This window comes from Luteipulveratus halotolerans, assembly GCF_001247745.1.
In the GTDB taxonomy this organism is placed as follows: Bacteria; Actinomycetota; Actinomycetes; order Actinomycetales; family Dermatophilaceae; genus Luteipulveratus; species Luteipulveratus halotolerans.
Genome location: NZ_LAIR01000002.1, coordinates 1581802 through 1812487, shown reverse-complemented (window position 1 = coordinate 1812487; position 230686 = coordinate 1581802). Strand labels below are relative to the sequence as shown.

Genomic DNA, 230686 nt, shown 5'->3' with positions numbered 1-230686 from the left:
CGACGGCCTGGTGCTCGTCAACCTGTCCGGACGCGGCGACAAGGACGTCGACTCGGCCGCGCGATGGTTCGGGCTGCTCCCGGACGAGGAGGAGCAGTCATGAGCGGCAGCCGCGTGAGCGCCGTGCTCGCTGACACCAAGGCACAGGGGCGGTCTGCACTGGTCGGGTACCTCCCGGTCGGCTTCCCGACGGTCGAGGGCTCGATCCGTGCGATGGAGGTCATGGTCGAGAACGGCGTCGACATCGTCGAGATCGGTCTGCCCTACACCGATCCGCTGATGGACGGCCCCGTGATCCAGACGGCTGCGACGCGTGCGCTGGAGAACGGTGTGCGGGTCGCTGACGTCTTCAAGGCCGGCGAGGCCGTCTCCGCCGCCGGTGCTGCGGCGCTGGTGATGACCTACTGGAACCCGGTCCTGCGCTACGGCGCTGACGCGTTCGCTCGGCAGCTGAGTGCCTCTGGCGTGTCCGGGCTGATCACGCCCGACCTGGTGCCCGACGAGGCCCAGGACTGGATCACGGCCAGCGACGCGCACGACCTGGACCGGGTCTTCCTGGTGGCTCCGAGCTCGACCGACGAGCGCCTGGTGAGCACGACTGCTGCATCGCGCGGCTTCGTCTACGCCACCTCGTTGATGGGCGTGACCGGCGCCCGGGCGAGTGTGGGCGAGGCCGCCTCGGTGCTGGTCGAGCGCGTACGCCGGGTCACCGACGTACCGGTGTGCGTCGGCCTGGGCGTCTCGACAGGGGAGCAGGTCCACGAGGTGGGCCAGTTCGCCGACGGGGTCATCGTCGGCTCCGCGCTGGTGCGCTGCCTGCTCGACGCGCCCGACCTCGACAGCGGTCTGCAGGCACTCGGTGCGCTCACCCGCGAGCTCGCGGCCGGCTGTCGTCGATGAGCACGACCACGGCGGTCCTCGGCAGCCGTTCCGGCGTCAAGGACTGGGTCGGGCTCCTGGCCAGGCTCCTGCTCGGCGGCGTGCTGCTCGTGGCCGGCCTGCTCAAGATCACCGCACTGGGCAGCTCCCGCACCGCGACGCGCGCCTATGAGCTGATGCCTGTCGACGTCGCCAACTTCGTCGGCACACTGCTGCCGATCGCCGAGATCGTCCTCGGCCTGCTCCTGATCCTCGGGCTGCTGACACGCGGCTCGGCGTTGCTCGGCGGGCTGCTGATGCTCGCGTTCATCGCAGGCATCGCCTCGGCCTGGGCACGCGGGCTGACGATCGACTGCGGCTGCTTCGGCGGCGGTGGCTCGGTGGCCGCAAACAAGACCAAGTACCTCCAGGAGATCGTGCGCGACGCGGGCCTGGCCCTGTGCGCCGCCTGGTTGGTGGTCCGCCCGCAGAGCCGGTGGAGCCTCGACGGCCGGCTCTGGGGCTGAGATCGTCCGACCCCGCTGCGCGGGCTCAGGGCTGCGGGAGACACTGTGGGCATGCCTCGCCCTGACGCCTCGGAAAAGCTCGCTGCGACCAAGCCCAAGGACGGCCCGCCCAGGGCGCTGATCGCCACGGTGATCGCCGTGGTGGTCGTCATCGTCGCGGGCGCGACCTTCCTGATCTCGGCCAACCCGTTCGGCAAGCTCGATGCCTCCGGGCCCCAGACCTCGCAGTCCGAGGGCAACGGCGTCGTGATGTACCCCGGCAAGGCCAAGCCCGGTGTCCCGGTGGTCGACATCTACGAGGACTTCCAGTGCCCGATCTGCAACGAGCTCGAGAAGGCCAACGGTGCATCGATCCACGAGCTCGCGCAGCGCGGTGACATCAAGCTCGTGTCGCACATGATGTCGTTCCTCGACGACAACCTCGGCAACGACTCCTCCAAGCGCTCGGCCAACGCCGCCTTCTGCGCCGCTGATGCCGGCAAGTTCGCCGAGTACCACAAAGCCGTGTTCGCCGGTCAGCCCGCCAAGGAGGGCCAGGGCTACACCGACGACCAGCTCAAGAAGACGTTCGCGGCTGACGCCGGCATCACGGGGCAGCAGCTGACGACGTTCACGCAGTGCGTCGACAAGGGCACCTACGACGACTACGTGAAGGACACCGAGAAGCGTTCCAACGACGACGGGGTCAACGGCACACCCACCGTCAAGATCGACGGCACCGCGCTGTCGGAGGAGCAGATGGCTCAGCTGATGCAGCAGAAGGGCTCGTTCCCGGCCGTGCTGAAGGCGGCCCAGGGCCAGTGATCACCTCCATCCCGAGCCCGACCTCCGGAGTCTGGGACCTCGGCCCGTTCCCGTTGCGTGCCTACGCGATGTGCATCCTCGCCGGCATCGCGGTGGCGATCTGGATCTGCGGACGTCGGCTGGTCCAGCGCGGCCACCAGGTCGATGACGCGCTCACCGTGGCGTACTGGGCAGTTCCGTTCGGCATCGTCGGCGGTCGGCTCTACCACGTCATCACCACGCCACAGCCGTACTTCGGTGAGCACGGGCGACCCGTCGACGCGCTCAAGATCTGGCACGGCGGGCTCGGCATCTGGGGTGCGGTCGCCCTCGGCGCGCTGGGTGCCTGGATCGGCTGCCGGCGCCACGGCATCGCGTTCCTCGACTACGCCGACGCCGCTGCTCCCGGTGTCGCGGTCGCGCAGGCGATGGGCCGGTGGGGCAACTACTTCAACAACGAGCTCTACGGGCGGCACACCGACGTGCCCTGGGCTCTGGAGATCCACCAGTGGGACAACGGCCAGGCCGTCCGCAACGCCGCGGGCGACGCCGTACTCGTCCCCGGCGGCCCGTTCCACCCGACGTTCCTGTACGAGTCGCTGTGGTGCCTGCTCATCGCGCTGGTCGTGGTGCTGCTCGACCGTCGCCGCGGACTGGGACGTGGTCGCTCGTTCTCGCTCTACGTGATGCTGTACCCGATCGGCCGCATCGTGTTCGAGCTGATGCGCAGCGACCCGGCCAACCACGTGCTCGGACTCCGCGTCAACGTGTGGGTCTGCATCGCCGTGTTCCTGGGCGGGCTGGCGATGTTCGTCTGGTGTGGCCGGCGCTCCCCGGACGGGACCGTCGCCGCGCGCGACGCTGTCTCGACATCTGAGACGTAGCGTCCATGTTGTGAAACGACGCAGCCGCCGATAAAGTGTTGTGACTGACCACGCTGGCCAACGCCGTCCCGCTTGGATCTTCTGCCCGACGCCTTGTTCAGCGCAGGCGTCCCGACGATGACAGGACGGTGAGTCGACGATGGGTCTCGCCCACTTCTCCGCCCACCCGCAGGCCGAAGGCCTGTACGACCCCGCTCAGGAGCACGACGCGTGTGGCGTGGCCATGGTGGCCACCATGCGCGGCAGTGCGGGCCACGACATCGTGGACCACGCCCTGACGGCACTGCGCAACCTGGAGCACCGCGGTGCGACGGGCGCTGACCCCGCGGTCGGTGACGGCGCCGGCATCCTGACCCAGGTGCCGGACGCGTTCTTGCGCGAGGTCGTCGACTTCGACCTCCCGGAGGCGGGCTCGTACGCCGTCGGTCTGGCCTTCTTGCCGACCGACCCCGACAGCCAGTGGCACATCGGTGAGCAGCTCGACGTGCTCGCGGCCGAGGAGGGCCTGCGCGTCATCGGCTGGCGCGACGTGCCCACCGACCCGACGCTCGTCGGCCAGATGGCGCTCGACACGATGCCGGTGTTCCGGCAGGTGTTCGTGGCCGCGGCCGAGGGTGAGCTCTCGGGTGTCGAGCTCGACCGGTTGGCGTACTGCCTGCGCAAGCGCTCCGAGCACGAGCTGGCGGTCTACTTCGCCTCGCTCTCCTCGCGCACGGTGGTCTACAAGGGCATGCTCACGACCGAGCAGCTCGAGCCGTTCTTCCCCGACCTGTCCGACCGTCGGTTCGCCACCGAGCTCGCGCTGGTCCACTCGCGCTTCTCGACCAACACCTTCCCGTCGTGGCCGCTCGCGCACCCGTTCCGGTTCATCGCCCACAACGGCGAGATCAACACCGTGCGCGGCAACCGCAACTGGATGAGCGCCCGCGAGTCCACGCTGGCCAGCGACGTCATCCCGGGCGACCTCTCGCGCATCTTCCCGGTGTGCACGCCCGAGGCGTCCGACTCGGCGACGTTCGACGAGGTGCTCGAGCTGCTGCACCTGGGCGGTCGCAGCCTGCCCCACGCGGTGCTGATGATGATCCCGGAGGCGTGGGAGAACCACGAGACCATGGATCCCGCGCGCCGGGCTTTCTACGAGTTCCACTCCACGATCATGGAGCCCTGGGACGGGCCGGCCTGTGTGACGTTCACCGACGGCACGCTCGTCGGCGCGGTGCTTGACCGCAACGGTCTGCGCCCGGGGCGCTACGCCGTCACCAGCGACGGTCTGGTCGTGCTCGCGTCCGAGGCAGGCGTGCTCGACCTCGACCCGGCGACGGTCGTCCGCAAGGGCCGCATGCAGCCCGGCAAGATGTTCCTGGTCGACACCGAGCACGGCCGCATCGTCGGCGACGACGAGGTCAAGGCCGGCCTCGCCGCCGAGAACCCGTACGAGGAGTGGCTGCACGCCGGCATCGTGCGGTTCGAGGACCTCCCGGAGCGTGAGCACGTCTGGCACACGCCGGCGTCCGTCGTACGCCGTCAGCAGACCTTCGGCTACACCCAGGAAGAGCTGCGCGTCCTGCTCGCACCGATGGCGCGTTCGGGTGCCGAGGCGCTCGGCTCGATGGGCACGGACACCCCGATCGCGGTGCTGTCCGAGCGCCCACGGCTGATCTTCGACTACTTCAGCCAGCTGTTCGCCCAGGTCACCAACCCGCCGCTCGACGCGATCCGCGAAGAGCTGGTCACCTCGCTCGGCACCTTGATGGGTCCGGAGAGCAATGCCCTGGAGGCCACTCCGGCGCACGCCCGTCAGCTCGAGCTGCCGTTCCCGGTCATCGACAACGACGAGCTGGCCAAGATCGTCCATCTCAACTCGCGCGGCGACATGCCGGGCTACGCGACGTACGTCATCCGCGGCACCTACCGCGTCGCCGGCGGTGTCAGCGCGATGCGCGCACGTCTGCAGGGCATCTTCGCCGAGGTGTCGCAGGCGATCGAGGACGGCCACCGCTTCGTCGTGCTGTCCGACCGCGACAGCGGCCCGGCGTTCGCGCCGATCCCGTCGCTGCTGCTGACAGCGGCCGTGCACCACCACCTCATCCGTGAGAAGACCCGTACGCAGGTCGGCCTCATCGTCGAGGCGGGCGACGTCCGCGAGACCCACCATGTCGCCCTGCTCGTCGGCTACGGCGCCGCCGCGATCAACCCCTACCTCGCGATGGAGTCCGTCGAGGACCTCGTCCGTCGCGGCGTCATCACCGACGTCACGCCGGAGCAGGCGGTCCGCAACCTCATCAAGGCGCTCGGCAAGGGCGTCCTGAAGGTCATGTCCAAGATGGGCATCTCGACGGTGGCCTCCTACCGCGGTGCGCAGGTGTTCGAGGCGACCGGTCTGTCCCAGGAGCTCATCGACTCCTACTTCACCGGGACGACCTCGCGCCTCGGTGGCGTCGGTCTCGACGTCATCACCCAGGAGGTCGCCGAGCGGCACGCGACGGCGTACCCGAAGGACGGCAACGCCAACTCCCACCGCACGCTCGAGGTGGGCGGTGAGTACCAGTGGCGTCGTGAGGGCGAGCCGCACCTGTTCAACCCCGAGACGGTGTTCCGGCTGCAGCACTCCACCCGTCAGCGCCGCTACGACATCTTCAAGCAGTACACCGCGGCCGTCGACGACCAGTCCGAGCGGCTGATGACACTGCGTGGTCTGTTCGGCTTCGCCGGCGACCGCACGCCCATCTCGATCGACGAGGTCGAGCCGGTGAGCGAGATCGTCAAGCGCTTCAACACCGGTGCGATGAGCTACGGCTCGATCAGCAAGGAGGCGCACGAGACGCTCGCGATCGCGATGAACCGTCTCGGTGCGCGCTCCAACACCGGTGAGGGCGGCGAGGACGCCGACCGTCTGGTCGACCCCGAGCGCCGCTCGGCGATCAAGCAGGTCGCGAGCGGTCGGTTCGGTGTGACCTCGCACTACCTCACCGAGGCCGACGACATCCAGATCAAGATGGCGCAGGGTGCCAAGCCCGGTGAGGGCGGTCAGCTGCCCGGCCACAAGGTCTACCCGTGGGTCGCCAAGACCCGGCACTCGACGCCGGGTGTCGGTCTGATCTCACCGCCGCCGCACCACGACATCTACTCCATCGAGGACCTGGCTCAGCTGATCCACGACCTCAAGAACGCCAACCCGCAGGCGCGCATCCACGTCAAGCTGGTCAGTGAGGTCGGTGTCGGCACGGTCGCGGCAGGTGTCTCGAAGGCGCACGCCGACGTCGTCCTGGTGTCCGGCCACGACGGCGGCACGGGCGCCTCGCCGCTCACGTCGCTGAAGCACGCCGGCGGGCCGTGGGAGCTCGGTCTCGCCGAGACCCAGCAGACCCTGCTGCTCAACGGCCTGCGTGACCGGATTGTCGTCCAGACCGACGGCCAGCTCAAGACCGGTCGTGACGTCGTGATCGCCGCGCTGCTCGGTGCCGAGGAGTACGGCTTCGCGACCGCACCGCTCGTCGTCAGCGGCTGCATCATGATGCGCGTCTGTCACCTGGACACCTGCCCGGTCGGCATCGCGACCCAGAACCCTGACCTGCGTGAGCGATTCACCGGCAAGCCCGAGTTCGTCGAGACGTTCTTCGAGTACATCGCCGAGGAGGTCCGCGAGCTGCTCGCCGAGCTCGGGTTCCGCACGCTGGACGAGGCGATCGGCCAGGTCGGCGTGCTCGACACCTCGCGTGCGGTCGACCACTGGAAGGCCAGCGGCCTCGACCTCGCGCCGATCCTCAAGGACGTCGAGCTGCCGGAGGGTGCGGCTCGCCGCCAGGTGGTCGCTCAGGACCACGGTCTGGAGAAGGCTCTCGACCAGCAGCTCATCGCGATGAGCAAGGACGCCCTGGACAACCAGGCACCGGTCCGGATCGAGGTGCCGGTCAGCAACGTCAACCGCACGGTCGGCACGATGCTGGGCCACGAGGTCACCAAGCGCTACCCCGAAGGCCTCGCGGACGACACGATCGACGTCTCGTTCACCGGTGCGGCCGGTCAGTCGTTCGGTGCGTTCGTGCCGGCGGGTGTCACGCTGCGCCTGTACGGCGAGGCCAACGACTACGTCGGCAAGGGCCTCTCCGGCGGCCGTGTCGTCGTACGACCCCTGCGTGAGGCGTCCCTGGTCGCCGAGCGCAACGCCATCGCCGGCAACGTCATCGGCTACGGCGCGACGAGCGGCCAGATCTTCCTGCGCGGCGTCGTGGGGGAGCGGTTCTGCGTCCGCAACTCCGGTGCGACCGCCGTTGTCGAGGGTGTGGGCGACCACGCCTGCGAGTACATGACCGGTGGTTCGGTGCTCGTCCTCGGTCCGACCGGCCGAAACTTCGCGGCGGGTATGTCCGGTGGGCACGCCTATGTGCTCGACCTCGACGAGAGCCAGGTCAACCCCGAGCTGGTCGATGTCATCGGCCTGCGCGAGGACGACATCACGTTCGTGCGAGACCTGCTGCGCAAGCACGTGGAGTGGACCGACTCCAGCGTCGCGTCCCGTCTGCTGGCCGACTGGCCTGCAGCGGTCGAGCGCTTCTCGCTCGTTCTTCCTCGCACCTTCCAGAAGGTGCTCGACGTCCGTACCGAGGCCGCCGACGAAGGCCTCGACCCCGACAGCCCCCAGGTGTGGGAGCGGATCATGGAGGCCAACCGTGGCTGACCCCCGTGGATTCTTGACGACGCGTGAGCGCGAGCTGCCTGCTCGTCGGCCCGTGCCGGTCCGGATCAAGGACTGGCGCGAGGTCTACGAGGAGCAGGAGCTCGGCCAGCTGCAGCGCCAGGCCGGTCGCTGCATGGACTGTGGAATTCCCTTCTGCCACAACGGTTGTCCGCTGGGCAATCTGATCCCGGAGTGGAACGACCTCGCCTACCGGGGCGACTGGGCCGACGCGATCGAGCGGTTGCACGCGACCAACAACTTCCCGGAGTTCACCGGGCGGCTGTGCCCGGCACCGTGCGAGACCGCGTGCGTGCTCGGCATCAGCCAGCCCGCCGTGACGATCAAGCAGGTCGAGCTGACCACCATCGAGGAGGCCTTCTCGCGCGGCGGCGTCGACCCGCAGCCGCCGGCACGGCTGACCAACAAGACCGTGGCCGTGATCGGCTCGGGCCCGGCGGGCCTGGCCGCCGCGCAGCAGCTGACGCGCGCGGGTCACACCGTGGCGGTCTACGAGAAGGCCGACAAGCCTGGTGGTCTCCTGCGCTACGGCATCCCCGAGTTCAAGATGGAGAAGTCGGTTCTCGACCGCCGCATCGAGCAGATGACGGCCGAGGGGACCCGCTTCCGCTGCAACCGCAGCGTCGGCGACGACATCACCGGTGCCCAGCTGAAGGAGCGGTACGACGCCGTCGTCCTGGCGATGGGCGCGACCGTGCCGCGTGACCTGCCGGTGCCCGGCCGTGAGCTCGGCGGCATCGTCCAGGCGATGGACTTCCTGCCCGACGCCAACCGGGTCGCCCTCGGTGAGACCGTCGAGGACCAGGTCGTGGCGACCGACAAGGACGTCGTGATCATCGGCGGCGGTGACACCGGTGCGGACTGCCTCGGCACGTCCATCCGGCAGGGCGCGCGGTCGATCACCCAGCTGGAGATCATGCCCCAGCCGACGCAGGACCGCCCGGCCCACCAGCCCTGGCCGACCTACCCGATGCTCTTCCGTGTGGCGAGCGCGCACGAGGAGGGCGGCGAGCGGGTCTACGCCACGAGCACCAAGGAGATCCTCGGCGACGAGGACGGCAACGTCCGGGCACTGCGTCTGGTCGAGGTGCGGATGGGCGAGAAGGGCTTCGAGGAGGTCGAGGGCACCGAGCGCGAGATCCCGGCCCAGCTGGTCCTGCTCGCCATGGGCTTCCTCGGTCCGGAGCAGGAAGGTCTCATCGAGCAGCTCGGCCTCGAGACGGACGAGCGGTCCAACATCGCCCGCGATGCAGCGTTCATGACGTCCGAGCCCGGTGTGTTCGTGGCCGGTGACGCCGGTCGAGGGCAGTCGCTCATCGTCTGGGCGATCGCCGAAGGCCGTTCTGCGGCCAAGGGCGTCGACGCCTACCTGACGGGCTCTTCGGTACTGCCCGCGCCGATCCGACCGACCGATCGGCCGCTCACGGTCTAGTCATCCAGCCGCCCGCGCAGGGCTGCTGACAGTTACCCGCCCGTACGCCGGATGCCCCGGCGTATGGGCGGTTCTGTTCGATAGTGTTGGCTTATGCGTCGTGCCAAGATCGTTGCCACTCTCGGACCCGCCACCTCGACACCGCAGCGCGTGCACGAGCTGGTCGCCGCCGGTATGGATGTGGCCCGGCTCAACCTGTCGCACGGCACACACGACGTCCACGAAGAGGTCTACGCCAACGTGCGGCGGGCGTCCGACGAGACCGGCCGTGCGGTCGGCGTACTCGTGGACCTGCAGGGGCCCAAGATCCGTACCGGCACCTTCGCGGGCGGTCCGGTCACGCTCAGCAACGGGGACCGCTTCACCATCACGGTCGATGACGTCGAGGGCGACCAGGAGCGCGTGTCGACCACTTACCGGGGGCTGCCCGGCGACGTCCACCCCGGCGACCGGCTGCTGATCGACGACGGCAAGGTCGAGCTGCGCGCGATCGAGGTCACCGACACCGACGTGGTGACCGAGGTGGTCGAGGGCGGTGTCGTCTCGGACCACAAGGGCATCAACCTGCCGGGCGTCGCGGTCAGTGTGCCGGCGTTGTCGGACAAGGACGAGGAGGACCTGCGCTGGGCGCTCACGCTGCGTGCCGACCTCATCGCCCTGTCCTTCGTCCGCAGTGCCTCCGACATCGACCGCGTGCACGAGATCATGGACGAGGTCGGCAACGGACGGCTGCCGGTCATCGCCAAGATCGAGAAGCCGCAGGCCGTCGACAACCTCGCCGAGATCGTCGACGCCTTCGACGGCATCATGGTCGCCCGCGGTGACCTGGGCGTCGAGATGCCGCTGGAGGACGTCCCGATCGTGCAGAAGCGCGCGGTCGAGCTGGCTCGTCGTGACGCCAAGCCGGTCATCGTCGCGACGCAGGTGCTTGAGTCGATGATCGAGAACTCCCGCCCGACGCGGGCGGAGGCGTCCGACTGCGCCAACGCCGTGCTCGATGGCGCCGACGCGATCATGCTGTCCGGCGAGACGAGTGTGGGTGCCTGGCCGATCGACGCCGTGCGCACGATGGCCCGCATCATCGAGAGCACAGAGGAGCACGGCCTCGAGCGCATTCCTGACCTCGGTACGCGCCCCCACACCAAGGGCGGCGCGGTCACCGCAGCGGCGGCCGAGATCGGTGACCTGCTCGATGTGAAGTACCTGGTCACCTTCACGACGACCGGCGACTCGGCGCTGCGCATGGCGCGCATCCGCAGCAAGCGACCGATGCTGGCGTTCACGCCCAACCAGGCGACGAGGTCTCAGCTCGCTCTGGTGTGGGGTGTCGAGACGTTCCTGATGCCGCAGGTCAAGCACACCGACCAGATGGCGGCGCAGGTCGACGAGACCCTGCTGTCCTCGAAGCGCTGCGCCGAGGGCGAGACCGTGGTCATCGTGGCGGGTTCGCCTCCCGGCATCCCGGGCTCGACCAACGCGCTGCGCGTGCACCAGATGGGCGATGCCAAGAACCAGGTCGCACCCGCCTACCAGGAGCTCGACCGGCCCTAGGTCTTCATCCCGACGAGTGCGGCGAGCGCGGCGGTGCACCCCTTCGATGGTCTGTTCGGAGTGGTTGGTGAACTGCCACCGCGGACAGATGTAGACAGGGCCATGGACGTGGCTGTTCGTGCTGCCCGACACCTGTCGCGGATGTGGTGGTGCCCCGGGTGGGATTCGAACCCACACTGTGCGGAGTTTGAGGCCGCCTTCTCTGCCAGTTGGAATACCGGGGCTTGCGCGATGGACACCGTAGCCGATGCAGGAGGCCTGTTCCCAACCGCAATGGCTTTCACCCGGCGAACGGGAATGTGTACCAGCGGTCCATCCGGATCATCTGCTCACCGTCCACCACCGCGTGGTCGAACGTCACGAGCGAGGCGCTGCGGGCCGTGAACGTCACCGGCTCGATGCGGCGGTTCGCGCGCACCCACGACACCAGCCCGGCGGGGTCGGCGATGTCGTCGGCCAGGTGAATCACGTTGGTGTAGAAGATGTCTCGCGTCAGCCCGAGGTCTCGTTCGTACGACGCGTCGTCGCCGAGCTCGTCCTCGACCGCCTCCATCAGCGGCCAGCCGTCGACGGCCTCGAGCTGAGCCATCACCGAGATCGCGGTGAGCGTCACACCGGTCAGGGTGAACGTCGGCGGGGGAGTGCGACTGACCGCGCGTTCGAGGGCTGCCGCGCACCGGCGTACGAACGCGTCTTCCTTGCGAGTGGCGGCCCGCCGCGGCTCCAAGGCCCGCAGCGTGATGTGCGCGGCCTCGGGATGACCGGTCACGAAGTGGCCGGGCCCGACGAGCGTGCGCGCGGCGTCGGTGAGTGGTCGCAGAGCGCAGGTCAGCTCCGGAGGCTGGTCGACGACGAGGCTGATCGGCCAGCGGCCGTTCTCCTCGGGCACGACATCGCGGCGGTGATCACCGGCCTGGGCCAGAGGGGCGGAGCGCTCGAACAGGGCATCGAAAGGGCTGGGCACCGCGGCATCCTCACACGCGAGCACGCGTCCCGGGCCGTACGACGCACGCGCCGCCGCTGGGCTACGCGTCGGTAGGGTGAGCGGGTGACCGAGAGCAGCAACGAGCACACCGTCGACAGCACGACCCCGGGCGAGCGCCTGCGCGTGCTGGTCGCCGAGGACGAGGCCCTCATCCGGATGGACCTGGCCGAGATGCTGGGGGAGGCCGGGTACGACGTCGTCGCCGAGGTCGGCGACGGCGAGCAGGCCGTGGCCAAGGCCCGCGAGCTGCGGCCCGACCTGATCGTCATGGACGTCAAGATGCCCGTCCTCGACGGGATCTCGGCCGCCGACCAGATCGGCTCGGAGTCGCTCGCGCCGATCGTCATGCTCACGGCCTTCAGCGATAAGGACCTCGTCGAGCGCGCGAGCGACGCCGGGGTCATGGCCTACGTGCTCAAGCCGTTCACCCTCGATGACCTGCGCCCGGCGATCGCGGTGGCCACAGCGCGCTGGTCCGAGCGCGAGCTGCTGCGCCAGGAGGTCGCCGGCCTGGGGGAGCGGCTGGAGACGCGCAAGCGCCTCGATCGGGCCAAGGGCATCCTGATGAAGCGCCTGGACATCGACGAGGCAGCGGCGTTCCGCTGGATCCAGAAGACCGCGATGGACCGGCGCCTGGGGATGCGCGAGATCGCGGACGCCGTGATCGACGGCATGGGCGGCGACTCCGCGTAAGGAGCAAAGTGCGTGTGACCCCCGTCGCAGGCGGCAGATTGGTCACGACACATCACAGTTGCGTCGAATGCGCCTCCGGGCGGTGTGGTGCGGGCTAGTTTCGAGCGACCCTTTGCGGAGGGGACCGACGGGTCGGGAGTGACGCCGTCAGCTCATCACCGCTTCACCACACACACGGAGGCTGATCGTGTCCCGGTCAATCAAGGCATCTGCGGCCCTTGCCGCACTCGCGCTGACTCTCGCAGGCTGCGCCAACGACACCAGCGGCGGCGACAGCTCGGGCAGCGGCGGTGGCGGTGGGTCCGCTGCGACTCAGCTGCCCGCTCAGTCCAGCATCGACGTGCCGGCCGACGCGGTGAAGCCCGCCGGTGACGGCAAGGCCACCTGCGCCAAGGGCACGACCATCGCCTACGTCGGTGCGATGACGGGCGACAACGCCCAGCTCGGCATCAACATCTACAACGGTGTCCAGCTGGCCATCAACGAGCACAACAAGGCCAACCCGGGCTGCCAGGTCACCTTCAAGAAGGTCGACACCGAGGGCGACCCCAACAAGGCCACCGGCCCGGTCACCCAGGTGACCAACGAGAAGAACGTCGTCGGCGTCATCGGCCTCCCGTTCTCCGGTGAGTCCAAGGCCACCGGCAAGATCTTCGAGCAGGCTGGCCTGGTGCACATCACGCCGTCGGCCACCGGCCCGGCGCTCACCAAGAACGGGTGGACGACGTTCTTCCGTGGCCTCGGCAACGACAACGTCCAGGGCCCGGGCGTCGGCAAGCTCGCCGACAAGCTCGGGGCCAAGAAGGTCTTCGTCGTCCAGGACGACTCCGAGTACGGCACCGGCCTGGCGGCGACGTCCACGAAGGCGCTCGGTGACAAGCTGGCCGGCACCGACAAGGTGACCACCAAGCAGAAGGACTTCTCGGCGACCATCCAGAAGATCCTCAACTCCAAGGCGGACGCGGTCTTCTACTCCGGCTACTTCGCCGAGGGTGCACCGCTGGACCAGCAGCTGGTCGGCAAGGGCTTCAAGGGCACGTTCATCGGGCCCGACGGTGTCAAGGACGACCAGTTCATCAAGCTCGCCGGTGACGCGTCCAAGAACGCCTACTTCACCTGCCCGTGCATCCCGGGCGAGCTGATCAAGGACTTCGCCACGGCCTACAAGGGTGTGTCCGGCAACAAGGAGCCCGGCACCTACTCGGTCGAGGGCTACGACGCCGCCACCGTGCTGCTGAGCGGTATCGACAAGGGCAAGACGACCCGCCCGGCGCTGAAGGACTTCGTCAAGACCTACGACGCCCAGGGCCTGAGCAAGAAGTACAAGTGGGACGCCACGGGTGAGCTCGCCGAGCTGCCCGTCTACGGCTACCGCGTCGACAACGGCAAGATCGTCTCGGTCGGCGTGCTCTGACCTGAAGCAGTCAGCGGGAGGCCCGTCCGTGACCCGGGCGGGCCTCCCGTTCTCCACCGAGCCCAGGAGGCTTCACCCGTGCACACCCTGCTTGCCGCCGCAGCGGCCGACGAGTCGTGGATCACGCTCGACTGGTCGGCTCTGGCCCAGGACTTCTGGCCGTCCACCATCGACGGCCTGACCTTCGGTTCCATCTACGCGTTGGTCGCCCTCGGCTACACCCTCGTCTACGGCGTCCTCAACCTCATGAACTTCGCCCACTCCGAGGTGTTCATCACCGGCGCGTACGCCGTCGTGTTCACCCTGAGCGGGCTCGGCTTCGGCGCCTCTCCGCCCAACCTCAGCTGGGCAGCGATCGCCCTCAACCTGGTCCTCGCCTGTGCGGCGGCGATGGCCGCGGCGGCCGGAGTGGCCTTCCTGCTCGAACGCATCGCCTACCGACCACTACGACGGCGCAACGCTCCGCGCCTGGTCTTCCTGATCACCGCGATCGGTATGTCGTTCGTGATCCAGAACATCTTCTTCGCCTGGCGCGGTGCCACCGCTGAGCCGGCCGTGATCATGATGCCGACCAAGCCGGTCTTCGACATCGGCGGCACGATCATCTACCTCGACACCCTGATCATCGTGATCGCCGCCGTGGCGATGATGGTCGGCGTCGACCAGCTGATCCGCCGCACCCGCCTCGGCCGCGGTATCCGCGCGGTGGCCCAGGACCCCGACACCGCCACACTGATGGGCGTCAACAAGGAGCGCATCATCGTCTCCACGTTCGTCATCGGCGGTGTCCTCGCCGGTGCGGCCGCCCTCTTCTACGTGATGAAGGTGCCTTCGGGAGTCGTGTTCAACGGCGGCTTCATCCTGGGTATCAAGGCCTTCACTGCAGCCGTGCTCGGCGGCATCGGCAACGTCCGTGGCGCACTGCTCGGCGGACTCCTGCTCGGCGTCATCGGCAACTACGGCCAGGTGCTGCTCGGCAGCTCGCAGTGGACCGACGTCGTCGCGTTCGTCGTCCTGGTCCTTGTCCTGATGGTCCGGCCCGAGGGCATCCTCGGCAGCAACTTGGCAAAGGTGCGAGCATGACGACCCCCATGGAAGGCGCCGGAGCGGCGCAGGCGCACCTGGACGAGCAGTCCGAGGCCAAGCCGAGCCGGTTCGCCGGGCTCACCCGCTGGTGGGACGGTCTGCACCGCTGGCAGCAGTGGGCGGTGCTGGCCGTCGCGGCGGTCCTGGTCTACCTGCTCCCGGTCCTCAACCCGCCGCTGATCACCAGCGAGCCGAGCAACGACTTCCCGATCACCTGCGTCACCATGGCGATCTACGCGCTGGCCGCCCTCGGCCTCAACGTGGTCGTCGGCCAGGCGGGTCTGCTCGACCTCGGCTACATCGGCTTCTTCGCCGTCGGTGCCTACGTCACCGCGTTGTGGACCAGCCAGGACTCCAGCTTCGTGCACATCCCGTACCTGTGGACGCTGCCGCTCGCGATGATCGTGACGGTGTTCTTCGGCATCATCCTGGGCCTGCCGACGCTGCGGCTGCGCGGCGACTACCTCGCGATCGTCACGCTCGGCTTCGGTGAGATCATCCGCCTGCTGGCCACGATCATCCCGGCCCTGAAGGGGCAGACCGGCTTCCAGAACGTCGGTGCACCTCCCGGCACCGACAGCGACGGCAACCCGATCTTCGCCAACAACAAGGGCGTTCCCTGGTACTGGCTGACGGTCACGATCATCATCATCGTGATGCTGCTGCTCGGAAACCTTGAGCGCTCCCGCGCCGGCCGCGCCTGGGTCGCCACCCGCGAGGACGAGGACGCAGCCGAGATCATGGGCGTGCCGACCTTCAAGTTCAAGCTGTGGGCGTTCGCCATCGGCGCTGCGATCGGCGGTCTGTCGGGTGCGTTGTTCGGCGGCCTCAACGGCTTCGTCAACAACCAGAAGTTCGACGTGCAGACCTCGATGCTGTTCCTCGCAGCGGTCGTCCTCGGCGGTGCCGGCAACAAGTTCGGTGCGGTCATCGGCGGCGCGCTCATCGCGTACATCCCGCTGCGGTTCACCGGAATCGCCGAGTACAAGTACCTCATCTTCGGCGCCATCCTGGTGCTGCTGATGATCTTCCGCTCGCAGGGTCTGCTCGGAGCCCGCAACCACCTGCTGACCTACGCCAGTCGGGCGAGGCGATGGCTGAGCGACCGGCCGGGCAGCACACCCGCTCCCGCGACGAAGGAGTCAGGATCATGAGCACCCCCGCGGGCGAGACGCCCGAGGAGATCACGACCGAGCACCCGGACGCCCCGCCGTCCCTGGACTCCGAGGTCGCCCAGGTGGTGGCGCCCGACCGCGACATCGAGGTGGCGGTCGGCGACAACCTGGTCGAGATCCGCGACCTGACCGTCACCTTCGGCGGTCTGACCGCCCTGGACAACGTCACGTTCGACATCAAGCGCGGCGAGATCCTCGGGCTCATCGGGCCCAACGGTGCCGGCAAGACGACGTGCTTCAACGCGATGACCGGCGTCTACAAGCCCAGTGGTGGCAGCGTCCAGCTGGAGGGTCACACCCTTAACGGCCGCAAGCAGCACGTCATCACGCGACTGGGCCTGGCCCGGACGTTCCAGAACATCCGGCTCTTCGGCCAGATGACCGCCCTCGAGAACGTCGTGGTCGGGCTCGACGCCCGGCACAAGACGAGCGTCCCCGGGGCGATCTTCCGCTCGCCGCGTCATCGCCGCGAGGAGAAGAGCTCGATCGAGCACGGCATGGCCCTGCTGGACTTCGTGGGCATCGCCGACAAGGCGCAGGAGCTGGCCCGCAACCTGCCGTACGGCTACCAGCGTCGGCTGGAGATCGCCCGGGCCCTGGCGACCGAGCCCAAGCTGCTGTGCCTGGACGAGCCGGCGGCCGGGTTCAACCCGGCCGAGAAGGACGAGCTGATGCAGCTCATCCGCACGATCCGCGACGACGGCTACACCGTGCTGCTCATCGAGCACGACATGCGGCTGGTCATGGGTGTGACCGACCGCATCGTGGTGCTGGAGTTCGGCAAGAAGATCGCAGAGGGGACGCCCAGCGAGATCCGTGAGGATCCCAAGGTGATCGCCGCCTACCTCGGAGAGGAGACCGACGACGATGGCGCTGCTTGAGGTCGACAACATCTCGGTCCACTACGGCCGTATCCAGGCCATCCACGACATGTCGCTGACGGTCGAGGAGGGCGAGATCGTCTCGCTGATCGGTGCCAACGGTGCCGGCAAGACCACGACGATGCGCACCCTCGCCGGTCTGCTCAACCTGTCGGGCGGGAGCATCCGCTTCGACGGTGAGGACATCTCCAAGACCAAGGGCCACATCCGGGTCGTCAAGGGCATCTCCCTGACGCCGGAGGGTCGCGGAATCTTCCCGTCGATGACGGTCATGGAGAACCTCGACATGGGTGCCTACGCGCTCAAGGACAAGTCGCAGATGGCGGCCGACTTCGAGCGCGTCTTCGACCTGTTCCCTCGGCTGAAGGAGCGGCAGAAGCAGCTCGGCGGGACGATGTCCGGCGGTGAGCAGCAGATGCTCGCCATCGGGCGTGCGTTGATGGGCCACCCCAAGGTGCTGCTGCTCGACGAGCCGTCGATGGGTCTGGCGCCGCAGTTCATCCGCCAGATCTTCAGCATCATCAAGCAGGTCAACGACCAGGGCACGACAGTCCTGCTGGTCGAGCAGAACGCCAATCAGGCGCTGGCCAAGGCCGACCGGGCCTACGTCCTGGAGACCGGGCGCATCACCCACTCCGGCACCGGCAAGGAGCTGCTCGCCAACCCGGCCATCAAGGAGGCCTACCTCGGCGCGGCCTGACCTCCGCTCCGACCCCAACGGGTGGAGCCGCTCCACGACGAGGGGCTCCACCCGTTCGTCGTACGCGCCCGTCGACAGCCGTCGTGGTTTGCCTCTCACCGGAGGTGGGGGAGGCGTACTGTGACCCCTTGTCGGCCCAGCCCCCAGGGCCGCGTCACCGCCCTTGCCCGGAGGAGCCGTTGTCACGCTCTGCCGTCTCGGTCGCCCGTGTCCGCCCGGCCGACGAGGAGACCTTCGCCCCGTTGTGGGTGTCGTCAAGGGTCGCCGTGGGTCAGACCAGCGAGTGGGCCGACCGCGCTGTTCGTGAGGGCAGGCTGCGAGATGCGTTGCAGCGCAACGACGTTCGCATCTACGCCGCGAGCACCGGCGGCGCGCAGGTCGGGTTCGTCGTCGTCACCCACAGCCCGCTGTCCGGCCTTGCCGAGGACACTGCAGCGTGGATCGACCAGATCTGGGTCGAGCCGGAGCATCGTCGTACGGGCGTCGCGCGCGAGCTGCTGCAGATGGCCGCGCGGTTCGCCGAGCACGTCGGGGCGAGCCAGCTGGTGTCGTGCGTGCCTGCTCAGCAGAAGGACAGCAACCGCTACTTCGCCCGCCTCGGGTTCGCGCCGCTGGTGACCAGCCGCTCGACCACTCCAGGAGCGCTGCGCCGACGTCTCGCGGGAGACGAGACCCTGCCGTCGTCGGACGCCGTCGTACGCCGGCGCCGCTCGCTGCGCGCCCGCGCCGCCCGTGTGAGGCTGGCCCGGGGCACCGGCGGTTGAGGTCAGGTCGCCTGCGGCGGCGCGTCGCGCAGCATGCAGGTGATCCGCGAGGTGTTGACCCGGCGACCCTCGTCATCGACGATCGCGACGTCGTACGTCGCCACCGATCGTCCCTGTGACAGCGGCGTGGTCGTCGCGGTCACGTAGCCCGACCGCACTCCGCGGTGATGGGTCGAGTTGATGTCGAGCCCGACGGCGATGCGGTCGCGGCCGGCATGCAGCGCGGCGGCGACCGATCCGACCGTCTCGGCGAGCACGACACTGGCGCCGCCGTGCAGCAGGCCGTAGGGCTGGGTGTTGCCCTCGACGGGCATGCGCGCCACGACGCGACCGGGGCTCGCCTCGAGGAACTCGATGCCCATCCGCTCGCCCAGGGTGCCGGCGTTCATGCTGGTGAACAGCGCGAGCAGCTCCTCACCGGTCGGCTGGTCGGGGGTGCCGGTCTCGGCGGGTGCCTCGGACATCGGTGAAGGTCCTCTCCTGTGCGTGCGGCGTCGGTGCCAGCACATAGGCTTTCATGCGTGAAGCGGCTCCTCCTCCTCGACGGTCATTCCCTTGCCTACCGCGCGTTCTTCGCGCTCCCGGTCGAGAACTTCTCGACCACCACCGGGCAGTCGACCAATGCGGTCTACGGGTTCACCTCGATGCTCATCAACGTCCTGCGCGACGAGGAGCCCACCCACGTCGGTGTCGCGTTCGACGTCTCCCGCCAGACGTTCCGCTCGGAGGAGTACGCCGAGTACAAGGCGGGACGCGCGACCACGCCGGATGAGTTCAAGGGCCAGGTGTCGCTCGTGCACGAGGTGCTCGACGCGCTGCGCATCCCCTACGTCGAGTCCGCCGGCTACGAGGCCGACGACATCATCGCGACCCTGACCACGCGGGCGGTCGCCGCGGACTTCGACGAGGTGCTCATCTGCTCGGGTGACCGTGACGCGATCCAGCTCGTCAGCGACAAGGTCACGCTGCTCTACCCGCGCAAGGGCGTCTCCGACCTGGCGCGGATGACACCGGACGCCGTCGAGGACAAGTACGGCGTCCGTCCCGAGCGTTACAGCGACCTCGCCGCCATGGTGGGCGAGTCCTCGGACAACCTGCCCGGCGTGCCCGGTGTGGGGCCCAAGACGGCGGCCAAGTGGATCGGTCTGTATGGCGACCTGTCGGGCATCGTCGACCACGTCGGCGAGATCAAGGGCAAGGCCGGGCAGTCGCTGCGTGACCACCTCGACGGGGTCCTGCGCAACCGCCGCCTCAACCAGCTGCTCGTCGACATGCCGCTCGACATCACCGTCGACGACCTCGAGCGGCGCACCTGGGACCGCGACGAGGTCCACACGGTGTTCGACGGCCTGGAGTTCCGGGTTCTGCGCGACCGGTTGTTCCAGACGCTCGAGGCGGTCGACACCGAGGCCGACGAGGCCATCGAGGTCGAGGGGGAGGCACTCGAGGCCGCCGACGTCGCCGCCTGGGTCCAGGAGCATCTGACCTCCGGTGAGCGCGTGGGGGTGCACCTGCTCGGCACCTGGGCGCGCGGCACCGGCGACGCGCACGGGCTGGCCCTCGCCCCGGCGTCGGGCACGGCGGCGTACATCGACCTCACCACGCTGACTCCCGAGGCGCAGAACGCGCTCGGCGACTGGCTCGCCGATGCGGACCACCCCAAGGCGATGTACGACGCGAAGGGGCAGCTGCAGGCGCTGGCCGCGCGCGGGATGCCCGTGCACGGCGTCACCAGCGACACCGCGCTCGCCGCCTATCTCGTGCGCCCCGATCAGCGTTCGTACGACCTGGCCGACCTGGTGCTGCGCTACCTCAAGCGTGAGCTGACCGGACCCGAGCCGGCCGGCGGCCAGGGCGTTCTCGACCTCGGCGACACCGGCACGAGCGAGGAGGCCCTGGGTGCGATGCAGCGCGCTCAGGCCGTGGCCGAGCTCGCGACCGCGCTCGATGAGCAGGTCGCCGCGACCGGTGGCACCCAGCTGCTCGCCGACATCGAGCTGCCGCTGGTCGACGTGCTCGCCGGCATGGAGCAGGTCGGCATCGCCGTCGACACCGAGGCGATGCAGTCGCTCGAGAGCGACTACGCCGACGGCGTGCGCGAGGCCCAGCAGGACGCGTACGACGCGATCGGTGGCGATCAGATCAACCTCGGATCGCCCAAGCAGCTGCAGGTCGTGCTGTTCGAGACGCTCGGCATGCCCAAGACCAAGAAGACCAAGACCGGCTACACCACCGACGCCGATGCCCTGAGCGACCTCTACACCAAGACCGAGCACCCGTTCCTGGAGGCGCTGCTGCGTCACCGCGACTCCTCGCGGCTGCGGGTGACGGTCGAGGGCCTCATCAAGTCGGTGGCCGACGACGGCCGTATCCACACGACGTATCAGCAGACGATCGCCGCCACGGGCCGGCTGTCCTCGACCGAGCCCAACCTGCAGAACATCCCGATCCGCACCGAGTCCGGCCGGCGGATCCGTGAGGTGTTCGTCGTCGGCGACGGCTACGAGTCGTTGATGTCCGCCGACTACAGCCAGATCGAGATGCGCATCATGGCCCACCTGTCGGGAGACGAGGGTCTGATCCAGGCGTTCCGCACCGGCGAGGACCTGCACCGGTTCGTCGGATCGCGGGTGTTCGCCGTCGAGCCGGACGACGTCACCCTCGAGATGCGCGCCAAGGTCAAGGCCATGTCGTACGGCCTCGCCTACGGTCTGTCGGCGTTCGGCCTGTCCAAGCAGCTCACCATCAGCACCGAGGAGGCGAGCGGGCTGATGGACGAGTACTTCGCGCGGTTCGGGGGCGTGCGCGACTACCTGCGCGAGGTCGTCGCCGACGCACGCACGACGGGCTACACCGAGACCATGCTCGGTCGGCGGCGCTACCTGCCCGACCTCAACTCCGACAACCGGCAGCGGCGGCAGATGGCCGAACGGATGGCGCTCAACGCGCCCATCCAGGGCTCGGCCGCCGACATCATCAAGCTGGCGATGCTTCGCGTCGACCGGCGGCTGAAGGAGTCGGGCGCGAAGTCGCGGATGCTGCTGCAGGTGCACGACGAGCTCGTGCTCGAGGTCGCGGCGGGGGAGCGCGACGACCTGGAGGCGCTGGTCCGCACCGAGATGGGTGCCGCCGTCGAGATGGACGTGCCGCTCGACGTCAGCGTGGGCGTCGGCGGGTCCTGGCACGACGCGGCGCACTGACGCTCGCCTGCAGCGAACGACCCGCCACCCCTCGGGGGTGGCGGGTCGTTGCGGTGGGTGGTGGTGCGGCTCAGTCGTCGCTGTGACGCCGTGACCGCAGCTCGTCCGAGCCGAGGCTGTGCCGGCCGGCGCGGGTCTCGGCGTCGTAGCGACGTCCGACCTCGGTCTCGTCCTCGAACCACCCGCGGTCGTCGGCGGGCAGCCGCCGGGCGCCGCGCGTGGCCTCGGTGTCGGCGGCCACGTCGCGCTCGTCGTCGAGGTCGGCGCTGCGGCGGCCACGCCATGACTCGTCGCGGAGTGCGCCGCGGGCCGCGTTGTCGTCCTCGCTCCACCGACGGGCGTCGGCCGCAGGCTCGTCGTGCAGGCGACGCGCACCGTGCGGGGCGTCGGAGGCGTCGCTCGCGCGACGGCTGCCGCGCTCGTCATCGGGGGTGCGGCGCGCGGTGGCGGCCTTGTCGCGGCGGTCGTCGTCCTCGTCGTCGTGGCGGCGCCGGGGACGGACCTCCTCACGGCGTTCGGCGCCGAACATCGCAGCGCCCAGGCCACCGATGAGCAGCGCAGAGGCACCGAGGCCGATCGCCCGGAACTTGTTGATCTTGTTGAGGTCTCCGCAGGTGCCCTTCTGGAACCCACTGCTCGGCGGGCTCGCGGCCGTACCGCAGTTGAAGGTCGACCCGGTCTCGGGGCTCTGCAGGGTGATCGGTACCCAGAAGAAGTAGGCCGCCGCGAGCAGCAGCGGGATCGCCACCAGCAGCGAGACCTTGGTGCCCGTGCGTGGCGAGATCAGCGTCCGGCTGTCGTGGTCGTCAGGCATGCGCTGGATGCTACTAGCAGGTCACTTCTCGTGGTGGCGTGGATCACTCTGCGGTTCGGTGGGTGTCTGCGGCTACCGTGCCTACTCGTGCACACCGGCGGCCGGCCGGGCAGGACCGAACAGGAGCAGGCGATGACGGTGGGCATCGTGCTCGCGGGCGGATACGGCACCCGGATGCGGCCGCTCACCGACCAGGCACCCAAGCACCTGCTGCCGGTCGGCGCCGATCCGTTGATCGTGCACCAGCTGCGCCGACTCGCCGGCGCCGGCGTCACCGATGTCGTCCTCGCGACCGGGTACTGCGCCGAGCAGTTCGAACCCGCGCTCGGTGACGGGTCGCGCTGGGGCGTCCGCCTGTCGTACGCCCCCGAGACCGAGCCGCTCGGAACGGGCGGCGCACTGCGGCATGCCTGGGCGAGCTCGTCCAGAGCCCGGCAGGCCCGGGCGGTCGTCGTCCTCAACGGCGACCTGCTCAGCGGCCACGACCTGCGTGCGCAGATCACCGCGTACGAACGTCGTGCCGAGGAGGGGACAGCGCTCCTGCTTCACGTCAGGTCCGTGCCGGATCCGCGCGCGTACGGCTCGGTCGTGTGCGCCCGCGACGGGCGCGTGGTCGACTTCGTCGAGAAGCCGGAGCACCCGGTCGCGGACCTCATCAACGCCGGCACGTACGTCGTCGCGGGTGCGACCGTCGGCGCCATCGATGCCGACGGTCCGGTGTCGTGGGAGCGCGACGTCGTACCCGGGCTCGTCGGTGACGGTGCGGTGCACGCGTACGCCGAACAGGCGTACTTCCGCGATGTGGGCTCGCCGGCCGCGCTGGTCGCGGCGTCGGCCGACGCCGTCCTCGGCAGGCTGCCCGGCGGTTCCCCCGGTCGACGGGCGTGGGTCGACCCGGCCGCCACCGTCGAGGTGGGAGCGATGCTGACCGACGGTACGACGGTGCACGCGGGTGCGCGGGTCGAGTCCGGCGCGCAGGTGAGCGGCAGCATCGTGATGCGCGGTGCGGTGGTGCAGGCGGGCGCGCGGATGGTCGACGCGGTCGCAGCGCCGGACGCCGTCGTACGGACCGGTGCTGACGTGACCGGCATGGTCGTGGGCGCGGTGTCCGAACCCTGATGTGATCTTCGCTACTCATCGGTAGTCCGTGGCATGCTGTCCGGGTTCCGTTGTCGACCAGCCGTTGGGAATCATGAGCACACGTCCACCCGGGATGGGATATCGACCGGCGCTGGACGGGCTCCGCGCGGTGTCCGTCGTCACGATCATGCTGTTCCACGTGCCCGTCTCATGGGTGCAGGGCGGGTACTGGTCGGTCAACGTCTTCTTCGTCGTCTCCGGCTACCTGATCACCGGGCTCCTGCTGAAGGAGTACGCCAAGTGGGGCAACATCGACCTGGTCGGGTTCTACCTGCGCCGGGCCAGACGCCTCCTGCCGGCCCTGCTCGTGATGCTCGTCGTGGTCGCGCTGGTGACGCCCCGCATCATGGACAACCAGACGCCGGGCACGATCAAGGGCGACGGCATCGCGGCGCTGTTCTACGTCGCCAACTGGCGGATGATCATCACCGGCCAGTCCTACTTCGAGCAGTTCGGCTCGCCCTCGCCGTTCCGGCACACCTGGACGCTGGGGATCGAGGAGCAGTACTACCTGATCTTCCCCTTGCTGCTGATCGTGCTCCTGCACGTGTTCACCCGCCGCCGGTCGTGGGGCCCGACGATCGTCGTCGGCGCGCTGGCTCTGGCGTCGGCGGTCGTGATGGCGATGGTCAACACGCCGGGCGACCCCTCGCGTGTCTACTACGGCACGGACGCCCGGATGCAGGACATCCTCGTCGGTGCCGTGCTCGCCCTTGTCCTGCACCGCATGGGAGCACGCCGGGTCGCTGCTCTGTCGCGTCATCGTCGGCCCCTTGAGCTGATCGGCTGGACGGCGGCGGTGGCGACGATCGTCTGGTTCCTGTGGATCCCCGCGGACGGCTGGGTCTTCAACGGCGGATTCCTGCTGTTCGACGTGATGTTCGTGCTGCTCGTGCTCAGTGTCGAGCTCGCGCCGACCACGTCCATCGCGCGCGTTCTCAGCACTCCCGTGGTGGTCTGGGTCGGCAAGCTCTCCTACGGGCTCTACCTGTGGCACTGGCCGTTGTTCGTGCTGCTCACCCCCGAGCGCACCGGCCTCGACACGGTGCCGCTGACGGTGGTGCGCTTCGCCGCGACCTTCGCCGTCTCGGCCGCGTCGTACTACTGGATCGAGGACCCGATCCGGCGCGGCTCGCTGCGTCGCAGGCTCGGGCCCCGCGTCTCGCCGGCGTTCTCGACCGCCGCCGTGGGCGTGGCGGCCGTGCTCATCGGCGTCTCGGCGACCGGCGTCCAGCTGGCTCCGTCGGCGCGCGCGGGCGAGGCGCAGGCCGCGACGGTCGGCAGCGGCGACTACGGCGTCCTCATCGTCGGCGACTCGGTGGGCTTCAGCCTGGGCTACAACTTCCCCAAGGAGAAGTTCCCCGGAGTCGCGGCCACGGCCAGGGTCAACTTCGGCTGCGGCACTGCTGAGCAGCACCTCGCCTTCAACGGCAAGCCGCAGAAGGGCGAGGACCAGGAGGAGTGCAACACGATCTTCGCCAACTGGCGCGACGGCATGCAGCAGACCAAGCCCAAGGCCATCGTCTGGAGCCTCGGTGGCTGGGAGGTCTTCGACCACGAGGTCGACGGCAAGGTCCTCGAGGTCGGGTCGCCGGCGTACGCCGCGTACCTCACCGCGCGCCTTGAGGAAGGTCTGAAAGCCCTGAGCCCGAGCACGGCTCCGGTGTTCATCACCAACGTCCCGTGCTACCACCAGGAGAAGTTCGTCGTGGCCGGGCAGGACCTCTCATCGGACCGCAATGACCCGCAGCGCGGCAAGGCCGTCAATGCCGTTCTCGACGCGTTTGCCGCCAAGCACCCCGATCGCGTGCACATCGCCGATCTCGACAGCTTCGCGTGCCCCAACGGCAAGTACGAAGAGGTCGTGCGCGGCAAGAAGATCCGCATCGACGGCGTGCACTACTCCGCCGACGGCGCGCGCGGTTTCTGGGAGTGGCTCATGCCTCAGATCAAGAAGGTCACCGGCTGATCGTCCCGGCGTCGCTCGCGGGCTTCTTGCCGCTCGCGATGTCGCGGATCTGCGGAGCCAGCCAGCGCCAGTAGATCGGGCCCGACCTGGGCGTGTAGTGGATGCCGTCCTGGTAGAGGGGCACGCCGTTGACCTCGCCGTGGTAGCCGTCCTTGCACAGCGCCGAGAAGGTGTCGATCACCGGGACGCCGTGGGTGCGCGCCCACGCGGTCGCGACGGCGTTGACGTGCCGGACCCGCTCGTCGTCGTTGATGAGGTCGATCTCCTTGTTGACCCCGAAGTCGGGCATCCGGTGGCACGCCAGGTTGGTGAGCGCGAACCGCTTGGCCCCGTGCGCGAGAGAGGTCGTGCGGACGTGGTCGAGCGAGGAGCGGATGAACGCGTCGTGCCCGGCGGTGCCGAAGCGTTGTACGCCCTCATCGTTCTTGAAGTCGCTGACCAGGGTCTGCGGGACGAAGTAGAGCGCGACGTCAGGAGAGACCAGGCGCATCGCCTTGCCCCACTCCTGCTGCCACTCCACACAGTCCGGGGACACCTTGACGGGATCGCCGTCGATGAGCTTCTCGCCCGGGAAGGGGTCGCAGCCCAGGCTGACGTTGCCCGTGGGGACGACGTCAGGAACCGTGGTGTCGCCACCGTGGTTCTGCGTCAGGCTCGCGGGCACCGAGTTGCCGAGCAGCACCACCGAGCGCTTGACACCGCTGGTCGCCGAGACGCCGGCGGTCGGCTCGAGGTGGCTCGACCCGCCGACGGCGCTCGCCGGCGCTGCGGACGAGCCGCTGGACTGGGTCAGCGCGAGCGCCCCGAGCACGGCGACGGGCATCGCGACCCGGGCGACCGCGACGCTCGGCTGCGGTCGTGCCGGGATCAGGGCGCGGAAGCCCCGCGTGCGGATCGGACGTTCGACGTAGCGATAGGTGATCACGGCCAGGCCGACCGACACCGCGATCTGCACCAGTGACAGCGCAGCACCGTCGATCGGGACCTGTGCGGGGTTGAGGAAGACGATGACGGGCCAGTGCCACAGGTAGAGCGAGTAGCTGATGAGTCCGAGCCGTCGCAGCCACTCCAGTGACAGCACGCTCTGCAACGACCCCGGTGTGCGACCGGCGGCGGCGAGGATCGGCAGCGTCGCGAGCAGCGCGAGCACCAGCAGCCCACCCTGGAACGGCAGGTCGGACTTCTCGGGCAGGACGAAGAACGCGACAGCGAACACCGCCAGCGCCGGCCAGGCGGCCAGCCCGATGACGCGGTCCACCGTCGATCGGCGGCGTCGGGCCGTGGCCGCGCGCCCGGCCATGAGGCTGCCGACCGCTGCGCCGACGAGCAGCTCGAACGCACGTGTGTCGGTGCCGTAGTAGACGCGGCCGGGGTCCTGGCCCGGGACGTAGAGGTGCACCATCCACGCCGCGGACGCGAGTGCGAGCAGCAGCAGCACGGCGGACCGGACGATGCGGTTGCGCGTGATCGCGGACAGGCCGATCAGCAGCAGCGGGAAGAGGAGGTAGTACTGCTCCTCGATCGAGAGCGACCAGGTGTGCCGCACCGGCGAGGGGAGGGCGAGATTGCCGAAGTAGGACTCGTCGCCGAGCAGGAAACGCCAGTTGGCGACGTACAGCAGTGCCGACAGCACGTCCCAGCCCACGGGGGAGCGGCGACCGGGGACGGTCCACAGGCTGGCCGCGACGAGCACCGCCCCGCACACCACCACCAGCGACGGGAGCAGTCGGCGGGCGCGTGAGAGCCAGAAGCCGATGAGGTCGATGCTGCCCCACCGCAGCTGCTCGCTCAGCAGCAACGAGGTGATGAGATAGCCCGAGAGCACGAAGAACAGGTCGACCCCGAGCCAGCCGCCAGGCGCCCAGTCGCCGTTGACGTGGTAGATGAGCACCGCGGCAACTGCGACGCCGCGTAGTCCGTCGAGGGCCGGGCGATAGGGCAGGGAACGGTGCTGGTGGGAGACCACGGACTCTCTCGATCAGGTACAGGCACGGCGACCGCGCTGGTCGCCCGGGCCACCATACGTACTCTGCAGTACATCCTGCACGGTCTGGTCGTACTATTCGGTCGTGCCGACCGAGAGCGCCGACGAGCGTACTGTCCTGATCCCACGTACCGGGACGCGCGTGGTCCTGCTGATCGCCGTCGGGCTGCTGGTGCTCGCGGCGTACCTCTTCTTCAGCCCGGTCACCCTCACGGGCAAGACCGGCGCGCAGTTCGGCTGCGGCAGTGCGTTCTCGCCGGCCACTGACCCGTTCCCCAAGAATGTCTGCGGCGATCTCCCAGAAGTGGCCCGCTTCCGGGCCATACTGACGGCTGCCGCCGGCGTCCTGATCGGCGGTGTCGGAACGGCGATGTTCGGCTTCGAACGTCGTACCCAGACCCGCCGCGCGGGTCGGCGTGAGGTCGAGGACGGCCACTCAGCTCGTTGACGCACGAACCCCCGCGGCGATGTGCACCGGCACAGCACACGCACGTGGAGGACCTCGGCTTGGCACGTTCGCGGTACGGCAACCGTCCTGCTCTGGACGGTATTCGGGGGCTGGCCATGCTCACGTTCATGGCGTTCCACCTCGGGGTGCTGTCGCTGCAGGGAGCGTGGGTCGGGATCAACCTGTTCTTCGTGCTGTCGGGATTCCTGATCACCCGGCTGCTGATCGAGGAGCGGGTCGACTACGGCCACATCGACGTACTCGGGTTCTACCGCCGCCGTGCGCGGCGTCTGCTCCCGGGGCTGATGCTCCTGCTGGCGACCTTGTGCGCCTACGGCGTGGTCTGGGCGAGCGACGACGTACGCCGGGGCCTGAGAGCCGATCTCCTCGCCACGCTCGGCTACGTCATGAACTGGCGCCTGATCCTGCGCGACGACCAGTACTTCGAGACCTTCGGCAACCCCTCCTTCCTGCGTCACGCGTGGACGCTGTCCGTCGAGGAGCAGTTCTACGTCGTCGTGCCGTTGCTCGTCAGCGCGCTGTTCGTGCTGCGCGGCCGGCGTGCTCAGACCGCTGTGGTGCTCGCCCTTGCCGTGGTGTCGGCCGCCTGGACGTCGGTCGTCGGTCTCGGCGGCGTCACGGCGCAGGCCCACGCCTACTACGGCACCGACACCCGGGTGCAGTCGCTCCTCGTCGGCGTCGGCCTGGCCTTCGGGCTGGGGCTGCGCCGTAGGGGCCGGCGACCGCGCCCCCTGCCCCGAGCCGTCGTGACGGCACTCGGCTGGGGCGGACTGGGCGCGCTCGTGGTGGCGTATGTCGCGGTCCCGCCTCTCGCGGGCTGGATGTTCGACCGCGGCGGCATCCTGCTCACCTCGGCGGCCGCGGCCGCCCTCGTGACCGCGTGCGCCGACCCGCGCCCGTCCGTGCTGACCAGCGCGCTCGGTCTGCGGCCGATCGCCTACCTCGGCAAGCTGTCCTACGGGCTCTACCTGTGGCACTGGCCGATCCACCTGTGGCTCGCCCACGCTGTGCCGGACATGCCGACCTGGCTGCACGTGGTGGCGGGCATGGTGGTCACGACCGGGGTGGCAGCGACGTCGTACGAACTGGTCGAGCGACCCGTGCTGCGCGCCGGCGTACGCGGTCTTGTCCCGACCGGCCGGCGCGGTTCGCGGCTCGTGATGCTCACCAGCGTGGTCGCGCTGGTGGCGGCGTCGTTCGCCGTCGGACGGGTGCCCGCGAGCGCGACGCCGGTGACCTCTGCACCGGCCGTACAGCTCGTCCCCGGTGCACCGGCGTACGTCCCCGGCCGAGAGCGCATCACGTTCGGGCTCTTCGGTGACTCCGTCCCCGAGAAGCTGCTCGAGAACCGACCGCCCAGGTACTCCGACCTGGCCGCTGTGGGTCTCACCGACCCGGGGTGCGACCTGACCGACCTGCCTCGTGCCGGCGGCAACCCGAAGGAGAGCCTACCGACTCCGCGATGCCTGGCCCTCAAGCAGGGCATGGCCGACGCGGCGCGCTCCGGTGAGCTCGATGTCGTCGTCCTCATGACCGGCACGGTGGCCTCGCTGCCGCACCTGATCGACGGGCGCGCCGTGGGCGTGGAGGACCCGCGGTACGAAGGGCTGGTGGTCGCTGCGCTGGAGCGCATGCGGCGCGACGCGCGGGCCGGGGGCGCTCAGCAGGTGCAGGTCGTGACGGTGCCGTGCCGCGACCGGCGGATGAGCTACCTCCCTGACAGCTACCGCGCTTACCTCGACCGGCACCCGTCGTTCGCGGACGCCGGTGCGGATCCTGTCGTTCTCAACCGCCTGATCACGCGCTGGGCCGGCGAGAACGACGTGCCTGTGCTCGACCTGTACGGCGCGCTGGGATGCGCGAAGGGGTTCACCGCGCGACGCCACGGGATCGACCTCTACGGCGACGGCGTCCACTTCTCGCCGGAGGCCACCCCGATGATCTGGACCTGGCTCGCACCGGCGATCCGGTCGGCGTACCAGCAGCGCGCGGGAGCGGGCTCATGAGCACCACCTCCACATCCCGTCGCGCGCGCCGCGAGGCCGGTCAGGCCCGCTACGCCGCGGTCGACGGTTACCGCGGGTTCTTCGTCGTCCTGGTGGTGCTGTTCCACCTGGGTGTGAGCCGGCTCGCGGGCGGCTGGATCGGCATCAACCACTTCTTCGTCTTCTCGGGCTTCCTGATCGCCCGCATCCTGATCAGCGAGCACGCGCGCACCGGCCGTATCAGTGCGGTCGCGTTCTACGTACGCCGGCTGCGGCGCGTGGTGCCGGCGATGCTCGTCCTCGTCGCAGCCGTCCTCGTCGCGACGCTGGCGTTCGGCGAGGGAGCGCAGCGGCGGCTCTGGGGCGGCGACGCGGCGGCGACGCTCGGCTTCTTCCTCAACTGGCGGCTGGCTGACCGCAACGACGCCTACTTCGACCAGTTCGGTGCGCCCTCCCCGCTGCGCCACGCGTGGACGCTCTCGATCGAGGAGCAGTTCTACGTCGTGGTGCCGTTCGCAGTGCTCGCGATCTGCATGCTCGTGCGCAGGCGGGCGGTCCGCGCCGGGATCGTCATCGCGCTCGCGGTCGCCTCGGCGGTCTGGACGGCGCACCTGGCGCAGACGGCCAGCGCGTCTCGTCTGTACTACGGCACCGACACCCGCGTGCAGGCGCTGCTGATCGGCGTCGCGGTCGGGTTCCTGCTCGGCCGGGGCAGCGACGGCCGGCGCCCCGCGATGCTCCCGCGCACGGTCACCGAGGTGATGGGCTGGGTCGGGTTCGCGGTCTCGCTCAGTGCGATCTTCCTGCTCGACGAGACCACGCAGTGGGTCTACACCCAGGGCGGCGTGCTGCTGTTCGCGGTCGCTGCCGGCGTGATCGGCTGGTCCGCGGTCGACGAACGACCCTCGCTGCTCAACCGGCTGATGAGCCAGCGGCCGTTGCCCTACCTCGGGCGCATCTCCTACGGCATCTACCTCTACCACTGGCCGATCCACCTGTGGGTCCCGCTCGACGGTGCCCCGAGGTGGCTGGCCGGAGCCGTCCAGCTCGCGCTCACTCTGGCCGTCGCGATGGCGTCCTACCGCTGGCTCGAGGAGCCGGTGATGCGGCACGGGCTGCGTGGCCTGCGCCTGCCGGCCCGCATCCGTCGGTGGACCCTCGGCCCGGCCCTGGCGGCGCTCGTCGCCGGAGCCGTGCTGCTGTGGAGCACCCCCGAGCCGGCCCTGTCCAGCCGCCAGCCCGACCTGGTCGCCGGGCAGCCGGCGTACGACACCGGTCGTGGGCCGCAGCGCATCGCGGTGCTCGGAGACTCGGTGGCCCAGCAGCTGGTCCACGACCTTCCGAAGGACCGTTATCCGGGGCTGTCGGTCTCGGACCAGACCCGCGAGGGCTGTGACCTGCTGCCGGCGACGGCGACCACGGGGGAGAAGGACATCCCGCTGCAGGGGCCGTGCCGCACCACGCTGGAGAGCTGGCCCGGCCAGGCCCGCCAGGACCGCAGCCAGGTGGTCCTGCTGTTCGCCTGGACGATGCTCGCGTATCCCCACCACGGCCCCGACGGTCAGGTCACGCGCCCACCGGACGCGGCGTACCGCGGTGTGATCGAGCACGGGCTGGAGGGCCTGCTGGCCAGGACGCGTACGGCGGGTGCCTCCCAGCTGCACCTGGTCACGCTCCCGTGCCGCGACCTGCCCAAGGACGAGACGACCGGGCAGTCCGACGCCTCGGCCGCCGACCTCGCCCGCGTGCGCGACGTGGTCCGCGACCCGACGTGGGTCAACGGCGTCCTCAAGGGATGGGCGGCCCGTCATCCCGACGTGGTGCGCCTCATCGACCTGCAGGCCGCGACCTGCCCGCAGGGCTACGTCGCGCAGCGGGGCGGGATCACGCTGTTCGCCGACCGTGCGCACTTCTCGCGTGATGCGGCACCGATGGTCTGGAAGTGGTTGCTGCCGCAGATTCAGCAGGCGTACGCACCTGTGCAGTAGGTCACATGGCACGATGTGCTAGCTACTCGGCAGTAATGACGGACAGGAAACGGACTCGATGGACACCAGGCGCTTCTTCGCCGAGCTCCCCACGCACTTCGCGGGCGACCCCCAGGACCACGACCCGGTCGACCCCGCCTGGGAGGGGATCGCCCAGGACGTCGCGGGCTACACCTCCACCAACGAGCTGGCCGTGCTCAACCACGCCGCGCGTCTGCTGCCGCAGGACGAGTCCTACCTGGAGGTCGGCACCTTCAAGGGTCGGTCGCTGTGTGCTGCCGTCCGCGACGTGACCGACAAGAAGTTCTACGCCATGGAGAACTTCATGGAGTTCGGGATGGCGGGGGAGCAGGCTCGCGACGAGCTGCGCGCCAACCTGGGCCGCCATGCCCAGGACGCCGACGTCGAGCTGATCGAGGGCGACTGCTTCCAGCTCATGGCCCGCCCGGGGGTCGTCGACCGACCCGTCGGCGTCTACTTCTACGACGGTGAGCACACCCTCCTCGCGCACTACCTGGCGCTGGCCGTGGCCGAGCCGCTGCTCGCCGACGAGGCCCTGGTGCTCGTCGACGACGCGAGCTGGCCGGTGGTGCAGAAGGCCCACCGGATCTTCCTGCGCAACCACCCGGGCTGGAGCATCGAGGCCACCTGGGACGCCCGCGAGGCCGACGACCCGCGGTGGGCCAACGGCCTGCACGCGCTGGTGTTCCGGCGTACGGCGCCGTCCCGGCTGGGCCGACGTGACCAGGCGCTGCTGCGCTACCAGACGACGGTCCAGGACCGCGTCAACGCCGTCGGCTGGAAGGCCGCCGGCCTGATGCCGGGCGTGGTCAAGACCGGGGCGAAGGTCTTCCTGTCACGCTCGCGTGCCATCGGTGGCGGCAAGAGCTGAGGTCTCGTCGATCGGCTGCTCGGACTGGTGCGCGATCAGCGTGCGCACCAGTCCGGTGACCGCGACCACGAGGGCGCCGACCGCGCACACCGTGACGATCTGGCGGGCCGAGTCGTGCCACCACAGCCCGATCGTGAGGGCCTGAGCCGCGAGCACGACCCAGGTGAGCGCGCCGAGGAACCCCGAGTCGCCGCCCATCTCCGAGAACAGCCACACCTGGGCCAGCGCCCACGTGGTGCCGAGCGCGACGCAGGCGACAGCGAGCCCCGAGAACTCGGTGTACTGCTCGCCGCCCGCGAGTGAGATCCACATCCGCGGCGCCAGCGCGACCACGCCGACGGCGCACAGCCCGATGGCGAGCACGAGCCCACTGGCCTTGAGCCGAACCCGTGCCGCACCGTGCGACTGCATCCGCGGGACGAGCAGGAGCGCGACGAACTGGGTCGCCCAGCACACCGCGCGCCCGAACGTCGATGCCAGCGCATAGCCGCCCGACTCGTGGGCGGACAGGAAGTGCCGGGCGAGCAGCACGTCGACGTTGGTCAGCGCCATGAAGGCCGCGAGCGTCGTGTTGGACCGCGCGAGCTCGGCGAGCAGACCGGGCGTCGAGCTCGCGAGCCGGGCCACGAGGTCGTGGCACAGCAGCCAGCCCCACAGCGTGGTCAGAGCAGAGGCTGCGAGCAGGATCGCGAACACCTGAGTGACGTCGGCGCCGAGCGCGGCCGCCAGCGCAGCTCCGCCGAACCGCCCGGCGGCGGTGACGATGTACAGGCTCGAGAGCCGGCGTACGCGCTCGGTGCCGAGCAGCAGACCTTGGAACGCTCCGGTCAGCGTCATCGGCACGAGCGTGAGTCCGAGCAGGACCGGTGCGAGCACGGAGTCCAGGTGGAAGGCCGAGCGCAGCAGCGGGGCGAGGAGAGCGGTGCCCGCGGCGAGCGCGACCCCGATCGCGAACGCCGGCCGCAGCCCGCTGGTCGGACGGTCGGCGGCCAGGTGCCGGGCGATCACGACCTGGAAGGCGCCGGCTGGGATGGCCAGCAGGATGCCGTACGTCGACATCGCGGAGTAGCCGCCGAAGTCGGCCGGACCGAGAGCGGGCGCGAGCACCACGACGAACAGATAGCTGAGGACGTTGGACACGCCCATCGCGATCCCGAGCAGCGCACCGCGCATCGCCAGGCGCCGCGGGCTCGGGGGTGCGGCGTGGCGCGGTCTCGCCCTCGGTGACATTCCTCGCTCGCTCACGGTGTGATCCAGGCTACTCACGAGTTATATTGGCCGCTGCCCATGCGACCAGCCGGCTCAGGCGTCGCCACCCGAGACCTCTCGTGGAGTCCCCGCCTTGCGCATGCTCACCCGTTATCGGCTGACCGTTGCGCTGCTGGTGCTCATCCTCGCACTCGTCGTCCTCCTCAACGACCTCGGTGACTTCAACACCGACATCAAGCCCGAGGTCTACATCGCGCCGCTGGACATGATCGGGCGCTACCTGTCGTCGTGGACCTCCTCGCCCTATCTCGGGTCGCCCAACTTCAACGTCGGCCTGGTGCCCGTGCTGCTCGTGCTCGCGGCGTTCCGGGCGATCGGCATGTCGCCGGAGTTCGCGTTCAAGGCGTTCCACCTGCTGCTGTGGCTCATCGCCGCGTGGGGCACGTCGCGACTCGTGCGCGCTGTCGCACCGCGGGCCGGGAAGTGGGCCGGCCTGGTCGCCGCGGTGGTCTACCTCGCCAACCCCTACACCATCCAGGCCGGTGCCACCCTGGCCATCGCACTGCCGCTGTCACTGCTGCCGTGGCAGCTGCTGTGCTTCGTCAGGGCCCTGCGCGACCACCGCAGCTGGCGGTGGCCTGCCGCGTTCGGGCTGACGTTCTTCGCGATGAGCGGGATGAACGTCGCCGTCGTCCCGCTGCTCCAGCTCTTCGCGATGATCCCGGTCGCCCTCGCCGTGCGCGCCGAGCGGTCACTGCCGTGGCGTCGCATCGCCACGGTCACCGGCAAGTGCGCGCTGTTCGTCCTCGGTGTGTCGATCTACTGGCTGGTGCCGTCGTACGCCGCGAGCTCGACCGGCAGCCAGATCGTCGAGAGCTCCGAGACGCTCACCGGTATCGCCAAGGTGTCCTCCTTCCCGGAGGTCCTGCGCGGCGTGGGGCTGTGGCCGTTGTACGGCTACGACGACAAGGGACCGTGGGTGGCTCAGCACGCCACCTACGTCGCGAGCCCCTTCGTGATGATCCTGACGATGGCCTGGCCGACGCTGGGGCTACTCGCGCTGCGGTGGTGCACCGGTGTCGTACGCCGACTCGTCGCGGTGTCCGTCGCGCTCGCGGCCGTGGTGATGGTGGGCATCTTCCCGCGTGAGGGCGGTTCGGCGTCGCCGTTCGGGCGGGTGCTCGGCGAGGTGCTGTCCGTCCCGCTGATGTCGGCTTTCCGCACCACCAACAAGATCGGCGCCGTGCTCGCACTCGGGTTCGCGATCGCCATCGGCGTCGGTCTGGTGCGAGCGCTGCCGCGGTACTGGCCGCGGCCGGGGGCCAAACCGGTGGTCGTGGTGCTGAGCGCGGTGCTCGTCGCCGCGTGGGCGCTGCCGGCGTTCGGCGGTCGGCTCTACACCTCGCAGATGAACATCCCGAAGTACTGGGAGTACGCCGCGCAGCAGGCCGATCAGGGCAATCCCGCGAGCACGGTCCTGATGCTTCCGGGACAGGTCCGCCCCGACTACCGGTGGACCGTCGAGCGTCCTGACGACGTCGCCAACTCGTTGCTCAAGCGCGACGCCGTCATCCCCGAGACGACGCCCAACGCCTCCGCACCGGGCGCCAACTTCCTGGCGGCTCTCAACGACACCGTCCAGTCCGGCTCGGCCCCCCGCGACTCGATGTCCACGTTCGCGCGTTACCTCGGGTCCGACACGGTGCTGCTGCGTCGCGACATGGTCTGGGAGGACGACGGTGGCGCGCGCCCCTCGGTCACCACCCGCTTGCTGCAGGGCGACCCCGGACTGAAGGAGAGCGGCACCTTCGGCTACCCGAGCGAGAACCTCGGGCGCTCCGCCGACGCTGCCGGTCACGGTGAGGAGAAGCTCACACCGCTCGCCCTGTACGACGTCGCCCAGCCGCGTACGGCGGTCCGGGCCGAGACGATGGCCGGCAGCGTCGTCGTGGCAGGCGACGGGTTCGCGTTCCCGGCGATGACCGAGGCCGGCACGCTCGGCGGGACGCCCACCGTGCGTTATGCCCAGGACCTGACGGCAGCCGACCTCGCCGCACAGCTGCGCACCGCGGGCCGCATGGTCATCACCGACACCAACGCCCGGCGCAACGTCATCCCCAACCGCCTCAACGCCGGCCAGGGTCCGCTGCTCGGCGCCGGCGAGAAGCTCGGCGCGACCCGGACCCTCGGCGACAAGCAGGCCGACCAGACGGTGCTGCTGCGCTCCGGCGCCAAGGTCCGCGCGAGCACCAGTGGTGGCACGTTCTTCGACCTGCCGTTCGGGGTGCCCGAGTTCGCCGTCGATGGCGACGACGCGACGGCCTGGCGCTTCGGTGACTTCCGCCGGGCACCGGGGCAGACGCTTCAGGTGACCCTCCCCGGCCCGGTGTCGTTGGGCAAGATCCCGGTGTCCCAGCTGCCGATCGGGCCGGTGCAGATCGACAAGGTCACGCTCAGCGGAGGCGGACGCAGCTCGACGGTCAGGCTGCCGACCCAGGGGAGTGCGACGCTCGACCTCGGTGGAGCGGTCACCGACCGGGTGACCCTGCGCATCGACTCCATCCGGGGAGAGGGGTTCAACCTCGTCGGGCTGGCCGAGCTCGGGCTCCCAGGGGCGAAGGCCGCCCGGACCGCTCGGACGCCCACGACGTTGAGCGACCGCTACGCACAGCTCTCGCCCGAGCAGCGTGCGCAGTTCGCCAAGGTGCCGCTCGACATCCTGCTGCAGCGCGTGCTCAACACCCCTGACGCCAGCGACGACAGCGAGCGGGTGCTGCGCCGCGTGGTCACCGTCCCCGACGACCGCGACTACGACGCCGAGGCGTCGGTGCGCACGACCCGACCGTTGGAGCAGGTCTACGACCAGGCTGCGGGCTATGCGACGAGCACCCGAGCGACCTCCAGCTCGTTCTACTTCAACAACCCCCAGTGGCGGGCGTCGCAGGCCGCCGACGGCGACCCCTCGACCGCCTGGTCGCCCGGAGGTTCGACGCGCGGCCAGCACTGGGAGCTGACCGGGCCGCGACGCACGATCTCGCAGGTCCGCCTCAACCAGGAGGCCGGCGAGCCGGCGAGCCCGCTGTGGGCCAGCCAGGTACGGATCAGTGTCGACGGCAAGGTCGTGACGACCGCGTCGATCACGCCGGGGTCCTCGACCGTCAGGCTCCCGTCGGGCACCCAGGGCTCGACCGTCCGGGTCACGATCACGGGTCTGGCGGGCAACCCGTCCGGCGTACCGCCGAGGTTCACCGACATCGACGCGGGCGCCACGCTGCAGAAGACCACGCCGGGCCCCCTGGACAGCGCGGACGGCACGCGCTGCATCACGGTCGCCACGGTCGACGGCAAGCCGCTGCGGATGCGTCCTGCCGCCAAGACCATCGCCGGCCGTGACGAGAACGGCACCCGCTGGGTCGGTTGCCAGGACGTCAGCCTCGAGCGGGGTGAGCGGCGTATCGAGCAGGCCGACGGGTTCGTGCTGGACACCCTCAACCTCAAGGACAAGCGCTCGGCGAGCACCCGGCCCGGGCTGCAGCCGACGGTGCGGATCACCAAGAACGCCAGCTCTGCCAAGACCCTCGAGGTCACGGCCGGCACGACGCCGTACGCCGTGGTGATCGGCCAGAGCATCGACCCGCGGTGGACGGCGACCGCGGACGGCGAGGACCTCGGCGCCCCCGTGACGCTGGACGGGTTCTCCGCAGGCTGGGTGCTTCCGCAGGGTGGTTCGCACACCATCGAGATCCGATACGCACCGCAGCGGACCTCCAACATCGCGCTCGCCATCTCGGGTGCGGTGGTCGCGCTCGCTGTCGTTCTCGTGATGCTCGGGTGGTGGCGACGGCGTCGCCGGCCGAGCACCGTCCCTGACGTCGAGGCGCCCTTGCCGCAGTCCGGCGCGAGCCGCGCGGCAGCGGTCCCCGCTTCACGGCGGTCAGCCCGCGCCCGGCACGCCAGTGAGCGGAGTGCCCCGTGGCCGCGGTGGGCGCGCGAGGTGGCGCTGGTCGCGCTGGCCGGGTTCGCGGTCGGATGGGCCGGGCTGGCCGCGAGTGTCGCGGTGGTCGTCCTGCTGCGGCAGCGCCCCGTACGGCCGATCTGGCTGATCGGTGGGGGTGCGGCGCTCACGATGATCTCGATCATCGTCTACATCGTTCTGCTCGGTGACCTGCGCGGGTCGGTCTCGGCCGACGGTGTGGCGTCCTCGATGCTTCCTCACTACCTCGCGGGTGCGGGGCTGGTCATCGCGCTGATCGGCGTCCTGCTCCCGGTGGACCACCATCACGACGACCCGGACGAGGACATGACCGACACCCTGACCCTGGAGGCCGGCCGACCATGACTCCGACACCTGAGGTGACGGTCGTCGTACCCACCCGCAACAACACGCGCACCATCGCCGCGTGTCTGGCGTCGGTGCGCGCACAGACGTACGACCGCATCGAGCTGATCGTGGTCGACAACCACAGCCACGACGGCACCGACGACGTCGCTCGCGAGTACGCCGACCAGGTGCTGACCGCCGGACCCGAGCGCAGCGCTCAGCGCAACCTCGGCATCGAGCGCGCACACGGTGAGTGGGTGCTGTGGCTCGACAGCGACATGATCCTGCCCGCCGAGACCGTCGAGGTCGCCATGCGGACCGCGCTGCAGGAGGGAGCCGTCGGCGTCGCGCTGCCCGAGCGCACGATCGGCGCCGGCTTCTGGACGGCGTGCCGTGCGCTCGAGCGGTCGTGCTACCTGGACGACCCGTGGCTGCACAACCCGCGCCTGGTCCGTCGCGACTTCCTGCTCGACGACGGTGGTTTCCACCTGGCCATGTCCGGGCCCGAGGACGCCGACCTGCGGATGCGGATGCGTGCCCAGGGCGCCGCCATCGCACTCGCCCCGATCATCGTCGACCACGACGAGGGTCGGCTGACCCTCGCTGACGTGATGCGCAAGCGCTACTACTACGGCCGCAGCATCCCGGCGTTCGCGGAGCAGCACGACGGCGCCGTGGGCGCTCAGGGCAAGGCGGTGCTGCAGTCCTACGTCCGCCATCGCACCGACCTGCTCAAGGACCCGGCCCATGCCGCCGGCATGGTGGTGATGCGCGGTATGGAGGTCGTCGGGTACTCCCTCGGAGCGCGCCGGGGACGCCGCGACCGCGCGGCACAGGCCTCGTCATGAGCCGCCGGATGCTGTGGGTCTCCCTGCCCGACCAGCGACCCCGGCGTGAGCTGTACTGGATGTCACGGATGCCCGGCACCCACGTCACCGCGCTCGCCCAGCAGGAGCCGCTCGGCGACATCACGTGGGTGCCGAGCTCGTACCGCCGCCCGGTCAAGAGATTCATCGAGGCCGGGGCGCTGGCCTGGGTCAAGGGTCTGGACCAGCAGGATCCTGCCGCGTACGACTGGGTCGCCTCACTCGAGCTGTGCTCGCTCGTCACCGGTCAGGCCTCACGCTGGCGCCGCCGTGCCGGAGGCCGCCGACCGCTCCAGGCCGTGATCACCTGGGAGAACCTGCCCGACCAGCCGATCTACAAGGTGCCTCCGTACAAGCAGGCGCTGGAGTCGTGCCGCGACGCCGACCTGCTGCTGTGCATGGTCGACGCAGCCCGAGAGCACCTCCTGGCCAACGGTTTCGACGACGAGCGCATTCAGGTGGTCAAGCCGGGCGTCGACACCGAGATCTTCACGCCGGCCGAGCGGCCGACGACAGAGCCGGTCGTGGCGTTCATCAGTCCGCTCGCACCCAACAAGGGCATCGACCGGGTCCTGGAGGCCATGCGGGTCGTGCAGCGCACGATCCCCGAGGCGAGCCTCGTGGTCGCCGGCCAGGGTCCGATGCGCGCGCAGGTCGAGGCCGCGGCCGCCGACCCGAGCAGACGCGTACGGCTCGCCGGATCGCTCGACGCCCACGGAGTCGCCGACCTCCTGCGGTCGTCCGCGGTGTTCACGACGGCTCCGCGGCCGACCTGGAAGTGGACCGAGCAGCTCGGCCTGGCCTACCTCGAGGCGCAGGCGTGCGGACTGCCCGTCGTGACGACCCGCTGCGGCACCAACGACGAGGCGGTCCAGGAGCCCAACGACCTTGTCGACGACTCCGTCGAGGCGCTCGCCGACGCGCTGCTCGGTTGGTTGCAGGACGACGAGCGCCGCGCCGCGGCCGGACGCGTCAACCGGGCCCGCATGGTCGCCGAGCACGACCTCGCGACCCAGGTCACGCGCATGGGCGAGGCCTACGCCGCAGTCGAGCGTTCCCACACCTCGTGACCGTCGGGCGTCGCGGCTGGGGTGCGCTCACCGGGCTGGCGTGCGGCCTGGTCGTTCTCGGGCCGGCCATGCGCCCGGGATACCTCCTGTTCTACGACATGATCTTCGTGCCCCGCCTCGGGCTGGGAGACCGCACCCTCGGCGTCGACGGCTCCGTTCCTCGCGCCGTCCCCAACGATGCTGTGGTCGCGCTGCTGTCGACCGTGGCGCCCGGCTGGGTGGTGCAGAAGGTCCTGCTGCTCGCGGTGTTCGTCGGAGTGGGTGCCGGCGTCGCCGGGCTGGTGCGCAGTCGTACCGGTGGTGTCGCCGCCGCGCTGGTCGCCTGCTGGAACCCGTACGTCGCCGAGCGCCTCGCGATCGGCCACTGGGGGTTCCTGCTCGGGTACGCCGCCCTGCCGTGGGTCGCGTCCGCGGCTGCGGCTTGCCGTGACGGTCGGCCGTACGGACGCGCGAGAGTGGCCGGGGCTCTGGTCCTGGTGGCGATGACGGGCTCGACCGGGTCGGTGCTGGCGCTCCTGCTGGTCGCCTGCGTGCTCGTCGTGCCGGCGACGCCGGCGGTCCTGCGCGAGCCAGGTGCCCGTCTCCTCGACCTGGTCTGGTTTGCGCTCATCGCCCTGCTCGCCAACGCCCCGTGGTGGTACCCCTTCCTCGTGGCCAGCGCCGATGCGCCCGCGGACTCCGGCGGGGTCGAGGCGTTCATGTCGCGGGCCGACACCCCGTACGGCGTGCTGCCCTCGTTGCTGACAGGGGGAGGCATCTGGAACAAGGGCGTGTGGTTCGAGGAGCGCATGTCGGTCCTCGTCGCCGGGGTCGCCCTGCTCGGCGTGATCGTGTCCGTGGCGTGGTGGGTCCGAGCCGCGGGATGGCGTCGACACCCGGCCACCGGCGGCCTTGCGGCGGCAGGCGTTCTCGGGCTGCTGCTGGCCGGTCTCAGCTCGGTCATCGGGGGGCGGGACTTCGTCACCTGGGTGGTCACGTCCGTGCCCGGCGGTGGCCTGATGCGCGACTCGCAGAAGTTCGTCGCGCTGTGGGTCGTCCTGGTTGCGGTCTGCGTCGGCACGCTCGCCGAGACGGCTCGTGCGGCGATGCGACGACGGGGGGCGGCACGTGCCGGCAGCCTCGTCCTCGCGCTCGCCCTCGCTGCCTGGCCGGTCGCCACCCTGCCCAGTCTCGCGGGCGGCGCCCTGGGGCAGTGGCGCGCCAGCGACTACCCGCAGGGCCAGCTCGATCTCGCCGACCGCGTCGCGACGCTGCCCCCCGGCGGCGTCGCGGTGTTCCCGTGGACGCTCTACCGGCGCTACGCCTGGAACGGCGACGTCGTCACGCTCGACCCGTGGCAGCGGCTGATCTCACGGCATGTCGTCGTCAACGACGACCTTCCGCTGTCGAGCCGCACGGTGCGGGGCGAGGGCGAGGACGCCCACCGCATCGGCGTGGCCGTGCGGGCGCGGACCGACGTCCGACCGGCCCTGCGGCAGGCCGGCGTGCGCTATGTGCTCGTGCTCACCGACCAGCCCACGGCCCCTGGCGTACCTGACACCACCCGGCTGACGAAGGTCGCGGCCACGCAGGACGCGGTGCTGTACGACATCGGCCCGGCCGGCGTACGGCAGGAGTCCGCGCCCGGACCGGACCGCTACCTCGGGCTTGTCGCGGGCGCAGCCGCAGTCGTTCTGACGGGCCTCGCGTGGTGCTCGAGCGCGGTCCGACGCCGGCGCGGAGCGACCTCCGGCCGAATCCCGGATCACCATGTGGCGTAGACCACTGTGTACTGACCAGTACTGGTACCGTGGGCGGCGAGTCAGAGGGCGCGCAGTGCGTCGAAACGCGACGAGAGACCAGTGAGGTCAACGCATGAGTGGCAACAAGGCAGCCTGGAACATCGGCGGCGCGGTCGTCGGCATCCTCCTTGCGGGACTGTCGATCATCGGCCTCGTCCAGTCGCAGAACTCCATCAAGCAGCCGCAGACGTACAACAACGTCATCAGCTACGACCACTGACGCGGACCACCACGAAGGGCCACCCCGAGCGGGGTGGCCCTTCGTCGTACCGGTCAGGTCAGTGGGTGCCTTGCAACGAGCCGCTGCCGAGACCGTCCAGCTCGTCGAGCAGGGCCTCGTCGACCACGGGCAGGAGTGCGTCGTTCTCGTGCCCGGCGCGGTGCTCGGGCTCGTGCACGAGGTCTTCGACCGGGGTGAGGCTCAGCGGCTGCGACGGCGCCTGCGGCAGCCGGTCGACGTGGCCGAGGACCGAGCCGAGCGTGTGCGAGAGCAGCGCACCGCTCACCGCCCAGTCGAAGCTCCGGGCGTGAGCACGCGCACCGGCACCCAGACGGGTCCGCAGGCTGTTGCTGCGCAGGAGGTGGTCCACCTGGTGGGTCATCTCGGCAGCGTCACGCGCGAGCAGACCGGTGCGGCCGTGCTGAATCGACTCGCTCGGCCCACCGGCGTGCGCGAACGCCACCGACGGTGTGGAGTGCAGACCGGCCTCGACGATGATCAGGCCCCAGCCCTCCTTGTGCGAGGGCACGAGCATCAGCCACGACTGCGCGAGCAGCGTGTGCTTGGTCGGCTCGTCGACGAAGCCGCGGAACGTCACGCGGTCGGCCACGCCCCGGTCGGCGGCGTGGGCGCGCAGGCGGTCCTCCCAGTAGCCCGTCCCGACGATGTCCAGGCGCAGGTCCGGGTGCTCGGCGGACAGGTCGGCCACGATGTCGATGGCGGTCTCGACCTGCTTGTGCGGGACCAGTCGGCCGAGGACGACCATGCTGGGGTGCGGCGTCCGGGGCACGTCGGCGTAGGCGTCGAGGTCCTCGGGGTGGTCGTTGCCGCTGTAGATGAGGTCGACCCGGTCGGCCGGGACCCCGAGAGAACCGAGATCGTCGCGGGTGGCCTTCGAGACGGTCACGTAGCGCGATCGCCGGTAGACCCGGGGTGCGATCCTCGACTCCAGCAGCCAGCCGACCTGGCCGAGCGCGCGTCCGAAGATCACCTTCCACTGGTCGCGGTGGACGTGGTGGACGACGTTGACGACGGGGGCCTTGGCGGCGAGCGGTGCCCAGAAGGGCACACCGTTCTGGACGTCGATGACGATGTCGTAGTCGTGTCGGTGCCGTGCGACGTGCGCGAGCCCGTGGGCGTAGCACGTGAACCGGTTGCCGCGGCGCAGAACCCGCACGTCGTCGTGGGCGGTCTCAGTGGCGGCACCGGGGAACCGCGACGTGAACAGCGTGACGTCGTGACCCAGCTCGGTCAGGACCTGCGACGTGCGCTCGACGAAGGTCTCGGACCCGCCGGCCTCGGGGTTCTCACGGTCGCGCCAGGACAGGTAGAGCACCCTCAACGGATGGCGAGCTGCGGTGGCGGTCGGTTCACCGGTGGGGCGGAGCAACGGGATTCCTCCACGGGGGGTCAAGGTCACGGTCGCGGTGAGACGGGAGTCACACATGCGCACGTTAGGGTAACGCCGATAGTTACTGAGAGGTAGCCGAAACAGGATGGTCGATGTGTGCGAGGTGTGCGGGGACCGCTTGCGTGAGCGGCCGCTGCGCGGTGGCGCGGTGCTCCAGGAGTGCCCGACGTGCGGCCATCTGCGGCGTGACCTGACGAGCGCGCCGGCGGGTCATCGCGAGCACGCGTACGGCGGCGAGCCCACCCTGGACCGCATCCGGCTGGGGCTCACGTACTCCGCGCTGCGTCGGGCGTCGCCGCGGCCGTCGTCGGTGTTCGAGATCGGCTACGGCGCAGGCGGCCTGCTGCGGCGCTTCCACGACGACGGTGCCGAGATCGGCGGGGCCGATCCCGACCAGCTCGAGGTCGACGTCGATCCGGTGGTCCGTTCCGAGGGTCGCCTGTGGCGCGCCCCGGTCGAGCAGCTGGCCGAGCACGACATCGCCACCGACCTCGTCTACGGCATTCACGTGCTGGAGCACGTCGTCGATCCCGCGCGCACCCTGCAGGTGACCTTCGACCTCCTCCGTCCGGGCGGTGTCGCCCAGTTCCTCACCCCGGCGGGCGACTCCACGGGCTCGCGCTGGTACGGCGACGCGTGGTGGATGCTTGAGGACCCCACCCACATCCGGTTCTTCACCGCCGACAGCCTCGCCCGCCTCGCCCACGCCGCAGGTTTCGTCGACGTGCACGTACGCCGACCGGTGCTCGACAGCGTCGTCACCGACGTCGCCAGCCTGGCGCGGGTCGTGGCCCGCGAGCCGCGTCCTGCGGGCGCGCTGTCGTCACGGCCCGTCCTGGCGCTGGGGGCTGCGAGCACGCCGTTCGTCGTGGGGGCACGTCTGGCTCATCGGCGGATGCGGCCGACTCTGCAGCTGGTGGCACGACGCCCGGGGCACGCATGAGCAGCGAGCGCGGCCTGCGGCGCTCGGCACGGCTCTTCTCGGCGTTCCTCGTCGAGCAGACCGAACCGGCGCGGTTCTACGGCGCCCTCGCCGACGACTCGATCCAGCTGCTGACCGAGTGGACCGACCTGCGAGGCCGCACGGTCCTCGACGTCGGTGCGGGTCCGAGTGAGTTCGCCGCGGCCTTCCGTGCCGCCGGGGCCCGCTACGTGCCGGTCGACCACGACGCCTCGGTGTCGTCGGTCGCTGACGGGGGACTGGTCGCCACGGCGGCCGCGCTCCCGCTCGCCGACCGCAGCGTCGACCTGGTGTTCTCCTCCAACTTGTGGGAGCACGTACGCGAGCCGGAGCACGTCGCCGACGAGATGGTGCGCGTCGTACGGCCGGGTGGCCTGGTGTTCCTCTCCTACACCAACTGGCTCTCGCCCTGGGGCGGTCACGAGACCTCGCCGTGGCACTGGCTGGGCGGTGAGCGCGCAGCCCGCCGCTACGAGCGCAAGAACGGCCATCCGCCCAAGAACACCGTCGACCGCACGTTGTTCCGGGTCAGTGTGGCCCAGGGTCTGCGCTGGGCCCGCTCGTCGCCCGAGGTCGAGGTGCTCGTGGCGCGCCCGCGATACCTTCCCGACGTGGCCGAGCACCTGCTGAAGGTTCCCGGAGCACGTGAGCTGCTCACCTGGAACCTCCTGCTGATCCTGCGTCGCCGATGACGGGGGAGGCGTCCGCTCCTCTCGACCGGTCACGGGTCCACCGCCGGCTCGTCGCCGTCGCGCTCGCCGTCCTGCCGTGGCTGATCGCGCCCGGCCGGATCCAGCCCGACACCAAGGTCGACCTCACCGTCGATCCCTGGACCTACCTGTCCCGGGCGCTGTGGGCGTGGAACGACCACGCCGGGCTCGGTGAGCTGCAGAACCAGGCCTACGGCTACCTGTTCCCGTTCGGCCCGGTCATGGGTGTGGCGCAGTCCGTGGGGTTGCCGGCCTGGGCGGCGCAGCGGCTGTGGTGGTCGCTGCTGCTGCTCGTCGCGTACGCCGGTGCCGAACGGCTCGTACGACGACTCGGCGTCGCGGGTCCTGGTCCGGCCCTCATCGCCGGACTCGCGTACGCGCTGTCGTGCCGTGTCCTCACGGTCCTGTCCGAGATCTCGGCGGAGGCATGGCCGCTGGCTCTCGCGCCGTGGCTCGTGGTCGTCATGGTGCCGGCGGTCCAGCCGGCCGCGACCCGTCGTGCCCGCCTGCACGCCGCGGCGGCGACCGGACTGCTCACGGCGGCCCTCGGCGGCGTCAACGCGACCGCTTCGGCCGTCGTCCTGCTGCTGCCGCTGCTGCTGATCGTGACGGCGCAGCGCGGTGGTCGGGTGCGAGCGCTCGCATGGTGGGTCCCGGGTGTCGTGCTCGGGGCGCTGTGGTGGGTCGTGCCCTTGGTGGTGCTCGGGCGGTACGCCTACCCGTTCCTCGACTTCATCGAGACCTCGCAGATCACGACAGCGGTCACGTCCGTGCCCAACGTGCTGCGCGGTGCCTCTCACTGGGTCGCCTACATCCTCGACTCCGAGAGCCATCCCGTCTGGCAGGCCGGCTGGGTGCAGGCTCAGGACCCGCTGGCGATCATCAGCACCTGCGTGGTGGCCGGGCTCGGCGCCGCGGGTCTGATCGCGATGCGGCGCCGTGGCCACCGGCTGGGTCATGCCGCACGGTTCGGGATCGCGGGTGTCGTCGTCGGCGTCCTGCTGATGTCGATCGGCCACCCGGGCACGGTGGGCAGCCCGGTCGCGGGCGCTGTCCAGGCCGCGCTCGACGGTCCGCTCGCGCCGCTGCGCAACGTCCACAAGGCTGATCCGGTCCTGCGCCTGCCTCTGGTGCTCGGGCTCGCGTACGTCCTCGGCGCACTGTGGCACCGGCGTACGACGGCAACCCGCGCCGGCGTCGTCGCCGTGGCCCTTGTCCTGACCGCATCGACCACTGCCTTGTGGGTCGGGCGCGCCGCCGACGCGGGCGGTTATGCGCAGATCCCGCACGAGTGGCGCGCACTCGCGACCACCGTCGACGCCCAGGCTCGCGCCGACGGCGGGGCGACGCTGCTGCTGCCCGCGTCGCGCAACGCTCACTACACGTGGGGGAGTGCCACCGACGAGCCCTTGTCCGCCCTCGCGACGTCGCCCGTCGTCGTGCGTGCGTCGGCACCGCTCGGTGATCCCGCCGCGACGCGGTTGCTCGACGAGGCCGATCTGCGCGCGGCGTCGGGTCGACCGCAGCCCGGCCTGGCGGCCGGTCTGGCGCGGATGGGTGTGGCCCGGGTGGTCGTCCGGCACGACCTCGCCACGAGCACCGATGCCGAGCCGTGGCGGCTGGTCGAACGCACGCTGGCGCAGTCTCCGGGTTTCGAGCGCGTGAGCAGCAGCGCGAGCACGACGCTGTGGCGGGTCCGCGGCGCCGCCCCGGGCGTGACGGCGTACGACGAGAGCGCCGGCCTGTCCGTCGACGGTGGCCCCGAGAGCCTGTTCGGTCTCGCCGGCTCCGGCCTGCTCAGCGACCGCATGTGGGCCTTGATCAGCCCCGGGCACGGCACGGGCGTCCTGACCGACACACTGCGCCGACGGGCCTACAACAACGGCCGTCCCACAGCAGATGCCCACAGCCCGACACTGCGCGCGAGCGACGACGCACCGACACGGGCCGGCGCTCGCGACCTGCCGCCTGCGGGTCCGGCGTCCGGCGAGACCGTTCGCGAGCTGGTCGGCCTCCGTGATCTGAGCGCCTCGTCCTCGGCTGCTGACCCGTTCGGTCCCGGCTACCTCGGCCCCCAGCACTCCGCCGCCGCAGCGCTCGACGGCGACGCCGCGACGTCCTGGATCTCCGGTGAGACGCCCTCGGCGACGCTGGCTCTGACGCTTGACCGGACGCGGCCCGTCGGCGAGCTGCGGGTCCGTCTCGCGCGCGGTGCCGGTGTCGTGACACCGGACCGCGTCACCATCGCGGCGCACGGTCCGAGCGGCGCCGTACGCCGCACGGTCGCCGTACGACGTGGCATCGCCACTGTCGACCTCGGCAGCTCGTCGTACGACCGGGTGTCCGTGCAGCTCGGATCCGGGCACGACGCGGGTCAGGTGGGAGTCGCCGAGCTGACGCTCTCGCAGGTGCCGGGCATCGGCACGCGTCTGAGGCTGCCAGGCACGCTCGACGCGTCACGACAGGGCGTGCTGCTCCAGCGCGACGCACGCGAACGGTCCGCCGACGCGCGTGGTGGCGAGGACGGCCCGGCACTGCGCCGTGCCGTTCAGGTCGACCGTGCAGGTCCCATGCGTGCGAGCGTGTCGGTGCGCCCGACGTGGGGCCCCGCACTGGACGCCGTCCTGGACGGGCGTCGGGTCACCGGCAGCTCGCGCAGCGACCTCGATCCTGCGCGCCGGCCCGGGGCGGCCCTCGACGCGGACCCTGCGACACGGTGGACGCCTGCTCCGACGGATGCCCTCCCGACCCTGAAGGTCGACCTCGGTCGGCCGACCCACGTCACCGGCGTACGGCTGTCGGGCGGAGGTCCCGTCATGGCGGTCCGCGTGGTGGTCGACGGCCGGGTCACCCGGCTGCCCGCGACCGGTGGCCCGCTCGACGTCCGTGCGTCGACGGTCGAGCTGCAGCTCGTGCCCGGCCCGCATCGGGGTGCCTGGTCGGCGCCCGAGATCACGCTTGACGGCGTGCCCTCGACCGCGCCGAGCCAGGTCGTGCTCGGGTGCGGACAGGCCGGCAGCCTGTCCGTCGGCGGCGCGACCGTGCCGCTGCGCGTGAGCGCCGGGCGTGCCGAGATCCTCTCGGTCGATCTGCTGAGCGCGACCCCGTGCGGGAGGGACGACCTGGAGATCCCGGCGGGTGAGGTCGACGTGCAGGTGTCGCCGGGCGTCGGCGTCCGGGCGGACTCGGTTCTCCTGCAGCCCACCGCCGCGGCACCGGCCACACCGGGGGCAGCGCGGGCCGTGGCAGAGCGCGGTCAACGGCCCGGGCTCCACGAGGTGCGCGTCGCCGCCGGTGCGCCCGCCGTCCTGGCCCTCACCGAGGGTGCCAACGACGGGTGGGTCGCCACCACCGCCGACGGAACTCGGCTGCAGCCGGTCACGGTCGACGGCTGGCGCCAGGGCTTCCGGCTGCCCACGACCCGCGCGACCGATGTGCGGATCGATTTCGCGCCCACGGCGACTCATCGGCGCGGGCTCGCCGCCGGTGCGCTCGCGGTCGTCGTCCTGCTCGTCGGGTTCGTGCTGACCCGCAGGTCGACCCAGGCCCAGGCGTCGGATCCCGACCCGACCGACGAGCGTCCGTTGCCTGCCTGGGTGGGCACGGCCGCAGCGGTCGTGGCCGCTGGGCTCGTCGCAGGACCGGCAGGTGTGGTGGTCGGGATCGCCGCAGCTGTGGTTCCGCGCCGGTGGATCGCCCGGACAGCCCTGGCCGCGATGGCCCTCGCCGGTGTCGCGCTGGCGACCCTCGGCGTGGTCGAGCAGCAGTCGAGCGGGGCCGTCGCGGGTCAGCTGCTCGGCACGCTCACGCTCGCGCTGCTGGCGCGGATGCTGTGGCCCGGTGCGCCCACCGGAGCACCGGCTGCTCGACCAGCTGAGCAGACACCGACGCCAGCGCGGTCGTCAGACCCAGCACAGGGAGCAGAACCCACCAGAACCCGCCGCTGAACAGCTCGCGGCCCGTGGTGAGGAAGAGCACCTGCAGCACCAGGACGTGCCACAGGAAGACGCCGTACGACACATCACCGAGCCAGTGCGTCGCGGGGTGTCGTCCGATGCTGTCAGCGAGGCTGCCGGCCTCGGCGGGCGCGAGCGCGGCCGACAGGAGCAGAGCGGCCAGCAGCGCGTACAGCAGCTCCTTGGCGACGCCTTCGCCGACGGTCGGCGCTGACAGGTCGCGGGGCCCGGCGACCGCGGAGGCCGCGACGACGTACACGACCACGGCGCCGAGCAGGCAGGTGCTGGGGGAGCGGAGCAGGTCGAGCCACGCTGCGACGCGGCCGCCCGCCTGCCAGGGCAGCGCCCCCGCGCTCCGCGCGACGGACATGATCGCGAGCGCGGCGCCCACTGCGAACCAGGCCGCGTGCCCGATCACGCTCGTCGCGAGGGCCCCCGCGCCGGTCGTCGACCCGTGCTGTGTCCACGACATGGACACCCCTTGGGCGGCGAGGCCGACCACGGCCGCGACGCCGCAGAGCAGCAGCGCCGGTCGTACGCCGACCGCACCACCCCCGCGCCGCAGCACCCGGGCGAGCGCCGCCCCGACGAACGGCACGAGCACGTAGAAGACCAGCTCGGTCGTGAGGCTCCAGGTCTGGGTGAACGACTGGTAGGTGTCGCCGCTGAAGCCCTGCAGCACCAGCACGTGACCGAGCACCTTGGCGGCGGACCCGAGTCCGCCCGTCGACGCCGCGAGCGCTGCGACGGCGAGGACGGCGAGGAGCGCGAGCCAGTACGCCGGAAGGATCCGCGCCATCCGTCGTACGGCGTAACGGCGGGTGCCCGGCCGGGGTGCGTCGAGGAGTCCGTGACGCACCCACGGCATCAGCAAGAGGTAGGAGGACAACGCGAAGAACACGGCCACACCGCTGTCACCACGCGCGAGCAGGCCACCCACGACGTCGAGACCTGACGCGCCCGTCCAGAAAGCCACATGTGAGACGAGCACGAGCAGCGCCGCGACGGCGCGCAGACCGTCGAGCAGGCGGACGCGTTTCATCTGTGCTCCATTTCACACTTACTATCTAGTAGGTTTCACCGCTGTCATCGATCTGGAGGCTAGTGCGCGCATGGCCAAGCAAGTGCTCAAGGACGCCGAGCGCCCTGCTTCGGCACCCGCTGACGCGGCGTTGCTCGACTACCGCCGACCGGTGCTGCGGGCGCGCGCGCCGCTGCGGATCTCGTTCGCCGGCGGAGGCACCGACGTCGCGCCGTTCCCGCAGCGCGAGGGCGGGGCAGTGCTGTCGGCGACGATCTCCAGCTACTGCTACTCCACGCTGCGGCCGCGCACCGACGGCCGCATCACGGTCCAGTCCCTCGACTTCGGCACCTCGATCGGGTTCGGCGTCGACGACGACGTCGAGTACGACGGACAGCTCGACCTTCCCAAGGCGGCGATCGCCCGCATCCGCGAGATCGACGGTGCACTGCCGGTCACGGGCTTCGACCTGTTCCTGCACACCAACGCACCGCCCGGGTCCGGACTCGGCTCGTCCAGTGCGGTGATGGTCTCGGTCATCGGGCTCGTCGCCCAGCACTGCGGTCTCGACCTCGGTCCGTACGACGTCGCCGAGCTCGCCTACCGTCTCGAGCGCGAGGACCTCGGCATCCCCGGCGGCTCCCAGGACCAGTACGCCGCGGCGTTCGGCGGGTTCAACTACATCGAGTTCCTCAAGGACCAGGTCGTCGTCAACCCGTTGCGCGTCCGTGACGCGACGGTGCACGAGCTCGAGCACAACATGCTGCTGGCGTTCACGGGTCGTACCCGCGTGAGCGACCACATCATCGAGGACCAGGTCAGCCGCTACGAGACCGGCAACGCCGACGCGCTCGAAGGTCTGCGCGCGCAGAAGGAGCTCGCCGAGCAGATGAAGGTCGCGCTCGTGCGCGGCGAGGTCGACTCGCTCGGCCGTCTCCTGGGTCAGGCCTGGGCGCAGAAGCGCAAGATGTCCTCGCGCATCACCACCCCGCTCATCGACGACGCCATCTCCAGGGCGCTCAACCTGGGCGCGCTCGGAGGCAAGGTGACCGGTGCCGGCGGCGGCGGTCACCTGATCTTCGTCTGCGAGTTCGAGCGGCGCCACGTCGTCGCCGAGGAGCTCATCCGGATGGGACTGGCCGTCTCGGAGTTCACGTTCAGCAAGGAAGGTGTCGTGACATGGAGAGCACAGGGATGAGCACCGGTCACCCGCTGCACACGGTCGGCGTCGACGACCTCACCGCGGCGGTCTCGCAGCAGCATCGGCAGGGCCTGGCGTCCTGGGCGGCCCTGTCACAGGCGCTGGTCGACCCGACGCTGACCGACGAGGTCGACCGCGCAGGTTCATCGCTCGTGCAGGCGCTGGTGGCTGGCGGCACGCTGCTCGTCGCCGGCAACGGTGGCAGCGCCGCGATCGCGAGCCACGTCGCCGCGGAGTTCATCGGCAAGTGCATCCATGACCGCGACCCGCTGCCGGCGGTGTCGCTGGCCGAGTCCCTGTCGTCGATCACGGCGGTCGGCAACGACTACGGGTACGAGCACGTCTTCACGCGCGGGCTGGCCGCGCTCGGGCGCCCGGGTGACGTGCTGCTCGCCATGAGCACCAGTGGCACGAGCCCCAACGTGGTCGCAGCGCTGCAGCAGGCGCGCCGCCGGGACATCCTCACGATCGCGATGACCGGTGCCAAGGGGGAGGGCCTGCGCGGGGCGGCCGACCACGTCCTCGTCGTCCCCAGCGATGAGACGCCACGGATCCAGGAGGTCCACATGCTGTGGGCCCACACGTGGTGCGAGGCGGTCGACGTGCTGTGCCAGTGATCACCACAGCGAGCCGCGACGCCCTGCTCGGGCGCGACAGCTCACCCGTCGCGCCGGCACGTGAGGGCGCGCCGTACGACATCGTCTTCGTCGACCGTGACGGCACCCTCAACCGCCACCGACCCGGATATGTCACCCGGGGTGACGATCTCGACGTCCTGCCGGGTGTCCCCGCGGCAGTGCGGCTTCTCAACGACGCGGGGTGCCGGGTCGTCCTGGTCACCAACCAGCGTGGGCTCGCCACGGGCGCCCTCACCGAGGCGCAGCTGGTCGAGGTCCACCAGCGGCTCGTCGACGACCTCGCCACCGCCGGCGCCCACCTCGACGCGATTCAGGTGTGCCCTCACCAGGTGGGGGAGTGCGGCTGTCGCAAGCCCCTGCCCGGTCTGTTCGAGCAGGCTCTGCGCCGAGCGCCGTGGGCGCGCGTCGGACGCTGCGTCATGGTCGGCGACCAGGACACCGATCTGGTCCCGGCACAGGGTCTCGGCATGCGTACAGCACGGGTCGACGAGGCGTCCGCGACGTTCGAGGAGGTCGTGCGAGCCCTGCTCATGCCCACCATCTGACACAGTTGTGACACGAATCTCAGGTCTTGAGGTTGAAGTCTGCCGCAGCTCGTGTACCGGATGCTACGGTCCGGTAAGTTTTCGGTCACCTTGGAGGTCCCCCCGTGCGGAAAGCCGCAACAGTCATCGGTCTTGGAGCGTTCTTCCTGACCATGGCGCTCCTGCTCAAGTTCTACGCGTACGACAAGCTCGCCGTGGTCCCGCTGGACCAGAACACCCGCCAGACGGTCGTCGACAACAACGCGACGTTCTTCGACGCCGACACGGTCAAGGCAGCCTCGGGCAAGCTCACCACGATCGCCACCGTCATCGGCGACAAGGGTGCGAGTGAGGCACTGCAGGACTCCACAGGCAAGGACGTCGCGGTCTTCAACAAGGGTCAGACGACCGACAACAACGACGAGGCGCCGCCCATGGACGCGCTTCAGCAGACCTTCGCGATCGACCGCTACACCGGCAAGGCGATCGCCTACCCGGGTGCCAAGCAGAACGGCAAGGCGATCGACTACAAGGGCTCCCAGATCATCAAGTTCCCGTTCCAGACCCAGAAGGAGACCTACCAGTACTGGGACGGTACGGCGAGCAAGCCGATGGACATGAAGTACGTCGGCACCGAGGACATCCGCGGCCTGAAGACGTACAAGTTCCAGGGCAGCCTCCCCCTGGAGAAGTTCCGTGAGCAGGAGGTCCCGCGCGGCCTGTTCGGTCTGCCGGACACCCACGGTGTGGTGGCCGACCGCCTCTACCAGAACACGCGCACCCTGTGGATCGAGCCCGAGACGGGCGTCATCGTCAAGCTGCAGGAGCAGCAGCACCAGGAGCTGCGCAACCCGGAGGCCGGCGCCAAGCCCGCCAACGCGGTCACCACCAACAGCATCTTCACCGACGCGACCATCAAGCAGAACGTCGACGACTACAAGACCAAGGCGATGCTCCTGAAGATCCTGCGGATCTGGGCGCCCCTCGGTCTGGGCATCCTCGGTGTGCTGCTGATCCTGGGCGGCATCGCGATGTCGCTGGTCGGCCGTCGCAACCCCGACTACGACGAGGACGAGCAGTACGCCGGCCTCGACGAGACCTTCGAGACCCGTCGCGGCCGCGCGACGGGCGGGCAGACCATCTGACATGCGGGTCGTCGTCACCGGAGGCGCCGGCTTCCTCGGATCGCACCTGTGCGAAAAGCTCGTCGCGCGCGGTGAGGACGTTGTCGCCGTCGACAACTTCTGCACCGGATCGCGCGCCAACGTCGCGCACCTGCGTCATGAGGAAGGGTTCGAGCTCCTCGAGCTCGATGTGTCCGAGCCGTTCACCATCGACGGCCCGGTCGATGCCGTGCTCCACTTCGCGAGTCCGGCCTCACCGGTCGACTACCTGCGGATGCCGATCGAGACCCTCAAGGTGGGCTCGCTCGGCACCCTGCACGCACTCGACCTGGCCGAGGCCAAGGGCGCACGTCTGGTGCTGGCCTCGACCTCCGAGGTCTACGGCGACCCCGAGGTGCATCCTCAGCCCGAGTCGTACTGGGGCAACGTCAATCCCGTCGGACCGCGCGGTGTCTACGACGAGGCCAAGCGATTCGCCGAGGCCACCACGCTCGCGTACCGCCAGTCGCGCGGTGTCAACACCGGGATCGTGCGCATCTTCAACACGTTCGGGCCGCGGATGCGCCCCAACGACGGTCGCGCCATTCCCAACTTCGTCCGTCAGGCGCTGGCCGGCGACCCGGTCACCGTCAGCGGCGACGGCAGTCAGACCCGTTCGATCTGCTACGTCGACGACCTGGTCGAGGCGATCCTGCGGATGATGGACGCCGACCATGCCGGTCCGATCAACATCGGCAACCCGCACGAGATCTCGATGAAGGATCTCGCGGAGTGGATCGTGCGGCTCACCACCTCGAGCTCGCCGATCACGTTCATCGAGCGTCCTGTGGACGACCCGACGGTGCGTCGACCCGACACCACGCTCGCGACGTCGCTGCTCGGATGGGCGCCCAAGGTGCCCATCGAGGACGCGCTGAAGTGGACCATCGGATGGTTCCGCGACGTGCCGCACGGCACCGAGCCGTTGTCGGCCGCCGCCACCGAGGAGATCCTCGGCGCCGCCGAGAAGCACTGACTCACCCTTCTTGCCGCGGGTCGGAGGTTGGTCCGACCCGCGGCCCATCTCTGCCCACATCACCCTGGAGGTACGGTGCGCAAGGCATCCGTCGTGATCGGTCTCGGTGCGTTCTTCCTCACCATGGCCGTTCTGCTGAAGTTCTACGCCTACGACAAGCTGGCCGTGGTCCCGCTGGACCAGAACACCCGACAGACGGTGGTCGACGAGCACGCGACGTTCTTCGACGCCGACAAGGTCGCGCCCGGTTCGGGCAGGCTCACCACGATCGCGACCGTCATCGGTGACCCGGCCGCGAGCAAGGCGGCGTCCGACAAGACCGGCAAGAACCTCGTCGTCCTCAACATGGGCCAGGTCTCCGACAACAACAACGAGGCGCCCCCGATGGATGCCTCGACCAACCGCATGGTCGTCGACCGCTCCACCGGCCGTGCCGTCAACTGCTGTGGAGCGACGTCCAACGGCAAGCCCGCGCAGTTCACCGGTCAGACGATCAAGTTCCCCTTCCGCACCGAGCAGAAGACGTACCAGTACTGGGACGGAACGGCGCGCACGACGATGGCCACGAAGTACGTCGGCACCGAGAAGATCAAGGGCCTGACGACGTACAAGTTCGTCGGGTCGCTACCCCTGACGAAGTTCCGTGAGCAGGAGGTCCCGCGCGGTCTCTTCGGTCTGCCCGACACCGGAGGTGTGGTGGCCGATCGGCTGTACCAGAACACCCGGACCCTGTGGGTCGAGCCCGAGACCGGCGTGATGATGAAGCTCCAGGAGAAGCAGCACCAGGAGCTCCACCACGACGAGCCGGGTGCCAAGCCGGTCAACGCCCTGACGACCACCAGCACCTTCACCGACGAGACGATCAGCAAGAACGTCGACGACTACAAGACCAAGGCGTTGCTGCTGAAGATCCTGCGACTGTGGGCACCGCTCGCGCTCAGCATCCTCGGCATCGCACTGCTGATCGGGGGCGCGGCGGTCGCCGTCGGAGGCCGACGTCGCGACCGCGACAGCGATGTGGTCGGGCTCGACGACGCTCAGCCGCGCCGCGGCGAGGTGTCCGAGCTCGTCTGACGCCGCGCCGTGGCGCGTCGGACTCAGGGCCGGCGCGCCACGAAGATCGCGGTGCCCGGGATGAGGGCGCCCCGCAACGGGCTCCAGCCACCCCAGGTCTCCTGGTTCGTGGCCGGCCACTCGGGCTCGACGAGGTCCTCCAGGACGAGACCGGCTGCAGCGATCTCGCGGACGCGGTCGCCCAGCGTGCGATGGTGCTCGGCGTAGGTCGCGTGCCCCCGGTCGTCCTGCTCGACGTACGGCGTCCGGTCGAAGTACGACTGGTGCACGGTCAGGCCTTCGCGGCCCGGCGCATCGGGGAACGCCCACCGCACCGGGTGTGTGGTCGAGAAGACCAGCCGTCCGCGCGGTCGCAGGACCCTGGCGGCCTCGGCCATGAGCCGTGCTGAGTCGGCGACGAACGGCACCGCGCCGTACGCCGTGACGACGAGGTCGAACGACCGCTCGGCGAACGGCAGGTCGACGGCGTCGCACTGGGCGAGCGGAACGGCGTGTGCGGATGTCGCGTTGAGGCCCGCGGCCTGGTCGAGCATGCCGCGCGAGAGGTCGGTCGCGACGACCTGGGCGCCTTCGGAGCGCAGGTAACGTCCGCCTTGAGCGCCGCCGCAGCCGATCTCCAGGACGCGGAGACCCGCGACATCGCCGAGCAGGCTCAGGTCACGTTCGTGCACGCCTTCGGGGCCCCAGACCAGGTCGTCGTCGCCGAGGAAGTCGCCGTGCTCGGCGTAGTAGGCGACGGCCTCCTCGTCCCACCAGCGGCGGTTGGCCGCCCGGGTCGGGGCGGCCGCGAGCGGTCGCCGCGTCACGCCGTACATCTCCGGCGTGAGGTCGGAGGCAGTCACGGTCGTCCGCTTTGACCCAGTTGTGGACAGGTCGGTAGGCTATGAGGGCGCGGCCGTGTGTGCCGCGTGCTGTACTTGTGCAACCTGTCCACCTCGGGTTGGTTGTCCGAACAGGCCGCCGGCGGCCTGAGCCCGGATGGCGACCCGCCCATTACTGTCCACCGAAAGTTACCCACTACATGACTGCCACCACCACCTCGCAGATCGCTGTCAACGACATCGGATCTGAGGAGGAGCTGCTCGCCGCGATCGACGCGACGATCAAGCACTTCAATGACGGAGACATCGTCGAGGGTGTCATCGTCAAGGTCGACCGGGACGAGGTCCTGCTCGACATCGGTTACAAGACCGAGGGTGTCATCCCCTCCCGTGAGCTCTCCATCAAGCACGATGTCGACCCGGGCGAGGTCGTGACCGTGGGCGATGAGGTCGAGGCCCTGGTTCTCCAGAAGGAGGACAAGGAAGGCCGCCTGATCCTGTCCAAGAAGCGCGCACAGTACGAGCGCGCCTGGGGCACGATCGAGAAGATCAAGGAGGAGGACGGCGTCGTCACCGGCACCGTCATCGAGGTCGTCAAGGGTGGACTCATCCTGGACATCGGCCTGCGCGGCTTCCTGCCCGCGTCCCTGGTGGAGATGCGTCGCGTCCGCGACCTCCAGCCGTACGTCGGCAAGGAGATCGAGGCCAAGATCATCGAGCTCGACAAGAACCGCAACAACGTGGTCCTGTCCCGTCGTGCGTGGCTGGAGCAGACGCAGTCCGAGGTGCGTACGACCTTCCTCAAGGAGCTGCAGAAGGGTCAGGTCCGCAGCGGCGTCGTCAGCAGCATCGTCAACTTCGGTGCGTTCGTCGACCTCGGTGGCGTGGACGGTCTGGTCCACGTGTCGGAGCTGTCCTGGAAGCACATCGACCACCCGAGCGAGGTTGTCGAGGTCGGCCAGGAGGTCACCGTCGAGGTGCTCGACGTCGACATGGACCGCGAGCGTGTCTCCCTGTCGCTGAAGGCGACGCAGGAAGACCCGTGGCAGCACTTCGCCCGCACCCACGCGATCGGTCAGGTCGTGCCGGGCAAGGTCACCAAGCTGGTTCCGTTCGGTGCGTTCGTGCGCGTCGACGACGGCATCGAGGGTCTGGTCCACATCTCCGAGCTGGCCGAGCGCCACGTGGAGCTGCCGGAGCAGGTCGTCACGGTCGGCCAGGAGCTGTTCGTCAAGGTCATCGACATCGACCTCGAGCGTCGCCGCATCTCGCTGAGCCTCAAGCAGGCCAACGACGCTGCCGCCGGTGCTGCCGAGTTCGACCCGACGCTCTACGGCATGGCCGCCGAGTACGACGAGCAGGGCAACTACAAGTACCCCGAGGGCTTCGACCCCGAGACCAACGAGTGGCTCGAGGGCTTCGAGGCTCAGCGCGAGAAGTGGGAGAAGCAGTACGCCGACGCCCACGCTCGCTACGAGGCGCACCAGGCCCAGATCGAGCAGGCGAAGAAGGACGACGCCGAGGCCGTGGCCTCGGGCGACGCCACGCCGACCTCGTACTCCTCGGGCTCGAGCGACAGCAGCAACTCGAGCAGCAGCAGCTCCTCCTCGAGCAGCAGCTCCTCGGCCCCGGCCGAGGGCACGCTCGCCTCGGACGAGGCGCTGGCGGCTCTGCGCGAGAAGCTCACGGGCAACTGACGCTGACGCGCTGATCAGCACGGCACGAAGGCCCCGGACCGCTCGGTCCGGGGCCTTCGTCGTACCTCGATCGGGTGCTCAGCCGCGACCCAGCAGCGTGCCGCCGTTCACCTGGACGATCTGACCCGTGGTCCAGCCGGCGTCGGGCGAGGCGAGGTAGGCGACCGCTTCCGCGACCTCGTCGGGTGTCCCCGGGCGGCCCATCGGGATCGGACGCACGCGGCTGTCGGTGATCGTGGGATCGGCCGCGATGCGCGACTCCCAGAACTCCGTGTCGGGGACGAACCCCGGGGCGACCGTGTTGACGGTGATGCCGTCGGGGGCCACCTGCGTCGCCAGCGACAACGCCCAGGCGTTGAGAGCGGCCTTGGCCGCGCCGTACGCTCCCGATCCGCGCAGCGCGGCGATCGAGCTCATGGCGACGATGCGACCGCCGGGGCGGGGCATATGGCCGAGCAGGGCCTGGGTGATCAGGACGGCGGTCAGGACGTTGCCGTCGAAGTCGCGCCGCCATGCATCGGCGGTCTCCGCCAGCGTCGACGAGCCGAGTCCGTAGTTGCCCCCGGCGTTGGCCACGAGGACGTCGATCGGCGGGCCTCCCCGGAGCTCGTCGGCAAGGGCTTGGACCGCGACCGGGTCGGTCAGGTCGCAGGAGTGGTGCGTGACCTCCGCGAGCTCGTCGACCGAGCGCAGCTCGGCGGCCGTGGCCTCGAGGCGGTCGGTGCGGCGGCCGACCAGGACCAGGCTGGGTTCTTCGACGAGGAGGCGGTGGGCGATGGCTTTGCCGATGCCGGTGCCTCCACCGGTGATGACGATGCGTCGGGTCATGGGCCCACGCTAGGCGTACGACGTGCGAAGGAGGCAGGTGCGATCGGCGCGGAGCGAGCTCGACGAGCGCGGCTTGCGCGGTGAGAACGAGTAGCTCACCGAGATGGCGCCGTCGATGACCAGCACCAGGGTCCAGATCTGAGTCGTCTGCGTGAGCGCGGACGTACGTCCTGCGTCGCCGATGACCAGGACGGCCGCACCCATCAGGGCACAGCCGACGGCCCATGCGCACAGGTGGCGCAGCCAGTCCTGCAGCTGGGCGACGGCGTGAGCGCGTCCGTACCGCGGTGTGGGAGGTGGCGGTGCGGCGCCACCGAAACGATGAGCGAACCGTCCGTCCGCCCAGCGGATGAGCCGGTGCCCGAAGCCCACGGAGACGCCGAGGTAGATCGCGGCAAGGGCGTGTGCCGGGGTGGCGGTGCCGCCGTGCCGTAGGTCGACGACTGCGGCACCCAGCAGGACCAGGTCGACCAGGGGAGCGCTCACCAGCAGCGCCGTGCTGAGGCGGCGGCGGTGAGCGAGATAGCGCGCCGCGAGGCCCAGCAGGATGAGCACCCAGAACAGGACCTCGCAGACCGCGATGAGTGCGACCAGCATGATGTCTCCCCGAAAAAATACAACTGTGTGAAATAAGATAGCACGGCCGTGTGATAAAAAGACGAGGTGCCCAAGATCGTCGACCACGAAGCCCGTCGCGCGCAGATCGTGGAGGCCGTGTGGGACGTGGTCGGCCGTGAGGGGGTCAGCGCCTTGTCCGTGCGTTCCGTGGCGGCGGCAGGTGGGTGGTCGACGGGGAGTCTGCGGCACTACTTCGCGAGTCAGTCCGATCTGACCGTGTTCGCGATGCGCGCCGTGATGGACCGGATCCGTGACCGGGGGCAGGCCATGAGCCCCGTCGCCGACATCGACGGCATCCTCGAGCTGTTGGCGGTGGCGCTGCCCGTCGATGACGACAGCCGCGCCGAGACCGAGGTGTGGCTGGCGCTGAGCGTCGCCGCCCGCACCGACCGACGCCTCGCTGCCCTTGCGCGGCAGGGGTTCGACGAGCTGCGCGCGATGGTGCGCTCGTGTGTGGAAGGCATCGGGGCGATCGCAGACGTCGAGCTCGACATCGAGTCCGAGACCGATCGGTTGGTCGCCCTCGTCGACGGCCTGGCCATGCAGGCGTCGCTGTACCCCGACGCACTGCCGGCGGACCGCCAGCGTGCCGCGCTGCGCGCCCACGTCGACGGACTGATCCGGCGCTCCTCATCCGTGTGACCATGGGGCCATGGCCCGAACCATCGCGACCACCACAGCCGTTGAGCGGGACGCACTGCTCGACTTCGTCCGCTCCCGTCACCGCATGGTGCTCATCACGACGCGTGCCGACGGGGCGCCCCAGTCCTCCCCGGTGACCGGCGGGGTCGATGAGCAGGGACGCATCGTGATCTCGAGCTATCCCGAGCGCGCGAAGGTCACCAATGCGCGTCGTCGCCCTCAGGTCAGCGTGCTGGTGCTGTCGGACGACTTCAACGGGCCGTGGGTCCAGGTCGACGGTGACTGCGAGGTGATCGACGTGCCGGACTCCGTCGAGCCGCTGGTGGAGTACTTCAGGTCCATCTCGGGCGAGCACCCCGACTGGGACGAGTACCGCCAGGCGATGCTCGACCAGGGCAAGTCCCTCCTGCGCGTGGTGCCGACTCGTTGGTCTCCGGTCGCGACCGGTGGCTTCCCGGCTCGCCTTGCCGACTGACCGCGCGACAGAAGGGTTCTGAGCATGCTGCGGGTGGGTCTGTCAGGTGGCATCGGATCCGGCAAGTCGACCGTGTCGCGTCGCCTCGTCGAGCGCGGAGCGGTTGTGGTCGACTCCGACGTGATCGCGCGCGAGGTGGTCGCGGTCGGTACGCCGGGTCTCGCCCAGGTCGTCGAACGCTTCGGTGAGTCGGTGCTCGCCGAGGACGGCAGCCTCGACCGACCGGCTCTTGCCGCGACAGTCTTCGGCGATGATGACGCCCGGGCGGCGCTCAACGGCATCGTTCACCCGTTGGTGTTCGTCGAGACCGTCCGGCAGATCGAGGCGGCGCCTGCCGATGCGGTCGTGGTCCACGACATCCCGCTCCTGGTCGAGCTCGGTCGTGAGGTGGATTACCACCTGGTCGTCATCGTCGACACGCCGGCCGACGAGCGGTTGCGCCGGCTCGTCGCTGACCGAGGCATGACCGCCGCCGAGGCACAGGCGCGGATCGATGCTCAGGCCACTGACGAGCAGCGCCACGCTGCTGCCGACGTGATGCTGCCCAACACCGGCTCCGTCGACGACCTGCTGGGTGCAGTGGATCTGTTGTGGGACAACAGGATTCAGCCGTACGCCATCAACCTGCGGGAGGGGCGCCGGACACGGCGTCCGGCTGCGGTCGCGCTCGTGGCGTACGACGACCGGTGGCCGACGACGGCCGCCCGGCTGGCCGGGCGCATCACGACTCAGCTGCGCAACAACGGGCTCGCGGAAGCGTTGGTCGCCGTGGACCATGTCGGTTCGACCAGTGTGCCGGGGCTGCGCGCCAAGCCGGTCATCGACCTGCAGGTGCGGGTCGACGATCTTGCGGTCGTTGGCGCGATGCCGTTCGAGAAAGCGCTGCTGGCAGCGGGATTCGTCGGACGACGAGGTCCCGAGATCGACACGGTCCATGCCTTCGCTCCCGACGAGGCCGACTGGGCGAAGGTCTTCTACGGCGGCGCCGACCCGGATCGCGTCGTGAATCTCCATGTGAGAGAGGCGGATTCGGCCGGCGCCACGTCCGCTCTGCTCTTCCGTGACTGGCTGCGCGCCCACCCGGACGAGCGCGACGCCTACGCCGCGCTGAAGGTCGAGGTCGCCGCAGGGCACCCCGGAGCGACTCCGGAGTCCGGTGAGGACTACACCGTGGCCAAGGAGCCCTGGATCGCGTCCGCCTTGCTGCGAGCGCGGTCGTGGGCCACGGCCACCTCCTGGGAGCCCGATCGACCGAGCCGCTAGAAGGTAAGGCATACCTTCCCTTAGGGTGTTCGCATGAGCGTTGCGACCCGGGCTGCAGTGCGCCCCTTCGAGATGTTCCGTGCTCAGGTGCGAGCGGTGACCCGGGTGAGTCCTCATCTCGTGCGCCTGACGTTCGGCGGTGAGGCGCTGCATGAGCTCGCCGACATCGGCTTCGACCAGCGCATCAAGCTCATCCTCCCGACTCGTGGTGCTGGTCTGGACGACATGCCGATGGGCGAGGACTGGTTCCTGCAGTGGCGCGTGCTGCCCACCGACGCCCGTCCGGTCATCCGCACCTACACCGTGCGCGCGGTGCGCGCTGAGGCCGGCGAGGTCGACATCGACATGGTTGACCACGGTGACGCCGGACCGGCGTCGGCGTTCGCGGGCAGTGCCCGACCCGGCGACGAGGTGATCCTGTACGGCCCGCACGCGGCCTACGACGGCGTACCGGGTGGGATGGAGTTCCGCGTCGACCTGGCGGGCGAGACCGATCAGCTGATCGTCGGCGACGAGTCGGCCGGCCCGGCGATCGCCGCGATCCTCGAACGGCTCCCGGCTCACGCACGTGGGCTCGCCTGCCTCGAGGTGGGTTCGTCGGATGACGTCCTCGACCTGCGAGCGCCCGCCGGCGTCGAGGTCCGGTGGTGTGTCCGCGACGGTGCCCGCGGGGAGTGCCAGCGCGAGCACGTACGCCAGTGGCTCGATGCCCATCCGATCGTGGGCTCCGCGTGGGACGGGTCGACCACGGTGCTCGCTGACGGCGAGGACTCCGCGTACTGGGAGGTCACGACGGAGCGGACGGACCAGGTGCCGCCCCTGTCCGCCTGGATCGCGGGCGAGTCCTCGTCGGTGAAGGCCATGCGCCGGATGCTGGTGGGGGAGTACGACATCCCGAAGTCCGCGGTCGCGTTCATGGGCTACTGGCGCGAGGGGCACCGCGAGTGCTGACCGCTCGACGGTCGGCGTACCCGCGGGCGTAGCGTCAGCATCATGCGAGGCGAGTACAAGGTCCCCGGCGGCAAGCTCGTGGCGGTCGACGTCGACGTCGCCGACGGGCGTCTGACGCGGGCGGCGGTGTCGGGTGACTTCTTCCTGGAGCCCGACGAGGCCCTCGAGGACATCAACGCCGCCCTGGCCGGGATGCCGGAGAGCTCCTCGGTCGACCAGCTCGCGTCCGCCATCACCGGCGCGCTCGACGACGCGGTCTCGTTGATCGGGTTCTCCGCGGACGCGGTCGGTGTGGCCGTACGCCGCGCGCTCGGGCGGGCGACCGGCTGGGACGACCACCGCTTCGACGTCATCCCTGCTCAGGTGATGGCACCAGTCATGCACGTGGCGCTCGATGAGGTCATCGCCCGCGAGGTGGCCAGTGGTGAGCGTCCGCCGACCCTGCGCTTCTGGGACTGGGACTCGCCGCTGGTGGTGATCGGCTCGTTCCAGTCGTACAAGAACGAGATCGACCCCGAGGGCGCCGTCCGTCACGACATCGGTGTCGTCCGGCGGATCTCGGGCGGCGGGGCGATGTTCATGGAGCCCGGCAACTGCATCACGTACTCGCTCGTCGTGCCGAGCTCGATGGTCGAAGGGCTCTCGTTCGAGCGCTCGTACTCCTTCCTCGACGAGTGGGTCATCGCTGCGTTGGCCGAGGTCGGGGTCAGCGCGCACTTCGTCCCGCTCAACGACATCGCCTCCGATCAGGGCAAGATCGGCGGCGCGGCGCAGAAGCGGTTCGCCTCGGGCGCCGTGCTGCACCACGTGACGATGGCGTACGACATCGACGCCGACAAGATGCTCGAGGTGCTGCGCATCGGGCGCGAGAAGATGTCGGACAAGGGGACGAGGTCTGCCAACAAGCGCGTCGACCCGATGCGGTCGCAGACCGGTCTGTCGCGCGACGCGATCATCTCCTCGTTCCTGGACACCTTCCGCAGCCGGTACGCCACCGAGGAGGCGGGCTACACCGAGGCCGAGCTCGCACAGGCCCACGAGCTGGTGGACCAGAAGTTCGGGACGCAGGAGTGGACCCACCGCGTCCCGTGACGGCACGGGCGGGCCTTGTCGGTGGCAGCGTCTACCGTGGACCGCATGCGCCCCACGACCGACCTGCAGCGCCGCGTCGCCCCGTTCGAGGTCGTCTCCGAGTTCAGCCCGAGCGGTGACCAGCCCAAAGCCATCGCCGACCTCACTCAGCGTGTGCGCAAGGGCGAGCAGGACGTCGTCCTCCTGGGCGCCACCGGCACCGGCAAGTCGGCCACGACCGCCTGGATGATCGAGCAGCTCCAGCGCCCGACGCTGGTGATGGCGCCCAACAAGACGTTGGCCGCCCAGCTCGCCAACGAGTTCCGCGAGCTGCTGCCGCACAACGCGGTCGAGTACTTCGTCTCCTACTACGACTACTACCAGCCCGAGGCGTACGTCCCGCAGACGGACACCTACATCGAGAAGGACTCCTCGATCAACGACGAGGTCGAGCGGCTGCGGCACAGCGCGACCAACTCGCTGCTCACGCGCCGTGACGTGGTCGTGGTCGCCTCGGTGTCCTGCATCTACGGTCTCGGCACCCCGCAGGAGTACGTCGACCGGATGGCTCGGCTGCGGGTCGGTCAACAGGTCGACCGTGACGACCTGCTGCGGCGGTTCGTCCAGATGCAGTACACCCGCAACGATCTGGCGTTCACGCGCGGCACCTTCCGCGTGCGAGGCGACACGGTCGAGATCATCCCGGTCTACGAGGAGCTGGCCGTACGCATCGAGTTCTTCGGCGACGAGATCGAGCGCATCTACACCCTGCATCCCCTCAGCGGCGAGGTCGTCAACGAGGAGCAGGAGATGTACGTCTTCCCGGCCTCGCACTACGTCGCCGGCCCCGAGCGCATGGAGCGGGCGATCGCCGGGATCGAGTCCGAGCTGGAGCAGCAGCTGGCGACGTTCGAGCGGCAGGGCAAGATGCTGGAGGCGCAGCGGTTGCGCATGCGCACCACCTACGACATCGAGATGATGCGTCAGGTCGGCTCGTGCTCGGGCATCGAGAACTACAGCCGGCACATCGACGGCCGTGGTCCGGGCACGGCGCCCAACTGCCTGCTCGACTACTTCCCCGAGGACTTCCTGCTGGTCATCGACGAGTCGCACCAGACCGTGCCGCAGATCGGTGCGATGTACGAAGGTGACATGTCGCGCAAGCGCACGCTGGTCGATCACGGCTTCCGACTCCCGTCGGCGATGGACAACCGCCCGCTGAAGTGGGAGGAGTTCCTCGAGCGCATCGGCCAGACCGTCTACCTGTCGGCGACACCCGGCGACTACGAGATGGCCAAGAGTGACGGCTACGTCGAGCAGGTCATCCGCCCGACGGGTCTGATCGACCCCGAGGTCGTCCTCAAGCCGACCAAGGGACAGATCGACGACCTGCTGCACGAGATCCGCGAGCGGGCCGAGCGCGACGAGCGGGTGCTGGTCACGACCTTGACCAAGAAGATGGCCGAGGACCTCACCGACTACCTGCTCGAGAAGGACGTGCGGGTCCGCTACCTGCACTCGGAGGTCGACACCCTGCGCCGGGTCGAGCTGCTGCGCGAGCTGCGACTCGGGCAGTTCGACGTCCTCGTCGGCATCAACCTGCTGCGTGAGGGTCTCGACCTGCCCGAGGTCTCGTTGGTCTCGATCCTGGACGCCGACAAGGAGGGCTTCCTGCGATCAGCTCGCTCGCTGATCCAGACGATCGGTCGCGCGGCGCGCAACGTGTCGGGTCAGGTGCACATGTACGCCGACTCGGTCACCCCCTCGATGCAGGAAGCGCTCGACGAGACGCACCGACGGCGCGACAAGCAGCTCGCGTACAACAAGGAGAACGGCATCGATCCGATGCCGTTGCGCAAGAAGATCGCTGACATCACCGACATGCTTCAGCGCGAGGACGCCGACACCGACTCGCTCATGGGGTCGGGCCGCAGCCAGTCCCGGGGCAAGGGCGGTCGCGGGCGTGGCGGGGCCGGCCAGGTCCAGGCCGATGCCGGAGTCGCGTCCGGTCGCCTGGACAACATGCCGGCGAGCGATCTGGCCAACCTCATCCAGGAGCTCACGACGCAGATGCACCAGGCTGCGTCCGACCTGCACTTCGAGCTGGCGGCCCGGTTGCGTGACGAGCTCGGCGATCTCAAGAAGGAGCTGCGGCAGATGCAGGACGCGACGCGCTGACGTCGCGGAACGGGCGACCTACTACGATCAGTAGTTGTGACTGACAACGCAGCCGCTCCGTCCCTGCCCCGCACGATCTTTCGCGTCGTCGCCTTCGCGGAGGCGTTGTCGTGGCTCGGGCTGCTGATCGGGATGTACTTCAAGTGGATCGCCGACGCCGGCGAAGGCGGGGTCAAGGTGTTCGGGCCGATCCACGGCACGATCTTCGTCGCCTACGTCCTCGTGTCCCTGTGGGTCTCCCGCGCGTACCGCTGGGACGCCAAGACCACGGTTCTGGCGCTGGCCAGCGCGATCCCGCCGTTCTGCACGGTGGTCTTCGAGCGCTGGGCCGAGCGCACCGGCCGGCTCGGGGCCGTTGCCCCGGCCGCGCAGGCACAGCCCGCCTCCTGACCGAGGCGCTCGCCACACCGGGTGTGCCCCGATTCGCCAGCGCGTCCGCCGATCTGGGAGGATGCGCGAGGAGGGGAGTATCCCCGAAGCGCAGCCTCGTCATCACGGCTCTTGAGCCCGGGGTTGCTCGCCCGGTGAGGCGGGCGAGACCTCCGGTCACTCCAACGCGCCGTGCCCGGAAGGTCTTTGTGTATGCATGTCGAACCCCTGGTCTGGATCGTCGTCGTCGGTGCCACCGCAGCTTTGCTGGTGCTCGACGTGTTCGTCATCGGACGTCGACCCCATGTCCCCTCCACCCGTGAGACCTCGCTCGCGCTCTCGTTCTTCGTCGGGCTCGCAGTCCTGTTCGGCCTGGGGGTCTGGTACTTCTCCGGAGGCCAGTACGCCGGGGAGTTCTTCGCCGGTTGGCTGACCGAGTACTCGCTGTCGGTCGACAACCTCTTCATCTTCCTGATCATCATGGCGCGGTTCAACGTGCCGGCGAAGTTCCAGCAGGAAGCCCTGATGATCGGCATCATGATCGCGCTCGTGCTGCGCGGCATCTTCATCGCCGTCGGTGCGGTGGCGATCAATCAGTTCGCGTGGGTCTTCTACGCCTTCGGCGCGTTCCTGATCTACACGGCCTACAACCTGGCCAAGGAGAGCGGCGACAGCGACGACGAGGAGTACGAGGAGAACCGCCTCCTGAAGTGGGTGGGGGCGCGGTTCCCGGTCACGCAGTCCTGGGATGCCGGCGCCAAGATGCGCACCGTCGAGGCCGGCAAGAAGGTGCTGACGCCGTTCGCCATCGTGATCCTTGCGCTCGGGACCACCGACCTGCTGTTCGCGCTCGACTCGATCCCGGCGATCTTCGGCCTGACGAAGGAGCCGTTCCTGGTCCTGATGGCCAACATCTTCGCTCTGATGGGTCTGCGCCAGCTCTACTTCCTCATCGGCGGACTCCTCAAGAAGCTCGTCTACCTCAGCGTCGGCCTGTCGATCCTGCTGGCCTTCATCGGCGTCAAGCTGATCATGCACGCCCTGCACGAGAACAACCTGCCGTTCATCAACGGCGGCGAGCCGATCCATGGCGTGCCCGACATCCCGATCTGGTTGTCGCTGGCCGTCATCATCGGTGTTCTCGCCGTCACTGCGGTGGCGAGCCTGGCCAAGTCGCGGTACGACGAGCGCAAGTCGGTCATGTCCTGACCTGCGCACGTACGACCGCCGGCCGCCCGCTGCACGGGGTGGCCGGCGGTCGGCGTCTGCTCACCCTTCCGGTGGGGTCGAGGTGCGCCGGCCGCTCAGGACCACACCGCTCGCGATGACCACCAGCGCCATCCCGACGAGCCGTACAGGTGTCAGGGTCTGACCCAGGACCACGAGCCCCGCGACAGCCGCGGCGGCGGGCTCGAGGCTGAGCAGGATCCCGAACACGTTGGCGCGCAACGTGCGTAGCGCGATGAGCTCCAGCGAGTAGGGGACGACCGATGAGAGCAGGGCGATCCCTGCGCCCTTGAGCAGGACCTCACCGTCGAGCAGACCCGCTCCTGCGCTCACCAGACCCCACGGCGCGATCACGGCGGCGGCGAGCAGCATCGCGACCGCAATGCCGTCGAGGCCGTCGAAGCGAGCTCCCGTCCGCGCGCTGGTGACGATGTAACCGGCCCAGCAGACGCCGGCCAGCAGGGCCAGGGCGAGGCCGACGAGGTCGAGGTCCGACCAGCTGGTGTCGAGAGCACCCGAGACCAGCACGACACCGGCCGCCGCGACGCCGACAGCGGCCAGATCAGGTCTCCGTCGGGAGGAAGCGGCGGCCAGCAGCAGCGGTCCGACGAACTCGATCGTCACGGTCACGCCGATCGGCAGACGTTGCAGCGCCGCGTAGAACGCGAAATTCATCAGGCCCAGCGATGCGGCGTACGACGCGACGGTCACCCAGTCGAGCCGCGTGCGACCGCGCAACCGTGGCCGCGCGTAGGCGAGCAGCAGGAGCGCGGCGATGCTCAGGCGGAGGGCGACCGATCCGGCGACGCCGACGGCGGGTAGCAGTGTCGCGGCGAGCGCGCCGCCGAGCTGGACCGACGCGATCGCGAGCAGGACCAGCGCGGGCGCCGGGACAGCGGGACGCGTTCGTGTCACGTCGGCAAGCCTGCCCGGCCGAGCAGCGGCGGGTGCAGGCGGGTCAGGACAGGGTGGGGATGCGACCGATCGCGACGAGGGTCTCGACGCGGTCCGGCCGCATCGGCTCGTCGACGATGCCGGTGCCCGTGCCGGGAGCGTGCAGCATCAGGCGCGGTCCGGTGACGAAACCGACGTGGTGGATGGTCTTGCCGGGATGCGCGAAGAAGTAGAGGTCGCCGAGCTGCTCCTCGCCCTGCTGGACCGGATCGCAGGCGGCCGCCTGGTCGTCGCCGTCGCGCGGCACCATGATCCCGTGGGCACGGCAGGCGATGTGCACCAGACCGGAGCAGTCCAGCGCCGTCGCCGAGACGCCACCCCACAGGTAGGGGAGCCCGAGGTACTGCCGTGCGGTCTCGACGACCTCCGACCGGGTCACCGGTCCGGCGGCCCCGACGCGGTCGAAGGACGCTGTCCGCTCGTCGCACGTCTGCAGGTGCGCCGTACGGACCCAGCCCGGGTAGCCGCGCGCATCGCCTTTGTTGGGCTGCCACGGACACACGACTCGGGTCCAGTCGTCGTGGCGCTCGACGATGATGACCGGCTCACCCTGGACCACCTGGGAGTCGATGCGGTCGTCCAGCCCCCAGCGACCCTGGGCGCGGTCCGTGGCGACGTCCATGTCGTGCAGCCACTGGGCGTGGTCCGGCACGTCCGCGGTGATCACCCCGTCGACCGCTCGCGGTGACGTCGGATCTCGCCAGAGCACGGTGACCGGAGGCACGACGGTGGCGAGCTGGGGCGAAGCGGTGGGTTCGTGCACTGCACCATCCAATCAGGGGCGCGCCCGTGGCGGGGTGAGTGGTGCTGGTCGGCCGGAGCCGATCACCAACCTCGCGTCCGCCATTCCGGCAGATGCGGCCGTTCTGTGCCCAGCGTGCTGTCGTCGCCATGGCCCGGGTAGAACCAGGTCGTGTCGCCGTAGCGGCCGAACACACGTGCCTCGACGTCGTCGATCAGCTGTGGGAAAGACTGGTAGTCATAGCGATTCGTCGCTCCGACCCCTCCGGGGAACAGGCTGTCCCCGGTGAACAGGTGGGTGTCGCCCGCAGGGTCGTCGTACGCGAGCACGATGCCGCCAGGGGTGTGACCGCGTACGTGCCCGACCGACAGCACCAGCTCGCCGACCTGCACGGTGTCGCCGTCGTGCAGCAGCACGTCGGGGTGGACGGGCAGCGCGCCTGCGTCGTCGGCGCCGGCGTAGGTGGTCGGTGAGTACGCCGCGACGACGTCCTCGAGTGCGCGGACGTGGTCCCAGTGCTGGTGAGTGGTCGCGACCGCGTCGAGTCGCCCGGTGCCTTCGTCGACGAGCTCGCGGATCCGGTCGGTGTCGTCGGCGGCGTCGATGAGCAGCTGGTGGCCGGTGGCGCGGCAGGTGAGGAGGTAGACGTTGTTGCTCATCTGCGACACCGCGATCTTGCGGATCGTCGCGTGCTCGAGCTCGCGGACCGCGGTGGGACCGCCGGGGGAGACGTGGCCGTCGTACGACGTGGTCATGCTCATCCTTCGGGTGGCAGGGAGGGCAGGGGCGTGCCGTCGAGCGTGGCCACGCCGTCGGTGCGGCCGCGGGTCAGCCAGCCCAGCACCGGGCCTGCGGCGCCACCGACGACCTGTCCGCCGGCTCCGACCGGCACCGGGTCGAAGCCGTCGACGGCGACGACCAGGTCGACGGACGCTGCACGGTGCGCGAGCCCGCTGATGTGGTGTGCCACGAGCAGCTGGGCGACCTCAGGGGCGACGGCTGCGAAGTCGTGGCCGGCCGCCAGGTCGGTGTGGTGGATGACCACCTCGTTGAGGCGCAGGAACGCAGCGGCGGCTGCCGGGACGAGTCGTCCGCCGGGGGTGCGCTCGACCATGCGGCCGGTGTGCTCGGGGCCCAGTCGCGCGAGCTGGACCGCGAGCTCCTCGCACCCGGAGCGGAGCGTGGCCAGGTGCTCCTGGGGTGTACGACCCACCTCGCGCTCGATCTCGGCGTCACGCTCGACGTCGCTGGGGTACATCGTGACCGGGACGTCGTCGACGGCCGCGCGAACCACGTTGACCAGGGCGGCGGCGTTGGCGGTCAGGTGGCTGACGACGTGGGCCCGGGTCCAGCCCTCGCAGCGCGAGGGCTGGGCGAGGTCGGCGACGTCGAGGGAGGAGACGGTGGTGAGGAGGAGCTCGGTCTGTGCCGCCAGCATCGGGGCGTCGACCCCTCGGCTCGGGTGCTCGGGAAGGCGGGTGGTCACGACGCGACCTCCTGCGCCGCGCGGGCCTCGGCCTCGGCGAGCTGAACCGCCGCGATGATGAGCGTGAGGTGCGAGAACGCCTGGGGGAAGTTGCCGACCATACGGTCCGCGCCCGGGTCGTACTCCTCAGCGAGCAGCCCGACGTCGTTGGTGAGCCCGACCAGGCGGTCCATGAGCTCGCGCGCCTTGTCGAGCTCGTCGGTCACGGCATAGGCGGCGACGAGCCAGAAGGAGCAGGCGAGGAAGGGGTGCTCGTCACCGCTGAGACCGTCGACGCCGCTCTCGGTGCGATACCGGAGGAGGAATCCGTCGCGCATCAGGTCGTGCTCGATCGCCTCGACGGTGCCGATCACCCGGGGGTCGTCGCCGGGCAGGAACCCCACGAGCGGGATGAGGAGCAGCGAGGCGTCGACCTCGTCGGTGTCGTAGTGCTGGGTGAAGGTGTTCTTGGCGGTGTCGAAACCCTTGGTCAGGATCTCCTCGCGTACGGCGTCGCGCACCTCTCGCCAGCGCTCGACCGGGCCTTCGTAGCCGTGCTTGTCGACCGCCTGGATCGCCCGGTCGAACGCGGCCCAGACCATGACCCGCGAGTGGGTGAAGTGGCGCAGGGGACCGCGGATCTCCCACAGGCCGTTGTCCGGCTCGTCCCAGTGCTTGACCAGGTCGTCGACGAGGGCGCGCTGCACCGACCAGCTCTGTGCGGTCTCGCTCAGGCCCCGCTCGCGCGCGATCTCGAGAGCGATCATGACCTCGCCGAGGACGTCGGTCTGCTTCTGGTCGACCGCGCCGTTGCCGACCCGGACCGGCCGGGACCCGGCGTAGCCCGGGAGATGGCCCAGCTCGCGCTCGGGCAGCTCGCGGCCGCCATCGACGGCGTACATGATCTGCATGTCCTCCGGATCACCGGCGAGCGCCCGCACCAGCCAGTCGCGCCACAGCTTGGTGGCGCCGACGTAGCCGACCACGAGGAGCGCCTCCAGCGTGAGTGAGGCGTCGCGCAGCCAGCAGTAGCGGTAGTCCCAGTTGCGCTCACCGCCGAAGTCCTCGGGCAGGCTGGTGGTCGGCGCGGCCACGATGCCGCCGCGTCGGGTGTCGGTGAGCAGCCGCAGCACGAGCAGTGAGCGGACGACCTCCTCGCGGTAGGGGCCGTCGTACGTGCAGCGCGACGCCCAGTCGGCCGACTTCTGGTAGGTCGCCTCGATGCGGGACGGGATGTCCAGGGGAGGCGGGATCTCTTTCCAGGACGAGAACCAGGTGAGGCTGAACTGCAGCCGGTCGCCCGCGCGAACGGTCCACTGATCACGGTGGTGACCGTCGTCGGCGACCGGCAGCCGCTGCCCGCGCAGCAGGAGCATGTCCGGGCCGGCGATCGCGACGATCACGTCGTCGTCGCGCTCGTGGCCCGGGTGGTGCGATACCCAGGGCCGCACCTTGCCGTAGTTGAAGCGCACGACCCACTCGTGACGCATCTCGACCTCGCCCTCGAGTCCCTCGATGACGCGGACGATGTCCGCACGGCTGTCGCCGAGCGGCATGAGATCGGTCACCTTGACCTTGCCCGTCGACGTCTCGTGGATGGTCTCCAGGATGCACGAGTTGCCGCGGTAGCGACGCGTCGAGACGGCCTCGCCGACCGGACCGATCAACCAGCGACCGTGGTCAGCGGTTCCGAGCAGGGCGCTGAAGCACGACGGCGAGTCGAACCGCGGGATGCACAGCCAGTCCAGCGAACCACCACGGCTCACCAGCGCAGCGGTCTCGGTGTCGCCGATGACCGCGTACTCCTCGATCGGGATGCGCGGCGGCACGGACTCGGCGGCGTTGTCAGTCGGCTCCGGGTCGATCATGGACCGAGCCTAGGCGTGGCCCTCGGCGGCCGGGGAGAGGCACGCGTCCCAGATGGCTGTCGGACCCGGCACCTAGCATGGGCGCCGTGGCATCTCCTTCGACCTCCCGCGCCCTGACAGCATCCTCGGGCCGCGACCACCTGCGCGTCCGAGGCGCTCGCGAGCACAACCTCAAGAACGTCTCGATCGACCTGCCCCGCGACAGCCTCGTGGTGTTCACCGGCCTGTCCGGCTCGGGCAAGTCCTCCCTCGCGTTCGACACGATCTTCGCCGAGGGGCAGAGGCGCTACGTCGAGTCGCTGTCGGCGTACGCGCGGCAGTTCCTGGGGCAGATGGACAAGCCGGACGTCGACTTCATCGAGGGCCTGTCGCCGGCCGTCTCGATCGACCAGAAGTCCACCAACCGCAACCCGCGCTCCACGGTGGGCACGATCACCGAGGTGTACGACTACCTGCGCCTGCTGTTCGCGCGCGCGGGTCGTCCGCACTGCCCGATCTGTGGTGAGCCGGTCGGGCGGCAGACGCCGCAGCAGATCGTCGACCAGCTGCTCGAGCTGCCCGACCGCACCCGGTTCCAGGTGCTCGCGCCGGTCGTGCGTGCGCGCAAGGGCGAGTACGTCGACCTGTTCGGCGAGCTGCAGACGAAGGGCTTCTCGCGTGCCCGGGTCGACGGGGAGGTGGTGTCGCTCGCCGAGCCGCCCAAGCTCGAGAAGCAGAAGAAGCACACGATCGACGTCGTCGTCGACCGCCTGGTCGCCAAGGGACCGGGAGACGCGAGCGGCAAGCAGCGGCTGACCGACTCGGTCGAGACTGCGCTGGGGCTCGCCTCGGGTGTCCTGGTGGTCGAGATGGTCGACCTCGACCCCGACGACCCGGCGCGCGAGCGTCGCTTCTCCGAGAAGATGGCCTGCCCCAACGAGCACCCGTTGAGCATGGACGAGATCGAGCCACGGTCGTTCTCGTTCAACTCGCCGTTCGGCGCATGCCCTGCCTGTACCGGGATCGGCACCGAGCTCGAGGTCGACCCCGAGCTGGTCGTGCCCGACGAGGACAAGTCGATCGCCGAGGGTGCGATCCTGCCGTGGGCGCAGGGCCAGGGCACCAACGACTACTTCATGCGGGTCATCGGTGCGCTCGCCGACGACCTGAAGTTCTCGCTCGACAAGCCGTGGCACTCGCTTCCCGACCGCGCCAAGGAAGCACTCCTGCACGGTCAGAACCACAAGGTCCATGTCCGCTACAAGAGCCGCTACGGCCGCGAGCGCAGCTACTCCACCGGGTTCGAGGGCGTGATCACCTTCGTCAAGAGGCGGCACGCCGAGACCGAGTCCGACTGGAGCCGCGAGCGCTACGAGGGCTACATGCGTCAGGTGCCGTGCCCGGTGTGCAAGGGCGCCCGCCTCAAGCCCGAGTCACTCGCCGTCACCGTCGGTGGCCGCTCGATCGCCGACGTCTGCGCGCTGCCGATCTCGGAGTCGGCGACCTTCCTGCACGACGTCGACTTCAGCGCACGTGAGCGCGCCATCGCCGAGCGGGTCATCAAGGAGATCGAGGCCCGGCTCGGGTTCCTGCTCGACGTCGGTCTGGACTACCTCTCGCTCGACCGTCCGGCCGGCACGCTGTCCGGCGGCGAGGCACAGCGCATCCGACTCGCCACGCAGATCGGCTCCGGCCTGGTCGGGGTCCTGTACGTCCTGGACGAGCCGTCGATCGGTCTGCACCAGCGTGACAACCACCGGCTGATCGAGACCCTGACGCGCCTGCGCGACCTCGGCAACACGCTGATCGTCGTCGAGCACGACGAGGACACCATCGCCACGGCCGACTGGGTCGTCGACATCGGCCCCGGTGCCGGCGAGCACGGCGGTGAGGTCGTGCACAGCGGCACCGTCAAGGATCTCCTCGCTCATCCCGACTCGATCACGGGCGCCTACCTGTCGGGACGCAAGGAGATCGAGACCCCGGCCGTACGCCGACCGCAGGACGGACGTCGGATCACCGTCCGAGGGGCGCGGGAGCACAACCTCAAGAGCGTCGACGTGAGCTTCCCGCTCGCGAATCTCGTTGCGGTGACCGGGGTCTCGGGCTCGGGCAAGTCCACGCTGGTCAACGACATCCTCTACAGCGTGCTCGCCAACCAGCTCAACGGCGCGCGTCACGTGCCCGGTCGGCACCGCACCGTCGAGGGGCTCGACGAGCTCGACAAGGTCGTCCACGTCGACCAGAGCCCGATCGGACGCACCCCACGGAGCAACCCGGCGACCTACACCGGCGTGTTCGACCACATCCGCCGGCTGTTCGCCGAGACGACCGAGGCCAAGGTTCGCGGCTACCAGCCGGGCCGGTTCTCGTTCAACGTCAAGGGCGGTCGCTGCGAGGCGTGCAGCGGTGACGGCACCATCAAGATCGAGATGAACTTCCTCCCGGACGTCTACGTCCCGTGCGAGGTGTGCCACGGCGCCCGCTACAACCGCGAGACGCTCGAGGTGCACTTCAAGGGCAAGACCATCTCGGACGTGCTCGACATGCCCATCGAGGAAGCGGCCGACTTCTTCGCGGCCGTCCCGGCGATCGCCCGGCACATGCGCACCCTCAACGACGTGGGGCTCGGTTACGTCCGGCTCGGACAGCCCGCCCCGACGCTGTCCGGCGGTGAGGCGCAGCGGGTCAAGCTCGCGGCCGAGCTGCAGAAGCGCTCGACGGGCCGCACCGTCTATGTCCTCGACGAGCCGACCACGGGCTTGCACTTCGAGGACATCCGCAAGCTCCTCGGGGTGCTTCAGGGTCTGGTCGACAAGGGCAACACCGTCATCGTGATCGAGCACAACCTCGACGTGATCAAGAGCGCGGACTGGCTCGTCGACATGGGCCCCGAGGGCGGCAACGGCGGCGGCACCGTCGTGGCCGAGGGCACGCCCGAGCACGTGGCGTCGCAGACGGACAGCTACACCGGCCAGTTCCTCGCGCCCGTGCTGGCCAAGAGCAGTGCGGCGACGACCAGCAGGCGGGCGCCGGCTGCCGCCCGGACCACCACGAAGTCCGCGGCCAGCAAGGCGATCTCCGGCGCTGGTGCCCGCAAGGCGACCGGTCGGCGTACGAGCGCTGCGGCCACGTCCGGCACGGGGGCCACCGCCAAGAAGGCCTCGACCGCGAAGGCGGCGAAAGCGGCGAAGAAGAAGCCGGCCACGAAGCAGGCGAGGTCGCGCAAGGCCGGCTGACAGGTCCACGACCCGAGTGTTCGACGCGGCGCGTCCGAGCTCGGGAACGACGCCGTACCTGGCGTACGTTGGATGCACGTTGGTTGTTGATCGCTCAAGGACCGGAGACGACATGACCGAGCACGTCCGGAACAGCACCCCTCGGCCCGCCAGGCGTGAGGTGGTGCGCGGCGTCGGCCTGGTCGGTCTCGCCGGCGCAGCGACCACGGGCCTCGCCGCGTGCGGTGACGACAGCGGTGACCCGCCGGCGTCCACGGGCGGTGCATCAGCCGCACCGTCGTCCAGTGGTGCTGCAGGCGCCGCGGGCGGAGGTCTGTCCGTACCGACGTCCAAGGTGCCGGTCGGCGGCGTTTACATCGACAAGGACAGCAAGACCGTGGTCACGCAGCCCGAGGCCGGCACCTTCAAGGCGTTCAGCGCGGTGTGCACCCACCAGGGCTGCACGGTCGACAAGGTCGAGGCCAAGAAGATCGAATGTCCCTGTCACGGAAGCGCATTCGACGCCACCACCGGTGAGGTCGTGGACGGACCGGCGACCAAGTCGCTCCCGGCCAAGACCGCGACGGTGTCGGGCGACTCGATCTCGATCACCTGACCGTCCCGTCCGCCACGAGTGCGTACGACGGCCCGCCCCGCCGTCGTACGCGCTGTCGGCGGCAGTTCGTAGGGTGGGGCTGTGGCTGATCCCTCCTCCTACCGTCCGAAGCCGGGCGAGATCCCTGTCGACCCCGGGGTCTACCGCTTTCGCGACAAGGACGGTCGGGTCATCTACGTCGGCAAGGCCAAGTCGCTGCGCAGCCGCCTGTCGTCGTACTTCCAGGACATCGCCGCGCTCCATCCACGCACGCGCACGATGGTGCAGACCGGTGCGAGCGTCGAGTGGACGGTCGTGCGCAACGAGGTCGAGGCGCTGCAGCTGGAGTACTCCTGGATCAAGGAGTACGACCCGCGCTTCAACGTCAAGTACCGCGACGACAAGTCCTACCCCTACCTCGCGGTCACGATGGGTGAGGAGTTCCCGCGGGCTCAGGTGATGCGTGGCGCCAAGCGCAAGGGCACCCGCTACTTCGGCCCGTACGCCCACGCCTGGGCGATCCGCGAGACGCTCGACCAGCTGCTGCGCGTCTTTCCCGTACGCACCTGCAGCAGCGGCGTCTTCAAGCGCGCCGGCCAGGTGGGCCGACCCTGCCTGCTCGGCTACATCGACAAGTGCTCGGCCCCGTGCGTCGGCCGGGTGTCTCCCGAGGAGCACCGCGACATCGCCGCCGACTTCTGCGACTTCATGGCGGGCAACACCTCGCGCTTCGTCAAGCGGCTCGAGCAGCAGATGAAGTCGGCGTCCGAGCAGCTGGAGTTCGAGCAGGCCGCACGTCTGCGCGACGACATCAACGCCCTCCAGAAGGCCCTGGAGCGGTCGGCGATCGTGCTCGGTGACGCCACAGACGCCGACGTGTTCGCGCTCAGCAGCGACGAGCTCGAGGCCGCGGTGCAGGTGTTCCACGTACGCGGCGGTCGGGTTCGCGGGCAGCGCGGCTGGGTGGTCGAGATCCAGGCCGAGGGTGACGTCGGCCTCCCCGAGGTGGTCGAGCACCTGCTGCAGCAGGTCTACGGCGGGGAGTCCCCGGACGGCGTCCCACGCGAGGTGCTCGTGCCGGTCCTGCCGCCCGACGCCGACAACCTCGCCGAGTGGTTGAGCACGTTGCGAGGGGCTCGGGTCGACCTGCGCGTCCCGCAGCGTGGTGACAAGCGCACGTTGCTCGAGACCGTGACCCGCAACGCCGAGCAGTCGCTGGCACGGCACAAGGTGACCCGCGCCGGTGACCTCACCGCGCGCAGCCAGGCACTGCAGGAGCTGCAGGAGGCGCTCGCGCTCGACCAGGCACCGTTGCGCATCGAGTGCTTCGACGTCAGCCACGTCCAGGGCACTCAGGTGGTGGCGTCCATGGTGGTGTTCGAGGACGGCCTCGCGCGCAAGGGCGAGTACCGCCGGTTCATCGTCCGAGGGGCGGTCCAGCCGGACGGCACCGTGCGGATGGACGACACCGCGGCCATGGACGAGGTCCTCACGCGACGGTTCAGGCGATACCTCGAGGACCGCGACACCTCGGGCGAGGTCGAGCTCGACCCGGGTGAGGACAGCGGCGGCCTGATCGACGAGGAGACGGGCCGGCCCAAGCGTTTCGCCTACCCGCCGCAGCTCGTGGTGGTCGACGGCGGCCGCCCGCAGGTGCAGGCAGCCCAGCGCGCCCTCGATCGCCTCGGCATCGACGACGTCGCGGTCGTCGGCCTGGCCAAGCGGCTCGAGGAGGTGTGGCTGCCCGACGACGAGTTCCCCGTGCTGCTGCCTCGCACGAGCGAGGGCCTCTACCTGCTCCAGCGGATTCGCGACGAGGCGCACCGGTTCGCGATCACGTTCCACCGGCAGCGGCGCTCGAAGGCGATGACGGCCTCCGCCCTCGACGGCATCCCGGGACTGGGCGCGGTCCGGCGCAAGGCACTGCTCAAGGAGTTCGGCTCGGTCAAGCGGGTCCGGCAGGCGTCCGAGGACGAGATCGCAGCCGTCAAGGGCATCGGACCTGCCCTCGCCCGCACCGTGCACGAGGCGTTGCGCGAGGATGCCGACAGCACGCCTGCAGTCAACGTGACGACCGGTGAGGTCCTGGACTGACTTTGGAGGAGCCCGCGATGACCGACGACGAGACGGCCCCACCCCGTTCGGCGCAGATGCTGATCGTGACCGGCATGAGCGGCGCCGGGCGTTCGACCGTCGCCAATGTGCTGGAGGACCGTGGCTGGTACGTCATCGACAACCTGCCGCCGCAGATGCTGATGCCGATGGCCGAGCTGCTCGAGCAGGGCAGCCAGCCGGGCACGCGGCTGGCTGCTGTCGTCGACGTCCGCAGCCGCACCTTCTTCACCGACTTCCGTGACGGCCTCGACGGCCTGCGCGATCACGGCTGGCGTCCGACGGTGGTGTTCGTCGACGCCACCGACGAGTCACTCGTGCGCCGGTTCGAGTCCGTACGCCGGCCGCACCCGTTGCAGGGTGAGGGGCGCATGCTGGACGGCATCGTCAAGGAGCGCGAGATGCTGCGTAACCTGCGCTCGAACGCCGACCTGCTGATCGACACCAGCGGACTCAACGTCCACCAGCTGACGGCCAAGGTCCACGAGCTCGTCGGCGCGGACGAGCGCCCGCCCCTGCGTATCGCGGTCATGTCGTTCGGGTTCAAGTACGGCATCCCGTTGGACGCCGACCTGGTGTTCGACATGCGGTTCCTGCCCAACCCGTTCTGGAACCCCGAGCTGCGTCCGCACACCGGTAAGGACCAGGTGGTGTCCGACTTCGTGCTCGCGCAGCCGGGCGCCGCCGAGTTCATCGACCGGACGCTGGCGCTCCTGGAGCCGATGACCGCCGGCTACCTGCGCGAGGGTCGCAGCTACGTCACCCTCGCGGTCGGCTGTACCGGAGGCAAGCACCGGTCCGTGGCCGTCGCCGAGGAGCTCGGCCGCCGCATCGACGCCCCTGACATCGGCACCCTGGTGGTTCACCGTGACCTGGGCCGGGAGTGAGTCGTACGGTCTGCGCCCGGCACCGGGTGCGGGCCGTCGGCCGGCCGTGGCCGCGCTCGGGGGAGGGCACGGGCTCGCGGCCTCGTTGCAGGCCCTGCAGCCGGTGACCGACCGCATCACGGCCATCGTGACCGTCGCGGACGACGGTGGCTCCAGCGGTCGGCTGCGTGAGGAGTTCGACATCCTGCCGCCCGGCGACCTGCGCATGGCACTCGCCGCGCTGTGCAGCGCGTCGGAGTGGGGGCTGCAGTGGCGAGACGCCCTCCAGCACCGCTTCGCCGGGGACGGACCGCTCGGCGGTCACGCCCTGGGCAACCTCATCATCGCCTCGTTGTGGGACCTGCTCGGCGACCCGGTGGCCGGTCTCGACCTCGTCGGTCGGCTGCTCGGAGCCCGAGGGCGGGTCCTGCCGGTCGCGACCGACCCGGTGCGCATCGCGGCGTCGGTCGTGGGTGCCGACCCCGACGAGCCGGATGAGGTCACCGAGGTCGTGGGTCAGGTGCGGGTGGCCACGACAGCAGGACGCGTGCTGTCCGTACGCCTCGACCCGGACCCACCGACGGCCTGCCCGGAGGCCGTCCAGGCGATCCTCGACGCCGACTGGGTGATCCTCGGGCCCGGTTCGTGGTTCACGTCGGTGATGCCTCACCTGCTCGTCCCCGAGATCCGAGAGGCCCTGGTCCACACCCGCGCTCGCCGGATGCTCACGCTCAACATGGTCATGAACACCGGTGAGACGACCGGGTTCAGCGCCTCGGACCACCTGGAGGTCCTGGCCGCGCACGCACCCGACCTGCACCTCGACGTCGTCCTCGCCGACCCCTCCGTGGTCGACGGTGATCACGACCAGCTCGGCGACACGGCTGCAGCGATGGGAGCAGAGCTGGTGTTCTCGCCGGTCGCCGATCCCGACCAGCCGGGCACGCACGACACCCTCCGGCTCGCGGCGGCCTACCGTGACGTGATGGAGTAGCCACCTTTGCCGGGCTCTGACCCGGAGTGGTTACAGTGCAAGTGGTTTCGCCCGGGGGAGACACGGGACCGCACCGCAAGTGCACCTGGTGAGAGGAATGAAGGCCGATGGCGATGACCGCAAAGGTCAAGGACGAGCTGAGCAGGACCTCCGTCACCAAGACGTGCTGTCGCAAGGCCGAGATCTCTGCGGTGCTGCGCTTCGCGGGTGGTCTGCACATCGTGGGCGGCCGCATCGTCATCGAGGCCGAGCTCGACACTGCGCAGGCCGCACGACGGCTGCGCCAGGACATCTCTGACGTCTACGGACACCCGTCCGAGGTGATGGTGCTCACCAGTGGAGGCCTGCGCAAGGGCACGCGCTACGTCGTCCGCGTCGTCCAGGACGGAGAGTCGTTGGCGCGCCAGACCGGCCTGATCGACCAGCGCGGGCGACCGGTGCGCGGTATGCCGCCGAAGGTCGTCAACGGCGCGGCGTGCGACGCCGAGGCCGCCTGGCGCGGTGCCTTCCTCGCTCACGGCTCGCTGACCGAGCCTGGCCGGTCGTCCTCTCTCGAGCTCACCTGCCCCGGCCCCGAGGCTGCGCTCGCGCTCGTGGGCGCAGCGCGCCGGCTCGGCATCCAGGCCAAGGCCCGCGAAGTACGCGGAGTCGACCGTGTGGTGATCCGTGACGGTGACGCCATCGGTGCGATGCTCACGCGGCTCGGCGCGCACGAGTCGGTGCTGGAGTGGGAAGAACGCCGGATGCGTCGCGAGGTGCGCGCCACCGCCAACCGCCTGGCCAACTTCGACGACGCCAACCTGCGCCGCTCTGCCCGGGCGGCGGTCGCGGCCGGTGCTCGCGTCGAGCGGGCGCTGGAGATCCTCGCGGAGGAGGTGCCCGATCACCTCGCTGAGGCCGGCCAGCTGCGTCTGCAGCACAAGCAGGCCAGCCTCGAGGAGCTCGGCCAGCTCGCCGATCCGCCGATGACCAAGGATGCGGTGGCCGGTCGGATCCGCCGCCTGCTGGCGATGGCCGACAAGCGTGCCGAAGAGCTCGGCGTCGCGGGCACCGACGCCAACCTGACCCCCGACATGCTCGACACCTGAGCGGTCGTCGTACACCGCACGGGTCCACGTCCTGGCCGGGCGGCTGGTGGGCTCAGTGCCTTCTATAGGCTGGGCGCGTCGTTCATCGCTGCGCGGCCACCTCCGACGGGTGAGCCAGGGCGCAGCGGGCTTCCGCTAGAGAAGGGCTTGGTCTCGTGACCGTTCGTGTAGGTATCAATGGCTTTGGCCGCATCGGCCGCAACTTCTACCGCGCCGTGATCGCGTCCGGCGCCGACATCGAGATCGTGGCGGTCAACGACCTCACCGACAACGCGACGCTGGCCCACCTGCTGAAGTACGACTCCATCCTGGGTCGCTTCGACGGTGACGTCACCTCGACCGACACCGAGATCACGGCGGGTGGCAAGACGTTCAAGGCGTTCGCCGAGCGCGACCCGAAGAACCTCAAGTGGGGCGACCTCGGTGTCGACATCGTCGTGGAGTCGACCGGCTTCTTCACCGATGCGGAGGCCGCCAAGGCCCACATCGACAACGGCGCCAAGAAGGTCATCATCTCGGCGCCGGCCAAGAACGAGGACGTCACCATCGTCATGGGCGTCAACGACGGCGACTACGACAGCGCCAAGCACCACATCATCTCCAACGCCTCGTGCACGACCAACTGCCTCGGCCCCATGGCGAAGGTCCTCAACGACGAGTTCGGCATCGTCAAGGGCCTGATGACGACCATCCACGCTTACACCCAGGACCAGAACCTGCAGGACGCGCCGCACAAGGACCTGCGTCGCGCTCGTGCCGCCGCTCTCAACATCGTGCCGACCTCGACCGGCGCTGCGAAGGCCATCGGCCTGGTGCTGCCCGAGCTCAAGGGCAAGCTCGACGGCTACGCGCTGCGCGTGCCGACCCCCACCGGCTCGGCCACCGACCTGACCTTCGAGGCCGGCCGTGAGACCACGGTCGAAGAGGTCAACGCCGCGATCAAGAAGGCCGCCGAGGGCCCGCTCAAGGGCATCCTCGTCTACACCGAGGACCCGATCGTCTCCAAGGACATCGAGACCGACCCGGCCTCCTGCATCTTCGACTCCGGTCTCACCAAGGTGATCGGCAACCAGGTCAAGGTCGTCGGCTGGTACGACAACGAGTGGGGCTACTCCAACCGCCTCGCCGACCTCGTCACCCTCGTCGGGCAGAGCCTGTGACCTCGATGCGGACCATCGATGACCTCGGTGATCTGAAGGGCAAGACGGTCCTCCTGCGCAGCGACCTCAACGTCCCGCTGGATGATCAGGGCAGCATCACCGACGACGGGCGCGTGCGTGCCTCGGTGCCGACCATCAAGGTCCTCACCGAGCGCGGCGCCCGGGTCGTGGTGTGTGCGCACCTCGGTCGTCCGAAGGGCAAGCCCGAGGACAAGTACTCCCTCAAGCCGGTCGCCGACCGTCTGGGTGAGCTGCTCGGGTCGCCCGTGGCGTTCGCGCAGGACACCGTGGGTGAGTCGGCTCGCAGCGTCGTCGACGCACTCGAGGACGGCCAGGTCGCGCTGCTGGAGAACCTGCGCTTCAACGAGGGCGAGACGGCCAAGTCGGCCGACGACCGTGCTGAGTTCGCCGACCAGCTCGCCTCCCTCGCCGACGTCTTCGTCAGCGACGGCTTCGGTGTGGTCCACCGCGAGCAGGCCAGCGTCTACGACGTCGCCGAGCGTCTCCCGCAGGCCGCCGGCGGCCTGGTGCTCGCCGAGGTCGAGGTGCTGCAGCAGCTGACCAAGCCGCGGCGCCCGTACGCCGTCGTGCTCGGTGGCGCCAAGGTCAGCGACAAGCTGGGCGTGATCGAGAACCTCCTGAAGGAGGCCGACATGCTGCTCATCGGTGGCGGTATGGCGTTCACCTTCCTGAAGGCCCAGGGCTACGAGGTCGGCAAGAGCCTCCTCGAGCAGGACCAGGTCAGCACGGTCAAGGGCTACCTCGCCGAGGCCGAGAACCACGGTGTCGACATCGTCCTTCCGGTCGACGTCGTCGCGGCGACGGAGTTCTCCGCCGACGCCGACCACGAGGTGGTGGGTGTCGACGCGATCCCGTCCGATCGGATGGGTCTGGACATCGGCCCGGAGTCCGCGCGCCTTTTCGCCGACAAGATCGCGACGGCCAAGACCGTGTTCTGGAACGGCCCGATGGGCGCGTTCGAGATGGAGCCGTACGCCGACGGTACGAAGGTGCTCGCGCAGGCGCTGGTCGAGGCCACCTCGGCCGGTGCGGTCACCGTGGTCGGTGGCGGTGACTCCGCGGCCGCCGTACGTGCGCTCGGCTTCGACGAGGACGGCTTCACCCACATCTCCACCGGCGGCGGCGCCAGCCTGGAGTACCTCGAGGGCAAGACCCTGCCGGGCCTCGCCGTGCTGGAGGACTGAGCGATGGCACGTACCCCGCTGATGGCGGGCAACTGGAAGATGAATCTCGATCACCTCCAGGCCGCCCACCTGCTCCAGAAGCTCGACTGGACCCTGCGCGACGGGCGCCACGACTTCGGCGCGGTCGAGGTCGCGGTGCTTCCGCCGTTCACCGATCTGCGCACCGTGCAGACGCTGGTCGACGGCGACAAGCTCAAGGTCTTGTACGGCGCTCAGGACCTGTCGATCCACGACAGCGGTGCCTACACCGGTGAGGTCTCGGGAGCGTTCCTGGCCAAGCTGGGCTGCACCTTCGTGGTCGTCGGTCACAGCGAGCGACGTCAGTACCACGCCGAGACCGACGAGGTCGTACGCCAGAAGGTGCAGGCTGCGTACAAGCACGGCCTCACGCCGATCCTGTGTGTCGGCGAGGCGCTGGAGGTTCGTCAGGCGGGCGAGCAGGTCCCGCACGTGCTGGCCCAGCTCGACGCCGCGCTCGAGGGCCTGGCTGCTGAGCAGGCGACCTCCGTCGTGATCGCGTACGAGCCGGTGTGGGCGATCGGCACCGGTGAGGTGGCGACCCCCGACGACGCGCAGGAGGTCTGCGCAGCGATTCGTGCTCGCCTCGCCGAGCTGTACGACGCCGAGCTCGCCGGTGGTGTCCGCGTGCTCTACGGCGGCAGCGTCAAGGCCGGCAACGTCGCGGCCATCATGGCCCAGGACGACGTGGACGGTGCCCTCGTGGGCGGCGCTTCGATCGACCCGGCAGAGTTCGCCTCCATCTGCCGCTACCGCAGTCACCTCACCGCGTGACGTGCTGACCGTGCGCCCGGCCCCCGCAGGCCGGGCGCGCGGTGGTGGCGCCGTTCGCGTCGAGCGGCGCCGTGCCTCCTGTAACCTGTAGCGGATGGTCACTCGACCGTCCTACTCGACTCGTAAGGTGAACCTCCCGTGGACGTGGTGCGCATTGCACTCCAGACGCTGCTGGTGCTCAGTGGCCTCTTCCTCGTCTTGCTGATCCTGATGCACAAGGGCAAGGGCGGTGGACTGTCGGACATGTTCGGTGGCGGCGTGTCGAGCAGTCTCGGCGGATCCTCGATCGCCGAGCGCAACCTCAACCGGATCACGGTGGGCGTGGGCGTGCTCTGGGCGGCGACGATCGTCGGCCTGGGCCTCGTCGAGCGCTTTGCCTGATCGACGTTCTGCACTGACCCAACAGCGAGGAGAGAAGCAACGTGGCCGGTGGTAACGCCATTCGCGGTAGCCGAGTGGGCGCAGGCCCGATGGGCGAGGCCGAGCGCGGTGAGGCCGCACCTCGGGTCGTCGTCTCGTACTGGTGCTCCAACGGGCACGAGACCCGCCCCAGCTTCGCCGAGGAGCCCGGGTTGAGCGTGCCCGAGCAGTGGGACTGCCCGCGGTGCGGCTTCCCCGCAGGGCAGGACCAGCAGAACCCGCCGGCCCCGCCGCGGGTCGAGCCCTACAAGACTCATCTTGCGTACGTGAAGGAGCGCCGCAGCGACGAGGAAGGCGCCGTCATCCTCGACGAAGCGCTCGAGACGCTGCGCTCGCGTGGACTGATCCGGTAGTCCTCAGCACGACAGCCTGTACGACGTGGGCCCGGTGACCGTGATCGGTCACCGGGCCCACGTCGTACGTGTGTGCTGTCGTCAGGTCAGCTGAGCGGCGGCAGCGTCGTCGAGCCACCAGATGGTGCGGTCCGCACCGGACACGCCGGCGGCCGGGGCGTCGTGCACGTCAGTGCCTCCGCGCGCACGGGCGACCGCCTCGGCCTTGTCCGGCCCGGCGACCATGAACCAGACCTGGCGGGCCGATCGCAGCGTCGGCAAGGTCATCGAGATGCGGTCGGGTGGCGGCTTGGGCGAGTCGTGCACGGCGACCACGGAGGTGTCGGCCACGTCGAGCGCCGGATGCCCGGGGAACAGCGAGGCGACATGGGCGTCCGGGCCGACGCCGAGCATGAGGACGTCGAACGCCGGCACGTCGGAGCCGTCGGGCGCGGCTGACGCGAGCTGGTCGGCGTACTGGCGGGCACCGGCCTCGGCGTCGAGCTCGTCGTCCTCCAGTGCCGCCATCGGGTGCAGACGGGACGGGTCGAGAGGCAGCCGGTCGAGCAGGGCCTGACGAGCCTGCAGCTCGTTGCGGTCGGCGTCGTCGGGGGGGACGAATCTCTCGTCGCCCCACCACAGCTCGACCGCTGACCAGTCGATCTCGTCGAGTCGGTCACTGGCACCCAGCGCTTCGAGCAACGCCGTGCCCATCGACCCTCCGGTGAGGACGACGTGGGCAGCGCCTCGGGCACGCTGAGCCGCGACCACCTCATCGATGAGCCGGTCGGCGAGGGCAACCGCCAACGCGTGCTTGTCGGCCTTGCGCACGACCTCGGACTCGCTCACGACGACCGCTTCGGAGTCGTGGTGCGCTTGACCCTGGCCGCGGACTTCTTGGCGGGCGCCTTCTTGCCGGCCTTCTCGTCGAGCTTGCGGCGGGCGGCCTTCTTGACGGCTGGGGTCGACTTCGACGTGGACGGTGCGGCCTCGACCATCGCGTTGCCGGTGAGCTTGCGGCCTTCGCGCCTGGCCTTCTCGCCGGCCTGGGCTGCTTCGCGGACTGAGGGCGCCTCGCCTTCGGCGACCGCCTGCGAGCCGGTCATCGTCGCCGGACCGACCTTCTTCAGGCCCTTGACGAGCGCCTCCTCGTAGACCTCGTCGGGGTCGAGGCGACGCAGCTCCTCGGCGAGTGCCTGGGCGTCGGTGATCCGTGCCAGGTTGATCCGGCGCACCGGCTGCCCCGGCTGGCTAAGGGTCGCGATGCTGCCCTCCGTACGCACCAGGTCGACGGGGCCGCTGGCGCGCTCGAGCCGCACACTCACCATGCCCACACCCGCTCGGGTGCGTGCTCGGCGGACCTTGCAGCGCAGTCGCACGGCGAGCCACGCCGCGAGCAGGTCAGTGCTGGGGGAGTCGGAGGCTCCGGTCACGGTCGCCTCGGTGACCGACTCGTACGGTGCCTGGTCGAGGGCGGCCGCGAGCAGACCTCGCCACCGCGTCAGGCGGGTCCACGCGAGGTCGGTGTCACCGTCGGCGTAGGTGTCCGCGCGGCGCTGCAGATCCCGGCGCGGGCTGCGACTGGTCGCCGAGTCGGTGATGCGCCGCTGGGCGATCTGGCCGATCGGCGACGCCGAGACGTCGGCGGGTGCACCAGAGGGCCACCACACCACGATGGGCGAGTCCGGAAGCAGGAGCGGAGTGATGACCGACCGACCATGGCCGGTCAGAGGACCGAACAGCCGCAGGACGACGATCTCGCTCGCGCCCGCATCGCCGCCCAGACGGATCTGCGCGTCGAGCCGGCTCGCTCCGCGTTTGTTGCCCATGACGAGGGCGATGATGCGGCTCGGGTGCTGACGGGTCGCGTCGCTCGCGGACTCCAGGGCCGCGTCGGCGTCGTCCTCGCTGACGACGATCACCAGTGTGAGCACCCGGCCGAGTGTCATCGCACCCGTCTGGTTGCGCAGCCGGACGAGCTTCTTGCTGACGTCCTGGGTCGTGGCGCTGGGCAGGTCGACGATCACCGGCGTCCCCGATCAGGAGCGGAGCGATCAACGAGCGGAGAGCTGAGTGGGGTGGTCAAGGCATCCTCCAGGTCCGTCCGTCGCGGTGCATCATGTCGTCGGCGCTGGCAGGCCCCCAGCCGCCCGAGTCGTACGGCTGTGGACTGCCCTTCTTGGCCCAGAACTGCTCGACGGGGTCGAGGATCTTCCAGGAGAGCTCGACCTCCTCGTGCCGCGGGAAGAGCGGCGGGTCGCCGAGCAGCACGTCCAGGATGAGCCGTTCGTACGCCTCGGGGCTGGACTCGGTGAAGGCGCTGCCGTAGCCGAAGTCCATGGTGACGTCGCGGACCTCCATCGATCCCGCACCGGGCACCTTGGAGCCGAACCGCATCGTGATGCCTTCGTCGGGCTGGACCCGGATCACGATGGCGTTCTGGCCGAGCTCCTCGGTGGCGGTGTCGGTGAACGGGAGGTGGGGTGCGCGCTTGAACACCACCGCGATCTCGGTGACACGCTTGCCGAGCCGTTTGCCGGTCCGCAGGTAGAACGGCACCCCGGCCCACCGCCGCGTGTGCACCTCGAGCTTGAGGGCGGCGTACGTCTCGGTCGTCGACCGGGCGCTGATGCCGTCCTCGTCGAGATAGCCGATGACCTTCTCGCTGCCCTGCCAGCCGGCGGCGTACTGCCCGCGAGCGGTCGCCTTGGTCAGGTCCTTGGGCACCCGCACGGCGGCGAGCACCTTCTCCTTCTCCGTACGCAGGTCCGAGGCCTCGAAGGAGTTGGGCTGCTCCATGGCCGTGAGGGCCAGCAGCTGAAGGAGGTGGTTCTGGATGACGTCGCGGGCAGCGCCGATGCCGTCGTAGTAGCCGGCCCGTCCTGCGATGCCGATGTCCTCGGCCATGGTGATCTGCACGTGGTCGACGTAGTGGGAGTTCCACACCGGCTCGAACATCTGGTTGGCGAAGCGCAGCGCCAGGATGTTCTGAACGGTCTCCTTGCCGAGGTAGTGGTCGATGCGGAACACCGAGTCGGCGGGGAAGACGCCCTCGACGATCGCGTTGAGCTCACGAGCGCTCTTGAGGTCGTGCCCGAACGGCTTCTCGATGACGACGCGTCGCCACTCGTTGTTGCCCGGGACCGACAGCCCACTGCGCTCGAGCTGCTCGCACACCACCGAGAAGAACGCCGGTGGGATCGAGAGGTAGAAGGCCGTGTTGCCGCCCGTGCCGCGGCTCTCGTCGAGCTCCTTGACCGTCTGGGCGAGCAGGTCGAAGGCGGCGGGATCGTCGAAGGTGCCTGGTACGAAACGGAATCCCTCGGCGAGATTGCGCCAGACGTCCTCGCGGAACGGCGTGCGCGAGTGCTCGCGCACGGCGTCGTAGACGATCTTGCCGAAGTCCTGGTCCTCCCAGTCACGCCGCGCGAAACCGACGAGCGAGAAGCCCGGCGGGAGCAGACCGCGGTTGGACAGGTCGTAGATCGCCGGCATGAGCTTCTTGCGGGCGAGGTCACCGGTGACGCCGAAGAGGACCATGGCGCACGGCCCGGCGATCCGGGGGAGTCGCTTGTCCTCGACCTGACGCAGCGGGTTGATGCCCCTGGCCACACGGGCCGGGCTCACGACCGGACCTCCTCGCCGTCGAGACCGCCGACCACCTGCATGACCTGGGCGAGGCCGTCGTCATGGTCGGTGAGGTGCAGGCGCAGCACCGGACGATCGTGCTCGGCCAGGACCTGGGCGTCGCCGCCGGCCTGGGCGGCGATGAAGTCGCCCAGGGTGAAGTCGCGGCCGGGTACGGCCAGGTCCTCGTGAGGCGTGGTGGTGATCTGCAGGTAGACGCCTTCGGGCGCCCCGCCCTTGTGGTACTGGCCGGTGGAGTGCAGGAACCGTGGGCCCCAGCCGAAGGTGACCGGCCGACCGGTGGCCCTGGCGAACGCCACACGGACGTCGGCCAGCGCCGAGTCGGCGATGCGGTCGAGGTAGGCCATGACGGCGAGGTAGCCATGCTCGGGCAGCTGCCCGATCAGCGCGCGGACGGCCTCGGCGACCGTGCTCGCCTCGCCGAGCCAGTCGCCACCGAGAGCGCGCACCTCGACGGCTCCGTCGGTGAACGCCGGTGCGTCGCCTCCGGAGGCACCACCGTCGAGCAGCTCGCGCGCAGCCTTCTTCGCGGACTCGACGTCGGGCTGGTCGAACGGGTTGATGCCGAGCAGCCGACCGGCGACGGCGGTCGCGGCCTCCCACAGCAGTATCTGGGCACCCAAGGACCCGGAGACCCCGACGGCGGCCTCACCGGCGACGGCGTCCTCGGTGTCCTCGGGCAGCAGGCTCACGCGCAGCTCGTCGTCGAGCAGCTCGCCGGCCGGAGCGTCCCCGACGACGACCGGGAGCAGACCGGTGCCGTCCTTGCCGGTGCTCTCAGCGATGAGCTGCTCGGCCCAGTCGCCGAACCCGACCGCCGACGTCCCTGCGTCGATCAGCAGCACCTTGTTGCGCAGGGGAGAGGTGCCTCCGAGCGCGGCGCCGAGACGCAGAGCCGGGTTGGCCTCGTCGTCTGCGGCGAGGACGTCGGTGATCGCCTCGGCCTGGTCGAGCAGGGCCTCGACGTCGGCGCCGGCGAGTCCGCTCGGCACCAGGCCGAAGGCGGTGAGCGCGGAGTACCGGCCGCCGACCTGCGGGTCGGCGTTGACGACACGGTAACCGGCCGTGCGGGCTTCCTCGTCGAGAGGGCTGCCCGGGTCGGTGACGACGACGAACCGGTCCTTGGGGTCGATGCCGGCGTCGGTGAACGCCTTCTCGTAGACCCGCCGCTGACTGTCGGTCTCGACCGTCGAGCCGGACTTGGACGACACCACGACGACGGTGCGGTCGAGCCGGTCGGACACCGCGGCCCGGACCATGTCGGGCTGTGAGGAGTCGAGCACCGTGAGGGGCACGCCGGCTGTCGCGCAGATCACCTCGGGCGCGAGCGACGACCCGCCCATGCCGCACAGGACGACGTGGTCGAGGCCGGCGGAGGACAGCTCGTCACGGATCGCGGCGATCTCGCCGACGAGCGGACGGGACGACCGGGCCAGGCCGACCCAGGAGAGCCGCTTGGCGGACTCATCCTCGGCGGCCGGGCCCCACAGCGTGTGGTCCTGGTCGAACAGTCGGCTGGCGAACTTCTGCTCGACCAGTGCACTCAGGTGGGCGTCAATGGCGTCGGCAGCCGCACCCGAGGCGGTGACTGCGACCGAGCTCCCGGGGACGTCGTTCACGCTCAGGCCTCCTGAGTGGCGTAGTCGGCGTTGCCTCCGGCCGTGGTCAGCTCTCCCTCGACACTGGCGAGGAGCTCGTCCCACGACTTCTCGAACTTCTCGACGCCCTCGGTCTCGAGTACGGCCACGACGTCGGCGTAGCTGACGCCGAGCTGCTCGAGCTGGTCGAGCACCGTCTTGGCGTCGTCGTACGACCCCGTGACGGCGTCACCCTTGACCTCGCCGTGGTCGGCGAGCGCCTCGAGAGTCTTGGGCGGCATCGTGTTGACGGTGTCCGGGGCCGCCAGCTCGACGACGTACATCGTGTCGGGGTACGCCGGGTCCTTGACTCCCGTGGAGGCCCACAGCGGCCGCTGGGTGTGCGCGCCGTCGTCGGCGAGCGTCTGCCAGCGCGGGGTGCCGAAGACCTCTTCGTAGGCCTGGTAGGCGAGCCGGGCGTTGGCGACACCTGCCTTGCCCTTGAGGGCCTTCGCCTCGTCGGAACCGATGGCGTCCAGCCGCTTGTCGATCTCGGAGTCGACGCGAGACACGAAGAACGAGGCCACCGAACGGATCGACGGGAGTTCCTTGCCCGCCTCACGGGCCTGCTCCAGGCCGGTGAGGAACGCGTTCATGACCCCGCGGTAGCGCTCGAGGCTGAAGATCAGTGTGACGTTGACGCTGATGCCCTCGGCCAGCACCTGGGTGATGGCGGGAAGGCCCTCGACCGTGGCCGGGATCTTGATCATCACGTTGGGGCGGTCGACCGTCTGCCACAGCTGCTTGGCCATCTCGACGGTCTTCTGCGTCTCGTGCGCCAGTCGCGGGTCGACCTCGATCGACACCCGTCCGTCCTGGCCATCGGTCGCGTCGTACACCGGGCGCATCACGTCGCACGCGTTGCGCACGTCCTCGGTGGTGATCGCGAAGACGGCGTCGTCGACGCCTGCGCCCTGGTCGGCGAGCTGCTTGACCTGCTCGTTGTAGGCGGTGCCGTCCTTCAGCGCGGACGCGAAGATCGTGGGGTTGGTGGTGACCCCGACGACGTCCTGCTCGTCGATGAGCTTCTGCAGGTCACCCGAGCCGATCATCGGGCGGTTGAGGTCGTCCAGCCAGATCGAGACGCCCACATCGGACAGCGCCTTGATGCGCGGGTTGGTGGTGGCCATGTCAGTTGCCTCCTGCTGCCGTGATGGACTCCTGGGCGGCCTGCACCACGGCGTCCGCGGTGAAGCCGAACTTCTCGAACAGCGTCTTGGCGTCGGCCGAGGCGCCGAAGTGGTCGATGCCGATGACCCGGCCTGCGTCGCCGACGATCTCGTGCCAGCCGAACGGCGTGGCCGCCTCGACGCTCACGCGCGCCTTGACAGCGGGCGGGAGGACCTCGTCACGATAGGACTGGTCCTGAGCAGCGAACCACTCACGGCACGGCATCGACACCACACGAGCGTCAACACCCTTGTCCTTCAACGTCTTCCGGGCCTCGACCGCGAGGCTGAGCTCGGACCCCGTGGCCACCAGGATGACGTCAGGCGTGTCCTTGTCGGCGTCGGCGAGGACGTAACCGCCCTTGGCGACGCCGTCGGCCGACGCGTACTCCGTGCGGTCCAGAGTCGGCAGCGCCTGACGGGTCAGCGCCAGGGCGGCCGGGTGGTCGACGTGGCCCAGGATGGTGCGCCAGGCGACGGCGGTCTCGTTGGCGTCACCGGGTCGTACGACGTCGAGCCCGGGGATCGCCCGCAGCGCCGCGAGGTGCTCGATCGGCTGGTGCGTCGGGCCGTCCTCGCCGACGCCGATCGAGTCGTGCGTCCATACGTAGGTGACGGGCAGCTGCTGGATCGCGGCCAGCCGGACGGCGGGGCGCATGTAGTCGGAGAAGACCAGGAACGTGCCGCCGTAGGGCTTGGTGAGGCCCTCGAGCGCGATGCCGTTGAGGATCATGCCCATGGCGTTCTCGCGGATGCCGAAGTGGAGGGTGCGGCCGTACGGGCCACCCGACCAGGACTTCGTCTGCTTGGAGGCAGGCACGAAGCTCGGCTCGCCCTCCATGGTCGTGTTGTTGGAGCCGGCGAGGTCGGCGGAGCCACCCCACAGCTCGGGCAGGACCGGCGCGAGCGCGCCGAGCACCTTGCCGGACGCCGCACGGGTCGCGATGCCCTTCTCGTCGGCCTCGAAGGTCGGGAACGCCTCGGCGAAGCCGTCCGGGAGCCGGTGGGCGAGGACCCGGTCGAGCAGCTCGGCGCGGTCGGCGTGTGCGGCCCGCCATGCGTCGTACGACTTCTGCCACTCGGCGTGCGCCTGCTGGCCACGCTCGGTGGCCTGACGGGTGTGGCTGATGACCTCGTCGCTGACCTCGAAGGTCTGCTCGGGGTCGAAGCCGAGGAGCTTCTTGGTGGCGGCGACCTCGTCGTCACCGAGGGCCGAGCCGTGGGCTGCGCCGGTGTCCTGCTTGGTGGGAGCCGGCCAGCCGATGACCGTGCGCAGCACGACGATGGTCGGCTTGTCGGTGACCTTCTTGCCGGACTCGATCGCCGCGAGCAGCGCGTCGACGTCCTCGACGTAGCCGCCGTTCTGGTGCGAGACGCGCCAGTCGACGACCTCGGTGTGCCAGCCGTACGCCTCGTAGCGCTTCGCGACGTCCTCGGAGAAGGAGATGTCGGTGTCGTCCTCGATCGAGATGGAGTTCTCGTCGTAGATGACGGTGAGGTTGCCGAGCTCCTGGTGGCCGGCGAGCGAGGACGCCTCGGAGGTGACGCCCTCCATGATGTCGCCGTCGGAGGCGATGACGTAGACGTGGTGGTCGAACGGGCTCTCACCGGGCGCGGCCTCGGGGTCGAACAACCCGCGCTGACGGCGCTGGGCCATCGCCATGCCGACCGCGGAGGCGAGGCCGGACCCGAGCGGGCCGGTCGTGATGTCGACACCCTTGGTGTGGTGCACCTCGGGGTGACCCGGCGTGAGCGAGCCCCAGGTGCGCAGGGCCTTGAGGTCGTCCAGCTCGAGGCCGTAGCCGGCGAGGTACAGCTGGATGTACTGGGTCAGGCTGGAGTGGCCGCACGACAGGACGAAGCGGTCCCGGCCGAACCACTCGGGGTCGCTCGGGTCGACGCGCATGACGTTCTGATAGAGCAGGTACGCCAGCGGCGCCAGGCTCATCGCGGTGCCGGGGTGGCCGTTGCCGACCTTCTGCACCGCGTCGGCGGCGAGAACGCGCACGGTGTCGACCGCGCGGACGTCGAGGTCGGTCCAGCCGGTCTCGGTGACGACGGGTGGCGCGAGACTGGGGTCACGCTGTCCCACGGTGCTCTCCTGCTGGTCCTGACTCACGAATGGGTGCTCCTTCGCACTCGAGCAACGGTGTTTCGGTTCGAGCCTAGACCGCAGGTGGTGCCGTGCGGGAGTGTGCCCTCCGCGTGGCTAGACTGTGCGTCAACGACAGCGTGTCGTAGCCGAGCGGCCACGGCACGCCTGTCATGACCAGCAGCCGCATCGCCAGCCCCCGAAGGACACCGTGACCGCCATCGAGCCGCGCTCCACCGCCGCACGAGGGACGTCGCAGACGCCCGAGGCTCGGCAGGAGCGTTCGCCTCGACAGGTCGTGGCCGACTACGTCTCGCTGACCAAGCCGCGCATCATCGAGCTGCTGCTCGTCACGACCTTTCCGGTCATGTTCCTCGCCGAGCGTGGTGTGCCGGACGTCTGGCTGATCGTGGCCACGCTCATCGGTGGCTCGCTGTCGGCGGGTTCGGCCAACACGCTGAACTGCTACCTCGACCGCGACATCGACGCCAAGATGCACCGCACCGAGGGCCGGCCGCTGGTCACCGGTGCGATCTCGCCGCGCAACGCCCTGATCTTCGGCATCGCCCTCGGCATCATCTCCAGCCTCTGGCTCGGCCTCCTGGTCAACTGGCTCTCCGCGGGCCTCTCGCTGGCCGCCAACGTGCTCTACGTCGGCTTCTACACCGTGCTGCTCAAGCGCCGGACGTCCCAGAACATCGTCTGGGGCGGCGTCGCCGGCTGCATGCCGGTGCTCATCGGCTGGTCGGCGGTCACCAACTCGCTCTCCTGGGCGGCGCTGGTGCTGTTCCTCGTGGTGTTCTTCTGGACGCCGCCGCACTACTGGCCGCTGTCGATGCGCTTCCGCGACGACTACGCCGAGGCCGGCGTACCCATGCTTCCCGTCATCGCCAAGGACGTCGCGGTGGCGCGGCAGGTGGTCCTCTACAGCTGGGCGACGGTGGCCACCTCGCTCGCGCTGGTGCCGGTCGGTGACATGGGCTGGATCTACCTGCTGACCGCGGTCGTGAGCGGCGGGGTGTTCCTGCTCGAGGCGCACAAGCTCCTGGCCCGCGCGAAGTCGCACGCGTCCAACGCGGTGCTGCGGCCGATGCGGCTGTTCCACTACTCGATCAGCTATCTGACGCTGCTGTTCATCGGCGTCGCGGTCGACCCGCTCCTGCACTTCGCCCTCTGACCGGTCGAGAGCCACGTACATCCGGTTCCAGGCGCCGACGCCCGGCCGTCGTGGCGTGTGCACCCGGGCGTTCTCGGGCCCACCAAGGTCCTCGCGCGGTCCGGCGTCCTGACGCAGTCCGAAGTACGCCGACTGGCGCGCGGGCAAAACGACTGGTCCCTACGCCGCGTGTCCCGACCCTGCGGACTCCGATCCGGCGGTCGACGACGAGATCCTGCATCCCACGTGCGACCATACGGTCGGCCCGGCTCGCGGGTGCGCTGACCTGACACGTGCTGCAGGTCGTGTCAGGTCAGGAGGAGCCCTGTCGCCGGGCCTGACCCGGTCAGGCGCTGGGGCGGTGGCGCAGGCTCAGCACGGCCCACGTGGTCGCGACGACGAGCAGTGAGGCACCGAGCATGTGCACGAGCACGATCACCCAGGGCAGGCCCGTGAAGTACTGCGTGTAGCCGACGAGACCCTGCGCGAGCGTGACGAGCAGCAGCGCGAACCACGCCCGGTGAGCGACCCGGTCGTCCGTGGTCAGGCGTACGGCGACGAGGACCGCGACGACGAGGCCGACGAAGAGCATCACCGTGTCGGCGTGCAGCCAGGAGATCGTGCGCGGGTCGATGTCCAGGCGGGCCGGCTGGTCGGCGTCGCCCGAGTGCGGTCCGGAGCCGGTGACCATGGTGCCCAGCGCGAGGATGACCGCAGCCAGGGCCGCGACGGCGTACGACAGCAGCCTCACCTCGCGGCGTACGACGGGCTCGGCTGCGCCGTCGCCCTCGCGTTCGCGCCACACCAGCCAGGCCGACGCCATGACCAGCAGCATCGACACGAGCAGGTGAGCAGCGACGATGACCGGGTTGAGGTCCATGTGCACCGAGATGCCGCCGATCACGGCCTGCGCCGCGACGCCGAGGACGACCAGCGCGATCGGCAGGCGCAGGCCCTTGCGGTGCGGGGCCCAGCGCCAGGTCGCGATGAGCAGGGCGAGGGCCACGCCGCCGACGACCGACGTCAGGGTGCGGTTGCCGAACTCGATGTAGGTGTGGATGCCGAGCGCCTCGTGTCGCTGCGGTGTGAGCGAGTCGTCGGTGCAGCGCGGCCAGGTCGGGCACCCCAGACCGCTGCCGGTGAGGCGGACCAGCCCACCGGTGATGACGATGAGCACCTCGACGACGAGGTTGAGCCAGAAGAGCCGCCGCAGCCAGGGGTTGGTCGGTCGGTCTGCGGGGGTGGGTAGCACCCCAAGAGGGTAGGCGGCCACGATCGGGCTCGAACGCGCGGGCCGGTCAGTCCGACCAGCTGAACACCCGCGACAGCACCGCGGACGACGCGAGCGCCCACACGAGCAGCACGGCGAGCGGCTGCCACACCGAGCCGGACTCGGCGAGCGCCGCACGCAGACCGTCGCCCAGCGCGCCTGACGGCAGCAGTCGTACGACGTCGGCCAGGCCCGTCGGTAGCTCACGGCTGGGCAGGAGCAGCCCGCCGCCGAGCAGCAGCAGCACCCAGATCAGGTTGGCGACCGCGAGCACGCCCTCGGACCGCAGCGCCCCTGCGAGCAGCAGCGCCAGCGCGACGAATGCCCAGGCGCCGAGGACGATGAGCAGCAGCGCGACCGGCAGACCGGCCCAGTGAGGGCGCCAGCCGAAGCCGATGCCGAGCGCGCCCAGCAGGACGGTCTGGATCGCGATGACCGACAGCACTGCGACGGCCTTGCCGGCGAGGAGTCCGCTTGGTCCCAGGGGAGTGACGCCGAGCAGGCGCAGGAGGCCGTACCGGCGGTCGAACGCGGTCGCGATGGCCTGACCGGTGAACGCCGTCGACACCACGGCGAGGGCGATGACGCCGGGGACGGCGATGTCGACACGTCGGCCGGCGCCGAGGTCGGGGACGTCGGAGACGACGAGCCCGATCAGCGCCAGTGCGGGAAGCAGGATCGAGACGAGCAGCTGCTCACCGTTGGTGAGGACGGTGCGGGTCTCGAAGCCCGCCTGTGCGCGGACGCGCTGGGCTGCGGGCGCGGCGGTCATCGGACCTCCTCGGTGAGCGCGAAGTAGCTCTCCTCGAGGGTGTGCGTGCCGGCGACCTCGGCGACGCTGCCGCTCGCGACCACGCGGCCTCGCGCGACGACGACCACCCGGTCGGCCAGGCGCTCGGCCTCCTCGAACGAGTGGGTGGTCACGACCACGGTGACACCCGCGTCACGCGTCTCACGGATGAGCCGCCACACGTCGCGGCGGGCGTGGGGATCCAGGCCCGCGGTGGGCTCGTCCAGGAAGAGCACGTCCGGGCGTCCGACGAGAGCGGCCGCGAGTGCCACCCGCTGGCGTTGACCGCCGGAGAGGCGGCGCATCGTCGTACGGTCGAAGTCACCGATGCCGAGCCGCGCGACCAGGGCGTCGACGTCGGCGGGGGAGGCGTACATCCGGGCGAGATGACGGAGCAGTCGCGAGGGACGGGTGCCGCCCGGGAGACCACCGTCCTGCAGCATGACGCCGACCCGCGCGCGATGGGCGGCGTCGGCGTGCCAGGGATCGCAGCCGAGGACCCGGACCTCACCCTCGGACGGTCGACGAAGGCCCTCGGCCATCTCGATCATCGTGGTCTTGCCGGCACCGTTGGGCCCGAGGATCGCGGTCACGGCGCCGTGCTCGGCGGACCAGCTCATGCCGTCGAGCGCCTGAGTGGAGCCGTACCGGTGGCGCAGCTCGCGCACAATCACGGTCTCGGTCACGAGGGCCAAGTGTAAGTTGATGAGAGCAGTGCTCGGACCGACGGGTGGCGCACAGGTCGCGGGAGGCAACCTCGAGGCGCCGCCGGACGTCGTCCTACGAGACACATCGAACGAGACCGGGGGATCGTCGTGAGTGAGCTGTTGACGTCCATCACACCCAGCAGGCGCAGTGTGCTGCTCGGACTCGGAGCCGCAGGCGGGCTGGCGGCGCTCGGCGCTTCGCCCGCGATGGCCTGTGCGGCCTGGGAGGTGGCGGCCCACCGGCGCGACCGCATGACCCTCGAGCAGCAGGTCGGCCAGCTGTTCATGGTCGGGACGCCGGCCACGTAGGCCTCGAGCACCGTCCTCAACCACATCACGTACCGCCACATCGGCAACGTCATGCTCACCGGGCGCAGCACCTCCGGGACGAGCACGACCTCCGCGGTGACGGCGGCCCTGCGCGCGCGGGTGACGGCCGCGTCCACCGACTCGGTCCCGCTGTTCATCGGCACCGATCAGGAGGGCGGCAACGTGCAGGTGCTGCGGGGCAGCGGCTACAGCACCATGCCGACGGCGCTCACCCAGGGCACGTGGGACTCGAGCACGCTGCAGTCCTCGGCGCGTACCTGGGGCCAGCAGCTGCACGGCAGCGGCATCAACGTCAACCTCGCCCCGGTGATGGACACCGTGCCGAGCGCGGCGTACGCGCCCTACAACAAGCCGATCGGCTACTACCACCGTGAGTTCGGCTACAGCACCGCACAGGTGGCCGACAAGGGCAGTGCGTTCCTGCGGGGCATGAGTCAGGCCGGGGTGGAGACCTCGGTCAAGCACTTCCCGGGGCTCGGGCTGGTCACCGCCAACACCGACACCACGGTCGGGGTCCGTGACACCAAGATGACGTTGAACGGGTCGTTCAGCTCGTACGTCAACCCGTTCCTGGCCGGGGTCAACGCCGGCGCCGGCATGGTGATGATGTCGTCGGCCATCTACAGCAACATCGACGCTCACGCCCCGGCCTGCTTCTCGTACAAGATCATCACCCAGGTCCTGCGTGGACAGCACGGCTACAACGGGATCGTCATCTCCGACGACCTCGGCAACGCCAAGGCTGTCTCGCCGTGGGCGCCGGGCACCCGAGCGGTGTGGTTCCTCCTCAGCGGCGGCACGATGATTCTGACGGTCAACGCGAACGTGGTCACCGAGATGTACAACGCCGTCCTCGCGCGCGCCCGCAGCGACGCGTCGTTCCGGCGGATCGTGCAGGCCAGCTGCAACCGCGTGCTGCTGCGCAAGGCTGCGCGAGGCCTCATCGGCGGCTGCTGACCCGGTCGACTGTGGGGTAAGGCCTACCTTCCTGGAGGGCACTCAGGCATTTAGGTCACACTGGTGTTGTGATTTTGTCGCGCGGTCAGTCGCCGTCGGCGGGCTCCGTCCCGGCCGACCGTGATCGCGCGACACCCACGGGCCTGGAGACCCGCACTCGTGACCGGGTCAAGCAGGCCGTCTCCGAGCACGGCCCCATCACCGCCGCCGAGCTCGCCGGTCGTCTCGGACTGACTCCGGCCGCCGTACGCCGCCACCTGGACTGCCTCGCCGACGCCGGGCTCCTCGAGGAGCACGAGAAGGCCGCCACCGGTGCGCGTCGCCGTGGCCGCCCCGCGCGCGCCTACGTCCTCACCGAGGCCGGCCACACCGACCTGCGTGAGGACTACGACTCCCTGGCGGCCGACGTCCTGCGGTTCCTCGCCGAGCACGCCGGCTCCGGCGCGGTCACGGCCTACGCCCAGCAGCGGGCGCGTGAGCTCGCCGAGCGCCTGGCCCGCGAGCTGGACGCGGCCGGTGACGACATCGGCGACCGCACGGCGGCGCTGGCGGCCGGCCTGCGGCGCGAGGGGTACGCCGCCTCGGCGCGTCCGGTCGCCACGGGCACACCGCTCGCAGGCGTCCAGCTGTGCCAGGGTCACTGCCCGGTGCGCGACGTCGCCGCGGAGTTCCCCCAGCTGTGCGAGGCCGAGGCGGAAATGTTCTCCGACGTCCTCGGCGTTCACGTCCAAAGACTTGCGTCGCTCGCTCACGGCGAGCACGTCTGCACCACGTTCGTCCCCCTTCCCGACGTGCCGCGTGCCGGCGCGAGCACACCATCGACCTCCCCCGACAGCACAGAAAGGGATCCGCGATGAGCACCATCGAAGAGCTCAACCCCGGACTGAAGGACCTCGGCCGTTACGAGTACGGCTGGGCCGACAGCGACTCCGCGGGTGCCTCCGCACGGCGTGGCCTGTCCGAGGACGTCGTCACCGACATCTCCGCTCGCAAGAACGAGCCGGAGTGGATGAACACCCTGCGCAAGAAGTCGCTGCGGCTGTTCGACAAGAAGCCCATGCCGACCTGGGGCAGCGACCTGACCGGCATCGACTTCCAGAACATCAAGTACTTCGTGAAGTCCACCGAGAAGCAGGCGACCTCCTGGGAGGACCTGCCCGAGGACATCAAGAACACCTACGACAAGCTCGGCATCCCCGAGGCGGAGAAGCAGCGCCTGGTCGCCGGCGTCGCAGCGCAGTACGAGTCGGAGGTCGTCTACCACCAGATCCGCGAGGACCTGGAGGAGAAGGGCGTCATCTTCGTCGACACCGACACCGGCCTGCGCGAGCACGAGGACATCTTCAAGGAGTACTTCGGCTCGGTCATCCCTCCGGGCGACAACAAGTTCGCCGCGCTCAACACTGCCGTGTGGTCCGGTGGCTCGTTCATCTACGTGCCCAAGGGCGTCCACGTCGACATCCCGCTGCAGGCGTACTTCCGCATCAACACCGAGAACATGGGCCAGTTCGAGCGGACGCTGATCATCGCCGACGAGGGCTCGTACGTGCACTACGTCGAGGGCTGCACCGCCCCGATCTACCAGTCCGACTCGCTGCACTCCGCGGTCGTCGAGATCGTCGTGAAGAAGAACGCCCGGGTGCGCTACACGACCATCCAGAACTGGTCCAACAACGTCTACAACCTCGTCACCAAGCGCGCCACCTGCGAGGAGGGCGCGACGATGGAGTGGATCGACGGCAACATCGGCTCCAAGGTCACCATGAAGTACCCGGCCGTCTTCCTGATGGGGGAGCACGCCAAGGGTGAGACCCTCTCGATCGCGTTCGCGGGCGAGGGCCAGCACCAGGACGCCGGCTCCAAGATGGTGCACGCCGCTCCCAACACCAGCTCGACCATCGTGAGCAAGTCGGTGGCCCGCGGTGGCGGCCGGACGTCGTACCGCGGTCTGGTCCAGATCCTCGAGGGCGCCAGCAACTCCAAGTCCTCGGTGGTGTGCGACGCGCTGCTGGTCGACCAGATCAGCCGGTCCGACACCTACCCCTATGTCGATGTCCGCGAGGACGACGTGCAGATGGGCCACGAGGCGACCGTCTCCAAGGTCAGCGAGGACCAGCTGTTCTACCTGCGCAGCCGCGGTCTCACCGAGGAGGAGGCCATGGCGATGATCGTGCGCGGCTTCGTCGAGCCGATCGCCCGTGAGCTGCCCATGGAGTACGCCCTCGAGCTGAACCGCCTCATCGAGCTGCAGATGGAAGGAGCCGTCGGCTGATGTCGCTTCTGACCCCCGACGCCAAGACCCACACCGACCCTGGCGCTGCAGCCAGTGGTGCGGTCATCCCGGACCAGTCGCGTGCAGAGCGCACGACGTCGTTCGACGTCGCTGACTTCCCGGTGCCGAGCGGCCGCGAGGAGGAGTGGCGTTTCACCCCGGTCGACCGGCTGAGCGGCCTCCTGGCCGACGAGGCCACCGACGGCGACGCCGTGTCGTACGACGTGTCGGCGTCCCTCGAACCGCTCGTGCAGTCCGCGCTGGCCCCGGGTCAGGCGCCCCGCGGCACCGTCCTCACGCCGGCCGACCGCGCCGCGGTGGTCGGCTCGGCCAACGTGGCCGAGGCCCTGCACATCAGGCTTGCGGCCGAGCAGGAGTACGCCGAGCCGCTGCGACTCGACATCCGGGGCAACGGCGCCGGCCGGCGCAGCAACGCTCACTACGTCGTCGAGGCCGAGCATCACAGCAAGGGCCTGCTGATCCTCGACCACACCGGTTCGTCCGACCACGTCGGCAACCTCGAGGTGATCGTCGGCGACGGAGCCAACCTGACCGTCGTGTCGCTGCAGCGCTGGGACGACGACGCCAACCACCTCGGTCAGCACGACGCTCAGGTGGGCCGCGACGCGACCTACCGTCACATCGTCGTGAGCCTCGGCGGTGGCATCGTGCGCGTCAACAGCAACGTGCGCTACGACGGCCCCGGCGGTGACGCGACGCTGCTCGGCGTCTACTTCGCCGACTCGGGTCAGCACCTGGAGCACCGCTCGTTCGTCGACCACAACGCGCCGCGGTGCACGTCGCTGGTCACCTACAAGGGTGCGCTCCAGGGCGACACCGCCCACACGGTGTGGGTCGGAGACGTGCTGATCCGCGCCGAGGCCGAGGGCATCGAGACCTACGAGCTCAACCGCAACCTGGTGCTCACCGACGGCGCGCGCGCCGACTCGGTGCCCAACCTGGAGATCGAGACGGGCGAGATCGCAGGTGCGGGTCACGCGTCGTCGACCGGCCGGTTCGACGACGAGCAGCTGTTCTACCTGATGGCGCGCGGCATCCCCGAGGTCGAGGCGCGACGCCTGGTCGTGCGCGGCTTCTTCGCCGATGTCGTCCACAAGATCGGCGTGCCCGAGATCGTCGAGACGGTGATGCAGGCGATCGAGGTCGAGCTCGCTCAGGCGGGGGAGTGACATGAGCGACAACGCTGTTGAGACCGACGAGTTCGTGCGCGTGTGCGCACGCGGTGAGCTGCCCGCGACCGAGGGTGCTGCGCTGGCCGACATCGAGGGTCAGCGGGTCGCGATCGTCGTCGACTCCGAGGGCCAGGTGCACGCGGTCGACGACACCTGCAGCCATGCCAACGTGTCGCTGTCCGAGGGCGAGGTCGACGGCTGCACTGTCGAGTGCTGGCTGCACGGTTCGCGCTTCGACCTGCGCACCGGTGAGCCCACCGGACTCCCGGCGACCCAGCCTGTCGCCGTCTACCCCGTCAAGGTCGAGGGCGACGACGTCTACGTCTCCACGACCCCCCAGACCACGAACTGAAGGACCGAAAAGCAATGGCAACTCTGGAGATTCGCGACCTGCACGTCTCGGTCGACGTCGAGGACGGCACCAAGGAGATCCTCAAGGGCGTCAACCTGACCGTGAAGTCCGGTGAGACCCACGCGATCATGGGACCCAACGGCTCGGGCAAGTCGACGCTGGCGTACTCCATCGCCGGCCACCCCAAGTACACCGTCACCAGCGGCACCGTCACCCTCGACGGTGAGGACGTGCTGGCGATGGAGATCGACGAGCGGGCGCGGGCAGGGCTCTTCCTGGCGATGCAGTACCCCGTCGAGGTCCCGGGCGTCACGGTGTCCAACTTCCTGCGTACGGCGAAGACCGCGGTCGACGGCGAGGCCCCCAAGCTGCGCACCTGGGTCAAGGACGTCAAGGGCGCCATGGACAACCTGCGCATGGACTCGGCCTTCGCCGAGCGCAACGTCAACGAGGGCTTCTCCGGCGGCGAGAAGAAGCGCCACGAGATCCTGCAGATGGAGCTGCTCAAGCCCCAGATCGCGATCCTCGACGAGACCGACTCCGGCCTCGACGTCGACGCGCTGCGTATCGTCTCCGAGGGCGTCAACCGCGCCAAGGAGAGCACGGACGTCGGCGTCCTGCTGATCACGCACTACACGCGGATCCTGCAGTACATCAAGCCCGACTTCGTGCACGTCTTCGTCGACGGCAAGGTCGCCGAGGAGGGTGGCCCCGAGCTGGCCGACCGCCTCGAGGCCGAGGGCTACGACCACTACGTCCAGGCTGCGAAGGCCTGATCCCATGACCACGACGTACGACGCCTCACCGGCCGCGGGTTCCGCGTCCGGTGGGGCCTTGAGCGCCGCAGAGGTCGAGCGCATCCGCGCCGACTTCCCGCTGCTGCGTCGTACGGTCCGGGCAGACCGTCCTCTGGTCTACCTCGACTCCGGCGCCACGTCGCAGAAGCCCGCCGTCGTCCTCGACGCCGAACGCCGCTTCTACGAGCAGCACAACGCCGCAGTCCACCGGGGTGCTCACCAGCTCGCCGAGGAGGCCACCGACGAGTTCGAGCACGCGCGTGAGCGCGTGGCCCGGTTCGTCGGTGCACAGACCGACGAGATCGTCTTCACCAAGAACGCCACCGAGGCGATCAACCTGGTGGCCTACGCGTTCAGCAACGCCGGTTTCGACGGCGCCCTCGACGGTGTCGACCCCGAGGTGGCGGCCCGGCTGCGCCTCGGCCCGGGTGACGAGATCGTCGTGACCGAGATGGAGCATCACGCCAATCTCGTGCCGTGGCAGGAGCTCTCGCGTCGTACCGGCGCCACGCTGCGCTGGATCGGCCTCACCGACGACGGCCGTCTCGACCTGACCGATCTCGACGAGCTGGTCAACGAGCACACCAAGGTGCTCGCCTTCGCGCACGTCTCCAACGTGCTCGGCACGATCAACCCGGTCGCCACACTCGTCGAGCGTGCGAAGGCCGTCGGTGCGCTGACCGTGCTCGACGCCTGCCAGTCGGTGCCGCACCTGCCGGTCGACGTCGCCGACCTCGGGGTCGACTTCCTCGCGTTCAGCGGCCACAAGATGTTCGGTCCGCTCGGCATCGGCGTCCTGTGGGGGCGTCCCGAGCTGCTCGCGGCGATGCCGCCGTTCATCACCGGTGGCTCCATGATCGAGACCGTCCGGATGGAGGGCACGACCTACGCCCCGCCCCCGCAGCGCTTCGAGGCCGGTACGCCGGTGGTCGCGCAGGCGGTCGCCCTCGGCGTGGCCTGTGACTACCTCGACGCGATCGGCATGGACCGGGTGCGCGCCCACGACGTCGAGCTGCTCAAGGTGCTGCTCGACGGTCTCGCGGAGCGCCCGTGGGTACGCGTCCTCGGACCGCTGAAGGCCGAGAACCGTTCTGGCGCAGTCGCTTTCGAGGTCGACGGAGTACACCCGCACGACGTGGGCCAGATCCTCGACGACTCGGGCGTCGCCGTACGCACCGGCCACCACTGCGCGTGGCCGCTGCACCGCCGGATGCGGGTGACGGCGAGCAGCCGCGCCAGCGTGGCTGCGTACAACACCGTCGAGGAGATCCAGACCTTCCTCGAGGCGCTCGACCGGGTGCCCGAGGTGTTCGGCATCGCGAAGGGAGCCTGACATGGATCTCTACCAGGAGCTCATCCTCGAGCACTCCAAGCGCCCGCAGCACGCCGGTCTGCGCGACCCGTTCGACGCCGAGACCCATCACGTCAACACCACGTGCGGTGACGAGGTGACGCTGCGAGTTCACCTGTCCGACAACGGTTCTGGTGAGCCTGTGGTCCAGGACGTGTCGTACGACGCGCTCGGCTGCTCGATCTCCGTCGCCTCGACGTCGGTCCTTGCCGAGGAGGTCATCGGCCACCCCGTGAGCGAAGCGCTCGAGACCTTCGCCGCGATGCGTTCGATGCTCACGAGCAAGGGCCAGGACCCCGGCGACGAGGAGCAGATCGGCGACGGCGTCGCGTTCGCCGGAGTCGCCCAGTACCCCGCTCGCGTCAAGTGCGCGCTGCTGTCCTGGAGTGCGTTCACCGATGCACTGGCACGCGCCGGCGCCGACATCTCATCCATCTCCGCCGAAGACCCGGCCCGACCCGTGGGGAGCCCGCGATGACCGAAACCGCCACACCGCCCAACGTCGCCGACGTCGAGGAGGCCATGCGTGACGTGGTCGACCCCGAGCTCGGCATCAACGTGGTCGACCTCGGCCTCGTCTACGGCATCACCGTCGACGCCGACGCGCATGCCGTGCTCGACATGACCCTGACCAGCGCTGCGTGCCCGCTGACCGACGTCATCGAGGACCAGACCGCAGCTGCCCTGGAGGGCCTGGTGGCCACCCACCGCATCAACTGGGTCTGGATGCCGCCGTGGGGTCCGGACAAGATCACCGACGACGGGCGCGAGCAGCTGCGCGCACTCGGCTTCAACGTGTGATTCCGGCACACTGCGGACAGGTGCTGTCCGCAGTGTGCGTGGAAGAGCAGAAACGGAGTAGTCCGCCACCGGACCCGCTGTAACACTCGAACCGCAGAGCAGGTCGTCGGCACCTGCCCGTTCGGGGAGAAGCGGATCATGAGTCGTCCCTACGCACATCTGGTGTGTGGCAAGAAGATCAAGTGGGCCGTGGCGGCGTTCTGGATCGCCGCCTTCGTGGTGGCGGGGCCGCTCGCCGGCAAGCTCACCGACGCCCAGGACAACCAGACGAGCTCGTGGCTGCCCGCGAGCGCGGAGTCCACGAAGGCGTTCGACCAGATCGGGGCGTTCCAGGACGCCGAGAGCATGCCGGCGATCATCGTGTACGAACGTGTCAGCGGTATCACACCGGCCGACACCGCCAAGGTGGCTGCAGACGTCGCGAAGTTCGGGCAGACCAAGGGTTTGTCCGGCAAGGTCGTCGGGCCGATCCCGTCCCAGGACAAGCAGGCCCTGCAGGTGCTCGTGCCGTTGCACATCGACCCCACGACGGGGTGGAACGACCTGCCGGACCAGGTCGCAGCGCTGAAGAAGATCGGCGACACCGGCAGCAACGGCATGGCGGTGCACGTGGGTGGACCGGTCGGTTTCGGTGCCGACCAGGCCGAGGCGTTCGGTGACATCGACGGCACCCTGCTGTTCGCGACGCTGGGTGTGGTCATCGTGATCCTGGTGCTGACCTACCGCAGTCCTGTGCTGTGGATCCTCCCGCTGTTCTCGGCGGTCGTCGCGCTGATGACCGCGCAGGCGGTCATCTACCTGCTGGCCGAGCACGCCGGCCTGACCGTCAACGCGCAGAGCGCCGGCATCCTCACCGTCCTCGTGGTCGGCGCCGGCACCGACTACGCGCTGCTGCTCATCGCCCGCTACCGCGAGGAGCTGCGTCGTCACGAGGACCGGCACGAGGCGATGGCGCTGGCCCTGCACCGGTCGGGTCCGGCGATCTTCGCCAGCGGCACCACGGTCGTGCTCGGCATGCTGTGCCTGCTGGTCGCCGAGATGAACTCGACCAAGGGCCTGGGCCCGGTCGCTGCCATCGGCGTGATCTTCTCGTTGCTGGTGATGCTGACGCTGCTGCCGGCGCTCCTGGTCATCTTCGGCCGCTGGATCTTCTGGCCGCGCCGACCGGCGTACGGCAGCGCGGAGCCCACCGCCACCGGCCTGTGGGCGAAGGTGGGCAACGCCATCAAGCAGCGTCCGCGCACGGTGTGGGTGAGCACCGCGGCGCTGCTCGCACTGGCAGCGCTCGGGCTCTTCCGGCTCGATGCCGAGGGTCTGACCACCGACGAGGTGTTCGTCAAGGACGTGCCCTCGGTCGCCGCGACCCAGGTGATCGACAAGCACTACGCGAGCAACGCCGGCGATCCGGCGTACATCTTCGTCAACGCCGACAAGGCCGATGCGGTGGCGAGTGCCCTGAGCGCCAAGTCCGACGTCGGCGACGTCGCGCCGCCCGTCGTCCGCGGCGGCCGGGCGATGGTGCAGGCGACGCTCAACGACGACGCCTACAGCCATGAGGCGTTCGCCGCGATCAAGGACATCCGGGCGACCGTGCACGCGATCCCGGGGGCGGACGCGGTCGTCGGTGGGACATCGGCCACCACCCTCGACATCCAGGACGCCTCGCGTGCCGACAACAAGATCATCATCCCGCTGACCCTGGTCGTGGTCATGCTCGTCCTGGCCCTGCTGCTCCGGGCGATCGTCGCACCCGTGATCCTGATCGCGACCGTGGTGCTGTCCTTCGCGGCGGCGCTCGGCCTGTCGAGCCTGGTGTTCCACTACGTCTTCGGATTCGGCGGTACTGACCCGTCGTTGCCGTTGTTCGTGTTCGTCTTCCTCGTCGCTCTGGGCATCGACTACAACATCTTCCTCATGACCCGTGTGCGCGAGGAGGCACAGCAGCACGGCACGCGCAGAGGAGCACTCGTCGGGCTCGCGGCGACCGGTGGTGTGATCACCTCCGCCGGCATCGTCCTCGCCGCGACGTTCGGGGTGCTCGGCACGATCCCGGTCGTGGCCTTCGCCGAGATCGGGTTCGCGGTCGCTCTCGGTGTCCTGCTCGACACGATCGTGGTCCGCGCGGTCCTCGTGACCGCGCTCAACCTCGACATCGGCAACAAGATCTGGTGGCCCGGCCGGCTCAGCACGGTCCCGGACGAGGCCCCCGTCGCCGAGCACCTCGACCGTCCGGCACCCGCACCGGTCGACTGACCAGGTGGGGTACGACGAAGGCTCACCTCCCGCAGCGGGAGGTGAGCCTTCGTCGTACGGGCTCGCGGAGCCGGTTGGTCAGCCGAGGTCCTGCGCGTTGAAGGTGTCGCAGGCGTTGACGTCGCCGCTCTGGTAGCCGGTCATGAACCACTTCTGCCGCTGGGCGGACGATCCGTGCGTCCAGTTCTCCGGGGTGACCCGACCCTGCGCCTTCTCCTGGATGCGGTCGTCACCGACCGCAGACGCGGCCGACAGCGCCGACTGGATGTCCTGGTCGGTCGGCTGCTTCAGCAGGATGTTGCCCTCGGCGTCCTTGGTCGTCGAGGCGAAGTGCACCCAGATGCCGGCGTAGCAGTCGGCCTGGAGCTCGGTGCGGACCGCCGCGCTCTGGGCGCCCTGCGGGTCCTGCTGCGCGCGGTCGAGCACGCCGAAGATGTTCTGGACGTGGTGGCCGTACTCGTGGGCCACGACGTACATCTGGGCCAGGTTGCCGCCGTCCGCGCCGTACTTGCTCGACAGCTCGGAGAAGAACGAGACGTCGATGTAGACCTTCTGGTCGAGCGGGCAGTAGAACGGGCCCATCTGCGAGCTGCCGGTGCCGCACGCGGTCTGGGTCGCGCCGCTGTAGAGGACGGTCTTGGCGGGCGAGTAGCTCTTGCCGTACTTGGGCAGTGCGCCGTTCCAGAAGTTCTGGACGCTGTTGACGGTGCCGATCACGCGGCAGGTGTCGTCGCGGTTGGCGTCGGCGCCGGTCTTGCACTGGCTGATCGAGCTCGCCACCTGGTCACCACCCGAGCCGGCGGCGCCGATCTGGGAGGTGTCCTGCCCGAGGCCGCCCTGCTGACCGGTGCCGGTGCCGGTCCCACTGGTGCCACCGGTGAGGTTGCCGCCGAACAGCACCATCAGGATCATGATGATGAGGCCGCCGATGCCGCCGACGCCGATGCCGCCGGGCGAGATGCCACCGCCACCCCCGCCGAAGCCGCCACCGCCGCTGCCACCGGACTCGACCTGCGAGGTGTCGAGGTTTGCGTTGTCGTTGAACGTCACGAGACGACCTCCGTGGTCGGCGTTGGGCCGCGAAACGCATTCGGGCCCCTGGGGTACCGATGCGTACACTAGCGCGATGTACCCCGGACGCCGGGGCCGCGCGTGCGGCCGGCGTCCGTGTTGCTGTCCGGACCTCATCAAGACCTCAGGAGTACGCGCGTGATCACCGCCAGCGGAGTCGAGCTGCGAGCGGGTGCACGCATCCTCCTGGAGGGTGCGACGTTCCGCGTCGCGGCGGGCGACCGCGTCGGTCTCGTCGGGCGCAACGGCGCAGGCAAGACGACGCTCACCAAGGTCCTCGCAGGGGAGGGCACGCCCGCAGCGGGCGAGGTCACCCGCAGCGGTGAGGTCGGCTACCTTCCGCAGGACCCGCGCACCGGCGACCTCGAGGTGCTCGCGCGGGACCGCATCCTGTCGGCACGTGGCCTCGACGTGATCACCCGTGACCTGCGCGCCGCCGAGCAGGCGATGGCCTCCGAGGACGACGAGAAGCGCGAGAAGGCCATGCGGCGCTACTCGCGTCTCGACACCGAGTTCGGTGCGCAGGGTGGCTACGCGGCCGAGTCCGAGGCCGCGTCGATCGCCTCCAGCCTCGGGCTCGACGAGCGCATCCTCGGCCAGCCGCTGCGGACGCTGTCCGGCGGTCAGCGTCGGCGTGTCGAACTCACGCGCATCCTGTTCTCCGGTGCCGAGACGCTGCTGCTGGACGAGCCGACCAACCACCTGGACGCCGACTCGATCGTCTGGTTGCGCGACTACCTCAAGTCCTACAAGGGCGGGCTGATCATCATCAGCCACGACGTCGAGATGCTCGACACGGTCGTGACCCGCGTCTTCCACCTCGACGCCAACCGAGGCGAGCTCGACCAGTACAACGTGGGCTGGAAGACCTACCTGCAGCAGCGCGAGACCGACGAGCGCCGACGCAAGCGCGAGCGGCTCAACGCCGAGAAGAAGGCGTCGACGCTGCTGGCGCAGGCCGACAAGATGCGCGCCAAGGCGACCAAGGCGACGGCCGCTCAGAACATGGCCAACCGCGCCGAGCGGCTGCTGGCGGGCGTCGAGGGGGAGCGGCAGCAGGACAAGGTCGCCCACCTGCGCTTCCCCAAGCCCTCACCCTGCGGACGGACTCCGCTCAGTGCACAGGGGCTGTCGCGGTCGTACGGCTCGCTGGAGATCTTCACCGACGTCGACCTCGCCATCGACCGCGGCTCGCGCGTCGTGATCCTGGGCCTCAACGGCGCCGGCAAGACGACGCTGCTGCGCATCCTGGGCGGGGTCGACGCGCCCGACACCGGTGAGGTCGTCCCCGGTCACGGGCTCAAGCTCGGCTACTACGCCCAGGAGCACGAGAACCTCGACGTCGACCGGTCCGTGCTCGACAACATGAAGTCAGCAGCACCCGACCTCGGCGAGACCGAGGTGCGCAAGGTACTCGGCTCGTTCCTGTTCAGCGGCGACGACGTCAACAAGCCCGCCGGTGTGCTCTCCGGCGGTGAGAAGACGCGCCTGTCCCTGGCACTCCTGGTGGTCTCCTCGGCCAACGTGCTGCTGCTCGACGAGCCCACCAACAACCTCGACCCCGCGTCGCGCGAGGAGATCCTCGGCGCACTGCGTACCTACGAGGGCGCCGTCGTCCTGGTGACGCACGACGAGGGTGCCGTCGAGGCCCTGCAGCCCGAACGCATCTTGCTGCTGCCCGACGGCGTCGAGGACCTGTGGGGCCCGGACTACGCCGACCTCGTCAGCCTCGCGTAGCCCGGGGCACCGTCGTACGCCACGGCTAGAGTCGCGCGTGTGACCGAGCCGAGCCGCACCACCCGTCCGCACCCGCGACTCGAGGTCGCCCAGGACGGCCCGTTGCTGACCGTCACCCTCGATGACCCGAGCAGCCGCAACGCGCAGGTGCCGAGCCTGTGGCTGGCGCTCGCGCACCTCGGCCGAACCCTTCCGCCCGAGGTGCGTGTCGTCATCGTGCGTGGCAACGGTCCGACGTTCTCTGCCGGTCTCGACCGCAACCTGATCGGTGGTGCCGGGCTGCCGGGCGAGCGGTCGCTGGCTCACATGGCAGCGCAGGAGCGCGGCGACATTGCCGACGAGATCGCTTCGTACCAAAAGGGATTCGCGATCTGGTCCGAAGTCTCTGCGATCACGATCGCGGCCGTGCAGGGCCACGCCGTGGGCGCGGGCTTCCAGCTCGCGCTGGCCTGCGACATGCGCCTGGTCGCCGATGACGTGCAGCTGATCATGCGTGAGACCGCGCTCGGGCTCGTGCCGGACCTCACGGGGACCCTGCCCCTGGTGCGGCAGGTCGGCTATGCCCGGGCCCTCGAGGTGTGCGCCACCGGGCGTCCGATCGGGGCGGACGAGGCCATCGCCTGGGGCCTCGCGTCGCTCAAGGTGCCCGTCGACGACCTCGACGAGGCTGCGCGAGACCTCGCCGACGCGGTGATGGCCAACCCGCCGGAGGCGGTCCGTGAGCTGAAGCGGTTGCTGCGCTTCGCCCAGAGCGCGACGCCCGAGCAGCAGCACTACGCCGAGCGCTCGGCGCAAGCGAGGCTGCTGAGCGCGATGCTCGCTGGGCGGAATGCGCCCGCTTGACCTGAAGTTGACTTCAGCGAGCAGGGTGGAGCCCGTTGACGAGAGGAGACCCCCATGTCGATGGGCGCCTGGCAGGCGATGAGCTCGATGACGCGCGATGCGTCGGTCAAGGACGCGCGGCTGCGTCCGGGCACCGGACGGCGGGTGCTGTCGTACGCCGCGCCGTACCGCCGAACCATTGCGGCCTTCCTCGCGTTGACGGTCCTCGAGGCGCTGCTCGTCGTCGCGACCCCGCTGCTGCTGAAGAAGATCGTCGACGACGGCATCATCGGCAACGACTCCTCCCTCGTCGTCGGGCTCGCACTGCTCGTCGGACTCGTCGCCGTGGTGGGCGCGGTCCTGTCGGTCATCGAGCGCCTGATGTCCTCGCGCATCGGGGAAGGTCTCATCTTCGACCTGCGCCGTCAGGTGTTCTCGCACGTGCTGCGTCAGCCGATCGCGTTCTTCACCCGGGCCCAGACCGGTGCGCTGGTGACCCGCCTCAACTCCGACGTCATCGGAGCCCAGCAGGCGTTCACCTCGACGCTTTCCAACGTCGTCAGCAACGTCGTCACCCTGGTCGTGATCGTCGTGGCGATGGGTGCGTTGTCCTGGCAGCTGACGTTGATGTCGTTGGTCCTGGTGCCGCTGTTCCTGATCCCGACGCGGGTCATGGGCCGCCGGCTCGCCGGTCTCGCGCGCTCCCAGATGCAGGAGAACGCCGACCTCGGCGCCCGCATGTCCGAGCGGTTCAACGTCGCGGGAGCGCTCCTGGTCAAGCTGTACGGCCGCCCGGACCAGGAGGACCTCGAGTACGCCGAGCGCGCGGGTCGGGTGCGCGACATCGGCGTCGTGATCGCCCTGAACCGTTCGGTGTTCATGGTCGGCCTCACGCTGATGGCGTCGGTGGCGACGGCGTTGGTCTACGGGTTCGGCGGTGTGATGGCGGTCAACGGCTCGCTCACCGTCGGCACCCTGCTCGCGCTCGCCGCGCTTCTGGCCCGGCTCTACACACTGCTCACCGCGCTGTCCAACGTGCGCGTCGACGTGATGACCGCGCTGGTGTCGTTCGAGCGCGTCTTCGAGATCCTCGACCTGCGGCCGCTCGTCGGTGAGCCCGAGCACCCGCAGCCGCTCCCGGACGGCCCCCTGTCGGTCGAGCTCGACCGGGTGGGCTTCACCTACCCGTCGGCCGACGAGGTCTCACTGCGCTCGCTGGAGGCGGTCAGCGGCAGTGACCGTGGGGCCGGGGCGCCCGTCCTGCACGAAGTCTCGCTGCGTGCCGAGCCCGGGCAGCTCGTCGCGCTCGTCGGCCCGAGCGGTGCCGGCAAGACGACCATCACCAGCCTGGTTGCGCGTCTGTACGACCCGACAGAGGGCTCGGTGAGCATCGGCGAGGTCGACGTGCGCGACGTCCGGTCCGACGACCTGCGCTCCAGGCTCGGTGTCGTCTCGCAGGAGGCTCACCTGTTCCACGACACGATCCGCGCCAACCTCGAGTACGCCCGTCCCGGCGCCACCGACGCCGAGCTGGAGCAGGCGCTGCGTGCCGCGCACGTGTGGGACCTCATCCAGGCGCTGCCCGAGGGCGTCGAGACCGTGGTCGGTGACCGCGGGCACCGGCCGTCCGGCGGTGAGAAGCAGCGCCTGGCCATCGCGCGCCTGCTGCTCAAGAACCCCTCTGTCGTGGTCCTCGACGAGGCGACTGCCCACCTGGACAGCGAGTCGGAGGCGGCCGTGCAGCGGGCCCTGGACGGCGCTCTCGCCGGACGCACCTCGATCGTGATCGCCCATCGTCTGTCAACGGTGCGCGACGCCGATCAGATCCTGGTGGTCGACAAGGGCACGGTCGTCGAGCGCGGTGACCACGCGAGCCTGCTCGCCGCGGGCGGGCTCTACGCCGACCTGTACCGGACCCAGTTCCGTGATCCGAGGCAGGAGCCCGCGCCGGTTCCGTGAGTCAGATGTCTGCGGTTGCGACGGTTCGTGGTGTCGTACGTTCGCGCGCCTGGCTCACGACCGCGACGGCCACGGCCGTCGTGACGGGCACGCTCAGCACCAGCGCGATGGACCCGACGAGAGTGCTGACCAGCTCGGCCGCGATGAGCTCGGACCGCGCGACGTCGAGCAGCGGTCGGTCGTACACCGAGATCAGCAGCAGTGTTCCGAGCGAGGCGCCGGCCCAGGCGAACGCGATCGTGTAGATCGTCGAGGCGATGTGGTCACGACCGATACGGATGGCCCGTCGGTACAGCGAACGCGGGTTGTCGCCGGCGCCCGCCTCGGCGAGCTCCCATACCGCGGATGCCTGAGTGATCGTGACGTCGTTGAGCACGCCGAGCCCGGCGATGATCATGCCGCACATCACCACGGCAGTGAGGTGCATGTGCGGTGCGGCCTGTCCGAGCAGGTAGTCGTCGTCGCTCACCGCGCCGGTGAGGTGGGTCCAGCGGGTGGCGCCCCAGCCCAGCAGCGCCGCGAGTGCCAGGCCGAAGACCGTGCCGAGCAGGGCCGTGCTCGTACGCACGCTGAACCCGTGCGTGCAGTAGAGGACGACGTACATGATGGCCAGGCTCCCGACCAGGCCGACGAGGACCGGCTGGGCGCCGGTGATGAGCGCGGGGAACACGAAGAGCACCAGCACGGCGCCCGCGACTCCGAGGCCCAGGAGCGCCAGCAGGCCACGCCAGCGCGCCACGAGCACGACCACGAGGACGAAGAGCGCAGCGATCAGGGCGAGCGGTCGGTCGCGCTCGAAGTCGGCGAACTGGTACGCCGGCTGCTCTCCGGGGATCTGTGCACGCGCGAGCTGGAGTCGCTGCCCCGGATGCGGCGAGAGCGCGAGGACAACGGCATCGACGGTGACGTCGACGAGCGTCCCTCGCTCAGGTCCGCCGTCGACGCCCATCCGCAGGACGGCGCAGTGGTCGTCGGGAGCACCGGCGTCGGCGGCTTGCGGGCTGCCCGCAGACGCGTCGGTCTCACCACACGAGACCGGCCGGACGGACTGAATCGTGCCCGGGACGAACGTGGTCCCCCCGGTGCGGACCACGTCCTTGCGGATCTGGTGGTCGACGTCGTGCGGCCACAGGGTGATCAGGCCGAGGACGGTCAGCAGCGCAACGGGCACCAGCGTGGCTGCGAGCAGCATCCGAGCGGAGCGACGTGTGGCCCGATCACGTTGATGATGGGTCCGGTCACGACGCAAGGGTTGTTCGACAGGCTGTGCCCGTGGCTCACCGCATCGACCTCACGCGTCCTCCTCGTCCCAGATCCGGACCTTCTTGGGCTTCTGGCGGCGGGGAATGCCGGCGAGGTCGCGCGCCTCGCGGCGAGCCACGAACAGCACGTACGCCGGGATCGCCAGCATGCCGACCCACCACTGGATCGCGTAGCTCAGGTTGATGCCCGCGGCCGAGCCCTGGTCGGGCTTCTCCAACGGCTCGGGCCGCTTCGGCGTCGCCCCGGCGTCGGTGCGCTCGGACCGCATCAGCACGTACGCACCGTCGTACAGCTGCGCGCCGGTCTGCTGCTCGACGTCGGCGACGTTGATCGACGAGACCTGCCCGGCGATCGGCGCACGGCCGAGCTCGCGCTCTCCGGGACGCAGCCAGCCGACGACCTCGACCGCACCGGCCGGCTCCGCAGGGACCGCGGGTGGCGTCGCCGCGTCAGGGCCGTTCGGAACCCAGCCGCGGTCGATCAGGATCGTTCCGCCGCTCGCGAGGCGGAACGGGACCACCACCTCGTACCCGAACTCGCCGTCGTGCGGCCTGTTGCGGACCAGGAGGCGGTGACCGGCGTCGTACGTGCCCGTCATGCGCACCTGTGTCCACTCGCGGTGATCGGGGAGCGGGCTGGTCGGGCTCGGGAGTGCGCTGGCCAGGCCGACCGGCGTGGCGTCGTAGTTGTCACTGATCTGCGACTGCATCGCGTGCTTGGCCTCCCAGCGGTGCCACTGCCACCGACCGAGCAGCAGGCAGGCGACGGACGCGATGAGGGCCACCGCCAGCCAGGCCAGCCAGCGCCTGGTGAGCAGGACTCGAAGCACCCCGTGACGGTACCCGGTCGTAGATTGGGGGTCATGCAGGACCTACCCCAGCCGACGACGCTGCGAGACGGCTACGGCCGTGTCGCCCGTGATCTGCGGGTGTCCGTGACCGATCGGTGCAACCTGCGCTGCACCTACTGCATGCCTGCCGAGGGCCTGCCGTGGATGGCCAAGCCCGAGATGCTGACCGATGACGAGCTCGTCCGCCTGGTCGGCCTGTTCGTCGACCTCGGCGTGACCCAGGTGCGGCTCACAGGGGGCGAGCCCTTGCTGCGACGCTCACTCGTCGACGTCGTACGCCGCATCGCAGCTCTTCCTGATCGTCCGCGAATCGCCTTGACCACCAACGGGATCGGCCTCGATCGACTCGCGGCTCCGCTCGCCGACGCCGGGCTCGACCGCGTCAACGTCTCGCTCGACACGATCGATCCGCAGGTGTTCCGCCGGTTGACGCTGCGCGACCGGTTCGGCGACGTCGAGTCCGGCCTCAAGGCTGCGGCCGACGCGGGTCTGACCCCGGTCAAGGTCAACGCCGTCGCGATGCGCGACGTCAACGACCACGCGGTCGCGGACCTGCTGCAGTGGTGCCTCGACCGCGGCTACGAGCTGCGGTTCATCGAGCAGATGCCGCTGGACGCCCAGCACGCCTGGCAGCGTGAGGCGATGGTCACAGCGGCCGAGATCCACGAAAGGCTGGGGGAGCGGTTCACCCTGACCCCGCTGCCGGACGCTGACCGGGGCAGCGCGCCGGCAGAGCGCTTCCTGGTCGACGGCGGTCCGGCGACGGTGGGCGTCATCGCGAGCGTGAGCGCACCCTTCTGCGGGGCGTGCGACCGCACCCGCCTCACTGCGGATGGGCAGGTGCGCAACTGCCTGTTCTCCCGGGGCGAGACCGACCTGCGGGCGCTGCTGCGCGGCGGTGCCGACGACGAACGGATCATGCGGGCGATCGTCGGTGAGATGGCGGTCAAACGGGCCGGGCACGGCATCGACGACCCGGCGTTCGTCCAGCCCGACCGGCCGATGTCGAGCATCGGGGGATAGGGCTCAGTCGAGCTCGTCGACGTCGATCACGTCGCGCAGAAAACCACGCAACGACAGGAAGTCGCTCAACGACTCGACGTGCTCGTCGCACGCGAGCCAGACCTTCCGGCGCTCGGGCGCGTGCAGCCGCGGGTTGTTCCACCGCAGGGCGCGCGTCGCCGTACGCCGGCAGGCCTTCGCGCTGCAGACCAGTGCGGGATCGGTCACGAGTGTGCGTGCCCCGGACCGTGGTGGTGCCGCTCGATGTGGTGCGGCGGGTCGTCCGGCGTCACCGAGCCCAGCACGTCGATGCGCTTCTGCTGCGCCGCGTTGGCCGCGACGACGGCGACATAGGGCAGGACGACGGCGAGCGAGACGCAGATCCAGCGCAGCGGCCCTGTGAACACGACGGCGAGGATGAAGCACACCGTGCGGATCCCCATCGAGATCAGGTAGTTGCGCACCCGCTTGTCGTGGTCGCGCTGCGGGTTGACCGGCAGCATCGTCGCCGATGGGACGGCGTCTGCGTGCTGGTCGCGCTTGCTCATACCTCCACCGTACGCCGCCCCCGTCTCGGGCTCGGCGGGCTACCCCTGGGTAGCGATGTAGCGTGCCGTCCGAGCGGTGCGCAGGCGGTGCGCGCCCCAGCGGAAGGACGACGTTGACCACTGCACCCGAGCCCCGCAACGTGCTCGTGACCGGAGGCAACCGAGGCATCGGCCTCGCGGTCGCGCAGGCCTTCGTGGCGGGAGGGGACCGTGTGGTCGTCACGTCGCGATCGGGCCAGGCGCCCGAGGGACTCGACGCGGTCGCCTGCGACGTGACCGACAGCGACTCCGTCGATGCTGCGTTCACCGCGGCCGAGGAGATGCTCGGCGGGCCGGTCGAGGTGCTGGTCGCCAACGCGGGCATCACCCAGGACACACTGCTCATGCGCATGTCGGACGACGACTTCGGCAGTGTCGTCGACACCAACCTCACCGGTGCGTTCCGCTGCGCGCGGCGCGCGAGCAAGGGGATGCTGCGGCTCAAGCGTGGCCGGATGATCTTCGTCTCGAGCGTGGTCGGTCTCTACGGCTCGCCCGGTCAGGCCAACTACGCCGCCAGCAAGGCGGGCCTCGTCGGCCTGGCCCGCTCGATCACCCGCGAGCTCGGCGGCCGGTCGATCACCGCCAACGTCGTGGCACCCGGTTTCATCGACACCGACATGACCCGAGCCCTGCCCGACAAGCAGCGTGACGCCTACCTGCAGGCCATTCCGACCGGGCGGTTCGCCGAGCCCGACGAGGTCGCGCGCACGGTGCGGTTCCTCGCGAGCCCCGACGCGGCGTACATCACCGGTGCCGTGATCCCGGTCGACGGCGGCCTGGGCATGGGCCACTGAGATCCGCTGCAGCACAACGCAACTCACCACACAGCAAGGATTCGCATGGGACTTCTCGACGGCAAGAAGCTGGTCATCACCGGGGTGCTGATGGACACCTCCATCGCCTTCCACGTCGCGCGTCTGGCGCAGCAGGAAGGTGCCGAGATCGTCCTCACGTCGTTCGGGCGGACGATGAAGATCACCCAGACCATCGCCAAGCGCCTGCCGTCGACGCCCCCGGTCATCGAGCTCGACGTGACCGACCGCGAGCACCTCGACACGCTCGCCGACCGGCTGCGTGAGCACATCGACTCCGTCGACGGCGTGCTCCACTCGATCGGCAACGCCCCCAAGGAGGCGTTCACGTTCATGGACGCCACGTGGGAGGACGTCGCGCCGGCCCTGCACACCTCGGCGTACTCCCTCAAGGGCCTCGCCTCCGCGGTGCTGCCCCTCATGCACGAGGGCTCCTCGGTGGTGGGCCTGACGTTCGACGCCCAGTTCGCCTGGCCCGTCTACGACTGGATGGGCGTGGCGAAGGCCGCGTTCGAGTCGACCAACCGCTACCTGGCCCGCGACCTCGGTCCGCAGGGCATCCGGTGCAACCTGGTGTCCGCCGGTCCGATCCGGACGACCGCTGCCAAGTCGATCCCGGGCTTCGAGGCGTTCGAGACGGTCTGGGGTGAGCGCGCCCCGCTCGGCTGGGACATCCGTGACGCCGAGCCTGCCGCACGTGCGTGCGTCGCCCTGCTGTCCGACTGGTTCCCGGCGACGACGGGCGAGATCGTCCACGTCGACGGGGGAGTCCACGCGTTGGGCCAGTAGGGCGCCTCATGCCTGCGCGACGTGGCTAGGCTCGACCGCATGAACGAGGCGCACGACGACGCGTCGGGCTCGGGTGTGGTGGCCACCGAGATCAGGCTGCTCGAAGGCCCGAACCTCTACTTCACCCGCCCGGCCGTGAAGGTCTCTCTGAGGCTCGGTGGGCTGCTCGACCTCGACGACACGGTCCTCGCCGAACGCGCGACGGCTCTGAGGCTGCGCGCGGGTTCGCCCGGGCCCGCCGGCAGCGAGGCGCGACAGCGCCACCTGCTGCGGCTGGTCGAGAAGGTGCTGCGCCGCCTCGCGCAGGCCGGCGGTACGACCCGCCTGGGCGTGCGCGTACGGCCGGGCGGCAGTCCGGACACCGTGGTGGTCGCGTTCCCGCTGAACAGCCACGACCGAGCGAGGGCGCTCGCCGAACAGCTCGAGACGCTGCTGCGCCGGATGGCAGCAGGCGCCCTCTCCGACGTTGATGTACGCGCCGCCGGCGCCGAGGTGAGAGCGGTCCCGGCTGGCTCCCCACCGCAGCCGGTACGCCCGTCCGTGCCGGTCATCGCGATCACCGGTACCAACGGCAAGACGACGACCACCCGGCTGGTGGCGCACATCGGCATGACGGCCGGGATGCGTACGGGCTGGAGCTCCACCGACGGCGTCCTCGTCCAGGGCGAGCTCATCGAGCGCGGCGACTACTCCGGTCCGGCGGGCGCCCGCGCGGTCCTGGACGCCGACGGCGTCGAGCTCGCGGTGCTCGAGACCGCCCGCGGTGGGATGCTGTTCAAGGGTCTCGGCGTCTCGTCGAACGACGTCAGCGTCGTGACCAACGTGAGTGCAGATCACCTGGGCGTCCAGGGGATCGAGACCCTCGACCAGCTCGCCGAGGTCAAGGCGATCATCACCAAGGTGACGCGCCCCGACGGCTGGTGCGTGCTCAACGGCGATGACCCGCGGGTCTGGGCGATGCGTTCGGGTGCGAGCGGCCAGCCGTGGTGCTTCTCGCTCAACCCCGACTCACCCGCGCTCCGAGAGGCACTGCAGGAGCACGGCCGGGGCATCACGATCCTCGACGGTGACATCGTCGTCCTGCGGCCCGGCCGCGGGCTCGAGCGCCTCGTCAGCGTGCTCGACGTCCCCTCCACCTTGTGCGGGCTGTCCGAGCACAACACGGCCAACGCCCTCGCCGGTGCCGCGGGTGCTCTCGGCCTCGGGATCCCTGTCGAGGCCGTCGTCGAGGGTCTGAAGACGTTCGCACCCGATCCAGCACACAACCCGGGGCGCATGAACATCTACACCCTTCCGCTCGCGACCGCGGCGGGCGAGGTGTCCGTGATCCTCGACATGGCGCACAACGAGGCGGGGCTGGACGCTCTCCTCAACGTCGCGACGGGACTGCGCCCTCCCGGCTCCGAGCTGCTCCTCGGCCTCGGCACCGGCGGTGACCGCACCGATGAGATCCTGGTCAACCTCGGCGAGATGGCCGGGCTGCGGGCGGACCGTGTGCACATCGTGCACAAGGAGCACTACCTGCGCGGACGCACCATGGCCGAGCTCGAGGGCTTCCTGCGCGAAGGTCTCACCCGCGGCGGCGTGGTGCCGCTGAGCTCGTCCGAGACCGAGCTCGAGGGTCTGCAGGCTGTGCTCGCGACCGCTCGTGACGGTGACGTCGTCACGATCATGTGCCACTCCCACCGCGCTCAGCTGCACGACTGGCTGCTCGCGCACGGGGGTCTTGTCGACACCACGGCCGACATCCGTCGCAAGGTCGTCCTGGCTCGCGGCGAGCACGAGCTCGAGGCGGAGATCGCCGCGGTGTGGCGCGACGACGACGCCCAGCGTCGGATCGCCGCGGCCGCTGAGCTGCTGCAGCGTCGGCCCGCGGACGCACGGCTGCTGTTCGAGTCGGCCAGCACGTACGACGCCGCCGGTGAGGAGGCGCACGCGGTCCTGCTGTACGACCGCGCTCTCCAGGCCGGGCTGCGCGAGCCGCACCGCCACCAGGCCCTGCTGCAGAAGGCGTCCAGCCTGCGGCACCTGCACCGCTACGACGACGCGTTGGACGTGCTCGACGAGGCCGCGACACAGCGGCCCGACAGCCCGGCGCTGGCCTGCTTCCGCGCCTTGGTGCTGCACGACCTCGGACGCGACGACGCAGCCGTGCCCGAGCTGCTGCGTACGGTGCTCGGCCACGCCGCGGACGCCGATGTCGAGCTCTACCGCGATGCCCTGACCAGGTTCGTCGACCAGACGTGGCCCCCGCCGTTGCAGGAGCTCAGAAGCTCACCTGCCACCGGGTGATCCGTCCTTCGCCGGCGCTGTAGGGGTCGTAGACCCACAGGTGCCAGATGCCGTCGATGCGCTCGTGCGAGATGTCGACGTCGTACGACGCGGGCAGCGGCTCGTGCAGGTCGCGGCCGTCGGAGGTGTGCAGGCGGTAGTACGAACCGCCGGGGGCCTGCAGCCACAGGGCCAGCCCTCCCGCGAACGGGTGGACCATCTCGACCTGGACCTGCAGCTCGGCCGGCTCGAGCTCGTCGATGCCGTCGACCTGAAGGGTGCTGCTCGTCCACTGGCGCGGTGTGACGGCGTGGATGCCGGCACCCACGAAGACCAGTGGGGCGTGGTAGGTCTCGTGGGCGGACGGCAGGTCGGGTTCGGACATCGGGCGCGAGACTACTCGTCGATCTCACTCGAGTCGGCGGAGACGGTCTCGATGGCTGCGCGCACCTCGGTCTCCTCCGCCGAGGCTGCTGCAGCGGCCTGCGTACGCAGCTCCTGGACGTCGAGGTCGGGATCTCCCGGGTTGTCCTCGTCGCTACGCGAACCCGCGGTCGCAAGATGGCTGCGCTCCTCGAGCTCGGCGAGCACCTTGGCGTGCTGGTCGACGCACAGCACGGTGACGTCACCAGGGTTGGCGAGCAGCAGGGCGTGGCGTACGGCCGAGATCTCGTCGAGCACCGTCTCGATGTGCCGGCACCGGGCACCATCACGCTGAGCCGCCTCGGCGCCCTCGCGCACCAGACGCGCCGCCTCGCCCGCGGGCCTGCGACGCAGGTTGTCGTCCTCGCGCACCACCAGCACGTCGAAGTGCTCAGCGGCGATCGCACCCAGCTCGCGGATGTCGTCGTCGCGGCGGTCGCCCGCAGCACCGACCATGCCGATGCGCGAGATGCGGTGCTCGACCGAGCCCTGCCGCTGCTTGACGTAGGACTCGACGAAGTCACCGAGCATGCGCATGCCGGGCGGGTTGTGGCAGTAGTCGACGAACACCTCGACGTTGCTGACATCGATGCGGTTGAGGCGCCCGGGCGACTGGTAGTAGCTCGTGCTGAACGTCCGCAGGCCCTGGCGGATGTCGTGCAGCGGCGCCTCCAGCGCGAAGGCCGCGCCCGTGGCGGCGAGGGCGTTGGCGACGTTCATGCGTGCCGCCCCGCCGAACGTCGAGGGCAGCAGGTGCGTCCACGCGAGCGGCATCGACCGTCGTCCCTGGCGCAGCACGATCATCTCGCCGCGATCGCTGGGCTCCAGCACCACAGCACGTCCGCCGCGGCGGCACTGCTCGTCGATGAACTGGCGAACGGCCGACTGCGGCGGTTCGAGGCTGAACCACACGACCGACCCGCTGCACCGGCGGCGCATCGCCCGGACCAGTGGGTCGTCGGCGTTGAGGACCGCGAAGCCGTCTCGGGGCACCGCCTCGACGACGACCGCCTTGACGGCCGCGAGCTGCTCGAGGGTGTTGATGCCACGCATGCCCAGGTGGTCGGGCTGGATGTTGGTGACCACGGCGACGTCGTTGCGGTCGTAGCCCAGGCCTTCGCGCAGGATGCCACCGCGGGCGACCTCCATGACCGCTAGGTCGACGCGGGGGTTCTGCAGCACCATGCGGGCGGACCGCGGGCCGGACGCGTCGGCCTTGATGACGAGGCGTTCGTCGATCACGATGCCGTCGGTCGACGTCATGCCGACCTTGCGGCCGAGGCCCTTCATGATGTGGGCGAGCATCCGTGAGGTCGTGGTCTTGCCGTTGGTGCCGGTGACGGCGACGATCGGTACGCGCGACGGCGCGCCGGGCGGGAACAGCAGGTCGACGACAGGCTTGGCGATGAACTGCGGCTCACCGACCGTGGGATGCGTGTGCATCCGGAACCCGGGCGCGGCATTGACCTCGCAGATCGCACCTCCGGTCTCGCGCACGGGTGCGGTGATGTCCGGACAGATGAAGTCGATGCCGGCGACGTCGAGCCCGATCAGGCGCGCGGCCTCCTCGGCGATCTCGACGTTCTCGGGGTGCGCGTCGAACGTCCGGTCGACCGAGATACCGCCCGTCGACATGTTGCCGGTGCGCACCAGCCGCACCGTCTGCTCGGCCTTGGGGACGTCGTCGAGCTCGTAGCCCTGCTCGCGCACCAGCTCGATCGCGGCGTCGTCGACGACGATGCGGGTGAGGACCTTCTCGTGCCCGATGCCGCGGCGGGGGTCGCTGTTGGCGATCTCGACCAGCTCGGTGACGGTGTGCTCACCGTCACCGACGACATGCGCCGGCACCCGTTCGGCGATCGCCGCCATCCGACCACCGATGATCAGGCACCGGTAGTCGCGCCCGGTGATGAACGACTCGACCTGGACGACGCCGCGCCGCGACTGCGCCTCGGCCAGCGGGAACGCCGCGCGTACGGCGTCCTCGTCGGCGAGGTCGAGGCACACCCCGCGGCCGTGGTTGCCGTCGAGCGGCTTGACGACCACGGGGTACCCGATGCGGCGCGCGGCTGACACGGCGGCGTCCGCGGTGCGTACGGACTCGGCCTTGGGCACCGGCAGACCGGCTGACCCGAGCAGGCGCGTGGTGAGGTTCTTGTCGCCGGCGATGTCGACGGCGAGCGCGGAGGTGCGCGAGGTCATCGTCGCGCGGATCCGCTGGGCGTGCACGCCCTGACCGAGCTGGACGAGGGAGTGCTCGTTGAGCCGCGTCCACGGGATGTCGCGACTCGCGGCCTCCTCGATGATCGCTGCCGTGGACGGGCCGAACGACAGACGCTGGGCACGTAGCTGGAAGCGTTCGAGGGCCTCGTGGAAGTCGAAGCCGTCCTCGGCGCGGACGAGGTGGTTGACCAGGCGCACGGCGAGCTCGCCGGCCGCGAGTCCGACGCGCTCGTCGGTGAAGGAGTAGATGACGTTGTAGACGCCCGGCCGTCCCTTGACCATGCGGGTCTTGCCGCGGCGCATGTCGTGCCCGACCTCCTGCTGCAGCTGCAGGGCGACGTGCTCGGCGACGTGGCCGAGCCAGGTGCCCTCACGCAGCCGCTCGACGAAACCGCCGCGCTTGCCTCGCGAGCAGGTGTGGTCGTGGATGCCGGGCAGCAGCTCCAGGAGCGTGTCGGTGAAGCCGGGCAGCGTGTCACTCGGATAGCCCTCGAGCACACCGAGGTCGACGACCAGGTGGATCGCAGGGTCGTACGACCACACGTTGGGCCCGCGGTAGACCCGTTGCTCGAGCAGTCGTAGCTCGGGTGCGGCGGGACCGGTGGGGGTCGGTCGGTCAGCGCTCACGGAGGGCCTCCGGTCGGTCGTGGGCATCTCCTCGGGAGAGGTGCGCGGATGAGTCAGTGGTGCAGTGCTGCCGCGGCTGTCGCCGTGTCGTGCCGGTCCTTGGACGAGGTGACGGCCGAGTCGGCGTAGCGCTCGACGAAGTCGGTCAGCTGGGCGGTCTCGAGGTCGAACAGCGCGCCGTAAGGCAGTGTGTGCACGGTCGCACCGCTCACGAGCAGCGGGGCGTCGCGGCGGGCGAGATGGGCGTCCGTGGTGGCCTGTCGCGCGTCGACGACGAACACCGCTCCGGAGCCGACCACCGACAGCTCGCGTTCGTCGGTGACCTCCGCCGCGGTGTCCTCGTCGATGCCCATGCCGAGCAGCGACGGCGAGCCCGCGACCAACGACAGCAGCCGCCCGTAGCGCGCCCGCTGGTCGAAGTGCTGGTCGACGATCACGCCGGGGAGGAGCCCGAGGCCGGCGGTGAGCTGGCTGGAGCGTTGCCGTGGCGTGACGCCCTCGTCACCCATCGAGATCATGAACTGGCTCATCACCGAGGCACCGGCTGACGTCCCGGCGATGACCGCGCCGCGCTGGTACGCCGTGAGCAGTGCCTTGCCGAGCGGGGTGCCGACGATCAGCTGCGACAGCTTGAGCTGGTTGCCGCCGGAGATGAACACCCCGGTCGCCGCGTCGACCTCGGCAGCCAGGTCGGGGTCGGAGCTGGACTGTCGCGTGGCGGGGTTGATCGCGGTGACCTCAGGCGCGCCCAGCCGGGTGAAGACGGTGCGGTAGACGTCGATGACCTCGTCCGGCACGGACGACGCCGTCGGGATGATCACGATCCGCGCACGCCGTCCGCCCGCCAGTCGTACGAACCGGCGCAGCACCGTGACCCGGCCGACCTTGTCCTCGGCGCCCCCGATGATGAGCAGCGAGCGGCGGGTCGTGGGGGTGTCAGCCATGGGCCGAGTTTAGGGCGAGGGCGGCGTGTCGCGGAGAGGCTGCTCACGCTCGGCGTGGTCGAGGACGTCGGCGTCCTCCACCTCCTCGCGTGAGATGCCGAGCATGAACAGCACCGCGTCGAGGTAGGGCACGTTGACGGTGGTGTCCGCCTGCTCCTGCACCACCGGCTTGGCGTTGAACGCCACTCCGAGGCCGGCCGCAGCGAGCATGTCGAGGTCGTTGGCGCCGTCACCGACGGCGACGGTGCGCGACAGGGGCAGGCCGGCGGCGTCGGCGAACCGGCGCAGGGCCGCGGCCTTCTCGGCGCGGTCGACGACAGGCCCGTCGACGCGGCCGGTGAGCCGGCCGTCGACGACCTCGAGGCGGTTGGCGTGGGCGTGGTCGATGCCGAGCTCGCGGGCGAGGGGCTCGACCACCTCGATGAACCCGCCGGAGACGACGGCGACGGTGAACCCGAGACGCTTGAGGGTGCGTACGAGCGTGCTGGCCCCGGGCGTGAGCCGCACCGCTGCGCGGACCTCGTCGAACACGCTGACCGGCAGACCTTCAAGAGCGGCGACCCGCTGGTGCAGGCTCTGGGCGAAGTCCAGCTCGCCGCGCATGGCGGCCTCGGTGACCTCCGCGACCTGACGCTCGCGTCCGGCATGGGCGGCGAGCAGCTCGATGACCTCGTCCTGGATGAGGGTGCTGTCCACGTCCATGACCAGCAGGCGACGCCCGCGCCGTGCGAGACCGCCCGGTGCGACCGCGACGTCGACCCTGTGCTCGGCCGCCACCAGGGCCAGGTCACGCCGCAGTGTCTCGACCTCGGCGCCGGACACGTCGATCTCGAGCGTCGTGACCGGGTCGCGCGACAGCCTGCGGACACGGTCGATGTTGGCGCCACGGTCGGCGATGCACCGCGTCACCGCGGCGACCGCGCCGGCGAGCAGGGGAGCGGCCAGGACGACGACCGAGACACGACCGCTGCGGCGCGGGCGGTTGTCGCCCTCGCCCAGTGCGACGTCGATGTCGAGCTCGACCTCGGCGGCGGTCGTCCGCAGCGCCTGCTCGACGTCCTGAGGCGACGCTGCTCCGGGATCGATCAGCAGCGTGAGCGTGAGCCGCCCACGGACGACGTTCTGCTCGATGTCGAGCACCGCCGCGTCGTAGGCCGCCATGGCTGCGAGCACGCTGCTGGTCACGCCCGGACGGTCGGCGCCGGTGAGCGTGGCGAGCAGGGTGGTACGAGTCGTCGGCATGGCACCAGATCATGGCGCCTCGGCTACTCGGGGACGACGGTGCCCTTGCCGATGACGGTGATGCCGGACTCGGTGACGGTGAACCCGCGGGCCCGGTCGTGCTCAGCGTCGACCCCGATGCTGACGCCAGGAGGCACCCGCACGTCCTTGTCGAGGATGGCTCGGCTGATGGTGGCGCTGCGGCCGATCTCGACGCCGCTCATCAGCACCGAACCGTTGATGGAGGAGAAGCTGTGCGCCCTGACGGTGGGGCTGAGGACCGAGTCGGTCACGACGGCGCCGCTGACGATGCACCCGGGCGAGACGACGGAGTTGAGCGCGACGCCCCGGCGCTGTGAGGCACCGGTGACGAACTTGGCCGGCGGGAACGACCCGTAGCTGGTCATGATCGGCCAGTCGTAGTTGTAGAGGTTGAACACCGGGTGGATGGACACCAGGTCCATGTGTGCGTCGTAGAACGAGTCGATCGTGCCCACGTCGCGCCAGTAACCCCGGTCTCGTTCGGTGGCTCCCGGGATCGTGTTGTCGCGGAAGTCGTAGGCGTAGGCGCGCTCCTGCTCCACGAACCACGGCACGATGTCGCCGCCCATGTCGTGCGCGGAGTCCTCGCGAGCGGCGTCCTGCGTCACGGCGTCGATGAGCGCGTCAGCGCTGAAGACGTAGTTGCCCATCGAGGCGAGCACCTCGTGCGGGTTGTCGGCGAGTCCGACCGGATCAGAAGGCTTCTCACGGAACGCACCGATGCGTCGGTCGTGCGACTCGTCGAGCTCGATGACCCCGAACTGACCGGCCGACCCGATCGGCTGCCGGATGGCTGCGACCGTGACGGCCGCGCCCGTCTCGACGTGCTGCTGGACCATGTCGCTGAAGTCCATGCGGTAGACGTGGTCGGCGCCCACGACGACGACGATGTCGGGCTTGTCGTCATGGATCAGGTTGAGGCTCTGGTAGATCGCGTCGGCCGAGCCGGCGAACCACTGCTTGCCGACCCGTTGCTGCGCGGGCACGGGCGTGACGTAGTTGCCGAGCATCGTCGACATCCGCCAGGTCGTCGTGATGTGCCGGTCGAGGCTGTGCGACTTGTACTGCGTGAGCACGACCATCCGCAGGTAGCCGCTGTTGGCGAGGTTGGACAACGCGAAGTCGATGAGGCGGTAGATCCCACCGAACGGCACCGCCGGCTTGGCGCGGTCGGCCGTCAACGGCATCAGCCGTTTTCCTTCACCGCCCGCCAGGACGATCGCCAGCACCTTCGGACCACCGCTCGTCGCCATGGCTCGACGATAGGCCGTCCGGCGCCGCCGGCGCGCCCCTCGGCGTACGGTCGTCGCGTGAGAGTCGACCTGCTGACCAAGGAGTACCCGCCCAACATCTACGGCGGAGCCGGGGTGCACGTCAGCGAGCTGGTCCGTGCGCTGCGGGCGAGTCGCGTCGACGTCCAGGTCCGGGCCTTCGGCGAGCCGGTGGCCGAGCCCGGCACGCACGGCTACGCCGACCTGCCCGAGCTGGCGTCCGCCAACGCAGCGCTGCGTACGCTCGGCGTCGACCTCACCATCGCCCAGGACTGCGCCGGCGCCGACCTCGTCCACTCACACACGTGGTACGCCAACATGGCCGGTCACCTGGCGTCGCTGCTGCACGGCGTCCCGCACGTCGTGACTGCCCACAGCCTCGAACCGATGCGCCCCTGGAAGGCCGAGCAGCTGGGCGGCGGCTACCGCGTGTCGTCGTTCGCCGAGCGCACCGCGTACGAGTCCGCGGCCGCGGTCATCGCGGTCTCGGCGGGCATGCGCGACGACGTCCTGCGCAGCTATCCGGACCTCGACCCGGCACGAGTTCACGTGGTGCACAACGGAATTGACGCCGACCTGTGGGCTCGCGACACCAGCGACGAGGCCCGAGCCGGCGTCGTACGCCACGGGGTCGACCCCGACCGTCCGAGCATCGTCTTCGTCGGACGCATCACCCGGCAGAAGGGTCTGCCCTACCTTCTGCGCGCTGCTCGTGAGCTGCCGCCCGAGGTGCAGCTCGTCCTGTGTGCGGGTGCTCCTGACACGCCTGAGATCAAGGCCGAGGTCGAGACCCTGATCGCCGAGCTGCGCACCGCACGCGACGGCGTCGTGTGGATCGCCGACATGCTGCCGCGCGCGCAGGTCGTCGGACTGCTGTCGGCAGCCACCGTGTTCGTGTGCCCGTCGGTGTACGAGCCGCTCGGCATCGTCAACCTCGAGGCGATGGCCTGCGAGGCCGCTGTCGTCGGCACCGCGACCGGCGGCATCCCGGAGGTCGTCGTCGACGACGGCGACGCGGCCACCGGGTGGCTCGTGCCGATCGAGCAGGTGGCCGACGGCACTGGGGCGCCGGTCGACCCGGACCGCTTCGTCGCCGACCTCGCGGCGACCCTCACCCGAGCGGTGTCGGACCCGGCCGAGGCCCGGCGGCGCGGACTCGCCGGACGGCGGCGGGCGATCGAGGCGTTCGGCTGGCCGGCCATCGCCGAGCAGACCCGTGCGGTCTACGAGCAGGCGCTGCAGGCCTGAGCGTCAGCGTCGGCCTCGCATCCCGGCGAGCGACTGCGCGGCCGCCGTCGTCGCACCGGCCAGCGCCGCCTCAGCACCGCCGGACAGGTCCAGCAGCACGCGGTGGCGGCGGGAGTCGGTCGAGACGTCGTGCGCAGGGGAGTGCTCGAGTGCCAGGTCGCACGCCGCGACGACGGTGCCCGCGAGCTGGATGATGCGCAGCGCGCGGCCGGGGAGCCCCTGCGGCAGACCCCACTCGCGCATCGCGGTGCGCTCGTCCGCCATCGCGCGCAGCGGCGATCCCACCCACGGCTTGGCGTCGAGCGCGTCGAGCTCCTGGGTCGCGTCGATGAGGTGCTCACGCAGCGCCCGCTCGATCTCGGACTCGTCCATCGCCTCCAGCAGGTGCGCGGGGACGGGGTCTGCGTCGTACGCCGTCCACGTCACCTGGGTGCCGGTGTCTCCCTCGGGCCCGAACTCCTCGACCGCGGGTACGAGCGCCCCACCGATCGCGGGGACGAACACGCACTCACCCGCCTCGGTCGCCGCTCCGATCAGGTCGGTGTTGCCGCGCGGCATGGTCGCCAGCTGGCCGGGCCGGGGGAGCGCCACGCACAGCACACGCTCGCCGAGGTCCTGCCACAGTCGCAGCCGGTCGGCGGCACCCGAGACGTGGTCGATGTCGGGCAGCGCGTGCTCCAACGCGTCGTCGACATCGAGGTGACCGGCGTACGCGGCGGTCACCCACAACGACAGCCGGACGCTCGCGGGCAGGGTGGACATCGCAGCCATCGTAGGTGTCCTAGGGTCTGTGCCATGAGTGACGTCCTTGCCCTCGCGGGAGTCAGTGTCGTACGCGGTGAGCAGCGTCTGCTCGACGACGTCACCTGGGAGGTCGAGGAGGGCGAGCGCTGGGTCGTACTCGGCCCCAACGGTGCTGGCAAGACGACGCTCCTGCAGATCGCAGCAGGCCGCATGCACCCCAGCAGCGGGGTCGCCGGTGTGCTCTCCGAGGTGCTCGGTGCCGTCGACGTCTTCGAGCTCAGACCCCGGATCGGCTTGGCATCAGCGAGCGTTGCCGAGCGCATCCCTGCCTCGGAGCGGGTCGGCGACGTGGTCGTCACGGCGTCGTACGGCATGGTCGGTCGGTGGCGCGAGCACTACGACGCGTTCGACCGCGAGCGTGCCCTCGACCTGCTCGCCGCGCTCGGTGCCAAGCACTTGGTCGACCGGACGTTCGGCACGCTGAGCGAAGGGGAGCGCAAGCGGGTCCAGATCGCCCGTGCCCTCATGACCGATCCCGAGCTGATGCTCCTGGACGAGCCCGCGGCAGGCCTCGACCTCGGCGGACGCGAGGACCTGGTGGCCCGGCTCGGCTCGCTCGCGCAGGACGTCATGGCTCCGGCGATGGTGCTCGTCACGCACCACGTCGAGGAGATCCCGCCCGGGTTCACGGACGTGCTGATGCTGCGCGACGGCAAGGTCGTGGCCGCCGGCCCGCTCGAGCTGACGCTCACGGCCGACAACCTGTCAGCGACGTTCGGGATGCCGCTCGTGCTCGACCGGCACGGTGAGCGCTGGAGCGCGCGCGCTCGCTGAGACCACTGCGCTTGCATCGGTCCTCGATAGGTACGGTGTCGCGGTGTCCTGGGTCGAGATGCTGCTGATCCTGCTCGCCGGAATGGCGGCAGGCACCATCAACACGATCGTGGGTTCGGGCACCCTCGTCACGTTCCCGACGCTGCTGGCGTTCGGCTACCCGGCCGTGACCGCCAACGTGTCCAACACGATCGGCCTGGTCGCGGGCGGCCTCACCGGCACCTGGGGCTACCGCAAGGAGCTCGTCGGCTCGGGTGACCTGCTGAAGCGGCTCGCGCCCATGTCGTTCGTCGGAGCCGTGGTCGGCGCGCTGCTGCTGATCGTCCTCCCGGCGTCGGCGTTCGACGCGATCGTCCCCGTGCTGATCGGCGTCGGGGTGCTGCTGGTGATCTTCGGTCCGGCGCTGCAGCGCAGGGCACTAGCGGCACATCACGAGGACGGTGGCACGGCGCCCGGCTGGCAGCGGGTCGCGCTGCCCGCCGGCATCTTCGTCGCAGGCGTCTACGGCGGATACTTCGGAGCGGCTCAGGGCGTACTCCTGATGGGCCTGATGAGCGTCCTGCTGAGTGACCCCGTGCAACGGATCAACGGCATCAAGAACGTCCTCGGCACCATCGTCAACGCCGTGGCCGCCCTCACGTTCATCGTGGTCGCCACCGACAAGATCGACTGGGCCGTGGCCGGCCTGGTCGGCCTCGGCGCGCTCATGGGCGGCGTCATCGGAGCGCGCGTGGGACGCCGACTGCCGCCGTGGGCGCTGCGGACCTTCATCGTGGTGATCGGCATCGTGGCGATCATCAACCTGCTGCGTTGATCGCCGACGTCGCGTGGCCCGTCGTGGTCGCGCTGGGTCTGGTCTGCGCGTGCGGGGCCCTCACGCAGTCCGTCGCGGGTTTCGGGCTCGCGGTCGTCGCGGCGCCGTTCGTGGTGCTCCTCGCTCCCGATCTCATGCCCGGAGCGCTGCTGGTCCCGAGCGTGGTCCTTCCCCTGGCCGAGCTCAGCCGGGGCTTGCGCGACATCGACGTCCGGTCGCTCGGCTGGGCGACCTTGGGGCGGCTGCTGCTGATGCCCGTCGGCGTCGCGCTGGTGGCGTTCACCTCGGCCGACGTGATCGCCGTCGTGGTGGGCGTGATGGTGCTCGTCGCGGTCGTGGCGTCGGTCCGGACGTTCGACGTACGACCTGCCCCGACCACGGCCTTTGCAGCCGGCACGGTCACCGGCGTGACCGGAACGGCGGCCTCGATCGGCGGGCCGTTCCTGAGCCTGGTGCTCCAGCACGAGCGGCCGAGCCGCATCCGCTCCACGCTCGCCGCGTTCTTCACGATCGGCGCGGCCCTGTCGATCACCGCGCTGAGCCTGGCCGGTGAGATGACGCGCCAGCAGGTGACGGTCGGGCTCTGCTGGGTGCCGTTCCTCGTGCTGGGCGTCCTGGCCGCCGTGCCCGTACGCCGTCGCATGCCGCCCGAACGGATGCGCCGGTACGTCCTCACGGTGGCGACCGTCGCCGGGATCAGCGTCCTGGTCCGGGCGCTGCTCGTCTGAGCCCTCCTTAGGCTGTGCCGGTGCCTGTGCGTATCGACGACCCCACCGATGACCGCGTCCGCGACTACTTCTCGCTGACCGACGTCGCCCTGCGCCGGGTGCTGGAGCCACGGGAAGGGCTCTACCTCGCCGAGAGCGAGAAGGTCATCCGTCGTGCCCTGGCCGCCGGGCACCGCCCGCGGTCCTACCTCATGGCCGAGCGCTGGCTGACCGACCTGGCCGACCTGGTCGAGGACGCCGAGCGCGACGGCGTACCCGTCTACGTCGCCGAGCCGGCCGCCATCGAGCAGATGACCGGCTTCCACCTGCACCGTGGCGCGCTCGCGTCCATGCACCGACCTCAGCCGGTGGCGCCGCGCGAGCTGCTCGACGGCGCGCGGCGCGTCGTGATCCTCGAGGACATCGTCGACCACACGAACGTCGGTGCTGTCTTCCGCTCGGCTGCGGCCCTCGGGTTCGACGCGGTGCTGGTGACGCCGCGGTGCGCCGATCCGCTGTACCGGCGGGCCGTCCGGGTGTCCATGGGCACGGTCTTCCAGGTGCCGTGGACTCGCATCGACCCGTGGCCGCAGAGCGTCTCAGCCCTCCAGGAGGACGGCTGGACCGTCGCTGCACTCGCCCTCGACGAACGCTCGATCTCGTTGGGAGAGCTGGAGACTCGCGCGCCGGAACGGCTGGCGCTCGTGCTCGGCGCCGAGGGAGACGGGCTCACCCGTCGTACGGTCGCGGCGTGCGACCTCGTGGTGCGCATCCCGATGGCCGGAGGTGTGGACTCGCTCAACGTGGCAGCGGCGAGCGCGGTCGCCATGTGGGCCACGCGGCACGCGGACTGAGCGACCCGAACGAGACATACATCACATCGAGTCGTGGACTCGGCACTTCCCATCGCGCCCTGGAATGCGTTTAGGTAGGTAAGCCTTACCTTCCTGAACGTCGAGAGAGGAACGCGGTGAACGCTGCGCACCTGCACCATGTCTTCCACCCCGATCATGCCGACGGCTACGCCCGGCTGATGCACCAGGGCGTCGACCACCTGGCCTCCCAGCTGCGTGGTCGTCACCGTCCGGCGACGGGCCTGCAGCCTGCCGAGGCCCGCGCACGCGTGGAGGCCATCGACCTCGACGAGCCCCTGGGCGATGTCGACGCGACGCTCGCCGAGCTGACCGGGGTCTACCTCGACGACGCGATCTGGTTCCACGACCCGGCGTACGCCGCGCACCTCAACTGCCCGGTCGTCATGCCTGCGCTGCTCGCCGAGCTGTTCGTGTCCGGCGTGAACTCCAGCCTGGACACCTTCGACCAGAGCGTCGGCGGGACGTTCATCGAGCGCCGCCTCGTCGAGTGGACCGCACGTCGACTCGGGCTCGGCGCCACCGCCGACGGGATCTTCACCAGCGGCGGCACCCAGTCCAACCTGCAGGCGTTGCTGATGGCTCGCGCCCAGCACACCGGGGTCGACACCGAACGTCTGCGCATCCTCGCCTCGGCCGACAGCCACTTCTCGGTGATCAAGGCCGCCCGGCTCATGGGCCTGTCGCCCCACGCCGTGACGGCGGTGCCCACCGACAGCGAGCACCGCATGGACGTCGCCGCCCTCGCCACCGCGCTCGCAGACTGCGCCGAGGCCGGTGACGTCGTGATGGCGGTCGTCGCGACCGCGGGCACCACGGACTTCGGTGCGATCGACCCGTTGCGCCCGATCGCGGGCCTGGCGCGCTCGTACGACGCCTGGGTGCACGTCGACGCGGCGTACGGCGGGGGGCTGATCACCTCCGCGCGGCACCGCCCGATGCTGGACGGCGTCGAGCTCGCCGACTCGGTGACGGTGGACTACCACAAGACGTTCTTCCAGCCGGTCTCGGCGAGCGCTGTCATCGTCCGCGACGCCGCGACGATGAGTGCCGTCACGCACCATGCGGACTACCTCAACCCGCGGTCGGCCCAGCAGCCCAACCAGGTCGACAAGAGCATCCAGACCACCCGCCGCTTCGACGCCCTGAAGCTGTGGATCACGTTGCGGCTCATGGGTGCTGACGCGATCGGCTCCTACCTCGACACCGTGATCGACCTCGCTGCGACTGTGGGGGAGCGGCTGGCGGACGACCCGGAGATCGAGCTCGCGGCGCGCCCGGCGCTGAGCACGGTCGTCTTCCGCTACCGGTCAGCGACGATGAGCGAGGAGGAGGCCGACGAGCTCAACCCGCTGCTGCGTCGAGAGCTCTACGCATCCGGCGCGGGCATGGTCGCCGGCACCGTCGTCGACGGCCACGCCTGGCTCAAGCTCACCCTGCTCAACCCGATGGCCACCGAGCGCGACATCCTCGGCCTCGTCGAGCGCGTACGCGGGATAGCCCACGACCTGACCACCACGGCGCTGGCGGAGGTCGGCTGATGCACACCTACGACTTCATCGGCATCGGCCTCGGCCCGTTCAACCTCGGGCTCGCCTGCCTGACCGAACCGATCGACGAGCTCGACGGCCTGTTCCTCGAGGCGCGAGAAGCGTTCGACTGGCACCCCGGCATGATGCTTCCCGACGCGACGCTGCAGGTGCCGTTCCTGGCCGACCTGGTCACCATGGCCGACCCCACGTCGCCGTACTCCTTCCTGGCGTTCCTCAAGGCCACCGGTCGGCTGTACCCGTTCTACATCCGCGAGAGCTTCTACCCGTTGCGCGCCGAGTACAACCAGTACTGCCAGTGGGCCAGCGAACAGCTGGCGAGCGTGCGCTTCGGGCAGGCCGTGCACAGCGTCGAGCACGACGGCGAGGCGTACGTCGTCCGCACGACGGGCGGCGAGAGCCACCGCACGCGCAGGCTGGTGCTCGGCACGGGCACCACGCCCAAGGTCCCGGAGCCGTGCATCGGCCTGGACGGCCCCGTGCTGCACTCGGCCGACTACCTCGGCCGCAAGCCCGAGCTGCAGCGCACCGGGTCGATCACCGTCGTCGGCAGCGGTCAGAGTGCTGCCGAGGTGTACGCTGACCTGCTCGCCGACATCGAGCAGCACGACTACTCGCTGCGCTGGGTGACGCGCTCTCCGCGGTTCTTCCCGATGGAGTACACCAAGCTGACGCTGGAGATGACCTCACCGGAGTACACGCGCTACTTCCAGTCGCTCCCCGCCGAGACCCGCGGCGGCCTGCTTCGGGACCAGCGGGGCCTCTACAAAGGGATCAGCTCGGACACCATCGACGCGATCTTCGACACGCTCTACGCCAAGCAGGTGGCCGGCGGCGTACCGACCACTCTGCTCACCTGCATGGAGCTGACGTCGGCCGCATGGGACGGCTCGTCGTACACCCTTGGACTGCACCACCAGGAGCAGCACGAGGACATCGCGCTCGAGACCGAGTCCCTCGTGCTGGCAACGGGATACGGCGCCAGTGTGCCGGCGTTCCTCGACCCGGTCCGCGACCGGATCCGGTGGGACGAGCAGGGCAGCTACGCCGCGACCGAGACCTACGACGTCGACGTCCACGGCGGTGAGATCTTCGTCCAGAACGGTGAGGAGCACACGCACGGCTTCGTCGCTCCCGACCTGGGCATGGGCGCCTACCGCAGCTCGGTGATCATCGCTCGGATGCTCGGCCACGAGGTCTATCCCGTCGAGCGCCGGATCGCGTTCCAGGAGTTCGGAGCGCCCGAGCGCATGCGGGTCGGACAGGCGGTGGTCCGATGATCGCGGCGCCCGTCGGCACCATCACGACCCAGCCGGTCGTCCCTGCCCGTGACGCCGAGCTGCTGCACGCCTGGGTGACGCACCCGCGCTCGGTGTTCTGGGGGATGCAGGACTCGAGCGTCGAGCAGGTGCGTGAGGAGTACGAGCGGATGGGGAACGACCCGCACCACCACGCCTACCTCGGCGTCGTCGACCGCGTCCCGCAGTTCCTCACCGAGCGCTACGACCCGATGCAGCGTGAGCTCGTCGGTGTCCCAGAGATCCAGCCGGGCGACGTGGGCATGCACGTCCTCGTCGGGCCGACCGACCGGCCCGTCCCCGGGTTCACCGCCGCCGTCATGCGGGCGGTTCTGCAGATGTGCTTCCGACCTGAGGAGGTCCGACGCGTGGTCGTCGAGCCCGATGTCCGCAACACCAAGATCGCCGCGCTCAACGCCGCGGCCGGGTTCCGCGTCCTGCGCGAGGTCAACCTCGGCCACAAGACGGCGGCGTTGTCTGCCGTGACCCGTGAGCAGTTCGCCACCTCGACGATCGGCGGTGCACGTTGAGTACGACCACAGCACCCGAGCACGCCGACCTCGCCGGGCACCTCACCCCGGTCGCGATGGAGCGCGCCCAGCGGTCGCTGGTGTGCAAGGCCATCGCCGAGCTCAGCCACGAGCGTCTGATCGCCCCGGAGCCTGGCGCCGACGGCTACCGGCTGACCGTTGCTGGCGGGCGGGTCACGTACCGCTTCCGTGCACGCGTCCACCAGCTGGAGCACTGGGTGATCGAGCCTGACTCCGTGGACCGCGAGATCGACGGCGTACCAGCACGACTCGATGCCCAAGAGCTCATCAGCGAGCTCGCTCCCGTACTCGGCATCCCGGACTCGCTGCTTCCGACGTACCTCGAGGAGATCGCGAGCACCCTGAGCGCAGCGGCCTGGAAGCTGCAGCACAGCACGCTCTCGTCCGACGAGCTCCTCGACGCCGACTATCAGCAGGTGGAGGCGGCCATGACCGAGGGGCACCCGGCGTTCATCGCCAACAACGGACGGATCGGCTACGGCGCCGACGACTACGCGGCGTACGCCCCTGAGACGGGATCGCCGGTGCGCCTGGTGTGGCTGGCCGCTCGTCGCGACTGCACGCACCTCGCGTGTGGCGACGGCCTCGACGAGGCGACCCTCCTGGAGGGCGAGCTGGGCCGGGCCACCCTCGACCGATTCGCCGATCGGCTCGTCGGGCTGGGGCTGGACGCCGCCGACTACGCGTACGTCCCCGTGCACCCGTGGCAGTGGCGCAACAAGATCGCGATCACCTTCGCACCCGACCTGGGCCGCCGCGACCTGGTGTGGCTCGGCGAAGGTGAGGACACCTACCAAGCGCAGCAGTCGATCCGGACGTTCTTCAACACCGCGACCCCGGACAAGCACTACGTCAAGACCGCGCTGTCGATCCAGAACATGGGCTTCATGCGTGGCCTCTCACCCAAGTACATGCGAGCCACCCCGGCCATCAACGACTGGGTCGCCGGCGTGGTGCAGGCCGACGAGACGCTGCAGGACTGCGGGTTCTCCGTGCTGCGCGAGCGCGCGTCCGTGGGCTACACCGGCGACGCGTTCCACCGGCTCACCCAGGTCTCGCCCTACCAGAAGATGATCGCCGCGCTCTGGCGCGAGAGCCCGGCACCGCGTTTGCAGCCCGGTGAGCGGCTGGCGACGATGGCGTCGCTGCTCCACCGCGACGCCGACGGGATCTCGTTGGTGTCGCGCATGATTCAGGCTTCACCGCTCAGCGCGCAGGAGTGGGTGCGGACCTACCTGCGCGCCCACCTGAGGCCGCTCGTGCACTGTCTGCTGAGGTACGAGCTCGCCTACATGCCGCACGGCGAGAACCTCATCATGGTGCTGCGCGACCACGTGCCGGTGCGCATGATCATGAAGGACGTCGGCGAGGAGATCGCTGTCATGGGCGACATCGAGCTGCCGCCGGAGATCGAGCGGGTGCGCGCCGACGTGCCGCAGGACGTGCGTGCCCTGGCCATCCACACGGACGTGTTCGACGGCGTATTCCGTTACATCGCAGCGATTCTCGACGATGACGGCGTGCTGTCGGAGCACGACTTCTGGAGTGAGGTCGGTCGGTGCGTCCGCGAGCACGAGCGCGACCACCCCGAGCTGGGTGAGGTCGCACAGCGGTACGACTTCTTCCGGCCGACCTTCCGGCACAGCTGCCTCAACCGGCTCCAGCTGCGCAACACGCTGCAGATGGTCGACCTGGCCGATCAGGCCGAGTCGCTCATGTTCGCAGGCGATCTCGACAACCCCATTGCGTCGCACGCCCGGGGGTGAGACGACGTACGCCGCCCGTTCACGCGGGGTGAGCGGGCGGCGTACGGCAGGACGTCAGGAGGCCGGGACCTCGAACGTCGCGGTGATGACGCCGCGCGCGAGGATCTGACCGACGGCCGTACCCATCGTCGCGGCCGCGCTGGCGCTGTCGTCGAGGCCGAGCGGCTCACCACCGATCGCCTGCACGGCGAACATGTAGCGGTGCGGCCCGTCACCGGCTGGGGGAGCGGCGCCGTCGTAGCGCTTGTTGCCGAAGTCGTTGCGCACCTGGAAGGCACCCTCCGGCAGATCGGTGCCGGACCCGGCGCCCGCCGGCAACGACGTCGTGTCGGCGGGCAGGCCGACCAGCAGCCAGTGCCACCATCCCGAAGGAGTGGGTGCGTCGGGGTCGAAGCAGGTCACGATGTAGGACGTCGTGCCCTCTGGCGCGCCGGACCACGACAGCTGCGGCGAGGTGTTGCCGCCGGTCATGCCCCAGTCGTCGAAGACCTGTGCGTCCGGCAGCGCGTCGCCGTCGCTGAAGGACTCACTGGTCACCTGCAGGGACGGGACCTGGGGGAGGAGGGAGTACGGATCGGGGTGCTCAGGGCGATCAAGACTCATGTGCCCGACGATAGGCCCCAGGCCTGCGCGAGCAGGCTGTAGGAGTCGCGACGCTCCTGTGCGTCGTGGATGTTGGTCGTGACCATCAGCTCGTCGGCACCGGCAGCCTCCGCGCGTGCCCGGATGCCCTCGGCGACCTGATCGGGCGTACCGACGGTCGCGAACTGCCCGAACGCCGACCCGATCGACTCATCCAGCTCGCTCCACTCGTGCGCGGCCGCCTCCTCAGGAGAGGGCAGCGGACCGGGCCGGTTCTGGCGCAGTCGCACCATCGACAGCTGCGCTGCGCGGGCGAGCGCGTGCGCCCGCTCTTCGCTGGGCGAGGCGATCGCGGCGACCGCGAGCAGCGAGTAGGGCTTCGTCGGGGCGCCTTCGCGCTGCTGGGGCCGGAACGACTCGCGGTAGGCCTCCATCGCCTCGACCGGATCTGCCGTACCGAAGTGTCCCGCGAACGCGAACGGCGTCCCGAACGCGCCGGCCGCGCGCGCACCGAACAGGCTGGAACCCAGGATCCAGACCGGAGGCAGCGGGACGTCGGTGGGCTGAGCCGAGATGGGCTCGAACGGGTGGCCCTCGGGGAACCCGTCGACGTAGGCGACCAGCTCGGCGTACTGCTGGGGGAAGTCGTCGGCGCCGAGCGCCTCACGGCTGCGGCGCAGCGCCAACGCGGTGAGCTGATCGGTGCCGGGTGCCCGGCCGATGCCGAGGTCGATGCGCCCGGGATGCAGCGCCTCGAGGACCCGGAACGTCTCGGCGACCTGGAGCGGCGCATGGTTGGGCAGCATGATGCCGCCCGAACCCACGCGGATCCGTGAGGTCGCTGCGGCCACCGACGCGATCATCACCGGGGGAGCCGTGCTGGCGACGCTCGCGATGTTGTGGTGCTCCGCCACCCAGAAGCGTTCGTAGCCGTCGCGCTCGGTCGAGCGTGCGAGCTCGATGGTCTCGCGGACGGCGTCGGACGACGTACGTCCGGCGGAGACAGGGGAGAGGTCGAGGACCGACAGCGGCATCGTCACTGCGGCGACAACGCGCGTACGGGATCACCCATTCCGTCGCAGGTCCCATCGACCGATGAGCGAGCCGTCCTCGTGCAGCAAGGACGCCAGCGCCCCTCGCCCGGACACGTTGTCTCCGTTGAGGATTCGCGTGCCATCCCCTCCGACGACCAGGGGCGACCAGGTCAGGCAGAGCTCGTCGACGAGATCGTTGCCGATCAGGTCAGCCGCCAGGCTCGGTCCGCCCTCGCACAGCACCCGACGCAGACCGCGTTCGGCGAGCCGGGCCACGACGTCGGCGAGGTCGACGCTGTCTCGGCCGGCTCGCACGACGTTGTGGGCGCCGAGCTCGTCCTCGCTCCTGCGGACGGCGGCGTCGTCGGCCAGCGTCGTGGTCGCGAGCAGCACGTCACCGCCCTCGCGGGGGCGCAGCAGGTCGGGCACGCGCCCCCTGCCGGTCACGACGAGTATCGCGGGGTGCGCGGCACGGCCGCGGCGCAGCGACGACCACCGTTGATCGGTGACGGCCGGCTCGTACTTCTCCGCCCGCGCGGTGCCCGCACCGACGAGGACGACGTCGGACCACGCTCGCAGCAGGGCGAACACGGCGTTGTCGGCCGGTGTGTTGATCGAGCCGGACCGGCCGTCCGCGCCGACACCGGATCCGTCGAGAGTGCTGACCATGTTGAGCCGGACGAGCGTCTCGGACGACCCCGGGGTGTCGTACAGCGCGATCAGGTCGGCGTCGGACACGTCGCCGGAATGGTCTGGGGCCGGGAGCAACTGGTGCATGAGTCCATCAAACCTGTCGTCGTGTCAGGATGACCCATGGGCAAGAAGAAGAAGGACGACAAGAAGAAGTCGAAGAAGGACGACGACCTCAAGGTCAAGAAGTCCGACAAGTCCGACAAGTCCGACAAGGGCAAGGACAAGGACACGAAGTCCTCCGGCGGTCTGTCGGCCGCCCTGCGTGACGAGCTCAAGGTCACCGAGGGCTTCGTGCTCGCCGACGTCGACCCGCACTCCACGCCCGGTTTCGACGGAGACAAGGACGACGCCGCCGAGATCATGAGCTCGGTCGACGACGAGCTCGCCGACCTGCAGGAGCGTCTCTACGCCGAGGGCCGCGACGGCGAGGGTCGGTCAGTCCTGCTGCTGATCCAGGGCATGGACACCTCCGGTAAGGGCGGCATCATGCGCCACGTCGTCGGCGCCGTCGACCCGCAGGGCATCCAGCTGACGTCGTTCAAGGCGCCCACCAAGGAAGAACAGGCGCACCCCTTCCTGTGGCGCATCCGCAACGCGCTGCCGAAGCCCGGCTACATCGGGGTCTTCGACCGGTCGCAGTACGAGGACGTCCTGATCGTGCGCGTGCACGACCTGGTACCCCGCTCGACGTGGATGCGGCGCTACGGCCAGATCAACACCTTCGAGAAGGGCGTCGTCGACAAGGGCACGACGATCATCAAGGTGATGCTCCACATCTCCTCCGAGGAGCAGAAGGCACGTCTGACCGAGCGGCTCGACCGCCCTGACAAGCACTGGAAGTACAACCCCGGCGACATCGACGAGCGCGAGTACTGGGACGCCTACCAGGAGTCGTACCAAGCATTGCTCGACCGGACCTCCACCGACGAGGCGCCGTGGTTCGTGGTGCCGGCCGACCGCAAGTGGTACGCGCGGCTCGCGGTCCAGCAGCTGCTGCTGGAGCACCTGCGCGAGCTCGACCCGCAGTGGCCCGAGGCGACCTTCGACGTCGAGGCCGAGAAGGCCCGCCTCCAGGAGTCCTAGAGGTCAGCGCCCGGTCGCACGCAGCACGACGAGCGAGCGACCGGGCACCTCGACCTCGGCACCCCGGGTGATGGTGCTCCGCTCGCCGTCGGGGTCGTACGCCGCGTCGGTCGCGAGCGCGACCTGCCACCCGTCCTCGTGCACGTCCGGCACGGTGAACGTCACGGCATCGCTGTGGGCGTTGAACATCAGGAGCATGTGGTCGTCGACGACGGGACGTCCGGTGGCGTCGGGTGTGCTGATCGCATCTCCGTTGAGGAAGACCATGAGGGTGCGCGCGTAGCCGTTGCGCCAGTCGAGCTCGTGCATGGCCTCACCTGACGAGGCGTACCACTCGATGTCGCCGAGCTCACTCGCGCCGCCGTGGTCGGCATCGCCGGCGAAGAACCTGCGCCGCCTGAAGGTCGGGTGCTGCTGGCGTAGAGCGATCGCCGCCCGGGTGAAGTCGAGCAGGTCGCGGCGCTCGTCGTCGAGCTCCCAGTCGACCCAGGCGATCTCGTTGTCCTGGCAGTAGACGTTGTTGTTGCCCCGCTGAGTGCGACCGAGCTCGTCGCCGTGCGAGATCATCGGCACGCCCTGGCTGAGCAGCAGGGTCGCGAGGAAGTTGCGCTGCTGCTGCGCTCGCAACCGGGTGATGTCGACGTCGTCCGTCTCGCCCTCGACCCCACAGTTCCACGACCTGTTGTGGCTCTCGCCGTCGCGGTTGTCCTCACCGTTGGCCTGGTTGTGCTTGTCGTTGTACGAGACCAGGTCACGCATCGTGAACCCGTCGTGGGCCGTGACGAAGTTGACGGAGGCGATGGGACGGCGGCCGGAATGGGCGTACAGGTCGCTGGAACCGGTGATGCGCGAGGCGAACTCGCCGAGCGCGGCCGCCTCACCGCGCCAGTAGTCACGCACCGTGTCGCGGTAGCGGCCGTTCCACTCGGTCCACAGCGGTGGGAAGTTGCCGACCTGGTAGCCGCCGTCGCCGAGGTCCCAGGGCTCGGCGATGAGCTTGACCTGCGAGACGACCGGGTCCTGCTGGATCACGTCGAAGAACGCCGAGAGCCGGTCGACCTCGTGGAACTGCCGGGCGAGCGTCGCGGCCAGGTCGAACCGGAACCCGTCGACGTGCATGTCGTTCACCCAGTAGCGCAGCGAGTCCATGATCAGCTGCAGCACGTGCGGGTGGCGCATCAGCAGGCTGTTGCCGGTACCGGTGGTGTCGTAGTAGTGCTTCTTGTCGTCGTCGACGAGCCGGTAGTAGGCGGCGTTGTCGATGCCGCGGAACGCCAGCGTCGGCCCCAGCTCGTTGCCCTCGGCGGTGTGGTTGTAGACCACGTCGAGGATGACCTCGATGTCGGCCTCGTGCAGCGACTTGACCATCGCCTTGAACTCGGTGACCTGCTGCCCTCGTGAGCCCGAGGCGCTGTAGGCGTTGTGCGGGGCCAGGAACCCGATCGTGTTGTAGCCCCAGTAGTTGGACAGGCCCTTCTCGACCAGGGTGGTGTCCTGCACGAACTGGTGCACCGGCATCAGCTCGACGGCTGTGATGCCGAGCTGCTGGAGGTGCTCGATGATCGCCGGGTGGGCGATGCCGGCGTACGTGCCGCGGATCTCCTCGGGCACCTCGGGGTGGGTCATCGTCAGCCCACGCACGTGCGTCTCGTAGATCACGCTCTCGTGGTACTCGTGGCCCGGCGGCCGGTCGTGACCCCAGTCGAAGAACGGGTTGATCACCACCGAGGTCATCGTGTGGCCGAGCGAGTCGTCCTTGTTGCGCCGGCGCCGGTTGGCGAAGCGGTAGGAGAACAACGACTCGTCACCGTCGATCTGCCCGTCGATCGCCTTGGCGTAGGGGTCGAGCAGCAGCTTGCTCGGATCGCAGCGGTGACCGGACGCGGGCTCGTACGGGCCGTGGACGCGGTAGCCGTAGCGCTGACCGGGCTGGATCCCGGGGACGTACGCGTGCCACACGTGACCGTCGACCTCACTCAGGGCGATGCGACGTTCGTCACCGTTGTCGTCGATGAGGCACAGCTCGACCAGCGTGGCGACCTCGGTGAACAGCGCGAAGTTGACGCCGCTCCCGTCGAACGTCGCGCCCAGGGGATAGGCCTTACCCGGCCAGGTGTCCACATCGTCCTTTCGCGTCCCGCTCGACTCACGGGCCATTGTGGTGCACGGAGCTGCGGCGTGGCGCGGCTACCGTGGTCTGCGTGATCGCACTGGCGCCAGGAGGCATCGCGTGGTGAAGGGGCTGAAGTCCCGGCTGCGAGCGATCCTGTCCGTCGTGCCAGGGCTGCTCGGCCTGGCCCGACTCACGGCCGAGACCGTACGCGTGTGCATGCGGTGGCGGGTCACGGGTCTCGCCGCCGAGGCGGGGTTCTTCGCGCTGCTGTCGCTGCCGCCCCTGATCTTCGGACTGCTGGGTGCGGTCGGTTATCTCGCCAAGCCGCTGGGCTCGGACGTTCGGGAGCGGGTCAAGACCAACATCATCGACTACGCCGACCAATTCCTCACCCCGGACGTGATTACCGGCGTCATCCAGCCCACCCTCGACAACGCCCTGAGCGGCGGTCGCGCCGACGTCATCTCGATCGGGTTCCTGCTGAGCCTGTGGTCCGGGTCGCGATGTCTCAACGTCCTGCTCGACACGATCTCGATCATGTACGGCCAGGGCGGGATGCGCGGCATCATCCAGACCCGCGTGATGAGCCTGTCGCTGTACTTCGTCTCGTTGCTCTTCGCCGCGGTGCTGATCCCGCTCATGCTGCTCGGACCTGATCTGCTGAGCAAGGCGGTGCCGCCCGAGCTGGAGTTCCTGATGATCTTCTACTGGCCCGTGGTCGGCGGCGTCACGATCATCGGGTTCGCGACGCTGTTCTTCATCGCCACGCCCAAGCGGGCGCCCTGGGTGCGCGACCTCCCCGGCGCGACGCTGACGCTGGTGATCTGGGTGCTGTCGTCGTTCGGGCTGCGCTGGTTCCTCGGCAACTCGGTCGACGGGTTCACGGTCTACGGCCCGCTGTCCGCGACGATCGTCATCCTGATCTGGCTCTACTTCCTCGGTATCGGCGTCCTGATCGGTGCGGCGCTCAACGCCGCGGCGTCGCGTCTGTGGCCGCCGCCCGAGCTGGCTCCGCTGCACGAGAAGGCCAAGGAGTGGATCGGCGACGGTGTCGCCCGGCTGCTCCCGGTGGAGGAGCGCGCCGCACGTAGTCGTGACGACGGCGGAGACGACGAGGGCACCGGCTTGGACTCGTCCCGCGCCATCGGCTAGGGTCGGCGGGCAGCGAGACGCCCGGTCGGGAGTCCTCGCCAGACCTCTGCGGACATAGCTCAGTTGGTAGAGCGCAACCTTGCCAAGGTTGAGGTCGCCGGTTCGAGCCCGGTTGTCCGCTCTGATCTCCTCGTGAGATCTGCCCGGTTCGCCGGGCGTGGTGGAGTGGCCGAGAGGCGAGGCAACGGCCTGCAAAGCCGTCTACACGGGTTCAAATCCCGTCTCCACCTCCAACAGCCGACGCGGCCCTTCCGGGCGCGTCGGCTTTGTCGTGTCCGGACCCCGTCGTCGTACGCCTGGCGTCCACGCGGGCGCCGCCGTTCGGGTCCACGCCGAGGGGCGGCGACCGTCCTGCGCATCAGTCGTCGAGCCCTGTGTTCACGCGGCGTTCCGGGGCCGGAAAGGCCCGGATCACCCGCCCGTGGGGAGCCGTTTTGTGACTCGGGGCGTTCGTCGGATACAGTTCTCTCCGTTGCGCAGACGGCTTCGGCCAGAGCGCAGCAGGCGGACATAGCTCAGTTGGTAGAGCGCAACCTTGCCAAGGTTGAGGTCGCCGGTTCGAGCCCGGTTGTCCGCTCTCCTGATCCCTTCGCGGGGATCAGGTCAGGGCGATTGGCGCAGCGGTAGCGCGCTTCCTTGACACGGAAGAGGTCACTGGTTCAAACCCAGTATCGCCCACCAGAGGATTAGGCCCCTGACCTGCGGAAACGCAGAGTCAGGGGCCTTTTGTTTTCCCCGCGCGTCGGTTGCTCTCGGATGCGAGGGCCACAGAACGAGTTGGCCCCTGCAGTGCGGGAACGCTCGGGCGCTGGACAGGTTTGGCCCCTGTCCTTGTTCTTGGGGCTGCGAGAATCAGCACCGTGGATCTCCACATCGACCTCGACGCCGCGGCAGCCGAGCTGACCGTCCGGCTCAGCAAGCGTTGTGACCTCGACATCAGTCCGCTCACGTGGAAGGACATGGGCGACGACTACGACACCCCGTGGGCGACGGAGCGTGCGACCATTCGGGCGCCGTACTCGGTCGGCGTCGAGGTCCATCGAGGAAGCGAGGAGGGCAGGCTCGTCCTGTACGCCGGCGGGTGGGCTGACCTGGAGTACTGGAGTGGATCTGCGTCGGACGACGTCGTCGATCGCGCGCCCGGGTACAACGACTGGCTTGATGTCCCACGCTTCGCTGCGGTTGTCGGGGAGTTCCTCGAGCACTTTCGCCCGGGCGGCTGAACTCAACGCCAGTTGTCGACCGGCTTCGCGTCGGTGAAGCGCTCGACAGAGTCGGCCTTGAGGGCAGAGCACCGGGCTCGAGGCCCGGAGGGCGCAGGGGCAGAACCTTCCGCGCAAGCGACAACAACCTGGACAGGCGGACGATGACGAACAGCTATGCGCTCGGGCAGCTGAGCAAGGCCTTCCTCACGGCGACCACGCACGAGGATCCCGACGTGCGCCGCCGTGCCGATGGGCGTGCCCAGCGTTGGGTTCAGGCCATGGAGCGGATGGCTGACGGAGGCGTCGAGGTCGGCTCGCGCGTCCCTGCTCGAGGACTTCCGAGCTGGGTGACGCTCGAAGTGCTTCGTGGAGGGTTCGCCACGGGCAGCGCCCTGGCCGAGGTGCCGCTGCAGGCCGACGAGATTGCCCTCGCCCTTCGGCTGGGAATTCCGGCAGCGCGGCGACTGATCTTCGGGTACTACCTCACCGACGCGGGCCTCGACGAGTTGTACGACCTTCTCGACTCAGGCGCCTATCGGGTCGACATCCCCGAGGACGCAGCACTTCTCACCATGGCGTGGCTCGTGCGTGCGGGAGACCGGGCAGCAGCGCTCGATGTGCTGGAGGCAGTGGCGCCGTACGCCGAGAAGCTCAGGTTGGCGCCGAAGCCTGCGAACGCTTCAGTCACACCACCGGACCACGTCTTTCGGATCTCGGCGGGCGAAGCAGCTGACGCGCTTCGCAGCCGGGAGCCGAACGTACGGGTGGAGGCTCAGCGCGAGGCACTTGCCGTATGGAACCCTTTCGGCGAGCGAGTTCTCTCGCTATGGCTCGAGCGGTACCGGGACGGTCAGGTCTCATTGGACTATGACGCCGCCTGGCGCGCCACTGCCTCCGCGCTTGTCGACGAGTACGACCGTCTCGCGGCGACGCACACACTCTGCACGAAGCACAGGAAGCCGAAGGAGAACCTTGCCATCCTGCTCCGTGCGCTGAGGGCTGTCGGTCGCGGCGAGGATCTGCCCGGCCGCGACATCGGCCTGGTCCGGTGTGCCATCGAGGGCCAGATCGCGAAGCGTGGACGGCCGGGGTCCAAGGAGCACGCCGCTCTGCGGGATTGGCAGCGAGTTGTCGCGATGTCGCCGGCACACAGCCAACTCGCGGCAGTCGCTGCTGAGCGTCTGAACAGCCTCGATTCGGCCGAGGGCATTGAGCAGCCGGAAGCCTTCTCCGGAGACGTCACTCCGGAGGAAGCAGCTCAGTCCGGAGTCCCAGAAGGCTCCGCGATGCCCCCGATCGTTCCCCGGGTGCTGACTCGTGCGCATTCGGCTCCGATTGAGGTACTGCTCAAGGGAGGCGTGGTGCCGTCGGCCGAAGTGCTCGCTGCGTTGGTGCCCCGGATCAGCGCGTCAGTCGTCGCCTCGGGTTTCGCCGACCAAGCCCTCGCAAGGCTGGCCGCCGCGAACTACAAGGCGTTTCGCCGGCGTCGGTCGCTTCTACTGCTCAATCTGGAGAAGCAGATCCAGATCACCGAGCTTCCCTGGGTGCGTGCAGTCATTGCATACAGCCATGCCACGACGGATGAGGCGATGGCAGTCGCCCGCCGTGTCGGTGCGCTCGCGCTCGATCACTTCCCTTCCACGATCTTGCCGAATCCGCTGGTTCAGGAACTCCACCATCTGCTCTCGGCCGGCGGCCACGACATTCCGCTCGTGGAGGAGTTGGCCGCCGACATCTTCATGGGCCGGTTCTCGGACAAGTTCCGCCGGGCTGCTCATGGAGCGGCGCGAGTCATCGGAGGCACCCTTTACGCCGACTACTACGGAATCGATACCGGGCAGATCCTGAGTCTCGCCGAGCCCGTCAAGCCCCAGACGTCGTCCGGTTGGATCCGGCGAGGAGTTCGGCCGACCGAGCCGGGGCTGGGCTTCGGTGACCTTTGTTGGACGCGCGCCGGACGCACGCCGGACGGTGCATCGTCCGTCGCAGCCAACGGGACGATCATCGAGCAATCCCAGATCCTGACGACGCACAACCTCGCCGTTCTCGTGTCGATCGGCGTGAAGCCGACACGGCCTTGGATCGACCTCGCCCGCGATGCGATCGATCGCACCGGCGCGCTGCTCGAGCTCGCATCCCGACAGCGGCGCCCTCTCGCTACGGTGAAGGACGCGGCCTATGCCTGGCGGCAGGCTGTCTTCTTCCTGAGCGTGGCTGATCCTGCGGGCGCTCAGGCGCTCCTCTGCGACAGCTCATTGACGACCTCAGCGCCTCAGGTCATGAACGAACTGGTGGTGCACCTGCGCCAGGTCGCGGATGGCCAGCCCGTCGACGGCGAGCGTTCGCCTTTTCTCGGATGGACAGTCGGCCGGCACTGGATCCTCGACGCCATCGGCCACAACCGTGGCATCTCCGTTTCGTGACGGTGCCGTGGCAGATGTGTGACCGGTCACACCTTGTGCTGCAGAACCGCGGCATGCCTGACCATTCACATAGGAACGCACTCTTGGGCCGGCGCTCATCGATCGGTGCGTAGCGTCCGGCTCACGGGCCCAGTCGAGCCCGCTTCACTGTCGCCCCACTCGCGTGGGTCCGTGTTTCGAGAGGAACCGTGATGAAGCGCCTTCTGATCGGAGCCACCGCCCTGGTGGTGGCTCTCGGAGCTCTCCCAGCCGCTCCAGCTCACAGCGCCGTCGTGGCGCCGTCCGCAGTCACCCTGCCGACCGTGTCGTACGGCGTCGGGTCGTTCGCGACGATGATCACCAGCTCGCTCGCCTCGGTGCGCTCGGGCCCGACCGTCTACAGCTCGCTCGCCTGCACGACCCAGCCCGGACTCACGAGCACCAACCGGACGGCCTCGGTCACCACCAAGGCACTCAGCGCGGGCGTGACGACGACGAGTGCTCGTACGACGGGCAGCTCGACCAGCCGCACCGCTGAGGGCACCACGTCGGTCGCCGGGCTGAACCTCCTGTCCGGCCTCGTGTCGGCCTCCGCCATCACGACGCGCACCACCTCGACCGTGACGAGCGCAGGGGGCTGCCAGTGGCACCAACGCGACGAGCCTGGTCGGTCTGAAGATCAACGGCAAGGGCATCAACGCCACCGTCCCGGCCAACACGACGATCCCTCTCACGCTCGACGGGCTCTCGCTCGGGAAGGTCGTGCTCAACGAGCAGTACAAGGTCGTCGTCGACGGGCTGGTGCGCAATACGACGCGTGCCCTGTCGGTGACCATCCAGGCGCCCAACCGGCTCGGCATCCCGATCGGCACGCAGATCGTGGTGGGTCAGTCGGCCGCCTACCTCGGTTCGATGGCCAAGGGGTACACCGTCGGTCAGGGCTACGGGCTGAAGGCCAATGCCCTGGACGGTGCGGTGAAGGCCGGTCCGGTGAGCTACCTGCCCGTGGCCTGCGTGACGGGTGCCGGTCGAGCGAACGTCGTCTCGACGGGCCTGCCGTTGCTGGCGTCGCTCGGGGCGGTCGACACGACCACGAGCAGCACCACGGGCAGCACGGTCAAGAGCTCGGTGACCAGCACGGTCGCCGGTGCGTCGGTGCTCAACCTGATCACGCTCACGGCGATCAAGGCGCAGACCTCGACGACGCGACCGACGCGTACGAGCCCCGTCACGCTCAGTGACACCTCACAGTTCGTGGGGCTCAAGGTGGCTGGCATGCCCGCGATCAACGACTCGGTCAAGCCCAACACCACGGTGAAGATCCCGGGTCTGGGATCAGTGACGTTCCACCGAGTTGCCAAGACCTCCAACGGGATTCGCGTGACGATGGTCTACATCGTCCTGGACCGGATCCTCGGAACGCTGCCGACAGGCAGCGTGGTCGAGATCGGTGTCTCGGAGACCGGCGTCCGCTGATCACCCCCGAGAGCCGACCGGCCTCGTACCCCACGACGGGGTACGAGGCCGATCGGCGTCCGGTCGTCGGTCAGTCGACCGCGAGCTCACCCAGCTCGGACCACTGCTCGCCGGGGACGGTCGTGTTGATGATGCGCGGCGTCTCGACGAGGTGGGGCGGCAGGTCGCGCTGAGCCTGCTTGAAGTGCTCGGACCCGACGTGGGCCTCGGCGGCGTCGTCCTTGAAGGCCTCGAGCAGGACGTACTCGTTCGGGTCGTCCAGGCTGCGCGACCAGTCGAACCAGAGGTTGCCGGGCTCAGCGCGGGTCGCCTCGGTGAAGTCGCGGACGATCTCGGGCCAGCGGTCGGCGTCCTCGGGGCGGACGCGGAACCGTGCGGTGATGGCGATCAACGTGCCTCCTGGTCTCGGGCAGCCCTCGGCTGCGAGGTGTGGTCGTCTCCGATGCTAGACGCCGACATGGTTGGCTCTGCCTGCACGGTTGGACCGATCAGGGGAGGCAGCCGATGGTCGACCGCAACGAGGCGGTGGCCGAGCTCGGCGAGCGACGCGCGAGTGGTGTGCTCGAGATCAGCCATGACCCTGAGTGCTTCGAGCGGGGCGGCTTCTGGGCCGTGGTGATGACGTTCGAGGGCGAGCTGACGGCCGTACGCATGACGCCGGGGGAGCTGGCGACGCCGCGCCGGTACGAAGGCCCGGCTCCGCGGCTGAGCGACGCCGCACAGGAGGCGTGGACGTCGTCGCTGGACCGCGCGGCATACGAGGACGGTGTGCGCGAGATCAGGCGACGGATCGCCCGCGGCGAGGTCTACCAGGTCAACCTCTGCCGGGTGCTCAGCCACGAGATCGCACCGGAGGCCGACCTGGACGTGCTGGCCGCCGTCCTGCGGCAGGGCAACCCGGCGCCGTACGCCGCTCGTATCCACGTCCCCGAGGCCGGTCTGGACGTCGTGTGCGCCTCGCCCGAGCTCTACCTGCGCCGCGAGGGCCGGCGGCTGGTGTCGTCGCCGATCAAGGGCACGGCCCCGACCGCGGAGGAGATGCTCGACAAGGACGTCGCCGAGAACGTCATGATCACCGACCTGGTCCGCAACGACATATCTCCGGTCGTCGAGCCCGGCACGGTCGCCGTCGAGGACCTGTGCGTGCCCGAGGCGCACCCGGGCCTCACCCACCTCGTGTCGACGGTGACCGGCACGCTGCGACCCGACGTCACATGGTCGGACGTCCTGGCTGCGACGTTCCCGCCCGGTTCGGTCTCCGGTGCGCCGAAGTCCACTGCGCTGCAAGCGATCTCAGATCTGGAGCCCGTTGATCGCGGCCCCTACTGCGGAGCCGTGGGCTGGATCGACGCCGATCACGACCAGGCCGAGCTCGCCGTCGGCATCCGGACGTTCTGGGCCGAGCACGACGGCGTACGCCGGTGGCTGCACTTCGGGACGGGCGCCGGGATCACGTGGGGTTCGGACCCTGAGGGGGAGTGGTGGGAGACTGTCCTGAAGGCGCGTCGCCTGATCTCACTGGCCGCGCCCATCACGGACGCACGCAGCAGCAGGGGAGACACCGAGTGACCATCCGCATCTGGGTCAACGGCGAGCGGGTCGACGACAAGCCGGCGATCAGCGCGCTCGACCACGGCGTGACCGTGGGCGACGGCGTGTTCGAGACCTGCAAGGTGGTCGACGGCGAGGTGTTCGCCCGGACCCGCCACCACGACCGCCTCGACCGCTCGTTGGCCGGCCTCGGACTGCCGGCGGCCGACCGCGACTACCTCGACGAGGGCATCGAGGCTGTGCTCAAGGAGGCCAAGGGGCTCACCCGGCTGCGCTACACCGTGACCGGTGGAGTCGGGCCGCTCGGCTCCGAGCGCGGTACGAGCGGACTCACCTATGTGGTGATGGCCACCGAGATCGACCGCCCGGCGCCGACGACGCGGGTCGTCACCGTCCCGTGGCCCCGCAACGAGCGCAGCGCCGTCGCCGGTCTGAAGACGACCTCGTACGCCGAGAACGTCGTCGCGCTCAAGCGCGCGCGTGACGCCGGAGCGACCGAGGCTCTGATGCCCAACACGCGCGGTGAGCTGTGCGAGGGCACCGGCAGCAACGTGTTCGTCGTCTCGGGCGACCGCATCCTGACGCCGCCGCTGGAGTCCGGTGCGCTCGCCGGCGTCACGCGGGCGCTGGTGCTGAAGTGGGGTGCCGAGGCCGGGCTGCCCGTCCACGAGACGATGCTGCCGATGTCGATGCTGCAGACCTGTGACGAGCTGTTCATCACCTCCTCGACCCGTGACGTACAGCCCGTCTCGGCCGTCGACGACCGTGAGCTCGGGGCGCCCGGTCCGCTGACCTCCGCGATCTCCGAGGTGTTCGCCCGCGCCGCCGATCAGGACGGAGACCCGACGTGACCGACGAGAAGACCTACAAGGAGCCCGACGCGCTGATCAGCGCCGAGGAGGACCGCTTCGCCTGGCGACGCAAGATCAAGTCCAACCCGACCACGCGCGTCGCCTATCGCGTGGCGGTGGCCCTGGTCGGCCTCGCGATCGTCGCGGTCGGTGTCGCGGCGATCCCGCTGCCCGGTCCGGGCTGGCTCATCGTGTTCCTCGGCCTGGGTGTGTGGGCCTCGGAGTTCGACTGGGCGGCGCGGCTGCTCGACTGGGTCAAGGGCAAGGTGACCGCCTGGACCAGGTGGCTCGGCCGGCAGTCGTGGTGGGTCAAGGCGGTCGTCACGCTGCTGACCATCGCGCTCGTGCTGGCGATCTTCTACGCACTGTTCGCGGTGAGCGGCGTGCCGGGCCTGCTGCCGGATGCTGTCGAGGACGAGCTGCACCAGATGCCCGGGCTCGGCTGACCCGACCCGATTAGGGGTTGAGTCCGTTCGCGGGCTATCCTCTCGGTCGCGCCACCAACGCGGTTCCTGCCGCGGTGTGGTCGTCCTGGACGTGTAGCTCAGTTGGTTAGAGCGTTCGCTTCACACGCGAGAGGTCAGGGGTTCGAGTCCCTTCACGTCCACCACCATGAGAGAAGCCCTCGGTCACCTGACCGGGGGCTCTTCTCATGCCTGCGACAGGTCCTGCGGGCGGTCGGTGTCGTCACCCCGTGCGACGTCGCCGCACTCCACCAGGTGCAGATCAGGGCGCCCCGCGAGCCACGACCGCGCACCCTGGTCGCCGCTGAGTCCTGCGAGCACGGCGTCCCAGTGCTCGCGGCCGATCAGGACGGGATGGCCGGGCACACCGTCGTACGCCGCCCGCGCCAGCACCGTCGGCGAGGCGAGGTGAACGACCCGGCGTACGGCCTCTGGCGTCACCCAGGGCAGGTCGACCAGGTGGATCAGCGTGGCGTCGTGGGTGCCGTCCAGCGAGCCGAGGCCGGCGCGCAAGGAGCCGGCCATGCCGCCGTCCCAGCCTGGGTTGGTGACGACGTCGGCGAGCGAACCGACGAGCGTGGCCACCTCGTCGCCGCGGGCGCCGACGACCACGCTCACGTCGTCGACGCCGGCCTCGTGCAGGACGCGAACAGCGCGGAGTACCAACGGTTCTCCGTCGATCTCGACGAGCGCCTTGGGGCGACCCATGCGACGTCCGGCGCCGGCTGCGAGCAGGACTGCGGCGGTCATGAGCACGAGCGTACGAGCGCGTGTGCGATGGTCGGGACATGACCATGCGCGTCGCTCATCTGGCCATCTATCCCGAGAAGGGAGCGCCGGGGGTCGACCTGTCGACGGTCACCGTCGAGGCGGATGGTCTCACCGGCGATCGTCGCAAGAAGGCCGCAGTGCACCTGGTGACCCTCGCCGACGTCGACACCGACGACCCGCCTCGTGCCAACGTCGTGCTCGATCCGGCAGGCGAGGAGCTCGTCGCCCTGGTCGGTCAGGACCTGCGCCTCGGCTCGGTCACGCTGCGCGTCACCACCATGCCGAGCGGGTGCCCAGGGGTCTACGCCGAGGTCGTCGAGCCCGGTCAGGTCTCGGTCGGCGACGACGTCGAGGCGGTCTAGAGCAGCCACACCTCGGCGTCGGTGACGAACGCCGAGGAGCTCGGCCGAGCCGGCGTGCCGGACACCGTCACGCCGCCGGGCAGCTCGGTGCCGGCGAGTGTGATCTGACCGCGCGCACAGGGTGCGAGCACCAGGCGCAGACCGGCCATGTCGCTCCCGAGCGGGAACTCGTCGGTCTCGCACGCTCGACGGTCCAGGACGCCGTCGATCTCGACGTCGACGTCGCCTGCGGACGCGCGCAGGCCGGAGTCCAGGCTCAGGTCGACAGCGACGGGCGTGCGGCGGACGACGGGCTCGTGCCAGGGGAGGCCGTCGAGCTCGGGGAAGTGACGCACGAACGAGGTCGTCAGCCAGCGCCCGAGACCGGTGTCCTCGGCCAGCAGGAGGACCCCGGACGGCTGCCACAGCACCAGGGCGGTGCCGGCACCGTGGTCGGACCAGTCGACCCGCCACACCGAGACGTACGCCGTGCAGTCACCGGCGTCGTCGAACAGCTGCACCGCAGGGTTGGCCCCGACGAGCACGGGCCGGCGGAGCGGGGGAGCGGAGGTCACCCCACTGAGCCTACGGGCGCGGCCTCACCGGCGTACGGCGTGAGCCACACAGGTGGTCGCGGTCGGTCGGGCCTCCAGCCGGCCCGCACCGATGTCCTGCCCGCACACGTCGCACACGCCGTAGCGGCCGGTACGCACGCGGGCCAAGGCGTCGTCGAGCTCGTCCAGGTGCGTGCGCGCCTGCTGCAGGAGCGAGGTCACCTGGGCGCGCTCGTACGCGATCGTCTGGCCCTCGGGGTCGTGCTCGTCGTCGGCGTTGGAGTCGCGCGAGGCGTCGAACAGCGCCGACAGGTCGGCCTCCATCCGGGCGATCCGCGCCGACGTGTCGACGCGTGCGGCCTCCAGCCGGGCGACGGCGTCGCCGGCTGCGGCATCGGATCCAGGAGTGGGCATGGTGCTGGGTTCAACGGTGGTCGCCGCACAGCTGTTCCGCGTGGGCGGCCCATCCGTGCCACGGATGTGATCGGCAGCGACCGTGCCGGGTAGCCTGAGCGACGCTGTGCCGTCGCGCAGCGCGCCGTACCCGCGGGCCGGCGCCTCACCCACCTCTTCGAGGAGCTCATCGTGTCTGCCGAGTCATCCCAGTCCGTCGCCGGAAGCGAGCGGTCGGAGACGGAGGGCACGACGGGCACCGACCGGTTCGGCTCCGACAAGAAGGTCGTCGCGATGCGGGTCGACGGTGAGCTGCAGGACCTGTTCCGTGAGATCCCCGACGGCGCGGTCGTCGAGCCCGTCACGGTCGACTCCGAGGACGGGCTCAACATCCTGCGCCACTCCGCCGCGCACGTGCTCGCCCAGGCCGTGCAGCAGATCAACCCCGAGGCCGGGCTCGGCATCGGCCCGCCCGTCAAGGACGGCTTCTACTACGACTTCGACGTCGAGCACGCCTTCCAGCCGGACGACCTCAAGGCCCTCGAGAAGGCCATGCAGAAGATCGTCAACGAGGGTCAGACGTTCGCCCGCCGCGTGACGACTGACGACGCCGCGCGCGAGGAGCTGGCCGCCGAGCCGTACAAGCTCGAGCTCATCGGCCTCAAGGGCAACGCCGCTCAGGCCGCCGAGGGCGCCGATGCCGAGGTCGGCGGCGGCGAGCTGACGATCTACGACAACCTGCGCCGCGACGGCTCGCGCGCCTGGGGTGACCTGTGCCGTGGCCCGCACGTCCCGTCGACCAAGGTGCTCGGCAACGCGTTCAAGCTGCTGCGCTCGGGTGGTGCGTACTGGCGCGGCTCGGAGAAGAACCCCCAGCTGCAGCGCATCTACGGCACCGCCTGGCCCACCAAGGACGAGCTCAAGGCCTACCTGGACCGCCTCGCCGAGGCCGAGAAGCGCGACCACCGCAAGATCGGCGCCGAGCTGGACCTGTTCTCCTTCCCCGACGAGCTCGGTTCGGGCCTGCCGGTGTTCCACCCCAAGGGCGGTGTGATCAAGCGCGAGATGGAGGACTACGTCCGTCGCCGCCACATCGAGGAGGGCTTCGAGTACGTCGGCACGCCCCACATCTCCAAGGAGCAGCTGTTCCACACCTCGGGGCACCTGCCCTACTACGCCGAGGGCATGTTCGCGCCGTTCGACGTCGACGGCACCGACTACCGCCTCAAGGCGATGAACTGCCCGATGCACAACCTGATCTTCCGCTCGCGGGGCCGGTCCTACCGCGAGCTGCCGCTGCGGCTGTTCGAGTTCGGCTCGGTCTACCGCAACGAGAAGTCGGGCGTGGTCCACGGCCTGACCCGCGTGCGCGGCTTCGCCCAGGACGACAGCCACTCCTACGTCACGCCGGAGCAGGCGCCCGACGAGGTGCGCCACCTGCTGAAGTTCGTGCTGTCGCTGCTGCGCGACTTCGGCCTCGACGAGTTCTACCTCGAGCTGTCCACGCGTGATGAGGACGGCGACAAGAAGGACAAGTTCATCGGCTCGGACGAGCAGTGGGCACACGCGACGAAGGTGCTCGAGGAGGTCGGCCGCGAGACCGGGCTCGAGCTCGTCCCCGACCCGGGCGGCGCGGCGTACTACGGCCCGAAGATCTCGGTGCAGGCGCGCGACGCGATCGGGCGCTCGTGGCAGATGTCGACGATCCAGTACGACTTCAACCAGCCCGAGCGGTTCGGCCTGGAGTTCCAGGCTGCTGACGGCACCCGCCAGCAGCCGGTCATGATCCACTCGGCGAAGTTCGGCTCGATCGAGCGCTTCCTCGGCGTGCTGGTCGAGCACTATGCCGGTGCGTTCCCGGTGTGGCTCTCACCCGTCCAGGTGCTCGGTGTGCCGGTCGCCGAGGAGTACGCCGACTACCTCCAGGACGCGCTGAACATGTTGAAGCGCAAGGGGATTCGCGTCGAGCTCGACGCCAGCGACGACCGGTTCCCCAAGAAGATCCGCAACGCGTCCAAGTCCAAGGTGCCGTTCGTGCTCATCGCCGGTGAGGAGGACCGGGCCGCCGGCGCCGTGTCCTTCCGCTACCGCGACGGCTCGCAGAAGAACGGCGTCCCGCTGGCCGACGCAGTGGCCGAGATCCTCGAGGCCGTCGAGTCGCGCAAGCAGGTCTGAGATCGCGGGAACTCCTCCGCGTTCCGCGCCGTTCTACGCAGTGCAGCCCCACGGTTCCAAGGCCGAGGGGCTGCACCACTTCAGGGCCGTTCAGGCCGGAGTCAGCGACGGCCGCCGAAGGTCCAGCCGGTCACCTCGACCGAGTCGTACCGCTCGACGTCGAGCACACGGGAGGCGGCGTCGGGGTCGGCCGCCTGCACGAGCGCGGCGGTGCCGAGCCATGTCGATGCGTCGTCCGAGAGCAACGGGCCCGTAGGCGATCAAGGGCTCGGGGTCCGTCCGCGGTCGGTCCTCGCCCGTACCCACGCCGAGCCCGAGCACGAGGAAGCGGTCCGCGTCGGCCGCACGGTTGCGCCACCGATGGATCAACACACCGTCGAAGGCTCCCGCCTGGTAGCAGGGCTCCTCGAACGCGAACGCCCTCGCCGTTGCCGGGTCGGGCAGGTCGACGATGTGGACGCTGCCGACCAGCGTCTCCTGCGTGAACGTCGGCCCGCGCGCGATCAGGTGGTCGGCGAACCGGTCCATGTAGGCCCAGTGCGCCTCGACCATCCGTTCGCGCAGCGGCTCCGAACCTGCTCGGCCATGGTGGTGGACGAAGAACTCCATGCCGTGATCCTCGCCGACACGGCTCATGCGCGGTGGGCGAAGACGCTCAACCAGTGACCGCCGCGCGGGGACGGGTTGCGGTCGATCTCGTCGACGCGCCAGCCGGCCCCCTCTATCGCGGCGCGCAGCGGCTCAGGACGCCAGTACGCGAAGAAGCGCTCTCCCGACACGTTGCCGCCTGTGCTCGGCGCCTCCCGTCGCCCTCCTTCAGCGAGGCGAACAACCGACCGGACGGGCGGGTGACGGTGGCCAGCCGCCGCAGCACGACGTCGGTCTCCTCCCGCGTCAGGTGGACGAGCACCGCGCTCGCCCAGACACCGTCGTACGGGCCACCGAGGTCGTCGGTCAGCGGGTCCAGCACGTCGGCGGTGTAGCCGTCAGCGCGCATCATCTCGACGAACGCCGGTGTGATGTCTGGGCGCCGGACGCTCAGGCCCAGCGACTCCAGCTCACGGGCGTCGCGGCCGGTGCCACTCCCGATCTCCAGGACGCGAGCGCCGGGCGACAGGGTCCGGGCGTACTGACCGGCGGCGTCGGCGAGCGGCGAGCGCAGCCCGGACTCGGTCGCGGCGCGGTACTCCTGCGCCCCCTCCTGGTACGACGCGATCGTCGCATCGCGCTGGGCCTGCTGTCGCCCGTCCATGGGATCTCCTCAGGTGGGGTCCGACGTGCCGAGTCTGGCAGGGGAGCGGAGCTGCGGGCGCTCGGACGCGTAGTAGCGGTAGAGCTCGTACGCCGCGACGGCGCCGAGCAGGTGCCACACGGCGTGACCCTGCAACCACGACTGCGGCGAGCACCAGGGGCCGTCGGAGCGACTGATGTTCCAGATCCCGAACGCCACGAGCATGGACGCGACCGCGGCGACGGCATGCCGCGCGCCCGCGGGCCGCGCCGAACGTCGGCGCAGGACCAGCTCCATCACCACGGCTGCGACGAGGAGCACGGCGAACGCCAGGTTGCCGGGATGGCCGACGACGGGCACGTGCACCTCGAGGCCGCCGAACACCTCGGCCAGCGTGACGGAGGCGACGAACGCGACCGAGAACCCAGCAGTCCCCAGACCCACCAGCCGGGTGAGGGCGTACGCCGCGGCGTAGCCCGCCACGAGGTACATGCTCGTGAGGTCGAGCAGTCCGCCGGTGGCCGACTCGGTGGCGTGCATGGCCATGCTGCCCGGGCCCAGCAGCACCACCAGACAGCCGTAGCCCGCGAGCAGTGCGGGCCGCGACAGCGACCGGGCACGGCGACCCACGTCGTACGCGATGAGCAGACCGGCGACGACGAACCCGAGGTTGCTCGCAGTGTTGGCAGGTTGTCGGATCACAGCGTCGCGAGCGGCCTCGCAGAACTCCGCGCCGGAGCCGTCGGCGGGCCCGAGCCACTGCTCGCGCGCCGCCACGACGAGCAGGCCGAGCGAGACGGCGGCCACCGCCGCGGTGATCGGCAGCGGACGAACGGGGGAGCGGCTCGGGTTCACGGTCCCAGCCTGGCGGATCGTGATGTGCTTCACTGCCCGACGTGAGCAGCATCCGGATCACGCGCGCCACCGCCGAGGACGCGTTCGCCCTCGCGGCCCTCGTGCTGCGCGCCGACCTGGAGAGGGGCGCCTCCGGGCGGACCGGGTTCATCGACGAGTACGCCGATGCCTGGCTCGCCGAGCGTGACCGCCGGCCGGCATGGATCGCCACCGAGCCCGACGGCGACCCGGCCGGCCTGATCTCCACCTCGGTCGTCCGCAGGCTGCCGAGCCTGCGCCGCCCGGCGAGCTCGTGGATGCACGTCTCGCTGCTCTACGTGGTTCCGAACCAGCGCGGCCAGGGGCTGGGGGAGCAGCTGCTCCGGCGGATGATCGTGTGGGGCGAGGGCAACGGCGTCGACCGCTTCCAGCTCAACGCCGTGCCCGAGGCGCGCACGTTGTACGAGCGGGTCGGCTTCACTGCCCCCGACCCGCGCCTGATGGAACGGCGCCGCTAGCTCGTCGGCTCGGCCAGCAGCACGGGGATGAGCCGGTCGGTCTTGGTCTGGTACTCGGCGTAGGGCGGGTACGCCTCGACAGCGCGCGCCCACCACTCCTCACGCTCGGCGCCGGTGATCTCGCGGGCCACGGCGTCGTGACGCTGCGTCCCGTCGAGGATCTCGATCTGCGGGTTGGCGGTCACGTTGTGGTACCAGGCCGGGTGCTTCTCGGCGCCGCCGTACGAGGCGACGATCGCGTAGACACCGTCCTTCTCGACCCGCATCAGAGGGACCCGACGCAGCTTGCCGGACTTCGCACCGCGCATCGTGTAGACGACCACGGGCATCCCCATGATGTCGACCGACTCCGTCGTGCCGGTCTCGTCGATCGTGGCGAGCTGCTTGGCAACCCAGCCGGTCTTCTCGTCCGCGTACTCACCGTCAAGAGGCATGCCCCCACTCTGCCACCGTCACGACAGGATGCGACACCTAGGATCGGCGCCATGCCTCAGGACCGGACGACCGACGAGCCCGCCGTACCCCCGGAGCCTGCCGCGTCGTTCGCGCGCGTCGATGACGGCTTCGAGCGGCTCTGGACGCCGCACCGGATGGCGTACATCCAGAGCGACAAGCCGAGCCAGGAGTCCCATGAGGACTGCCCGTTCTGCGAGGCGCCGGGACGCTCGGACGCCGACGGCCTGATCGTCCACCGTGGGAGCACCGGTTACGTCGTGCTCAACCTGTTCCCGTACAACCCGGGACACCTGCTCGTCTGCCCCTACCGGCACGTGCCGCTGTACGTCGACCTCACCGACGAGGAGACCGCCGAGTTCACCATGCTCACCAAGCAGGCGATCGCGGCCCTCCAGGCGGCGTCGGCACCGATGGGCTTCAACATCGGGATGAACCAGGGCGAGGTGGCCGGCGCCGGGGTGGCCGCGCACCTGCACCAGCACATCGTCCCGAGGTGGGGCGGTGACGCCAACTTCCTGCCCATCGTCGGTCAGACCAAGGCACTGCCCGCGCTGCTGGAGGACACCCGGGCCCAGCTGGTCGAGCACTGGCCGACAGGGGAGTGAGCCTCGTGTCCTGGTCGGCGCTCCCGTCCTGCCGCGGCACCAGTACGCTGGCGCCACCATGCTGAACCGATTCGCCCGGGCGCTCTTCACGCGGCTCTTCACCCCCATCGCCCGCTTCTTCGTCGGGCTCGGCATCAGCCCCGACGTCATCACGCTCGTCGGCACGCTCGGCGTCAGCGTCGGAGCACTGGCGTTCTACCCGCGCGGTGAGTTCTTCATCGGCACCGTGGTGATCACCGCCTTCGTGTTCTCCGACACCATCGACGGCGTCATGGCGCGCATGATGAACCGCTCCAGCAACTGGGGCGCCTACCTCGACTCCACGCTCGACCGGGTCGGAGACAGCGCGATCTTCGGTGGCCTGGTGCTCTACTACGCCGGCCAGGGCGATGACACGCTCATGGCGGCGCTGGCGCTGGCGTGCCTCATCCTCGGCAGCGTCGTCAGCTATTCCAAGGCCCGCGCCGAAGGACTCGGCATGACCGCCAACGTCGGCATCGCCGAGCGTGCCGACCGACTGGTCGCCGTGCTCGTCACGACCGGCCTGGTCGGGCTGGGCCTGCCCGAGGTCGTCCTCACCGTCGTCCTGGCCCTCCTGGCCGTCGCGAGCCTGGTCACGGTCCTGCAACGCATGCTCACCGTGCGTCGGCAGGCCCTGACCGCTGCCGCCGACTGATGCTCGACCTCACCGGCAACCTCACCCTCGCCGGTTACCGCACCGGGTGGGCGCTCGTACGACGGCTGCCCGAGCGGGCGGCGTACAAGGCCTTCGACCTGATCGCCGACTCGATGTACATGCGTGGCGGCAAGCACGTCAACCGGATGCGCTCCAACTACGCCAAGGTGCGCCCCGAGCTGTCCGAGAACGACCTGGAGGACCTGGTCCGGGCCGGGATGCGCTCGTACATGCGCTACTGGTGCGATGCCTTCCGTCTGAGCACGCTCACCCCGGAGCAGCTCGCGCCTCGCGTCCGACTCGTCGGCGACGAGGACGCCCGGGCCGTGCTGGCTGAGGGACGCTCGCTCGTGCTGTTCCTCGGGCACCTCGGCAACTGGGACATGTGCGGGGCGTGGGCGACCACCCACTTCGCCAAGGTCACCACCGTCGCCGAGCGGCTCAAGCCCGAAGAGCTGTTCGATGAGTTCCTGGAGTTCCGGGAGAGCCTCGGCATGCGCATCATCCCGCTCACCGGCGGTGACAACCCGTTCGGCGAGCTCGTGCGCGCGGCCCGGGACGGCGCGTTCATCCCGCTGCTCGCAGACCGCGACCTGACGCACAAGGGCGTCACGGTCACCTGGTGCGGTCATGAGGCCAAGGTCGCCGCAGGCCCGGCTGCGCTCGCGCTCACGACCGGTGCGGCGCTCTACTCGCTCGGCGTCCACTACGAGAAGGTCCCCGGCCGCTCCACCTACGAGGTCGTCTGCACCTTCAGCCCGCGGATCGAGCCTCCGGGCGAGGGGAGCAAGGCCGACCAGATCCAGGCCATGACCCAGGCGTGCGTCGACGGGCTCGAGCCGACCCTGCGCGCGCACACCGAGGACTGGCACATGATGCAGCGCGTCTTCGTCGACGACCTCACACCGCGGGACCGCTGATGCGCATCGGGATCGTCAGCCCGTACTCCTTCGACGTCCCCGGTGGTGTCAACCTGCACGTCAAGGACCTCGCCGAGCACCTGATCGAGCTCGGCCACCACGTCAGCGTTCTCGCACCTGCCGACGAGGACACCGTGCTGCCGCCGTACGTCGTCGCCGCAGGCAAAGCCGTGCCGGTGCCCTACAACGGGTCGGTCTCGCGACTCACCTTCGGTCCGGTGACGGCGGCTCGGGTGAGCCGCTGGATCGAGCGACACCAGTTCGACGTCGTGCACGTCCACGAGCCGATCACCACCTCGGTGTCGATGCTGGCGCTCTTCTCGGTTGAGGGCCCGGTGGTCGCGACGTTCCACACCTCCAACGTGCGGTCCCGGCTGCTGGTCACCCTCGGGTCGTTCCTGCAGCCCAGCCTGGAGAAGCTCACGGCACGCATTGCGGTGAGCGAGGACGCGCGGCGCACGGTCACCACCCACCTCGGCGGCGACGCCGTCATCATCCCCAACGGGGTCTTCGTCGACCGGTTCAGCGGCGCCGAGCCGCGCCCGGAGTGGCAGGGCACCGCCGAGCGTCCGACGATCTGCTTCCTGGGACGGATGCAGGAGTCACGCAAGGGCCTGCCGGTGCTGCTCGACGCCGTGCCCGACATGCTGCGGCACAAACCGGGCCTGCGCGTGCTGGTCGCCGGACCGGGCGATGCCAAGCAGGTGCTCTCCGGTCGGCCTCGCGAGGTCGTCGACGCCGTCGAGATGCTCGGCGCGGTCAGTGACGAGGACAAGGCCCGGTTGTTCGCCTCTGCCGACATCTACGTCGCACCCAACACGGGCGGCGAGAGCTTCGGGATCATCCTCATCGAGGCGATGAGCGCCGGGGCGCCCGTGCTCGCGAGCGACCTCGGCGCGTTCACCCGCGTGCTCGACGAGGGCAGGGTGGGCGCGACGTTCCGCAACGAGGACCCGGCCGATCTGGCCCGTGCAGCGGTGTCGCTGCTCGATGACGCCGACCGCCGTGCCGAGCTGTCGCGGCTCGGGCGCGAGCATGCTCGTCGTTTCGACTGGTCGGTCGTGACGCAGGACATCCTGATGGTCTACGAGACGGCGATCGAGGCCTGGGCGCCACCACGCGCCGGTCGTTGGCGCCGAGGAGGCAGCGCCTAGTGGAGATCATCGGCTGGGTCGCGCTGGTCGTCGCGATCGTCTCGTTGGCCGCCTGGCGGCTGACCTACACCGCGGCCAGGCTCGACCGCCTGCACGGACGCGTCGAAGGTGCGATGTCCGCCCTCGACGCCCAGCTCGTCCGTCGGGCCGAGGCCTCACTCGAGCTCGCTCGCAGCGAAGCACTCGACCCGACGAGCTCTCTGGTGCTCGGTGGCGCGGCGACCTCCTCCCTCGAGTTCGCCGATGACGAGGAGGTCACCTCCGAGGTGCGCGTCCACGGCATCAGCCCCGACCGCGGAGCCGTCGAGAGCGGTCTGACGGAGACGCTCCAAGAGCTGCTGACACCTGAGACGGTCGCTCACGTACGCGAGCACAGCCCGTTGGGCTCGGACTGCCTCGACATGGTTCATCGAGCCGGTCAGCGGGTCCAGCTCTCGCGCCGCTTCTACAACGACGCCGCACGTGACGTCCGCCGCGTGCGGAGCAAGAAGATGGTGCGCTGGTTCCGCCTCGCCGGCCACACAGCGATGCCCGAGTCGGTCGAGTTCAACGACGAGGTTCCCGAGCTGCGCAACCCTTGATGCTTGGACAGCATCGGCCAGGGCACTTTCATGCCACGGGCCGGACGATGGCCGGTTGCTGCCGTGCGGTCGTCGTACTCTGGAGCGGTAGTCCACGTCCTCAGAGAGCGAGACCCCTCATGACCGACAGCACCACCCCCACCACCGGCACCGGCACGGCCCGCGTCAAGCGCGGTATGGCCGAGATGCTCAAGGGCGGCGTCATCATGGACGTGGTCACGCCCGAGCAGGCCAAGATCGCTGAGGACGCCGGTGCCGTCGCCGTCATGGCGCTGGAGCGGGTCCCGGCCGACATCCGGGCACAGGGCGGCGTCTCGCGCGCCAGCGACCCCGACATGATCGACGGCATCATCGAGACCGTCTCGATCCCGGTGATGGCCAAGGCCCGCATCGGCCACTTCGTCGAGGCGCACGTGCTGCAGAGCCTCGGCGTCGACTACATCGACGAGTCGGAGGTGCTCACGCCGGCCGACTACGCCAACCACATCGACAAGTGGGCCTTCACCGCGCCGTTCGTGTGCGGTGCGACCAACCTGGGCGAGGCGCTGCGCCGCATCACCGAGGGTGCGGCGATGATCCGCTCCAAGGGTGAGGCCGGCACGGGTGACGTCTCCAACGCCACGACCCACATGCGTCAGATCCGACAGGAGATCCGTCGCCTGCAGAACCTCCCTGAGGACGAGCTGTTCGTCGCGGCCAAGGAGCTGCAGGCGCCGTACGAGCTGGTCAAGGAGGTCGCCGAGGCCGGCAAGCTGCCGGTCGTGCTGTTCACGGCCGGCGGCATCGCGACTCCGGCCGACGCGGCGATGATGATGCAGCTCGGTGCCGAGGGCGTGTTCGTCGGCTCGGGCATCTTCAAGTCGGGCAACCCGGCTCAGCGAGCCGAGGCGATCGTCAAGGCCACGACGTTCTACGACGACCCCGACGTGATCGCCAAGGTCTCGCGCGGTCTCGGTGAGGCCATGGTCGGCATCAACGTCGATGAGATCCCCGAGCCGCACCGCCTGGCCGAGCGCGGCTGGTGAGGTCCGGCTGAGGCGCCCTCACGGGTGATCTCACCTGCGTTCGGAGGACGCGCACAGCCTGTGCGCGTCCTCCGTGTGTGTGAGCCTCGCGTGCCGGTGCGGCCGCCGCGTCAGTCCGGCAGCGCCATGAGCAGGACGGGCGGCTCGGAGTCGGGCAGCCACTCCGGTCGTGAGGTGCCGACCTGCTGCCACCCCCGATGCCGATAGACCTCGGCCGCCCGACCGTGGCGTACGACGACGTCGAGCACGGGCGTGCGGCTCTGCTCGCGAGCCCAGCCGACCGCGGCGTCGATCAGGGCGCCGCCGACGCCGCGCCCGGCGAGCCTGTGGTCGACGAAAAGCACTGACATACAAGCGAGCTCGGCGATCGGCCGGCCGACTCCGCTCGACCAGATGCGGCCCAGCTCGTCGTCGTCGACGGAGGTGATGCTGACGTGCCCGCCGACCGCACCGTCGACCTCGGCCACCCAGGCACGTTCCTCGTTCTTGCGGACGACGAACTCCTCAGGTGGGAAGGGCAGCGGCCATCTCAGCGGGTACGACGACACCGGCTGCTGGGCCGCGAGCACCTCGACGAGGGCGGGGATGTCGTCCGGGCGTCGCTCGCGGACGAGGACGTCGGTCACAGCCGTTCGCGCATCCACGCGAAGTCGGCCTTGTGCTCGTCCGCACCGCCGGGCGTCTCGCAGATGACGGGCGCGCCGGCGTCACGCACGACCGCCGCGAACTCGTCCGGGTCGAGCTGCCCGGCGCCGAAGTTGGCGTGGCGGTCGGCTCCGGAGTCGAACGCGTCGCGGCTGTCGTTGGCGTGGACCAGGTCGATGCGCCCCGTGATGCCGTGGATGCGCTCGACCGCCTCGGTGAGCGGGATGCCGCCCGCCCAGGCGTGACAGGTGTCGAGGCAGAACCCGACCTGCTCGACGCCGTCGGCGGCCTGGATCGCCTGCCAGACACCCTCGATGCGGTCGAGGTGGCGGGCCATCGCGTTGTCGCCCCCGGCGGTGTTCTCGATGAGCAGCGGGATCTTGCAGTCGGTGGCGTCGATCGCCTTGCGCCAGTTGTCGAACCCCTTCGCGGGGTCGTCGCTCTTGTTGACATGGCCACCGTGGACGATCAGACCCTTGGCGCCGATCTCGGCCGCGGCGTCCATGTGCTGCTGCAGCAGCTTGCGGCTCGGGATGCGGATGCGGTTGTTGGTCGTCGCGACGTTGACGATGTAGGGCGCGTGGACGTAGAGGTCGACACCGGCCGCCTCGGCATCGGCGCGCAGCCCGGCCGCGCCACCGGCGTACCTGAACTCAGGGCCCTTGTAGCCCTGCGGGTCGCCGAGGAAGAACTGCACGAGGGTCGTACCTCGGGCCTGTGCCTCGGCAACCGGGTCGGACTGGTCGACGTGGGCACCGATCGAGAGCGTCATGCGCCCAGCCTACGGAGGCCGTGCGACAACCCGGACGAGTGCACTCGGGGACGAGCACGATCCGGAAAGGGGCTCCGCTTTCGCCGACAAGAGGCGTAGCGTGGACGAGGTGACAACGGCAACGACGTCATCCCGAACCACCCCTCCCACCATCGCCACGGTCGGTGCGCTGCGCGCGAGCGGCCACGAGCAGACCGCCGTACGCGCTGAGATCCGGCGCAACCTGCTGGCGGCCCTCGCCGACGGACGTGACCCGTGGCCCGGCATCCAGGGTTTCGGCTCGACCGTGATCCCACAGCTGGAGCGCGCCCTCATCGCCGGCCACGACATCGTGCTGCTCGGTGAGCGTGGTCAGGGCAAGACCCGCGTGCTGCGTTCGCTGGTCGGTCTGCTCGACGAGTGGGCGCCCGTGATCGACGGCTCCGAGCTGGGCGAGCACCCGTACGAACCGATCACACCCGAGTCCGTACGCCGAGCGGCTGAGCTCGGCGACGACCTCCCCGTCGCCTGGCGGCACCGCGACGAGAGGTACGCCGAGAAGCTCGCCACCCCTGACACCTCTGTCGCCGACCTGGTCGGCGACGTCGACCCGATGAAGGTCGCCGAGGGTCGGCACCTGGGCGACCCCGAGACCATCCACTTCGGCCTGATCCCTCGGTCGCACCGAGGCATCGTCGCCATCAACGAGCTCCCGGACCTCGCCGAACGCATCCAGGTGGCGATGCTCAACGTGATGGAGGAGCGCGACATCCAGGTGCGCGGTTACATCCTGCGGCTGCCGCTCGACGTGCTCGTCGTCGCGAGTGCCAACCCTGAGGACTACACCAACCGCGGTCGCATCATCACCCCGCTCAAGGACCGGTTCGGCGCCGAGATCAGGACGCATTACCCGCTGGAGGTGCAGGACGAGGTCGCCGTGATCCGGCAGGAGGCCGACCTGGTGGCCACCGTGCCCGACCACCTGATCGAGGTGCTGGCGCGGTTCACGCGAGGGCTGCGCGAGTCGCCGTACGTCGACCAACGCTCAGGCGTGTCAGCGCGATTCGCGATCGCGGGCGCCGAGACGGTTGCTGCGGCCGCGCTCCATCGGGCGACCGTGCGCGGCGAGTCCGACGCCGTCGCGCGGGTGGTCGACCTCGAGACCGCGGTCGACGTCCTGGGCGGCAAGATCGAGCTGGAGTCCGGGCAGGAGGACCGCGGTCGCGAGATCCTCGAGCACCTCTTGCGCACGGCGACGGCCGAGACCGTACGCCGACGCCTGCGGGGCGTTGACCTCGGCCTGCTGGTGTCCGCTCTCGAGGAGGGCGGGCAGGTCACGACGGGGGAGCAGGTCACCGCGCACGAGCTGCTGACCTCGCTGCCCCAGCTCGGCGAGTCCGACCTCTACGACACGGTGGCCGAGCACCTGGGTGCCGCCAGCGAGGGTGAGCGTGCGGCTGCGGTCGAGCTCGCTCTCGAGGGGCTCTACCTCGCGCAGAAGGTCAGCAAGGACTCCGACGACGCGGGCACCACGACCTACGGCTGAGACGCGAGAACCCATGGCGCACAACAGCTTTCATCGTTCGCGGTACGGCCGGTACGCCGGCGGGCCCGACCCGTTGGCCCCACCGGTCGACCTCGGCGAGGCGCTCGACGCGATCGGCGAGGACGTCATGGCGGGCTACTCACCCGAGCACGCGCTTCAGGAGTTCCTGCGTCGCGGTGGCCGCTCGCAGCGCGGACTCGACGACCTGGCGCGTCAGGTGGCCGAGCGCCGTCGAGAGCTGCTGTCACGGCACAACCTCGACGGCACGTTCCAGCAGGTCAAGGAGCTGCTCGACCGGGCGGTGCTGAATGAGCGCAAGCAGCTCGCCCGTGACCTCGACGACGACGCACGGTTCGCCGAGATGCGCATCGAGCAGCTGCCGTCGTCACCGGCCGCAGCCGTGCACGAGCTGAGCGACTACCCGTGGCGCAGCAGCGACGCCCGCGCCGACTACGAGCAGATCAAGGACCTGCTCGGCAGGGAGGCGCTCGACCAGCGCTTCGCCGGCATGAAGCAGGCCCTCGAGAACGCCACCGACGAGGACCGCGAGCGCATCAACGCCATGCTGCGTGACCTCAACGCTCTGCTCGAGAAGCATGCCCGGGGAGACGACAGCGACGAGGACTTCACCCGGTTCATGGAGGAGCACGGCGAGTTCTTCCCTGAGCATCCCGAGTCGATCGAGGAGCTCCTCGACGCGCTCGCCGCCCGCGCCGCCGCGGCACAGCGGATGCGCAACTCACTCACGCAGGAGCAGCGTGACGAGCTGGATGCGTTGGCGCAGAACGCTTTCGGCTCACCGGACCTCATGCAGCAGCTGGGCAAGCTCGACGCCAACCTGCAAGGTCTGCGACCGGGCGAGGACTGGTCGGGGTCGCAGCGCCTCGAGGGCGAGCAGGGCCTCGGGCTCGGCGACGGCACCGGGGTGCTCCAGGACCTCGCCGACCTCGACGCGCTCAGCGAACAGCTGTCGCAGCAGTACGCCGGCGCGCGGATGGACGACGTCGACCTCGACGCCCTGAGACGTCAGCTCGGCGACGACGCGGCCGTCGATGCGCGCACCCTCAGCGAGCTCGAGCGGGCCCTGCGTCAGCGCGGCTACCTCGACCGCGACGCAGAGGGCCGGCTGCGGCTGTCCCCGCGCGCCATGCGGCAGATCGGCCAGTCCCTGATGCGGGACATCGCTCGTCGCCTGTCCGGTCGCAGCGGCCGGCGCGACATGCGGCGCTCCGGTGCGGCGGGAGAGCTCAGCGGAGCGTCCCGGCCGTGGGAGTTCGGCGACACCGAGCCGTGGGACGTGACCCGCTCGCTCACCAACGCGGCAGTGCGGCGGGCCGCCGACCCCGACGGGCCCCGGCTGCACCTGGACGACGTCGAGATCCGCGAGACCGAGGCACGGACCCAGGCCGCGGTCGCGCTCCTGGTCGACACGTCGTTCTCGATGGCGATGGACGGACGCTGGGTGCCGATGAAGCGCACAGCGCTCGCGCTGCACCATCTCGTGCGGACCCGCTTCCGCGGTGACCACCTGCAGATGATCGGTTTCGGACGGCACGCGCAGGCCATGGAGATCGAGGAGCTCACCGGCCTGGAGGCCGAGTGGGACAAGGGCACCAACCTGCACCACGCGCTGCTGCTGGCCAACCGTCACTTCCGGCGCCACCCCAGCGCACAGCCGGTGCTGCTCGTCGTCACCGACGGCGAGCCCACCGCCCACCTCGAACCCGACGGCGAGGTGTTCTTCTCCTACCCGCCCCACCCGCTCACGATCGCCTACAGCGTCCGCGAGCTCGACGCCTCGACACGGCTGGGCGCGCAGACGACGATCTTCCGGCTGGGTGACGACCCGGGCCTGGCGCGGTTCCTGGACCAGCTCGCGCGCCGGTGCGGCGGTCGGGTGGTCGCTCCTGAGCTCGACGGTCTCGGTGCCGCGGTCGTCGACGGCTACCTGTCGAGCCGCTCGTTCGGCACCCGGCTCTACGGCGGACCCGATCTCGCGGGCTAACCCGCCCTGACCCGCACGGTCACGGCTGGGCTAGGTTCCTGCGCCGTGACAGGTTCAGCACAGCCGACCGTGGGCGTCCTCGCCGTCCAGGGCGACGTCCGCGAGCATCTGCGAGCTCTCGAGGAGTCCGGCGCCCGAGCGATCGGCGTACGCCGACCCGACGAGCTCGCGCAGGTCGACGGGCTGGTGCTGCCCGGCGGCGAGTCGACCACCATCGACAAGCTGCTGCGCGCGTTCGAGCTGCAGGCACCGCTGCGCGAGCGGATCGCCGAAGGCCTCCCGGTCTACGGCTCGTGCGCCGGCATGATCCTGCTCGCCGACCGGGTGCTCGACGCGACCGGTGACCAGCAGACCCTCGGCGGCCTCGACGTCACGGTGCGCCGCAACGCGTTCGGCCGCCAGGTCGACTCGTTCGAGACCGAGCTGTTCGTCCACGGCGTCGACGGGGGAGCGATGCACGCGGTGTTCATCCGCGCACCGTGGGTCGAGGCGGTCGGACCGGAGGTCGAGGTGCTGGCCACGGTGCCGGAAGGCCCGGCCGCCGGTCGCGTCGTCGCCGTCCAGCAGGGTCCGCTGCTCGCCACGTCGTTCCACCCCGAGGTGACGGGCGACCACCGCATCCATCGCCACTTCGTCACCCAGACTTTGCGCGGCTGACGCCCACCGGCCCCGCTCGCACGGATGACTGGTCCCACCCCACTCATCCGTACGACAGGAGCCAGCCTGTGCCCTCAGCCCAGCTCACCCGACGCCAGCTGCTCGGAGCGACCGGTGCCAGCGGTCTCACCGCGGCAGCGACCCTGATCACCTCCAGCGCCCCCGCCGGCGCGACGCCGTGGTCGCGCACCAACCCGTTCACCCTCGGTGTAGCCAGCGGTGACCCGGCGCCCGACGGCGTGGTCCTGTGGACCCGCCTCGCGCCCGAGCCTCTCGCGCTCGACGGCCGAGGTGGCATGGACGACAAGCCCGTTCAGGTGCTGTGGCAGGTGGCGACCGACCCCGGCTTCGGCGAGCGGACCGTCGTACGCGCCGGCTCGGCCACGGCCACGGCAGCCTTGGGCCACTCGGTGCACGTCGAGCTGAACGGCCTCCTGCCCGACCGCGAGTACTGGTACCGCTTCCGCGCCGGCGACCAGCTGAGCCCGGTCGGTCGTACGCGCACGTCACCGGCGTACGGCGCATCGCTTCAGGAGCTGCGCTTCGCCTTCACGAGCTGCTCCAACCTGCCGGCCGGCTACTTCACGGCGTACCGCCACATGGCGCAGGACGACCTCGACCTCGTCCTGCACCTGGGCGACTACATCTACGAGGGCTCCGGCGCGAGCCCCCTGCCCGGTCGGTCGCACGTCTCCGGCAAGGAGATCTTCACGCTCGGCGACTACCGGACGCGCTACTCGCAGTACAAGACCGACCCCGACCTGCAGGCCGCGCACGCCGCCGCTCCCTGGATCGTGACGCCGGACGACCACGAGGTCGAGAACAACTACGCCGACGAGATCTCGCAGATCGACACCGAGCCCGATCAGGACCGCGCGGTGTTCCGGGCCCGTCGGGCCGCGGCGTACCAGGCCTACTACGAGCACATGCCCCTGCGCCGTCGGTCACTGCCGAGCGGTCCGGACATGCAGCTGTTCCGTCGGATCCGGTACGGACAGCTCGCCGAGTTCAACGTGCTCGACACGCGCCAGTACCGCGACGACCAGATCGAGGGCTGCACCTCGGCGTGCCCCGAGCGATGGGCGCCCGAGCGCACGATCCTCGGAGCCGACCAGGAGGCGTGGCTGCAGGACGGCATCGGAGCGAGCGGCTCGACCTGGAACGTCGTCGCCAACCAGGTCGTCACGTTCGACGCGGACGGCACGGCCGGTGCGGGGGAGAGCTACGGCCTCGACAACTGGATGGGGTACGCCGGTGCCCGGCAGCGCTGGTACGACGCCGTCCACCGCCGCGGCGTCGACAACATGGTCGTCGTCACCGGCGACGCCCACCGCAGCGTGGTCTCCGACCTGAAGCTCGACTTCCGTGACCAGGCCTCGGCCACGGTCGGCGTCGAGCTGCTCGGCACGTCGATCAGCTCGGGCGGCGACGGCACCGACATCGACGCACGCGGCCGGACGTGGCTCGCCGAGAACCCCCACCTGAAGTTCGTCAACGTCCAGCGTGGCTACCAGCGGTGCGTCCTCACCCCCGGCCAGTGGCGTACCGACTACCGCGTCGTGGACGCGGTCACCACCCCCGACGCACCCGTGCGCACCCGGGCCGAGGTGTTCATCGAGTCGGGCCGTCCAGGCGTCGCAGGCATCACCCGACACTGAGCCCGTACGTCGGCCGGTCGCCCCACGACTGGGGTGACCGGCTCCTGCTCGCTAGGATCGCTGGGTGCCCGAACGGGCACACGATCGAGCGACACAGGGAACGGGAGACATGAGCGGTCACTCCAAATGGGCGACGACGAAGCACAAGAAGGCTGCGATCGACGCCAAGCGGGGCAAGCTCTTCGCCAAGCTGATCAAGAACATCGAGGTCGCGGCTCGCTCCGGCGGCGGTGACCCGGCCGGCAACCCGACCCTCTTCGATGCCATCCAGAAGGCCAAGAAGTCCTCGGTCCCCAACGACAACATCGATCGCGCCGTCAAGCGCGGATCGGGTGCCGAGGCCGGTGGCGCCGAGTACCTCGCGCTGACCTACGAGGGCTATGCACCCGGCGGTGTCGCGCTGCTCATCGAGTGCCTCACCGACAACAAGAACCGCGCCGTCGCCGAGGTGCGCACCGCTCTGCAGAAGAACGGCGGCACGATGGCCGACTCCGGCTCGGTCGCGTTCCTGTTCAACCGCAAGGGCGTCGTGATCGTCCCCAAGAAGCAGAGCAAGGAGGACGCCACCGAGGACTCGCTGCTCGAGGTCGTCCTCGACTCGGGCGCCGAGGAGGTCAACGACCTCGGTGAGTCCTTCGAGATCGTCTCCGAGGCCGGCGACTTCGTCGCCGTACGCGAGGCCCTGCAGGCCGCTGACATCGACTACGACTCCGCCGAGTCCTCCTGGCTGCCCACGACGGAGGTGCCGCTCGACAAGGAGGGCGCCAAGAAGATGTTCCGCGTCATCGAGGCGCTCGAGGACAGCGACGACGTGCAGAACGTGTTCGCCAACGGCGACGTCTCCGACGAGGTCCTCGCCGAGCTCGACGCCGAGGACTGAGCTGCGACGACCGGACACGCCGCCACCGCTGCGGCCATCGCCGGCGCCGGCACGATAACGTCGGGCTCGACCGAACACCTGTTCGGTCGAGCCCGATCGCGTGAAGGAGTCCCGGTGCGTGTCCTGGGTGTCGACCCCGGCCTGACCCGTTGCGGTGTCGGTGTGGTCGACGGCGGTATCGGCCAGCCGCTGAGGCTCGTCGCGGTCGGTGTGATTCGCACTCCTGTCGACGACGACCCGGCGCAGCGTCTCTTCGCCCTGCAGACCGAGCTCGAGCAGTGGGTCGAGCGTCACCAGCCGGACGCGGTCGCCGTCGAACGCGTCTTCGCCAAGGCCAACATCAAGGGGATCATGGGCACCGCACAGGCTTCCGCCGTTCCGATGCTCGCGGCCGCGCGCCGCGGGCTGCCGCTCGCGATGCACACGCCCTCTGAGGTCAAGGCCGCGGTCACCGGCAACGGCCGCGCCGACAAGGCCCAGGTCACCAGCATGGTCACGCGCATCCTGCGCCTCGACGTCGCTCCCAAGCCGGCGGACGCCGCCGACGCTCTCGCCCTGGCGATCTGCCACGTCTGGCGTGGGGGAGCGCAGGACCGCCTCGCCCAGGCCGTCGCTCGGCAGCGCGCGGGAGTACGCCGGTGATCGCGAGCCTGAGGGGTGCGGTCGCCTCCGTGGGTCTCGACCACGCCGTCGTCGAGGTCGGCGGAGTCGGCATGCTCGTCCACACCACGCCCGCCACCGCGGCGTCACTGCGGCACGGGCAGGAGGCTCAGCTGCACACCTCCCTTGTCGTGCGCGAGGACTCGCTCACCTTGTTCGGATTCGGCGAGGCCGCCGAGCGCGACCTGTTCGAGCAGGTCCAGACGGTCAGCGGCGTCGGTCCGCGGCTCGCGCTCGCCATGCTGGCGGTGCACCCACCGCAGACGTTGCGGGTCGCGATCTCCGGCGGCGACGTGCTCGCGCTGACCAAGGTGCCCGGCATCGGCAGGAAGGGCGCGGAGCGCATCGTGCTCGAGCTGCGCGACAAGGTGGGCGGTACTGCGAGCGAGGCAGCCGCCGTACCCCAGTCCGCCGGATCACCGGCCCGTGGTCAGGTCACCGAGGCGCTGGTCGGGCTCGGCTGGTCTGCCAAGCAGGCTGATGACGCCGTCGACAAGGTTCTCAAGGTCGAGCCCGACGCCTCCGAGGTGTCAGCCATGCTGCGCCTCGCCCTGCGAGAGCTGGGTCGATGACCGACGACGGCCTGGAGCGGCACGGCGACGACTCCTACGACGCGACGTCGCGCATCGTGGACCCGGGCGGCGACGCTGACGAACGACGGGTCGAGGCGGCGCTGCGACCTCGCCGGCTGGCCGAGTTCCCCGGACAGCCGAGGGTGAGCGACCAGCTGGCCCTCGTGCTCGAGGCCGCCCGCAGACGAGGCGCTCCGCCGGACCACGTGCTGCTCTCCGGGCCGCCCGGGCTGGGCAAGACGTCGCTCGCGATGATCATCGCGGCCGAGCTCGAGCAGCCCATCCGCATCACCAGCGGTCCGGCCATCCAGCACGCCGGCGACCTGGCCGCGATCCTGTCGTCCCTGGCCGAAGGCGAGGTGCTGTTCCTCGACGAGATCCACCGGATGGCGCGGCCCGCCGAGGAGATGCTCTACCTCGCGATGGAGGACTTCCGGGTCGACGTCGTGGTCGGCAAGGGACCAGGCGCGACCGCCATCCCGTTGGAGCTGCCGCCGTTCACGGTCGTCGGCGCGACGACCCGCGCAGGTCTGCTGCCGGCGCCACTGCGCGACCGGTTCGGGTTCACCGGCCATCTCGACTACTACACGGCCGAGGACCTCTCGGCGATCCTGACCCGCAACGCCGACCTGCTCGGCGTCGACGCGACCCGCCAAGGCATCGACGAGATCGCCGGCCGGTCCCGGGGCACGCCCCGTATCGCCAACCGCCTGCTGCGCCGCGTCCGTGACTACGCCCAGGTGCACGGCAAGGGCGTCGTCGATCATGCGGCCGCGCGCGCTGCCCTCGAGCTGTTCGACGTCGACGCCCGAGGGCTCGACCGGCTCGACCGCGGCGTGCTGGAGGCCCTGTGCAAGAGGTTCGGCGGTGGACCGGTCGGCCTGTCGACCCTCGCTGTCGCTGTCGGAGAGGAGCCCGACACCGTCGAGACGGTGGCCGAGCCCTATCTGGTCCGCGAGGGCTACATGATCCGCACACCGCGGGGGAGGGCAGCCGCTCCAGGCGCCTGGGAACACCTCGGGCTGACACCACCCGACGGCCCAGGAACCTCCGCGACACCGTTGCCGTTCGACGAGGGAGAAGGCCGGTTCGCCCTCTGACTCCACCCGCGGTCGCCGCCGACATCGGCGGCCACCCAGAGTTGGGTCGGTGGTGCGGCTCACCTACACTCTGCCGTTGGCCCGGCATCCGAAGTGTGCGGTGCCTGCATACGCCGGTCGTGACCGACCAACCATGGTGAGGAAAGACACGTGATGCCGTCACTGGCGACAGCCTCTGAATCGGGCGGTAGCGCCGGAAGCCTGCTGATCCTGCTGCTTCCGCTGCTGCTCATCGGCCTGATGTTCTGGACGCAGCGGCGTCGCAGCCGTCAGTTCCAGCAGGCGCAGTCCGAGCTCAACGTCGGCGACGCCGTCGCGACGACGTCCGGCCTGCTGGGCCGTCTGGTCGCGCTCGACGACGAGGTCGGCAGCATCGAGGTCGCCGACGGTGTCGTGCTGAGGTTCGACCGTCGTGCGATCGTGCCGCCCACCGTGACCGGATCGCCTGCCGGCGACGCCGACCGCCAGTCGCAGGGCGATGGCCCCGCCCCTGCTGACAACGACGACTCCGACTCATCCGGCCCGGGCTCCACCCCGGCCCAGGGATCCTGAGGTACCCGTGGCAACTCGTTCTCGCGGTGGCCGCTCCAACGGTCACTCCAAGTCGGTCCTCGCTGTTCTGCTCCTGCTGATCGTCGCGCTCTTCGGCGGGGTGGCTGCCAGCACGGCCTTCGCCGACCCCAAGGGTCAGTGGTCGCCCAAGCTCGGCCTCGACCTCGAGGGCGGCCGTCAGATCACGCTCGAGCCGGTGGTCGCCGAGGGCGCCCAGCAGGTCAACAGCGGCCAGGTCGAGCGCGCGGTCGACATCATCCGCAAGCGCGTGGACGGCACCGGCGTCGCCGAGGCCGAGGTGACCACGCTCGGTGAGCGCAACATCGTGGTCTCGGTGCCGGGTGAGCCCTCCAAGGAGATGCTCAGCTCGCTCGCCCGCTCGTCCGCACTCTCCTTCCGCGCAGTCATCTCGCAGACGACCAACGAGCCGGTTCCGCGCAGCCTGCCGCAGCCGCCGAGCGTTCCCAAGCCCACCGCCAAGCCCTCGGCCGGGAGCTCGTCGACGGCCACGCCCAAGGTCAGCAGCTCGCCGACGAGCGGCGCCAACGGCGTCTACCCGCAGGCGTTCTCGCAGGCGACGCCGACCCCGACGCCCACGCCGAGCAGCCCTGCGTCGCCGGCCACGAGCACTCCGGCCGCCTCGACCAAGCCCGCCAACCCGAGCGACACCAAGTGGGCCAGTCAGCCGGTGTCGGCCAACTGGGTCAAGGCTGGGGTGGTCGAGCAGGGCGACACCTACCAGGACCTGCTCCAGGTGTACGACTGCTCCGACAGCGACACCCGGCTCGCAGCCTCGACCAGTCCCGCCAACCAGCCGGTCGTGATGTGCGACCAGACCGGTCAGGCGAAGTTCCTGCTCGGTCCGGTCGAGGTCAAGGGCGACACGATCAGCGATGCGACCTCCGGCCCGGCCACCAACCAGCAGGGTCAGCAGACCGGTGGCACGCAGATCAACCTGAAGTTCAACGGCAAGGGCAAGAAGGCCTTCGGCGACATGACGCGCCGTCTGGCGGGTTTCCAGCAGGACAGCCCCCAGAACAAGTCGGCGATCATCGTCGACGGCCAGGTGCTCGAAGCGCTCGGCACCAACGATGCCATCACCAACGGCGAGGCCCAGATCACCGGGTCGTTCACGCCGTCCAGCGGCAAGCAGCTCGCGGACGAGCTCAAGTTCGGTGCCCTGCCGTTCTCGTTCAAGGAGCTCACCAACGACCAGATCAGCCCTCAGCTGGGTCAGGACCAGCTGCACAAGGGCCTGATCGCCGGCGCGATCGGCATGGTCCTGGTCATCATCTACTCGCTGTTCCAGTACCGCGCGCTGGGCCTGGTGACCGTGGCCTCGCTGCTGGTCTCGGCAGTGATCACCTACGGCGCCGTGACGCTGCTCGGCACGCTCAACAACTTCCGGCTCACGATGGCCGGTGTCACCGGTCTGATCGTGGCGATCGGTATGACGGCCGACAGTTTCATCGTCTACTTCGAACGCGTCCGAGACGAGGTCAGATCCGGACGCCCGCTGAAGGCTGCTGTCGAGAGCGGATGGCAGCGCGCGCGACGGACGATCATCATCTCCGACGTCGTCAACTTCCTGGCGTCCGCAGTGCTGTACATCCTGTCCGAGTCCAACGTGAAGGCGTTCGCGTTCACCCTGGGTCTCACGACGCTCATCGACATCCTGATCGTCATGATGTTCACGCACCCGCTGCTCACGCTGCTCGCCCGGACGAAGTTCTTCGGCGGCGGTCACAAGTGGTCCGGGTTCGACCCCGAACGCCTCGGAGCCAAGGGCGTGACGTACGCCGGTCGGGGCCGGGTCACCATCGCTGACCGCCGCGCGGCAGAAGGAGGGCAGGTCTGATGGCCAGCTTCGCCCAGTTCGGCAACGACCTCTACACCGGTCGGCGTCAGATCAACTTCATCGGTCGACGTCGGCTGTGGTACGCCATCTCAGCCGTCCTGCTCGTCGTCGCCGCGACCGGTGTGTTCGGCCGCGGTCTCAACTTCGGCCTGGAGTTCACCGGAGGCGCCGAGCTGAAGGTCCGCGGTGTGCAGAACACCCAGGACTACGACACGCGCGCCGAGGACACCGTCCGCAAGGCGACCGGCACCGACGACAACCTGATCATCACCAAGATCGGTGACAGCGACATCCGGGTCCAGACCGAGAAGCTCGGCAGCGGCACCGCGGCCGACAACGACAAGGTCGCCACGGCGCTGGCCCAGGAGTTCGGGGTCTCACCGCGCAACGTCGACTCGCAGTTCATCGGCCCGTCCTGGGGCGACACCGTCACCAAGAAGTCGATCCAGTCGCTGATCTGGTTCCTCGCCCTGCTCAGCGTCGTGCTCGCGATCTACTTCCGCACGTGGAAGATGTCGCTGGCCGCGATCATCGCGGTGCTGCACGACCTCTTCTTCACGGTCGGTATCTACGCCCTCGCCGGCTTCGAGATCTCGCCCGCGACGATGATCGGCTTCCTGACGATCCTCGGCTACTCGATCTACGACACGGTCGTCATCTTCGACAAGGTCCGCGAGAACACCCACGAGGCGTTCGCCACGGGTCAGCGCAACTACGACCAGGCCGCCAACTACGCGGTCAACCAGACGGTCGTGCGCTCGATCAACACCACGGTCATCGGTCTGCTGCCGATCGCGGCGGTCCTCGTGGTCGGCTTCACGATGCTCGGTGCGGGCACCCTGCTCGACCTCAGCCTGTCGCTGTTCATCGGTATCGCCGTGGGTGCGTACTCCTCGATCTTCATCGCGACGCCGTTGCTGACCGACCTGCGCCGCGGTGAGCCGTCGATCAAGGAGCTCGCTCGCCGCGCCAAGGCGTACCAGGTGTCGCAGCGGTCGGCCCTGACCGAGGCCAACACGCCCAAGGCAGGCCCCGGTGAGTCCGCCTCCGGCGTCGTCGAGCCCGAGCGTGCCGCAGCCGCTGCGGCAGCACGTGCGACCCGCACCAAGAAGCGCGAGACGCACCCGCTGGCACGCCTCGACCGGGACGACAAGTGACCTCGACGGGCGAGCTCCTCCTGGAGCACACCCGTGACGTCCCTGACTTCCCTCAGCCCGGGGTGCTGTTCAAGGACCTCACACCGCTGTTCGCGGCGCCGAAGGCGTTCGCGACCGTGGTCGCCGATGTCGCTGACCGCTACCGCGGCCGTGTCGACGCGGTGGCGGGCGTCGAGGCGCGCGGCTTCATCATCGGCGGGCCGGTGGCCCTGGCGCTCGGCGTGCCGTTCGTCCCGGTCCGCAAGGCCGGCAAGCTGCCCGGCGACACCGTTCAGCAGACCTACGACCTCGAGTACGGCACGGCCACCATCGAGGTCCACACGGGCGCTTTCGCCGCCCACCGGCGTGCGCTCGTCCTCGACGACGTGCTCGCAACGGGTGGTACGGCGGCCGCGGCGTGCGCCCTGGTGGAGCGTGCCGGCGGCGAGGTGGCCGGCATCGAGATGCTGCTCGAGCTCACCTTCCTCGGTGGCCGAGAGCTGTTGTCGTCGTACGACGTGCACGCCATCGCGGCGGTCTGACCGCTCTCGCAGCAGCTCATTCGCAGGCGCGGGCTGTGCACGGTGGTGCCGTCCACCTCGAGGCTCCCTCTAGACTCACTCCATGGCTGAGGAGTTTCGGCACCAGGCGCCGAGCACGTCGCGTGTTCGCGCCCGTCTGGTGCGCTTTGGTGGGCCTCGGCAGAGCAGCAGCAACCGGGTCCTCGAACCCTTGCTGCGCACGGTGCGCACGACCCATCCCAAGGCCGACACGGCCCTGATCGAGCGGGCGTACGAAGTCGCCGAGCGCTATCACCGCGGGCAGATGCGCAAGAGCGGTGACCCCTACATCACCCACCCGTTGGCCGTGACCACGATTCTGGCCGAGCTCGGCATGACGCCGCCCACGCTGGCCGCTGCGCTGCTGCACGACACGGTCGAGGACACCGACTACTCCCTCGACCAGCTGCGGGCCGACTTCGGCGACGAGATCGCGATGCTCGTCGACGGAGTCACCAAGCTCGACAAGGTGACCTACGGCGACGCCGCGCAGGCCGAGACCGTTCGCAAGATGGTCATTGCGATGGCCCGCGACATCCGGGTGCTGGTCATCAAGCTCGCCGACCGCCTCCACAACGCCCGCACCTGGCGCTACGTCTCGGCCGAGTCCGCGCAGCGCAAGGCGACCGAGACCCTCGAGATCTTCGCGCCGCTCGCGCACCGCCTCGGCATGAACACCATCAAGTGGGAGCTGGAGGACCTGTCGTTCGCGACGCTCTACCCCAAGGTCTACGACGAGATCGTGCGGATGGTCGCCGACCGCGCTCCGGCCCGTGAGGAGTACCTCCGCGGCGTGCGCGACCAGGTGACGGCCGATCTGCGCTCGGCACGCATCAAGGGCACCGTCACGGGCCGACCCAAGCACTACTACAGCGTCTACCAGAAGATGATCGTGCGCGGCCGCGACTTCGAGGACATCTACGACCTCGTCGCGCTGCGGGTCCTGGTCGACTCCGTGCGCGACTGCTACGCCGTCCTCGGCACGATCCACACGCGGTGGAGCCCCTTGCCCGGGCGGTTCAAGGACTACATCGCGATGCCGAAGTTCAACATGTACCAGTCGTTGCACACGACGGTCATCGGCCCGGACGGCAAGCCGATCGAGATCCAGATCCGCACGTACCAGATGCACCGACGCGCCGAGTACGGCGTGGCTGCGCACTGGAAGTACAAGGAGGACGGCCGCAAGATCGCGGCCGGCGACGAGGCGGGCAGCGACGCCGGCCCCATCAACGACATGGCGTGGCTGCGTCAGCTGCTGGAGTGGCAGCGAGAGACCTCAGACCCGGGCGAGTTCCTCGAGACGCTGCGGTTCGACGTCGGCAGCCGTGAGGTCTACGTGTTCACCCCGACCGGCGAGATCATCGGTCTGCCAGCAGGATCCACGCCGGTCGACTTCGCCTACGCGGTGCACACCGAGGTGGGCCACCACTGCATCGGTGGCCGGGTCAACGGTCGGCTCGTGCCGCTGGAGAGCACCCTCGACAACGGTGACGTGGTCGAGATCCTCACCTCCAAGGCGGACGGCGCCGGCCCGAGTCGCGACTGGCTCACGTTCGTCAAGAGTCCGCGGGCGCGCAACAAGATCCGGCAGTGGTTCTCCAAGGAGCGTCGCGAAGAAGCGATCGAGTCCGGCAAGGAGCAGCTGGCCCGCACCGTACGCAAGCAGGGGATGGGTCTGCAGCGGCTGATGTCGCACGAGTCGCTGACCAATGTCGCGACCCAGCTGCGCTACACCGACATCGATGCGCTGTACGCCGCGGTCGGCGACGGCCACGTGTCGGCCGAGCACGTCGTCAAGCAGCTGGTCGCCTCGCTCGGTGGTGAGGACGGCACGACCGAGGACATCGCCGAGGCGACCACGCCCAGCTCGGTGCGCAAGCGCATCAACGATCCCGGCGTCACGGTGGTCGGCACGGACGACGTCTGGATCAAGCTCGCCCGCTGCTGTACGCCGGTGCCGGGTGACGACATCATCGGCTTCGTCACGACGGGCAAGGGCGTCTCGGTGCACCGGCGCGACTGCACCAACGCCGAGCAGCTGCTGTCACAGCCCGAGCGGCTCATCAACGTGGCGTGGGCGCCGTCGGCCGAGAGCATGTTCCTGGTGCAGCTGCAGGTCGAGGCACTTGACCGCAACCGGCTGCTGTCCGACGTCACCCGGGTGCTGTCCGACCAGCACGTCAACATCCTGTCGGCGAGCGTCAGCACCAGCCGTGACCGTGTCGCCGTCTCGAAGTTCACCTTCGAGATGGGCGACCCCAGCCACCTCGACCACGTCATCCGCGCCGTACGCCGGATCGACGGTGTGTTCGACGTCTACCGGATGACCGGCTCCGGCGACCGGCGCAAGCACGCCGACACCGCCTGAGACGCCGAGGGCCCGCCTCGACGCCTCCGGCGACGTGGGTCAGGCGGGCGAGAGGAAGCAGGCGAGTGCTGCGGCGTACATCGCCTGGTCCTGTGAGCCGGTCAGCTCACGTGTCGAGTGCATCGACAATGTCGGTGCTCCGAAGTCGACGGTGGTCGCCCCGGTGAGCGCCGAGGTGATCGGCCCGACCGTCGACCCGCACGGCAGGTCGCTGCGTGACACGAACTCCTGGCACGGCACGCCGGCCTGCTCGCAGGCGAGCCGGAAGGCCGCCGCCCCCATCGCGTCCGTGGCGTAGCGCAGGTTGGTGTTGGTCTTGAGCACCGGCCCGCCGTTCATGGCGATGGTGTGAGACGGCTCGTGCCGCTCGGAGTAGTTGGGGTGCGTCGCATGAGCCATGTCGCCCGAGGCGACCACGCCACCCGCGATCGCCCGGAACAGGTGCTCTCGCGAACCCCCGAGACTGATCGCGACACGTTCGAGGGTCGTGATGAGGTACGACGACGCCGCACCGCGCTCGGACACGCTGCCGACCTCTTCGTGGTCGAACAGCGCGATGACGGGCACGACCGGTCGCACCGGGTCGACCTCGACGGCCGCAATGAGCGCGCGCGTCGCTGCATAGCTGGTGGCGAGGTTGTCCTGACGCGCGCCGGCGACCGTCTCGCGGGACCGGCCGGTGCGGGCGGCCGGGTTGAGGTCGTGCGTCATGACGTCCCAGCCGAGCACGTCCGCGGGCGCCACGCCGAGCTGTTCGCCGACGTAGGCACGGAAGTCGCCAGGAGTCTCGCCCAGTCCCCAGTGAGGCATCATGTGCTGCTGCGCGTTGAGCTTCAGGCCCTCGGAGCGCACCGACCGGTCCAGGTGAGGTGCGAGCTGCGAGACGCGCAGCACGGGCTCGTCGACCCGCAGGAGCCGGCCCTCGACCTCGTCGCCGGAACGTACGGCGACGCGACCGGACAGTCCGAGGTCGCGGTCGAGCCATGAGGCGTCCAGCGTCCCGCCGTAGACCTCGACGCCGAGCAGCTGCCAGCCGCCGCGCGCGACGTCGGGCTGCGGCTTGACCCGCAGGCTGGGAGAGTCGGTGTGGGCACCGACGACCCGCAGGGGAGAGGCCGCATCCGCGGCGTACTCGGTGGACCAGGCGATCAGCGAGCCCCCGCGGACCACGAAGTAACGTCCGCGCCGGCTCGGCCAGACCTCGGTCTCGAGCAGCCGCACGAATCCGGCCGCCTCGAGCATCGCGGCGGACGTCTCACACGCGTGGAACGGCGACGGGCTGGCGTTGAGGTAGTCGCACAGTCCGTCGGCGCTGTCGTCGGTGGTGAAGCCGTGCTCGGAGAAGGAAAGGGTGGACCGGTCAGCCACCGAACTCCTCCAGCCCGCCGCGCGCCTGGTCGAGCCACTGCTGGCGAGCGTCGAGCGCCTCCTGCGCCTTCTTGATCTTGCCGGCGTTGCCGGACTCCTGCGCCTTGGCCAGGTCTTCGCGCAGGCCCGCGACCGCAGCCTCGAGCTGGTCGACCATGGACTGCGCACGGGCGGCGTGCTCGGGGTCGGTCTTCTTCCAGCGGGCGTCCTCGACCTCGCGGATCGACTGCTCGACCCGGCGCATGGCCCGCTCGATGCGGTCCATGTCCTTGCGGGGGACCTTGCCGGCCGCGTCCCACTTGTCCTGGATCGTGCGCAGCGCTGCCTTGGTCGCGGCGAGGTCCTTGACCGGCACGAGGGCCTGAGCCTGGGACAGGAGCTCTTCCTTGACCTTGAGGTTGGCCTCGAACTCGACGTTCTCGGCGGCGACGACCTCGTCCTTGGCGGCGAAGAAGCTGTCCTGGGCGGTCTTGAAACGCTTCCAGAGCGCATCGTCGTCAGGCCGTGCGGCACGCCCGGCCTGACGCCACTCGCCCATGAGGCGCTTGAACGCCGACGCCGTCGGACCCCACTCGGTGCTGGTGGCGAGACGCTCGGCCTCAGCCACCAGGCGCTGCTTCTCCTGCTTGGCCTCGGCATGCTGCTCGTCGAGACGCGCGAAGTGGGACCGGCGCGTCTTGTCGAAACCGTTGCGAGCCGAGGAGAACCGCTGCCAGAGAGCGTTCTCCTGCTCCTTGTCGAGACGGGCCTCGCCGCGCTGCAGGCTCTTCCACTCGTCGAGCAGCTGCCGCATGCGCGTGGTGCTCTGCTTCCACTGGACCTTCTCGACTGGCTGAGCCGCGATCTGCTCGGCCTCCGCGACCACGGCCTCGCGCTTGCCGAGCGCGACCTTCTTGGCCTCTGCGCGAGCCTCACCCTCGACCTGAGACTTGGCCTTGAGCGCTGTGGCGATCTGCTCGACCGTGGCGTCGAGCTGAACGAGGTCACCGACCACGTGCGCCTCACCGATCTGTGAGCGCAGCGCCTTGAGCGACTCGTAGCCGTCGTGCGTGCTCAGGTCGGTCTGGGTCACGCGCTGGAGCAGCAGGGTCGCTGACGACGCGAGCTCGTCGTACTTGCGCGCGAAGTAGGACAGCGCCTCCTCGGGCGTGGAGCCGGGGTAGGACCCGACCGCGCGCTCACCGTCGGGCGTACGCACGTAGACCGTGCCGTCGTCACCGACCCGGCCGAAGGACGCCGCGTTGCTGGGCGGGGCGTGCAGCGGGTCGACGACCGGCGCGACGGCAGCCGCGGCCTCCGCAGCGGGGCTGGGCGCGGCGGGACGTGGGGGAGGCGACGGGCGTACGGACGCCGGCGTGGGCACAGCAGCCGGTGTCGGTACCGAGGCGGGCGTGGGAGCACTCGACGCCTCGGGCGCCGGGGCGTCCGAGGCAGTGTCGGGCGCGGGCGCCGGAGCAGATTCGGACTGAGCGGCGGGCTCGTCCTCGGCGGCGGGCGCTGCCGGGACGGACTCCGGCTCGGGGGAGGGATGCTCCTGCTCGGCCACGGCCTCGGCAGGTGCCGTGGCCTGGTCGGCGGACGACGCCTCGGGGGTCGCCTGCTCGTCGGTGGTGGGTGCCGGCGTCGGAGTGTCCGTGGACAACGCGTCGGCCGACGCCGCGCGTGCGGTGTCGTCGGTCGGGGTGTCTGACATGGTGCTCAGGCCTTCTTCTCAGTGACAGCAACCGAAAGGATGCTGATGGGCTGTGCCGGCGGGCCGTCTGCCCCGCCGCCGCTGACGCCAGCCTTGGCGATCTTGGCCAGGATGTCCATGCCTTTGGTGACGTGGCCGAAGATGCTGTAGCCGCCGGTGCTGGGGTCGATCGTGCTGTCCTCGTAGACGACGAAGAACTGACCGCCGTTGCTGTTGGGGTCCTGCGTACGGGCCATCGCGAGCGAGCCCGCCGGGTAGGCGCCGTCAGCAGGGGCGTTCTCGATGCCGTAGCCGTAGCCGGGGTTGCCGCTGCCGGAACCGGTCGGGTCACCGCACTGCAGGACATAGATGCCGTCGGTCGTGAGCCGGTGACACGGGCTGTCCTTCCAGTAGGCCTTCTCGGCGAGCTGCCGGAAGGAGGCGACGGTCTGGGGAGCCTTGGCTCCGTCGAGCTCGAGCACGATGTCGCCGCACGTCGTGTGCACGGTTGCGACGAAGGTCTTGCCCGCAGCGTCCGCCTTGTCAGGAGCAGCGCTGAACGTCGGCACCGATGACGGCAGGGCGGGCGGCTTGCTGCACGGAGCTGCCGCAGGCGTCACCGGGGCGGACGACGTCGCGGCGACCGACGAGCTCGCGGTGCTCGTGCCGCTCGCGGACTCCTCGCCGCAGGAGGTCACCGACAGACTCAGCAGTGCTGCGCCCACGACCGCAACGGACCAGGACCGGGATCGGGGCAGCACGCAGTGACTCCTGACAGAAGTGACGGGACCGGGCCAGTCTAGGGACCTCGGGCCCGCGATGGCCCGCGTTGCGGTCACGAGGTGGTGACGTTCCGCGTGGACGAGGTGCAGGCGACGCTGTGACGGAAGGTGCATCGCCGTAGGCTGCCCGGGTGCTGACCGTCGCCTTCCCCGCTGCCGCCATGGGCACCAACTGCTACGTCCTGGCCACCGGACGCGGCCAGGAGTGCCTCGTCGTGGACCCGGGCATCGGCGTCGAGCCGCAGCTGCGCGAGGTGCTCGCCGAGCTGGCGCTGAAGCCCACCGCCGTCCTGCTCACGCACGGGCATCTCGACCACACCTACTCCGTCACCCCGGTCTGCGGAGGCGAGCGCGCGGCGTACATCCACACCGACGACCGCTACCGGCTGAAGAACCCCTACGACCAGGTCTCCGCCCCGCTCCTGGCGATGCTCGAGCAGCAGTTCGGCAAGGCCGACACCTGGCGTGAGCCGGAGGACGTCCGTGAGATCACCGACGGCGAGACACTCGACCTCGCGGGCCTGACCATCGGCGTACGCCACGCTCCCGGCCATACCGAGGGCTCGGTGATGTTCTCGCTCGACGAGGTGCCCGACGGGCTGCCCGACGAGGCCGAGGTGTCCTCGAGCCTGCTCGCCGGCGACGTGCTGTTCGCTGGTTCGATCGGCCGCACCGACCTGCCCGGTGGCGATGCCCAGGCCATGCAGCGCTCACTGCGCGACGTGGTCGTGCCGCTGCCCGACACCACACTGGTGCTGCCCGGCCACGGACCCGCGACCACGATCGCCCACGAGCGCGTGACCAACCCCTACCTCTCCGAGATCCAAGGACGTCCCGAAGCATGAGCACCAAGGTCACCCCCATCAGCGGCTTCCAGGAGTGGCTGCCCCGCGAACGCATCGCCGAGCAGCACGTCCTGGACACCATCCGCGAGGTCTTCGAGCTGCATGGGTTCGCCTCGATCAGCACCCGCTCCGTCGAGCCGGTCGACCGCCTGTCCAGTCAGGGCGAGGACGCCGACAAGGAGATCTACGCCGTACGCCGGCTCGCGGCTCCCGCCGACGACAAGGAGCCGACGCTCGGCCTGCACTTCGACATGACCGTGCCGTTCGCGCGCTACGTCCTGGAGAACGCCGGCAAGCTCACCTTCCCGTTCCGCCGCTACCAGATCCAGCAGGCCTGGCGCGGTGAACGACCCCAGCGCGGGCGCTACCGCGAGTTCATCCAGGCGGACGTCGACATCATCGACGCGAACGAGCTGCCCGGGCACTACGAGGCCGAGCTGCTCCTCGTCATCGCCGACGTGTTCTCGCGACTGCCGGTGGGCGACTACACGATCCACGTCAACAACCGCAAGATCTGCCAGGGCTTCTACACCGGCATCGGTATCGACGACGTCATCGGCACGCTGCGCATCGTCGACAAGCTGGACAAGATCGGCGAGGACGGTGTCGCGAAGATGCTGCTCGCCGCCGGCCGCACGCAGGAGCAGGTCGACCAGTGCCTGGCCCTGGCGCGCATCCGTACGACGGACAGCTCGTTCGTCGAGCAGGTCCGGGCGCTCGGTGTCGAGAACGACGTCCTCGACGAGGGGCTGACCCACCTCAAGTCGGTCATCGACACCGCCCACGAGCACGCACCCGGCGTCGCGGTCGCCGACCTGCGCATCGCGCGCGGTCTGGACTACTACACCGGCACGGTCTACGAGACGATGCTCGAGCGCGACCCGGGCTACGGCTCGGTGTGCTCCGGTGGTCGGTACGACGCCCTCGCCTCCGACGGCAAGCGCACCTTCCCGGGTGTCGGCATCTCGATCGGTGTGTCCCGGTTGCTCGGGCTGCTGATCGGCGAGGAGGGCCTCACGGCCTCACGCGAGACGCCCACTGCCGTGCTCGTCGCCGTCAACGACGAGGAGAGCCGCGCCGGCTCGGTCCGCATCGCAACGGCGTTGCGGCAGAGGGGGATTCGCACGCTGGTGTCGCCGAAGGCGGCGAAGTTCGGCAAGCAGATCCAGTTCGCCGACCGGCGCGGCATCCCGTGCGTGTGGTTCCCGGGTGCGGGTGCCGATGGTCAGGACCAGGTCAAGGACATCCGGTCCGGCGAGCAGGTCGACGCCGACCTCACGAGCTGGGCTCCGCCGCAGGGCGACCTGGTGCCCTCACTCGTCGTCCCGGACCGCGTCGACGACTGACGCGCCACCCTCTTCGTCATCGGCCGTGGCTGCCTCGTCCTCAGGCGGGGTCGCCACGGCCGTGGTGCTCGCGGCTGCTGCGGTCGTCGCCGCCCGCGGACGCAGACCGAGGGAGTCCAGGTCGAGGCCGACCGCCCGGCGTACGAGCGCGGCGTCGGCACAGGTGATGCCCTCCAGCGAGCGGGCCCGGCGTACGTCACGGGCGTAGCGCAGCCGTGCCTGCGCCCAGAAGGCGACGACCAGGCAGATCGGCAGGGCCGCGACGAGGATGCCGAGGAGCAGCCCGAGGTTGTCCATCCCGGACTGGATGTCGCGACCCGCCTGCGAGAACGCGCTGCCGGCCTTGGACGCGCGGTCGAACGGCGGTTTGAGCGTGTCGCCGACGACGGGCACCTTCTGCAGCTTGTCGCCCGCGTCGGACATGCTGCTCGCGAACTCGTCACCGCCACGGCGCATCGGGTCGGCGGCCCGACCCGAGCCGCTCGCTCGGTCGCGGACCTCGAGCGCGACCTTGATCCAGGCGAGCACCCAGACCAGCACGAGGACGTCGGTGACGATCTGACGCGTACGACGCGGCTGGGCGTCGGCGTAGAGCTGCATGCGTTCACTCTTCCATCGGTGATGCCCGCGCAGGTGGCTCAGCGCCGGTCACGCCTGCGACGCACGCGCACGGCAGGCGGCTCCGTCGGTGGTTCCTGCCAGAATGCGGCCGACGAAGGAGGCCGGAGTGGACCGGGCGGTGCAGGGGTGGCTGGACCACCTGCGGGTCGAACGAGGTGCCTCCGTGCACACACTGCGCGCGTACGAGCGTGATCTGCGGCGCTACTGCGCCTTCCTGCAGTCGCGCGGTGTGGCAGGTCCGCAGGACGCGACCGAGCAGCACGTCACCGGGTTCGTCGCCCACCTGCGCGAGGGCGACGCCGACCACCGGCCGCTGGCCGCCAGCTCGGCGGCGCGCAGCCTGGTCGCCGTGCGCGGCCTGCACCGGTTCCTCGCCCTCGAGGGCGAGACCACGCACGACGCAGCAGGCTCGGTCGCACCGCCCCGCACGCCGCAACGGCTCCCGAAGGCCATCCCCGTCGACCAGGTGGAACGGCTGCTGTCGGCGGCGAGCACCGGCGACACGCCGACGTCGTTCAGAGACCGTGCGCTGCTGGAGCTGCTCTACGGCATCGGCGCCCGTGTCAGCGAGGTCACCGGCCTGGACGTCGACGACGTCGACCTCGACGCGATGAGCGTGCGCGTCCTCGGCAAGGGCTCCAAAGAACGGGTGCTGCCGCTCGGCAGCTACGCCGCCGAGGCGGTGTCGACCTACCTGGTGCGGGGGAGGGCCGCGTTGCAGAGCCGCTCGACACCGGCCCTGTTCCTCAACCAGCGTGGTGGCCGGCTGTCACGCCAGAGCGTGTGGACGATCATCCAGCGTGCGGCCGACCGAGCCGACCTGAGGCATGTCAGCCCGCACACCCTGCGGCACTCCTTCGCCACCCACCTGCTCGACGGCGGCGCTGACGTCCGGGTCGTCCAGGAGCTCCTCGGCCACGCATCGGTGATGACGACGCAGATCTACACGATGGTCTCGGTGCAACAGCTGCGTGAGGTCTTCGCGCACGCGCATCCCCGCGCCCTTTGACCGTGCGTTAGGTTGGGCGACGATCGGCGTGACGCCGAACGACATCCAACCCGGGAGTGATCTCGTGACATCTCAGGCTGCAGCCGAGGGCGGGTCGCACGCGCGCCTGCCAGGCACCGAGGGTGCCGAGAAGGGCCAGGCCGGTCCGACCGGTCGACCGTTGCCGGCGTTCCCCGTGCCCGCGCCGCTCCAGCAGCACGGCCCGGCGCGCATCATCGCGATGTGCAACCAGAAGGGCGGCGTCGGCAAGACCACCAGCACGATCAACCTGGGTGCTGCCCTCGCCGAGTACGGCCGCAAGGTCCTGCTCATCGACTTCGACCCGCAGGGTGCGTTGTCCGTCGGCCTCGGCATCCGCGCACACGAGCTCGACACCACGATCTACAACCTGCTGGTCGAGCCCAGCCGCGACATCCACGAGGTCATCCAGCAGACCGCGACGCCTGGCCTGGACATCGTGCCCGCCAATATCGACCTGTCGGCGGCCGAGGTCCAGCTCGTCGGTGAGGTGGCCCGCGAGATGGTGCTCGCCCGGGTCCTGCGTCCCGTCCTCGACGAGTACGACGTCGTCCTGATCGACTGCCAGCCCTCGCTCGGGCTGCTCACCGTCAACGCTCTCACCGCCGCGCACGGCGTCCTGATCCCGCTGGAGTGCGAGTTCTTCGCGATGCGCGGCGTGGCTCTGCTCGTCGAGACCATCGAGAAGGTCACCGACCGTCTCAACCCCCGCCTGCAGGTCGACGGCATCCTCGCGACGATGTATGACGGGCGCACCCTGCACAGCCGCGACGTCGTCAAGAGCGTGGTCGACCACTTCGGCGAGAAGGTCTTCCACACCGTCATCACCCGCACCGTGAAGTTCCCGGACGCGACCCTCGCGGCCGAGCCGATCACGTCGTACGCCTCGACGCACGGCGCTGCCGAAGCCTACCGCCAGCTGGCGCGCGAGCTCATCGCACGCGGCGAGGCGGCCTGATCCCGATGACCGTCGACCAGGCCTCCGCGCTGTCGGAGGCCGCTGACGCGGTGCACGAGGACTCCGCTGCGGCTCCGGACGCCTCACCCGCTCCCACCCCGGAGGTGACACCCGGCGGTGTGATCACCCGACGTGCGGCCTCGGCCCCGTTCCAGGTCAGCCTGGACGTCTTCTCCGGGCCGTTCGACCTGCTGCTCGGCCTGATCTCCAAGCACAAGCTCGACGTCACCGAGATCGCGCTCGCCAAGGTCACCGACGACTTCATGGCCCACATCCGCCAGGCGCAGGCGGACGACACCGACTGGGACCTCGGCCAGGCGTCGGAGTTCCTGCTGGTGGCGGCCACGTTGCTCGACCTCAAGGCCGCCCGCCTGCTGCCGCAGACCGGACCGGACGACGACGAGGACCTCGCACTCATCGAGGCGCGCGACCTCCTGTTCGCCCGGCTGCTGCAGTACCGCGCGTTCAAGGAGGTCGCGGGCACGTTCGCGCACCGGATGGAGACCTACGGCCGCATGACCGCCCGCCAGGCAGGGCTGGAAGAACGGTTCGCCGGCCTGCTGCCCGAGCTGGTCATGAACGTCACGCCCGAGCAGCTCGCGATCATCGCTGCCAAGGCGATGACCCCCAAGCCCGAGCCGACCGTGGGGCTCGCCCATCTGCACGCCGCGCAGGTCAGCGTGCGCGAGGAAGCGGTCAAGGTCGTCGAGCGCATGCGCGAGCGGCGTACGGCGTCCTTCCGCACGCTGGTCGAGGACGCCGACTCGACCCTCGTGATCGTCGCGCGGTTCCTCGCCCTGCTCGAGCTGTTCAAGGAGGCGGCGATCGCCTTCGAGCAGGAGGAGGCGCTCGGCGAGCTCGTGGTCCGCTGGACCGGCGACGACGACGGCCAGGTCCAGGTGAGCGACGAGTTCGACGAGGGCGACACCGACCAGCCCGACGCACCGCCGGCGGTCGGCGACGCCGGCGACACCCCGCACGACGAACGAGAGGACGCGCGTGAGCGACGACCCGACACCCCCTGACGACGCACCGGACGACCCGACCGTCGGGCACGACGACGTGGCGGGGGAGCCTGCTGAGCAGGAGCCCGACCAGATCGCGTTCGACATCAACGACTTCCCGGGCGGCGCCCGTACCGCCATCGAGTCGGTGCTGATGGTCGTCGACCAGCCCGTCACCGACGAAGAGCTCGCCGGCGCGCTCGAGATGGCGCCCGACGACGTGCTCGCCCACCTGCGCGACCTCGAGCGCGAGTACGACGAGCAGCAGCGTGGCTTCACCCTGCGCGCCATCAACGGCGGCTGGCGCATATACAGCCGGGCCGACTACGCCCCGGTCATCGAGAAGTTCCTGCTCGACGGCCAGCACGCCAAGCTCACCCAGGCGTCCCTCGAGACGCTCGCCGTCATCGCCTACCGGCAGCCGATCTCCCGCTCGCGTGTGAGCGCAGTGCGTGGGGTCAACGTCGACGGCGTCATCCGCACCCTGCTCACGCGCGGGCTCATCCACGAGCTCGGCCAGGACACCGAAGGAGGCGCGATGCTCTACGGCACGACGCCCTACTTCCTCCAGCGACTCGGGCTCGGCTCGCTCGAGGAGCTGCCCCCGCTCGCACCACATCTGCCCGGTGCAGACGTGATCGACGAGCTCGTCGAGCAGGGCCACGGATGAGCCCGGCCCAGCCCCGCCAGGGCGGCGGTCGCAAGCCCAGCGGCGGCGGCAAGAGCCCCCGCCAGGGCGCGCAGCGCGGTCAGCGTCGCAGCGGCAACGCCGGCACGACCAAGCGCAGCCAGCCCACGCAGCCGCCGCGCGAGCGCACCCCGCGCAAGGAGGCCGTCGACGTCCACGACCCCGACGGCGTACGCCTCCAGAAGCTCCTCGCGTCAGCGGGCGTCGGCAGCCGACGCACCTGCGAGAACCTCATCCTCGAGGGGCGCGTCTCGGTCGACGACAACGTCGTGACCGAGCTCGGCGTGCGCATCGACCCGCTCAAGCAGGTCGTGCACGTCGACGGTGAGCGCGTGCAGCTCGACGGCTCGCGCATCTACCTGGCGTTCAACAAGCCCTACAACGTCGTGTCGACCATGAGCGACGAGCTCGGACGGCCATCGGTCGGTGACTACGTCGAGCAGCGCAAGGAGAGGCTGTTCCACGTCGGCCGGCTCGACTACGACACCGAGGGTCTCCTGCTGCTCACCAACGACGGCGAGCTCGCCAACCGGCTGCAGCACCCGTCGTACGGCGTGCAGAAGACCTACGTCGCGATGGTCCCGGGCCCGATCCCGCGTGACCTCGGCAAGCAGCTGCGCGAGGGGGTCGAGCTCGAGGACGGGCCGGTGTCGGTCGACTCGTTCAAGGTCGTGGACTCCCAGCCCGGCAAGGCGCTGGTCCAGGTCGTGCTGCACGAGGGTCGCAAGCACGTCGTACGCCGCATGCTCGAGGCCGTCGGCCACCCGGTCGAGAGTCTCGTACGCACCGACGTCGGCCCGGTCAAGCTCGGAGAGCTGCGCGCCGGCAAGCTGCGGCCCCTGACCCCGCGCGAGGTGGCTGCGCTCTACAAGGCCGCCGGTCTGTGACCGAGCACGTCCGTGTCGTCGGCACCGGCCTGCTCGGCACCTCGATCGGGATCGCGTTGTCCCGCAAGGGTATTCGCGTGTCGCTGCACGACATCTCGCCGACCGCGGTCGCGCTGGCGCGTGACCTCGGCGCTGGTGTTGTCGACGACGACACGGCGCCCGATCTCGTCGTGGTGGCCGCGCCGCCCGACGTCGCCGGTCAGGTCGTGGCCGACGAGCTCGAGCGATGGCCCGACGCGTTCGTCACGGACGTCGCCTCGGTCAAGGCCACCGTCCTCGACGACGTCACCGCACGCGCCCCCGCGCACGTGGGCCGCTACGTCGGATCACACCCGATGGCCGGTCGCGAACGCTCGGGTGCGGTCGCGGCGCAGGCCGACCTGTTCGAGGGGCGCACCTGGGTGATCTGCCCCCACGACCGAAGTGCGCGCGAGGCGCACGACCTCGTACGCCGCATGGCTCTCGCCGCGGGTGCCGTCCCGACGGTCATGGGTGCGCGTGAGCACGACGCGGCCGTGGCCACGGTGTCGCACCTTCCGCAGGTCGCGGCGAGCCTGGTCGCGGCCCGGCTTCGCGAGGTGCCCGAGGACGCGGTCGCTCTCGCCGGGCAGGGGGTGCGCGACGTCACGCGGATCGCGGCGTCCGATCCGTTGCTGTGGACCCAGATCCTCGCGGCCAACGCCGAGGCGCTGCTGCCGGTGGTCGACCATCTCGTGGCCGATCTCGACGCGGTCCGGTCCGCGCTGCAGCAGGTCGCGCACGACCGTGCGACCGAGGGAGCGAGGGGCGTGCTCGCGCAGGCCATCGCGCACGGTCAGCTGGGCAGGGCCCGCATCCCCGGCAAGCACGGCGCACCGCCGACGACCTACGCCACGCTGATCGCCGTCATCCCCGACGAGCCGGGCTCCCTCGCTCGCCTGTTCGCCGACGTGGGCGACGCCGGCGTCAGCATCGAGGACGTCCGCATCGAGCACGCTCGCGGCGGGCCGGTCGGTCTGGCCGAGCTCTACGTCGTCCCGGCGGCCATCGAGCCGTTGCGTGAGGCGCTCGTCGCCGCCGGCTGGAACGTCCACGACTGAGGTCGGACGATGTGCGGCGCGTCGTCGCTCGGCAGTAACCTGACCGCCGTGACGACGACACCTGCACCCGACCAGCTCGTGATCGCCATCGACGGACCTTCGGGCTCGGGGAAGTCGTCCGTGTCGCGGGCGGTCGCCCGTGCGCTCGGCGTCGGCTTCCTCGACACCGGCTCGATGTACCGCGCGCTCACCTGGTGGTGCCTCGAGCAGGGCACCGACCTGTCCGATGTCGCTGCCGTCGCTCAGGCCTCGCGCGACCTCCCGCTGCAGATCGGCACCGACCCCGACGCGCCGACCACCGCCGTCGGTGGTCACAACGTCGACGCCGCCATCCGCGAGAGCCGCATCTCCGAGGCGGTCTCGCAGGTCGCCACCAACCTCGACGTGCGCGCCGACATGCTCCAGCGCCAGCGCGCGCTCATCGCCGACACCGCGGCGCGCACGGGCGGCGTCGTGGCCGAGGGTCGCGACATCACGACCGTCGTCGCACCCGACGCCGACGTCCGCGTGCTGCTCACCGCGTCGGAGGAGGCACGGCTCGCCCGGCGCTCCAAGGAGCTGCACGGCGATGCCGGCTCGGCGTCGGTCGAAGCGACGCGCGCCCAGGTGGTCCAGCGTGACGCACGAGACTCGACGGTCTCCCAGTTCACGGTCGCCGCCGACGGTGTCACGACAGTCGACACCTCCGACCTCGACTTCGACCAGTCCGTGGCCGCGGTGCTCGACGTGGTGGCCGCCCGGGGCGAGCGTGTCTGAGGTCCCGGGCCCGCAGGGGGCGCGCGCGGGACGGCTGCTCGGCCAGGTCATCGCGCCTGTCCTGTACGACGCCCGCCACCGCGGCACCCACCACGTGCCGCGCACGGGCCCGGTCGTCCTGGTGTCCAACCACTCCGGCTTCCTCGACGGACCGCTGGTCTACTGCCTGGCACCCAGGCCGGTGCACTTCCTGGTCAAGAAGTCCTACTTCTCCTCGGCGTGGGGCGCCCTGCTGCGCGCGGTCGGTCAGATCCCGATCGATCAGAACAGCGGCGACCGGCAGGCGCTCACGGCGGCGCGGGCCGTCCTCGCGCGCGGCGGCGCGGTCGGTGTCTTTCCCGAGGGCACTCGCGGGGCCGGCGATGTCCGGGCCGTCCAGCAAGGCGCCGCGTGGCTCGCACTGCAGGCTGACGCCCTCGTCGTACCCGTGGCCTGCCTCGGCACCCGTGGTGCTGGTGCCACACGCAGCTCCTGGCCGCGGCTGCGCGGACACCTCGAAGTGGTGTTCGGCGAGCCGTTCAGCGTGCGACCCGACGGTGACGTCACAGGCCGCGAGCGGCTGCGACTGGCGTCCGAGACGTTGCGTTCGCGTCTGGCCGCTCACGTCGCCGACTCGGTCGAGCGCACCGGCATGGCACTGCCCGGCGACCGGCCTGCACCGGACAGCTGATCGCGTACGCGACAATGGAGGCTGCCCACCGGCACCTCACCTCCGACTCAAGGACTCATCCCGTGTCTGACCACCCCTCCGACGACGTCTCGTCGACCCCGGCCGAGAGCGTCGAGCACGACGCCTCGGTCGAGCAGGCGCTCCGCGTCGGCCTCGAGGACTTCGACCTCAGCGAGGAGGACCGCGCGCTGCTGGAGGCCGACGGTCCGGCCGCGGGCGACCTCGACGCGGGCGAGTCACGTCCGGTCGTCGCCGTCGTCGGCCGGCCCAACGTCGGCAAGTCGACCCTCGTCAACCGCATCCTCGGCCGCCGCGAGGCGGTCGTCGAGGACGTGCCGGGCGTCACCCGCGACCGCGTCGCCTACGAGGCCGAGTGGTCAGGGCGCCGTTTCACCCTGGTCGACACGGGCGGCTGGGAGGTCGACGCCACCGGCATCCACCTGCGGGTGGCCGAGCAGGCGGAGGTCGCCGTCGAGCTGGCGGACGCCGTCATGTTCGTCGTCGACGCGACCGTCGGTGCCACCGACACCGACGAAGCCGTCGTCAAGCTGCTGCGCCGCTCGGGCAAGCCTGTCGTCCTGATCGCCAACAAGGTCGACGACCAGCGCACCGAGGCCGACGCCGCGATGCTGTGGTCGTTCGGGCTGGGCCAGCCCTACCCCGTGTCGGCCCTGCACGGCCGGGGGAGCGGCGACGCGCTCGACGCGATCCTCGATGTGCTGCCCGAGCGGTCCTCGGTCTCCGGCGCGTACGCCCAGGGCGGCCCCCGTCGCGTCGCGCTGCTCGGTCGGCCCAACGTCGGCAAGTCCTCGCTGCTCAACAAGCTGGCGGGCGAGGAGCGCGTCGTCGTCGACAACGTCGCCGGCACCACGCGAGACCCGGTCGACGAGATGATCGAGATCGCCGGCACGACATGGCGGTTCGTCGACACCGCCGGTATCCGCCGCCGTGTGCACCTGACCCGGGGAGCGGACTTCTACGCATCGCTGCGCACGCAGACGGCCCTCGAGAAGGCCGAGGTCGCCGTCGTCCTGATCGATGCCGAGGACCGCATCGCCGAGCAGGACATCCGTGTCGTCCAGCAGGTCATCGACTCCGGGCGTGCACTCGTCCTGGCGTTCAACAAGTGGGACCTGCTCGACGAGGAGCGCCGTTACTACCTCGAGCGCGAGATCGAGAAGGAGCTCGTGCAGGTGCCGTGGGCACCGCGCGTCAACATCTCGGCGCACACCGGTCGCCACGTCGAGCGACTGGTGCCGGCCCTCGAGACCGCCCTCGACTCCTGGGACCAGCGCATCCCGACCGGCCGGCTCAACTCCTTCTTCGGCGAGATCGTCGCGGCGCACCCGCACCCCGTGCGCGGAGGCAAGCAGCCCCGCATCCTGTTCGCCACGCAGGCGTCGACGCGGCCGCCGCGCTTCGTGCTGTTCGCGTCGGGATTCATCGAGGCCGGCTACCGCCGCTTCCTCGAGCGTCGTCTGCGTGAGGAGTTCGGGTTCGAGGGCAGCCCGATCGAGCTCTCGGTCCGTGTCCGCGAGAAGCGTCGCCGCTCCTAGCCGGCCCGAACGGCTTACTCCCTGAACGGAATTCGTGATCTGATCACCGGCACGTCGTAGCCGGCCGCCATGAGTGCGGCGCGGATGGAGTCGGTGGCCGCCTGCCCGTTGGGCGAAGGGGAGACCGCCACGGCGCGGATGGGCAGCGGCTGCGCCTGGGTGGCGACCGGCGTACCGGCTCCACCGGTGAGCACCAGATAGGGCGCCATGCCGTACCTCGTCGGACGGAATCGGGTCAGGTCGGGTGGCAGGGTGCTCGTGACAGCGGCGCTCGGGACCTGGTGCATCCCGACGCAGTACCTCGTCTCGCGCTCGTCCACGAAGCCCTCGTGCTTGATCAGCATGAGCGCGGCCTCCATGTCGTCACGCAGACCGGCCAGCGGCGCGACCAGGTCTTCGGCGCCGCCGCCGTCGGCGAGGTGCCGCTGGGCGATCCGCAGCTCCTCCGGCAGCTCGTCGAACACCGCGTCGAGGAGCAGCTGCTGGTCGGACGCGCTGTAGCGCACCGGACGCCAGGGCCAGCGCTGCACCCGTACGTCGTGCGGGTCGGAGTCAGCACGACCGAGGACACTGAGCTCCTGCTCCGGGTCCAGACCCACGGCGTACGACTCGCCGCGCCCGCCGTACAGACGCCACATGGCCAGCAGATCGCGACTGCGTGCGGCGCTGAGGATGAAGAAGGTCCCCGGCGAGGGGCCCTGGTCAGGACCGCCCGGTCGAGCGTCCTCGGCTCGGTCGGCGAAGGGCAGCAGCATCTCGTAGCGAGGGTCTTCGCGCGTCCGGCGCTGCAGCTCCTCGACAAGCATCCGAGCACCGAGCGTGACCTCGCCGGCGTCGTTGAGGAACGACGACGCCGTGCACCACAGTGTGTCCGACTGCACGATGGACAGCAGGCCAGGACCGTCGGTGTAGTGCCACACCAGCCCGTCGGTGACAGTCTCGGTCGGCTCCATGTCCCGAGCGTACGAGGCGTGCCCGGCCCGATTGGGTGAGCGGGGCGCGCCTGCGCTAAGGTTCAGGTCGCCCACGAAGCGGTTTCGGCCGGATCGTGGGCATCGGGCTGTGGCGCAGTTTGGTAGCGCACTTGACTGGGGGTCAAGGGGTCGCAGGTTCAAATCCTGTCAGCCCGACCACATCCGTCGGTTTACCAGCGGAAACGCGGTCACCGAGGTGGTGGAGAAGGTCCGATCAGGACCGATGTCACCGCTGGAGTCACCGCAAGATCAGCAGAAGGCCCCGACACCACGCGGTGTCGGGGCCTTCTCGTTGGCCCCTCACGGTACCGCTGTTGGCCGACGCGCGGCCGGGAACGGCTGGGAGGGCGACCGGGTACGCGGAGCGCCTGCTGACCGCCGGGAATCGACGAACATAGGCTGACCCACAACACGACATGGCGCGACGAAGGGAACGGTGTGGCTCGGCTCACCCTGAAGGCCATCGAGGAGCGAGTCGCGCCGCTCGGCGGTCGTGACTCCTACGACCGCGAGTTCATCTTCGAGCTGTTGCTCGCGTACGGGAAGCCGCAGAGCAACGTCACCCGCCTGCGCAACGGCTCACTGAACATCGCCGCGGACCCGACAACCGAGGTCGCGCAGAAGAACGTCGTCTACTTCAAGGAGACGACCGACGACCCCCTAGCCGTGATCGACGAGCTGAAGACCTCGCCCGCGGTGGTGCGGTACAGCACCCGCTTCGTCATCGTCACCGACTACGACGAGCTGCTCGCGGTCGACACCAAGACCGGCGAGAACCTGATGATCCCGATCCGGGACATCGACCAGCACTTCACCTTCTTCCTGCCCTGGGCAGGCATGGAGAAGGCCCAGTACGTGTCCGAGGCCCACGCCGACGTCAAGGCCGCTGAGCGGATGGGCAAGCTCTTCGACGAGCTCCTCGCGGCCAACCCCGGCGTGATGGATGGGGTGCAGGGGCGCCACGCTCTCAACGTCTTCTTCACCCGGCTGCTGTTCTGCTTCTTCGCCGAGGACACCGGGATCTTCACCGAGACCCAGTTCACCAATGCGGTCGGCTCGCACACGCAGGCGGACGGTTCGGACGTCCACGACTTCCTGGCGGCACTGTTCACGGCCCTGGACACCGAGGAGCCCGCGGACAAGCCGAGGCACCTGGCGGCGTTCCCCTACGTCAACGGCCGGCTCTTCACGATGAGCACAGGTATCACGGTGCCGAGGTTTACGAAGGCCGCTCGCGACCGGTTGATCGAGCTCGGCACGCTGAACTGGAGCGAGATCAACCCCGACATCTTCGGCTCCATGTTCCAGGCGATCGTCGCGCCCGGCACGCGCTCGGACCTCGGCCAGCACTACACCTCGGTGCCGAACATCCTCAAGACGATCGAGCCGCTCTTCCTCGACGGCATCCGCGACCAGCTCGACGCCGGCTTCGACAGTGTCCGGAAGCTCGAGGCACTGCTGGAGCGGATCAGTGCGATCAAGGTGTTCGACCCGGCCTGTGGCTCCGGCAACTTCCTGGTCATCGCCTACAAGGAGCTGCGCAAGGTCGAGCACGCGATCCTGGAGCGCCTCGCTGAGCTCTCCCCGAAGCACCAGGTGCTGTTTGCAGAGTCGAGGATCAACATCGAGAACTTCTACGGCATCGAGATCGACGACTTCGCCGTCGAGGTCGCGATCCTCTCCCTGTGGATCGCCAAGCACCAGATGAACACCGAGTTCAAGGAGAAGTTCAACGTCTCCATCCCGTTGATCCCACTCAAGGAAACTGGTCAGATCCAAGCAGGGAACGCGACTCGCGTCGACTGGAACACGGTCTGCCCGAACGACGGTGGCGAGATCTACCTGATCAGCAACCCTCCTTACAAGGGCGCTAAGGCACAGACCGCCGACATGAAGGCGGACTTCCCGTTCGCCTTCGGACGACGCCCCTTCAACAGGAATCTCGACTACATCGCGCTCTGGTTCGTCAAGGGCGCTGACTACATCGAAGGCACTCGCGCCGAGCTGGCCTTCGTAACTACCAACTCCGTATCTCAGGGCGAGCATGTCGGCCTGATGTTCCCGATGATCTTCGCTAAGGGCCTCGAGATCGGGTACGCCTACACGTCGTTCAAGTGGGAGAACAACGCGACACGCAATGCTGGCGTGACCGTCGCGGTCATCAACCTTCGCGCGGGGCGACCCGGCCCGAAGTACATCTACACCGACGACCTTCAGATAGCTGTGACGAACATCAACGGCTACTTGGCAGACGGCGCAAACATCTTCATTGGTAGACGCAGCAGCCCACTGGGCGCGCGCCGCCCGATCATGGTGTTTGGATCCATGCCCCGCGCGCGCGGGTTGGTGATCACTCCCGATGAGCGGAGAAGGATGATCGCCCAGGATCCGGCGGCCGCCGATTTCATGAAGGCGTATGTAGGGACCAGGGAGCACTTGGATGGACTCGAACGGTACTGCCTATGGATCGCCGACGACCACGTGGATATGGCACGATCCGTTCCATCGATCGCAGACCGTCTTGCCCAGGTGACTGAGGAACGAGGTAAGAGCGAGGCAGCCAGCACCGCTGCGTATGCAGCCAAGCCCCATCGGTTCGTCCAGATCAGCTACAAGCCGACGAACTCAATCCTTGTGCCCAAGGTGTCATCAGAGCGACGCGAGTACATACCATCGGGATTCGTTGGGGCAGACACGGTGATTTCCGATCTTGCTTTCGCGATTTACGACGCCGAGCCTTGGGCCTTCGGGCTTATCACGTCACGAATTCACATGGCTTGGGCCCGAGCAGTGGGCGGACAACACGAGTCTCGACTTCGATACTCGAACACGCTTGTCTACAACAACTTCCCGGTACCTCTCCTCTCGGATGCGATGAAGGAGAGGCTCACTGTCGCCGCTTTGCGTGTGCTCGACGTACGTGAGTACCACTGCGAACGAACTCTCGCTGAGCTGTATGACCCGGACCTGATGCCCGAGGACCTCCGGCGGGCGCACGCCGAGGTGGACGCGCTGGTCGACTCGATCTACTCCAAGCGCGGGTACGAGACGGACGAGCAGCGGTTGTCGGACCTGTTCGCTATGTATGAGTCGATGACTGCCGAGGAGGCTGCCAAGGCCCCCGCGAAGAAGACGAGGGGTGCACGCAAGTGAACGCGAGCAAGAAGCCGATCGACATCGTCGATGTGACTTACGCCCAGACGGGCGCGTCGGTCAACGTTGACCCGATGGGCATGCGCGAGATGCAGCAGCGTGTCTTCGCCAAGCGCGACGCGCAGCATCTGCTCATCAAGGCACCGCCGGCGTCGGGCAAGTCTCGCGCTCTGATGTTCGTGGGCCTCGACAAGCTCTACAACCAGGGCCGCAAGAAGGTCATCGTCGCGGTGCCGGAGCGCTCCATCGGCGGCTCGTTCGCCTCGACCAACCTGACGAAGTTCGGTTTCTTCGCCGACTGGGAGGTCAAGCCCGAGCACAATCTCTGTGACCCGGGCTCGTCCCAGGGCAAGGTCGGCGCCTTCATCGACTTCCTCAACGGCACCGACGCCATCCTGATCTGCACCCACGCGACCCTACGGTTCACCTTCGAGAAGCTTGCCCCCGACGCTTTTAACGGCACAGTGCTCGCGATCGATGAGTTCCACCACGTTTCGGCCGATACCGAGGCCAGCCGGCTCGGGGCGCTGCTACGCGAGGTGATGAATGGCTCCGACGTGCACATCGTCGCGATGACCGGCTCGTACTTCCGCGGCGACTCGGTGCCGGTGCTCTCCGCCGAGGACGAGGCTCGGTTTACGCCGGTCACCTTCAACTACTACGACCAGCTCAACGGCTACCAGCACCTGCACTCGCTCGGCATCGGCCACCACTTCTACCAAGGGCGATACACCGACGCGATCAGTGAGGTCTTCGACCTCGACAAGAAGACGATCCTGCACATCCCCAACGTCAACTCGGGAGAGTCGACCAAGGACAAGATCGAAGAGGTCGGGTTCATCATCGATGCGATCGGCCACGTGGAGTCCACCGACCCAGACACCGGCATCATCACCATCCGCCGGTCCGACACCGGAGCGACGTTGCGCCTGGCCGACCTCGTCGACGACACCGACCAGAAGAAGCGCGCCGACACGTTGCACTACCTGTCGACGGTCGCATCGAAGGATCGCGGCGCCGTCGACGTAATCCTCGCGCTCGGCATGGCCAAGGAGGGATTCGACTGGCCCCACGCCGAACACGCGCTCACCGTGGGGTATCGCGCCTCGCTGACCGAGGTCATCCAGATCATCGGCCGGGTCACTCGCGACTCGCCGGGCAAGGACCATGCCCAGTTCACCAACCTCATCGCCGAACCCGACGCCTCGCAGAGCGAGGTCAAGGTGTCGGTCAACAACATGCTCAAGGCGATCACAGCCTCGCTGCTCATGGAGCAGGTGCTCGCGCAGAACTTCGAGTTCAAGACCAAGCGCACCGGCGACGACGACGCCACCCCGCCGGGCGTCATCAAGATCAAGGGCTTCAAGGAGCCCTCCTCCGAGCGGGTGAAGCAGATCGTCGAGACCGACCTCAACGACCTGAAGGCGACCATCCTGCAGGACGACACGTTCGCGAAGGCTGCCTTCGGATCGGTGGACGCGGAGACGACCAACAAAGTCCTGATCCCCAAGATCATCCGCGAGAAGTACCCCGACTTGGACGAGACGCAGATCGAGGAGTTGCGCCAGCAGGTCGTCGTGGACTCGGTGATCAAGAACGGCGAGGTCCGTCAGGTCGGTGACAAGCGCTTCATCCGGATGTCGGAGAAGTTCGTGAACATCGACGACATCAACATCAACCTGATCGACTCCGTCAACCCGTTCCAGCGCGCCTTCGAGGTGATCTCGAAGTCCGTCACGCCGTCCGTGCTGCGGATCATCTCCGACGCGATCACGGCAACTCGGGTCGAGATCACCGAAGAGGAAGCACTCGCGGCGTGGCCGAAGATCCAACAGTGGGCCAAAGTGAACGGTCGCAAACCCAATGTCCGCGCCGACGAGCCGACCGAGAGGCGGTACGCCGAGATCCTACTCTTCCTGCAGAAGAAGAAGCAGGAGCGCCAGGCCGCCCAGCGCGAGACCGAGATGGTGGACGAGGCATGAGCCCCGAAGATGCACTCGAGGCGGAACGGGCAGCCCCGGCTAGCCTCGACGACCTGCTGGACTCAGACGTCGACGGCCTGCTCGACGCACCCGTGAAGCAGGCCAAGGTCACCCATACCGATCGGCTTGAGCGAGCCTTTCTAGAAGTTGTCGAGTTCCGACGCACTCAGGGCCGCGTGCCGGACTCCACCACCCGCGAGATCGCCGAACGGAAGCTTGGTGCCCGTCTTGACGGGATCCTGGCGAACGAGGAGAAGATCACGGCGCTCAAACACTTGGACGAGTTCGGGTTGCTGGAGGCGCCGGAAGCACCCGAGTCGATTGACGACCTGCTTGGCGACGACGACCTCGACCTGCTCGGCGATGAGTCGGGGCTGCTGGACGTGTCAGACCTGCCGGTGCGCCGCCAGGTGCACGACAGCGGTGACGTCGCCCGTCGGGAGCAAGCAAAGGACTTTGAGCAGTTTGAGCCGCTGTTCAAACAGAAGCATGTTGAGCTTCGAGCAGGGGCGAGCAAGCTGCTGCCGTACTCGGGCATGGCACAGATCGTTCCGGGAGCCTTCTTCGTCCTGAACGGGGTCATGCTGTTCATTGCCGAGGTCGGCGAGACGGAGTACAAGAAGTCAACAGCGCGCGAGAACAAGCGCGAGCGGCTCCGTTGCATCTTTGAGAACGGAACCGAGTCGTCGATGTACCGACAGTCGCTTGCGATCCGGCTGAGCGACGAGGACGGCCAAGTCGTCGTCCAGGTCGAGCTTCCCGAGATCCTCGACGATGACGAGGTAAGTGGCTACATCTACGTCCTCCGGTCCCTCAGCTCCGATCCGCAGATTGCCGAGCTCAACCACCTGCACAAGATCGGCTTCACACGCGGCTCGGTCGAGGCGCGGATCAAGAACGCCGAGAAGTCACCGACGTATCTCATGGCCCCGGTGGAGGTCGTCGCCAGCTACCGGACGTACAACACCAGGGCCTCGGCGCTCGAAAACCTGCTGCATCGGGTCTTCGCGGAGGTGCGGTTAGACCTCACGCAGGCCGACCAAAAGGGTCGAAGCTACGACCCGGCGGAGTGGTACGTCGTCCCCCGCGTGGTCATCGACCAAGCGATCGACCTGATCATCTCCGGAGACATCGTCAACGTCGTGTACGACCGTTCGGCTGAACGACTCGTCTCCCGTGCCCCTGCCAGTCACGCTGACGACTGAGATGGTGTCTGCGCCTGAGGCGCAAAGCCTCACAGCCAAGCCGGGCACAGCCCAGCCGGGTGCCGTTTAGAGGCGGTTACCGACGGTGGTTCCGCCTCCACCGCCGAAACCATCGAGGAGGCACTGCCGCCGGCGCCTCCGCCACGTCGCCGACCGGCCAGACTCCTGCTGGCTTTGCGTTCGCGAGGCGAACGATCCATTCGGCGCTGGCGCGCCCGTCAGCCCTGTCCAAGGCCATGAGCAACTTCGCGTTGTCGACCTGGTCCGGAGTGACCTTGATCGCCATGACCCCTCGCTTCACGTCGGATGCCCTTCCATCATCGCCGCGCCGACGTGCCAGAGCAACGGCGTCGACTCATGTTCGTGCGGTGCGAGACCGCTACGGAAACAGCAGGCCACCGGGGCACCCCGCCCGCGACGCGGCGGAGGTGTCGGTGTTCTGACAGTCTTGGGCATCATCGGCGAGTCGGAGGTGTCTCTTGATCAAGTCAGCGAACCAGTACCCGGTGCATACGCTCTTCAGCCACGAGGGCAACGTGTTGTACCGGATCCCGCCGTACCAGCGCGAGTACTCCTGGTACAAGGCTCAGTGGGAGAACCTGTTCGAAGACCTGATCGAGGCCGACGGCGCCCACTTCTTGGGCACGATCATCACTCTCGACCAGACGACCGACACGCTGGAGGGCAACATCCTCCACGTGGTCGACGGCCAGCAGCGCCTGACGACCTTGACCCTGCTCCTCGCTGCGGTCTACTCCGTGCTCAAGGAGCACATCGACGAGCTCGACGACGACACCCGGACCGACGTCACGAACCTCGGCCGCCAGCTGGTGCGCAAGGCTGACCAGCAGCCGCGAGTGACACCGCAGAAGCAAGGGCACAATCTCTTCGACTACCTCAAGACGCTCGAGGACGCCGGACTGCCCGTTGAAGGCGAGTGGAAGCCGTACTACCCCAGCCGGCGGATCGCCAAGTGCTACCGCTACTTCCGATCCGCCATCCTGAAGCTGGCCGAGACGGAGGGGCTGACAGAGACGAAGGCTGCGCTTCGGGTGCACGAGGCGGCTCTGCGGGCGGTCATCGTGAAGATCGAGGTTGCCAGCCACGCGGATGCCTTCGTCCTCTTTGAGTCCCTTAACAACCGCGGCATGCCACTCTCGCCCGTCGACCTGATCAAGAACCACCTCCTGGCCGAGTCCGAGAAGAGGCAGATCATGAACGTCGACCAGGCGTTCAAGCACTGGAACGACATGCTGACGAGCCTGGGCGACAGCTACTCCACCCAGGAGCGCTTCCTGAGGCACTACTACAACGCCTTCAAGACGGAGCTCCCCGACGTCCCCAACGCCTCCGTCGCCACCAAGTCCAACCTGATCCGCATCTACGAGAAGCTCCTCGAGCAGGACCTCAAGAAGGTCGTCGACGCACTCGTCGAGGCGAGCAAGATCTACGGCCGCATCAACTGCGTCGTGGAGCTCGACCAGCCGACATCCCTCGACCGGGCCTTCCAGCGGCTCATGCGAGCCCAGGGCGCGCCGTCCTATGTCCTGCTGATGTGGCTCATGACGAAGCAGGAAGAACTGGAGCTGTGCGACACCCAGATCGAAGCCGTTGCTGACCGCCTCACAAGCTTCTTCGTCCGACGCAACCTGACGGGCTACCCGCCCACCTACGCGCTGGCGAAGCTCTTCATGACGACCATCGACGCCGTCAGTGACGCCCGCGGCGACGACGTGCTCAAGCTCGTCGGCGAGAAGCTGAACGCCGTCTCAGCCTCCGACGAGGAGTTCCGGGCTCGCCTTCTCGGTCGCATCTACGAGGAGAACACCGACGTGGCCCGGTTCGTGCTGACCACCCTGGCCGAGGACGCCATGACCAAGGAGACGAAGGTCGACCTGTGGCGACAGGAGAAGAACCACTTCGTCTGGACGATCGAGCACATCCTCCCGCAGGGCGAGAACCTGCCAGCCGCGTGGCAGGAGATGCTCGGCGGCAAGGAAGTCGCCGCCCAGGTACAGGAAGAACACCGACACCGACTCGGCAACCTCACCGTGACGGCCTACAACAGCAACCTCGGCAACAAGTCCTTCATCGAGAAGCGCGACAGACGGGACTCCAAGGGTCGATACATCGGTTACAAGAACGGCCTCTCGCTCAACGCCGAGCTGGCGGCACGGGAGTCGTGGACAGCTGACAACATCGAGGCCCGGACCAAGGTGTTGGCTGAAAGGGTGATCGAGCGGTTCCCGCTAGCCTAATGCGCCGCGTCGCCCCATCAGATCCGCCGCCCTCACTGGGACGTGGTCGTCCTGGGCGACTTCACGGAGTCTGATCGGTCAGTTCTCGACCTGACGCCGCCCGCCAGATGACGTGGTCCAAGGTTCGCGGGCTGACCTCGAGCTCCTGCGCGGCAGCCATGACCAACTCGACCGCGTGGTTGGTGGTGAGCGTCGCGTCGGCTCCAAGCGCCTGCTGCAAGAACCTCAGGACCATGCGGTCCGGCTTCACCGACGGCCGGCCCGCGAGCAGCAGCAGGTAGGAGTACGTCACACCGGAGCGCTGGCTCGGCAGCCTCTTCCATGCGTTGTGGATGGGGTTGTCCGTGGGGCTCGCCCTGACCACCGCGACCAAATCTTCAACAGTGTCGATGTTGTGGTCGACCATGAGCTGGGCGGCCTGCTGGATGACCTCGGCCTTCAGCAGTGCACCTGGCTTCGTGTGCGCAGGCTTCAGGTTGTCCGCGACGGTCTCCGCCCATCCGCGAGCGCCACCGGCCGCAGCCATCGATTGCAGAAGGGCAGCGGCACCGTCGTTGTGTCCGTGTGCTGCCCGATATCGGTTCACCACGTTGACCACTGATCGGTAGTGGGAACCGGTCGAGTAGATCGAGTCGATCAAGCACAACGCGAGACTGCTCGGGTACCCCTCTGGCTCGATCCAGAGCTCCTGCTCTCCGAGTGTGTTCCTGCAGTAGGCCACTAAGGCATCGACGTCCTGCTGGGCGACTGACATCTGCTTCCTCCTGAGCGCCGTGGAGCGACCTCGAGCTGGGCCAACTCTACGGAGCGTCGCGGTGGCATCTGTCGGCGCTCGTTGAGAGAATCTGACATCGGTGAAATGCCTCTATGAGGAAGGCGTCCCGGCTACTTGAGGCCGGGCGAACGCCCGGCCCGGGTTGATCTGAGGGCTAGACAAAGCGCCGCAATGAACGTGGCCGCCCCGACTTAGAGGAGATCGCCATGCACACGACGCAACTCGACAGGCTCGGCTACGACACGAAGGCCATGGGCCTCGTCGGGGGCCTGGACTACGTGCCAGACCTTGTGGACACCGAGGACGGCCTGGTCACGGACTTCGTCCACAGGTCGTTCCTGCAGCTCTCGCAGTTGGACGCACTGGGCGGCGTGAACGCGCTGGGCGGCTCAAGCGACCGTCACGATGGCATCTACTTCGCGCTGGAGGAGGAGATCGACCTCCTCTCGGCAGTGGACCACTTCGGCGACCATGCGCAGCAGCAGCGAGCTCGCGAGCTCATCGCGGCGGGGAAGGTCAGCAACTAACTACCACGCAGGAAGCCCGACAGCTTCGGCTGTCGGGCTTCTTTGTCATGCACACGGTCCGTCTCTGCAACGGTCAGCCCTGCCAAACGTGGCAACTTATCGCACACGAGGGTGCAGCGGACGGGACGGCATGACAGTGGTCGGCACCTCGCTCGGGTCTTCCGAAATCGGAGGTTCCTAGCCGGACACCCGGACTAGGGGCGCTCGCGTTCAGTGGCCAACGGGATGACGTTGTCGTCCCCGAGGTGATCGAACAGGGTTGCCTCCACGGGGCGCTGCCAGGGTAGGTCCCGTGGTTCGTCGACGTAGTTCAACCGCACAACCTTCAGCCCATCCACCTGCTCAGGAAAGTCTCGGTCGAACGTAACCAGCCAGTCGCAACCGTTGAGTACCGCAGTCGCGAGATGTAAGGCGTCGGGCAGCTTCATCGCTAGCTGGAGCCGGTACTCAGTTGCCTTCCGGACGACGGGCGCAGTGACGTCGAGCTGGACGACCTGCTGTGACTGGAGGAGAGAGCGAACCTGATCGAGTTTGGCCATGTGCCGGTCCCGCTCTGCTGGACTCGTGCTGTCGGGAGGCTTGTAGACCTCGCCCATCACGATCACCGACTCGTAGAGCTGAACCTCACCCTGAGCGAGCATGTCCAGCAGTCCGTCGATGTGCTCCGCATTCGGCTCGTTCTTGATGACGGCGATCAGAGCACTGGAGTCCAGGAGCACACGCGGGATCTCAGTCTTCGCCACGGATACTCTCCAGGTACTCGGCGGTCGACATGTCGCCGGTCAGATCTGGCATGAAGCCCCGTAGCTCGCGCCAGGACATGGTCGGCTGCTCGATGACCTTCACCGTGTCGGCAGCGACGTAGTACGTCCGACCCTCATCGTTCTGACGCACCATGCCGTCGACCTCAACGAACTGGAGGAGACCGGCTGCCATCGACTCGGCGAGCGCCGAGGGAAAGCCGATGTGCACCACGCGGCCGCCGGCGTGTGGCCGGATAGAGGCTCTGTTGCCCCGTGTGACGTTCACGCCCGTCAGCTGGCCTCGCACGGATCCGTAGAACTCGCGCACCCAGGGCGTGACTGCCTGCAGTCGTTCGCGCAGCTCGCTGTCGAGCCAGACGACGTTCCCACCGGCCTCGAGCTTGGCGTGCACACCGGAACTGCGGACGAGGTCCTTGGCGTGGTTCACCGCCATGGGCGTCCACTCGGCTGCCAATGGCTCGCCATTCCGCACTTGCGTGAGACCTCGTACCGCAGACCGAGCTGCCTCGATTCCAAGCAAGCGGTTTTCACCGACCGCCGAGAGCCCCGAGATGGCAGACCCAATGCGGAGGTCCGTCACCGTCCACTCGACGTCGACCGTCTCCGCCAGATCATCGAGCAGTTCCAGGAGGTGTCCGCCGGCGGCAAAGAAGTGCACGGCGCGAGCGGGCCGGTCGTCGTCGATTGTGAGCACAATTCCATCGGTCATGACGATCCTCCTCTCCCAGTGTGGCCCATCCTGTCAGGCCAGGACCGGTCCACGGGTCGGCTGAGCGCTGGCGCCGCCTACTTAAGGTCGGGGCTGCCGCGTGCCGGGTCCTGACGATGGCAGCGAGCACCGACGGTGTTCGAGTTGCGCCGCTCGGCGCAGCGGCCGACCGCGGGTGTTCAGCCTAGAGAGGCTCGCCACAACTGAGGCAAGTCGCCTCGCCGTCGTCATACATCATTCCGCAGCAGTACGTCGCCCCACCGCTGACCTCGAAGCAGGCTTCGTGCCAGTCTTCGCCGTTGAAGTCGATATGGCTGTCGTCGGTTTCGATCGGCTCCTCGCACCCTTCGCACAAGAGCGTGGCCATGTCCGCCTCCCAACGTGACTTTCGCCGCGGTCGCTCGCGACGGTCTGATCGTAACTGCGAGCAACTGCATGTCTCGCAAACCTCTCTCTGACGAGACATCGCGGTCCCGGTCGGCAGCAGCCGCGACCGGGCCGTCTCGGTGTCTCATTCGCACTGATCCGGACACACGGGATTTCTGAGACATCCCACGGTGGCACGGTGATCGGATGACCGAGAACCTTTCTGCGCTGCTGGCGACCGAGCTCGAGCGACTCGAGGCCACCATCTCTGCTGCCGACGCCCCCGACGAGGTCATCCTCGACATGTCGACGACGACGTCCCTGGTGTGCTCTCTCATGGCGAGCATCGTGGAGCCTGAGCCCGGCCAAGGGATTCACGCTCGGCCACTTCCCGCAGTCGTTCGAGTTCAGCACCGTCGGCGGCTGGGTGGCGACGCGGTCTGCCGGGCAGCAGTCAACGGGCTACGGCCGCATCGACGAGAACGTCTTCGGCCTGCGCTGCTCGACCCCCACGGGTGTCGTCGAGCTGCGTACGACGCCGGCCACCGCCGCAGGGCCCAACCCGCGCCAGGTGTTCGTCGGCAGCGAGGGCACGCTCGGCATCATCACCGAGGCCACCTTGCGCATCAAGCGCCAGCCCGAGGCCACCCTCCCCGACGCGTGGTTCTTCCCTGACTTCGCCTCCGGCGCAGCCGCGCTGCGCCTCATGGAGCAGGCCGGTCTGCACCCCGACATCGCGCGCCTGTCCGACGTCAACGAGACGGCGTTCGGTCTCGCCCAGCTGGGCAGCGACCTGCAGCGCAAGGGCATGCTCGCCTACCTGCGCGCTCGCGGCATCAAGACCCCGTGCCTCATGGTGCTGCGGTACGACGGTCGCCCAGGTGAGGCCAAGTCGCGTCGCGCGGCCGGTCGGGTGATCGCCAAGAAGCACAAGGGCGTCACGATCGGCGGTGTGCCCGAGGTCATGTGGGAGAAGCACCGCTTCTCGACCCCGTACCTGCGCGACACCCTGATGACCCACGGCATGCTCGTCGACACGATGGAGACGTCGGCACCGTGGAGCACGGTCGAGCAGCTGCACGACTCGATCAAGGCGGACATCGAGAAGGGCCTGCGCGAGCGGGGGACCCCGGCGTTCGTGCTGTGCCACATCTCTCACCTCTACACCGCCGGATGCTCGCTCTACTACACCGTCTTCGCGCGCCAGGAGGCCGGTGCCGAGATCGACCAGTGGAAGACCCTCAAGACGGCGGCCGGTGACGCGATCCTCGCCGGCGGCGGCACGATCACGCACCACCACGCGACCGGCGCCGACCACGCGCCGTGGATGTTCGAGGAGTACGGGCCGCTGTGGGTCGGCATGCTGCGTGCGGCGAAGGCCGAGGTCGACCCCGCGGGCATCATGAACCCGGGCAAGCTCATGAACGGGCCGGAGGCGCTGTGAGCCCGTCCACTGCACGTACGTCGACTCCCGTCATCCTCAACCCGTCCGCACGCAACGGGGCGGTGCAGGAACGGGTCGAGCCACTGCGTACGACGTTTGCTGCCCACGGTCTTGACGCCGAGCTGGTCGAGAGCACAAGCGAGTCGCACGCCACCGAGCTCGCAGCGGGTTTCGCCGCGCAGGGCGTCCCGGTCGTGGTGTCGCTCGGCGGTGACGGCATGGTCCGCGCGGTCGCGGCCGGCCTCGTCGGCACCGACTCCACCCTCGGAATCGTCGCCGGCGGCCGAGGCAACGACTTCATCGGCAAGCTCGGCATCCCCAAGGACATCGAGCAGGCTGCAGCGATCATCGCCCGCGGCACCGACCGCACGATCGACGTCCTCGACCTCGACGGCCGGGTCTGCGTCGGCAACGTCAGCCTCGGCCTGGACTCCACCGTCCAGGAGTACGCCGACTCGGCTCGGCGCATCAAGGGTCACTGGGTCTACCTCTACGGCGTGGCCAGGGCGATCCTGCAGCCGCGCCGGATCGACCTGGTGCTGACGATCGACGGTCAGCGACGCGAGTTCCGTGGCTACTCAGCGGGATTCGCCAACTCCGGTCGCTACGGCGGGGGCTCAAGCTCTCACCTGAGGCCGAGCTCGACGACGGCCTCATCGACGTCGTCCTGCTCAACGACGTGTTCCTGCCGAGGCTCGGCGTCGAGCTCGTGCCGTTCAACCTCGGCAAGCACGACCTGCACCCGCACATCACGTTCGAGCACGCACGCGAGATCCGCATCGAGACCCCCGAGGGCTCCGACCCGATCGAGATCTTCGCCGACGGGGACGCGGTCGCGCACACGCCGGCGACCGTCCGCATCCGGACGAACGCCCTCAAGGTCCGAGTGCCCGGTCGTACAGTGCGCCCATGACTCGGTACGTGGCCTTCCTGCGGGCGATCAACGTCGGGGGCCACAACGTCACGATGCCGCAGCTGCGCGCGATCGTGGAGGCCGCCGGATACGGCGAGGTCGAGACGTTCATCGCCAGCGGCAACGTGATCCTGGCGTCCGACGAGACAGCTCACCGGGTCGAGACGACACTCGAGCAGGCGTTGGAGCGCGAGCTGGGCTATGCCGTGCAGACGTTCGTACGGACGCCCGAGCAGCTGGCCACGATCGTGTCGGCCGAACCCTTCGGTCCGGTCGCCGACGGCCACAAGGTGCAGGTGGGGTTCCTCGCCGAGGCACCTGCCGTCGACGTACGCAGGGCCGTGGCCGCGTTGTCCAACGACTACGACGAGCTGCTCGTCGACGGTCGTGAGGTCCACTGGCTGACCCGCGGTGGCATCAGCGGCAGCAAGGTGAAGCCCAGTGCCTTCACGAAGGCACTGGGCTCACCGACCACCTTGCGCAACGTCACGACGCTGCGTCGACTGGTGGCGAAGTACGGGTCGGACTGATCAGCGCACCTCGACGTCCTCGACGCCGGGAACCGGACGCTCGCCGGTCGCCAGCCGCGAGTGCCGGCGGCCGTAGAACGCGTAGACCAGCAGGCCGACGGCCAACCACGCGAGGAACCGCAGCCACGTCTCGACCGCAAGGCTCGCCATCAGCGCGACGCACGACAAGGCCGAGACGATCGGGAGCAACGGCACCTGCGGCGTCCTGAACGGGCGCTTCATCCGCGGTTTCGTTCGACGCAGCACGGCCACCGCGATGGCGACCACGACGAACGCGAACAGCGTGCCGATGCTGACCATCTCGGCGAGCGTCGACAACGGCACGAACGCCGCGAGGAGGCAGACGGCCGCGGTCGTGATGACGGTGATGCGCATCGGCGTGTGGTACTTCTCGTGCACCTTGCCGACAGCCGGGGGCAGCAGGCCGTCGCGGCACAGCGCGAAGCCGATGCGGCCCATCGCGACGATGTCGACCAGGATCACCGAGCTCAGGCCGGCGACCGCGGCGATGCCGATCAGGACACTCGCCCAGCCCATGCCCACCTGGTCGAAAGCGTCCGAGATCGGCGCCCCCTCGGACAGGCCGGTGTACTTCACCATGCCGGTGATCACGAGGCAGACCAGCAGGTAGAGCAGCGTGCACACGATCAGCGTGCCGAGGAGGCCACGGGGCATGTCCTTGGCGGGGTCCTTGGTCTCCTCGCCGAGGTTGGCGACGGCCTCGAAGCCGCTGTAGGCGAAGAACACGACTCCGGAGGCGACCAGCACGCCCGCGAAGCCGTACGCCGACGGGTCGACCCCGCTGATCATCTGCCACAGCGGCTGAGCCAGACCGGAGGTCTCCTCGGCCGGCGGCTTCGAGGGCGGGATGAAGGGGTCGTAGTTGGCCGCCTTGACGAAGAAGACGCCGGCCACGATCACGAACACGCAGACCGACACCTTGATGACGACGAGCGCGTTGGTGACCAGCTTGGACTCGCGGATGCCGACGGCGGCCACGATGCCGAGCACCAGGGCGATGGCGACCGCGCCGAGGTTGACCGTGGAGTTCTCCTCGCCGAAGAAGGCCTGCGGCAGTCCGAAGGACTCCTGCAGGTAGCCCGACCAGCCGCGTGACACGACCGCCGCGCCGAGGGCGAACTCCAGGATGAGGTCCCAGGCGATGATCCAGGCGAACAGCTCACCGATGGTGGTGTACGCGTACGTGTAAGAGCTTCCTGCTGTCGGCACGGCCGCTGCCAGCTCCGCGTAGCACAGCGCCGCCAGCATGGCGACGACCCCGGCGATGGCGAACGAGATCACGACGGCCGGGCCGGCGTGGTTCTTGGCCTCGATGCCGGTCAGGGTGAAGATCCCCGTGCCGATCACGATGCCGATCCCGAAACCCATCAGGTCCCACGCCGTGAGGCGTCTGCTCAGTCGTGCGTGGTGGCCGCCGTCGCTGCCGTCCTCGTTCTGGCGGATGACGGTCTCGACGTCCTTCGTCCGCACGAGTTCTCGTATCAGGCTCATTTTCGGACCGTAGACCCGAGGCGCCGTTCACAGTGTGAAGCGCGCCTTGTGAGAAATCACCAGCTGAGGCACCCCGCGACCTCGCCGCAGCCGCTGCAGCCGTCGGAGCAGCCGTCCATCCCGTCGAACAGGTCGCCCGCAGACCCCACGAAGTCGCCCACCCCGGAGACCAGCCCGTCGACCCCGTTGGTGACGCCGTCGACGAAGCCGAAGCTGCCGTTGATCGCGTCGCCCACACCACTCACGCCGTCGGCGAGCGCCGACACGTCGAACGCCGAACCGGCGAGATCGGCCAGGTGGCCGACGAGGAACCACGCATCGGGGTCGATGAGCATGCCGCTGCTGTCGACGAGCTCACTCATGCGGTGCTGGTTGAGGACCTGGCCGATGACCTTGGCCCACTGGTCGGCCAGGCCGAACACCATGGCGTACGGCAGGTAGCGCGCGAACAGACCCGCTGCCTCCTCGACGCGGATCTGCCTCGCCTCGGCGGTGGCGATGTACTTGCGGAAGCCGAGCGTCTGGATGCGCACGGCCGTGCCGTCCGCGGTACGGGGTGTCCGTCCTCGGCCCCAGATCGCCATGACGAGCGCGCCGGTCGCCACCCCGGCGGGCAGCGCCCACCAGTACTCCGTGACGTGACGCTGGGAGTAGGTGTACAGCGCGAGAGCCAGACCCGCAGCGGCCAGGAGCCCGAGCATCCCGAGGCAGCCGAGCAACGCGTTGCGCGAGCGCGGGTGCTTGCGGTACCAGCCGCGGTCGACCACCTCGCGGTAGAGGCCGATCTGCGCCTCCCGCAACGAGATGCCGAGGTCGCCCTTGAGGCGTGACATGCGTTGGACCGGCCCTGAGCGGAAGATCGCCTCGACAATGGCGCGTTCGGTGGGGGAGAGCACGTCGTGCGGTGGGGGCTGGCGGCGGCGCAGCTCCCAGTCACCGTCGACCCGGTGGATGTCGAACCACTTCCGGACGGAAAGGTCGACCACGAGCGATCCGAGGTCGCGGGCATCGGCAGAGCTGTCGACCAGGACCCCGGCGACCGCGGGGGAGACGCCCTGGGGTGGGTGGAACTGCACCGGGACGGTGCCGGACCACTCCTTGCCGCGGCGTACGCGTCGACGCCGGGCCGGTGCGCCGGCGACGGGTGTCAGGCCCGGCGTGATGCCGACGTACTCCAGGTCGCGTCGACGCCATCGCACCCAGGCGACGACCAGGATCGCGAGGAGCGGAATCGCCACTCCCAGCACGAGGTAACCGAGGTCCTCGTCACTCACGGTGGTGCTCACCCGAACATCTCCCTCCTGACGGCGGGGACATACTGGCAGTCATGAGCAGCAGCGTGCGCATCGACTGCGGCGACCCTGTGGACGGCGGCCGCTGATGGGTCGGGTCACCGCCCGCCGGCCGGTCGTACGCATCGACCTCGCCGGCGACACTCGACGCCGCGCCGACACGCTCGCGGTCGAGGAACCACTCGAGATCAGGGTCGACGGCTCGCCCCTCACCGTCACGATGCGCACGCCCGGCCACGACCACGAGCTCGTCCACGGGCTCCTCCGCTCCGAAGGCGTCATCTCGGGGCGGGAGGACGTCGTGTCGGCGCGATACTGCATCGGGACCGTGACCGACGAGGACGGGTTCGAGCGCAACACCTACAACGTGCTGGAGGTTGCCCTCACGACGAGGGCACGCGGCCTGCCCGTGAGCGCGCAACGCTCCCTGGTGATGCACAGCGGGTGCGGCCTGTGCGGCAAGACGAGTGTGGACGCCGTTGCCGCGAGCCTCCCCGAGGGAGCGCCGGTCGTCGCGGACATCACCGTCGACCCGGCCGTGCTGGTGACCATGCCCGAGACGCTCCGAGCCGGGCAGCGGGTCTTCGAACGCACCGGCGGCACGCACGCCGCCGGCCTGTTCACCCCCAGCGGTGAGTGCCTCGTCGTGCGCGAGGACGTCGGTCGGCACAACGCGGTCGACAAGGTCCTCGGCTGGGCCGTCATGCAGGAGCGGAGAACGGCCGGTCTGGTGCTCGTGGTCTCGTCCCGCGCGTCGTTCGAGATCGTGCAGAAGGCGGCGATGAGCGGCGTACCCGTGCTGGCGACCGTCTCAGCACCGTCGGACCTCGCCGTGGCTGCCGCCGACGAGCTCGGCGTCACGGTGGCCGGTTTCGTGCGCGGCCGATCCCTCAACGTCTACGCGCACGGCCACCGCATAGCATCATCCCCGTGACCGACACGGGGACGGGCGCGGCGAGCGAGCCGGCCGTGAGCCACCGCATCTGGACAGTGCCCAACGCGCTGTCGATGCTGCGGCTGGTCGGCGTCCCGATCTTCTTGTGGCTGATCCTCGCCGAGCACGACGTCGCGGCCTTCGTGGTCCTGGCGCTGTCCGGGGTCACCGACTACCTCGACGGCAAGATCGCCCGCCGATACGGGCTCATCTCTCGGTTGGGACAGCTGCTCGACCCGATCGCCGACCGTCTCTACATCCTCTCGACCTTGCTCGGTCTCGCCTGGCGCGACATCATCCCGTGGTGGCTCGTCGTGGTCCTGCTGGCCCGTGAGGCCTTCGTCGGTGCCATGGCACCGTGGGTCCGCCACCACCGGCTCGCGATCCCACCGGTCCACTTCGTGGGCAAGGCGGCGACGTTCAACCTGATTTACGCGTTCCCGCTCCTCCTGCTCGCCGATGGTGATTCGGTGGTGGCCGACATCGCCCAGCCGCTCGGCTGGGCGTTCGCCTGGTGGGGCACCGGCCTGTACTGGCTGGCCGCGGCGTTGTACGCCGTCCAGGTACGAGGAATGGTCCAGCGCAAGAAAGCGGTCATTGCATGAACGAGCCCTCCGGCTCGAGGCCCGTCCGTCACCCGGGCTCCAGCATGGCGCTGCTCACCGACCTCATGGACCACCCGCTCGACCCGGGTTACCAGGAGGCGGCCGACCGGCGTCGGGCCGCCGGCGAGCCCACGTCGCGCGGTCTGCGCAGCCCCGTCCTGGTGGTCACCGCAGTGCTGATCGGCGTCCTGCTCGTCGTCGCGGCTCAGACCCTTCGGCTGCCGCAGGACGCCGCCGACCGCGAGCGCGATCAGCTGATCGGCCAGATCCACAGTCAGCAGAGTGCGATCGACCGCAAGAGCGGAGCGATCAGCGGCCTGCAGGCCGAGATCAGCGCGTCGCAGCGCAAGGTCCTCGACCAGGGCGAGGGGCCCTCTCTCGTCGACCAGCTGGCTCGTACCGAGCAGGCTGCGGGTGCGGTTGCCGTGCATGGACCCGGCCTCGAGCTGACCCTCGACGACGCGCGTACCGACGCCGGCGTGGGCGAGGACGACAAGAACGGCTCCGGCGAGGAGCAGAGCTCGGTCACCTCGACCGACCTGCAGATCCTCACCAACGGCCTGTGGCAGGCTGGTGCCGAGGCGATCTCGATCAACGGCCAACGGCTGACCTCGACCTCCTCCATCCGGTTCGCTGGTCCGGCGATCACCGTCGACTTCCGGCCCATCAGCCGCCCCTACGTCGTGAGCGTGGTCGGCGAGCCCGTCCAGATGCGCAAGCGGTTCGAGGCCGGCCCCTCGGGCAGCTATCTCAAGAGCCTCCCGAGCCAGTTCGACCTGCAGGTCAAGATGACCAACAAGGGTGACGTCCAGATCCCCGCGTCGGCGTCCTCGCTCCTGCAGTACGCCAAGCCCAGCCCCTCGACGACGGCCTCGCCGTCGACCACGCAGAAGGAGACCCCGTGATCCCCGCCGCCGGACTTGTCGTCGGACTGGTGATCGGACTGTTCGTCCATCCCGAGGTCCCGGTCGGCCTTCAGCCGTACCTCCCGATCGCCGTCATCGCCGCACTCGATGCCATCTTCGGCGCTGTTCGTGCGGTGCTCGACGGCATCTTCGACGACAAGGTCTTCGTCGTCTCCTTCCTGTCCAACGTCGTGGTCGCCGCGCTGATCGTCTTCCTCGGTGACCAGCTCGGTGTCGGCTCACAGCTGTCCACCGGCGTGGTCGTCGTCCTGGGCCTGAGGATCTTCAGCAACGTCGCCTCCATCCGTCGCCACCTGTTCAAGGCCTGATGTCCATGTCCGATCGCAGCAAGCGCGGCAAGAAGAAGATCCGCCGTCGCGCCCAGGCACCCGCAGGCGCGCCACCCACCCGCGAGGACGGTCCGCAGGACGAGCCGGTCGCCGAGGAGTCCACGGCGCAGGCACCGTCCTCCGACGAGCAGCCCCGTACGCCGGTGCAGGCCTCCGAGGAGGCGTCCGAGGAGGGCGTCGAGGCGTCCGACGATGGTGTCGAGGCCTCAACCTCAGCAGAGGCGGACCCCGCAGAGCCGGTGGCTGACCCGGACGTCGATGACTCGGTGACGGACGACTCCGCCCCGGGCGAGCACCCGGCCAACGTGCCGACGCCTGATGCCGCGGAGGTCGAGCACGAGCGTGCGGACGACGTCGCGGACGACGCCGACGACGATGTTCCGGTCGAGCAGCAGGATGCGGTCGCAGAGCCGGTCGAGGCGGCCGGTGCCGAGGGCGAGATCGCTGACGTGGCCGACGTGGCCGACGCGACCGCCGATGACGCGGCCCACGAGGACGATCTGGCGTCGGCCGCAGCCGACTCGTCCGAGGACGCCCCGGTCCTCCCGACGACAGCTCCGCCGGCATCGGACGAGTCCGGCGAGCAGGAGTCCGAGCATCGCGCTGCCGGCGACGGCGCCGCGCGCTCGGGAGCTGCACCGGTTCCTGATGACGTCGACGCGGATGGTGACGAGCACCCCGCCGCATCGGCACCCGATGACCGGCCTGCACCGACGTCCGCGGGGTCGTCGATGCTTCCCGAGCCCGACGACCAGCCGCCGTCCGCATGGTCCCGGCTCGCGCAGATGGGTCATCCGCGTCCGACCAAGGCCAACCTGCTCGCGGCGCTGCTCGCCCTCTCCCTGGGCTTCGCCGTGGTGACGCAGGTGCGCCAGACCCGCACGTCCGGGCTGGAGAACCTGCGCCAGTCCGACCTGGTGTCCCTGCTCGCCAGCGTCAACAACCAGTCCAGCCGGCTCGACAAGGACGTACGCGACCTCACCCGTACCCGCGACGGGCTGAAGTCGGGCACCGACGACGAGGCCGCTGTCGAGGCCGCCCGTGACCGACTCGCCTCGCTCGGCATCCTGGCGGGCACGCAGAAGGCGACCGGCCCCGGGATCAAGATCGTGGTCAACGACCCGAACAACGCGGTGAGCGCGCCCAACTTGCTCGACACCGTCCAGGAGCTGCGCGGATCGGGTGCCGAGGCGATCCAGATCGGCAACGTCCGGGTCGTCGCCAACAGCTGGTTCGGCACGGTCGACGAGGGCGGGCAGCAGGTCCTCGTCGTGGACGGCAAGCGCGTCAAGCCGCCCTACACGATCCTGGCGATCGGTGACTCGCACACCATGTCGACCGCGATGGCCATTCCCGGCGGAGTCGTCGAGCAGCTCAAGAACATCGGCGCGCAGCCGACCGTCCTCGAGCTCGGCAAGGTCGACGTGACCGCGTTGCGGCCCATCACACCGGCTCGTTACGCTCAGCGCGACGACCAGGGGAAGTGACCCGCGTGAACGTGTCGCCGCGAGAACCCCTGACAACTAAGGAGATTGCATGAGCGAGCTCGAGTACCCCGCTGACCTGCGCTACACCGGCGACCACGAGTGGGTCGCCGACAAGGGCGACGGCGTCGTCCGCGTGGGGATCACGGCGTACGCGCAGGACGCGCTCGGCGACGTGGTCTACGTCAGCCTTCCGGCCGTCGGCGACGCCGTCACCGCGGGCGACAGCTGCGGTGAGGTCGAGTCGACCAAGTCGGTCAGCGACCTGTACTCGCCGCTCGAGGGTGAGGTCGTCGCGGTCAACGACGCGCTCGACGGTGCGCCCGAGCAGGTCAACTCCGCTCCCTACGGTGACGGCTGGATGTTCGAGATGAAGGTCGCCGACCCGGCGGCCATCGAGGCGCTGCTCGACGTCGAGGCCTACAAGGCGACGCTCGGCTGAGCAGACGCCCGCCGCCCGCATCGTCGTCTCGACCACGACGATGCGGGCCAAAGCTGCTCGTGATGTCGGGAGGTCACCTAAGGTGGCATCCCTGGCCATACACGCCCGACCTCGCAGCCGCGAGGTCGGTCAATGACGTACGACGACAGGTAGGTGGACATGTCCGACCAGGACCGGGGCGCGCAGACGGGCGGCGCCTCCGAGGGGCGCGATGACCAGGTCAACGCCGCGAGCCCTCAGGGCAGCTACGCCGACGACGCGACGACGGCCAAGCTCCCCGCCTTCACCGAACCGAGCGCGCCTGAGTTCGTGCCCGACGGTGAGACGCGCCTGTCCAACACCGACCAGGCCACGGTCGAGGCGCTCCGCCCCGGCACCGCGCTCCTGATCGCGCTGCGCGGCCCCAACACGGGCGCCCGCTTCCTGCTGGACTCCGACGAGGTGAGCACCGGCCGCCACCCCGACAGCGACATCTTCCTCGACGACGTGACGGTGTCGCGCCGTCACGCCGTGTTCCGTCGCACGGCCCGGGGCTATGAGGTCCAGGACGTCGGCTCCCTCAACGGCACCTACGTCAACATGCAGCTCGTCGACTCCGCACCGTTGCGGACGGGCGACGAGGTCATGGTCGGCAAGTTCCGACTCGTCTACTACGGCAGCTCTCAGCCCGCCTCGTGACCGCCGACGGCGGGCGCGGTCTGACGATCGGCGCTGTGCTGACCCGGCTCCAGGAGGACTTTCCCGACCTCACGGTCTCCAAGGTGCGCTTCCTCGACACCGAGGGGCTCGTCTCACCGCAACGCCGTGAGTCCGGCTACCGCGAGTACTCCGAGCGGGACATCGAGCGACTGCGGTTCGTCCTGACCGCACAACGCGACCGGTTCTGGCCGCTGAAGGTCATCCGCGAGGCCCTCGACGCGTACGACCGCGGCCTCACCCCGGAGACCGGCCCGGGATCGGACGGGCTGCCGGTCCCACCTGCGCCCGTCGACGACCCGGACCTGCCGACCGCGGCGGAGCTGCAGGAGCAGGTGCGTGACGTGCGGCTGACGCGCGCCGAGCTCGCGCAGGGCAGCGGCCTGAGCCCTGCGGCGGTGACCGAGCTGGAGACGTTCCATCTCATCGCCCCCGGCGGCGACGGGCACTACGACCAGAGCGCGCTGCGTGTCGCGCGTGCAGCACACGCGCTGTCGGCGTACGGGGTCAGCGGTCGTCACTTGCGCGCTTTCCGGCTGGCGGCCGATCGTGAGATCGGACTGGTTCAGCAGGCCACCGGCACCGACGCCGAGGCGCGTGCCGAGGTCCTGGCCCAGTGCCTCGCCCTGCACGTCGCGCTCGTACGAGCAGGTCTGCGCGAGCTGTGATGCGCGCCCGCACCGGGGGAGTAGCGTGGTGGGTGTGAAAGAGGTCGACGTGATGGGCGTCCGGGTCGAGATGCCGACCAACAACCCGATCGTGCTCCTGCGTGAGCGCGACGGAGAACGGCACGTCCCGATCTGGATCGGTGCGCCCGAGGCGACGGCGATCGCGTACGCCCAGCAGGGCGTGACGCCGCCGCGACCGCTCACGCACGACCTCCTGATCGATGTGCTCGCCGGGCTCGGGCACGGGCTCACCGAGGTGCACATCACCAAGATGGAGGAGCAGGTGTTCTACGCCGAGCTGGTCATCGACGGCTCGACGCGCATCAGCTCGCGTTCATCCGATGCGATCGCGCTCGCCCTGCGGTCCCAGGTCCCGATCCTGGTCGACGAGCGAGTCCTCGACGAGGTCGGCGTGGTCGTCCCCGTCGAGGAGGAGGACGAGGTCGAACGGTTTCGCGAGTTCCTCGACCAGGTCTCGGCCGAGGACTTCGAGGCACCGCCCGGCGAAGGTGACTCTCGCGGCGTCTAACGGTCAACTACAACTTCAGGCTTATGTGAGCCAGGCGACACGCCGAGCACCACGGGCTCATGGTCGTTGACCCCACCCCGGGGTCGGCATAGCGTCAGCACGAAGTCCCCACCAGGTAGTCGTCCAGCAGGGCGAGTCATTTCGGAGGTTGTCGTGGGTAGCACCGGCGAAGTGCGGTCGACCGAGTCGGCGGCCCCGGCACCGTTGCAGGAGGCGCTCTTCACCGAGGTCCTCCCTGAGCAGATGACCGACTCCGTCGGTTACCGCGGTCCGGCCGCCTGCCGCGCAGCGGGCGTCTCCTACCGTCAGCTCGACTACTGGGCCCGCACCGGCCTGCTCGAGCCGTCCGTACGCAACCCGTCCGGATCCGGTCACCAGCGCCTCTACAGCTTCCGCGACATCCTGGTCCTGAAGGTCATCAAGCGACTGCTCGACACCGGCGTCTCCCTTCAGCAGATCCGCATCGCGGTCTCTGCTCTGCGTGATCGCGGTGTCTCCGACCTCGCGGGCATCACGCTCATGTCCGATGGTGCGACGGTCTACGAGTGCACCTCTGACGACCAGGTCATCGACCTGATGCGCGGGGGTCAGGGCGTCTTCGGCATCGCCGTGGGCTCCGTCTGGCGCGAGGTGGAGGGCAGCCTCGCCGAGCTCCCGAGCGAACGCCCCGAGGACGACACCCCCGCTGCCCATCCCGGTGACGAGCTGCGCGCCCGGCGAGAGCAGCGCAACGTCGGCTGACAGCCACGCATTGTCCGACCGCCCGTACGACGTCCCGTCGTACGGGCGTCGTCGTTCCCGTGATCGACGACGCTGGTATTTTGGACGGCGCCGTGAACACCGGGCGGGAGAGTCCTCCTCACCAGCCGGTGGCGAGGCGCCGAAGGAGCAAACTCCCCGGAAACTCTCAGGCGCCAGGACCGTCCGGATCAGGCATCTCTGAAGCGTCGAACGACGTGACAGAGGGGGAGACGCACCCGCCCGACCGCCTGGTCCGGGTGGCCGCCTCACCACCGGGAGTGTCATGACTCACGCGCCGCAGCACGAGCCCGACTTCGTCAGCCGCCACATCGGTCCGTCCGGGGACGATGTGACCGCGATGCTCAAGACCGTCGGACAGGGCAGCCTCGAAGCCCTGATCGACCAGGCCGTCCCGAGCCTGATCCGGACGCCGGCGCGGCTGGACCTCGCCGCCGCCGAGTCCGAGCCCGCCGTGATCGCCGAGCTGCGCGACAAGGCCTCGCGCAACACGGTCCTCACCTCGATGATCGGCCTCGGCTACTACGGCACGCACACGCCTCCGGTCGTGCGCCGCAACATCCTGGAGAACCCCGCCTGGTACACCGCCTACACGCCGTACCAGCCCGAGATCTCCCAGGGCCGCCTCGAGGCGCTGCTCAACTTCCAGACCGTGGTCAGCGACCTGACCGGTCTCACCACCGCGGGCGCCTCGTTGCTCGACGAGTCCACGGCCGTCGCCGAGGCGATGACCCTGATGCGGCGGGGGAGCAAGGCCGCCAAGGACGCCGTTCTCCTCCTCGACGACCAGCTGCTGCCGCAGTCCGCCGCGGTCACCCGCACCCGCGCGGTGCCGCTCGGCATCGAGGTCGTCGAGGCCGACCTGCGTTCGGTCACCGACGAGGCGTCGCTGCGCGCTGCGGCCGGCGACCGCGACGTGTTCGGCGTGGTCGTGCAGTACCCCGGCGCGGACGGCGCGATCCACGACTGGAGCGCGCTTGCCCAGGCGGCCCACGGCGCGGGTGCCCTCGTCACCGCTGCCGCCGACCTGCTGGCTCTCACCCTGCTGACCGCACCTGCGGCCTGGGGCGCTGACATCGCGGTCGGCACCACGCAGCGCTTCGGCGTACCGATGGGCTTTGGCGGTCCGCACGCGGGCTACATGAGCGTCCGCGCCGGGCTCGAGCGCACCATGCCCGGCCGGCTCGTCGGCGTGAGCGTCGATGCCGACGGCGCACCGGCGTACCGCCTCGCCCTGCAGACCCGCGAGCAGCACATCCGGCGCGAGAAGGCCACGTCCAACATCTGCACCGCGCAGGTGCTGCTGGCCGTCATGGCGTCGATGTACGCCGTCTGGCACGGCCCCGACGGCCTCGCCCGGATCGCCCGCGCGACCCACGCCAAGGCGGTCGGGCTGGCCGACTCGCTGCACAGCGCAGGCGTCGAGACCACGGCCGAGCACTTCTTCGACACCCTCACCGCTGTGGTGCCCGGCCGCGCGGACGCCGTCGTGGAGGCGGCACTCGAGCACGGCGTCAACATCTGGCGGGTCGACGCCGACCACGTGTCGCTGAGCGTCGACGAGACGACGACCGCCGATGACCTGCACCGCGTCGCCGCCGCCTTCGGCGTCAACACCCCAGTTCCCGGCGACGGCGAGCCGACCTGGCCCACGGAGCTGCGTCGTACGGACGAGTTCCTCACGCACCCGGTGTTCCACAGCCACCGCAGCGAGACGGCGATGCTGCGCTACCTGCGGACGCTGTCCGACCGTGACTACGCGCTCGACCGCGGCATGATCCCGCTCGGCTCGTGCACCATGAAGCTCAACGCCACGACCGAGATGGAGGCCGTCACCTGGCCGGAGTTCGCGAACCTGCACCCGTTCGCGCCCGCCGACCAGACCGTCGGGATCCGTGAGCTCATCACCGACCTGGAGCAGTGGCTGTGTGACATCACCGGCTACGACTCGGTCTCGCTGCAGCCCAACGCCGGGTCCCAGGGCGAGCTCGCCGGACTGCTCGCCATCCACGCCTACCACCAGGCCAACGGCGAGGCCGGTCGCAACATCTGCCTGATCCCCGCGTCGGCGCACGGCACCAACGCGGCGAGCGCCGTCATGGCCGGCCTCAAGGTCGTCGTCGTCAAGACCGCCCCCACGGGCGAGGTCGACATGGACGACCTCAAGCAGAAGATCAAGGAGCACGGCGAGAGCCTGGCCGCGATCATGGTCACCTATCCGTCGACGCACGGCGTGTTCGAGGACACCATCACCGAGCTGTGCTCGCTGGTGCACGAGGCCGGTGGCCAGGTCTACGTCGACGGCGCCAACCTCAACGCGCTCGTCGGGATCGCCCAGCCGGGCGAGTTCGGGGGCGACGTCTCGCACCTCAACCTGCACAAGACGTTCTGCATCCCGCACGGCGGCGGCGGCCCCGGCGTCGGACCGGTCGCGGTGCGCTCGCACCTCGCTCCCTACCTGCCCAACCACCCGTTCTCCGACGAGGCCGGACCGCAGACCGGCGTGGGTCCGATCTCGGGGGCTCCGTTCGGCTCGGCGTCGATCCTGCCGATCTCGTGGGCGTACGTCCGTCTCATGGGTGGCGCAGGTCTGACCCGGGCGACCGAGACCGCGATCCTGTCGGCCAACTACGTCGCCGCACGCCTGCGCGAGAGCTACCCGGTGCTGTACGCCGGTGAGAACGGCCTGGTCGCGCACGAGTGCATCCTGGACCTGCGCGGTCTCACCAAGGAGTCGGGCGTCACGGTGGATGACGTCGCCAAGCGCCTCATCGACTACGGCTTCCACGCGCCGACGATGTCGTTCCCGGTCGCCGGCACGCTCATGGTCGAGCCGACCGAGAGCGAGGACCTCGGCGAGCTCGACCGTTTCTGCGACGCGATGATCGCGATCCGCGGTGAGATCCAGCAGGTCATCGACGGCCAGGTCGAGGTGGCCGACAGCGTGCTGCGTCACGCGCCGCACACCGCCGTGTCGTTGACGACCGAGTGGGAGCACGCCTACACGCGGGCCGAGGCGGCGTACCCCGCCGGGGTCGACCCGCTGCGCAAGTACTGGGCGCCCGTGCGACGCATCGACGGAGCGTTCGGTGACCGCAACCTGGTCTGCTCCTGCCCCTCACCTGAGGCGTTCGAGGACTGAGGACCGACACGACGAAGGGCAGTCCGCGTGCTGCGGGCGGCCCTTCGTCGTACGCCGTCGGCTCAGCCGCGCAGCGTCTCGAGGTGCTCGGCGATGCGACCGATGGCCTCGGTGAGCATCTCCACATCGGGCAGCGTGACCAGCCTGAAGTGATCAGGCTCGGGCCAGTTGAACCCTGTGCCGTGCGTGACCAGGAGCTTCTTGGACCGCAGCAGACCCATCACGAACGCCTCGTCGTCGTCGATCGGGTAGACCTCCGGGTCCAGTCGCGGGAAGCAGTAGAGCGCGCCCTGCGGCCGGACACAGCTGACGCCCGGGATGTCGTTGAGGAGCTTGTACGCGGTCATGCTCTGCTCGTAGAACCGACCGCCCGGGACGATGAGGTCGTCGATCGACTGGTACCCACCGAGCGCGGTCTGGATGGCGTGCTGAGCCGGGACGTTGGCGCACATGCGCATGTTGGCCAGCAGCGTGAGGCCCTCGAGGAAGTCGGTCGCGAGGTGCTGGGGGCCGGAGATCATCAGCCAGCCGGCGCGATAGCCGCAGACCCGGTAGGCCTTGGACAGACCGCTGAAGGTCAGGCACAGCACGTCGTCGCCGGTGAACGCCGCCGTGTGATGGTGCTGCAGGTCTTCGAAGATGATCTTCTCGTAGATCTCGTCACTGAAGACGACCAGGTCGTGGCGGCGCGCGATGTCGACCAGGTCGCGCACGAGCTGCTCGGAGTAGACCGCACCCGTCGGGTTGTTGGGGTTGATGATCACGATCGCCTGGGTGGCGTCGGTGATCTTGGACTCGATGTCCTCCAGGTCCGGCTGCCAGCCGTTGTCCTCGTCGCACAGGTAGTGCACCGGCTTGCCGCCCGAGAGCGAGACCGCGCCCGTCCACAGCGGGTAGTCCGGTGCAGGGACGAGGATCTCGTTGCCGTCGTCGACGAACGCCTGCAGCACCATCGAGATCAGCTCGGAGACCCCGTTGCCGATGAAGATGTCCTCGACGGCCGTGTCGCGCAGACCTCGGCCCTGGTAGTACTGGGCGACTGCGGTCCGGGCGGAGTAGATGCCGCGGGAGTCGGAGTAGCCCTGCGACTCGGCGAGGTGGTGCGTCACGTCGGCCACGATCGCCTCGGGGGCCTCGAAGCCGAACGGCGCGGGGTTGCCGATGTTGAGCTTGAGGACACGATGGCCCTCTGCCTCCAGACGCTGGGCCTCGACCAGGATCGGCCCACGCACGTCGTACCGGACGTTCTTCAGCTTGTCGGACTGTCGGATCTGTCGCACGCGCTCAGACTGGCACAGCGCAGTACGCGCGTCGTGGCGCGTCCGCCGTACGACCGGCGCGCGTCGCGACGGACGCACCGTCGACACGTCACCTCAGGCGGCGTGCTCGGTGGGGGTGCGCACCGAGATCGTCGACCCGGTCTCGGTCTTGGTGACGACGACCTGCGCCGGAACCCGGTCGCGCAGCTCGCGCACGTGGCTGACGATCCCGACGGTGCGCCCACCTGCCCGCAGGTCATCCAGGACGGCCATGACCTGCTCCAGGCTCTGGTCGTCCAGCGAGCCGAACCCCTCGTCGACGAACAGCGTCTGCAGCTCGATGCCTCCGGAGTCCTGGCGCACCGCCTCACCGAGCCCCAGCGCCAGCGCAAGGGAGGCCAGGAAGGACTCACCGCCGGACAACGTGGCCGGCTCACGCGTCTGACCTGTCCACGCGTCGTGGACGACGAGTCCGAGTCCGCTGCGCAGGCCGCCCTTGGCTCGCTCATCGGAATGAGCCAGCTCGAAGCGTCCTTCGCTCATGACCGCCAGCCGTTCGTTGGCCAGCCGGGTGACCTCCTCGAGCCGGGCCGCGAGGACGTACGACGACAGCCGCATCTTCTTGAGGTTGTCGCCTCCGCCGTTGACCACGTCGGCAAGAGCCGTGACGCGCTCGTGGCGCTCGCGCAGGGGAGCGAGCCGGGTCGCCGCGGTCTCCAGAGCTCGCGCCACCTCACGCAGACGCCCGAGTGCCCTCTGCGTCGTGACCATGACCACCTGGTTGTCGCGGGCGAGCGTCGCCGTCGTACGGGCTGTCGCGCGCAACGCGTCGAGGTCGGGCGCCTCGACCGCCAACGCCTCCACTACGTCCTGACGCTCGAGCACGGCCGACGCGCGCTCGCGTCGTGCGTGACGCTCGTGCTGTGTCCTCTCGAGCTCGGCGATCCGCTCGGCCGGACGCCACGCCGTGTCGGCCGCCTCGACGTCGGCGAAGGCGTGCTCGGCCAGCAGCGCGTCGAGGTCGGACTGCGCACGCCGGTCGAGCAGCTTCGCCTGGACGAGCGCCCGCTGCGCCGTCGACGCCACGCGCAGACGTTGTTCGACCAGGTCGTGGCGGCCGTCACGGCTGAGGTCATTGAGATCGGTCGAGGCCGCGCTGCCCTCGACGCACACACAGGTCTGGTCGTGACGCGTGAGCAGGGCGTCGGCCCTCTCGTCGAGCTCGTCGAGCCGCGCTCGCTCACGCGCGACATCCGCCGTGTGGACCGCCACGTCACGCTCGACCTGCGCACGCTCGGCCTCGGCTGCTCGCAGCTGCTCCGCGACCCGGCGCCGCTGCGTGAGCGCCTGCTCCGCGCGGCGGGCCGACTCGCGGGCGAGCTCGACCTGGTGCGCGGACGTGTCCTCGAGCTGCGCCAACGGACCGGCGACCTCCTCGGCGCGGATCGCCTCTGCCCAGTCACTGGCTTCGTCCAGGGCGCGGCACGACGTCTCGAGCTGCGCGCGGCCGGCGGCGAGGCGTTCGCGGGCCGCAGCGAGCTCACCCTCACGACGTCGGTATTCATCGCCCGCGTCACGCGCGCGGGCCTCGGCGCGCTCGACCTCGTCATCCGTCACGTGTGCTGACGACGGTGCTGCCGGCTCCGGGTGCTCGACCGACCCGCACACGGGGCACGCCTCGCCTGGTTGGAGGCCTTCGGCCAGGGTGGCCGCGAGGTGGCCGAGCCGCGCGCCGCGCAGGCGCAGCACCTCTGACTCGGCTTCCTGGAACGCCACTGCTGAGGTGCGGTGCGTGCGTTCGGACGCCGACACCGCGCTGGCCGCGGCGCGCACCCGGTCGTGCTGGGCGCGTGCGTGCTGGACCAGCCGTGCGCGCTCGTCGGCTGCCGCGAGCTCGGCGACCGCGGTCGCATGATCGGCCTGTGCGTCGGCAAGCTCGTCGAGCCGCCCCTGCAGATCGGCGACCAGCGAGGTCTGCACGTCACGACGTGAATGGCTCGAGGTGAGAGCCGCCTCGCTCCGACTGACGGCTCGACGGGCCGCCTGGTGCTCACGCACCACCATCTGGTGCTGTCGCAGCGCCTCGCGTCCCGCCTCGACCGAGGCGAGCCACGCGTCGTACGACACCCGCCCGTCAGCGACAACGTCGGTCGCGAGCGTGAAGAGCGTGTCGGCCTGCGGGGCGGACGACTCGACGTCGTCGGTCGCCTCGAGGGAAGTAGCCAGATGCGGAGCGGCGGCGAGCAGGCTCCGATCGGCCGTGCTCGCCTCGTCTCGTGCCCGGTCGAGCTCACCGCGGGCGCGGGTCGCGGCGACCGCGCTGGCCCGGACGTAGGCAGCACGACGGGCGCCGTCGAGCTCGATCCGCTGAGCGGCGTCCGCCTCACGATCGGACTCGAGGGCGGCTGTCTCCTGCTGGGCCTCGACTCCGAGCCGGCGCAGCTCGACCGCACGCTCAGCAGCGGTGACCGCGTCGCGGGC

Annotated in this window: 204 protein-coding genes, 7 tRNA genes, 3 pseudogenes and 1 riboswitch (2 of these 215 running past the window's edge); of the genes and pseudogenes, 151 read left to right on the top strand and 63 right to left on the bottom strand. The window is 69.5% G+C overall.

The features are described 5' to 3' along the window. The 8 genes from trpB to pyk all read left to right on the top strand — a co-directional run. A protein-coding gene (trpB, locus tag VV01_RS09195; protein ID WP_050669620.1) for a tryptophan synthase subunit beta crosses the window boundary here: on the top strand, positions 1-103 show its 3' end. 1106 nt of this gene lie to the left of the window's left edge; 103 of the gene's 1209 nt are visible here — the last part of the coding sequence; its start codon lies off the left edge, out of view; the stop codon is at positions 101-103. After that, a complete protein-coding gene (trpA, locus tag VV01_RS09190; protein WP_050669619.1) occupies positions 100-900 on the top strand; it encodes a tryptophan synthase subunit alpha in 801 nt (266 codons plus the stop codon). Before trpB ends, trpA begins: the two co-directional genes overlap by 4 nt. Beyond that, the gene (locus VV01_RS09185; RefSeq protein WP_050669618.1) at positions 897-1385 is read left to right on the top strand and encodes a MauE/DoxX family redox-associated membrane protein; all 489 of its coding nucleotides are present in this window, start codon (positions 897-899) and stop codon (positions 1383-1385) included. The genes trpA and VV01_RS09185 overlap by 4 nt, the downstream gene beginning before the upstream one ends. 51 nt (positions 1386-1436) lie before the next feature. Beyond that, a complete protein-coding gene (locus VV01_RS09180; RefSeq protein ID WP_157508786.1) occupies positions 1437-2189 on the top strand; it encodes a DsbA family protein in 753 nt (250 codons plus the stop codon). Further along, positions 2186-3052: a prolipoprotein diacylglyceryl transferase gene (gene lgt / locus VV01_RS09175; RefSeq protein ID WP_050669616.1), complete on the top strand. Its 867-nt coding sequence runs from the start codon at positions 2186-2188 to the stop codon at positions 3050-3052. The genes VV01_RS09180 and lgt overlap by 4 nt, the downstream gene beginning before the upstream one ends. Positions 3053-3191: 139 nt before the next feature. Then, positions 3192-7730 carry a glutamate synthase large subunit gene (gene gltB / locus VV01_RS09170; RefSeq protein WP_050669615.1) on the top strand — a complete coding sequence of 1513 codons (4539 nt, stop codon included), beginning with the start codon at positions 3192-3194 and terminating at the stop codon, positions 7728-7730. Further along, positions 7723-9180 (top strand): glutamate synthase subunit beta, encoded by a 1458-nt coding sequence (locus VV01_RS09165; RefSeq protein ID WP_050669614.1) that lies wholly within the window; start codon positions 7723-7725, stop codon positions 9178-9180. The genes gltB and VV01_RS09165 overlap by 8 nt, the downstream gene beginning before the upstream one ends. 93 nt (positions 9181-9273) lie before the next feature. Further along, positions 9274-10731: a pyruvate kinase gene (gene pyk, locus VV01_RS09160; RefSeq protein WP_050669613.1), complete on the top strand. Its 1458-nt coding sequence runs from the start codon at positions 9274-9276 to the stop codon at positions 10729-10731. Between the two features lie 147 nt (positions 10732-10878). Here pyk and VV01_RS09155 read toward each other — a convergent pair. Next, positions 10879-10955: transfer RNA gene (locus VV01_RS09155), tRNA-Leu, on the bottom strand. A 56-nt stretch (positions 10956-11011) separates the two neighbouring features. Further along, complete coding sequence (locus tag VV01_RS09150; RefSeq protein WP_050669612.1) at positions 11012-11695, bottom strand: hypothetical protein; 684 nt, start codon at positions 11693-11695, stop codon at positions 11012-11014. Positions 11696-11779: 84 nt separating this feature from the next. On the opposite strand from VV01_RS09150, the gene VV01_RS09145 reads away from it, so the two are divergent. The 7 genes from VV01_RS09145 to VV01_RS09115 all read left to right on the top strand — a co-directional run bounded on the left by VV01_RS09145 (position 11780) and on the right by VV01_RS09115 (position 18429). Next, positions 11780-12409 carry an ANTAR domain-containing response regulator gene (locus VV01_RS09145; protein WP_050669611.1) on the top strand — a complete coding sequence of 210 codons (630 nt, stop codon included), beginning with the start codon at positions 11780-11782 and terminating at the stop codon, positions 12407-12409. A 187-nt stretch (positions 12410-12596) separates the two neighbouring features. Continuing rightward, complete coding sequence (locus VV01_RS09140) at positions 12597-13823, top strand: branched-chain amino acid ABC transporter substrate-binding protein (protein WP_231635196.1); 1227 nt, start codon at positions 12597-12599, stop codon at positions 13821-13823. A gap of 78 nt (positions 13824-13901) precedes the next feature. Next, positions 13902-14906 (top strand): branched-chain amino acid ABC transporter permease, encoded by a 1005-nt coding sequence (locus tag VV01_RS09135; RefSeq protein WP_050669609.1) that lies wholly within the window; start codon positions 13902-13904, stop codon positions 14904-14906. Then, positions 14903-16063 carry a branched-chain amino acid ABC transporter permease gene (locus VV01_RS09130; RefSeq protein ID WP_082220907.1) on the top strand — a complete coding sequence of 387 codons (1161 nt, stop codon included), beginning with the start codon at positions 14903-14905 and terminating at the stop codon, positions 16061-16063. The genes VV01_RS09135 and VV01_RS09130 overlap by 4 nt, the downstream gene beginning before the upstream one ends. Then, positions 16060-16965: an ABC transporter ATP-binding protein gene (locus VV01_RS09125; RefSeq protein ID WP_050669608.1), complete on the top strand. Its 906-nt coding sequence runs from the start codon at positions 16060-16062 to the stop codon at positions 16963-16965. The genes VV01_RS09130 and VV01_RS09125 overlap by 4 nt, the downstream gene beginning before the upstream one ends. Next, a complete protein-coding gene (locus VV01_RS09120) occupies positions 16952-17665 on the top strand; it encodes an ABC transporter ATP-binding protein (RefSeq protein WP_050669607.1) in 714 nt (237 codons plus the stop codon). Before VV01_RS09125 ends, VV01_RS09120 begins: the two co-directional genes overlap by 14 nt. Before the next feature lie 179 nt (positions 17666-17844). After that, positions 17845-18429, top strand: coding sequence for a GNAT family N-acetyltransferase (locus VV01_RS09115; RefSeq protein WP_050669606.1), 585 nt, complete (start codon positions 17845-17847; stop codon positions 18427-18429). A gap of 2 nt (positions 18430-18431) precedes the next feature. On the opposite strand, the gene VV01_RS09110 is transcribed toward VV01_RS09115, so the two are convergent. Further along, positions 18432-18893 (bottom strand): PaaI family thioesterase, encoded by a 462-nt coding sequence (locus tag VV01_RS09110; protein WP_050669605.1) that lies wholly within the window; start codon positions 18891-18893, stop codon positions 18432-18434. A 57-nt stretch (positions 18894-18950) separates the two neighbouring features. Here VV01_RS09110 and polA point away from each other — a divergent pair, with 57 nt between their 5' ends. Next, positions 18951-21629, top strand: a complete 2679-nt coding sequence (gene polA / locus VV01_RS09105; RefSeq protein WP_050669604.1) for a DNA polymerase I — start codon at positions 18951-18953, stop codon at positions 21627-21629. Between the two features lie 70 nt (positions 21630-21699). Here the strand turns inward: polA and VV01_RS09100 are convergent, their stop codons facing one another. After that, positions 21700-22443, bottom strand: a complete 744-nt coding sequence (locus VV01_RS09100) for a hypothetical protein (RefSeq protein ID WP_050669603.1) — start codon at positions 22441-22443, stop codon at positions 21700-21702. A 132-nt stretch (positions 22444-22575) separates the two neighbouring features. Here VV01_RS09100 and VV01_RS09095 point away from each other — a divergent pair, with 132 nt between their 5' ends. Next, positions 22576-23562 carry a sugar phosphate nucleotidyltransferase gene (locus VV01_RS09095; protein WP_071606333.1) on the top strand — a complete coding sequence of 329 codons (987 nt, stop codon included), beginning with the start codon at positions 22576-22578 and terminating at the stop codon, positions 23560-23562. 73 nt (positions 23563-23635) lie between these two features. Further along, complete coding sequence (locus VV01_RS09090) at positions 23636-25552, top strand: acyltransferase family protein (RefSeq protein WP_082220905.1); 1917 nt, start codon at positions 23636-23638, stop codon at positions 25550-25552. Here VV01_RS09090 and VV01_RS09085 read toward each other — a convergent pair. After that, complete coding sequence (locus VV01_RS09085; protein WP_050669601.1) at positions 25542-27518, bottom strand: acyltransferase family protein; 1977 nt, start codon at positions 27516-27518, stop codon at positions 25542-25544. The two genes, VV01_RS09090 and VV01_RS09085, sit on opposite strands and share 11 nt — an antisense overlap. A gap of 103 nt (positions 27519-27621) precedes the next feature. Between VV01_RS09085 and VV01_RS09080 the strand changes: the two genes are divergently transcribed. The 4 genes from VV01_RS09080 to VV01_RS09065 are packed head-to-tail and all read left to right on the top strand — an operon-like array spanning position 27622 to position 32870. Beyond that, positions 27622-27984, top strand: a complete 363-nt coding sequence (locus VV01_RS09080; protein WP_050669600.1) for a hypothetical protein — start codon at positions 27622-27624, stop codon at positions 27982-27984. Positions 27985-28043: 59 nt separating this feature from the next. After that, complete coding sequence (locus VV01_RS09075) at positions 28044-30011, top strand: acyltransferase family protein (protein WP_157508784.1); 1968 nt, start codon at positions 28044-28046, stop codon at positions 30009-30011. Further along, entirely contained in the window at positions 30008-31978 is a 1971-nt protein-coding gene (locus VV01_RS09070; protein ID WP_050669598.1) for an acyltransferase family protein, read from the top strand. Before VV01_RS09075 ends, VV01_RS09070 begins: the two co-directional genes overlap by 4 nt. Positions 31979-32036: 58 nt before the next feature. Next, a complete protein-coding gene (locus VV01_RS09065) occupies positions 32037-32870 on the top strand; it encodes a class I SAM-dependent methyltransferase (RefSeq protein ID WP_050669597.1) in 834 nt (277 codons plus the stop codon). Here VV01_RS09065 and VV01_RS09060 read toward each other — a convergent pair. Next, positions 32835-34115, bottom strand: coding sequence for an MATE family efflux transporter (locus tag VV01_RS09060; RefSeq protein WP_157508783.1), 1281 nt, complete (start codon positions 34113-34115; stop codon positions 32835-32837). The two genes, VV01_RS09065 and VV01_RS09060, sit on opposite strands and share 36 nt — an antisense overlap. A 103-nt stretch (positions 34116-34218) precedes the next feature. Here VV01_RS09060 and VV01_RS09055 point away from each other — a divergent pair, with 103 nt between their 5' ends. The 5 genes from VV01_RS09055 to VV01_RS23290 all read left to right on the top strand — a co-directional run bounded on the left by VV01_RS09055 (position 34219) and on the right by VV01_RS23290 (position 42337). After that, positions 34219-38418 carry an alpha-(1->3)-arabinofuranosyltransferase domain-containing protein gene (locus VV01_RS09055; RefSeq protein WP_050669595.1) on the top strand — a complete coding sequence of 1400 codons (4200 nt, stop codon included), beginning with the start codon at positions 34219-34221 and terminating at the stop codon, positions 38416-38418. Next, positions 38415-39248, top strand: coding sequence for a glycosyltransferase family 2 protein (locus VV01_RS09050; protein ID WP_050669594.1), 834 nt, complete (start codon positions 38415-38417; stop codon positions 39246-39248). The genes VV01_RS09055 and VV01_RS09050 overlap by 4 nt, the downstream gene beginning before the upstream one ends. 8 nt (positions 39249-39256) lie before the next feature. Further along, positions 39257-40336: a glycosyltransferase family 4 protein gene (locus tag VV01_RS09045; RefSeq protein WP_231635195.1), complete on the top strand. Its 1080-nt coding sequence runs from the start codon at positions 39257-39259 to the stop codon at positions 40334-40336. Then, a complete protein-coding gene (locus VV01_RS09040) occupies positions 40333-42096 on the top strand; it encodes a hypothetical protein (protein ID WP_050669592.1) in 1764 nt (587 codons plus the stop codon). The genes VV01_RS09045 and VV01_RS09040 overlap by 4 nt, the downstream gene beginning before the upstream one ends. 94 nt (positions 42097-42190) lie before the next feature. Further along, positions 42191-42337 (top strand): hypothetical protein, encoded by a 147-nt coding sequence (locus VV01_RS23290; protein ID WP_157508782.1) that lies wholly within the window; start codon positions 42191-42193, stop codon positions 42335-42337. 58 nt (positions 42338-42395) lie between these two features. Here the strand turns inward: VV01_RS23290 and VV01_RS09035 are convergent, their stop codons facing one another. Continuing rightward, positions 42396-43784 (bottom strand): glycosyltransferase family 4 protein, encoded by a 1389-nt coding sequence (locus tag VV01_RS09035; protein WP_082220902.1) that lies wholly within the window; start codon positions 43782-43784, stop codon positions 42396-42398. Between the two features lie 82 nt (positions 43785-43866). On the opposite strand from VV01_RS09035, the gene VV01_RS09030 reads away from it, so the two are divergent. The 3 genes and pseudogenes from VV01_RS09030 to VV01_RS24340 form a co-directional block, all read left to right on the top strand. Next, positions 43867-44691: a class I SAM-dependent methyltransferase gene (locus VV01_RS09030; protein WP_231635194.1), complete on the top strand. Its 825-nt coding sequence runs from the start codon at positions 43867-43869 to the stop codon at positions 44689-44691. Continuing rightward, positions 44688-45401: a class I SAM-dependent methyltransferase gene (locus tag VV01_RS09025; RefSeq protein WP_050669591.1), complete on the top strand. Its 714-nt coding sequence runs from the start codon at positions 44688-44690 to the stop codon at positions 45399-45401. The genes VV01_RS09030 and VV01_RS09025 overlap by 4 nt, the downstream gene beginning before the upstream one ends. After that, positions 45398-47791, top strand: a pseudogene (locus VV01_RS24340) (alpha-(1->3)-arabinofuranosyltransferase domain-containing protein); the annotation flags it as partial. The gene VV01_RS09025 and the pseudogene VV01_RS24340, both read left to right, overlap by 4 nt. A 1432-nt stretch (positions 47792-49223) precedes the next feature. Here the strand turns inward: VV01_RS24340 and VV01_RS24335 are convergent. Beyond that, positions 49224-50417, bottom strand: a complete 1194-nt coding sequence (locus VV01_RS24335) for an acyltransferase family protein (protein WP_071606331.1) — start codon at positions 50415-50417, stop codon at positions 49224-49226. Between the two features lie 70 nt (positions 50418-50487). Here VV01_RS24335 and VV01_RS09010 point away from each other — a divergent pair, with 70 nt between their 5' ends. From VV01_RS09010 to VV01_RS08985, 6 genes are all read left to right on the top strand, one after another. Beyond that, positions 50488-51594, top strand: coding sequence for a GHMP family kinase ATP-binding protein (locus tag VV01_RS09010; protein ID WP_082220901.1), 1107 nt, complete (start codon positions 50488-50490; stop codon positions 51592-51594). Continuing rightward, positions 51576-52214, top strand: a complete 639-nt coding sequence (locus VV01_RS09005; RefSeq protein WP_082220900.1) for a D-sedoheptulose-7-phosphate isomerase — start codon at positions 51576-51578, stop codon at positions 52212-52214. The genes VV01_RS09010 and VV01_RS09005 overlap by 19 nt, the downstream gene beginning before the upstream one ends. Next, on the top strand, positions 52211-52780 hold the full coding sequence (locus tag VV01_RS09000; protein WP_050669588.1) for a D-glycero-alpha-D-manno-heptose-1,7-bisphosphate 7-phosphatase: 570 nt from the start codon (positions 52211-52213) through the stop codon (positions 52778-52780). The genes VV01_RS09005 and VV01_RS09000 overlap by 4 nt, the downstream gene beginning before the upstream one ends. Before the next feature lie 104 nt (positions 52781-52884). Continuing rightward, entirely contained in the window at positions 52885-53904 is a 1020-nt protein-coding gene (locus tag VV01_RS08995) for a DUF3068 domain-containing protein (RefSeq protein WP_071606330.1), read from the top strand. A 1-nt stretch (position 53905) separates the two neighbouring features. Then, positions 53906-54898 (top strand): UDP-glucuronic acid decarboxylase family protein, encoded by a 993-nt coding sequence (locus tag VV01_RS08990; RefSeq protein ID WP_050669587.1) that lies wholly within the window; start codon positions 53906-53908, stop codon positions 54896-54898. A 75-nt stretch (positions 54899-54973) separates the two neighbouring features. Then, entirely contained in the window at positions 54974-55972 is a 999-nt protein-coding gene (locus tag VV01_RS08985) for a DUF3068 domain-containing protein (protein WP_050669586.1), read from the top strand. Between the two features lie 23 nt (positions 55973-55995). On the opposite strand, the gene VV01_RS08980 is transcribed toward VV01_RS08985, so the two are convergent. Continuing rightward, positions 55996-56787 (bottom strand): class I SAM-dependent methyltransferase, encoded by a 792-nt coding sequence (locus tag VV01_RS08980; protein WP_050671825.1) that lies wholly within the window; start codon positions 56785-56787, stop codon positions 55996-55998. Between the two features lie 206 nt (positions 56788-56993). On the opposite strand from VV01_RS08980, the gene rpsA reads away from it, so the two are divergent. Then, positions 56994-58490, top strand: a complete 1497-nt coding sequence (gene rpsA / locus VV01_RS08975; RefSeq protein WP_050669585.1) for a 30S ribosomal protein S1 — start codon at positions 56994-56996, stop codon at positions 58488-58490. 78 nt (positions 58491-58568) lie between these two features. Here the strand turns inward: rpsA and VV01_RS08970 are convergent, their stop codons facing one another. Both VV01_RS08970 and VV01_RS08965 read right to left on the bottom strand, forming a co-directional pair. Then, positions 58569-59318 (bottom strand): SDR family NAD(P)-dependent oxidoreductase, encoded by a 750-nt coding sequence (locus VV01_RS08970; RefSeq protein WP_050669584.1) that lies wholly within the window; start codon positions 59316-59318, stop codon positions 58569-58571. A gap of 9 nt (positions 59319-59327) precedes the next feature. Continuing rightward, a complete protein-coding gene (locus tag VV01_RS08965; protein WP_050669583.1) occupies positions 59328-59915 on the bottom strand; it encodes a hypothetical protein in 588 nt (195 codons plus the stop codon). Positions 59916-59981: 66 nt separating this feature from the next. Between VV01_RS08965 and VV01_RS08960 the strand changes: the two genes are divergently transcribed. The 8 genes from VV01_RS08960 (at position 59982) to VV01_RS08925 (ending at position 68094) form a co-directional block, all read left to right on the top strand. Continuing rightward, a complete protein-coding gene (locus tag VV01_RS08960; RefSeq protein ID WP_050669582.1) occupies positions 59982-60578 on the top strand; it encodes a TetR/AcrR family transcriptional regulator in 597 nt (198 codons plus the stop codon). 10 nt (positions 60579-60588) lie between these two features. After that, positions 60589-61053 carry a PPOX class F420-dependent oxidoreductase gene (locus VV01_RS08955; protein WP_050669581.1) on the top strand — a complete coding sequence of 155 codons (465 nt, stop codon included), beginning with the start codon at positions 60589-60591 and terminating at the stop codon, positions 61051-61053. A 24-nt stretch (positions 61054-61077) separates the two neighbouring features. Then, complete coding sequence (coaE, locus tag VV01_RS08950) at positions 61078-62316, top strand: dephospho-CoA kinase (protein ID WP_050669580.1); 1239 nt, start codon at positions 61078-61080, stop codon at positions 62314-62316. A gap of 33 nt (positions 62317-62349) precedes the next feature. Then, positions 62350-63267 carry a siderophore-interacting protein gene (locus VV01_RS08945; protein WP_050669579.1) on the top strand — a complete coding sequence of 306 codons (918 nt, stop codon included), beginning with the start codon at positions 62350-62352 and terminating at the stop codon, positions 63265-63267. 42 nt (positions 63268-63309) lie between these two features. Next, positions 63310-64359 (top strand): lipoate--protein ligase family protein, encoded by a 1050-nt coding sequence (locus tag VV01_RS08940; protein ID WP_050669578.1) that lies wholly within the window; start codon positions 63310-63312, stop codon positions 64357-64359. Between the two features lie 45 nt (positions 64360-64404). Continuing rightward, positions 64405-66516 carry an excinuclease ABC subunit UvrB gene (gene uvrB / locus VV01_RS08935; RefSeq protein WP_050669577.1) on the top strand — a complete coding sequence of 704 codons (2112 nt, stop codon included), beginning with the start codon at positions 64405-64407 and terminating at the stop codon, positions 66514-66516. Positions 66517-66552: 36 nt separating this feature from the next. After that, positions 66553-66906, top strand: a complete 354-nt coding sequence (locus VV01_RS08930) for a DUF3817 domain-containing protein (protein ID WP_197275013.1) — start codon at positions 66553-66555, stop codon at positions 66904-66906. A 192-nt stretch (positions 66907-67098) separates the two neighbouring features. Continuing rightward, positions 67099-68094: a TerC family protein gene (locus VV01_RS08925; RefSeq protein ID WP_050669576.1), complete on the top strand. Its 996-nt coding sequence runs from the start codon at positions 67099-67101 to the stop codon at positions 68092-68094. Between the two features lie 60 nt (positions 68095-68154). Here the strand turns inward: VV01_RS08925 and VV01_RS08920 are convergent, their stop codons facing one another. The 5 genes from VV01_RS08920 to VV01_RS08900 all read right to left on the bottom strand — a co-directional run bounded on the left by VV01_RS08920 (position 68155) and on the right by VV01_RS08900 (position 73141). Further along, positions 68155-69027: an EamA family transporter gene (locus tag VV01_RS08920; protein WP_050669575.1), complete on the bottom strand. Its 873-nt coding sequence runs from the start codon at positions 69025-69027 to the stop codon at positions 68155-68157. 43 nt (positions 69028-69070) lie between these two features. Further along, on the bottom strand, positions 69071-69829 hold the full coding sequence (locus VV01_RS08915) for a C40 family peptidase (protein ID WP_050669574.1): 759 nt from the start codon (positions 69827-69829) through the stop codon (positions 69071-69073). Positions 69830-69891: 62 nt separating this feature from the next. After that, complete coding sequence (locus tag VV01_RS08910) at positions 69892-70563, bottom strand: MBL fold metallo-hydrolase (RefSeq protein WP_407942910.1); 672 nt, start codon at positions 70561-70563, stop codon at positions 69892-69894. A 2-nt stretch (positions 70564-70565) separates the two neighbouring features. Next, positions 70566-71294: a maleylpyruvate isomerase family mycothiol-dependent enzyme gene (locus tag VV01_RS08905; protein WP_050669572.1), complete on the bottom strand. Its 729-nt coding sequence runs from the start codon at positions 71292-71294 to the stop codon at positions 70566-70568. Beyond that, on the bottom strand, positions 71291-73141 hold the full coding sequence (locus tag VV01_RS08900; protein ID WP_050669571.1) for a glycoside hydrolase family 15 protein: 1851 nt from the start codon (positions 73139-73141) through the stop codon (positions 71291-71293). Before VV01_RS08900 ends, VV01_RS08905 begins: the two co-directional genes overlap by 4 nt. 77 nt (positions 73142-73218) lie before the next feature. Between VV01_RS08900 and uvrA the strand changes: the two genes are divergently transcribed. The 11 genes from uvrA (at position 73219) to VV01_RS08845 (ending at position 85923) form a co-directional block, all read left to right on the top strand. Then, complete coding sequence (uvrA, locus tag VV01_RS08895) at positions 73219-76359, top strand: excinuclease ABC subunit UvrA (protein ID WP_050669570.1); 3141 nt, start codon at positions 73219-73221, stop codon at positions 76357-76359. A gap of 112 nt (positions 76360-76471) precedes the next feature. Continuing rightward, on the top strand, positions 76472-76954 hold the full coding sequence (locus VV01_RS08890) for a Rieske (2Fe-2S) protein (RefSeq protein ID WP_050669569.1): 483 nt from the start codon (positions 76472-76474) through the stop codon (positions 76952-76954). Positions 76955-77035: 81 nt separating this feature from the next. Then, positions 77036-79027 carry an excinuclease ABC subunit UvrC gene (gene uvrC / locus VV01_RS08885; RefSeq protein ID WP_050669568.1) on the top strand — a complete coding sequence of 664 codons (1992 nt, stop codon included), beginning with the start codon at positions 77036-77038 and terminating at the stop codon, positions 79025-79027. A gap of 17 nt (positions 79028-79044) precedes the next feature. After that, on the top strand, positions 79045-79932 hold the full coding sequence (gene rapZ / locus VV01_RS08880) for an RNase adapter RapZ (protein WP_050669567.1): 888 nt from the start codon (positions 79045-79047) through the stop codon (positions 79930-79932). Then, the gene (locus VV01_RS08875; RefSeq protein WP_407942909.1) at positions 79913-80905 is read left to right on the top strand and encodes a gluconeogenesis factor YvcK family protein; all 993 of its coding nucleotides are present in this window, start codon (positions 79913-79915) and stop codon (positions 80903-80905) included. Before rapZ ends, VV01_RS08875 begins: the two co-directional genes overlap by 20 nt. A 107-nt stretch (positions 80906-81012) precedes the next feature. Continuing rightward, complete coding sequence (whiA, locus tag VV01_RS08870; protein ID WP_050669566.1) at positions 81013-81993, top strand: DNA-binding protein WhiA; 981 nt, start codon at positions 81013-81015, stop codon at positions 81991-81993. Between the two features lie 155 nt (positions 81994-82148). Further along, positions 82149-83153, top strand: coding sequence for a type I glyceraldehyde-3-phosphate dehydrogenase (gap, locus tag VV01_RS08865; protein WP_050669565.1), 1005 nt, complete (start codon positions 82149-82151; stop codon positions 83151-83153). Between the two features lie 5 nt (positions 83154-83158). Then, positions 83159-84358, top strand: a complete 1200-nt coding sequence (locus VV01_RS24330; RefSeq protein ID WP_050671822.1) for a phosphoglycerate kinase — start codon at positions 83159-83161, stop codon at positions 84356-84358. A gap of 3 nt (positions 84359-84361) precedes the next feature. Next, complete coding sequence (gene tpiA, locus VV01_RS24325; RefSeq protein WP_050669564.1) at positions 84362-85150, top strand: triose-phosphate isomerase; 789 nt, start codon at positions 84362-84364, stop codon at positions 85148-85150. Between the two features lie 138 nt (positions 85151-85288). Continuing rightward, the gene (gene secG, locus VV01_RS08850) at positions 85289-85531 is read left to right on the top strand and encodes a preprotein translocase subunit SecG (protein ID WP_050669563.1); all 243 of its coding nucleotides are present in this window, start codon (positions 85289-85291) and stop codon (positions 85529-85531) included. A gap of 41 nt (positions 85532-85572) precedes the next feature. After that, the gene (locus VV01_RS08845; protein WP_071606329.1) at positions 85573-85923 is read left to right on the top strand and encodes an RNA polymerase-binding protein RbpA; all 351 of its coding nucleotides are present in this window, start codon (positions 85573-85575) and stop codon (positions 85921-85923) included. Between the two features lie 81 nt (positions 85924-86004). Here the strand turns inward: VV01_RS08845 and pgl are convergent, their stop codons facing one another. Genes pgl through tkt form a run of 6 tightly spaced genes read right to left on the bottom strand, consistent with a single transcriptional unit; the run spans position 86005 to position 94475 of the window. Beyond that, positions 86005-86751, bottom strand: coding sequence for a 6-phosphogluconolactonase (gene pgl / locus VV01_RS08840; protein WP_050669561.1), 747 nt, complete (start codon positions 86749-86751; stop codon positions 86005-86007). After that, the gene (locus VV01_RS08835; RefSeq protein ID WP_050669560.1) at positions 86748-87929 is read right to left on the bottom strand and encodes a glucose-6-phosphate dehydrogenase assembly protein OpcA; all 1182 of its coding nucleotides are present in this window, start codon (positions 87927-87929) and stop codon (positions 86748-86750) included. Before VV01_RS08835 ends, pgl begins: the two co-directional genes overlap by 4 nt. A 55-nt stretch (positions 87930-87984) precedes the next feature. Next, positions 87985-89529: a glucose-6-phosphate dehydrogenase gene (gene zwf, locus VV01_RS08830; protein WP_050669559.1), complete on the bottom strand. Its 1545-nt coding sequence runs from the start codon at positions 89527-89529 to the stop codon at positions 87985-87987. Further along, a complete protein-coding gene (locus VV01_RS08825; protein WP_050669558.1) occupies positions 89526-91169 on the bottom strand; it encodes a glucose-6-phosphate isomerase in 1644 nt (547 codons plus the stop codon). The genes zwf and VV01_RS08825 overlap by 4 nt, the downstream gene beginning before the upstream one ends. 2 nt (positions 91170-91171) lie before the next feature. After that, positions 91172-92317 (bottom strand): transaldolase, encoded by a 1146-nt coding sequence (gene tal / locus VV01_RS08820; protein WP_050669557.1) that lies wholly within the window; start codon positions 92315-92317, stop codon positions 91172-91174. 1 nt (position 92318) lies between these two features. Further along, on the bottom strand, positions 92319-94475 hold the full coding sequence (gene tkt, locus VV01_RS08815) for a transketolase (protein WP_050669556.1): 2157 nt from the start codon (positions 94473-94475) through the stop codon (positions 92319-92321). A gap of 193 nt (positions 94476-94668) precedes the next feature. Here tkt and VV01_RS08810 point away from each other — a divergent pair, with 193 nt between their 5' ends. Then, positions 94669-95625 (top strand): heme o synthase, encoded by a 957-nt coding sequence (locus tag VV01_RS08810; RefSeq protein WP_197275169.1) that lies wholly within the window; start codon positions 94669-94671, stop codon positions 95623-95625. 325 nt (positions 95626-95950) lie between these two features. Here VV01_RS08810 and VV01_RS08805 read toward each other — a convergent pair whose 3' ends face one another. From VV01_RS08805 to VV01_RS08795, 3 genes are read right to left on the bottom strand one after another with little or no spacing between them, the layout of a single operon-like run. After that, positions 95951-96856 (bottom strand): COX15/CtaA family protein, encoded by a 906-nt coding sequence (locus VV01_RS08805; protein WP_050669554.1) that lies wholly within the window; start codon positions 96854-96856, stop codon positions 95951-95953. Positions 96857-96902: 46 nt separating this feature from the next. Next, on the bottom strand, positions 96903-97646 hold the full coding sequence (locus VV01_RS08800) for an ABC transporter permease (protein WP_050669553.1): 744 nt from the start codon (positions 97644-97646) through the stop codon (positions 96903-96905). Continuing rightward, complete coding sequence (locus VV01_RS08795) at positions 97643-98350, bottom strand: ABC transporter ATP-binding protein (protein WP_050669552.1); 708 nt, start codon at positions 98348-98350, stop codon at positions 97643-97645. The genes VV01_RS08800 and VV01_RS08795 overlap by 4 nt, the downstream gene beginning before the upstream one ends. A gap of 129 nt (positions 98351-98479) precedes the next feature. Between VV01_RS08795 and VV01_RS08790 the strand changes: the two genes are divergently transcribed. The 11 genes from VV01_RS08790 to VV01_RS08740 all read left to right on the top strand — a co-directional run bounded on the left by VV01_RS08790 (position 98480) and on the right by VV01_RS08740 (position 108677). Next, positions 98480-98680: a twin-arginine translocation signal domain-containing protein gene (locus VV01_RS08790; protein ID WP_050669551.1), complete on the top strand. Its 201-nt coding sequence runs from the start codon at positions 98480-98482 to the stop codon at positions 98678-98680. A 24-nt stretch (positions 98681-98704) separates the two neighbouring features. Further along, on the top strand, positions 98705-99658 hold the full coding sequence (locus VV01_RS08785; protein ID WP_269431144.1) for a glycoside hydrolase family 3 N-terminal domain-containing protein: 954 nt from the start codon (positions 98705-98707) through the stop codon (positions 99656-99658). Positions 99659-99726: 68 nt separating this feature from the next. After that, on the top strand, positions 99727-100515 hold the full coding sequence (locus tag VV01_RS08780) for a helix-turn-helix transcriptional regulator (RefSeq protein WP_407942908.1): 789 nt from the start codon (positions 99727-99729) through the stop codon (positions 100513-100515). Beyond that, complete coding sequence (gene sufB, locus VV01_RS08775) at positions 100512-101930, top strand: Fe-S cluster assembly protein SufB (protein WP_050669549.1); 1419 nt, start codon at positions 100512-100514, stop codon at positions 101928-101930. Before VV01_RS08780 ends, sufB begins: the two co-directional genes overlap by 4 nt. Beyond that, positions 101930-103120, top strand: a complete 1191-nt coding sequence (sufD, locus tag VV01_RS08770; RefSeq protein ID WP_050669548.1) for a Fe-S cluster assembly protein SufD — start codon at positions 101930-101932, stop codon at positions 103118-103120. Before sufB ends, sufD begins: the two co-directional genes overlap by 1 nt. Position 103121: 1 nt before the next feature. Continuing rightward, entirely contained in the window at positions 103122-103475 is a 354-nt protein-coding gene (locus tag VV01_RS08765) for a non-heme iron oxygenase ferredoxin subunit (protein ID WP_050669547.1), read from the top strand. A gap of 14 nt (positions 103476-103489) precedes the next feature. After that, on the top strand, positions 103490-104251 hold the full coding sequence (gene sufC / locus VV01_RS08760) for a Fe-S cluster assembly ATPase SufC (RefSeq protein ID WP_050669546.1): 762 nt from the start codon (positions 103490-103492) through the stop codon (positions 104249-104251). A gap of 4 nt (positions 104252-104255) precedes the next feature. Then, positions 104256-105605 carry a cysteine desulfurase gene (locus VV01_RS08755; protein ID WP_050669545.1) on the top strand — a complete coding sequence of 450 codons (1350 nt, stop codon included), beginning with the start codon at positions 104256-104258 and terminating at the stop codon, positions 105603-105605. A gap of 1 nt (position 105606) precedes the next feature. Continuing rightward, positions 105607-106101, top strand: a complete 495-nt coding sequence (sufU, locus tag VV01_RS08750; RefSeq protein ID WP_050669544.1) for a Fe-S cluster assembly sulfur transfer protein SufU — start codon at positions 105607-105609, stop codon at positions 106099-106101. Beyond that, positions 106098-106424, top strand: a complete 327-nt coding sequence (locus VV01_RS08745) for a metal-sulfur cluster assembly factor (RefSeq protein WP_050669543.1) — start codon at positions 106098-106100, stop codon at positions 106422-106424. Before sufU ends, VV01_RS08745 begins: the two co-directional genes overlap by 4 nt. Positions 106425-106562: 138 nt before the next feature. After that, the gene (locus VV01_RS08740) at positions 106563-108677 is read left to right on the top strand and encodes an MMPL family transporter (RefSeq protein WP_050669542.1); all 2115 of its coding nucleotides are present in this window, start codon (positions 106563-106565) and stop codon (positions 108675-108677) included. A 78-nt stretch (positions 108678-108755) separates the two neighbouring features. Here the strand turns inward: VV01_RS08740 and ypfJ are convergent, their stop codons facing one another. Next, on the bottom strand, positions 108756-109727 hold the full coding sequence (gene ypfJ, locus VV01_RS08735) for a KPN_02809 family neutral zinc metallopeptidase (RefSeq protein WP_050669541.1): 972 nt from the start codon (positions 109725-109727) through the stop codon (positions 108756-108758). A gap of 159 nt (positions 109728-109886) precedes the next feature. Between ypfJ and VV01_RS08730 the strand changes: the two genes are divergently transcribed. From VV01_RS08730 to VV01_RS08720, 3 genes are read left to right on the top strand one after another with little or no spacing between them, the layout of a single operon-like run. Further along, positions 109887-111485, top strand: coding sequence for an ABC-F family ATP-binding cassette domain-containing protein (locus tag VV01_RS08730; protein ID WP_050669540.1), 1599 nt, complete (start codon positions 109887-109889; stop codon positions 111483-111485). Positions 111486-111524: 39 nt separating this feature from the next. Then, positions 111525-112328, top strand: a complete 804-nt coding sequence (locus VV01_RS08725) for an enoyl-CoA hydratase/isomerase family protein (RefSeq protein ID WP_050669539.1) — start codon at positions 111525-111527, stop codon at positions 112326-112328. 54 nt (positions 112329-112382) lie between these two features. Beyond that, the gene (locus tag VV01_RS08720; RefSeq protein WP_050669538.1) at positions 112383-114266 is read left to right on the top strand and encodes an ABC transporter ATP-binding protein; all 1884 of its coding nucleotides are present in this window, start codon (positions 112383-112385) and stop codon (positions 114264-114266) included. A 1-nt stretch (position 114267) separates the two neighbouring features. On the opposite strand, the gene VV01_RS08715 is transcribed toward VV01_RS08720, so the two are convergent. After that, positions 114268-115458, bottom strand: coding sequence for a YibE/F family protein (locus VV01_RS08715; RefSeq protein WP_050669537.1), 1191 nt, complete (start codon positions 115456-115458; stop codon positions 114268-114270). A 99-nt stretch (positions 115459-115557) separates the two neighbouring features. Then, complete coding sequence (locus VV01_RS08710; RefSeq protein ID WP_050669536.1) at positions 115558-116358, bottom strand: SURF1 family cytochrome oxidase biogenesis protein; 801 nt, start codon at positions 116356-116358, stop codon at positions 115558-115560. A 33-nt stretch (positions 116359-116391) separates the two neighbouring features. Between VV01_RS08710 and moaA the strand changes: the two genes are divergently transcribed. Further along, positions 116392-117402 carry a GTP 3',8-cyclase MoaA gene (gene moaA, locus VV01_RS08705; protein ID WP_050671820.1) on the top strand — a complete coding sequence of 337 codons (1011 nt, stop codon included), beginning with the start codon at positions 116392-116394 and terminating at the stop codon, positions 117400-117402. 3 nt (positions 117403-117405) lie between these two features. Here moaA and VV01_RS08700 read toward each other — a convergent pair whose 3' ends face one another. Further along, entirely contained in the window at positions 117406-117609 is a 204-nt protein-coding gene (locus tag VV01_RS08700; RefSeq protein WP_050669535.1) for a hypothetical protein, read from the bottom strand. Next, positions 117606-117929, bottom strand: a complete 324-nt coding sequence (locus VV01_RS08695) for a DUF3099 domain-containing protein (protein WP_050669534.1) — start codon at positions 117927-117929, stop codon at positions 117606-117608. The genes VV01_RS08700 and VV01_RS08695 overlap by 4 nt, the downstream gene beginning before the upstream one ends. Positions 117930-118042: 113 nt before the next feature. On the opposite strand from VV01_RS08695, the gene VV01_RS08690 reads away from it, so the two are divergent. Genes VV01_RS08690 through VV01_RS08680 form a run of 3 tightly spaced genes read left to right on the top strand, consistent with a single transcriptional unit; the run spans position 118043 to position 121864 of the window. Beyond that, on the top strand, positions 118043-118765 hold the full coding sequence (locus VV01_RS08690) for a beta-ketoacyl-ACP reductase (protein WP_197275012.1): 723 nt from the start codon (positions 118043-118045) through the stop codon (positions 118763-118765). A 45-nt stretch (positions 118766-118810) separates the two neighbouring features. Beyond that, positions 118811-119572: an enoyl-ACP reductase FabI gene (gene fabI / locus VV01_RS08685; RefSeq protein WP_050669532.1), complete on the top strand. Its 762-nt coding sequence runs from the start codon at positions 118811-118813 to the stop codon at positions 119570-119572. 39 nt (positions 119573-119611) lie between these two features. Continuing rightward, on the top strand, positions 119612-121864 hold the full coding sequence (locus VV01_RS08680) for a tetratricopeptide repeat protein (protein WP_050669531.1): 2253 nt from the start codon (positions 119612-119614) through the stop codon (positions 121862-121864). Here VV01_RS08680 and VV01_RS08675 read toward each other — a convergent pair. From VV01_RS08675 to glgC, 5 genes are read right to left on the bottom strand one after another with little or no spacing between them, the layout of a single operon-like run. Beyond that, on the bottom strand, positions 121839-122228 hold the full coding sequence (locus tag VV01_RS08675) for a proprotein convertase P-domain-containing protein (protein ID WP_050669530.1): 390 nt from the start codon (positions 122226-122228) through the stop codon (positions 121839-121841). The two genes, VV01_RS08680 and VV01_RS08675, sit on opposite strands and share 26 nt — an antisense overlap. Positions 122229-122239: 11 nt before the next feature. Then, on the bottom strand, positions 122240-125116 hold the full coding sequence (gene cphA / locus VV01_RS08670; RefSeq protein WP_082221211.1) for a cyanophycin synthetase: 2877 nt from the start codon (positions 125114-125116) through the stop codon (positions 122240-122242). A 53-nt stretch (positions 125117-125169) separates the two neighbouring features. Further along, positions 125170-126060: a cyanophycinase gene (locus VV01_RS08665; protein WP_050669529.1), complete on the bottom strand. Its 891-nt coding sequence runs from the start codon at positions 126058-126060 to the stop codon at positions 125170-125172. Positions 126061-126069: 9 nt separating this feature from the next. Further along, a complete protein-coding gene (gene serB / locus VV01_RS08660; RefSeq protein ID WP_050669528.1) occupies positions 126070-127302 on the bottom strand; it encodes a phosphoserine phosphatase SerB in 1233 nt (410 codons plus the stop codon). Positions 127303-127325: 23 nt separating this feature from the next. Further along, positions 127326-128576 carry a glucose-1-phosphate adenylyltransferase gene (gene glgC, locus VV01_RS08655; protein ID WP_050669527.1) on the bottom strand — a complete coding sequence of 417 codons (1251 nt, stop codon included), beginning with the start codon at positions 128574-128576 and terminating at the stop codon, positions 127326-127328. A gap of 57 nt (positions 128577-128633) precedes the next feature. Here glgC and glgA point away from each other — a divergent pair, with 57 nt between their 5' ends. Beyond that, the gene (glgA, locus tag VV01_RS08650) at positions 128634-129842 is read left to right on the top strand and encodes a glycogen synthase (protein ID WP_050669526.1); all 1209 of its coding nucleotides are present in this window, start codon (positions 128634-128636) and stop codon (positions 129840-129842) included. Positions 129843-129845: 3 nt separating this feature from the next. Here glgA and VV01_RS08645 read toward each other — a convergent pair whose 3' ends face one another. After that, complete coding sequence (locus VV01_RS08645) at positions 129846-130604, bottom strand: hypothetical protein (protein ID WP_071606538.1); 759 nt, start codon at positions 130602-130604, stop codon at positions 129846-129848. A 33-nt stretch (positions 130605-130637) separates the two neighbouring features. Here VV01_RS08645 and VV01_RS08640 point away from each other — a divergent pair, with 33 nt between their 5' ends. From VV01_RS08640 to VV01_RS08605, 8 genes are all read left to right on the top strand, one after another. Then, complete coding sequence (locus VV01_RS08640; RefSeq protein WP_050669524.1) at positions 130638-131420, top strand: ABC transporter ATP-binding protein; 783 nt, start codon at positions 130638-130640, stop codon at positions 131418-131420. A gap of 43 nt (positions 131421-131463) precedes the next feature. Continuing rightward, the gene (locus VV01_RS08635; RefSeq protein WP_050671819.1) at positions 131464-132234 is read left to right on the top strand and encodes a sulfite exporter TauE/SafE family protein; all 771 of its coding nucleotides are present in this window, start codon (positions 131464-131466) and stop codon (positions 132232-132234) included. Next, positions 132231-132962: a TSUP family transporter gene (locus VV01_RS08630; RefSeq protein ID WP_050669523.1), complete on the top strand. Its 732-nt coding sequence runs from the start codon at positions 132231-132233 to the stop codon at positions 132960-132962. The genes VV01_RS08635 and VV01_RS08630 overlap by 4 nt, the downstream gene beginning before the upstream one ends. A 20-nt stretch (positions 132963-132982) precedes the next feature. Beyond that, positions 132983-133795 carry a TrmH family RNA methyltransferase gene (locus VV01_RS08625; RefSeq protein ID WP_050671818.1) on the top strand — a complete coding sequence of 271 codons (813 nt, stop codon included), beginning with the start codon at positions 132983-132985 and terminating at the stop codon, positions 133793-133795. Positions 133796-133911: 116 nt separating this feature from the next. Beyond that, the gene (locus tag VV01_RS08620) at positions 133912-135354 is read left to right on the top strand and encodes a pyridoxal phosphate-dependent decarboxylase family protein (protein WP_050669522.1); all 1443 of its coding nucleotides are present in this window, start codon (positions 133912-133914) and stop codon (positions 135352-135354) included. Continuing rightward, positions 135354-136643, top strand: a complete 1290-nt coding sequence (locus VV01_RS08615; RefSeq protein WP_050669521.1) for a lysine N(6)-hydroxylase/L-ornithine N(5)-oxygenase family protein — start codon at positions 135354-135356, stop codon at positions 136641-136643. The genes VV01_RS08620 and VV01_RS08615 overlap by 1 nt, the downstream gene beginning before the upstream one ends. Then, positions 136640-137191, top strand: a complete 552-nt coding sequence (locus tag VV01_RS08610; RefSeq protein ID WP_050669520.1) for a GNAT family N-acetyltransferase — start codon at positions 136640-136642, stop codon at positions 137189-137191. The genes VV01_RS08615 and VV01_RS08610 overlap by 4 nt, the downstream gene beginning before the upstream one ends. Continuing rightward, positions 137188-138978 carry an IucA/IucC family protein gene (locus VV01_RS08605; RefSeq protein ID WP_050669519.1) on the top strand — a complete coding sequence of 597 codons (1791 nt, stop codon included), beginning with the start codon at positions 137188-137190 and terminating at the stop codon, positions 138976-138978. The genes VV01_RS08610 and VV01_RS08605 overlap by 4 nt, the downstream gene beginning before the upstream one ends. A gap of 54 nt (positions 138979-139032) precedes the next feature. Here VV01_RS08605 and VV01_RS08600 read toward each other — a convergent pair whose 3' ends face one another. From VV01_RS08600 to VV01_RS08590, 3 genes are read right to left on the bottom strand one after another with little or no spacing between them, the layout of a single operon-like run. Continuing rightward, complete coding sequence (locus VV01_RS08600; RefSeq protein ID WP_050669518.1) at positions 139033-139581, bottom strand: YbhB/YbcL family Raf kinase inhibitor-like protein; 549 nt, start codon at positions 139579-139581, stop codon at positions 139033-139035. Then, on the bottom strand, positions 139578-140594 hold the full coding sequence (locus tag VV01_RS08595; RefSeq protein WP_050671817.1) for an LLM class flavin-dependent oxidoreductase: 1017 nt from the start codon (positions 140592-140594) through the stop codon (positions 139578-139580). The genes VV01_RS08600 and VV01_RS08595 overlap by 4 nt, the downstream gene beginning before the upstream one ends. Before the next feature lie 30 nt (positions 140595-140624). Continuing rightward, entirely contained in the window at positions 140625-141332 is a 708-nt protein-coding gene (locus VV01_RS08590) for a dihydrofolate reductase family protein (RefSeq protein ID WP_231635193.1), read from the bottom strand. A 75-nt stretch (positions 141333-141407) separates the two neighbouring features. On the opposite strand from VV01_RS08590, the gene VV01_RS08585 reads away from it, so the two are divergent. After that, the gene (locus VV01_RS08585) at positions 141408-142370 is read left to right on the top strand and encodes a polyphosphate kinase 2 family protein (protein WP_050669516.1); all 963 of its coding nucleotides are present in this window, start codon (positions 141408-141410) and stop codon (positions 142368-142370) included. Between the two features lie 3 nt (positions 142371-142373). Here the strand turns inward: VV01_RS08585 and glgX are convergent, their stop codons facing one another. Continuing rightward, the gene (gene glgX / locus VV01_RS08580) at positions 142374-144491 is read right to left on the bottom strand and encodes a glycogen debranching protein GlgX (protein WP_050669515.1); all 2118 of its coding nucleotides are present in this window, start codon (positions 144489-144491) and stop codon (positions 142374-142376) included. A gap of 109 nt (positions 144492-144600) precedes the next feature. Between glgX and VV01_RS08575 the strand changes: the two genes are divergently transcribed. From VV01_RS08575 to VV01_RS08535, 9 genes and pseudogenes are all read left to right on the top strand, one after another. Further along, positions 144601-145635, top strand: coding sequence for a YihY/virulence factor BrkB family protein (locus tag VV01_RS08575; RefSeq protein ID WP_231635192.1), 1035 nt, complete (start codon positions 144601-144603; stop codon positions 145633-145635). A gap of 48 nt (positions 145636-145683) precedes the next feature. Next, positions 145684-145756, top strand: a tRNA-Gly gene (locus VV01_RS08570). 38 nt (positions 145757-145794) lie between these two features. Further along, positions 145795-145868 (top strand) — tRNA-Cys (locus tag VV01_RS08565). 271 nt (positions 145869-146139) lie between these two features. Beyond that, positions 146140-146212 (top strand) — tRNA-Gly (locus tag VV01_RS08560). Positions 146213-146241: 29 nt separating this feature from the next. Next, positions 146242-146316: transfer RNA gene (locus tag VV01_RS08555), tRNA-Val, on the top strand. Positions 146317-146495: 179 nt separating this feature from the next. Next, positions 146496-146858 carry a hypothetical protein gene (locus tag VV01_RS08550; RefSeq protein ID WP_050669514.1) on the top strand — a complete coding sequence of 121 codons (363 nt, stop codon included), beginning with the start codon at positions 146496-146498 and terminating at the stop codon, positions 146856-146858. A 143-nt stretch (positions 146859-147001) separates the two neighbouring features. Further along, positions 147002-149263, top strand: coding sequence for a hypothetical protein (locus VV01_RS08545; protein ID WP_050669513.1), 2262 nt, complete (start codon positions 147002-147004; stop codon positions 149261-149263). Positions 149264-149454: 191 nt separating this feature from the next. Continuing rightward, positions 149455-150085 (top strand): annotated as a pseudogene (locus VV01_RS24910) (choice-of-anchor P family protein); the annotation flags it as partial. A gap of 69 nt (positions 150086-150154) precedes the next feature. Beyond that, the gene (locus tag VV01_RS08535; RefSeq protein ID WP_331456473.1) at positions 150155-150718 is read left to right on the top strand and encodes a choice-of-anchor P family protein; all 564 of its coding nucleotides are present in this window, start codon (positions 150155-150157) and stop codon (positions 150716-150718) included. A 70-nt stretch (positions 150719-150788) separates the two neighbouring features. On the opposite strand, the gene VV01_RS08530 is transcribed toward VV01_RS08535, so the two are convergent. After that, positions 150789-151109, bottom strand: a complete 321-nt coding sequence (locus VV01_RS08530) for a putative quinol monooxygenase (protein ID WP_050669510.1) — start codon at positions 151107-151109, stop codon at positions 150789-150791. A 113-nt stretch (positions 151110-151222) separates the two neighbouring features. On the opposite strand from VV01_RS08530, the gene VV01_RS08525 reads away from it, so the two are divergent. The 4 genes from VV01_RS08525 (at position 151223) to VV01_RS08510 (ending at position 153730) form a co-directional block, all read left to right on the top strand. Then, positions 151223-152287 carry a chorismate-binding protein gene (locus VV01_RS08525; RefSeq protein WP_050669509.1) on the top strand — a complete coding sequence of 355 codons (1065 nt, stop codon included), beginning with the start codon at positions 151223-151225 and terminating at the stop codon, positions 152285-152287. Then, on the top strand, positions 152284-153120 hold the full coding sequence (locus VV01_RS08520) for an aminotransferase class IV (protein ID WP_050669508.1): 837 nt from the start codon (positions 152284-152286) through the stop codon (positions 153118-153120). The genes VV01_RS08525 and VV01_RS08520 overlap by 4 nt, the downstream gene beginning before the upstream one ends. Continuing rightward, positions 153117-153566 (top strand): TIGR02611 family protein, encoded by a 450-nt coding sequence (locus VV01_RS08515; RefSeq protein ID WP_050669507.1) that lies wholly within the window; start codon positions 153117-153119, stop codon positions 153564-153566. The genes VV01_RS08520 and VV01_RS08515 overlap by 4 nt, the downstream gene beginning before the upstream one ends. A gap of 87 nt (positions 153567-153653) precedes the next feature. Beyond that, positions 153654-153730: transfer RNA gene (locus tag VV01_RS08510), tRNA-Val, on the top strand. A 40-nt stretch (positions 153731-153770) separates the two neighbouring features. Here the strand turns inward: VV01_RS08510 and VV01_RS08505 are convergent. Next, positions 153771-154334 carry a nucleotidyltransferase family protein gene (locus tag VV01_RS08505; RefSeq protein WP_050671815.1) on the bottom strand — a complete coding sequence of 188 codons (564 nt, stop codon included), beginning with the start codon at positions 154332-154334 and terminating at the stop codon, positions 153771-153773. Between the two features lie 38 nt (positions 154335-154372). Here VV01_RS08505 and VV01_RS08500 point away from each other — a divergent pair, with 38 nt between their 5' ends. Continuing rightward, positions 154373-154717, top strand: a complete 345-nt coding sequence (locus tag VV01_RS08500) for an MOSC domain-containing protein (protein ID WP_050669506.1) — start codon at positions 154373-154375, stop codon at positions 154715-154717. On the opposite strand, the gene VV01_RS08495 is transcribed toward VV01_RS08500, so the two are convergent. Together VV01_RS08495 and VV01_RS08490 are read right to left on the bottom strand one after the other, a co-directional pair. Further along, on the bottom strand, positions 154714-155271 hold the full coding sequence (locus VV01_RS08495) for a hypothetical protein (RefSeq protein WP_050669505.1): 558 nt from the start codon (positions 155269-155271) through the stop codon (positions 154714-154716). The genes VV01_RS08500 and VV01_RS08495 overlap by 4 nt on opposite strands. 24 nt (positions 155272-155295) lie before the next feature. Then, positions 155296-155664 (bottom strand): TraR/DksA family transcriptional regulator, encoded by a 369-nt coding sequence (locus tag VV01_RS08490; protein ID WP_082221207.1) that lies wholly within the window; start codon positions 155662-155664, stop codon positions 155296-155298. Between the two features lie 171 nt (positions 155665-155835). Between VV01_RS08490 and thrS the strand changes: the two genes are divergently transcribed. Then, a complete protein-coding gene (gene thrS, locus VV01_RS08485; RefSeq protein WP_050669504.1) occupies positions 155836-157818 on the top strand; it encodes a threonine--tRNA ligase in 1983 nt (660 codons plus the stop codon). 90 nt (positions 157819-157908) lie between these two features. Here the strand turns inward: thrS and VV01_RS08480 are convergent, their stop codons facing one another. The 3 genes from VV01_RS08480 to VV01_RS08470 form a co-directional block, all read right to left on the bottom strand. Further along, on the bottom strand, positions 157909-158427 hold the full coding sequence (locus VV01_RS08480) for a YciI family protein (RefSeq protein WP_197275011.1): 519 nt from the start codon (positions 158425-158427) through the stop codon (positions 157909-157911). 112 nt (positions 158428-158539) lie between these two features. After that, on the bottom strand, positions 158540-159070 hold the full coding sequence (locus tag VV01_RS08475; RefSeq protein ID WP_050669503.1) for a class I SAM-dependent methyltransferase: 531 nt from the start codon (positions 159068-159070) through the stop codon (positions 158540-158542). Between the two features lie 9 nt (positions 159071-159079). Further along, the gene (locus VV01_RS08470; RefSeq protein WP_050671813.1) at positions 159080-159904 is read right to left on the bottom strand and encodes a ceramidase domain-containing protein; all 825 of its coding nucleotides are present in this window, start codon (positions 159902-159904) and stop codon (positions 159080-159082) included. Between the two features lie 41 nt (positions 159905-159945). On the opposite strand from VV01_RS08470, the gene VV01_RS08465 reads away from it, so the two are divergent. After that, positions 159946-160401: a GNAT family N-acetyltransferase gene (locus VV01_RS08465; protein ID WP_050669502.1), complete on the top strand. Its 456-nt coding sequence runs from the start codon at positions 159946-159948 to the stop codon at positions 160399-160401. Here the strand turns inward: VV01_RS08465 and VV01_RS08460 are convergent. Beyond that, positions 160398-160835 (bottom strand): nitroreductase family deazaflavin-dependent oxidoreductase, encoded by a 438-nt coding sequence (locus VV01_RS08460; RefSeq protein WP_050669501.1) that lies wholly within the window; start codon positions 160833-160835, stop codon positions 160398-160400. The two genes, VV01_RS08465 and VV01_RS08460, sit on opposite strands and share 4 nt — an antisense overlap. Positions 160836-160886: 51 nt before the next feature. On the opposite strand from VV01_RS08460, the gene VV01_RS08455 reads away from it, so the two are divergent. The 6 genes from VV01_RS08455 (at position 160887) to pdxS (ending at position 165818) form a co-directional block, all read left to right on the top strand. Then, positions 160887-161462 (top strand): HIT family protein, encoded by a 576-nt coding sequence (locus VV01_RS08455; protein WP_050669500.1) that lies wholly within the window; start codon positions 160887-160889, stop codon positions 161460-161462. Between the two features lie 58 nt (positions 161463-161520). Next, the gene (pgsA, locus tag VV01_RS08450) at positions 161521-162138 is read left to right on the top strand and encodes a phosphatidylinositol phosphate synthase (RefSeq protein WP_050669499.1); all 618 of its coding nucleotides are present in this window, start codon (positions 161521-161523) and stop codon (positions 162136-162138) included. After that, positions 162138-163058, top strand: a complete 921-nt coding sequence (locus VV01_RS08445; RefSeq protein WP_050669498.1) for a phosphatidylinositol mannoside acyltransferase — start codon at positions 162138-162140, stop codon at positions 163056-163058. Before pgsA ends, VV01_RS08445 begins: the two co-directional genes overlap by 1 nt. Then, positions 163058-164212: a glycosyltransferase family 4 protein gene (locus VV01_RS08440; RefSeq protein WP_050669497.1), complete on the top strand. Its 1155-nt coding sequence runs from the start codon at positions 163058-163060 to the stop codon at positions 164210-164212. The genes VV01_RS08445 and VV01_RS08440 overlap by 1 nt, the downstream gene beginning before the upstream one ends. Continuing rightward, complete coding sequence (locus VV01_RS08435; protein ID WP_050669496.1) at positions 164212-164793, top strand: hypothetical protein; 582 nt, start codon at positions 164212-164214, stop codon at positions 164791-164793. The genes VV01_RS08440 and VV01_RS08435 overlap by 1 nt, the downstream gene beginning before the upstream one ends. A gap of 119 nt (positions 164794-164912) precedes the next feature. After that, the gene (gene pdxS / locus VV01_RS08430; RefSeq protein ID WP_050669495.1) at positions 164913-165818 is read left to right on the top strand and encodes a pyridoxal 5'-phosphate synthase lyase subunit PdxS; all 906 of its coding nucleotides are present in this window, start codon (positions 164913-164915) and stop codon (positions 165816-165818) included. Between the two features lie 110 nt (positions 165819-165928). On the opposite strand, the gene VV01_RS08425 is transcribed toward pdxS, so the two are convergent. Both VV01_RS08425 and VV01_RS08420 read right to left on the bottom strand, forming a co-directional pair. Beyond that, positions 165929-166444: a GNAT family N-acetyltransferase gene (locus tag VV01_RS08425; RefSeq protein WP_050669494.1), complete on the bottom strand. Its 516-nt coding sequence runs from the start codon at positions 166442-166444 to the stop codon at positions 165929-165931. Further along, on the bottom strand, positions 166441-167235 hold the full coding sequence (locus VV01_RS08420) for a deoxyribonuclease IV (RefSeq protein WP_050669493.1): 795 nt from the start codon (positions 167233-167235) through the stop codon (positions 166441-166443). Before VV01_RS08420 ends, VV01_RS08425 begins: the two co-directional genes overlap by 4 nt. Positions 167236-167344: 109 nt before the next feature. On the opposite strand from VV01_RS08420, the gene VV01_RS08415 reads away from it, so the two are divergent. The 13 genes from VV01_RS08415 to VV01_RS08355 all read left to right on the top strand — a co-directional run bounded on the left by VV01_RS08415 (position 167345) and on the right by VV01_RS08355 (position 182769). Beyond that, positions 167345-168760, top strand: coding sequence for a sigma 54-interacting transcriptional regulator (locus tag VV01_RS08415; RefSeq protein ID WP_157508778.1), 1416 nt, complete (start codon positions 167345-167347; stop codon positions 168758-168760). 13 nt (positions 168761-168773) lie between these two features. Continuing rightward, positions 168774-170765: a vWA domain-containing protein gene (locus tag VV01_RS08410; protein ID WP_050669491.1), complete on the top strand. Its 1992-nt coding sequence runs from the start codon at positions 168774-168776 to the stop codon at positions 170763-170765. 45 nt (positions 170766-170810) lie between these two features. Continuing rightward, positions 170811-171422: a pyridoxal 5'-phosphate synthase glutaminase subunit PdxT gene (pdxT, locus tag VV01_RS08405; RefSeq protein ID WP_071606328.1), complete on the top strand. Its 612-nt coding sequence runs from the start codon at positions 170811-170813 to the stop codon at positions 171420-171422. A gap of 68 nt (positions 171423-171490) precedes the next feature. Then, positions 171491-173080, top strand: a complete 1590-nt coding sequence (locus VV01_RS08400; protein ID WP_050669489.1) for an alkaline phosphatase D family protein — start codon at positions 171491-171493, stop codon at positions 173078-173080. 109 nt (positions 173081-173189) lie between these two features. Continuing rightward, the gene (locus VV01_RS08395) at positions 173190-173960 is read left to right on the top strand and encodes a YebC/PmpR family DNA-binding transcriptional regulator (RefSeq protein WP_050669488.1); all 771 of its coding nucleotides are present in this window, start codon (positions 173190-173192) and stop codon (positions 173958-173960) included. Between the two features lie 114 nt (positions 173961-174074). Further along, entirely contained in the window at positions 174075-174602 is a 528-nt protein-coding gene (gene ruvC, locus VV01_RS08390) for a crossover junction endodeoxyribonuclease RuvC (RefSeq protein ID WP_050669487.1), read from the top strand. Then, on the top strand, positions 174599-175192 hold the full coding sequence (gene ruvA, locus VV01_RS08385) for a Holliday junction branch migration protein RuvA (RefSeq protein WP_050669486.1): 594 nt from the start codon (positions 174599-174601) through the stop codon (positions 175190-175192). The genes ruvC and ruvA overlap by 4 nt, the downstream gene beginning before the upstream one ends. Beyond that, positions 175189-176292, top strand: coding sequence for a Holliday junction branch migration DNA helicase RuvB (gene ruvB, locus VV01_RS08380; RefSeq protein ID WP_050669485.1), 1104 nt, complete (start codon positions 175189-175191; stop codon positions 176290-176292). The genes ruvA and ruvB overlap by 4 nt, the downstream gene beginning before the upstream one ends. 153 nt (positions 176293-176445) lie before the next feature. Then, positions 176446-176844 (top strand): preprotein translocase subunit YajC, encoded by a 399-nt coding sequence (gene yajC / locus VV01_RS08375; RefSeq protein WP_082221204.1) that lies wholly within the window; start codon positions 176446-176448, stop codon positions 176842-176844. 7 nt (positions 176845-176851) lie between these two features. Further along, positions 176852-178702 (top strand): protein translocase subunit SecD, encoded by a 1851-nt coding sequence (gene secD / locus VV01_RS08370; RefSeq protein WP_050669484.1) that lies wholly within the window; start codon positions 176852-176854, stop codon positions 178700-178702. Then, the gene (gene secF, locus VV01_RS08365) at positions 178702-179859 is read left to right on the top strand and encodes a protein translocase subunit SecF (protein WP_050669483.1); all 1158 of its coding nucleotides are present in this window, start codon (positions 178702-178704) and stop codon (positions 179857-179859) included. The genes secD and secF overlap by 1 nt, the downstream gene beginning before the upstream one ends. Continuing rightward, positions 179856-180380 (top strand): adenine phosphoribosyltransferase, encoded by a 525-nt coding sequence (locus VV01_RS08360; RefSeq protein WP_050669482.1) that lies wholly within the window; start codon positions 179856-179858, stop codon positions 180378-180380. Before secF ends, VV01_RS08360 begins: the two co-directional genes overlap by 4 nt. Before the next feature lie 82 nt (positions 180381-180462). Then, the gene (locus VV01_RS08355) at positions 180463-182769 is read left to right on the top strand and encodes a RelA/SpoT family protein (protein ID WP_050669481.1); all 2307 of its coding nucleotides are present in this window, start codon (positions 180463-180465) and stop codon (positions 182767-182769) included. A 39-nt stretch (positions 182770-182808) separates the two neighbouring features. Here VV01_RS08355 and VV01_RS08350 read toward each other — a convergent pair whose 3' ends face one another. Genes VV01_RS08350 through VV01_RS08340 form a run of 3 tightly spaced genes read right to left on the bottom strand, consistent with a single transcriptional unit; the run spans position 182809 to position 186570 of the window. After that, complete coding sequence (locus tag VV01_RS08350; protein WP_050669480.1) at positions 182809-184137, bottom strand: M18 family aminopeptidase; 1329 nt, start codon at positions 184135-184137, stop codon at positions 182809-182811. Then, on the bottom strand, positions 184130-185830 hold the full coding sequence (locus tag VV01_RS08345) for a DUF349 domain-containing protein (RefSeq protein ID WP_082220892.1): 1701 nt from the start codon (positions 185828-185830) through the stop codon (positions 184130-184132). Before VV01_RS08345 ends, VV01_RS08350 begins: the two co-directional genes overlap by 8 nt. A 5-nt stretch (positions 185831-185835) precedes the next feature. Next, the gene (locus tag VV01_RS08340) at positions 185836-186570 is read right to left on the bottom strand and encodes a peptidylprolyl isomerase (RefSeq protein WP_231635191.1); all 735 of its coding nucleotides are present in this window, start codon (positions 186568-186570) and stop codon (positions 185836-185838) included. Between the two features lie 152 nt (positions 186571-186722). Here VV01_RS08340 and VV01_RS08335 point away from each other — a divergent pair, with 152 nt between their 5' ends. After that, positions 186723-187436: an MBL fold metallo-hydrolase gene (locus VV01_RS08335; protein ID WP_050669479.1), complete on the top strand. Its 714-nt coding sequence runs from the start codon at positions 186723-186725 to the stop codon at positions 187434-187436. Continuing rightward, the gene (gene hisS, locus VV01_RS08330; RefSeq protein WP_050669478.1) at positions 187433-188782 is read left to right on the top strand and encodes a histidine--tRNA ligase; all 1350 of its coding nucleotides are present in this window, start codon (positions 187433-187435) and stop codon (positions 188780-188782) included. Before VV01_RS08335 ends, hisS begins: the two co-directional genes overlap by 4 nt. Here the strand turns inward: hisS and VV01_RS08325 are convergent. Then, entirely contained in the window at positions 188750-189382 is a 633-nt protein-coding gene (locus VV01_RS08325; protein WP_050669477.1) for a hypothetical protein, read from the bottom strand. The genes hisS and VV01_RS08325 overlap by 33 nt on opposite strands. Positions 189383-189485: 103 nt before the next feature. On the opposite strand from VV01_RS08325, the gene xerD reads away from it, so the two are divergent. The 9 genes from xerD to der all read left to right on the top strand — a co-directional run bounded on the left by xerD (position 189486) and on the right by der (position 198028). Continuing rightward, a complete protein-coding gene (xerD, locus tag VV01_RS08320; protein ID WP_050669476.1) occupies positions 189486-190412 on the top strand; it encodes a site-specific tyrosine recombinase XerD in 927 nt (308 codons plus the stop codon). Positions 190413-190476: 64 nt separating this feature from the next. Next, the gene (locus tag VV01_RS08315; protein ID WP_050669475.1) at positions 190477-191388 is read left to right on the top strand and encodes a ParA family protein; all 912 of its coding nucleotides are present in this window, start codon (positions 190477-190479) and stop codon (positions 191386-191388) included. 5 nt (positions 191389-191393) lie between these two features. Beyond that, a complete protein-coding gene (locus tag VV01_RS08310) occupies positions 191394-192413 on the top strand; it encodes a segregation and condensation protein A (protein WP_082220890.1) in 1020 nt (339 codons plus the stop codon). Further along, positions 192388-193062: an SMC-Scp complex subunit ScpB gene (gene scpB, locus VV01_RS08305; protein ID WP_082220889.1), complete on the top strand. Its 675-nt coding sequence runs from the start codon at positions 192388-192390 to the stop codon at positions 193060-193062. Before VV01_RS08310 ends, scpB begins: the two co-directional genes overlap by 26 nt. Next, the gene (locus VV01_RS08300) at positions 193059-193967 is read left to right on the top strand and encodes a pseudouridine synthase (protein ID WP_050669474.1); all 909 of its coding nucleotides are present in this window, start codon (positions 193059-193061) and stop codon (positions 193965-193967) included. Before scpB ends, VV01_RS08300 begins: the two co-directional genes overlap by 4 nt. After that, positions 193964-195046: a prephenate dehydrogenase gene (locus VV01_RS08295; RefSeq protein WP_050669473.1), complete on the top strand. Its 1083-nt coding sequence runs from the start codon at positions 193964-193966 to the stop codon at positions 195044-195046. The genes VV01_RS08300 and VV01_RS08295 overlap by 4 nt, the downstream gene beginning before the upstream one ends. Positions 195047-195094: 48 nt before the next feature. Beyond that, the gene (gene cmk / locus VV01_RS08290; protein ID WP_050671808.1) at positions 195095-195802 is read left to right on the top strand and encodes a (d)CMP kinase; all 708 of its coding nucleotides are present in this window, start codon (positions 195095-195097) and stop codon (positions 195800-195802) included. Further along, positions 195795-196472, top strand: a complete 678-nt coding sequence (locus VV01_RS08285) for a lysophospholipid acyltransferase family protein (protein WP_050669472.1) — start codon at positions 195795-195797, stop codon at positions 196470-196472. Before cmk ends, VV01_RS08285 begins: the two co-directional genes overlap by 8 nt. 14 nt (positions 196473-196486) lie before the next feature. After that, positions 196487-198028, top strand: coding sequence for a ribosome biogenesis GTPase Der (gene der, locus VV01_RS08280; RefSeq protein WP_082220887.1), 1542 nt, complete (start codon positions 196487-196489; stop codon positions 198026-198028). A gap of 14 nt (positions 198029-198042) precedes the next feature. Here the strand turns inward: der and VV01_RS08275 are convergent, their stop codons facing one another. Further along, the gene (locus tag VV01_RS08275) at positions 198043-198981 is read right to left on the bottom strand and encodes a DUF2971 domain-containing protein (RefSeq protein ID WP_050669470.1); all 939 of its coding nucleotides are present in this window, start codon (positions 198979-198981) and stop codon (positions 198043-198045) included. 103 nt (positions 198982-199084) lie between these two features. On the opposite strand from VV01_RS08275, the gene VV01_RS08270 reads away from it, so the two are divergent. The 5 genes from VV01_RS08270 to VV01_RS08250 all read left to right on the top strand — a co-directional run bounded on the left by VV01_RS08270 (position 199085) and on the right by VV01_RS08250 (position 207600). After that, positions 199085-199161 (top strand) — tRNA-Pro (locus VV01_RS08270). A gap of 279 nt (positions 199162-199440) precedes the next feature. Next, positions 199441-202155, top strand: coding sequence for a DNA methyltransferase (locus tag VV01_RS08265; RefSeq protein ID WP_050669469.1), 2715 nt, complete (start codon positions 199441-199443; stop codon positions 202153-202155). After that, positions 202152-204137 (top strand): DEAD/DEAH box helicase, encoded by a 1986-nt coding sequence (locus tag VV01_RS08260; protein WP_050669468.1) that lies wholly within the window; start codon positions 202152-202154, stop codon positions 204135-204137. Before VV01_RS08265 ends, VV01_RS08260 begins: the two co-directional genes overlap by 4 nt. After that, entirely contained in the window at positions 204134-205342 is a 1209-nt protein-coding gene (locus tag VV01_RS08255) for a GIY-YIG nuclease family protein (protein ID WP_050669467.1), read from the top strand. The genes VV01_RS08260 and VV01_RS08255 overlap by 4 nt, the downstream gene beginning before the upstream one ends. Positions 205343-205821: 479 nt before the next feature. Beyond that, on the top strand, positions 205822-207600 hold the full coding sequence (locus VV01_RS08250) for a DUF262 domain-containing protein (RefSeq protein ID WP_050669466.1): 1779 nt from the start codon (positions 205822-205824) through the stop codon (positions 207598-207600). Positions 207601-207661: 61 nt separating this feature from the next. Here VV01_RS08250 and VV01_RS08245 read toward each other — a convergent pair whose 3' ends face one another. After that, the gene (locus VV01_RS08245) at positions 207662-208354 is read right to left on the bottom strand and encodes a hypothetical protein (protein WP_050669465.1); all 693 of its coding nucleotides are present in this window, start codon (positions 208352-208354) and stop codon (positions 207662-207664) included. Positions 208355-208581: 227 nt separating this feature from the next. On the opposite strand from VV01_RS08245, the gene VV01_RS08240 reads away from it, so the two are divergent. Beyond that, complete coding sequence (locus VV01_RS08240; RefSeq protein WP_050669464.1) at positions 208582-208902, top strand: hypothetical protein; 321 nt, start codon at positions 208582-208584, stop codon at positions 208900-208902. A 194-nt stretch (positions 208903-209096) separates the two neighbouring features. On the opposite strand, the gene VV01_RS08235 is transcribed toward VV01_RS08240, so the two are convergent. From VV01_RS08235 to VV01_RS08225, 3 genes are all read right to left on the bottom strand, one after another. Continuing rightward, positions 209097-209645, bottom strand: a complete 549-nt coding sequence (locus VV01_RS08235; RefSeq protein WP_050669463.1) for a type II toxin-antitoxin system VapC family toxin — start codon at positions 209643-209645, stop codon at positions 209097-209099. Further along, complete coding sequence (locus tag VV01_RS23285; RefSeq protein ID WP_157508777.1) at positions 209632-210375, bottom strand: hypothetical protein; 744 nt, start codon at positions 210373-210375, stop codon at positions 209632-209634. The genes VV01_RS08235 and VV01_RS23285 overlap by 14 nt, the downstream gene beginning before the upstream one ends. A gap of 184 nt (positions 210376-210559) precedes the next feature. Beyond that, a complete protein-coding gene (locus tag VV01_RS08225) occupies positions 210560-210742 on the bottom strand; it encodes a hypothetical protein (RefSeq protein WP_050669461.1) in 183 nt (60 codons plus the stop codon). 222 nt (positions 210743-210964) lie between these two features. Here VV01_RS08225 and VV01_RS08220 point away from each other — a divergent pair, with 222 nt between their 5' ends. The 3 genes and pseudogenes from VV01_RS08220 to VV01_RS08210 all read left to right on the top strand — a co-directional run bounded on the left by VV01_RS08220 (position 210965) and on the right by VV01_RS08210 (position 213628). Beyond that, positions 210965-212185 carry an FAD-binding oxidoreductase gene (locus VV01_RS08220; protein WP_082220886.1) on the top strand — a complete coding sequence of 407 codons (1221 nt, stop codon included), beginning with the start codon at positions 210965-210967 and terminating at the stop codon, positions 212183-212185. Then, positions 212092-213098, top strand: a pseudogene (locus VV01_RS24905) (diacylglycerol/lipid kinase family protein). Before VV01_RS08220 ends, VV01_RS24905 begins: the two are co-directional and overlap by 94 nt. Continuing rightward, positions 213095-213628 (top strand): DUF1697 domain-containing protein, encoded by a 534-nt coding sequence (locus VV01_RS08210; protein ID WP_071606326.1) that lies wholly within the window; start codon positions 213095-213097, stop codon positions 213626-213628. Before VV01_RS24905 ends, VV01_RS08210 begins: the two are co-directional and overlap by 4 nt. On the opposite strand, the gene VV01_RS08205 is transcribed toward VV01_RS08210, so the two are convergent. Continuing rightward, entirely contained in the window at positions 213629-215140 is a 1512-nt protein-coding gene (locus tag VV01_RS08205; protein ID WP_050669457.1) for an APC family permease, read from the bottom strand. A gap of 56 nt (positions 215141-215196) precedes the next feature. Further along, positions 215197-216426, bottom strand: a complete 1230-nt coding sequence (locus tag VV01_RS08200; protein WP_050669456.1) for a DUF2207 family protein — start codon at positions 216424-216426, stop codon at positions 215197-215199. Between the two features lie 94 nt (positions 216427-216520). Here VV01_RS08200 and fdhD point away from each other — a divergent pair, with 94 nt between their 5' ends. The 11 genes from fdhD (at position 216521) to gcvP (ending at position 226946) form a co-directional block, all read left to right on the top strand. Next, entirely contained in the window at positions 216521-217366 is an 846-nt protein-coding gene (gene fdhD / locus VV01_RS08195) for a formate dehydrogenase accessory sulfurtransferase FdhD (RefSeq protein ID WP_050669455.1), read from the top strand. After that, on the top strand, positions 217363-217971 hold the full coding sequence (locus VV01_RS08190; protein ID WP_050669454.1) for a CDP-alcohol phosphatidyltransferase family protein: 609 nt from the start codon (positions 217363-217365) through the stop codon (positions 217969-217971). The genes fdhD and VV01_RS08190 overlap by 4 nt, the downstream gene beginning before the upstream one ends. Continuing rightward, positions 217968-218876, top strand: a complete 909-nt coding sequence (locus tag VV01_RS08185; protein ID WP_071606325.1) for a DUF881 domain-containing protein — start codon at positions 217968-217970, stop codon at positions 218874-218876. Before VV01_RS08190 ends, VV01_RS08185 begins: the two co-directional genes overlap by 4 nt. Then, complete coding sequence (locus VV01_RS08180) at positions 218873-219205, top strand: small basic family protein (RefSeq protein ID WP_050669452.1); 333 nt, start codon at positions 218873-218875, stop codon at positions 219203-219205. Before VV01_RS08185 ends, VV01_RS08180 begins: the two co-directional genes overlap by 4 nt. 5 nt (positions 219206-219210) lie before the next feature. Next, the gene (locus VV01_RS24320) at positions 219211-220713 is read left to right on the top strand and encodes a DUF881 domain-containing protein (protein WP_231635190.1); all 1503 of its coding nucleotides are present in this window, start codon (positions 219211-219213) and stop codon (positions 220711-220713) included. Between the two features lie 49 nt (positions 220714-220762). Then, positions 220763-221152 carry a glycine cleavage system protein GcvH gene (gcvH, locus tag VV01_RS08170; RefSeq protein ID WP_050669450.1) on the top strand — a complete coding sequence of 130 codons (390 nt, stop codon included), beginning with the start codon at positions 220763-220765 and terminating at the stop codon, positions 221150-221152. A gap of 159 nt (positions 221153-221311) precedes the next feature. Beyond that, the gene (locus VV01_RS08165; protein ID WP_082221201.1) at positions 221312-221830 is read left to right on the top strand and encodes an FHA domain-containing protein; all 519 of its coding nucleotides are present in this window, start codon (positions 221312-221314) and stop codon (positions 221828-221830) included. Next, a complete protein-coding gene (ftsR, locus tag VV01_RS08160) occupies positions 221827-222516 on the top strand; it encodes a transcriptional regulator FtsR (RefSeq protein WP_231635189.1) in 690 nt (229 codons plus the stop codon). Before VV01_RS08165 ends, ftsR begins: the two co-directional genes overlap by 4 nt. 34 nt (positions 222517-222550) lie before the next feature. Next, positions 222551-223045, top strand: a complete 495-nt coding sequence (locus VV01_RS08155; protein WP_050671806.1) for a bifunctional nuclease family protein — start codon at positions 222551-222553, stop codon at positions 223043-223045. 171 nt (positions 223046-223216) lie between these two features. Next, entirely contained in the window at positions 223217-223786 is a 570-nt protein-coding gene (locus VV01_RS08150; RefSeq protein WP_050669449.1) for a MerR family transcriptional regulator, read from the top strand. Positions 223787-223880: 94 nt separating this feature from the next. Beyond that, positions 223881-223978, top strand: a riboswitch (glycine riboswitch). Between the two features lie 91 nt (positions 223979-224069). Then, a complete protein-coding gene (gene gcvP, locus VV01_RS08145) occupies positions 224070-226946 on the top strand; it encodes an aminomethyl-transferring glycine dehydrogenase (protein WP_050669448.1) in 2877 nt (958 codons plus the stop codon). A gap of 62 nt (positions 226947-227008) precedes the next feature. Here gcvP and VV01_RS08140 read toward each other — a convergent pair whose 3' ends face one another. Together VV01_RS08140 and VV01_RS08135 are read right to left on the bottom strand one after the other, a co-directional pair. Further along, on the bottom strand, positions 227009-228226 hold the full coding sequence (locus VV01_RS08140) for a pyridoxal phosphate-dependent aminotransferase (protein ID WP_050671805.1): 1218 nt from the start codon (positions 228224-228226) through the stop codon (positions 227009-227011). A gap of 93 nt (positions 228227-228319) precedes the next feature. Continuing rightward, positions 228320-230686, bottom strand: the 3' portion of a protein-coding gene (locus VV01_RS08135) for an AAA family ATPase (protein WP_050669447.1). 828 nt of this gene lie beyond the right edge of the window; 2367 of the gene's 3195 nt are visible here — the last part of the coding sequence; its start codon lies beyond the right edge, outside the window; the stop codon is at positions 228320-228322.

Bases quoted from the DNA above. Each gene is read 5' to 3' on its own strand.
- trpA (WP_050669619.1), top strand. From the start codon at position 100: ATGAGCGGCAGCCGCGTGAGCGCCGTGCTCGCTGACACCAAGGCACAG.
- VV01_RS09185 (WP_050669618.1), top strand. From the start codon at position 897: ATGAGCACGACCACGGCGGTCCTCGGCAGCCGTTCCGGCGTCAAGGAC.
- VV01_RS09180 (WP_157508786.1), top strand. From the start codon at position 1,437: ATGCCTCGCCCTGACGCCTCGGAAAAGCTCGCTGCGACCAAGCCCAAG.
- gltB (WP_050669615.1), top strand. From the start codon at position 3,192: ATGGGTCTCGCCCACTTCTCCGCCCACCCGCAGGCCGAAGGCCTGTAC.
- pyk (WP_050669613.1), top strand. From the start codon at position 9,274: ATGCGTCGTGCCAAGATCGTTGCCACTCTCGGACCCGCCACCTCGACA.
- VV01_RS09130 (WP_082220907.1), top strand. From the start codon at position 14,903: ATGACGACCCCCATGGAAGGCGCCGGAGCGGCGCAGGCGCACCTGGAC.
- VV01_RS09125 (WP_050669608.1), top strand. From the start codon at position 16,060: ATGAGCACCCCCGCGGGCGAGACGCCCGAGGAGATCACGACCGAGCAC.
- VV01_RS09120 (WP_050669607.1), top strand. From the start codon at position 16,952: ATGGCGCTGCTTGAGGTCGACAACATCTCGGTCCACTACGGCCGTATC.
- VV01_RS09110 (WP_050669605.1), bottom strand. From the start codon at position 18,893: ATGTCCGAGGCACCCGCCGAGACCGGCACCCCCGACCAGCCGACCGGT.
- VV01_RS09100 (WP_050669603.1), bottom strand. From the start codon at position 22,443: ATGCCTGACGACCACGACAGCCGGACGCTGATCTCGCCACGCACGGGC.
- VV01_RS09095 (WP_071606333.1), top strand. From the start codon at position 22,576: ATGACGGTGGGCATCGTGCTCGCGGGCGGATACGGCACCCGGATGCGG.
- VV01_RS09090 (WP_082220905.1), top strand. From the start codon at position 23,636: ATGAGCACACGTCCACCCGGGATGGGATATCGACCGGCGCTGGACGGG.
- VV01_RS09070 (WP_050669598.1), top strand. From the start codon at position 30,008: ATGAGCACCACCTCCACATCCCGTCGCGCGCGCCGCGAGGCCGGTCAG.
- VV01_RS09065 (WP_050669597.1), top strand. From the start codon at position 32,037: ATGGACACCAGGCGCTTCTTCGCCGAGCTCCCCACGCACTTCGCGGGC.
- VV01_RS09055 (WP_050669595.1), top strand. From the start codon at position 34,219: ATGCTCACCCGTTATCGGCTGACCGTTGCGCTGCTGGTGCTCATCCTC.
- VV01_RS09050 (WP_050669594.1), top strand. From the start codon at position 38,415: ATGACTCCGACACCTGAGGTGACGGTCGTCGTACCCACCCGCAACAAC.
- VV01_RS09045 (WP_231635195.1), top strand. From the start codon at position 39,257: ATGCTGTGGGTCTCCCTGCCCGACCAGCGACCCCGGCGTGAGCTGTAC.
- VV01_RS23290 (WP_157508782.1), top strand. From the start codon at position 42,191: ATGAGTGGCAACAAGGCAGCCTGGAACATCGGCGGCGCGGTCGTCGGC.
- VV01_RS09035 (WP_082220902.1), bottom strand. From the start codon at position 43,784: ATGTGTGACTCCCGTCTCACCGCGACCGTGACCTTGACCCCCCGTGGA.
- VV01_RS09025 (WP_050669591.1), top strand. From the start codon at position 44,688: ATGAGCAGCGAGCGCGGCCTGCGGCGCTCGGCACGGCTCTTCTCGGCG.
- VV01_RS24335 (WP_071606331.1), bottom strand. From the start codon at position 50,417: ATGAAACGCGTCCGCCTGCTCGACGGTCTGCGCGCCGTCGCGGCGCTG.
- VV01_RS09010 (WP_082220901.1), top strand. From the start codon at position 50,488: ATGGCCAAGCAAGTGCTCAAGGACGCCGAGCGCCCTGCTTCGGCACCC.
- VV01_RS09005 (WP_082220900.1), top strand. From the start codon at position 51,576: ATGGAGAGCACAGGGATGAGCACCGGTCACCCGCTGCACACGGTCGGC.
- VV01_RS08990 (WP_050669587.1), top strand. From the start codon at position 53,906: ATGCGGGTCGTCGTCACCGGAGGCGCCGGCTTCCTCGGATCGCACCTG.
- VV01_RS08980 (WP_050671825.1), bottom strand. From the start codon at position 56,787: ATGTACGGCGTGACGCGGCGACCGCTCGCGGCCGCCCCGACCCGGGCG.
- rpsA (WP_050669585.1), top strand. From the start codon at position 56,994: ATGACTGCCACCACCACCTCGCAGATCGCTGTCAACGACATCGGATCT.
- VV01_RS08970 (WP_050669584.1), bottom strand. From the start codon at position 59,318: ATGACCCGACGCATCGTCATCACCGGTGGAGGCACCGGCATCGGCAAA.
- VV01_RS08965 (WP_050669583.1), bottom strand. From the start codon at position 59,915: ATGCTGGTCGCACTCATCGCGGTCTGCGAGGTCCTGTTCTGGGTGCTC.
- VV01_RS08955 (WP_050669581.1), top strand. From the start codon at position 60,589: ATGGCCCGAACCATCGCGACCACCACAGCCGTTGAGCGGGACGCACTG.
- coaE (WP_050669580.1), top strand. From the start codon at position 61,078: ATGCTGCGGGTGGGTCTGTCAGGTGGCATCGGATCCGGCAAGTCGACC.
- VV01_RS08945 (WP_050669579.1), top strand. From the start codon at position 62,350: ATGAGCGTTGCGACCCGGGCTGCAGTGCGCCCCTTCGAGATGTTCCGT.
- VV01_RS08940 (WP_050669578.1), top strand. From the start codon at position 63,310: ATGCGAGGCGAGTACAAGGTCCCCGGCGGCAAGCTCGTGGCGGTCGAC.
- uvrB (WP_050669577.1), top strand. From the start codon at position 64,405: ATGCGCCCCACGACCGACCTGCAGCGCCGCGTCGCCCCGTTCGAGGTC.
- VV01_RS08925 (WP_050669576.1), top strand. From the start codon at position 67,099: ATGCATGTCGAACCCCTGGTCTGGATCGTCGTCGTCGGTGCCACCGCA.
- VV01_RS08910 (WP_407942910.1), bottom strand. From the start codon at position 70,563: ATGACCACGTCGTACGACGGCCACGTCTCCCCCGGCGGTCCCACCGCG.
- VV01_RS08900 (WP_050669571.1), bottom strand. From the start codon at position 73,141: ATGATCGACCCGGAGCCGACTGACAACGCCGCCGAGTCCGTGCCGCCG.
- uvrA (WP_050669570.1), top strand. From the start codon at position 73,219: ATGGGCGCCGTGGCATCTCCTTCGACCTCCCGCGCCCTGACAGCATCC.
- VV01_RS08890 (WP_050669569.1), top strand. From the start codon at position 76,472: ATGACCGAGCACGTCCGGAACAGCACCCCTCGGCCCGCCAGGCGTGAG.
- rapZ (WP_050669567.1), top strand. From the start codon at position 79,045: ATGACCGACGACGAGACGGCCCCACCCCGTTCGGCGCAGATGCTGATC.
- whiA (WP_050669566.1), top strand. From the start codon at position 81,013: ATGGCGATGACCGCAAAGGTCAAGGACGAGCTGAGCAGGACCTCCGTC.
- VV01_RS24330 (WP_050671822.1), top strand. From the start codon at position 83,159: ATGCGGACCATCGATGACCTCGGTGATCTGAAGGGCAAGACGGTCCTC.
- tpiA (WP_050669564.1), top strand. From the start codon at position 84,362: ATGGCACGTACCCCGCTGATGGCGGGCAACTGGAAGATGAATCTCGAT.
- tal (WP_050669557.1), bottom strand. From the start codon at position 92,317: ATGGCCACCACCAACCCGCGCATCAAGGCGCTGTCCGATGTGGGCGTC.
- VV01_RS08800 (WP_050669553.1), bottom strand. From the start codon at position 97,646: ATGACCGCCGCGCCCGCAGCCCAGCGCGTCCGCGCACAGGCGGGCTTC.
- sufB (WP_050669549.1), top strand. From the start codon at position 100,512: ATGAGCACCATCGAAGAGCTCAACCCCGGACTGAAGGACCTCGGCCGT.
- sufD (WP_050669548.1), top strand. From the start codon at position 101,930: ATGTCGCTTCTGACCCCCGACGCCAAGACCCACACCGACCCTGGCGCT.
- VV01_RS08765 (WP_050669547.1), top strand. From the start codon at position 103,122: ATGAGCGACAACGCTGTTGAGACCGACGAGTTCGTGCGCGTGTGCGCA.
- sufC (WP_050669546.1), top strand. From the start codon at position 103,490: ATGGCAACTCTGGAGATTCGCGACCTGCACGTCTCGGTCGACGTCGAG.
- VV01_RS08755 (WP_050669545.1), top strand. From the start codon at position 104,256: ATGACCACGACGTACGACGCCTCACCGGCCGCGGGTTCCGCGTCCGGT.
- sufU (WP_050669544.1), top strand. From the start codon at position 105,607: ATGGATCTCTACCAGGAGCTCATCCTCGAGCACTCCAAGCGCCCGCAG.
- VV01_RS08745 (WP_050669543.1), top strand. From the start codon at position 106,098: ATGACCGAAACCGCCACACCGCCCAACGTCGCCGACGTCGAGGAGGCC.
- VV01_RS08740 (WP_050669542.1), top strand. From the start codon at position 106,563: ATGAGTCGTCCCTACGCACATCTGGTGTGTGGCAAGAAGATCAAGTGG.
- VV01_RS08720 (WP_050669538.1), top strand. From the start codon at position 112,383: ATGTCGATGGGCGCCTGGCAGGCGATGAGCTCGATGACGCGCGATGCG.
- VV01_RS08715 (WP_050669537.1), bottom strand. From the start codon at position 115,458: ATGCTGCTCGCAGCCACGCTGGTGCCCGTTGCGCTGCTGACCGTCCTC.
- moaA (WP_050671820.1), top strand. From the start codon at position 116,392: ATGCAGGACCTACCCCAGCCGACGACGCTGCGAGACGGCTACGGCCGT.
- VV01_RS08695 (WP_050669534.1), bottom strand. From the start codon at position 117,929: ATGAGCAAGCGCGACCAGCACGCAGACGCCGTCCCATCGGCGACGATG.
- fabI (WP_050669532.1), top strand. From the start codon at position 118,811: ATGGGACTTCTCGACGGCAAGAAGCTGGTCATCACCGGGGTGCTGATG.
- VV01_RS08680 (WP_050669531.1), top strand. From the start codon at position 119,612: ATGAACGAGGCGCACGACGACGCGTCGGGCTCGGGTGTGGTGGCCACC.
- VV01_RS08675 (WP_050669530.1), bottom strand. From the start codon at position 122,228: ATGTCCGAACCCGACCTGCCGTCCGCCCACGAGACCTACCACGCCCCA.
- VV01_RS08665 (WP_050669529.1), bottom strand. From the start codon at position 126,060: ATGGCTGACACCCCCACGACCCGCCGCTCGCTGCTCATCATCGGGGGC.
- serB (WP_050669528.1), bottom strand. From the start codon at position 127,302: ATGCCGACGACTCGTACCACCCTGCTCGCCACGCTCACCGGCGCCGAC.
- glgC (WP_050669527.1), bottom strand. From the start codon at position 128,576: ATGGCGACGAGCGGTGGTCCGAAGGTGCTGGCGATCGTCCTGGCGGGC.
- VV01_RS08645 (WP_071606538.1), bottom strand. From the start codon at position 130,604: ATGTCCACCCTGCCCGCGAGCGTCCGGCTGTCGTTGTGGGTGACCGCC.
- VV01_RS08640 (WP_050669524.1), top strand. From the start codon at position 130,638: ATGAGTGACGTCCTTGCCCTCGCGGGAGTCAGTGTCGTACGCGGTGAG.
- VV01_RS08615 (WP_050669521.1), top strand. From the start codon at position 135,354: ATGCACACCTACGACTTCATCGGCATCGGCCTCGGCCCGTTCAACCTC.
- VV01_RS08610 (WP_050669520.1), top strand. From the start codon at position 136,640: ATGATCGCGGCGCCCGTCGGCACCATCACGACCCAGCCGGTCGTCCCT.
- VV01_RS08600 (WP_050669518.1), bottom strand. From the start codon at position 139,581: ATGAGTCTTGATCGCCCTGAGCACCCCGATCCGTACTCCCTCCTCCCC.
- VV01_RS08595 (WP_050671817.1), bottom strand. From the start codon at position 140,594: ATGCCGCTGTCGGTCCTCGACCTCTCCCCTGTCTCCGCCGGACGTACG.
- VV01_RS08585 (WP_050669516.1), top strand. From the start codon at position 141,408: ATGGGCAAGAAGAAGAAGGACGACAAGAAGAAGTCGAAGAAGGACGAC.
- VV01_RS08545 (WP_050669513.1), top strand. From the start codon at position 147,002: ATGACGAACAGCTATGCGCTCGGGCAGCTGAGCAAGGCCTTCCTCACG.
- VV01_RS08535 (WP_331456473.1), top strand. From the start codon at position 150,155: ATGGCCAAGGGGTACACCGTCGGTCAGGGCTACGGGCTGAAGGCCAAT.
- VV01_RS08525 (WP_050669509.1), top strand. From the start codon at position 151,223: ATGGTCGACCGCAACGAGGCGGTGGCCGAGCTCGGCGAGCGACGCGCG.
- VV01_RS08505 (WP_050671815.1), bottom strand. From the start codon at position 154,334: ATGACCGCCGCAGTCCTGCTCGCAGCCGGCGCCGGACGTCGCATGGGT.
- VV01_RS08500 (WP_050669506.1), top strand. From the start codon at position 154,373: ATGACCATGCGCGTCGCTCATCTGGCCATCTATCCCGAGAAGGGAGCG.
- VV01_RS08490 (WP_082221207.1), bottom strand. From the start codon at position 155,664: ATGCCCACTCCTGGATCCGATGCCGCAGCCGGCGACGCCGTCGCCCGG.
- VV01_RS08480 (WP_197275011.1), bottom strand. From the start codon at position 158,427: ATGGAGTTCTTCGTCCACCACCATGGCCGAGCAGGTTCGGAGCCGCTG.
- VV01_RS08475 (WP_050669503.1), bottom strand. From the start codon at position 159,070: ATGGACGGGCGACAGCAGGCCCAGCGCGATGCGACGATCGCGTCGTAC.
- VV01_RS08460 (WP_050669501.1), bottom strand. From the start codon at position 160,835: ATGCCTCTTGACGGTGAGTACGCGGACGAGAAGACCGGCTGGGTTGCC.
- VV01_RS08455 (WP_050669500.1), top strand. From the start codon at position 160,887: ATGCCTCAGGACCGGACGACCGACGAGCCCGCCGTACCCCCGGAGCCT.
- pgsA (WP_050669499.1), top strand. From the start codon at position 161,521: ATGCTGAACCGATTCGCCCGGGCGCTCTTCACGCGGCTCTTCACCCCC.
- VV01_RS08445 (WP_050669498.1), top strand. From the start codon at position 162,138: ATGCTCGACCTCACCGGCAACCTCACCCTCGCCGGTTACCGCACCGGG.
- VV01_RS08440 (WP_050669497.1), top strand. From the start codon at position 163,058: ATGCGCATCGGGATCGTCAGCCCGTACTCCTTCGACGTCCCCGGTGGT.
- pdxS (WP_050669495.1), top strand. From the start codon at position 164,913: ATGACCGACAGCACCACCCCCACCACCGGCACCGGCACGGCCCGCGTC.
- VV01_RS08420 (WP_050669493.1), bottom strand. From the start codon at position 167,235: ATGACGCTCTCGATCGGTGCCCACGTCGACCAGTCCGACCCGGTTGCC.
- VV01_RS08410 (WP_050669491.1), top strand. From the start codon at position 168,774: ATGGCGCACAACAGCTTTCATCGTTCGCGGTACGGCCGGTACGCCGGC.
- VV01_RS08395 (WP_050669488.1), top strand. From the start codon at position 173,190: ATGAGCGGTCACTCCAAATGGGCGACGACGAAGCACAAGAAGGCTGCG.
- ruvB (WP_050669485.1), top strand. From the start codon at position 175,189: ATGACCGACGACGGCCTGGAGCGGCACGGCGACGACTCCTACGACGCG.
- yajC (WP_082221204.1), top strand. From the start codon at position 176,446: ATGCCGTCACTGGCGACAGCCTCTGAATCGGGCGGTAGCGCCGGAAGC.
- secF (WP_050669483.1), top strand. From the start codon at position 178,702: ATGGCCAGCTTCGCCCAGTTCGGCAACGACCTCTACACCGGTCGGCGT.
- VV01_RS08355 (WP_050669481.1), top strand. From the start codon at position 180,463: ATGGCTGAGGAGTTTCGGCACCAGGCGCCGAGCACGTCGCGTGTTCGC.
- VV01_RS08345 (WP_082220892.1), bottom strand. From the start codon at position 185,830: ATGTCAGACACCCCGACCGACGACACCGCACGCGCGGCGTCGGCCGAC.
- hisS (WP_050669478.1), top strand. From the start codon at position 187,433: ATGAGCACCAAGGTCACCCCCATCAGCGGCTTCCAGGAGTGGCTGCCC.
- VV01_RS08325 (WP_050669477.1), bottom strand. From the start codon at position 189,382: ATGCAGCTCTACGCCGACGCCCAGCCGCGTCGTACGCGTCAGATCGTC.
- xerD (WP_050669476.1), top strand. From the start codon at position 189,486: ATGCGGCCGACGAAGGAGGCCGGAGTGGACCGGGCGGTGCAGGGGTGG.
- VV01_RS08310 (WP_082220890.1), top strand. From the start codon at position 191,394: ATGACCGTCGACCAGGCCTCCGCGCTGTCGGAGGCCGCTGACGCGGTG.
- VV01_RS08300 (WP_050669474.1), top strand. From the start codon at position 193,059: ATGAGCCCGGCCCAGCCCCGCCAGGGCGGCGGTCGCAAGCCCAGCGGC.
- der (WP_082220887.1), top strand. From the start codon at position 196,487: ATGGAGGCTGCCCACCGGCACCTCACCTCCGACTCAAGGACTCATCCC.
- VV01_RS08275 (WP_050669470.1), bottom strand. From the start codon at position 198,981: ATGGAGCCGACCGAGACTGTCACCGACGGGCTGGTGTGGCACTACACC.
- VV01_RS08255 (WP_050669467.1), top strand. From the start codon at position 204,134: ATGAGCCCCGAAGATGCACTCGAGGCGGAACGGGCAGCCCCGGCTAGC.
- VV01_RS08245 (WP_050669465.1), bottom strand. From the start codon at position 208,354: ATGTCAGTCGCCCAGCAGGACGTCGATGCCTTAGTGGCCTACTGCAGG.
- VV01_RS08240 (WP_050669464.1), top strand. From the start codon at position 208,582: ATGCACACGACGCAACTCGACAGGCTCGGCTACGACACGAAGGCCATG.
- VV01_RS23285 (WP_157508777.1), bottom strand. From the start codon at position 210,375: ATGACCGATGGAATTGTGCTCACAATCGACGACGACCGGCCCGCTCGC.
- VV01_RS08225 (WP_050669461.1), bottom strand. From the start codon at position 210,742: ATGGCCACGCTCTTGTGCGAAGGGTGCGAGGAGCCGATCGAAACCGAC.
- VV01_RS08210 (WP_071606326.1), top strand. From the start codon at position 213,095: ATGACTCGGTACGTGGCCTTCCTGCGGGCGATCAACGTCGGGGGCCAC.
- VV01_RS08205 (WP_050669457.1), bottom strand. From the start codon at position 215,140: ATGAGCCTGATACGAGAACTCGTGCGGACGAAGGACGTCGAGACCGTC.
- fdhD (WP_050669455.1), top strand. From the start codon at position 216,521: ATGGGTCGGGTCACCGCCCGCCGGCCGGTCGTACGCATCGACCTCGCC.
- VV01_RS08185 (WP_071606325.1), top strand. From the start codon at position 217,968: ATGAACGAGCCCTCCGGCTCGAGGCCCGTCCGTCACCCGGGCTCCAGC.
- VV01_RS24320 (WP_231635190.1), top strand. From the start codon at position 219,211: ATGTCCGATCGCAGCAAGCGCGGCAAGAAGAAGATCCGCCGTCGCGCC.
- gcvH (WP_050669450.1), top strand. From the start codon at position 220,763: ATGAGCGAGCTCGAGTACCCCGCTGACCTGCGCTACACCGGCGACCAC.
- VV01_RS08165 (WP_082221201.1), top strand. From the start codon at position 221,312: ATGTCCGACCAGGACCGGGGCGCGCAGACGGGCGGCGCCTCCGAGGGG.
- gcvP (WP_050669448.1), top strand. From the start codon at position 224,070: ATGACTCACGCGCCGCAGCACGAGCCCGACTTCGTCAGCCGCCACATC.